176 protein-coding genes, 4 tRNA genes, 1 pseudogene and 1 riboswitch are annotated in these 177,887 nt (G+C 61.4%); of the genes and pseudogenes, 112 read left to right on the forward strand and 69 right to left on the reverse strand.

The features are described 5' to 3' along the window. The 4 genes and pseudogenes from BN1133_RS20465 to glyQ all read right to left on the reverse strand — a co-directional run. Positions 1 to 65 (reverse strand): annotated as a pseudogene (locus BN1133_RS20465) (transposase); the annotation flags it as partial. Between the two features lie 337 nt (positions 66 to 402). Continuing rightward, on the reverse strand, positions 403 to 2,172 hold the full coding sequence (locus BN1133_RS19685; protein ID WP_082177976.1) for a GmrSD restriction endonuclease domain-containing protein: 1,770 nt from the start codon (positions 2,170 to 2,172) through the stop codon (positions 403 to 405). A 267-nt stretch (positions 2,173 to 2,439) separates the two neighbouring features. Then, complete coding sequence (gene glyS, locus BN1133_RS09550) at positions 2,440 to 4,509, reverse strand: glycine--tRNA ligase subunit beta (RefSeq protein ID WP_050666317.1); 2,070 nt, start codon at positions 4,507 to 4,509, stop codon at positions 2,440 to 2,442. 9 nt (positions 4,510 to 4,518) lie between these two features. Beyond that, on the reverse strand, positions 4,519 to 5,442 hold the full coding sequence (glyQ, locus tag BN1133_RS09555; protein ID WP_050666318.1) for a glycine--tRNA ligase subunit alpha: 924 nt from the start codon (positions 5,440 to 5,442) through the stop codon (positions 4,519 to 4,521). A gap of 93 nt (positions 5,443 to 5,535) precedes the next feature. Between glyQ and BN1133_RS09560 the strand changes: the two genes are divergently transcribed. The 5 genes from BN1133_RS09560 (at position 5,536) to BN1133_RS09580 (ending at position 12,504) form a co-directional block, all read left to right on the forward strand. Beyond that, entirely contained in the window at positions 5,536 to 6,144 is a 609-nt protein-coding gene (locus BN1133_RS09560; protein WP_050666461.1) for a DNA-3-methyladenine glycosylase I, read from the forward strand. A 131-nt stretch (positions 6,145 to 6,275) separates the two neighbouring features. Then, positions 6,276 to 6,932, forward strand: a complete 657-nt coding sequence (locus BN1133_RS09565) for an OmpA family lipoprotein (protein ID WP_050666319.1) — start codon at positions 6,276 to 6,278, stop codon at positions 6,930 to 6,932. 356 nt (positions 6,933 to 7,288) lie between these two features. Then, complete coding sequence (locus tag BN1133_RS09570; protein WP_050666320.1) at positions 7,289 to 8,260, forward strand: TAXI family TRAP transporter solute-binding subunit; 972 nt, start codon at positions 7,289 to 7,291, stop codon at positions 8,258 to 8,260. Between the two features lie 82 nt (positions 8,261 to 8,342). Then, the gene (locus BN1133_RS09575) at positions 8,343 to 10,901 is read left to right on the forward strand and encodes a TRAP transporter permease (protein ID WP_050666321.1); all 2,559 of its coding nucleotides are present in this window, start codon (positions 8,343 to 8,345) and stop codon (positions 10,899 to 10,901) included. 346 nt (positions 10,902 to 11,247) lie between these two features. Continuing rightward, on the forward strand, positions 11,248 to 12,504 hold the full coding sequence (locus BN1133_RS09580; protein ID WP_050666322.1) for an aromatic amino acid transport family protein: 1,257 nt from the start codon (positions 11,248 to 11,250) through the stop codon (positions 12,502 to 12,504). Positions 12,505 to 12,562: 58 nt separating this feature from the next. Here BN1133_RS09580 and metJ read toward each other — a convergent pair whose 3' ends face one another. Beyond that, a complete protein-coding gene (gene metJ / locus BN1133_RS09585; RefSeq protein WP_050666323.1) occupies positions 12,563 to 12,886 on the reverse strand; it encodes a met regulon transcriptional regulator MetJ in 324 nt (107 codons plus the stop codon). A 159-nt stretch (positions 12,887 to 13,045) separates the two neighbouring features. On the opposite strand from metJ, the gene metB reads away from it, so the two are divergent. Then, positions 13,046 to 14,209, forward strand: coding sequence for a cystathionine gamma-synthase (gene metB / locus BN1133_RS09590; RefSeq protein WP_050666324.1), 1,164 nt, complete (start codon positions 13,046 to 13,048; stop codon positions 14,207 to 14,209). Continuing rightward, positions 14,210 to 16,663: a bifunctional aspartate kinase/homoserine dehydrogenase II gene (locus BN1133_RS09595; RefSeq protein WP_050666325.1), complete on the forward strand. Its 2,454-nt coding sequence runs from the start codon at positions 14,210 to 14,212 to the stop codon at positions 16,661 to 16,663. A 32-nt stretch (positions 16,664 to 16,695) separates the two neighbouring features. Here the strand turns inward: BN1133_RS09595 and BN1133_RS09600 are convergent, their stop codons facing one another. From BN1133_RS09600 to ybaK, 3 genes are all read right to left on the reverse strand, one after another. Further along, complete coding sequence (locus BN1133_RS09600; protein ID WP_050666326.1) at positions 16,696 to 17,646, reverse strand: hypothetical protein; 951 nt, start codon at positions 17,644 to 17,646, stop codon at positions 16,696 to 16,698. Continuing rightward, on the reverse strand, positions 17,643 to 19,700 hold the full coding sequence (locus BN1133_RS09605; RefSeq protein ID WP_050666327.1) for a sensor histidine kinase: 2,058 nt from the start codon (positions 19,698 to 19,700) through the stop codon (positions 17,643 to 17,645). Before BN1133_RS09605 ends, BN1133_RS09600 begins: the two co-directional genes overlap by 4 nt. A gap of 79 nt (positions 19,701 to 19,779) precedes the next feature. Then, positions 19,780 to 20,241: a Cys-tRNA(Pro) deacylase gene (gene ybaK / locus BN1133_RS09610; RefSeq protein ID WP_050666328.1), complete on the reverse strand. Its 462-nt coding sequence runs from the start codon at positions 20,239 to 20,241 to the stop codon at positions 19,780 to 19,782. 122 nt (positions 20,242 to 20,363) lie between these two features. Between ybaK and BN1133_RS09615 the strand changes: the two genes are divergently transcribed. Beyond that, positions 20,364 to 21,086, forward strand: coding sequence for a type 2 periplasmic-binding domain-containing protein (locus BN1133_RS09615; RefSeq protein WP_050666329.1), 723 nt, complete (start codon positions 20,364 to 20,366; stop codon positions 21,084 to 21,086). Between the two features lie 78 nt (positions 21,087 to 21,164). On the opposite strand, the gene ppc is transcribed toward BN1133_RS09615, so the two are convergent. Both ppc and argE read right to left on the reverse strand, forming a co-directional pair. Then, positions 21,165 to 23,798, reverse strand: a complete 2,634-nt coding sequence (gene ppc / locus BN1133_RS09620; protein ID WP_050666330.1) for a phosphoenolpyruvate carboxylase — start codon at positions 23,796 to 23,798, stop codon at positions 21,165 to 21,167. Between the two features lie 197 nt (positions 23,799 to 23,995). After that, positions 23,996 to 25,141 (reverse strand): acetylornithine deacetylase, encoded by a 1,146-nt coding sequence (gene argE / locus BN1133_RS09625; protein WP_050666331.1) that lies wholly within the window; start codon positions 25,139 to 25,141, stop codon positions 23,996 to 23,998. 248 nt (positions 25,142 to 25,389) lie between these two features. Between argE and argC the strand changes: the two genes are divergently transcribed. From argC to argH, 6 genes are read left to right on the forward strand one after another with little or no spacing between them, the layout of a single operon-like run. Further along, complete coding sequence (gene argC / locus BN1133_RS09630; protein ID WP_050666332.1) at positions 25,390 to 26,412, forward strand: N-acetyl-gamma-glutamyl-phosphate reductase; 1,023 nt, start codon at positions 25,390 to 25,392, stop codon at positions 26,410 to 26,412. 5 nt (positions 26,413 to 26,417) lie between these two features. After that, a complete protein-coding gene (gene argB, locus BN1133_RS09635; RefSeq protein WP_050666333.1) occupies positions 26,418 to 27,197 on the forward strand; it encodes an acetylglutamate kinase in 780 nt (259 codons plus the stop codon). A 13-nt stretch (positions 27,198 to 27,210) separates the two neighbouring features. Continuing rightward, entirely contained in the window at positions 27,211 to 28,125 is a 915-nt protein-coding gene (locus tag BN1133_RS09640) for an ornithine carbamoyltransferase (protein WP_050666334.1), read from the forward strand. A 24-nt stretch (positions 28,126 to 28,149) separates the two neighbouring features. Next, on the forward strand, positions 28,150 to 29,385 hold the full coding sequence (locus BN1133_RS09645) for an argininosuccinate synthase (protein ID WP_050666335.1): 1,236 nt from the start codon (positions 28,150 to 28,152) through the stop codon (positions 29,383 to 29,385). A gap of 53 nt (positions 29,386 to 29,438) precedes the next feature. Beyond that, the gene (locus tag BN1133_RS20115) at positions 29,439 to 29,726 is read left to right on the forward strand and encodes a hypothetical protein (protein WP_153006777.1); all 288 of its coding nucleotides are present in this window, start codon (positions 29,439 to 29,441) and stop codon (positions 29,724 to 29,726) included. 50 nt (positions 29,727 to 29,776) lie between these two features. Next, positions 29,777 to 31,162 carry an argininosuccinate lyase gene (gene argH, locus BN1133_RS09650; protein WP_050666336.1) on the forward strand — a complete coding sequence of 462 codons (1,386 nt, stop codon included), beginning with the start codon at positions 29,777 to 29,779 and terminating at the stop codon, positions 31,160 to 31,162. 79 nt (positions 31,163 to 31,241) lie between these two features. Here the strand turns inward: argH and BN1133_RS09655 are convergent, their stop codons facing one another. The 3 genes from BN1133_RS09655 to BN1133_RS09665 all read right to left on the reverse strand — a co-directional run bounded on the left by BN1133_RS09655 (position 31,242) and on the right by BN1133_RS09665 (position 34,317). Further along, on the reverse strand, positions 31,242 to 31,697 hold the full coding sequence (locus tag BN1133_RS09655) for a hypothetical protein (protein ID WP_050666337.1): 456 nt from the start codon (positions 31,695 to 31,697) through the stop codon (positions 31,242 to 31,244). Positions 31,698 to 31,805: 108 nt separating this feature from the next. After that, a complete protein-coding gene (locus BN1133_RS09660) occupies positions 31,806 to 33,407 on the reverse strand; it encodes a VRR-NUC domain-containing protein (protein WP_050666338.1) in 1,602 nt (533 codons plus the stop codon). After that, positions 33,391 to 34,317 carry a DMT family transporter gene (locus tag BN1133_RS09665; RefSeq protein WP_050666339.1) on the reverse strand — a complete coding sequence of 309 codons (927 nt, stop codon included), beginning with the start codon at positions 34,315 to 34,317 and terminating at the stop codon, positions 33,391 to 33,393. The genes BN1133_RS09660 and BN1133_RS09665 overlap by 17 nt, the downstream gene beginning before the upstream one ends. Before the next feature lie 296 nt (positions 34,318 to 34,613). Here BN1133_RS09665 and rpsJ point away from each other — a divergent pair, with 296 nt between their 5' ends. The 28 genes from rpsJ (at position 34,614) to rplQ (ending at position 48,236) form a co-directional block, all read left to right on the forward strand. Further along, on the forward strand, positions 34,614 to 34,925 hold the full coding sequence (rpsJ, locus tag BN1133_RS09670) for a 30S ribosomal protein S10 (RefSeq protein ID WP_005307944.1): 312 nt from the start codon (positions 34,614 to 34,616) through the stop codon (positions 34,923 to 34,925). Positions 34,926 to 34,947: 22 nt separating this feature from the next. Then, entirely contained in the window at positions 34,948 to 35,580 is a 633-nt protein-coding gene (gene rplC, locus BN1133_RS09675; RefSeq protein ID WP_050666340.1) for a 50S ribosomal protein L3, read from the forward strand. Between the two features lie 17 nt (positions 35,581 to 35,597). Next, the gene (gene rplD / locus BN1133_RS09680; protein ID WP_005350167.1) at positions 35,598 to 36,203 is read left to right on the forward strand and encodes a 50S ribosomal protein L4; all 606 of its coding nucleotides are present in this window, start codon (positions 35,598 to 35,600) and stop codon (positions 36,201 to 36,203) included. Continuing rightward, positions 36,200 to 36,502 (forward strand): 50S ribosomal protein L23, encoded by a 303-nt coding sequence (gene rplW, locus BN1133_RS09685; protein WP_005350165.1) that lies wholly within the window; start codon positions 36,200 to 36,202, stop codon positions 36,500 to 36,502. Before rplD ends, rplW begins: the two co-directional genes overlap by 4 nt. A 15-nt stretch (positions 36,503 to 36,517) precedes the next feature. Next, positions 36,518 to 37,339: a 50S ribosomal protein L2 gene (gene rplB / locus BN1133_RS09690; RefSeq protein ID WP_050666341.1), complete on the forward strand. Its 822-nt coding sequence runs from the start codon at positions 36,518 to 36,520 to the stop codon at positions 37,337 to 37,339. Between the two features lie 22 nt (positions 37,340 to 37,361). Further along, on the forward strand, positions 37,362 to 37,640 hold the full coding sequence (rpsS, locus tag BN1133_RS09695) for a 30S ribosomal protein S19 (RefSeq protein WP_005307960.1): 279 nt from the start codon (positions 37,362 to 37,364) through the stop codon (positions 37,638 to 37,640). A gap of 10 nt (positions 37,641 to 37,650) precedes the next feature. Further along, a complete protein-coding gene (gene rplV, locus BN1133_RS09700) occupies positions 37,651 to 37,995 on the forward strand; it encodes a 50S ribosomal protein L22 (RefSeq protein WP_005350163.1) in 345 nt (114 codons plus the stop codon). 3 nt (positions 37,996 to 37,998) lie between these two features. Beyond that, positions 37,999 to 38,709 carry a 30S ribosomal protein S3 gene (rpsC, locus tag BN1133_RS09705; protein WP_050666342.1) on the forward strand — a complete coding sequence of 237 codons (711 nt, stop codon included), beginning with the start codon at positions 37,999 to 38,001 and terminating at the stop codon, positions 38,707 to 38,709. A 13-nt stretch (positions 38,710 to 38,722) separates the two neighbouring features. Beyond that, positions 38,723 to 39,136 carry a 50S ribosomal protein L16 gene (gene rplP, locus BN1133_RS09710; protein WP_005350161.1) on the forward strand — a complete coding sequence of 138 codons (414 nt, stop codon included), beginning with the start codon at positions 38,723 to 38,725 and terminating at the stop codon, positions 39,134 to 39,136. Further along, entirely contained in the window at positions 39,136 to 39,327 is a 192-nt protein-coding gene (gene rpmC, locus BN1133_RS09715; RefSeq protein ID WP_005350160.1) for a 50S ribosomal protein L29, read from the forward strand. The genes rplP and rpmC overlap by 1 nt, the downstream gene beginning before the upstream one ends. Then, entirely contained in the window at positions 39,327 to 39,575 is a 249-nt protein-coding gene (gene rpsQ, locus BN1133_RS09720) for a 30S ribosomal protein S17 (RefSeq protein ID WP_042046225.1), read from the forward strand. The genes rpmC and rpsQ overlap by 1 nt, the downstream gene beginning before the upstream one ends. Before the next feature lie 148 nt (positions 39,576 to 39,723). Continuing rightward, positions 39,724 to 40,092 (forward strand): 50S ribosomal protein L14, encoded by a 369-nt coding sequence (gene rplN / locus BN1133_RS09725; protein WP_005350158.1) that lies wholly within the window; start codon positions 39,724 to 39,726, stop codon positions 40,090 to 40,092. An 11-nt stretch (positions 40,093 to 40,103) separates the two neighbouring features. Beyond that, positions 40,104 to 40,421 carry a 50S ribosomal protein L24 gene (gene rplX / locus BN1133_RS09730; protein WP_005350157.1) on the forward strand — a complete coding sequence of 106 codons (318 nt, stop codon included), beginning with the start codon at positions 40,104 to 40,106 and terminating at the stop codon, positions 40,419 to 40,421. A gap of 13 nt (positions 40,422 to 40,434) precedes the next feature. After that, the gene (gene rplE / locus BN1133_RS09735; RefSeq protein ID WP_005350156.1) at positions 40,435 to 40,974 is read left to right on the forward strand and encodes a 50S ribosomal protein L5; all 540 of its coding nucleotides are present in this window, start codon (positions 40,435 to 40,437) and stop codon (positions 40,972 to 40,974) included. 11 nt (positions 40,975 to 40,985) lie between these two features. Next, a complete protein-coding gene (rpsN, locus tag BN1133_RS09740; RefSeq protein WP_050666343.1) occupies positions 40,986 to 41,291 on the forward strand; it encodes a 30S ribosomal protein S14 in 306 nt (101 codons plus the stop codon). A 19-nt stretch (positions 41,292 to 41,310) separates the two neighbouring features. Beyond that, complete coding sequence (gene rpsH, locus BN1133_RS09745; RefSeq protein ID WP_050666344.1) at positions 41,311 to 41,703, forward strand: 30S ribosomal protein S8; 393 nt, start codon at positions 41,311 to 41,313, stop codon at positions 41,701 to 41,703. Positions 41,704 to 41,714: 11 nt separating this feature from the next. Beyond that, the gene (gene rplF, locus BN1133_RS09750; RefSeq protein WP_050666345.1) at positions 41,715 to 42,248 is read left to right on the forward strand and encodes a 50S ribosomal protein L6; all 534 of its coding nucleotides are present in this window, start codon (positions 41,715 to 41,717) and stop codon (positions 42,246 to 42,248) included. A 9-nt stretch (positions 42,249 to 42,257) separates the two neighbouring features. Continuing rightward, on the forward strand, positions 42,258 to 42,611 hold the full coding sequence (gene rplR / locus BN1133_RS09755; RefSeq protein ID WP_005350139.1) for a 50S ribosomal protein L18: 354 nt from the start codon (positions 42,258 to 42,260) through the stop codon (positions 42,609 to 42,611). Between the two features lie 14 nt (positions 42,612 to 42,625). Further along, on the forward strand, positions 42,626 to 43,126 hold the full coding sequence (gene rpsE / locus BN1133_RS09760) for a 30S ribosomal protein S5 (RefSeq protein WP_050666346.1): 501 nt from the start codon (positions 42,626 to 42,628) through the stop codon (positions 43,124 to 43,126). Between the two features lie 6 nt (positions 43,127 to 43,132). Further along, entirely contained in the window at positions 43,133 to 43,315 is a 183-nt protein-coding gene (gene rpmD, locus BN1133_RS09765) for a 50S ribosomal protein L30 (RefSeq protein ID WP_005350132.1), read from the forward strand. Positions 43,316 to 43,317: 2 nt separating this feature from the next. Continuing rightward, complete coding sequence (gene rplO / locus BN1133_RS09770) at positions 43,318 to 43,755, forward strand: 50S ribosomal protein L15 (protein WP_005350129.1); 438 nt, start codon at positions 43,318 to 43,320, stop codon at positions 43,753 to 43,755. 8 nt (positions 43,756 to 43,763) lie between these two features. Continuing rightward, positions 43,764 to 45,092, forward strand: a complete 1,329-nt coding sequence (gene secY / locus BN1133_RS09775) for a preprotein translocase subunit SecY (RefSeq protein ID WP_050666347.1) — start codon at positions 43,764 to 43,766, stop codon at positions 45,090 to 45,092. Between the two features lie 26 nt (positions 45,093 to 45,118). Continuing rightward, positions 45,119 to 45,232: a 50S ribosomal protein L36 gene (gene rpmJ, locus BN1133_RS19690; protein WP_005319705.1), complete on the forward strand. Its 114-nt coding sequence runs from the start codon at positions 45,119 to 45,121 to the stop codon at positions 45,230 to 45,232. Positions 45,233 to 45,372: 140 nt separating this feature from the next. Further along, on the forward strand, positions 45,373 to 45,729 hold the full coding sequence (gene rpsM, locus BN1133_RS09780) for a 30S ribosomal protein S13 (RefSeq protein WP_005350121.1): 357 nt from the start codon (positions 45,373 to 45,375) through the stop codon (positions 45,727 to 45,729). A gap of 14 nt (positions 45,730 to 45,743) precedes the next feature. Continuing rightward, a complete protein-coding gene (gene rpsK / locus BN1133_RS09785) occupies positions 45,744 to 46,133 on the forward strand; it encodes a 30S ribosomal protein S11 (RefSeq protein WP_005350118.1) in 390 nt (129 codons plus the stop codon). A gap of 40 nt (positions 46,134 to 46,173) precedes the next feature. Next, on the forward strand, positions 46,174 to 46,794 hold the full coding sequence (gene rpsD / locus BN1133_RS09790; RefSeq protein WP_050666348.1) for a 30S ribosomal protein S4: 621 nt from the start codon (positions 46,174 to 46,176) through the stop codon (positions 46,792 to 46,794). A 25-nt stretch (positions 46,795 to 46,819) separates the two neighbouring features. Next, positions 46,820 to 47,809 (forward strand): DNA-directed RNA polymerase subunit alpha, encoded by a 990-nt coding sequence (locus BN1133_RS09795; RefSeq protein WP_005350114.1) that lies wholly within the window; start codon positions 46,820 to 46,822, stop codon positions 47,807 to 47,809. Between the two features lie 43 nt (positions 47,810 to 47,852). After that, on the forward strand, positions 47,853 to 48,236 hold the full coding sequence (gene rplQ / locus BN1133_RS09800) for a 50S ribosomal protein L17 (protein ID WP_005350112.1): 384 nt from the start codon (positions 47,853 to 47,855) through the stop codon (positions 48,234 to 48,236). Between the two features lie 279 nt (positions 48,237 to 48,515). Here the strand turns inward: rplQ and BN1133_RS09805 are convergent, their stop codons facing one another. After that, positions 48,516 to 50,078 carry a DHA2 family efflux MFS transporter permease subunit gene (locus BN1133_RS09805; RefSeq protein ID WP_050666349.1) on the reverse strand — a complete coding sequence of 521 codons (1,563 nt, stop codon included), beginning with the start codon at positions 50,076 to 50,078 and terminating at the stop codon, positions 48,516 to 48,518. Next, entirely contained in the window at positions 50,075 to 51,139 is a 1,065-nt protein-coding gene (locus BN1133_RS09810; protein WP_050666350.1) for an HlyD family secretion protein, read from the reverse strand. The genes BN1133_RS09805 and BN1133_RS09810 overlap by 4 nt, the downstream gene beginning before the upstream one ends. Before the next feature lie 92 nt (positions 51,140 to 51,231). Here BN1133_RS09810 and BN1133_RS09815 point away from each other — a divergent pair, with 92 nt between their 5' ends. Next, on the forward strand, positions 51,232 to 52,134 hold the full coding sequence (locus BN1133_RS09815) for a LysR family transcriptional regulator (RefSeq protein ID WP_050666351.1): 903 nt from the start codon (positions 51,232 to 51,234) through the stop codon (positions 52,132 to 52,134). Between the two features lie 9 nt (positions 52,135 to 52,143). Beyond that, on the forward strand, positions 52,144 to 52,458 hold the full coding sequence (locus BN1133_RS09820) for a putative signal transducing protein (RefSeq protein ID WP_050666352.1): 315 nt from the start codon (positions 52,144 to 52,146) through the stop codon (positions 52,456 to 52,458). Between the two features lie 22 nt (positions 52,459 to 52,480). Here BN1133_RS09820 and BN1133_RS09825 read toward each other — a convergent pair whose 3' ends face one another. Then, positions 52,481 to 53,764, reverse strand: coding sequence for a dicarboxylate/amino acid:cation symporter (locus BN1133_RS09825; protein WP_050666353.1), 1,284 nt, complete (start codon positions 53,762 to 53,764; stop codon positions 52,481 to 52,483). A 207-nt stretch (positions 53,765 to 53,971) separates the two neighbouring features. On the opposite strand from BN1133_RS09825, the gene BN1133_RS09830 reads away from it, so the two are divergent. Together BN1133_RS09830 and BN1133_RS09835 are read left to right on the forward strand one after the other, a co-directional pair. After that, a complete protein-coding gene (locus tag BN1133_RS09830; RefSeq protein WP_050666354.1) occupies positions 53,972 to 54,214 on the forward strand; it encodes a YecH family metal-binding protein in 243 nt (80 codons plus the stop codon). A gap of 85 nt (positions 54,215 to 54,299) precedes the next feature. Next, positions 54,300 to 54,893 carry a YhgN family NAAT transporter gene (locus BN1133_RS09835; protein ID WP_050666355.1) on the forward strand — a complete coding sequence of 198 codons (594 nt, stop codon included), beginning with the start codon at positions 54,300 to 54,302 and terminating at the stop codon, positions 54,891 to 54,893. On the opposite strand, the gene BN1133_RS09840 is transcribed toward BN1133_RS09835, so the two are convergent. Next, on the reverse strand, positions 54,894 to 55,859 hold the full coding sequence (locus tag BN1133_RS09840; protein ID WP_050666356.1) for a LysR substrate-binding domain-containing protein: 966 nt from the start codon (positions 55,857 to 55,859) through the stop codon (positions 54,894 to 54,896). 189 nt (positions 55,860 to 56,048) lie between these two features. Here BN1133_RS09840 and tatA point away from each other — a divergent pair, with 189 nt between their 5' ends. The 6 genes from tatA (at position 56,049) to BN1133_RS09870 (ending at position 60,832) form a co-directional block, all read left to right on the forward strand. Further along, positions 56,049 to 56,207, forward strand: coding sequence for a twin-arginine translocase TatA/TatE family subunit (gene tatA / locus BN1133_RS09845; RefSeq protein WP_050666357.1), 159 nt, complete (start codon positions 56,049 to 56,051; stop codon positions 56,205 to 56,207). Between the two features lie 13 nt (positions 56,208 to 56,220). Further along, positions 56,221 to 56,520, forward strand: coding sequence for a YfcZ/YiiS family protein (locus BN1133_RS09850; RefSeq protein ID WP_050666358.1), 300 nt, complete (start codon positions 56,221 to 56,223; stop codon positions 56,518 to 56,520). Between the two features lie 117 nt (positions 56,521 to 56,637). After that, a complete protein-coding gene (locus tag BN1133_RS09855; RefSeq protein ID WP_050666359.1) occupies positions 56,638 to 58,059 on the forward strand; it encodes an MltF family protein in 1,422 nt (473 codons plus the stop codon). Beyond that, positions 58,056 to 59,339, forward strand: a complete 1,284-nt coding sequence (locus BN1133_RS09860) for a phospholipase D family protein (protein WP_050666360.1) — start codon at positions 58,056 to 58,058, stop codon at positions 59,337 to 59,339. The genes BN1133_RS09855 and BN1133_RS09860 overlap by 4 nt, the downstream gene beginning before the upstream one ends. Before the next feature lie 505 nt (positions 59,340 to 59,844). After that, positions 59,845 to 60,480, forward strand: a complete 636-nt coding sequence (gene fabR / locus BN1133_RS09865) for an HTH-type transcriptional repressor FabR (RefSeq protein ID WP_050666361.1) — start codon at positions 59,845 to 59,847, stop codon at positions 60,478 to 60,480. Beyond that, the gene (locus tag BN1133_RS09870) at positions 60,473 to 60,832 is read left to right on the forward strand and encodes a YijD family membrane protein (protein WP_050666362.1); all 360 of its coding nucleotides are present in this window, start codon (positions 60,473 to 60,475) and stop codon (positions 60,830 to 60,832) included. The genes fabR and BN1133_RS09870 overlap by 8 nt, the downstream gene beginning before the upstream one ends. Positions 60,833 to 61,080: 248 nt before the next feature. Here BN1133_RS09870 and BN1133_RS09875 read toward each other — a convergent pair whose 3' ends face one another. Then, positions 61,081 to 61,368 (reverse strand): DUF1145 domain-containing protein, encoded by a 288-nt coding sequence (locus BN1133_RS09875; RefSeq protein ID WP_050666363.1) that lies wholly within the window; start codon positions 61,366 to 61,368, stop codon positions 61,081 to 61,083. Further along, the gene (rsmD, locus tag BN1133_RS09880; RefSeq protein ID WP_050666364.1) at positions 61,352 to 61,966 is read right to left on the reverse strand and encodes a 16S rRNA (guanine(966)-N(2))-methyltransferase RsmD; all 615 of its coding nucleotides are present in this window, start codon (positions 61,964 to 61,966) and stop codon (positions 61,352 to 61,354) included. Before rsmD ends, BN1133_RS09875 begins: the two co-directional genes overlap by 17 nt. Before the next feature lie 112 nt (positions 61,967 to 62,078). On the opposite strand from rsmD, the gene ftsY reads away from it, so the two are divergent. The 11 genes from ftsY (at position 62,079) to BN1133_RS09935 (ending at position 74,682) form a co-directional block, all read left to right on the forward strand. Then, the gene (ftsY, locus tag BN1133_RS09885) at positions 62,079 to 63,848 is read left to right on the forward strand and encodes a signal recognition particle-docking protein FtsY (RefSeq protein ID WP_050666365.1); all 1,770 of its coding nucleotides are present in this window, start codon (positions 62,079 to 62,081) and stop codon (positions 63,846 to 63,848) included. Positions 63,849 to 63,896: 48 nt separating this feature from the next. Further along, positions 63,897 to 64,565 (forward strand): cell division ATP-binding protein FtsE, encoded by a 669-nt coding sequence (gene ftsE, locus BN1133_RS09890; protein WP_050666366.1) that lies wholly within the window; start codon positions 63,897 to 63,899, stop codon positions 64,563 to 64,565. Then, complete coding sequence (ftsX, locus tag BN1133_RS09895) at positions 64,565 to 65,518, forward strand: permease-like cell division protein FtsX (RefSeq protein ID WP_050666367.1); 954 nt, start codon at positions 64,565 to 64,567, stop codon at positions 65,516 to 65,518. The genes ftsE and ftsX overlap by 1 nt, the downstream gene beginning before the upstream one ends. Before the next feature lie 469 nt (positions 65,519 to 65,987). Further along, complete coding sequence (rpoH, locus tag BN1133_RS09900) at positions 65,988 to 66,836, forward strand: RNA polymerase sigma factor RpoH (protein WP_050666368.1); 849 nt, start codon at positions 65,988 to 65,990, stop codon at positions 66,834 to 66,836. Positions 66,837 to 66,974: 138 nt separating this feature from the next. Further along, positions 66,975 to 67,631 (forward strand): carbonate dehydratase, encoded by a 657-nt coding sequence (gene can, locus BN1133_RS09905; protein ID WP_050666369.1) that lies wholly within the window; start codon positions 66,975 to 66,977, stop codon positions 67,629 to 67,631. Further along, entirely contained in the window at positions 67,628 to 68,332 is a 705-nt protein-coding gene (gene hutC, locus BN1133_RS09910) for a histidine utilization repressor (RefSeq protein WP_050666370.1), read from the forward strand. Before can ends, hutC begins: the two co-directional genes overlap by 4 nt. 157 nt (positions 68,333 to 68,489) lie before the next feature. After that, a complete protein-coding gene (gene hutI, locus BN1133_RS09915) occupies positions 68,490 to 69,713 on the forward strand; it encodes an imidazolonepropionase (protein ID WP_050666371.1) in 1,224 nt (407 codons plus the stop codon). Beyond that, entirely contained in the window at positions 69,710 to 70,648 is a 939-nt protein-coding gene (hutG, locus tag BN1133_RS09920; protein WP_050666372.1) for a formimidoylglutamase, read from the forward strand. Before hutI ends, hutG begins: the two co-directional genes overlap by 4 nt. A 28-nt stretch (positions 70,649 to 70,676) precedes the next feature. Further along, positions 70,677 to 72,395, forward strand: coding sequence for a urocanate hydratase (gene hutU / locus BN1133_RS09925; RefSeq protein ID WP_050666373.1), 1,719 nt, complete (start codon positions 70,677 to 70,679; stop codon positions 72,393 to 72,395). Then, positions 72,388 to 73,920, forward strand: coding sequence for a histidine ammonia-lyase (gene hutH / locus BN1133_RS09930; RefSeq protein WP_050666374.1), 1,533 nt, complete (start codon positions 72,388 to 72,390; stop codon positions 73,918 to 73,920). Before hutU ends, hutH begins: the two co-directional genes overlap by 8 nt. Positions 73,921 to 73,980: 60 nt before the next feature. Further along, on the forward strand, positions 73,981 to 74,682 hold the full coding sequence (locus BN1133_RS09935; RefSeq protein ID WP_050666375.1) for a M15 family metallopeptidase: 702 nt from the start codon (positions 73,981 to 73,983) through the stop codon (positions 74,680 to 74,682). 46 nt (positions 74,683 to 74,728) lie between these two features. Here the strand turns inward: BN1133_RS09935 and BN1133_RS09940 are convergent, their stop codons facing one another. Continuing rightward, positions 74,729 to 75,787 (reverse strand): porin, encoded by a 1,059-nt coding sequence (locus tag BN1133_RS09940; protein ID WP_050666376.1) that lies wholly within the window; start codon positions 75,785 to 75,787, stop codon positions 74,729 to 74,731. 221 nt (positions 75,788 to 76,008) lie between these two features. Between BN1133_RS09940 and glpX the strand changes: the two genes are divergently transcribed. Continuing rightward, positions 76,009 to 77,019 (forward strand): class II fructose-bisphosphatase, encoded by a 1,011-nt coding sequence (gene glpX / locus BN1133_RS09945; RefSeq protein ID WP_050666377.1) that lies wholly within the window; start codon positions 76,009 to 76,011, stop codon positions 77,017 to 77,019. A gap of 68 nt (positions 77,020 to 77,087) precedes the next feature. Then, on the forward strand, positions 77,088 to 77,339 hold the full coding sequence (locus tag BN1133_RS09950) for a YkgJ family cysteine cluster protein (protein ID WP_050666378.1): 252 nt from the start codon (positions 77,088 to 77,090) through the stop codon (positions 77,337 to 77,339). On the opposite strand, the gene BN1133_RS09955 is transcribed toward BN1133_RS09950, so the two are convergent. Continuing rightward, positions 77,336 to 79,189: a methyl-accepting chemotaxis protein gene (locus BN1133_RS09955; RefSeq protein ID WP_050666379.1), complete on the reverse strand. Its 1,854-nt coding sequence runs from the start codon at positions 79,187 to 79,189 to the stop codon at positions 77,336 to 77,338. The genes BN1133_RS09950 and BN1133_RS09955 overlap by 4 nt on opposite strands. Positions 79,190 to 79,329: 140 nt before the next feature. Between BN1133_RS09955 and rraA the strand changes: the two genes are divergently transcribed. Beyond that, a complete protein-coding gene (gene rraA / locus BN1133_RS09960) occupies positions 79,330 to 79,815 on the forward strand; it encodes a ribonuclease E activity regulator RraA (RefSeq protein ID WP_050666380.1) in 486 nt (161 codons plus the stop codon). Between the two features lie 268 nt (positions 79,816 to 80,083). Here the strand turns inward: rraA and BN1133_RS09965 are convergent, their stop codons facing one another. From BN1133_RS09965 to BN1133_RS09975, 3 genes are all read right to left on the reverse strand, one after another. Then, entirely contained in the window at positions 80,084 to 80,749 is a 666-nt protein-coding gene (locus BN1133_RS09965; RefSeq protein ID WP_050666381.1) for a 7-cyano-7-deazaguanine/7-aminomethyl-7-deazaguanine transporter, read from the reverse strand. A gap of 71 nt (positions 80,750 to 80,820) precedes the next feature. Then, positions 80,821 to 81,138, reverse strand: a complete 318-nt coding sequence (locus BN1133_RS09970) for a DUF3630 family protein (RefSeq protein WP_050666382.1) — start codon at positions 81,136 to 81,138, stop codon at positions 80,821 to 80,823. 10 nt (positions 81,139 to 81,148) lie between these two features. Continuing rightward, the gene (locus tag BN1133_RS09975) at positions 81,149 to 82,573 is read right to left on the reverse strand and encodes a protein adenylyltransferase SelO (RefSeq protein WP_050666383.1); all 1,425 of its coding nucleotides are present in this window, start codon (positions 82,571 to 82,573) and stop codon (positions 81,149 to 81,151) included. 83 nt (positions 82,574 to 82,656) lie between these two features. Between BN1133_RS09975 and BN1133_RS09980 the strand changes: the two genes are divergently transcribed. Beyond that, positions 82,657 to 82,950 carry a c-type cytochrome gene (locus tag BN1133_RS09980; RefSeq protein WP_050666384.1) on the forward strand — a complete coding sequence of 98 codons (294 nt, stop codon included), beginning with the start codon at positions 82,657 to 82,659 and terminating at the stop codon, positions 82,948 to 82,950. Between the two features lie 4 nt (positions 82,951 to 82,954). Here BN1133_RS09980 and recQ read toward each other — a convergent pair whose 3' ends face one another. Next, positions 82,955 to 84,775, reverse strand: coding sequence for an ATP-dependent DNA helicase RecQ (recQ, locus tag BN1133_RS09985; protein ID WP_050666385.1), 1,821 nt, complete (start codon positions 84,773 to 84,775; stop codon positions 82,955 to 82,957). Positions 84,776 to 84,890: 115 nt separating this feature from the next. Here recQ and BN1133_RS09990 point away from each other — a divergent pair, with 115 nt between their 5' ends. After that, entirely contained in the window at positions 84,891 to 85,355 is a 465-nt protein-coding gene (locus tag BN1133_RS09990; protein WP_050666386.1) for a thioesterase family protein, read from the forward strand. Positions 85,356 to 85,477: 122 nt separating this feature from the next. Then, entirely contained in the window at positions 85,478 to 86,005 is a 528-nt protein-coding gene (locus BN1133_RS09995; protein ID WP_050666387.1) for a hypothetical protein, read from the forward strand. 127 nt (positions 86,006 to 86,132) lie between these two features. On the opposite strand, the gene BN1133_RS10000 is transcribed toward BN1133_RS09995, so the two are convergent. The 4 genes from BN1133_RS10000 to hemC are packed head-to-tail and all read right to left on the reverse strand — an operon-like array spanning position 86,133 to position 90,035. Beyond that, complete coding sequence (locus BN1133_RS10000) at positions 86,133 to 87,296, reverse strand: heme biosynthesis HemY N-terminal domain-containing protein (protein ID WP_050666388.1); 1,164 nt, start codon at positions 87,294 to 87,296, stop codon at positions 86,133 to 86,135. Between the two features lie 11 nt (positions 87,297 to 87,307). Then, positions 87,308 to 88,378, reverse strand: coding sequence for a uroporphyrinogen-III C-methyltransferase (locus BN1133_RS10005; protein ID WP_050666389.1), 1,071 nt, complete (start codon positions 88,376 to 88,378; stop codon positions 87,308 to 87,310). Beyond that, positions 88,375 to 89,109, reverse strand: a complete 735-nt coding sequence (locus tag BN1133_RS10010) for a uroporphyrinogen-III synthase (protein WP_050666390.1) — start codon at positions 89,107 to 89,109, stop codon at positions 88,375 to 88,377. The genes BN1133_RS10005 and BN1133_RS10010 overlap by 4 nt, the downstream gene beginning before the upstream one ends. Beyond that, positions 89,106 to 90,035: a hydroxymethylbilane synthase gene (gene hemC / locus BN1133_RS10015; protein ID WP_050666462.1), complete on the reverse strand. Its 930-nt coding sequence runs from the start codon at positions 90,033 to 90,035 to the stop codon at positions 89,106 to 89,108. Before hemC ends, BN1133_RS10010 begins: the two co-directional genes overlap by 4 nt. A gap of 323 nt (positions 90,036 to 90,358) precedes the next feature. Between hemC and BN1133_RS10020 the strand changes: the two genes are divergently transcribed. After that, positions 90,359 to 92,845 (forward strand): class I adenylate cyclase, encoded by a 2,487-nt coding sequence (locus BN1133_RS10020; RefSeq protein ID WP_050666391.1) that lies wholly within the window; start codon positions 90,359 to 90,361, stop codon positions 92,843 to 92,845. A 37-nt stretch (positions 92,846 to 92,882) separates the two neighbouring features. On the opposite strand, the gene BN1133_RS10025 is transcribed toward BN1133_RS10020, so the two are convergent. Together BN1133_RS10025 and cyaY are read right to left on the reverse strand one after the other, a co-directional pair. Continuing rightward, positions 92,883 to 93,536, reverse strand: a complete 654-nt coding sequence (locus BN1133_RS10025; RefSeq protein ID WP_050666392.1) for an alpha/beta hydrolase — start codon at positions 93,534 to 93,536, stop codon at positions 92,883 to 92,885. Continuing rightward, entirely contained in the window at positions 93,533 to 93,847 is a 315-nt protein-coding gene (gene cyaY, locus BN1133_RS10030; protein WP_050666393.1) for an iron donor protein CyaY, read from the reverse strand. Before cyaY ends, BN1133_RS10025 begins: the two co-directional genes overlap by 4 nt. 73 nt (positions 93,848 to 93,920) lie before the next feature. On the opposite strand from cyaY, the gene lptM reads away from it, so the two are divergent. The 6 genes from lptM to BN1133_RS10060 are packed head-to-tail and all read left to right on the forward strand — an operon-like array spanning position 93,921 to position 98,518. Further along, positions 93,921 to 94,100: an LPS translocon maturation chaperone LptM gene (lptM, locus tag BN1133_RS10035; protein WP_050666394.1), complete on the forward strand. Its 180-nt coding sequence runs from the start codon at positions 93,921 to 93,923 to the stop codon at positions 94,098 to 94,100. Between the two features lie 13 nt (positions 94,101 to 94,113). Beyond that, positions 94,114 to 95,367 (forward strand): diaminopimelate decarboxylase, encoded by a 1,254-nt coding sequence (gene lysA, locus BN1133_RS10040; protein ID WP_050666395.1) that lies wholly within the window; start codon positions 94,114 to 94,116, stop codon positions 95,365 to 95,367. 11 nt (positions 95,368 to 95,378) lie between these two features. Then, positions 95,379 to 96,209, forward strand: a complete 831-nt coding sequence (dapF, locus tag BN1133_RS10045) for a diaminopimelate epimerase (protein ID WP_050666396.1) — start codon at positions 95,379 to 95,381, stop codon at positions 96,207 to 96,209. Further along, positions 96,206 to 96,886 (forward strand): DUF484 family protein, encoded by a 681-nt coding sequence (locus BN1133_RS10050; protein WP_050666397.1) that lies wholly within the window; start codon positions 96,206 to 96,208, stop codon positions 96,884 to 96,886. The genes dapF and BN1133_RS10050 overlap by 4 nt, the downstream gene beginning before the upstream one ends. Next, a complete protein-coding gene (xerC, locus tag BN1133_RS10055; RefSeq protein ID WP_082177978.1) occupies positions 96,879 to 97,802 on the forward strand; it encodes a tyrosine recombinase XerC in 924 nt (307 codons plus the stop codon). The genes BN1133_RS10050 and xerC overlap by 8 nt, the downstream gene beginning before the upstream one ends. Positions 97,803 to 97,813: 11 nt before the next feature. Continuing rightward, on the forward strand, positions 97,814 to 98,518 hold the full coding sequence (locus BN1133_RS10060) for an HAD-IA family hydrolase (RefSeq protein WP_050666399.1): 705 nt from the start codon (positions 97,814 to 97,816) through the stop codon (positions 98,516 to 98,518). Position 98,519: 1 nt separating this feature from the next. Here the strand turns inward: BN1133_RS10060 and BN1133_RS10065 are convergent, their stop codons facing one another. Beyond that, positions 98,520 to 100,031 (reverse strand): mechanosensitive ion channel family protein, encoded by a 1,512-nt coding sequence (locus BN1133_RS10065; RefSeq protein WP_050666400.1) that lies wholly within the window; start codon positions 100,029 to 100,031, stop codon positions 98,520 to 98,522. A 136-nt stretch (positions 100,032 to 100,167) separates the two neighbouring features. Between BN1133_RS10065 and BN1133_RS10070 the strand changes: the two genes are divergently transcribed. Continuing rightward, positions 100,168 to 100,542, forward strand: coding sequence for a hypothetical protein (locus BN1133_RS10070; RefSeq protein ID WP_050666401.1), 375 nt, complete (start codon positions 100,168 to 100,170; stop codon positions 100,540 to 100,542). Here the strand turns inward: BN1133_RS10070 and glnG are convergent. The 4 genes from glnG to glnA all read right to left on the reverse strand — a co-directional run bounded on the left by glnG (position 100,539) and on the right by glnA (position 105,145). Further along, complete coding sequence (gene glnG / locus BN1133_RS10075; protein ID WP_050666402.1) at positions 100,539 to 101,948, reverse strand: nitrogen regulation protein NR(I); 1,410 nt, start codon at positions 101,946 to 101,948, stop codon at positions 100,539 to 100,541. The two genes, BN1133_RS10070 and glnG, sit on opposite strands and share 4 nt — an antisense overlap. Positions 101,949 to 101,955: 7 nt before the next feature. Continuing rightward, complete coding sequence (glnL, locus tag BN1133_RS10080) at positions 101,956 to 103,008, reverse strand: nitrogen regulation protein NR(II) (RefSeq protein WP_050666403.1); 1,053 nt, start codon at positions 103,006 to 103,008, stop codon at positions 101,956 to 101,958. Between the two features lie 69 nt (positions 103,009 to 103,077). Continuing rightward, positions 103,078 to 103,641 carry a DUF4124 domain-containing protein gene (locus BN1133_RS10085; protein ID WP_050666404.1) on the reverse strand — a complete coding sequence of 188 codons (564 nt, stop codon included), beginning with the start codon at positions 103,639 to 103,641 and terminating at the stop codon, positions 103,078 to 103,080. Between the two features lie 94 nt (positions 103,642 to 103,735). Next, the gene (gene glnA, locus BN1133_RS10090; protein ID WP_050666405.1) at positions 103,736 to 105,145 is read right to left on the reverse strand and encodes a glutamate--ammonia ligase; all 1,410 of its coding nucleotides are present in this window, start codon (positions 105,143 to 105,145) and stop codon (positions 103,736 to 103,738) included. Positions 105,146 to 105,493: 348 nt separating this feature from the next. On the opposite strand from glnA, the gene typA reads away from it, so the two are divergent. Both typA and BN1133_RS10100 read left to right on the forward strand, forming a co-directional pair. Continuing rightward, positions 105,494 to 107,314: a translational GTPase TypA gene (typA, locus tag BN1133_RS10095; RefSeq protein WP_050666406.1), complete on the forward strand. Its 1,821-nt coding sequence runs from the start codon at positions 105,494 to 105,496 to the stop codon at positions 107,312 to 107,314. Positions 107,315 to 107,427: 113 nt separating this feature from the next. Then, positions 107,428 to 108,300, forward strand: a complete 873-nt coding sequence (locus tag BN1133_RS10100) for a virulence factor BrkB family protein (protein ID WP_050666407.1) — start codon at positions 107,428 to 107,430, stop codon at positions 108,298 to 108,300. A 51-nt stretch (positions 108,301 to 108,351) separates the two neighbouring features. On the opposite strand, the gene bacA is transcribed toward BN1133_RS10100, so the two are convergent. The 5 genes from bacA to galE form a co-directional block, all read right to left on the reverse strand. Continuing rightward, on the reverse strand, positions 108,352 to 109,167 hold the full coding sequence (gene bacA / locus BN1133_RS10105) for an undecaprenyl-diphosphate phosphatase (RefSeq protein WP_050666408.1): 816 nt from the start codon (positions 109,165 to 109,167) through the stop codon (positions 108,352 to 108,354). A 131-nt stretch (positions 109,168 to 109,298) separates the two neighbouring features. Beyond that, positions 109,299 to 110,264, reverse strand: a complete 966-nt coding sequence (locus BN1133_RS10110; protein WP_050666409.1) for a galactose-1-epimerase — start codon at positions 110,262 to 110,264, stop codon at positions 109,299 to 109,301. After that, a complete protein-coding gene (gene galK / locus BN1133_RS10115) occupies positions 110,264 to 111,412 on the reverse strand; it encodes a galactokinase (protein ID WP_050666410.1) in 1,149 nt (382 codons plus the stop codon). The genes BN1133_RS10110 and galK overlap by 1 nt, the downstream gene beginning before the upstream one ends. 10 nt (positions 111,413 to 111,422) lie before the next feature. After that, positions 111,423 to 112,457, reverse strand: coding sequence for a UDP-glucose--hexose-1-phosphate uridylyltransferase (locus tag BN1133_RS10120; protein ID WP_050666411.1), 1,035 nt, complete (start codon positions 112,455 to 112,457; stop codon positions 111,423 to 111,425). Positions 112,458 to 112,459: 2 nt separating this feature from the next. Next, positions 112,460 to 113,482 carry a UDP-glucose 4-epimerase GalE gene (galE, locus tag BN1133_RS10125; protein WP_050666412.1) on the reverse strand — a complete coding sequence of 341 codons (1,023 nt, stop codon included), beginning with the start codon at positions 113,480 to 113,482 and terminating at the stop codon, positions 112,460 to 112,462. 194 nt (positions 113,483 to 113,676) lie between these two features. Between galE and BN1133_RS10130 the strand changes: the two genes are divergently transcribed. The 5 genes from BN1133_RS10130 to mglC all read left to right on the forward strand — a co-directional run bounded on the left by BN1133_RS10130 (position 113,677) and on the right by mglC (position 121,694). Continuing rightward, the gene (locus BN1133_RS10130; RefSeq protein ID WP_050666413.1) at positions 113,677 to 114,681 is read left to right on the forward strand and encodes a substrate-binding domain-containing protein; all 1,005 of its coding nucleotides are present in this window, start codon (positions 113,677 to 113,679) and stop codon (positions 114,679 to 114,681) included. 142 nt (positions 114,682 to 114,823) lie between these two features. Then, on the forward strand, positions 114,824 to 117,871 hold the full coding sequence (locus BN1133_RS10135) for a beta-galactosidase (protein ID WP_050666414.1): 3,048 nt from the start codon (positions 114,824 to 114,826) through the stop codon (positions 117,869 to 117,871). Positions 117,872 to 118,101: 230 nt separating this feature from the next. Further along, entirely contained in the window at positions 118,102 to 119,088 is a 987-nt protein-coding gene (mglB, locus tag BN1133_RS10140) for a galactose/glucose ABC transporter substrate-binding protein MglB (RefSeq protein WP_050666415.1), read from the forward strand. Positions 119,089 to 119,153: 65 nt separating this feature from the next. Further along, a complete protein-coding gene (gene mglA / locus BN1133_RS10145) occupies positions 119,154 to 120,668 on the forward strand; it encodes a galactose/methyl galactoside ABC transporter ATP-binding protein MglA (RefSeq protein ID WP_082177979.1) in 1,515 nt (504 codons plus the stop codon). A gap of 15 nt (positions 120,669 to 120,683) precedes the next feature. Continuing rightward, positions 120,684 to 121,694 (forward strand): galactose/methyl galactoside ABC transporter permease MglC, encoded by a 1,011-nt coding sequence (gene mglC / locus BN1133_RS10150; RefSeq protein WP_050666417.1) that lies wholly within the window; start codon positions 120,684 to 120,686, stop codon positions 121,692 to 121,694. 58 nt (positions 121,695 to 121,752) lie between these two features. On the opposite strand, the gene tdh is transcribed toward mglC, so the two are convergent. The 3 genes from tdh to BN1133_RS10165 form a co-directional block, all read right to left on the reverse strand. Then, positions 121,753 to 122,778 carry an L-threonine 3-dehydrogenase gene (tdh, locus tag BN1133_RS10155; protein ID WP_005353963.1) on the reverse strand — a complete coding sequence of 342 codons (1,026 nt, stop codon included), beginning with the start codon at positions 122,776 to 122,778 and terminating at the stop codon, positions 121,753 to 121,755. Between the two features lie 52 nt (positions 122,779 to 122,830). Beyond that, complete coding sequence (locus BN1133_RS10160; protein WP_050666418.1) at positions 122,831 to 124,021, reverse strand: glycine C-acetyltransferase; 1,191 nt, start codon at positions 124,019 to 124,021, stop codon at positions 122,831 to 122,833. A 112-nt stretch (positions 124,022 to 124,133) separates the two neighbouring features. Then, the gene (locus tag BN1133_RS10165; RefSeq protein ID WP_050666419.1) at positions 124,134 to 124,769 is read right to left on the reverse strand and encodes a TetR/AcrR family transcriptional regulator; all 636 of its coding nucleotides are present in this window, start codon (positions 124,767 to 124,769) and stop codon (positions 124,134 to 124,136) included. 135 nt (positions 124,770 to 124,904) lie between these two features. Here BN1133_RS10165 and rfaD point away from each other — a divergent pair, with 135 nt between their 5' ends. The 6 genes from rfaD to BN1133_RS10195 all read left to right on the forward strand — a co-directional run bounded on the left by rfaD (position 124,905) and on the right by BN1133_RS10195 (position 131,848). Beyond that, positions 124,905 to 125,858: an ADP-glyceromanno-heptose 6-epimerase gene (gene rfaD, locus BN1133_RS10170; RefSeq protein WP_050666420.1), complete on the forward strand. Its 954-nt coding sequence runs from the start codon at positions 124,905 to 124,907 to the stop codon at positions 125,856 to 125,858. Positions 125,859 to 125,966: 108 nt separating this feature from the next. After that, the gene (locus tag BN1133_RS10175) at positions 125,967 to 127,730 is read left to right on the forward strand and encodes a bifunctional glycosyltransferase family 4 protein/polysaccharide deacetylase (RefSeq protein WP_050666421.1); all 1,764 of its coding nucleotides are present in this window, start codon (positions 125,967 to 125,969) and stop codon (positions 127,728 to 127,730) included. Beyond that, positions 127,731 to 128,945: an O-antigen ligase family protein gene (locus BN1133_RS10180; RefSeq protein ID WP_082177980.1), complete on the forward strand. Its 1,215-nt coding sequence runs from the start codon at positions 127,731 to 127,733 to the stop codon at positions 128,943 to 128,945. Then, positions 128,942 to 129,607: a glycosyltransferase family 25 protein gene (locus BN1133_RS10185; RefSeq protein WP_050666422.1), complete on the forward strand. Its 666-nt coding sequence runs from the start codon at positions 128,942 to 128,944 to the stop codon at positions 129,605 to 129,607. The genes BN1133_RS10180 and BN1133_RS10185 overlap by 4 nt, the downstream gene beginning before the upstream one ends. 74 nt (positions 129,608 to 129,681) lie before the next feature. Then, positions 129,682 to 130,710 (forward strand): glycosyltransferase family 9 protein, encoded by a 1,029-nt coding sequence (locus BN1133_RS10190; RefSeq protein ID WP_050666423.1) that lies wholly within the window; start codon positions 129,682 to 129,684, stop codon positions 130,708 to 130,710. A gap of 55 nt (positions 130,711 to 130,765) precedes the next feature. Beyond that, positions 130,766 to 131,848 (forward strand): glycosyltransferase family 9 protein, encoded by a 1,083-nt coding sequence (locus BN1133_RS10195; protein ID WP_050666424.1) that lies wholly within the window; start codon positions 130,766 to 130,768, stop codon positions 131,846 to 131,848. Here BN1133_RS10195 and BN1133_RS10200 read toward each other — a convergent pair. Next, complete coding sequence (locus BN1133_RS10200; protein ID WP_050666425.1) at positions 131,814 to 132,878, reverse strand: glycosyltransferase family 9 protein; 1,065 nt, start codon at positions 132,876 to 132,878, stop codon at positions 131,814 to 131,816. The genes BN1133_RS10195 and BN1133_RS10200 overlap by 35 nt on opposite strands. A 158-nt stretch (positions 132,879 to 133,036) precedes the next feature. On the opposite strand from BN1133_RS10200, the gene tcdA reads away from it, so the two are divergent. Next, on the forward strand, positions 133,037 to 133,852 hold the full coding sequence (tcdA, locus tag BN1133_RS10205) for a tRNA cyclic N6-threonylcarbamoyladenosine(37) synthase TcdA (RefSeq protein ID WP_050666426.1): 816 nt from the start codon (positions 133,037 to 133,039) through the stop codon (positions 133,850 to 133,852). A gap of 48 nt (positions 133,853 to 133,900) precedes the next feature. On the opposite strand, the gene BN1133_RS10210 is transcribed toward tcdA, so the two are convergent. Next, positions 133,901 to 134,326, reverse strand: a complete 426-nt coding sequence (locus tag BN1133_RS10210) for a SufE family protein (protein WP_050666427.1) — start codon at positions 134,324 to 134,326, stop codon at positions 133,901 to 133,903. Further along, positions 134,326 to 135,540 carry an aminotransferase class V-fold PLP-dependent enzyme gene (locus BN1133_RS10215; RefSeq protein ID WP_050666428.1) on the reverse strand — a complete coding sequence of 405 codons (1,215 nt, stop codon included), beginning with the start codon at positions 135,538 to 135,540 and terminating at the stop codon, positions 134,326 to 134,328. Before BN1133_RS10215 ends, BN1133_RS10210 begins: the two co-directional genes overlap by 1 nt. 128 nt (positions 135,541 to 135,668) lie before the next feature. Here BN1133_RS10215 and rep point away from each other — a divergent pair, with 128 nt between their 5' ends. After that, positions 135,669 to 137,681, forward strand: a complete 2,013-nt coding sequence (gene rep / locus BN1133_RS10220) for a DNA helicase Rep (RefSeq protein ID WP_050666429.1) — start codon at positions 135,669 to 135,671, stop codon at positions 137,679 to 137,681. On the opposite strand, the gene BN1133_RS10225 is transcribed toward rep, so the two are convergent. The 5 genes from BN1133_RS10225 to BN1133_RS10245 all read right to left on the reverse strand — a co-directional run bounded on the left by BN1133_RS10225 (position 137,678) and on the right by BN1133_RS10245 (position 145,458). Further along, positions 137,678 to 139,954: a putative bifunctional diguanylate cyclase/phosphodiesterase gene (locus BN1133_RS10225; RefSeq protein ID WP_050666430.1), complete on the reverse strand. Its 2,277-nt coding sequence runs from the start codon at positions 139,952 to 139,954 to the stop codon at positions 137,678 to 137,680. The genes rep and BN1133_RS10225 overlap by 4 nt on opposite strands. Positions 139,955 to 140,039: 85 nt before the next feature. Further along, complete coding sequence (locus BN1133_RS10230; RefSeq protein ID WP_050666431.1) at positions 140,040 to 140,495, reverse strand: c-type cytochrome; 456 nt, start codon at positions 140,493 to 140,495, stop codon at positions 140,040 to 140,042. A gap of 148 nt (positions 140,496 to 140,643) precedes the next feature. Beyond that, positions 140,644 to 143,727, reverse strand: a complete 3,084-nt coding sequence (locus BN1133_RS10235) for a multidrug efflux RND transporter permease subunit (RefSeq protein ID WP_050666432.1) — start codon at positions 143,725 to 143,727, stop codon at positions 140,644 to 140,646. Between the two features lie 15 nt (positions 143,728 to 143,742). Continuing rightward, the gene (locus BN1133_RS10240; protein WP_050666433.1) at positions 143,743 to 144,876 is read right to left on the reverse strand and encodes an efflux RND transporter periplasmic adaptor subunit; all 1,134 of its coding nucleotides are present in this window, start codon (positions 144,874 to 144,876) and stop codon (positions 143,743 to 143,745) included. A 24-nt stretch (positions 144,877 to 144,900) separates the two neighbouring features. Next, the gene (locus tag BN1133_RS10245; protein WP_050666434.1) at positions 144,901 to 145,458 is read right to left on the reverse strand and encodes a TetR/AcrR family transcriptional regulator; all 558 of its coding nucleotides are present in this window, start codon (positions 145,456 to 145,458) and stop codon (positions 144,901 to 144,903) included. A 208-nt stretch (positions 145,459 to 145,666) separates the two neighbouring features. Here BN1133_RS10245 and BN1133_RS10250 point away from each other — a divergent pair. The 7 genes from BN1133_RS10250 to BN1133_RS10280 all read left to right on the forward strand — a co-directional run bounded on the left by BN1133_RS10250 (position 145,667) and on the right by BN1133_RS10280 (position 149,266). Further along, a tRNA-Arg gene (locus BN1133_RS10250) sits at positions 145,667 to 145,743 on the forward strand. Between the two features lie 48 nt (positions 145,744 to 145,791). After that, positions 145,792 to 145,867 (forward strand) — tRNA-His (locus BN1133_RS10255). Between the two features lie 19 nt (positions 145,868 to 145,886). Continuing rightward, a tRNA-Leu gene (locus tag BN1133_RS10260) sits at positions 145,887 to 145,972 on the forward strand. Between the two features lie 47 nt (positions 145,973 to 146,019). Next, a tRNA-Pro gene (locus BN1133_RS10265) sits at positions 146,020 to 146,096 on the forward strand. A 177-nt stretch (positions 146,097 to 146,273) separates the two neighbouring features. Beyond that, complete coding sequence (locus BN1133_RS10270; protein WP_050666435.1) at positions 146,274 to 148,151, forward strand: methyl-accepting chemotaxis protein; 1,878 nt, start codon at positions 146,274 to 146,276, stop codon at positions 148,149 to 148,151. Between the two features lie 102 nt (positions 148,152 to 148,253). Beyond that, a complete protein-coding gene (locus tag BN1133_RS10275; protein ID WP_050666436.1) occupies positions 148,254 to 148,727 on the forward strand; it encodes a ricin-type beta-trefoil lectin domain protein in 474 nt (157 codons plus the stop codon). Next, the gene (locus BN1133_RS10280) at positions 148,724 to 149,266 is read left to right on the forward strand and encodes an RICIN domain-containing protein (protein ID WP_231686259.1); all 543 of its coding nucleotides are present in this window, start codon (positions 148,724 to 148,726) and stop codon (positions 149,264 to 149,266) included. The genes BN1133_RS10275 and BN1133_RS10280 overlap by 4 nt, the downstream gene beginning before the upstream one ends. A 34-nt stretch (positions 149,267 to 149,300) precedes the next feature. Here the strand turns inward: BN1133_RS10280 and BN1133_RS10285 are convergent, their stop codons facing one another. The 8 genes from BN1133_RS10285 to BN1133_RS10320 form a co-directional block, all read right to left on the reverse strand. After that, entirely contained in the window at positions 149,301 to 150,095 is a 795-nt protein-coding gene (locus BN1133_RS10285; protein WP_050666465.1) for a Cof-type HAD-IIB family hydrolase, read from the reverse strand. A gap of 91 nt (positions 150,096 to 150,186) precedes the next feature. Continuing rightward, on the reverse strand, positions 150,187 to 151,215 hold the full coding sequence (locus BN1133_RS10290) for an alpha/beta fold hydrolase (protein WP_050666437.1): 1,029 nt from the start codon (positions 151,213 to 151,215) through the stop codon (positions 150,187 to 150,189). Then, positions 151,212 to 151,874, reverse strand: coding sequence for a CatB-related O-acetyltransferase (locus BN1133_RS10295; RefSeq protein ID WP_050666438.1), 663 nt, complete (start codon positions 151,872 to 151,874; stop codon positions 151,212 to 151,214). The genes BN1133_RS10290 and BN1133_RS10295 overlap by 4 nt, the downstream gene beginning before the upstream one ends. After that, a complete protein-coding gene (trmH, locus tag BN1133_RS10300; protein ID WP_050666439.1) occupies positions 151,874 to 152,605 on the reverse strand; it encodes a tRNA (guanosine(18)-2'-O)-methyltransferase TrmH in 732 nt (243 codons plus the stop codon). The genes BN1133_RS10295 and trmH overlap by 1 nt, the downstream gene beginning before the upstream one ends. 48 nt (positions 152,606 to 152,653) lie before the next feature. Then, positions 152,654 to 154,771: a bifunctional GTP diphosphokinase/guanosine-3',5'-bis pyrophosphate 3'-pyrophosphohydrolase gene (spoT, locus tag BN1133_RS10305; protein ID WP_050666440.1), complete on the reverse strand. Its 2,118-nt coding sequence runs from the start codon at positions 154,769 to 154,771 to the stop codon at positions 152,654 to 152,656. Positions 154,772 to 154,894: 123 nt separating this feature from the next. Further along, positions 154,895 to 155,170, reverse strand: coding sequence for a DNA-directed RNA polymerase subunit omega (gene rpoZ / locus BN1133_RS10310; RefSeq protein ID WP_050666441.1), 276 nt, complete (start codon positions 155,168 to 155,170; stop codon positions 154,895 to 154,897). 49 nt (positions 155,171 to 155,219) lie between these two features. Continuing rightward, positions 155,220 to 155,846, reverse strand: coding sequence for a guanylate kinase (gene gmk, locus BN1133_RS10315; protein WP_050666442.1), 627 nt, complete (start codon positions 155,844 to 155,846; stop codon positions 155,220 to 155,222). Between the two features lie 249 nt (positions 155,847 to 156,095). Next, a complete protein-coding gene (locus BN1133_RS10320) occupies positions 156,096 to 157,178 on the reverse strand; it encodes a glycosyltransferase family 9 protein (RefSeq protein ID WP_050666443.1) in 1,083 nt (360 codons plus the stop codon). Between the two features lie 83 nt (positions 157,179 to 157,261). Between BN1133_RS10320 and BN1133_RS10325 the strand changes: the two genes are divergently transcribed. Both BN1133_RS10325 and BN1133_RS10330 read left to right on the forward strand, forming a co-directional pair. Then, positions 157,262 to 157,969 carry a 3-deoxy-D-manno-octulosonic acid kinase gene (locus BN1133_RS10325; protein WP_050666444.1) on the forward strand — a complete coding sequence of 236 codons (708 nt, stop codon included), beginning with the start codon at positions 157,262 to 157,264 and terminating at the stop codon, positions 157,967 to 157,969. A 77-nt stretch (positions 157,970 to 158,046) separates the two neighbouring features. Then, positions 158,047 to 158,913, forward strand: a complete 867-nt coding sequence (locus BN1133_RS10330) for a sensor domain-containing diguanylate cyclase (protein WP_050666445.1) — start codon at positions 158,047 to 158,049, stop codon at positions 158,911 to 158,913. On the opposite strand, the gene BN1133_RS10335 is transcribed toward BN1133_RS10330, so the two are convergent. After that, a complete protein-coding gene (locus tag BN1133_RS10335; RefSeq protein WP_050666446.1) occupies positions 158,894 to 159,748 on the reverse strand; it encodes a carboxylate/amino acid/amine transporter in 855 nt (284 codons plus the stop codon). The two genes, BN1133_RS10330 and BN1133_RS10335, sit on opposite strands and share 20 nt — an antisense overlap. A gap of 37 nt (positions 159,749 to 159,785) precedes the next feature. On the opposite strand from BN1133_RS10335, the gene BN1133_RS10340 reads away from it, so the two are divergent. Continuing rightward, entirely contained in the window at positions 159,786 to 160,310 is a 525-nt protein-coding gene (locus BN1133_RS10340; RefSeq protein WP_050666447.1) for a DUF6314 family protein, read from the forward strand. A 37-nt stretch (positions 160,311 to 160,347) separates the two neighbouring features. On the opposite strand, the gene BN1133_RS20330 is transcribed toward BN1133_RS10340, so the two are convergent. Both BN1133_RS20330 and BN1133_RS10345 read right to left on the reverse strand, forming a co-directional pair. Then, a complete protein-coding gene (locus tag BN1133_RS20330; RefSeq protein ID WP_168929940.1) occupies positions 160,348 to 160,515 on the reverse strand; it encodes a hypothetical protein in 168 nt (55 codons plus the stop codon). After that, the gene (locus BN1133_RS10345) at positions 160,500 to 161,396 is read right to left on the reverse strand and encodes a DMT family transporter (RefSeq protein WP_050666448.1); all 897 of its coding nucleotides are present in this window, start codon (positions 161,394 to 161,396) and stop codon (positions 160,500 to 160,502) included. The genes BN1133_RS20330 and BN1133_RS10345 overlap by 16 nt, the downstream gene beginning before the upstream one ends. A 90-nt stretch (positions 161,397 to 161,486) precedes the next feature. Between BN1133_RS10345 and BN1133_RS10350 the strand changes: the two genes are divergently transcribed. After that, the gene (locus tag BN1133_RS10350) at positions 161,487 to 162,431 is read left to right on the forward strand and encodes a LysR family transcriptional regulator (protein WP_050666449.1); all 945 of its coding nucleotides are present in this window, start codon (positions 161,487 to 161,489) and stop codon (positions 162,429 to 162,431) included. Positions 162,432 to 162,472: 41 nt separating this feature from the next. On the opposite strand, the gene BN1133_RS10355 is transcribed toward BN1133_RS10350, so the two are convergent. After that, positions 162,473 to 162,907 carry a universal stress protein gene (locus tag BN1133_RS10355; RefSeq protein ID WP_050666450.1) on the reverse strand — a complete coding sequence of 145 codons (435 nt, stop codon included), beginning with the start codon at positions 162,905 to 162,907 and terminating at the stop codon, positions 162,473 to 162,475. A gap of 327 nt (positions 162,908 to 163,234) precedes the next feature. Here BN1133_RS10355 and fabV point away from each other — a divergent pair, with 327 nt between their 5' ends. The 6 genes from fabV (at position 163,235) to BN1133_RS10385 (ending at position 170,038) form a co-directional block, all read left to right on the forward strand. Then, positions 163,235 to 164,422, forward strand: a complete 1,188-nt coding sequence (gene fabV, locus BN1133_RS10360; protein ID WP_050666451.1) for an enoyl-ACP reductase FabV — start codon at positions 163,235 to 163,237, stop codon at positions 164,420 to 164,422. A 72-nt stretch (positions 164,423 to 164,494) separates the two neighbouring features. Then, on the forward strand, positions 164,495 to 165,025 hold the full coding sequence (ftnA, locus tag BN1133_RS10365) for a non-heme ferritin (RefSeq protein WP_050666452.1): 531 nt from the start codon (positions 164,495 to 164,497) through the stop codon (positions 165,023 to 165,025). 102 nt (positions 165,026 to 165,127) lie between these two features. Further along, complete coding sequence (locus BN1133_RS10370; protein ID WP_050666466.1) at positions 165,128 to 166,312, forward strand: BaiN/RdsA family NAD(P)/FAD-dependent oxidoreductase; 1,185 nt, start codon at positions 165,128 to 165,130, stop codon at positions 166,310 to 166,312. A 25-nt stretch (positions 166,313 to 166,337) separates the two neighbouring features. Next, positions 166,338 to 167,996, forward strand: coding sequence for a sensor histidine kinase (locus tag BN1133_RS10375; RefSeq protein ID WP_050666467.1), 1,659 nt, complete (start codon positions 166,338 to 166,340; stop codon positions 167,994 to 167,996). Beyond that, the gene (locus tag BN1133_RS10380; protein ID WP_050666453.1) at positions 167,990 to 168,724 is read left to right on the forward strand and encodes a LytR/AlgR family response regulator transcription factor; all 735 of its coding nucleotides are present in this window, start codon (positions 167,990 to 167,992) and stop codon (positions 168,722 to 168,724) included. Before BN1133_RS10375 ends, BN1133_RS10380 begins: the two co-directional genes overlap by 7 nt. A gap of 132 nt (positions 168,725 to 168,856) precedes the next feature. After that, on the forward strand, positions 168,857 to 170,038 hold the full coding sequence (locus BN1133_RS10385) for an L-lactate MFS transporter (protein WP_224160387.1): 1,182 nt from the start codon (positions 168,857 to 168,859) through the stop codon (positions 170,036 to 170,038). Positions 170,039 to 170,102: 64 nt separating this feature from the next. On the opposite strand, the gene BN1133_RS10390 is transcribed toward BN1133_RS10385, so the two are convergent. The 4 genes from BN1133_RS10390 to BN1133_RS10405 all read right to left on the reverse strand — a co-directional run bounded on the left by BN1133_RS10390 (position 170,103) and on the right by BN1133_RS10405 (position 173,038). Beyond that, a complete protein-coding gene (locus BN1133_RS10390) occupies positions 170,103 to 171,227 on the reverse strand; it encodes a 5-(carboxyamino)imidazole ribonucleotide synthase (RefSeq protein WP_050666454.1) in 1,125 nt (374 codons plus the stop codon). Continuing rightward, a complete protein-coding gene (purE, locus tag BN1133_RS10395) occupies positions 171,224 to 171,733 on the reverse strand; it encodes a 5-(carboxyamino)imidazole ribonucleotide mutase (RefSeq protein WP_050666455.1) in 510 nt (169 codons plus the stop codon). The genes BN1133_RS10390 and purE overlap by 4 nt, the downstream gene beginning before the upstream one ends. Before the next feature lie 70 nt (positions 171,734 to 171,803). Further along, a complete protein-coding gene (locus BN1133_RS10400) occupies positions 171,804 to 172,106 on the reverse strand; it encodes a P-II family nitrogen regulator (RefSeq protein WP_050666456.1) in 303 nt (100 codons plus the stop codon). Between the two features lie 5 nt (positions 172,107 to 172,111). Further along, positions 172,112 to 173,038, reverse strand: a complete 927-nt coding sequence (locus BN1133_RS10405) for a sodium-dependent bicarbonate transport family permease (RefSeq protein WP_050666457.1) — start codon at positions 173,036 to 173,038, stop codon at positions 172,112 to 172,114. A 108-nt stretch (positions 173,039 to 173,146) separates the two neighbouring features. Between BN1133_RS10405 and BN1133_RS10410 the strand changes: the two genes are divergently transcribed. From BN1133_RS10410 to murI, 3 genes are all read left to right on the forward strand, one after another. Then, positions 173,147 to 174,049 (forward strand): LysR family transcriptional regulator, encoded by a 903-nt coding sequence (locus BN1133_RS10410; protein WP_050666458.1) that lies wholly within the window; start codon positions 173,147 to 173,149, stop codon positions 174,047 to 174,049. A gap of 36 nt (positions 174,050 to 174,085) precedes the next feature. After that, positions 174,086 to 174,261: riboswitch (cobalamin riboswitch) on the forward strand. A gap of 53 nt (positions 174,262 to 174,314) precedes the next feature. Next, a complete protein-coding gene (locus tag BN1133_RS10415; protein ID WP_050666459.1) occupies positions 174,315 to 176,177 on the forward strand; it encodes a TonB-dependent receptor domain-containing protein in 1,863 nt (620 codons plus the stop codon). A gap of 105 nt (positions 176,178 to 176,282) precedes the next feature. Next, entirely contained in the window at positions 176,283 to 177,050 is a 768-nt protein-coding gene (gene murI / locus BN1133_RS10420; protein ID WP_050666469.1) for a glutamate racemase, read from the forward strand. A gap of 7 nt (positions 177,051 to 177,057) precedes the next feature. On the opposite strand, the gene BN1133_RS10425 is transcribed toward murI, so the two are convergent. After that, entirely contained in the window at positions 177,058 to 177,540 is a 483-nt protein-coding gene (locus BN1133_RS10425) for an RNA recognition motif domain-containing protein (RefSeq protein WP_050666460.1), read from the reverse strand. Positions 177,541 to 177,887: the final 347 nt, after the last annotated feature.

Here is a 177,887-nt window from a genome sequence, read left to right on the forward strand (position 1 = left end):
CGGCTGACCACGTGGTAGTAGGGCGTATCCTGCAAACTGATTTGACGTGAACGGGCGATGGTCATGGCGAATTCCTCGGCAGTGATGCCTCAAGCCAAGCAGGCCATTACGCCTCTGTCAAAATGGTGGGTGTCCCAGAATTTTCCCTATCCGCGAAGGTAAGCTGATGATTCATGCTGAACCTTATACCTGATGCCAAGTGGGGCTCATGATCTCACATCAGGGACTTGTTCGCACCCTCCCTAATTTAGGCTTACCATCATGGTGAGAAAATGGATTTACGTTAGTGTCGGTAATGAAGGAAAAATATTATTTAGTTGCATAAAAAAGACACCGGTTTGAGGCCGGTGTCGGGTGATAACTAGATTTGTAAGAGTAATTTTATTAAATATGTTTTGGTTTTTAGAAGCGACGACCTATCTCTGCAATTTGTTTTGCTCCAGTCGCAATTTTTGTATTATCCCCATCTCGCCAATACATATCATCTCCAACATATGATGGTTCTTGTTGCTCAGGAATAGTTATGATGATAATACCAAGACCATAATAGGCATTGAAGTCAATTGAGGATAAAACAGAGTTCTTCAATGGGTTTGAAAGTTCAGATTTTTCAATGCTAGAGCGGATCAAGTTATGATAGTCTTCTAGACTTATCCCAAGAGCTTTTGCTTCTCGATTAACACCCACAACAGTCCAAGCACCTACTTGTCTTGGGGTGATGCTATCAAGCTCGATGATTCTTTTAACATCATCATCTTTATCCGCAACTCCCAAGACAATACGCCCAGTACGATTTGGTCCATTGTTTGCCAAGGCGCATATAGTGTTTACTATTCTGTTAATTAAGTCTCTATTTATCTCTCGTTTATCACCTAAAGATACAACACCTTGTTTTAGTTCAAAGTGCGCCAATTCCATACCGGAACATCTAATATAAGAATCAATATCGAGAGATGAATGGTTAGCATATATTAACTTTGTTGGGTCAATATTAACAAAGTGGGGTGAGATCAAGGCTTTGATTGTGTTAACATTTTTCTGTCTTTCTTCAGGTGAGGTCGCTTGGCGTGAGGTTACTATCCTATCAGTAATGTTAGTAATTGCACCTTTCACTCCGCTATAGTTTGAAATAGATTTTTTCTCGTTTACAAATAAATCATGAAATGCAATAAACAATACCGCAAAAACGGCTGGGAATGCATTTGTGTTTCGCTTAGAATATATTATGTTACGCAGTTTTTCAGTTTTCGTTGCGTTACAAACTTGAATTATTTCATTGGTGCAATATTCAAATTCACCAGCTAAAGTCTCGCTGCCGTATACACCAAGCGCAGTTAGCATTTGATTTGATTCAGCACTACCTCGAGCATATATCTTATCTAAAACATCTTTCGCTCTTTCTAGTATGGTCCCGGAGATGATAGAACCTACAATATCCGCAATACATTGTTCATCCATGCTATCTCTAAGGTCTGTAGAGTTCAAAATTCCTTGTTGAACCCAGAAAACCTCATCTGCTTTTATATCATAGCCATGCCTCATCATTGGCAGGTCTATAGATATTTCAGGCATCTTAGATATTAACATAAATTCTGGAGAGCTATCTCCTCTGATTTTGCATGCTAAATGCCTGACAAGTTCTGAGAAACTGTTTTGTATACCAGATTGGCGACGTTCTTGGTCGCTAAGACGGTGCCCATATGAATTTATTCTGTCAAAAACATCGTCGACCTCTTCATTGGTTGCCCCTCTCATTATGGAAAAGGCCATGGAGTAATCTAAAAGAATAGATATTTCTTTTATAGAAAGTTTTTTCTCTTGGGATGCTGGTGAAAATTTTCCTTCAGCAAGTCTAGACTGTGCTGTTGGGAAGGATGAGATATCAAAATATCTACCATCCAGAGTAGGAAATGCTCCTTCAATGAAGGATGTGATGGCGTTAAGTCGTTGAAGCCCGTCAATAATTTCATAGACTCCGTCACCGCTTTCTTTTTCAGCCAAAAGAATTGCAGGTATTGGGTATTTTTTAAGCAGCGACTCTATTAGTTTTTGTTTTTCCTCGAGAGTCCATACTAATTTGCGTTGATAACGCCTATTTACATATAATCGTTCTTCATTATGCCACGAATAGACTGATTGAACGGATGTAGGTTGTGATGAAAGCTCAGCCATTACATGCTCCAAGTATAATATAGTGTTGTATTTACGTTCGTTGAATAGGGTATAAAATGTTAGTATGCGTTGTTGTGATCCTGATCTATTTTATATGTAAATTCTTTATGAAGAATTTTATTTTTAACCTATAAATCGAGGCTCTGGATATTGGTTATTAATAAGTCTGGATTTGCAGTAGAATTTTTAAAAAAGAATTTCTATTTTCATAGCAAACAAAAACGGCGCCTTAAGGCGCCGTTTTTAATATCACTTACTCAACTCAAATCACTGCAGCAGCGAGATATCCGCGACTTGCAGGAACAGGTTGCGCAGGTTGTTCAGCAGCGCCAGACGGTTGGCCTTGAGGGCCTCGTCGTCGGCCATCACCATCACCTCTTCGAAGAAGGTGTCGACCGGTTCGCGCAGGGCGGCCAGACGGGTGAGGGCAGCCTGATAGTCACCGGCAGCGAACAGCGGGGCCAGTTCGGCTTGCAGTTCGGCAACCTGGGTGGCCAGGGCCTTCTCGGCGGCATCGACCAGCAGTTCCGGTTTGACGGCAGTCGGCAATTCGCCTTCGACCTTGGCCAGGATGTTGCTCACGCGCTTGTTGGCGGCGGCCAGGGCCAGGGCGGCATCCAGGGTGCGGAAGTGGCTGACGGCCTTGACGCGGCGATCGAAGTCGAGCGGACGGGTCGGGCGGCGGGCCAGTACGGCCAACACCACGTCGGCACCGATGCCTTCGTCCTGATAGGCGGCACGGAAGCGGCCCAGCATGAAGTCGACCACGTCGGTGACGACGCTCTTGTGGGTGAGCTTGTCACCGTAGACGCTGACGGCCTCTTCGACCAGCTCCACCAGATCCAGGTCCAGCTGCTTCTCGGTCATGATGCGCAGGGCACCGATGGCGGCGCGGCGCAGGGCGAACGGATCCTTGTCACCCTTCGGCAGCATGCCGATGCCGAAGATACCGGCCAGGGTGTCGAACTTGTCGGCCAGGGCCACGGCGCAGGAGACCAGGCCGGCGGGCAGGGCATCGCCGGCAAAGCGCGGCATGTACTGCTCGTTGAGGGCCAGGGCCACCGCTTCGGCTTCGCCGTCGTGACGGGCGTAGTGCATGCCCATGACACCCTGGGTGTCGGTGAACTCGCTGACCATGTTGGTCATGAGATCGCACTTGGAGAGCAGACCGGCGCGCTGGGCCTGGCCCACGTCGGCACCGATCTTGGCGGCGATAAAGCCGGCCATGGCCTCGATACGGGCGGCCTTGGCGCGCACGGTACCCAGCTGTTGCTGGAACAGCACGGTCTCGAGGCGCGGCAGGCGGGAGGCCAGGGTCTGCTTGAGGTCGGTCTTGAAGAAGAACTCGGCGTCAGACAGGCGCGGACGCACCACCTTCTCGTTACCGGCGATGATCTGGCTCGGGTCTTTGGACTCGATGTTGGTGACGAAGATGAACTTGGGCAGCAGCTTGCCGCTCTGGTCGTAGACCGGGAAGTACTTCTGGTCACCCTTCATGGTGTGCACCAGCGCCTCGGCCGGCACGGCCAGGAACTTCTCTTCGAAGTTGGCGGTCAGCACCACAGGCCACTCGACCAGGGCGGTGACCTCTTCCAGCAGGGCGTCGTCCAGATCGGCCACGCCACCGAAGGCGGCAGCGGCCGCTTCGACGTCGGCCTTGATCTTGGCCTTGCGTGCCATAAAGTCGGCAATCACCATGCCGCGCTCCTGCAGGATCTGCGGGTACTGGTCGGCAGACTCAATGGTCAGTTCCGGCTCGCCCATAAAGCGGTGGCCGCGCAGGGTGCGGGCAGAGTCGATACCCAGGATGTGGGCGGGCACCAAGTCGCCGTCCAGCAGCAGGGTCACGGTGAAGACCGGACGCACGAACTGAATGGTCTTGTCGCCCCAGCGCATCATCTTGGGGATGGGCAGCTTGGCCAGAGATGAAGCTACCAGCTCACCGAGCAGATCTTTGGCCGGACGGCCTTCGACCTTGGCGGTATGGACCAGCCACTCGCCCTTGTCGGTGACCAGGCGCTCGGCCTGCTCGACGGTGATGCCGTTGCCACGGGCCCAGCCTTCGGCGGCCTTGGTCGGCTTGCCGTCGGCATCGAACGCCTGGGCCACGGCCGGGCCGCGCTTCTCGACGCTCTTGCTCGGCTGCTCGGCGGCGAGGCCGAACACCTTGAGCGCCAGACGGCGCGGGGAGGCAAACCACTCGACGTCGCCGAAGGCCAGATCGGCCTTGGTCAGTTCGGCTTTGAAGTTGGCTTCGAAGGCTTCGGCCAGAGAGCGCAGGGCCTTGGGCGGCAGCTCGGCAGTGCCGATCTCTACCAGAAATGTATGTTGTGCCATGTTCGTTCCTTAACCTTGCTTGTTCTCTGCGCGCTGACACATGGGGAAGCCCAGCGCCTCGCGGGAGGCGTAGTATGCCTCGGCCACGGCCTTGGTCAGGGTGCGAATGCGCAGTATGTAGCGCTGACGCTCGGTGACCGAGATGGCCTTGCGGGCATCCAGCAGGTTGAAGGAGTGAGCGGCCTTGAGGATGCGCTCGTAGGCCGGTAGCGGCAGCGGCTTCTCCAGCGCCAGCAGGGACTGGGCTTCCTTCTCGTACTGCTCGAAGCAGTGGAACAGGAACTCCACATCGGCGTGTTCGAAGTTGTAGGTAGATTGCTCCACCTCGTTCTGGTGGAACACGTCGCCGTAGGTGGTCTTGCCCAGGGGGCCGTCAGACCAGACCAGGTCATAGACGCTGTCGACGCCCTGGATGTACATGGCCAGTCGCTCGAGACCGTAGGTGATCTCGCCGGTGACCGGCTTGCACTCGAGGCCGCCCACCTGCTGGAAGTAGGTGAACTGGGTCACTTCCATGCCGTTGAGCCACACTTCCCAGCCCAGACCCCAGGCGCCCAGGGTCGGGTTTTCCCAGTTGTCTTCGACGAAGCGGATGTCATGCACCTGCGGATCCATCCCCAGCTCTTTCAGGGAGCCCAGGTAGAGCTCCTGGATGTTGTCCGGAGAGGGCTTGATGATGACCTGGAACTGGTAGTAGTGCTGCAGACGGTTGGGGTTCTCGCCGTAACGACCGTCGGTCGGGCGGCGGGAGGGCTGCACGTAGGCGCAGGCGATGGGCTCGGGCCCCAGGGCGCGCAGACAGGTCATCGGGTGGGAGGTACCGGCACCGACCTCCATGTCCAGCGGCTGGATAATGGTACAGCCCTGGCGGGACCAGTAGTCCTGCAGCTGCAGGATCAGGCCCTGAAAGGTTTTGACATCGAATTTTTGCATGGCTTGGATTTCGCGCGAAATTGCTGAAATTGAACCGAAGGAGTATACCGTCTGGCATGGTCGGATAATAGGCGAAATTACATGAGCACCGAATTGACCCTGCGCTGTGCCTGGGTAACCCGGGATCCCGAATACATCGAGTATCACGACGCCCAGTGGGGTCGCCCGGTGCGCGATGGCGGCGAGCTGTTTGCCAAGCTCTGCCTCGACGGGCAGCAGGCTGGGCTGTCGTGGATCACCATCCTGAAGCGCACGCCCGGCTACTATCGGGCCTTCGCCGGCTTCGATCCGGTGGCCATCGCCGCCTTCGGCGAGGCCGACGTGGAGCGCCTGATGCAAGACACCGGCATCATCCGCAACCGGCTCAAGGTGCAGTCGATCATCAAAAATGCCCGCGCCTACCTGACCATGCAAGAGGAGGGGGTCGACTTCGCCGGCTTCCTGTGGGACTTCGTCGGGGGGCGCCCCATCGTCAACCGGCACCAGGGTGATGGTGACATACCGGCCACCTCCAAGGAGTCGGATGCCATGTCCAGGGCGCTGAAAAAACGCGGCTTCACCTTCGTCGGCAGCACCATCTGTTACGCCTTCATGCAGGCGGTGGGGATGGTGAACGATCATCTGGTGAGCTGCCCCTGTCATGCGGAGTGTCAGCAGGCGTGGGGCATCGGGGTGACGCATCGGGGGGAAGGGGCCGTTTGATGCGGCGCAGTCGTGCCTGAAAAATCGCCATTCGCTTCGCCGGTTAAGGTTAGCGTCAGACAGTGGCGCAGCCCTGATCTACAATCGCCGCCCCGGCGCGGTGCCGGTCCGATTTCTCAGAGGTTTTTTTCATGCGAGCCAAGACTCTGGTGCCCATGCTGGCACTGACCATCGCCGTATCCGGCTGTACCACCAATCCCTATACCGGTGAAGAGCAGACCTCGAAGGCGGTCTGGGGCTCTCTGGCCGGCGCCGCTGCCGGCGCAGCCGTGGGGGCACTCTCCTCCAGCAAGGGGGATCGCAAGAAGGGGGTCTGGACCGGTGTGGCCGCCGGCGCGGCCCTCGGCGGTGGCATCGGCTACTACATGGACGTGCAGGAGGCCAAGCTGCGCGACAAGCTCAGGGGCACCGGCGTCAGCGTGACCCGTAGCGGCGATCAGTTGATCCTCAACATGCCCAACAACGTCACCTTCGACAGCTCCAGCGTCCAACTGAAGGCCGCCGGCGCCAACACCCTCTCCGGGGTGGCTATGGTGGTGACCGAGTTCGACAAAACCCGCCTCAACGTGGTCGGTCACACCGACAGCACCGGCTCGCGGGATCTGAACATGCGCCTCTCCCAACAGCGTGCCGATGCAGTCGCCAACCAGCTGATCGCCAGCGGCGTGAGCGGTTCGCGCATCGCCACCACAGGGGTGGGCCCGGACCAGCCGGTGGCGACCAACAGCACGGCCGAAGGCAAGGCGCAGAATCGCCGGGTCACCATCACCCTCACTCCGGTGGGCTGACAGGGCGGTTGCCAGAGCGACGATGGGAGGGGGCTGCGGCCCCCTCTTCTGTTATCCGGATTCAAGGGGGACATAGATCGCGATCCCGTGCCGAGAGCGGGGTCACAAGGGAAGAGAGAGTTAGGTTGATCACCTTCAAATTTTTCGATAAATATTCGGCTGTTTGCAGATTAATATTTGCATCAGACCCAGGATATCGGGTTATTTTTGGAATGTTGTATTGTTGTGACAGGATGTCGTCACCTTTTGCCGTAGGTCGTCTACGTCCCGTCCCCTTGCAGGTGTCCGCCACCTGATCCATTCCTATCGCTTCACGATGAGGCGAGCCCCCCAGACCATAACAAAAGGATGTACACATGAAGGGATTAACCTTGGCCTGCGCCGTTTCTGCCGCCCTGTTTGGCCTGTTGCCGGGCACCCAGGCCCAGGCTGCCGAGCGTTTCGTGACCATAGGTACCGGTGGCCAGACCGGCGTCTACTACGTGGCTGGCCAGTCTATCTGCCGCTTCCTGAATCAGGGCACCAAGACCCACGAGATCAAGTGCAACGCTCCGGCCAGCGGTGGTGGTGTCGCCAACGTCAACGGTATTCGCAGCGGTGAGTTCAACTTTGGCATCATGCAGTCGGATCACCAGTACAAGGCCATGAAGGGTCTGGAGCCGTTCAAGGCAGAAGGGGCCATGGAGGATATCCGTGCCGTCTTCTCCCTGCAGAGCGAGGTGTTCACCATTCTGGCGCGCAAGGATGCCAAGATCGCTGGTTTTGACGATCTGAAGGGCAAGCGCGTCAACATCGGTAACCCGGGTTCCGGCCAGCGCGATACCTTCGAAGAGATCATGGCGGTGAAGGGCTGGGACAAGGGGGTCTTCAGCTTGGTCTCCGAGCTCAAGCCTGCCGAGCAGGCCTCCGCCCTGGGTGACAACAACATCGACGCCATGAGCTACTTCGTCGGTCATCCCAACGGTGCCATTCAGGAGGCCTCTACCACCACCGACGCCGTGCTGGTGCCGGTGACCGGCCCCGAGATCGACAAGCTGCTGGCCGAGCGGAGCTACTACAGCAAGGCCGAGATCCCGGGTGGTCTCTACAAGGGCAGCCCGAACCCGACTCCCTCCATCGGTGGCAAGGCGGTGCTCTCTGTGAGCGCCAAGACGGATCCGGAAGTGGTCTATCAGCTGACCAAGTCGGTGTTTGACAACCTGGCCCGCTTCAAGCGTCTGCATCCGGCCTTCGCCGATCTGAAAGAGACCGACATGATCAAGGTGGGCCTCTCCGCTCCCCTGCATGAGGGTGCGGTGCGTTACTACAAGGAGCGTGGCTGGATGTAATCCACCCCCCCTTGGTTCCACCCTTTGGCTCGCCCCCTCCTGGGGGCGAGCCTGCTCATAGTAGTACCAACAGAGTCAGCCTATGCAACAAGCACAACAACATGACGCGCTCTCCGCCGAGGAGCTGATTGCCCAGGACGTGGGGGCCCGCCTGCCGGTCGGCTCCATGAGCTGGGTCATCGCCGGCCTGGCGCTGGTCTGGTCCCTGTTCCAGCTTTGGATCGCCTCACCGCTCCCTTTCATGCTGGGTGTTGGGGTCCTTAATGACACCGAATCACGCTCCATTCATCTGGCCTTCGCCATCCTGCTCGCCTACTTGGTCTTCCCCTTTGGCCGGCGCTCCCCGCGCGATCGGGTTCCCCTGCCGGATCTCGGGCTGGGGCTGATCGGCGCCCTGGTGGCCGGTTATCTCTTCCTCGCCTATGACCAGTTGGCCCTGCGCCCGGGCAACCTGACCGATCTCGACTTCATGGTCGCCTGTGTCGGCATTCCGCTGCTGCTGGAGGCGGCCCGCCGTGCTCTTGGCCCGGCCCTGGCGGTGATCGCCATCGTCTTCCTCGGCTACAGCCTGGCCGGCCCCTGGATGCCCTCCCTGCTGGCGCACCGGGGGGTGAGCCTGCATGCCCTCGCCAATCACCAGTGGATCACCACCGAAGGGGTGTTTGGCATCGCCCTTGGGGTCTCGACCAGTTTCGTCTTTTTGTTCGTGCTGTTTGGTGCTCTGCTGGAGCGGGCCGGTGCCGGCCACTACTTTATCCAGCTCGCCTTCAGCCTGCTCGGCCACCTGCGTGGCGGCCCGGCCAAGGCGGCCGTGGTGGCCTCGGCCCTGACCGGGGTCATCTCCGGATCGTCGATTGCCAACGTGGTGACCACGGGTACCTTCACCATTCCCATGATGAAACGGGTCGGTTTCTCCAAGGAGAAGGCCGGTGCTGTGGAGGTCGCCTCCTCGGTCAACGGCCAGATCATGCCCCCCGTGATGGGGGCGGCGGCCTTCCTGATGGTGGAGTACGTCGGCATTCCCTACGTGGATATCATCAAGCACGCCTTCCTGCCGGCGGCCATCTCCTATATCGCCCTGCTCTATATCGTGCACCTCGAGGCACTGAAACTCGGCATGCAGCCCATCGGCAGCCGTCATCCGCGCACCTGGCTGCAGCGCCTGACCGGCTTTGCCTTCGGTGCGGCGCTGATCAGCGGTCTCTCCATGGCGGTCTACTACGGTCTGGGTTGGCTCAAGCCGGTGCTGGGTGAGTATGCCCTGCCGGTGGTGGGCGCCCTGCTGGTGCTGGTCTATCTGGGCCTGCTCAAGATCGCCGCCAGCAATGCCCCGCTGCCGCCGGAAGACCCGGAACAGCCTCTGGATGACCTGCCCGATACCCGCGCCGTACTGCTCTCCGGTCTCCACTTCCTGCTGCCGGTGGTGGTACTGGTGTGGTGCCTGATGGTCGAGCGCCTCTCCCCGGGCCTGTCGGCCTTCTGGGGCACCATCATGCTGGTGGTGATCCTGCTGACCCAGCGCCCGCTGCTGAACTGGCTGCGCACCGATGGCCAGCACGACTACGGCAGCCTGATGGACGGGGTGGTGGACCTGCGCGAGGGGCTGATTGCCGGTGCCCGCAACATGATCGGCATCGGCATCGCTACCGCCACCGCCGGTATCATAGTGGGGGCCGTCTCCCAGACCGGCGTCGGTCTGGTGCTGGCGGATCTGGTGGAGTTCCTCTCCATGGGCAACCTGCTGCTGATGCTGATGCTGACCGCCCTGCTGAGTCTCATCCTCGGGATGGGGCTGCCCACCACCGCCAACTACATCGTGGTCTCCAGCCTGCTGGCACCCGTGGTGGTGGCGCTGGGGCAGCAGAACGGCCTGATCGTGCCGCTCATCGCCGTGCACCTGTTCGTCTTCTACTTCGGCATCATGGCGGACGTGACCCCGCCGGTGGGGCTGGCCTCGTTCGCCGCGGCCGCCGTCTCCAAGGGAGACCCCATCAAGACCGGGATCACCGCCTTCTACTACAGCCTGCGTACCGCGGCGCTGCCGTTCCTGTTTATCTTCAACACCGATCTGCTGCTCATCAACGTGGACTTCGCCCACGGCGTGCTCATCTTCATCGTGGCCACCTTCGCCATGCTGATCTTTGCCGCCGGGACCCAGGGCTACTTCCTGGTGAAGAGTCGCTGGTATGAGAGCCTGCTGCTGCTGCTGGTGGCCTTCACCCTGTTCCGTCCCGGCTTCTGGATGGACATGGTGCACGACCCCTATGTGGAGACCCCGCCGGCCCAACTGGTGCAGACCCTGGGCCAGGTCGAGGCTGACAGCACCCTGCGCCTGCGTCTGGAGGGACCCGATGCGGTGGGCAAGATCCGTCGTTTCACCGTGTTGTTACCGGTTCCCGACGGGGCCAGTGGCGAGGCGCGTTTGGAGAAGCTGGGGCTGATGCTCTATGAGCAGGAGGGCAAGACCCTGATCGACAGCGTCACCTTCGGCAGTACCGCCGCCGATCTGGGGCTGGAGTTCGACCAGCAGATCCTGAGCGTCAAGGCGCCCACCGATCGTATCCGCAAGGAGTTTATGTGGATCCCCGGCTTCATGCTGTTTGCCCTGGTGGTCTGGCTGCAGCGGCGACGCCGTGTTTAACCCCTGTGGGCGGCCCGATGGCCGCCCTTTTTCATGGCAAAATCACTTTTTTATTCAATGAGTTAAAAATGGATGGGCGACTCATGCCTGGGTTGCATTTGAGAGCTTTATCCGGTCATTGAGTTTTTTGTGAAATAAAAATTTGATTTGATGTGAAATTTTGAATTATTGGTCTGTGTTTTTCCTGTTTTTTAGAGCGATGGTTCAGGGTTTCTTGCTAACCCTGCATGCTGCACTGGCTCTGAGGTGAAACCATAGCGGGATCTGTTACCTCCCTTTTTTGAGAATTAAATGTCGATAGCCCACAATCCGCCCAGTTCAAAATAGCGTTAATTGTGGTTTTATCATGGATATCTCCGTTTCTTCCCCGGTTACTCCCAGGGCCGAGAGCCTGAGCCGCTGGCAGCGGCACGACACCCAGTGGGTCATCAGCCTGTTTGGCACTGCCGTTGGCGCCGGCATCCTGTTTCTGCCCATCAATCTGGGTCTGGGGGGGATCTGGCCCCTGCTGCTGGTGGCCGTGCTGGCCGGTCCCATGACCTATCTGGCTCACCTGGGATTGACCCGCTTCGTGCTCTCCTCCTCCCGTCCCGGTGCCGATTTCACCGAGGTGGCCGAGGAGCACTTCGGAGCCGTCAGCGGGCGTCTCATCTCGGTGCTCTACTTCCTCTCCATCTTTCCGATCCTGCTTATCTACGGGGTAGGGCTGACCAATACGGTCGAGAGCTTCATGGTCAACCAGCTGGGGATGGCGATGCCGCCACGGGTGATGCTCTCCGGTCTGCTGGTATTCCTCATGGTGGCCGTAATGCTGGCCGGGGAGAAGGCGATGTTGCGGGCTTTTGCCTTTATGGTCTACCCGCTGGCGGCGATCCTGGCGGCCCTCTCCTTCTACCTGATGCCCGAGTGGCGCTGGCCTGCGGGGAGTGAACTGCAGGGGTTCGACTTTGCCAAGACGGTCTGGCTGGCCCTGCCGGTGACCGTGTTTGCCTTCAGCCACGCGGCGGCCCTCTCCGGGTTTGCCAACGTGCAGCAGCGTCACTACGGTGACGGTGCCGGGGAGAAGAGTCGCCAGATCCTGCTGCGCACCAGTCTGATGCTGGTCAGCTTCGTGCTCTTCTTCGTCTTCTCCTGTGTGCTGGCCCTGTCACCGGAGCAGTTGGCCGCCGCCAAGGCGCAAAATGTCTCGGTGCTCTCCTATCTGGCCAACGTCACCGATAATCCGGTGATCGTGACCCTGGGGCCGGTGATCGCCTTTATCGCCATCACCTCCTCCTTCCTCGGCCACTTCCTGGGGGCACGTGCCAGCCTGCAAAACCTGCTTGCCAGGCAGGGGCTCTCCAGCGAGCGGGCCGACAAGGTGGGGATCGCCTTCATGTTCTTCGCCATCTGGGGGGCGGCCGTGGTCAACCCCAGCATCCTCGGCCTGATGGAGGTGCTCTCTGGCCCGGTGATCGCCATGATCCTCTTCATCATGCCGGTCATCGCCATCTACAAGGTACCGGCCATGGCCCATCTGAAGGAGAACCGGATAGCCAACGGCTTTATCCTGTTGACCGGGGCCCTCTCCGTCTCGGCGCTGTTGTTCAGCCTGCTCCGTTAAGCGAGCCACAAATAGAAAGAGGCGACCCCGGGGTCGCCTCTTTGCTATCAGTGAAACGTCAGTCGTTGTCGAACTCTTCGATCTCTTTGCCCAGCGCCTGCATGATGGCGAGGGCTTCGGCCGGGATATGGTCCGGCTTGTCCTTGCGCAGGTCGTCGTCGCTCGGCAGGGGCTGGCCGGTGAACGCATGAAGGAAGGCTTCACAGAGCAACTCGCTGTTGGTGGCGTGGCGCAGGTTGTTGACCTGACGGCGGGTGCGCTCGTCGGTCAGCACCTTGAGCACCTTGAGCGGAATGGAGACGGTGATCTTCTTCACCAGCTCGCTCTTCTTGCCGTGCTCTGCATAGGGGCTGACGTAGTCGCCGTTCCACTCTGTACCCATGATTCACCTGTTCTCGATTTGGCCGTGACCGCGAATTTTAACCCCTATGGATAGCATTGGCAATCCAACGGCAAAGCCATTTAGACGTCCAGACATATTGACGGCTTTGTTTGTCTGGTTTAGTGTGGTCTCCAACCCACGGAGCAGAGGAGAGAGCAGATGAGTGACAAGGGAACCCGGGCCGTCCGGATCGGCATCGAGAGCGACACCCAGCACGGGGCCGTGGTGCCGCCCATCTACCTCTCCAGCAACTACACCTTCGCCGACTTTGGCGAGCCCCGTCAATATGACTATGCCCGCTCCGGTAACCCGACCCGCAGCCACCTGGCCGAGGCCCTGGCCGCCCTGGAAGGGGGAAGTGGCGCCATCGTTACCTCAACCGGTATGGGGGCAGTCCACCTGGTGAGCACCACCTTGCTGGCGGCCGGGGATCTGCTGATCGCCCCCCACGACTGTTATGGCGGCACCTGGCGCCTGTTTGAGCATCTGGCGGCCAAGGGGTGTTATCGGGTCAAGTTTGTCGATCAGGGTGACCCGGAGGCCCTGGCCGCCGCCCTGGCCGAGGGGCCCAAGCTGGTGTGGGTCGAGACCCCCTCCAACCCGCTGCTGCGGGTCGTGGATGTGGCCGCCATCTGCGACGCAGCCCATGAGGCTGGAGCCCTGGTGGCGGTGGACAACACCTTCCTCACTCCCTTCTGGCAGCAGCCGCTGGCGCTGGGGGCCGATCTGGTGGTGCACTCCACCACCAAGTACATCAACGGCCACTCGGATGTGGTCGGCGGTGCCGTGGTGGCCGCCGATGGTGAGCTGGCCGAGCGCCTCACCTGGTGGGCCAACTGCCTGGGGGTCACCGGCGGGGCGTTTGACTCCTACCTCACCCTGCGTGGCTTGCGTACCCTGGGGGCCCGCTTGCGCGCCCACGAGGAGAATGCCCGCCAGATCCTTGACTTCTTGCTGTCGCAATCCGTGGTCAAGCGGATCTATCATCCCTCCCTGCCGAGCCATCCCGGGCACGAGATTGCGCGCCGTCAACAAGCGGGATTCGGGGCCATGGTAAGTTTCGAGCTCAGTCTCGACGAGGCGGGGATCCGTGCCTTCCTGGGGGCGCTGCGCTGCTTTTCGGTGGCCGAGTCCCTGGGCGGGGTGGAGAGCCTTATCGCCCATCCGGCCAGCATGACCCACAGGGCCATGACACCGGAGGCCCAACTCAGGGCCGGCATCAGCGGACAGCTCCTGCGGCTGTCGGTGGGGATCGAGCACGGTCCGGACCTGGTGGCCGATCTGGCTCAGGCGCTGGCGATCGCAACAAGGGTAGAAGCATAAATGACAGTATTAAATGGAGAGAGTGCGGTGGCAGCAGAGGCGGGTGTGAAGCGTCGTCATGTTCACAAGTTTGGCGGCAGCAGCCTGGCCGATCCGGTCTGTTACCGTCGGGTCGCCGCCATCGTTGAGCAGCAGTGCGGCGGCAATGAACTGGTGGTGGTCTCCGCCGCCGGCAAGACCACCAACCGCCTGATCCAGCTGGTGGAGCTGGCCGAGGCGGGGGACGAGGCGGCCGGTGAGGCGCACACCGCCCTGCACGCCTATCAGCAGAGCCTGATCGATGGTCTGTTGGAGGGGGAGTTGCAGGTGGAGCTCGGCGCCCAGCTGGCCGAGGACTTTCGCGCCATCGCCCGCACTCTGGAGCGCCAGTTCGATCGCTTCGATCGCAACGGCCTGCTGGCGTTTGGTGAGGTGTGGTCGGCCCGCCTGCTGGCCGCCCTGCTGACCCAGCGCGGCAACAAGACGCGCTGGCTCGATGCACGCAGCTTCCTGCGGGCCGAAGATGGCCCCCTTATCCGGGTCGATCACGTCCTCTCCAGCGAGTTGCTCAAGGCTCGCCTGGCCGAGCACGATGGCCGCATCGTGGTGACCGGCTTCATCGCCGCCGACCTGGAGGGGCGCTCCCTGCTGCTCGGCCGTAACGGCTCCGACTACAGCGCCAGCCTGCTGGCAGCCCTGGCGGATGGCGAGTCCACCACCATCTGGAGCGATGTGGCCGGTGTCTACAGCGCCGATCCGCGCCGGGTGAAGGAGGCTCGCCTGCTGGAGCGTCTCAGTCTGGCAGAGGCCAACGAGCTGGCGCGTCTGGGCTCCTCCGTACTCCATTCGCGCACCCTGCAGCCGGTGGCCGAGAGCCGTCAGCGCCTCACCCTGCGCTGCAGCTACAACCCCGACGAGGGGTGTACCCATATCTTGCGTCGGGCACCGCGCTCCGGTGGCGCCCGCATCGTCTCCTCGGTCGACCAGATCGCCCTGATCGAACTCAAGGTGTTGCCTGAAGGGGAATTTGAGCGCGCTGCCGCCGCCATCGAGGCCTACCTGGCCCGTCATCGCATTCAGCCACTGACGGCCCAACGCCAGCCGGATCGCCGCATGCTGCGCCTGGCCTACACCCTGGAGGTGGCCACCGGCGCCTATGATCTGCTGCGTGACTACCAGCTGGAGGGAGGCTTCACCGGGCTCATCCAGAAGGAGGGGTATAGTCTGGTCGCCCTGGTGGGCGCCGGCGTGACCGATAATGCCGAGCAGTGCCACCGCTTCTATCAGCTCACCGCGGATCAGCCGGTCGAGTTTGTGCAGGCGGCGAAAGATGGTCTGAGCCTGGTGGCCGTATTGCGCCAGGTGGTGCTGGAGCCGCTGCTTATCGCCCTGCACGGTGCCCTGTTCAGCCGTCCGACCCGGGTCGGGTTGGTGGTGTTTGGCAAGGGCAACATCGGCGGCCAGTGGCTGAGCCTCTATGCCCGCGAGCGTCAACGCCTGGAGCAGGAGCTCAACCTGGCACTGACCCTGTACGGGGTCTACGGCTCGGAAGGGGGCTGGCTGGACGAGGAGGGGATCGATCCCCTGCGGGTACAGGAAGCCAGTCACCCGTCGCCGCTGATCTGGCCCGAGCTGCTCGGCCAGCTCGAGCAGCACAGCTTCGACGCCCTGATCGCCCTCGATCTCACCGCCAGCGAGACGGTGAGCCGCTACTACCCGGAGCTGGCCCAGCTCGGCATTCACCTCATCGCCGCCAACAAGTTTGCCGGTGCCGCCGAGAGCGAGTTCTACCTGCGGGTCAAGCAGAGCTGCCGTGATCATCAGGTGCAGTGGCGCTACAACGCCACCGTGGGGGCCGGCCTGCCGGTGCAGTCGAGCATCCAGATGCTGCGTCAGAGCGGCGACCGCATCCACGGCGTCGCCGGCATCTTCTCGGGCACCCTCTCCTGGCTGTTCCAGCAGTATGACGGTAGCCGTCCCTTCTCCGAGTTGGTGGAGGAGGCGTGGCAGCATGGCCTGACCGAGCCGGATCCGCGTGAGGATCTCTCCGGTCAGGATGTGCGTCGCAAGCTGCTGATCCTGGCCCGGGAGGCGGGTTATGAGCTCGATTCCAACGACATCGAGCTGGAAAACCTGGTCCCCGTTCCCCTGCGCAAGGTCAGTCCGGAGCAGTTTATGGATCGTCTGCAGGAGCTCGACGGCCCCATTCTCTCCGCCTTCGAGAGTGCCAGGCGCCTCGGCAAGGTGCTGCGTTATGTGGCCCGCTGGGAGCGTAGCGGCAAGGCGAGGGTGGGTCTAGAGAGCCTTGAGCCCCATCACCCCTTTGCCAACCTGTTGCCCTGTGACAACGTGTTTGCCATCGAGAGCGACAGTTACCGAACCAACCCCCTGGTCATTCAGGGCCCCGGCTCGGGACGGGAGGTGACGGCGGCGGCCATCCAGTACGATCTCTGGCAGATCTGTGCCGCCCTGTAAGGGCAAGAGGGGCGCCGTCAGGCGCCCCTTTCTCATGGTGGGGTGTGATGGGACCGGGCGTCGCCGACCCTGTCGGTGGCCGGATTGTAGAAGTAGCGCCGGTAGTCGAAGCCGATCCCCTTGAGATAGGGATTGTCGAGGGGAATCAGCAGCCGCTGTTCCAGCCGGGCCGCCTTGATGGAGGGGCCAAATGCCTGGCGCCAGAGCGCCTCCAGGGAGCCGTCGCGCCAGGCGCGCTCCAGCCCGAGCCGAATACGGCCAAGTCCCTCTCTGTTACTGACATGGGTAAAGAAGACCCGGGGCAGGGGATAGTAGAAGAGCAGGTGTGAGTCTACTGTCAGCCCGGGGAGGTGGGTGTGGCTCTTCCACTCCTGCTGCAGTTCGCCCACCCCGCGGCAGAAGAGATCGATACGCCCCCGTGCCACCATCAGAAAGAGTTTCTCGTACTCGGAACGCTCGAGCACCTTGAAGCCGGCCTGCCTCAGTATCTCCACATCGAGCCACCCCTTGCCCTGACCGTGAAGGAAGAGCCTGGCCTCCTCCCGGTTGCGTATTTGCGCCACTGCCTTTGCCCGCTCGGGGTTGACGAAGCAGATGCGATAACCGGTCAACCCAAGATGGATGGGGAAGGGGACATAGTGCATCTGTTCGAAGTCGAGGCGGTTGCTCCAGCTGTCCATGGCAAAGAGGTTGGGGTAGCGATTCTGGCGAATGCTGAGACGGATGCGATCCCGGTTCATGGGAGGGGCAGCGACCAATTCATAGGGGCCGTATTCGGGGCGACTCTTCTCCAGAGCCAGTTGCAGCAGATCTCTGTCATAGGTCTGGCGGGGATCCTTGTCACTCTCGGGGCTGATATAGGTAAAGGTGGTCCCGGCCAAGGCCGCCCGGGCAAAGAGCAGCAGAATGAGAAGCAAGAGCGGCCAGGGGTTCCCTCTGCTGACCCGGGGATGGTCGACTTTCAGGGAGAAGCTGGCGCTCATGCAGGGGACTCCTCGAAGGGCAGGGTCAGCCAGAATTGGCCCTCTGACGGCTCATAACGGATCTCACCCCCCATCTTCTGGGTCACTATGTTGTAGATCTGGTGCAGTCCCAGGCCTGCATTGCCGCGAAAGCGGGCGTCGGTGACGAAGGGTTCGAAGAGATGGGGGATCAGGCGTTCATCGATTCCCTTTCCATCGTCCCCATAGCCGATACGAAGCTGGCCGGCGGTGGCCGTGATGGTGATGTGCACCTGGCCCAGCCTCTCCCCACCATGCTGCAGGGAGTTGAGCATCAGCTCGGAGAAGGAGAGCATGAACCACTTCTTCACCCCCTTGACGAGGGTCTCGCCATTCCCCTCTATCTTCAGTTCAACCCCTTGGCGGTCGAGGTGGCTGAACTGGGCCGCTTCCTCCAGCAATTCGCCGAGTGTGAAAAGGGCCGGGCCATCCCCCTCATCCTGCAGGTCGAGCATCTTGAAGCGTTGGATGAGTTGCACCAGCCGCTGCAGATTCTGCTCCATCATGGCATGCAGCTCTCCCGTTCCCTGTTCATAGTCGGTGAGGTGAGTGCGTGAGAGGCGCCCCTCGGCCAGCTGTCGACTATGTTCTTGCATCAGTTCGAACAGGTAGGAGGTACTGGTGACCAGGTTGCCGAGTGGGGTGTTGATTTCGTGGGCCACCCCGGCGATGAGGCGACTGAGGGCGGCGTTTTTCTCAGCCTCTACCAGATGGGTGCGGGTCTCTTCCAGCTGGCGGATCGTCTCGTTCAGTGCCGCCGTGCGTTCACACACCCTGACCTCCAGGCTCTGGTTGATGGCGGCCAGCTCCCGGTTGAGTGCTTCGGTCTTCTCCTGCAGATCCACCCGCTGGCGATGGTTCTCCTCCAGCAGGGTATGGGAGACCGAGAGCCGCTGAATGAACTTGTCGAAGAAGCGGGACATGAACATCACCTCGTCCCGGGCCCGCTCCGTGCTGGCGATAAGCACTCCCTCGCCGCCCCGGCCTATGCGGTTAACCCGACCGATACACTCGCGAATGGGACGGACGATGGACTCGCTGAGGCTCATGGCGGTCAGCACTATGACTCCCAGCAGGATCAGCAGAAAGAGGGCACTCATCTTCAGTAACTGGTGCAGGGGCTGATCGAATTCGTCCACATAGTAGGTGCTGACGATGAGCCAGTCATAGGAGGGGAGGAAGATAAAGCGGGCTACCTTCTCCCGTGGTGTGGGTTCATCAGGGTTTTGCCAGTCGTAGCTCAGCGCGCCGTTACGCTGCTCGAGCATCTGGCGCACGAAGGGGGTGTTTTTCAAATAGTCGGCTTCCGGCGAGTGGCGCTTGATAAAGGGGTGGAGAATCACCTCTCCCTGCCCGTCGAGCACATAGGCATAGCCGCTCTGGCCAAAACGCATCTCGAGGATGCGGTGGCGGAAGTCATCGATATTGATGAGCTGGTTGAACTCATCCCGGTAGGAGGAGGCCGAGATGATCCAGTCCCAGGGGGCGAAGTAGGTCATGTAGAGAGCCTTCTTGCGCGGGGCACTCTCGCCGGGGTTTTGCCAGTCGTACTCCAGATAGCCTTGTTTGGTCTTCATCTGCTGACGGATAAACTCGTAGCGGGCCAAACTCTTTCCGATCAGCTCCGGCTTGATATGGGTACGAATGATGCCCTTGCTGTCGATCACGTAGAGATAGCCGCTGCTACCTATGGTGATGTGGCGAAGATGCTGACTCGCGGCCTCCTTGGCCGCCTGCTCGCTCATCTCGCCACGGCGATAGGCCTCGTAGAAGGAGCGGACGGCGGTGAGCTCAGCGTCGGTGATCCCCTTGAGGTGACTACGGACGGCCGTCTCGGCGCTGGTGGAGATCTCCCCTATGATGGCATGGGTGCCCTGGCTTATCTGGGCATCCAGGCTCTGCTTGAGCTGCTGGTAGTAGAAGGGGATGAAGAGCAGGCTGCTCAGCAGCAGGGTGATGAGAAAGAGGAAGACAAAGGCACCCAGCAGCCTGACATGAATGCGATAGAGTCTGAGCCATTGATACCAGGCTGACATGGGCCTCTCCTGTGGTCACTCCACAGGAAAAGCCTAGCCTGCCTTGTCATCCTTGGCCCTTTGACAGAAGGAAGAGGGCCTATTCGGCGATGGATGCGATGATCCAGCCCATTTTTTCCTGCATCTCCCGTGCCGAGACACCCACAGAGAGGCCGCGCTTTCCGCCACTCACCAGCACGCTATCGAACTGCAGGGCCGAGGCGTCGAGCACAGTGGGCAGGCGCTTCTTCTGGGCCAGCGGGCTGATACCGCCCACCTTGTAGCCCGTCAGCTTCTCGGCCTCGGCGGGGGGGAGCATCTCGACCTTCTTGAGCCCGGTGGCCTTGGCCAGCTGCTTCAGGCTGCACATGCCCGAGGAGGGGACTATGGCCACCACGGCTTGCTTGTCGTGGTGGGCGATCAGGGTCTTGAATACCCGAGCTTCGGGTAGCCCGAGCTGGGTCGCCGCATGCTTGCCAAAGTCATCGTGAGCCTCACATTCATAAGGATGCAGGCTGAAGGGGATCTTGAGCTTCTCGAGCAGCTTGATGGCAGGGGTCATGGTGGTCACCTTGGGGCAAGACAAGGCCACACAGTCTGCGCCTGTGACCCCGGTGAGGCAAGCACCAGTGCCGATAACGGGACGCCACTTATAATGGAGTTAAGATTCGAAGGAGGTGGCGGATGAAGGGTCTCTGGTTGGCTCTTACCCTGTGGGGGGGCATGTTGGCATGGGCGGACGAGATTGAACTCATCGGTTCCGATACGGTGGCCAGCCTCATCGAGCCCTATCAGGCCGGCTTCACCGAACAAACCGGCCATGGTCTGAAGTTGCGGATCACGGGCAGTCTGCCAGCCTTGGTGCGCATGAAGCAGTGGCCCGGTGGCATCATGCTCTCCGAGCCCTTTCCCGCTCATCCGGTTCCCTATCTCTATCGCATCGGCAGCGATGCCGTGGTGTTTTTGGTCAACCGGCACAACCCGTTGCGGGCCTTGACCCTCAAGGAGCTCGAAGCCCTGCTGCAACCGCAGGCGCGCTGGCCGGATGGCCGCCCTGTGGTGCTCTACAGCATGGGCGTCAATCATGCGACCATGCACTATGTGCGTCAGATCTTCGGGGCGGCCGGCACTCCCCAGAGTCTGCATCCCCAGCGCACTCCCGAGCTGGTGATCGCCAATGTGGTGGATGATGAGCAGGGGCTGGGGTGGCTCTCTCTGGGGCGGATGCGTGACGAGGCGCTGTCCGGGGCACGGCCGCTCTCTCTCGAGGGGGAGCCGCCGCTGTTGCCTGATCAACGTCTTAACCCGGCCTATCCCCTGCATCGTGATCTCTACCTTGGTTTTAGCCGCCAGCCCAACCGGGCCGAGCAGGCTCTGGTCGACTACCTCATCGGGCAGCAGGAGTAGCGCGGTTCGCCAGCTGTCGGTAAGCAGAAAACACAAAGGGCGCCGAGGCGCCCTTTGTCATGGCGGAGTCTCCCGCTATTAACCTGTATTGCGCATCCCGGCTGCGATACCGGCGATGGTGACCATCAGGGCTTGATCCAGCTCCGGATGGAGGGAGTCCGGATCCCGGCGGGAGCGACCGAGCAGCTCCGCCTGCAGCACGTTGAGGGGATCCGTGTAGGGGTTGCGCAGACGAATCGACTCCTGAATCCAGGGTTGGTCATCGAGCAGGCCGCCCTGGGGACGCAGCTTGAGCACCAGCGCGATGGAGTCTGCGAGCTCCCGACGCAGCTGCTGGCCGAGGGGCCACAGGGCCTCGGGCACCAGGCGGGTGTCGTAGTACTCGGCGAGCCAGGCATCCGCCTTCAGGAACACCATCTCCAGCATCTCGAGGCGGGTGCGGAAGAAGGGCCACTGGCGGCTCATCTCTTCGAGTACCTCGAGCTTGCCCTCGTCGATGGCCTGTTGCAGACCCTTGTGAGCGCCGAGCCAGGCCGGCAGCATCAGGCGGTTTTGGGTCCAGGCGAAGATCCAGGGGATGGCGCGCAGGCTCTCGACACCCCCGTTGGGCTTGCGCTTGGCGGGGCGGGAGCCGAGTGGCAGTTTGCCCAGTTCCAGCTCGGGGGTGGCGGCGCGGAAGTAGGGGACGAAGTCCGGATGGCCACGCACGATACTGCGGTAGTGCTCGCAGGAGACGGTGCTCAGCAGCTCCATCACCTGGCGCCACTCCTCACGGGGTTTGGGCGGGGGCAGCAGGTTCCCCTCCAGCACGGCGCTGGTGTAGAGGAGCAGGCTGTTGATGGCCACCTTGGGCAGGCCGAACTTGAAGCGAATCATCTCCCCCTGCTCTGTGGTGCGCAGGCCACCACGCAGTGAGCCGGGGGGCTGGGAGAGGATAGCCTGGTGGGCCGGGGCGCCACCGCGTCCCACAGTGCCGCCACGACCGTGGAACAGGGTGAGGCGGATCTGGTTGATTTCGGCCAGGGCGACCAGGGACTCCATGGCGGCGTACTGGGCCCAGCCGGCGGCCATCATGCCCGCATCCTTGGCCGAATCCGAGTAGCCGATCATCACGTATTGGCGACCCTGGATATAGCCGCGATACCAGTCCACCGACAGCAGGCGCTCCATCACCCGGGTGCCCGCCATCAGGTCTTCCTGGGTCTCGAACAGGGGGGCCACCGGCATGCGGAACTTGCAACCCGCCTCTTTGAGCAGCAGTTGCACCGCCAGCACGTCGGAGGGGGCGCCGGCCATGGAGATGATGTAGATGCCGAAGGCATCGGGATCGTTGGCGGCGATGACGCGGCAGGTCTCTATGGTCTCGCGGGTCTCGTCGCTCGGGGTCCAGTCGGCGGGGACGAGGGGGCGGCGGGAGTTGAGCTCGGCCAGCAGGAAGGCCTGTTTGTTCTCCTCACTCCACTCGGCGTAGTCACCGATCCCCAGATAGCGGGTCAGCTCGGCCAGGGCCAGGGCGTGACGCTCTCCGTCCTGACGAATGTCGAGCTTGACCAGATGGATGCCGAAGCAGGCCACCTTGCGCAGCACATCGAGCAGCATGCCGTCGGCGATGTTGCCCATGCCGCTGGCGTGCAGTGAGTGATAGCAGAGCTCGAGGGGCTCGCGCAGCTGGGCCGTGGTGCGCACCAGGTCGCGGTTCTCGCTCTGCTGTCCCTGCACCTTGGCGGTCAGGTACTCCTTGGTCTCGCGCAGGGCCTCGCGCAGCTCGCGCATCACCACCCGATAGGGCTCGTTGTGGTTGCCGACCCGGGCGCGCAGCTCGTCGTTGCAGTCGCTCATGGAGAGCTCGGAGGTGAGCTCCTTGATCTCCTTGTAGAAGAGGCTGACCGCCATCCAGCGACCCAGCTCCAGCACCTTGGCGGTCACCTCGGCGGTGACGAAGGGGTTACCGTCCCGGTCGCCCCCCATCCAGGAGGTGAAGCGCACCGGCGCGGCGTCCAGGGGCAGGCGCACCCCCAGGTGCTGCTGCAACTGCTCGTCGAGATGGCGCATGAATTCCGGGATGGCCGGCCACAGGCTGTTCTCGATGACGGCAAAGCCCCACTTGGCCTCGTCCACCGGGGTGGGGCGCTGCTCGCGGATCTCGTTGGTGTGCCAGGCCTGGTTGATGAGCTGCTCGACCCGGTTGATCAGGCGATCGCGCTCCTGGGGGAGCAGGTCGGAGAGCTCGAGGGCCTCGAGGCAGTCGTTGAGCTGCACATGCTTGTGGATCAGGGTGCGGCGGGTCACCTCGGTGGGGTGAGCGGTCAGCACCAGATCGATGTCGAGCTCGCGCACCGCCTGGACGATGGCCTCCTGAGAGAGGTTGGAGGCTTTCAGCTTGGTAAAGAGCTGCTCCAGGGGGTCAGAGGCGCCGGTTTGATCGGCAAAGCTGCGCGAGATGGTGTGGAACTGTTCCGCCACGTTGGCCAGATTGAGGAACTGGCTGAAGGCGCGGGCCACCGGCAGCAACTCTTCATCACTCAGGGTCTGCAGGGTATCGATCAGCGACTGGCGATCCTGCTCGTTTCCCTTGCGGGAGGACTTGGCCAGTTGGCGAATGGTCTCGATCTTGTCGAGAAAGGCCTGACCCTTGTGATCCTTGATGGACTTGCCGAGCAGTTGGCCCAGCAGACCCACATTGGCGCGTAGCGCGGCGTACTTTTCGTTCATTCCACATCCTTATTGCCGATCAATCCCGCCGGTTCATGGCGGGAACTGCTCATCATCGATGTTGTGTGATTACAACATTCGTTCCCTCATCTTATGGGGACAATCTACCCGTGTCTCCTGCGCAAGGTCAAATAACGCCGCGATAGAAAACATGTATTTCGGTTCTCTCTACGGCGGCATCAGGTTGTGTAACTTTCCTACAGGCAGAAACGGCGGATCAGGTGCTGCAACACCTGCTTGGTCGGCTCCACGAAGGAGAGATCCAGATACTCGTCCGGCTGGTGGGCCTGAGTGATATGGCCCGGCCCCAGCACTATGGTTTCGCAACCGAGTTGCTGAATAAAAGGGGCCTCGGTGCAGTAGTTGACGCTCTCGGCGGCCCGCCCGCTGGCCCGTTCTGCCTCGCGCACCAGCACAGCGTCATCACCGCAGGCGTAGGCGGGGATGGGCTCGTGCAAGTGGCGGATATGCAGGCAGCCCGGCTGGTGGATCTCGATGGGGGAGAGGGCCTCTTCGAGCAGCCCCATCAGCTCGTCGGGTCCCACTTGCGGGGTGGGGCGCAGATCGATGTGCAGCTCGCAGCAGCCGCAGATACGGTTCGGGCTGTCGCCGCCCTGGATGTAGCCGAGGTTCAGGGTCGGTTGAGGTACCGCGAAGCGGTGGTCGGCATACTTCTCCTTGAGGGAGCGCTGCAGGCCGAGGAGCTGCCCCATGGCCTGATGCATGATCTCCATGGCATTGACCCCGTTGGCCGGGTCCGAGCTGTGGCCACTGCGTCCCGTGATGCGAATAGCCTCGGACATGTGCCCCTTGTGAGCCACCACGGGGATCAGGCCGGTCGGCTCGCCGATGACGGCATAGTCGGGCTTGAGCTCGGCCGCAGCGGCAATAGCGCGCGCGCCGGCCATGGTGGTCTCTTCGTCGGCAGTGGCGAGGATGCGCAGAGGTTTGCTGAGTCGGGTGAGGTCCATCTCCCTGAGCGCCTCCACGATAAAGGCGAAGAAGCCCTTCATATCGATGGTTCCCAGCCCGTACAAGCGGTTGCCCTCCTCGGTTACCTTGAACGGATCCTTGCTCCAGCGTCCCTCGTCAAACGGCACTGTGTCGGTATGGCCCGCCAGCAGTAGCCCGCCTTCTCCCTCGCCCAGCGTCGCCACCAGATTGAACTTGCCCGGCAACTCCGGCAGAGGGGTGACCTCGACCCTAAACCCCAGGGTGGTGAACCAGTCGGCCAGCAGCCGGATCACCTGCTCGTTACTCTGATCCCACTTGGGGTCTGTGCTGCTGATGGAGGGAATCGCAATAATATTCTTATAAAGTGAAAAAAAATCCATGTTGGCCATAAAAGCTCCTTGCGCCCCCTCCGGGATTTTGATAGAACATCTTCATGCACCGAGAGTGAATGAATATTCCATTTCTCTCCCGTGGATGAGGCTCTAGTTGTAAGGGAAACACCATGTTCTGTCACCTGTTTATCAACCGACGACGCACTATCGCCTGAGCCCCCTTCTCTCGAGGGGCGGTTACAGGCCCCGACATCCTTATGCAGCGTTCCGCTGCGCCCGCAAGTTAACAAAAACCGGATTGAATGATGCTCAACACCGTTATCGTCGGTGCCAGTGGCTACGCAGGTGCCGAACTGGCCGCACTGGTACAGAACCATCCCCAGCTGACCCTGGGCGCCCTCTACGTCTCTGCCGGCAGCCAGGATGCCCACAAACTCTTCTCGGCCCTGCACCCCCAGTGGCTGGGCCGGGTGGATCTTCCCCTGTTGCCTCTGGATGAAGAGGGGATGAGCCGCATCCTGACCCAGGCCGATCTGGTGCTGCTGGCCACCGCTCATGAGGTGAGCGCCGATCTGGCCCCCAAGCTGCTGGCCAAGGGGGTGACAGTGTTCGATCTCTCCGGCGCCTTCCGGGTCAAGCAGGATGGCTTCTACGAGCAGTTTTACGGCTTCTCCCACACCGCGCCCGAGTGGCTCGATCAGGCGGTCTACGGTCTGGCCGAGTGGAATGCTGACGCCATCAAGAAGGCGACGCTTGTCGCCGTGCCGGGTTGCTACCCGACGGCGTCGCTGTGCGCCCTCAAACCCCTGATGGCCAAGGGCCTCATCGCGGCCGACAGCCTGCCCATTATCAATGCCGTCTCCGGCGTCTCCGGAGCCGGGCGCAAGGCCTCCCTCACCACCAGCTTCTGCGAGGTGAGCCTCAACCCCTACGGCACCTTCAATCACAGGCACCAGCCTGAGATCAGCCACCACCTGGGGTGTGAGGTGCTGTTTCAGCCTCATATGGGCAACTATCTGCGCGGCATCCTGGCCACTATTTATGTGCAGCTGGCCGATGACGTGACCCCAGAGCAGGTCGAGGCTGCCTATCGGGAGGCCTACGCCGGCAAGCCGCTGGTGCGCCTGACCGGTGCCGCACCCTCAGTCCGCGGCGTCGCAGGCACTCCCTATTGCGATCTGGCCTGGCGGCAGCAGGGCAAGGCGCTGGTGGTGTTCAGCGCCATCGACAACCTGCTCAAGGGGGCCGCCTCCCAGGCGATTCAATGTATCAACCTCAAATTCGGTTTCGACGCGGGCTGTGGCCTGGTCACTCAAGCACAAGGATGAAAGTGATGAACAAGCAGACTCTGGTGATCAAGCTGGGCGGCGCGTTGCTCGAGAGCGACGAGGCGTTGACTGCCCTGTTCGGAACCCTGAAGGGCTTCCTCGACGAGCAGCACAGACCCCTGGTGCTGGTGCACGGCGGCGGCTGCCTGGTGGATGACCTGCTCAAGGGGCTGGGTCTCACCTCCACCAAGAAGCATGGCCTGCGGGTGACCCCGTTCGATCAGATCCCCTACATCGCCGGCGCCCTGGCGGGTACCGCCAACAAGCAGATGATGGCCAAGGCCATCGCTACCGGTATCCCGGCCGTGGGGCTGTGCCTGGCTGATGGCGGCCTGTGCCAGGTGACCCAGCTCGATCCGGAGCTCGGTGCCGTGGGGGCATGCCAGCCGGGCAACCCGGCTCTGCTGAACGGGATCCTGGCTCAGAACTTCTTGCCGGTGGTGAGCTCCATCGGCATCACGGCAAACGGCCAGTTGATGAACGTGAACGCCGACCAGGCGGCGACCGCCATCGCCGAGGCCCTCGGCGCCGATCTGGTGATGTTGTCGGACGTGAGCGGCATCCTGGATGGCAAGGGCAAGCTGGTGCCCGAACTCGACAAGATGACCGCGCTGGATCTGATGGAGAAGGGGGTCATCGCCGACGGCATGGCGGTCAAGGTAAAGGCGGCACTGCACGCGGCCGAGACCCTCGGCAAGCCGGTGGCGGTGGCCAGCTGGCGCTATCCGGATCTGCTGCACAAGCTGCTCTCGGGCGGCGCCGTCGGCACCAAGGTCACCCTGTAAAAGGAGCACGCCCATGCAGCATCTTCTGACCGGCACCGAATTCGATCAGGCCCAACTGCTGGCCCTCATCGCCCTGGGCAAGGCCATTAAGGCCAATCCCAAGAAGTACAGCCAGGCCCTGGCGGGCAAGAGCATCGTCACCCTGTTCGAGAAGCCCTCCCTGCGCACCCGGGTCACCTTCGACATCGGCATCGCCAAACTGGGTGGCCACAGTGTCTATCTGGATCAGCAAAACGGGGCGCTCGGCAAGCGTGAGTCGGTGAAGGACTTCGCCGCCAACCTGTCGCGCTGGTGCGACGCCATCGTCGCCCGGGTGTTCGACCACCGGACCCTGGTCGGTCTGGCCGAGCACGGCAGCGTGCCTGTGGTCAACAGCCTGTGCGACCTCTATCACCCGTGCCAGGCCTTCGCCGACTTTATGACCATCTCGGAAAATTATTCAGATCCGGGCAAGGTGAAGCTGGCCTATCTGGGGGATGGCAACAACGTCAGCCACTCCCTGCTGCTGACCGGCGCCATCCTCGGCACCGATGTCACTCTGGTCTGCCCCAAGGGGCACGGCCCGGATGTGCAGATCTTCCAGCAGGCTCAGGCCCTGGCGGCCCGGAGCGGCGCTACCCTGGCGGTGAGCGACGATATCGCGGCCATCGAAGGATTCGATGTGGCCTACACCGATACCTGGGTATCGATGGGTGACACCACCCCCATGGAGCAGGTCACCGACCTCTTCATGCCCTACCAGATCAACCAGGCGCTGCTGGATCGCACCGGCATTCGCCACGTATTGCACTGCCAGCCGGCCCATCGGGATCTCGAGATCACCTCCGAGGTCATGGACGGTCCCGCCTCTCTCATCATGGATGAGGCGGAGAACCGCATGCACATCCAGAACGCCATTCTGCTGACCCTGCTGGGCGGCCAACACTGATTTCACTTTCAAGGAGAAGAGATTATGAGCGGCATTAACAAGATAGTACTGGCCTACTCCGGCGGACTGGACACCTCGGCCATCATCCCCTGGCTGAAAGAGCATTACGACGCCGAGATAGTGGCGTTTGTGGCCGATGTGGGCCAGGAGCGCGACGACCTGGAAGGGATCGAGCAGAAGGCCATCGCCTCCGGCGCCACCAAGTGCATCATCAAGGATCTGCGCGAAGAGTTCGTCAAAGAGTACGTCTACCCGACCCTGAAGACCGGCGCCGTCTACGAAGGCACCTACCTGCTGGGCACCTCCATGGCCCGTCCGGTGATCGCCAAGGCCATGGTCGAGGCAGCCCTGGCCGAGGGTGCCGATGCCATCTCCCACGGCTGCACCGGCAAGGGCAACGACCAGGTGCGTTTCGAAGGGGCCGTGGCCGCCCTGGCGCCGCAACTGAAGGTGATCGCCCCGTGGCGGATCTGGGACATGCGCTCCCGGGAAGATCTGCTGGCCTATCTGGAGGCCCGCAACATCCCCTGCAAGGCGACCCTGAAGAAGATCTACAGCCGCGACGCCAACGCCTGGCATATCTCCACCGAGGGTGGCGAGCTGGAGAGCACCTGGAACGAGCCCTCCGAAGCCGTGTGGCAGTGGACCGTGCCGGCCGAGCAGGCGCCGGATCAGCCGGAATACGTCAAGCTGACCATCGCCAAGGGCGAAGTGGTGGCGGTGGACGACCAGAAGCTGACCCCGCACCAGATCCTGATGACCCTGAACGAGCGGGCCGGCAAGCACGGCGTGGGTCGCATCGACATCACCGAGAACCGGATGGTGGGCATGAAGTCCCGTGGCTGCTACGAGACCCCGGGCGGTACCGTCATGGTCGCGGCCCTGCGCGCCATCGAAGAGCTGGTGCTGGACAGACCGACCCGTGCCTGGCGCGAGAAGCTGGGGGCCGAGTTCTCTCATCTGGTCTATGACGGCCGCTGGTTTACCCCCCTGTGCAAGGCGATCCTCGCCTCCGCCAACGCCATCGCCGAGGATCTCGACGGGGAAGTGGTGCTGAAGATGTACAAGGGCCAGGTCACCGCGACCCAGAAGAAGTCCCCCAACAGCCTCTACTCCGAGGACTTCGCCACCTTCGGTGCCGACGAGGTGTACGACCAGAGCCACGCCGAAGGCTTCATCCGCCTCTACACCCTGGCCAGCCGGATCCGCGCCATGAAGGAGCAGCATATGGCCATCGGGGGTGATCACACTCACGGTTAATACTAAGAAAGAGGGGGGGGCAGTCCCCTCCACTTTTGAGACGGGAGACCGAGATGAGTGAAGAGAAAATCTTAACTGTAATTCAGTATCTACATGGGAAATTCCCTTTTGCCGAGCATATTGAATGTCAGGCGTGTATCAAAACAGATGCTTATCTATTTAAGATCACTTCAGGTGACGTCTCGTTTTCATTGCGGTTAACGGGGTGCCTCATGGATAACTCCGTGTCGTACATAGTGAGTTTATTAGACCAACTTAATGTGGCTGATATGTCATGTGAGGATTCAAAGGTGGCCGCAACCGTCGGAGAAAATGGTCTTATCAGTAAGCATCCAAGCTGAGAGATAAAAATCTTCGCATGAGTATCGGCTGGAATAAGAAGGAGAGCAGTATGGCACTTTGGGGTGGGCGCTTCAGTCAGGGCGCAGACGCAAGATTCAAGCAGTTCAACGACTCACTGCGCTTCGACTACCGCCTGGCGGAGCAGGACATTCAGGGCTCCATGGCCTGGGCACGCGCCCTGGTCAAGGTGGGGGTGCTGACCGCCGCCGAGCAGGAGACGCTGCAACAGGCCCTCGACGCTCTGCTGGTGAGCGTGCGTCTCGACCCCGAGCAGATCCTGGTCTCCGATGCCGAGGACATCCACTCCTGGGTTGAGGGCAAGTTGATTGACGCGGTCGGCGATCTCGGCAAGAAGCTGCACACCGGGCGCTCCCGTAACGATCAGGTGGCGACCGATCTCAAGCTCTGGTGCAAGGCGCAAGGCGAACTGCTGGCCGCCTCCATCACCGCCCTGCAACAGGGGCTGGTGGCCTCCGCCCGGGCCAACCAGGCCGCGGTGCTGCCCGGTTACACCCATCTGCAGCGGGCCCAGCCGGTCACCTTCGCCCACTGGGCCCTGGCCTATGTGGAGATGCTGGAGCGGGACCACTCCCGGCTGCAGGATGCGCTGAAGCGCCTCGACACCAGCCCGCTCGGTTGCGGCGCCCTGGCCGGCACCGCCTACGCCATCGACCGCGAAGCCTTGGCCCTGGACATGGGCTTTGGTGGTGCCACTCGCAACAGCCTGGATTCGGTCTCGGACCGGGATCACGTGGTGGAGTTGATGCACGTGGCGTCGCTGTCCATGACCCACCTGTCGCGCCTGGCCGAGGACCTTATCTTCTACAACACGGGTGAGGCGGGCTTTGTCGAGCTCTCTGACGCGGTCACCTCGGGCTCGTCCCTGATGCCCCAGAAGAAGAACCCGGATGCCCTGGAGCTGATCCGCGGCAAGGCCGGTCGGGTGGTGGGGGCCCAGGTGGCCATGCTGATGACCCTCAAGGCACTGCCGCTGGCCTACAACAAGGACATGCAGGAGGACAAGGAGGGGCTGTTCGACGCGCTGGATACCTGGCACGACTGCCTCGACATGGCAGCCCTGGTACTGGTCGATCTCAAGGTCAACGGTGAGCGCACCAAGGCGGCCGCCCAGGGTGGCTACGCCAACGCCACCGAGCTGGCCGATTACCTGGTGGCCAAGGGGATTCCGTTCCGCGAGGCGCACCACATCGTCGGTGAGGCCGTCGTCTATGCCATCGGTGTGAAGAAGCCGCTGGAAGAGCTGTCGCTGGCCGAATTCCTGCGCTTCAGCTCGCTTATTGGTGAGGACGTCTATCCCAATCTGGAGCTGGAGGCGACCCTGGCCAAGCGGGTTGCCAAGGGCGGGGTGGCCCGCGAGCAGGTAGAGACAGCCCTGATTGCCGCAGAAACCTGGTTGGCCGGGCGGGTCGGCTAATCGCTCTTCTCGTTTAAACAAGACGGCAACCCCAGGGTTGCCGTCTCTTATTCCGGTACCAGGATGTGGGGGATTAGCTTCAGGCCTGAGTGGCCAGCAGCCTTCCTACTCCTTCACCACGACCACGGGGCAGGCTTTGACTCATCTCATCGAGAAAGCCGTTGAGATCCCCCTTTATCCCCAGCTGCTGGCGCAGGCTGTCAAAGGATTGCAGCAGGGTATCTCCACCGGCCCCGGCACTGCCACGGGTCAGATCTTGCTGCAGCCTGGCGATCGCCTCATCCAGTGAGACCCCGGGGGAGCGCTCTCGCAAGGTATTCATCACCTCGCCCATGAAGTGATCGATGGCCGGGCGCTGGGTTTCGCCATTGGGATCGCTCGCACCCAGGCGGCGAAACATGCCCTGCAGGGTCGGAGGCAGAGGCTCACGGCGTGGCTCGGACTGCGCCTGCGGGGTTGCCGGTTTCTCCTTAAGCAGGGCGCCACCTATCTTGACGGCCAGGGAGACAAGGGGGAGCAGAGCTGTGATGGACATGGCCTCGATCCTCTGGGGGGGGTAACACACCACATCACTACTGCATGTGTCAGGCCATCTTTTAATCAAGAAGAGAGTTGGCGGTTAATGGACTGAGGCAGAAGCGATTTATTCCTTTCGCTCGATACGCGCCACGGCGTGGGGTATGTCACAGGCGGCAAGGTGTTGCAGCCAGCGTATCTGATGGGGCTGCAGATCATCGCCGGGCCCCTTTACCTCTACCAGACAGTACGCTTCTTCGCGAAACAGGGCGAGATCCGGTTGGCCGCTGCGATTGCCGCGCAGATCGAAACAGAGGCGATCCAGCATGGCGAGCCGGTGGGCCAGGGGGATGTGGCGCAGGGCCAGCTCCAGCAACACTCGTGGCAGGCGTTCCCACTCGACCCAGGCGTTGAGTGTGCCGACCTTCTCATCATAGCGATCCAGTAGCGCCTCCCAGCCGGCCGGAGCGGCCAATGATTGCCGCCGGGTGTCGATGAGGGCCTGGCGCCGCTCGCCGAAGCGACGGGAGAACATGTCGGCCGGAGCGCGCTGGTAGCGGTTGAAGAAGACGCCGGGCTGGGGGCTGAAGATGATGTCCCAGAAGGCAAGGCCAAACAGACCGTTGATAAGGGCATTCTCGCACCAGAAGCCTTGCCAGCCGTCGGCGTGCAGGGCGGCCAGGGTGGCCTCCTCGACCCGGCCCGGCCAGGAGGGCAGGGCCAGTGACCAGGTCGGGTGGGTCGGCCGGCGATGGCGCGTCACCTTGTCACCCCGAAGCCGGCAGAGCTTGTCTCTGAGCGGCCGGGTGACGGCGCGCTCCTCCTCGTTGTGCGGTGCCGCTTCCATCTCGGCAAGCAGTCGCTCGGCCTCGGCGAGCTCCCCTGCGACCAGCAACAGGCGCACCTGCCGCTCGCGGGAGGGAGATCGTTGGCAGGTGCGGTAGAGGGCGAGTGCCTGGGCGTTCTCACCGGCGCGCTCCAGATCCCGGGCCAGGGCCAGGCGCAGGCGCTCGTGGCGGGCGGCCAGCGGCGGCCAGTCGCTGGGCGGGGGAAGCTGCGCCAACCACGCACTGGCGACGGCCGGACCGCCCTGCTCGCGCGCCTGTTGCCAGCTGTCGTGCCAGGCATCGAGGGAGAGCCACTCCTCAAGACGTGTCCGGCTGTCGAACAGACGATCGGCGGGGAAGAGGGGATAGGGCTCGTAGCGGTAGTGGCCGAGATCCAGCAGTACGAACTCGGTGAGATCCTGCTCCCGGTTGCCGAAAAAGAGCAGCAGAAAGCGCCCCAGCAGGGGCTTATCCTCGACCTTCAGGGTCTGGAAGGGAAGTGTGGGCAGGGGCGTGTCGGCCAGTCGGGCCAGCCACTGCTCTTTTCGTTGCTCCTTGGGCAGCGATGGCGCCAGGGCGAGCAGCTCGGGACGGGTCAGCAGGGGGCCAAGTTCGCTCCAGCGTGGTGTGGCCAACCGGATCAGGCCCGCCTCGGCCAGTTCTGCCAGCGGCAGCTGGCCGATCTCGGGGTAGTGGAGCCTGTCGGCGCGAAACCACTCCCCTTTGCGCGACAGCAGGCGCACCAGCAGACAGGCAGCCGGGTGGGAGAGGGCGGCGAAGTGATGCAGCCAGCGCAACTCTTCGGGGAGCAAGAGATCCCCGTAGCGCTCCTCCACCCATGCCAGCAGCAGGCGGAAGTTGGTCAGATAGTAGTCCGGGGCGAGCTCAACCGATGTGGCCATCATCGGCCACCTTGCGATAGCGCTTGCCGTATTTAAGCTGCTGAATGAGTAGCGCCGCTATGATGAGGCCCAGCCCTACCGGCGTTGCAGGGTGGATCTCCTCGCCGACCAACAGGCGCAGCAGCACCAGGGAGGCAAACGGTGAGATGAAGATGAGGTTGCTGATAGGGGCCGTATTGGTGGCGTGGCGCAGGGCCAGCAGCCAGAGCACGAAGGCAAACCCCATCTCGAACAACCCCACATAGATGGCGCCGGCCCACCCTTGCCAGGCGGTCAGCCTGAAGTCGGCCAGCACGGCCGTGGCCACCACAATCCAGGGGATGCTGATGAGAAAGCCCAGCAGCAGGCTCACCACAGGGTCGCCCTGGTTGCGGGTGTTGAGGATCCAGTAGCCGGCCCAGATCAGGGTGGAGCAGAGTGCCAGGGCAACGCCGAGCGGATTATCGAACTGCAGGCCAAATACATCCCCCTTGGTGGCGATCACCAGGGCACCGAAGTAGCCCAGCACGATGGCTACGCCGTCGCGTCGACGCAGCGTTTGGCCGAGGAAGGGGACGGCCAGCAGGGAGAGGGTGATGGCCCAGGTGTAATTGAGGGTCTGGGCCTGCTGGGCCGGCAGCAGGTCATAGGCCTTGAACAGCAGCAGGTAATAGAGGAAGGGGTTGAGGGTGCCGAGGGCCAGATAATAGAAGGGGCGGGCCTTCATATACTCCCCGAGCAGTGCCAGTTTGCCCTGGCGGGCGACTATGCCAAACAGGGTCAGCGCCGAGGTGCAGGCGGCAACCAGCAGCAGTTGTACCGGCTGGAAGTATTGCAGGGAGAGCTTGAAGGCAGTGGCCACAGTCGACCACATGGCGACGGTGCACAGGGCGTAGAGGTAGGCCTTCTTCTGGTCTTTCATGAGATCCATTCTTCGGCTGGGCGACGGGGAGGGTCGAGTCTAACAGACTTGCCAGGCCAGCTGGAGATGAGTGCCAAATTGAGCAATAACTGCGCTTTCCAGGTTGCGTCAGGTGTGAAAATCGGTATAATGCCCTCCGCTCTCCCTTGAGGTGAGCCTGACCTCTGGGTCAGTTTGCCGCAACAAGCGGCCATACAATCCCCCCGATCTGTGGGGGAACCGTTAAAAATCACACCTCTGGCGGGAGTACTCTCGGTCGGGCGGTGTTGATTTATGTTCTTTACATCCTTTTGGAGCTCTGGTCCATGCAGAACCAAAGAATCCGTATCCGCCTGAAGGCTTTTGATCATCGTCTGATCGATCAGTCCACTGCGGAAATCGTAGAAACTGCCAAGCGCACTGGTGCACAGGTTCGCGGTCCGATCCCGCTGCCGACTCGCAAAGAGCGCTTCACCGTACTGATCTCCCCGCACGTCAACAAGGACGCGCGTGACCAGTACGAGATCCGCACTCACAAGCGTCTGGTAGACATCGTTGAGCCGACTGACAAGACCGTAGACGCCCTGATGCGTCTGGATCTGGCAGCTGGTGTAGACGTCCAGATCAGCCTGGGTTAATTACGGAAAGAGGTTGATAACAATGACAATCGGTCTTGTAGGTCGCAAAGTGGGTATGACTCGCATCTTCACCGAAGATGGCGTTTCTATCCCCGTGACCGTTATCGAAGTTGAAGCTAACCGTGTAACTCAGGTCAAGTCTGTTGAAACCGACGGCTACAACGCTATCCAGGTTACCACTGGCGCCAAGAAAGCCAGCCGTGTGACCAAGCCGGAAGCTGGCCACTTTGCCAAAGCTGGTGTTGAAGCCGGCCGCGGTCTGTGGGAATTCCGTCTGAACAACGGTGAGACCTTCAGTGTTGGTAGCGAGCTGAAAGTTGATCTTCTCGCTGACGTTAAGCTGGTAGATGTTACCGGTACTTCCAAGGGTAAGGGCTTCGCCGGTACTGTTAAGCGCTGGAACTTCCGCACCCAGGACATGACCCACGGTAACTCCCTGTCCCACCGTGTACCTGGCTCCATCGGTCAAAACCAGACCCCGGGCCGCGTATTCAAGGGCAAAAAGATGGCTGGCCATCTGGGCAATGAGCGTGTAACCACTCAGAACCTGGAACTGGTCCGCGTTGACGTTGAGCGCAACCTGCTGCTGATCAAAGGCGCAGTACCGGGCGCTACCAACGGTGACGTGATCGTTAAACCCGCCGTCAAAGCGTAACGTCTGAGGAGATAGTAATGGAATTGGTAATGAAAGACGCCCAGAGCGCTCTTCAAGTTTCCGAAACTACCTTCGGGCGTGAATTCAACGAAGCCCTGGTTCACCAGGTCGTCGTTGCCTACGCTGCTGGTGCTCGTCAGGGTACCCGCGCGCAGCTGACTCGCTCCGAAGTATCTGGTGGCGGCAAGAAGCCGTGGCGTCAGAAGGGTACCGGTCGTGCCCGTGCTGGCTCTATCCGCTCCCCGATTTGGCGTTCCGGTGGTGTGACCTTCGCAGCCAAGCCGCAAGATCACAGCCAGAAAGTCAACAAGAAGATGTACCGCGGTGCCATCCGCAGCATCCTGTCCGAGCTGGTTCGTCAAGAGCGCCTGATCGTTGTCGAGAAATTCGGCATCGAAGCTCCGAAGACCAAGGCTCTGACTGCCAAGCTGAAAGAGATGGAGCTGTCCGACGTTCTGATCGTGACTGCTGAAGTCGATGAGAACCTGTTCCTGGCTGCTCGCAACCTGTACAAGGTCGACGTGCGTGACGTTGCCGGTATCGATCCGGTCAGCCTGATCGCTTTCGACAAGGTTCTGATGACTGCTGATGCAGTTAAGCAAATCGAGGAGATGCTGGCATGATCCGTGAAGAGCGTCTGCTGAAAGTTCTGAAGGCTCCGCACATCTCTGAAAAGAGCACCATGGTCGCCGAGCACCAGAACACTATCGTGTTCAAGGTTGCTACCGACGCTACCAAGGCGGAAATCAAAGCCGCAGTTGCGAAACTGTTCGAGGTCGAAGTTGAGACCGTCCGTACCCTGAACATGAAGGGTAAGACCAAGCGCACTGGTGCGCGCGTAGGCCGTCGTTCCGATTGGAAAAAGGCTTATGTGACCCTGAAAGCTGGTCAGGACATCGACTTCATGGGCGCAGCCGAGTAAGAGGAGTTCTGAAAAATGGCAATCGTTAAGTGCAAGCCTACTTCTCCGGGCCGCCGCCACGTCGTCAAGGTCGTCAACCAGGACCTGTACAAGGGTAAGCCCTTCGCAGCCCTGCTGGACAAGAAAGAAAAGACCGGTGGTCGTAACAACAACGGCCGCATCACCACTCGTCACATCGGTGGTGGTCACAAGCAGCATTACCGTATCGTTGACTTCAAGCGCAACAAAGACGGTATTCCTGCCAAGGTTGAGCGTCTGGAATACGATCCGAACCGTACCGCTAACATCGCCCTGGTGCTGTATGCAGACGGTGAGCGTCGTTACATCCTGGCCCCGAAAGGCCTGAAGGCTGGTGACGCTATCGCCTCCGGTTCTGACGCCGCCATCAAGGTAGGTAACACCCTGCCGATGCGCAACATCCCGGTTGGTACCACTGTACACGCCGTTGAGATGAAGCCGGGCAAAGGTGCCCAGATGGCTCGTTCTGCTGGTGCTTTCGTTCAGATCCTGGCTCGTGAAGGCAACTACGTTACCCTGCGTCTGCGCTCCGGCGAAGTTCGCAAGGTGCTGGCTGACTGCCGCGCCACCATCGGCGAAGTCGGCAATGCCGAGCACATGCTGCGTCAGCTGGGTAAAGCTGGTGCCAGCCGCTGGCGTGGTATCCGCCCGACCGTTCGCGGTATGGCGATGAACCCGGTCGACCACCCGCACGGTGGTGGTGAAGGTCGCAACAAGGGTATCCAGCCGGTATCCCCGTGGGGCCAGAAGGCTAAGGGCTTCAAGACCCGTAAGAACAAGCGTACCGACAAGTACATCGTACGTCGTCGTAACAAGTAATTGTTAATTTAGAGGAATCACCATGCCACGTTCTCTCAAGAAGGGTCCATTTATCGACCTGCACTTGCTGAAGAAGGTAGAGAAAGCGGTGGAAAGCGGGGATAAAAAACCGGTTAAGACCTGGTCCCGTCGTTCAATGATCATCCCGAACATGATCGGTTTGACCATCGCTGTCCATAATGGTCGTCAGCACGTACCTGTGTTTGTTACCGAAGAAATGATCGGTCACAAGCTGGGTGAATTCGCACCGACTCGTACTTATCGCGGTCATGCCGCTGATAAGAAGGCCAAGAAGCGCTAAGGGGTAAATGATGGAAGCTATCGCTAAACACCGTTTCGCCCGTACTTCTGCACAGAAGGCTCGCCTGGTCGCTGATCAAGTACGTGGTCTGCCGGTAGACAAGGCTCTGAACATCCTGGCATTCAGCCCGAAAAAGGCTGCTGTGCTGGTGAAGAAGGTGCTGGAATCTGCCATTGCTAACGCCGAGCACAACGAAGGTGCCGACATCGACGCACTGCGTGTTGCTACTATCATGGTTGACGAAGGTCCGACCATGAAGCGCATCCGTCCTCGTGCTAAAGGTCGCGCGGATCGTATCCTGAAGCGTACCGCTCACATCACTGTAGTGGTATCCGACGCTAAGGCTGGGAGATAAGCAATGGGTCAGAAAGTTCATCCTAATGGCATTCGCCTGGGTATTACCAAGCCTTGGAATTCTACCTGGTACGCGAACTCCAAAGACTTCGCTGACAACCTGTACAGCGATTTCCAAGTACGCCAGTTCCTGACCAAGGAACTGAAAAACGCTTCTCTGTCCAAGATCACCATCGAGCGTCCGGCCAAGAGCATCCGTGTGACCATTCACACCGCTCGTCCGGGCATCGTGATCGGCAAGAAAGGCGAAGACGTTGAGAAACTGCGCAAGGCTGTTGCCCAGATCGCTGGCGTGCCTGCTCAGATCAACATTTCCGAAGTCCGCAAGCCGGAGCTGGACGGTCAACTCGTTGCCGACAGCATCACTTCCCAGCTGGAACGTCGCGTTATGTTCCGTCGCGCCATGAAGCGCGCCGTACAGAACGCCATGCGTCTGGGTGCCAAGGGCATCAAGGTTGAAGTTTCCGGTCGTCTGGGCGGCGCTGAAATCGCTCGTACCGAATGGTACCGCGAAGGTCGTGTGCCCCTGCACACCCTGCGTGCCGACATCGACTATGCAACTTCTGAAGCCCACACCACCTACGGTGTGATCGGCGTTAAGGTTTGGATCTTCAAGGGTGAAGTTCTGGGTGGTCTGGCTGCCGTTAACGCTGCCGCTGCTCAAGAGCAAGCTCCTGCAAAGCCCAAGCGCGAAAACAAACGCCGCGGTAAGTAAGGAGATTCGGTAAATGTTGCAACCTAAGCGTACTAAATTCCGCAAGATCCATAAGGGTCGTAACCGCGGTATGGCCACTTCCGGTAACGAAGTCTCCTTCGGTTCCTTTGGCCTGAAAGCGACCACTCGTGGCCGCCTGACTGCTCGTCAGATCGAAGCAGCTCGTCGTGCTATGACTCGTCACGTTAAGCGTCAAGGCAAGATCTGGATCCGTGTGTTCCCGGACAAGCCCATCACCGAAAAGCCCCTCGAAGTTCGTATGGGTAAAGGTAAGGGTAACGTGGAATACTGGGTCGCTCAGATCCAGCCGGGCAAAGTCCTGTACGAGATGGACGGTGTTCCTGAGGCTCTGGCACGCGAAGCGTTCGCCCTGGCCGCAGCCAAACTGTCTGTTCAGACCACTTTCGTAACTCGGACGGTGATGTGATGAAAGCACAAGATCTGCGCCAAAAGAGCGTTGAAGAACTGAACCAGGAACTGCTGGCCAAGCTGCGTGAGCAATTCAACATGCGCATGCAAGCTTCCACCGGTCAACTGGCTCAGACTCACACTCTGAAACAAGTGCGTCGCGACATCGCGCGCATCAAGACTGTACTGACTGAGAAGGCAGGTGCGTAATGACTGACAAGATCCGTACTCTGCAGGGTCGTGTAATCAGCGACAAGATGGACAAGTCCATCACTGTTGCCATCGAGCGCAAGGTAAAGCACCCGATCTACGGTAAGATCATCAAGCGTACTACCAAGCTGCACGTGCACGACGAGAACAACGAGTGCAAGGCTGGCGATCTCGTGGAAATCCGCGAGTGCCGCCCGCTGTCCAAGACCAAGTCCTGGACCCTGGTTGGTATCGTAGAAAAGGCCTAAGTCAGGTTCTTTCTAGCTCAAACGGCCCCTGCTGGGGCCGTTTGTTTTTTAGGCTACCTTTTCGAAAATACCTGTGTTATAGTTTCGCGCCTTTTGAAGGCAGCCAGATCCCGAGAGGGATAAGAAGTAAACAAAGCGGAGCACTAAGATGATCCAGATGCAAAGTATGCTGGATGTTGCCGATAACTCCGGCGCACGCAGCGTAATGTGTATTAAGGTTCTGGGTGGTTCGCACCGCCGTTACGCCGGCATCGGCGACATCATCAAGGTTTCCATCAAGGAAGCCATTCCTCGCGGTAAAGTGAAGAAAGGTGATGTGTATAACGCGGTGGTCGTACGCACCCGTAAAGGCGTTCGTCGTCAGGACGGCTCTGTCATCCGTTTCGACAACAACGCAGCTGTGTTGCTGAACAACAACCAGCAGCCGATCGGTACTCGTATTTTTGGGCCGGTGACCCGTGAACTGCGTAATGAGAAGTTCATGAAGATCGTGTCCCTGGCACCCGAAGTACTGTAAGGAGTCGAACGATGGCAGCTAAAATCCGTCGCGAAGACGAAGTAATCGTCCTCACCGGCAAAGACAAGGGCAAGCGTGGCAAAGTCACTCAAGTCCTGATCGCTGAAGGTAAGGTCGTTGTGGAAGGCATCAACCTGGTTAAGAAGCACCAGAAGCCGGTACCCGCTCTGGGTCAGGCCGGTGGCATCGTAACCAAAGAAGCCCCGATCCACGTATCTAACGTAGCGCTGTTCAACTCTGCCTCTGGCAAAGCTGACCGCGTAGGTTTCCGGATTGAAGACGGCAAGAAAGTCCGTGTCTTCAAATCCACCGGCGAACTTGTGAAGTAATTGGAGTTTAACGATGGCGAAACTGCATGATTACTACAAAGCAAATGTAGTAAATGAACTGACCAAGCAGTTCGGTTACAAGACTATCATGCAAGTCCCTCGGATCGAGAAAATCACCCTGAACATGGGTGTAGGTGAAGCGATTGCTGATAAAAAACTGCTGGAAAATGCTGCTGCCGACCTGGCTGCCATTTCCGGTCAGAAGCCGCTGATCACCAAGGCTCGTAAATCCGTTGCGGGCTTCAAGATTCGTGAAGGCTACCCGATAGGTTGCAAAGTAACCCTGCGTGGCGAGCGTATGTGGGAGTTCCTGGAGCGCCTGATCTCTATCGCAGTACCCCGTGTCCGTGACTTCCGCGGCCTGAACGCCAAGTCGTTCGACGGTCGTGGTAACTACTCCATGGGTGTACGCGAGCAGATCATCTTCCCGGAAATCGACTATGACAAGGTCGATCGCGTTCGTGGTCTGGATATCACCATCACCACCTCCGCGCAAACCGATGATGAAGGCCGTGCTCTGCTGGCTGCCTTTAACTTCCCGTTCCGCAAGTAAGGTGTAGGGTTATGGCAAAACTTTCCATGAAAGCACGTGAAGTCAAGCGTGCCAAGCTGGCAGCCAAGTACGCTACCAAGCGTGCCGAGCTGAAAGCTCTGATCGTTGACATGAACGCTTCTGAAGAAGCGCGTTGGGAAGCTGTTCTGAAGCTGCAACAGCTGCCCCGTGATTCCAGCCCGATCCGCCAGCGTAACCGTTGTGCCATTACTGGCCGTCCGCACGGTGTGCTGCGTAAATTTGGCCTGTGCCGCATCAAGGTGCGTGAGCATGCCATGAAGGGTGAAATTCCGGGCCTGAAAAAGGCCTCTTGGTAAGAATCTCGGGAGTTAGACTATGAGCATGCAAGATCCGATCGCGGATATGCTGACCCGCATCCGTAACGGTCAGGCGGCTAGCAAGGTTGCGGTTTCCATGCCCTCCTCCAAGCTGAAAGTGGCGATTGCCAAAGTGCTGAAGGACGAAGGCTACATCGCTGGCTACAACGTAGCTGGTGACGTGAAACCGGAACTGGAAATCGAACTGAAGTATTTCCAAGGCAAGCCGGTTGTAGAACTGATCCAACGCGTGAGCCGTCCCGGCCTGCGTATTTACAAGCGTACCAATGATCTGCCGAAGGTAATGGGCGGTCTGGGTATTGCCGTTGTGTCCACTTCTAAAGGTGTGATGACTGACCGTGCTGCCCGTAAGGCTGGCATGGGCGGTGAGATCATCTGCTACGTCGCTTAAGGAGGTAGGAAATGTCTCGTGTTGCTAAGGCACCCGTCGCGATTCCTGCTGGCGTAGAGGTGACTCTGAATGGCCAAGAGCTGACCGTAAAAGGTACCAAGGGCTCTCTGGTTCGTTCCATCAACGCGGCTGTTGAAGTGACCAAGGAAGAGGGCGTACTGAAGTTTGCTCCGCGCGCTGGCTTTGCCGGTGCCGATGCTCAAGCTGGTACCGCTCGCGCCCTGGTTAACAACATGGTCATCGGTGTTACCCAAGGCTTCGAGCGCAAGCTGCAGCTGGTTGGTGTAGGTTATCGTGCCTCCATCAAGGGCAACGCTGTCGCTCTGGCCCTGGGCTTCTCCCACCCGGTCGAGCATGAACTGCCGGCTGGCATCACTGCCGAGTGCCCCACCCAGACCGAAATCGTTCTGCGTGGTATCGACAAGCAAGTGATTGGCCAAGTTGCCGCGGATATCCGTGCTTACCGCGCTCCGGAGCCCTATAAGGGCAAGGGTGTACGCTATGCCAATGAGCAAGTGCGTACTAAAGAAGCTAAGAAGAAGTAAGGTAACACTATGGACAAGAAAGCAGCTCGTCTCCGTCGTGCTACTCGTGCACGTAAGAAGATGCAGGAACTGGGTGCGACTCGTCTGGTTGTTCACCGTACTCCGCGTCATATCTACGCGCAGATCATTGCAGCCAACGGTTCCGAAGTCCTGGCCTCTGCTTCCACAGTAGAGAAGGCTATCAGCGAAAGCATCAAATACACCGGTAACGCCGACGCGGCTGCCGCTGTAGGTAAGGCTATCGCCGAGCGCGCCATCGCCAAGGGTGTACAGAACGTGTCGTTTGACCGTTCCGGTTTCAAGTATCACGGTCGTGTAGCCGCTCTGGCTACTGCTGCTCGTGACGCTGGTCTGCAGTTCTAAGCTAGGAGTCGAAGATGGCTAAAATCGAATCTCAAGCCGGTGAACTGCACGAGAAGCTCATTGCGGTAAACCGTGTTTCGAAAACTGTTAAGGGTGGTCGTATCATGTCCTTCACCGCACTGACTGTGGTGGGTGATGGCAACGGCCGTGTAGGTTACGGTTACGGTAAGGCCCGTGAAGTTCCGGCTGCCATTCAAAAGGCAATGGAACAGGCCAAGCGCAACCTGAAGAAGGTAGAACTGAACAACGGTACTCTGCACCACCCGGTGAAGGGCATCCACTCCGGTTCCACCGTATTCATGAAGCCGGCCTCCCAAGGTACCGGTATCATCGCCGGTGGTGCTATGCGTGCCGTTCTGGAAGTGGCTGGTGTTCACAACATCCTGGCTAAGACCTACGGTTCCACCAACCCGATCAACGTGGTTCGCGCCACTGTAGACGCTCTGGTTAACGGTCAGTCTCCGGAACAGATCGCTGCTAAGCGTGGTCTGCGCGTTGAAGAAATTCTGGGGTAATGCGACATGGCTAACAAGACTGTAAAAGTAACTCAAACCCGCAGCTCTATCGGCCGCCTGCCCAAGCACAAGGCGACTCTGCGTGGCCTGGGTCTGCGTCGCATTGGTCACACCGTTGAGCTGGAGGATACTCCTTGCGTTCGCGGTATGATCAACCAGGTGTATTACATGGTTAAGGTGGAGGGCTAAGCATGCGTCTGAACACTCTGTCTCCGGCCGCTGGCTCCAAGCCTGTAAAGGCTCGTCGCGGTCGTGGTATCGGCTCCGGTCTGGGTAAGACTGGTGGTCGTGGTGTTAAGGGCCAGACCTCTCGTTCCGGTGGCGGTAAAGTCCGTCGCGGTTACGAAGGTGGTCAGATGCCGCTGAAAATCCGTCTGCCGAAGTTCGGTTTCACTTCTCGCAAGTCTCTGGTATCTGCCGAGGTTCGCCTGAACGAAATCGCGATGGTAGAAGGTGATGTGGTGGATCTGAGCACCCTGAAGCAAGCCGGTGTTGTTAACAAGAACATCGAGTTTGTGAAGGTTGTTCTGTCCGGTAACATCGACCGCGCTGTGACCGTTCGTGGTCTGCCCGTCACCAAGGGTGCACGTGCAGCCATCGAGGCCGCTGGCGGTAAAATCGAGGAATAATCAGTACAATGGCTAAGAAACCAGGATTGGATGTAAAAGCACAGGGTGGTCTGAGTGAACTGAAGAGCCGTCTGCTCTTCGTTCTCGGAGCGATTATCGTCTTCCGTGCAGGCTCTTATGTGCCTATTCCTGGTATTGACGCCGCCGTACTGGCCGAATTGTTCCAGCAACAGAAGGGCACCATCATTGAGATGTTTAACATGTTCAGTGGTGGTGCACTTGCCCGTGCTTCAATTCTTGCACTGGGGATCATGCCGTACATCTCGGCATCGATCATCATCCAGTTGCTGACCGTGGTTCATCCCGCTCTTGCTGAACTCAAGAAAGAGGGTGAGGCCGGTCGTCGCAAGATCAGCCAGTATACTCGCTGGGGCACGTTGGTATTGGGAACTTTCCAGGCCATTGGTATCGCAACCGGCCTGCCGAATATGATGCAGGGGCTCGTGACTAATCCGGGCTTTGGCTTCTATTTCACGGCGGTTGTGAGTCTGGTCACCGGCACCATGTTTTTGATGTGGCTGGGTGAGCAGATTACCGAGCGTGGGATTGGTAATGGTATCTCGCTGATAATCTTCACGGGTATCGTTGCCGGTCTGCCTCATGCCATTGGCGCTACGGCCGAACAGGCACGTCAAGGGGAATTGCACATCCTGCTGTTGCTGTTGCTGGGCTTGATTGTTTTCGCAGTGACTTACTTTGTGGTGTTCGTGGAGCGTGGTCAGCGTCGTATCGTCGTTAACTATGCCAAGCGTCAACAAGGCCGCCAGGTATTCGCAGCGCAAAGCACGCACCTGCCGTTGAAGGTCAACATGGCTGGTGTGATTCCTGCGATTTTCGCATCCAGTATCATCCTCTTCCCGGGCACCATTACCTCCTGGTTTGGTCAGGGTGAGGGTACTGTGGCTGATGTTCTGCAGCAGATCTCTATGGTTCTGCAGCCGGGCCAGCCCCTGTACGAAATGCTGTATGCAGCAGCCATTATCTTCTTCTGCTTCTTCTACACCGCGTTGGTGTTCAACCCGCGCGAGACAGCAGATAACCTGAAGAAGAGTGGAGCCTTTATCCCGGGGATTCGTCCGGGCGAGCAGACAGCACGTTATATCGATAAGGTTATGACCCGCCTGACTCTGGCTGGCGCGCTCTATATAACCTTTATCTGTCTGGTACCACAGTTCTTGATGACTGCCTGGAACGTTCAGTTCTATTTCGGTGGCACCTCGCTGCTGATTATCGTGGTAGTGATCATGGACTTCATGGCTCAGGTTCAGACCCATATGATGTCTCATCAGTATGGCGATGTCCTGAGGAAGGCCAACCTGAAGGGCTACGGCCGCTAAGGTCGGCGTAGTTACGGAGTTAAGCAATGAAAGTTCGTGCTTCCGTTAAGGCAATCTGCCGTAACTGCAAAATCATCAAGCGTCACGGTGTGGTGCGTGTGATTTGCAGCGAGCCTAAGCATAAACAGCGTCAAGGCTAATTTAGTTACGGTTAGTACTTGCAACAAATAGTTGTGCTGGCTAAGATAGCCAGCCAACTTTTGTTGTGTATTGGTTGACCGCCACGTATCCGCTCACGGGCTTTGTGGTGGTCGTAATCTACTATATGTAGGAGTGAATAGTGGCCCGTATCGCTGGCATTAACATTCCTGACCATAAGCATGCAGTCATTGCTCTGACTGCTATTTATGGCGTCGGTCGTACCCGCTCCAAGGCCATCTGTGCCGCAGCCGGTATCGCTGAGAATGTAAAAATTAAAGACCTGGATGAAGCTCAGGTAGAAAGTCTGCGTGAACAAGTAGGTAAGTACACCGTAGAAGGTGACCTGCGCCGTCAGATTTCTATGAACATCAAGCGTTTGATGGACCTGGGTTGCTACCGTGGTTTGCGTCACCGTCGTAGCCTGCCTGTCCGTGGTCAACGTACCAAGACCAATGCTCGTACCCGTAAGGGTCCGCGCAAGGCTATCAAGAAGTAACGGGAAGGTAGAAAATGGCTAAAACTCCGACTCGTGCTCGCAAGCGCGTTAAAAAGCAAGTGAGCGACGGTATCGCACACGTACATGCCTCTTTCAACAACACAATCGTGACTATCACTGACCGTCAGGGCAACGCTCTGTCTTGGGCCACCGCTGGTGGTTCCGGTTTCCGTGGTTCTCGTAAGTCCACCCCGTTCGCTGCCCAGGTTGCAGCCGAGCGTGCCGGTGAGATGGCCAAAGAATATGGCGTCAAGAACCTGGAAGTCATGGTCAAGGGTCCGGGTCCCGGTCGTGAGTCTTCCATCCGCGCTCTGAACGCGGCTGGTTTCCGCATCACGAACATCACTGATGTGACTCCGATCCCGCACAACGGTTGTCGTCCTCCCAAGAAGCGCCGCGTGTAACGCGTTTAGCTACTTGGTCTAGGATTGTTGGAGAAAGAAGATGGCAAGATATATCGGTCCTAAGCTTAAGCTTAGCCGTCGTGAGGGCACCGACCTCTTCCTGAAGTCTGGTGTTCGTGCGATTGATTCTAAGTGCAAGATTGACACCGCCCCGGGTCAGCACGGCGCTCGTAAGCCGCGTCTGTCCGACTACGGTGTTCAGCTGCGCGAGAAGCAAAAAGTTCGCCGTATCTACGGCGTATTGGAAAAACAGTTCCGCAACTACTACCGCAGTGCTGCCCGTCAGAAGGGTAACACCGGCGAAAACCTGTTGCAGCTGCTGGAAGGTCGTCTGGACAACGTCGTATACCGTATGGGCTTCGGCGCCACTCGTGCTGAAGCACGTCAGCTGGTCAGCCACAAGGCCATCATGGTTAACGGCCGCGTTGTGAACATTCCTTCTTTCCAGGTTTCCCCTGAGGATGTGGTCTCTGTTCGCGAGAAGGCTAAGAAGCAAGCACGTATCAAGGCTGCCCTTGAGGTTGCTGGTCAGCGTGAGAAGCCGACTTGGGTAGAGGTTGACGCTGCCAAGATGGAAGGTGCCTTCAAGCGCCTGCCGGAGCGTTCTGACCTGTCTGCCGACATTAACGAACAGCTGATCGTCGAGCTTTACTCCAAGTAAAGCTAGCTTCTAAAGAGAGGACACAATGCTGGGTTCTGTAACAGATTTTCTTAAGCCGCGGCTAGTTGACATCGAGCAAGTTAGCCCGACTCACGCAAAAGTGACTCTTGAGCCGCTTGAGCGTGGTTTTGGTCACACGCTGGGCAACGCCCTGCGTCGTATTTTGCTTTCTTCTATGCCCGGTTGTGCAGTCACTGAAGTCGAAATCGATGGCGTACTGCACGAGTACAGCAGCAAGGAAGGTGTTCAGGAAGACGTTCTCGAAATCCTGCTGAACCTGAAAGGCATCGCTGTGAAGCTGGAAGGCAAGGACGAGGTAACTCTGTCCCTGACCAAGTCTGGAACAGGCCCCGTTACCGCTGGTGATATCACTCACGGTGATGAAGTTGAGATCGTAAACCCGGAGCACGTAATCTGCCACCTGACCAGCGCCAACGCTGAGATCAGCATGCGCCTGAAGATTCAGCGCGGTCGTGGTTACGTGCCCGCTTCCGCTCGCGTCCACAATGACGATGAGGAGCGCCCGATTGGTCGCCTGCTGCTGGACGCTGCGTTCAGCCCCATCGTTCGCATCGCCTACAATGTAGAAGCGGCGCGTGTGGAACAGCGTACCGACTTGGACAAGCTGGTCATCGAAATGGAGACCAACGGCACCCTGGATCCGGAAGAGGCTATCCGTCGTTCCGCCACTATCCTGGCAGAGCAACTGGAAGCCTTCGTCGACCTGCGTGACGTAAGCGTGCCCGAGAAGAAGGAAGAGAAGCCCGAGTTCGATCCGATTCTGCTGCGTCCTGTCGATGATTTGGAGCTGACAGTTCGTTCCGCGAACTGTCTGAAGGCAGAAGCTATCCACTATATTGGTGATCTGGTACAGCGTACCGAAGTCGAGTTGCTTAAGACTCCGAACCTCGGTAAGAAGTCCCTGACTGAGATCAAGGACGTGTTGGCCTCCCGTGGTCTGTCTCTGGGCATGCGCCTGGAGAACTGGCCGCCCGCCAGCATCGCTGACGAGTAAATCCAGATTACGGGTTCACAGATTTAGTTAGAAGGATAAGGTCATGCGCCATCGTTTGAGTGGTCGTCAACTGAACCGGAACAGCAGCCATCGTCAGGCTATGTTCCGCAACATGGCCAGCTCCCTGGTTCGTCATGAGATCATCAAGACGACTCTGCCGAAGGCAAAAGAGCTGCGTCGTGTAGTTGAACCGCTGATCACCCTTGCCAAGACTGATAGCGTTGCTAACCGTCGTCTGGCATTCGCCCGCACTCGTGATAACGAAGTTGTGGCAAAACTGTTCAACGAACTGGGCAAGCGCTACCAAGAGCGCGCCGGTGGTTATACTCGCATTCTGAAGTGCGGGTTCCGTGCCGGTGACAATGCTCCGATGGCTTACATCGAGCTGGTAGACCGCCCGGCCGCTGCTGAAGCAGCTGCCGAGTAAGATAGAAAAAGCCGGGCTTGCCCGGCTTTTCTTTTTCCTGCATTTTTCTTACCGCTTACCGCTTACCTCATATCCGCGATCCACCATATCCATGTTGTGCACCGTGCGTGGCAAGGGTCTGTATTGTGTCGGCGCGCTTGATACGAGGGGGGAAGCTGGCGGTTTCGCATCAGTGCCGGCACGCCTGGCTCGCCGGAGGGTCTGAGCAGATAGGGGCATCACATGCTCCAGGGGCGTGGCAGCGCAAAGTAAAAGGGCCACCGCTAAGTGGCCCTTCTCTTATGCCTCGATGGGTTCGGCGTGTTGGCCAGAGGGGGTCGGCTTGGGTGCTTTGAGTAACAACATCATGGCACTCGCCAGTAACAGAAATCCCCCCATCAGGAAGAAGATCTGGTTATAGGCCATGATGGCGGCATCGCGTTGCATGGTCTGGCTGAGCAGGGCTCGCGCCTGCTCGGCGGCCCCCACCGGGTCACCACTCTGGGATGCCAGGGTGCCGGCCGTCTGCTGTAGCCACAGCTGTCCCGCGATGCTGCTGGCGTCCAGAGTACTGGCGATGTAGGTCAGGTGAACCCGGCTCTGGTTATCGAGCATGGTCGCTATGATGGCGATGCCTATGGCTCCTCCGAGGTTGCGCAGTACGTTGAGCAGGGTCGAGGAGCTGGGGATATCGCCCGGGGTCAGGCTGGCGGTGGCGACCATGGAGAGGGGGACCATGATGAAGGGCTGCCCCAGAGCTCGAATGATCAGGGAGTCTGTGAGCTGGGGACCGGCAAAGTCGACGCTCATGCCGGTATTCATAAAGCAGCTGACGGCGAAGACCAGAAAGCCAAAACAGACCAGATAACGGGGGTCCACGCTGCGTGTGAGCCTGGGGACGAGCGGCAGGACCAGCAGTTGGGGGAGCCCCATCCACATCAACACCTTGCCGATCTCCAGCGCGTTGTAGTTGTGGATCTGGGCCATATAGAGGGGCAAGACGTAGATAGAGCCCATCAGGGCCATCCCCAGGATCAGATAGGCAAAGCAGGCCAGGGCGAAGCGCCCGTTACCCAGTAATCGCAGATTGACCAGGGGATGGCGGCGCAGCAACTGGCTGATGATAAAGAAGATCATGGCCACAGCGGAGATCACCGACAGGCGTACGATGAAGGAGGAGCCAAACCACTCCTCGCGATTGCCCTCTTCCAGCACCACTTCCAGCAGGCCCAGCCCGACCGCCATGGTGAATATACCCACCAGATCGACCCGGCGAATCACCTCCCAATCGACGGGCTTGCGATCGAGGCCATGGGCCAACATGGCCAGCACCAGCAGTCCGGGCGGCACGTTGAGGTAGAAGATGTAGTGCCATGAGAGTTGCTCGGTGAGCCACCCACCCAGGGTGGGGCCTATGGCCGGGGCAAAGGTGGTGCAGAGTCCAAACAGGGCCATGCCGGTGGCACGCTTCTCCAGGGGGAGCAGGGTGACGATCAGGGTAAAAGCCATGGGGATAAGCGCCCCACCGGTAAATCCCTGTAAGGCCCGAAACACTATCATGCTGCCCAGGTTCCAGCTGAAGGAGCAGAGGACGGAGGAGAGAATAAAGGTGGCAGTGGTCCAGATGAGGTAGCGGCGTACACTCAATCCCCTGCTGAGCCAGCCGCTCAGGGGAATGGCGATCATCTCGGCGACCAGGTAGGCGGTCGATATCCAGGAGCTCTCGCTCAGGGTCGCCGACAAGGCTCCCTGAATATCCTTGAGGGATGAGTTGGTGATCTGGATATCGAGGATCGCCATGAAGGCACCGAGCAAGCCACCCAGTACGGCGATCCAGTGGCGACGGGATACCGGCTGGCTCATTGGCGGGCGGCCAGGTGGGTGGGAGCCTGTTCGGCATTTCGGGTATCGACGGTCACCTCGCTGGAGAGCCCGGGCAGTAGTTTACCGGCCAGCACTCCCGGCTCCGGGATGCGGATCTTCACCGGTACCCGTTGCACTATCTTGGTGAAGTTCCCGGTGGCGTTTTCCGGTGGTAGCAGGGCGAACTTGGCGCCGGTAGCCGGGGATAGGCTGTCGATGACGCCATCGACCGGCTGGTTTGGATAGGCGTCGAGCACAACCTCCACCTTTTGTCCCGGGTGCATATGTGCGAGCTGGGTCTCCTTGAAGTTGGCCTCGACCCATACCTCCTTGAGTGGCACCAGGCTGGCCACCTGCATGCCCGACTGCACATACATTCCCTCTCGCAGGGCACGCCGTCCGATAATGCCGTCGGCCGGGGCCCGGATCTCGGTATAGCTGAGATCGAGGCGAGCCTGATCCAGATTGGCCCGGCTTTCGGCGATGCGGGCCTGGGCCTGCTGTTGTTCGGCATCGAGCACCAGCAGGTTGTCCCTGGCCGCCTGCAGGGCAGCCTCGGCCTCTACCAGCTGGGCCTCGGCCACCTGACGGTTGGCACTGACTTCATCAAGACTGTCCTGAGAGCTGTAGTTGCGAGCCTTGAGCTGAGCGGTACGACTCTGTTGCTGGCTGGCACGGCGCAGTTCTGTCTTGCCAGAGAGCACTCGGGCCTGTGCCTGATGGATCAGGCTCAGCTGCCGGGTGCGGGTGGCAGTCAGGTTCTCGGCACTGGCCTGGTTCAGGGCCAACTCGGCCTCTGCCATGGCGAGCCGGTGACGATACTCCCTGTCATCGAGGCGGGCGATGATCTGATGGGAGCGAACCAGCTGGTTGTCGTCGACCAACACCTCATGAATGTAACCCGGCAGGCGCGAGGCGATGGCGGTGACGTTGCTCTGCAGATAGGCGTTGTCGGTACGCTCGAAGTAGCGCCCATAACCGTACCAGTAGAGGGCGAAGGCGAGGCCGAGCAGGGCCAGTATGATGGCCGCCATCAGCGGGATCTTCTTCTCTTTGCTCATTTCATTCTCCGTTGTGGAACGGACAGGCTAGCATTGTCTTATTTTTAAGATTAGTGTGCAGAAATGAGAAAAATCGTTGCATAGAGGAAACAATGGATCTGAATGCCGCCCAGATCTTTGCCACCATAGTGGACCGGGGTTCCTTCACCGCCGCCGCCGCCGCGCTCGGCATGACCAAGGCCACGGTCAGTCGGCGTATGGCCGACCTGGAGCGACATCTGGGGGTGAGGTTACTCTATCGTTCGACGCGTCAGCTGACCCTGAGCGAGGAGGGGGAGCAGTACTACCAGCGTTGCCGAACCGCCCTGGAGGTGATGGCCGAGGCCGAGTTACAGCTCAGTGCCTCCCAGCATCAACTGACCGGTACCCTCAAGATGGCGGTCCCTATCGAGACGGGGCAACTGGTGCTGGCCCGGGTGGTCGCGGATTATTTACAGTCACATCCGGACCTCAAGGTCGACATGGAGTTGACCAACCGGGTGGTTGATCCCATCACCGAGGGGCTTGACTGCATCATTCGCATAGGGGAGAGCGACGATACCAGTCTGGTTAGCCGTCGGCTCTGGCTGACGGAGCGGCTGCTATGTGCTTCCCCCTCATATCTCGAGCGGCTTGGAGTGCCTTCCCATCCGGTTCAACTGGAAGAGCACGAGCGTATCTTCGTGCGCTCCTCACTGCTTTCGCCCCGCTGGGTCTTCGAGCGTGAGGGGGAGCGGGTGCTGATCGAGCCAAAATCCCGTTTTAGGGTCAATAATATTACCTGCGCCCGCGAGGCGGCAAAGGCCGGGTTGGCGCTTGCCTCTCTGCCTGCCATGCTCTGTCGGGAGGAGTTGGCCAGCGGAGCCCTGGTACCCCTGCTCTCCGAGTGGCGACAGCCCCCGGTACCTATTTATCTGCTTTGTCCGGAACGACGTTTCATGCCGCGCAAGTTGCGGATGTTTATCGATTATCTGATCGAGCGCAGAGACGAATATGCCATCGATCGCCTGATCTAAGGAGTCGTTATGGAACAATGGATCAATCTCTATCGCGCCTCCCATGTACTGGAGGCCCATGCCATCAAGGGGGCCCTGGAGGTGGAGGGTATCCGTGTTCGGCTGAATGGTGAGGGGCTTGGAGGCGCTTTGGGAGAGTTACCCGTGGATCTGCTGCAGGTGACCCTGATGGTGCCGGGTGAGCAGCGACAGAAGGCATCCCGGGTCATCGAGCGCTACCAGAAGCGGCAGGGGAATGGCTGGCTCTGCGGGCGTTGTGGCGAGGAGAATGGGGCCAACTTCGAGATCTGCTGGCGTTGCGGCCACGATCCCGAAGAGGAGTGATCGGGTCTGTGGCCCGATGTCGTCACTGGCGGGAGTTTTCGTCCAGCTCTTCGCCGGCTTCCGGATCGTGGAAGGTGGACAGATCCAGCTCCCCTTCCCGGCGGGCGATCAGCACCGAAACCAGAATATCGCCGGAGACATTGACCGTGGTGCGCGCCATGTCGAGGAATCGGTCGATCCCGGCGATGAGGGCCACCCCCTCCAGTGGCAAGCCTACCGAGGTGAGGACCAGAGTCAGGGTCATCAGGCCGGTGCCCGGGGTTCCCGCCGTTCCTATGCTGGCCAGCACGGCGATGACGACGATGGTCATATAGTCGATGAGATGGAGGTCGACCCCGAAGGCCTGGGCCACGAAGAGGGCCGTCACCCCCTGGTAGAGGGCGGTACCATCCATATTAATGGTGGCGCCTATGGGGAGGACGGTGTTGGTCACCCGCTTGGAGACCCCCAGACGCGCCTCGGCACAGTGGATACTGACAGGTTGGGTGGCGGCGCTGGAACTGCTGGTGAAGGCGATGGCCTGTGCATCCAGTATGCCGCGAAAGTAGTGCCAGGGGTTGAGCCGGGCCAGCAGCACCAGCATGCCGCTGTAGACCCCCAGCACGTGCAACAGACAGCCGAGATAGACGGCACCGATCACCTTGAGCAGGGGAAGCGTCAGGGCCAGCTCATACTGGGCCGCCAGCCAGGCCGTGAGGGCACATACACCGTAGGGTGCCAGGTTCATCAGCACCTGGGTCAGCTTGTTCATCGCTTCCGCCAGGGAGGCAAACAGACGCTGCGCCGGAACCCCCTGTCGCCCGATGGCATTGATGGCGAGTCCGAGAGCAACCGCAAACACCAGCACCTGCAGCACCCGGCCTTCCGCCATGGCCTGGAGCGGATTGGTCGGCACCAGCGCTACCAGGACCTGCTCCAGAGTGGGATGAGGTTGAGGCGATGGAGGCAGTGCATGTTGCAGCGTGATGCCGGTACCGGGCTCGAGCAACCAGCCCATCAGCAGGCCGATGCAGATGGCCAGGGTGGTGGAGGCGAGATAGAGGAAGGTGGCCTTGATACCCGTCTGGTCGAGATGGCGCCGCCCCAGGGTGCAGATACCGGTGATCACCGAGCAGAAGATGAGAGGGAGCATCAACATCTTGATGGTGTTGACGAAGAGGGTGCCGAAGGGTTTGAGCAGTAGCGCCTGATCCGGCAGACCCAGCCCCAGTGCGATGCCGATCAGCATGCCGAGCAGGGTTTTCACCCAGAGGGGACGGCGAGTCCAGAGCCGCCAGGGGGCAAACACCATTCCTTGGAACTGCATGTGAGCCGGGGTCCTCGATCGATGTACGGGAAAAAGGGGCGCCAGTGTAGCGACAGCCCGGTCGGGTTACCACATTATCGACAAAGCGCGTTTCCCTACCAGCGTCAGGTGCAGAAATGCACCTTTTTCTTGGCCTGCATCAAGGTGGCATGAGAGGGGGCAATGTTTAATGTTCATCTCATTTGTTTGTTTCATTGGAGAGAGACCATGTCCGATTCGATTCACGGTCATGAGGTGATGCAGATGATGCTGGCCCAGGGGGGTAGCTTTACCCGCGAGAGCCTGCGTCAGGCCATTCACACCGCTTTCGGGAGTGATGCCCGTTTTCACACCTGCAGCGCCGAGGGGATGGATGCAGACCAGCTGATCGCCTTCCTCGAGCGCAAGAGCAAGTTCGTCGCCGAGGGGGAGGGGTTCCAGACCCGCGCCGATCGCATCTGCAACCATTAATGGGGCGGGGCGAGCCTTCGGCTCGCCCAATTCCTCGCCGATCTGCTATATTCCCGGCCTCTCAATCTCAGTTGTTGGCCACGCCATGGATACTTTCTCCGCCGCCGTTATGCTGTTCCTGATCATGGACCCGCTCGGCAATCTCCCCGTCTTTCTCTCCATCCTGCGTCATATCGATCCCAAGCGCCGGCGCAAGGTGATGATCCGCGAGCTGCTCTTCTCGCTCGCCATCATGATGCTCTTCCTCTTCGTGGGACAGCAGATCCTGACTTTCCTCAATCTGCGCCAGGAGGCAGTCAGCATCGCGGGGGGGATCATACTGTTTCTGATCGCCATCAAGATGATCTTCCCGGGACCGGGTGGAGTGACGGGGTTGGCAGCCGGTGAGGAGCCCTTCCTGGTGCCCATGGCGATCCCCATGATCGCCGGCCCCTCCATACTGGCCTCCCTCTTGCTACTGGCCAATCAGGCGCCGGGGCGCATGGCCGACTGGTCCCTGGCCCTCTTCATGGCCTGGGCGGCCAGCGCCGTGATCCTGATGTTTTATGAGGTGTTCAACAAACTGCTCGGCGAGCGGGGACTGACCGCCGTCGAGCGGTTGATGGGGATGCTGCTGGTGATGATCTCGGTACAGATGCTGCTGGATGGAGTGCACCACTATCTGTCGATGGTGCCGTAGTTACCATCCATTTCCATCGGATTTCAGCCCGTCGGTAATCAGGCCGTGCAGGGTCTCGCGCAGCCAGAGGTGACCGGGATCCTGCTGCCTCCCCTGATGCCAGACCAGCAGATGGGAGATGCTGTCGATGCCGATGGGAAGCGGCAGCGGTACCATGGGGTAGACCTGGACCGCATGGCGGGCATAGAGGCTGGAGACGGTGACGATCATGTCCGAGTGCATGCCCATTCGCAGGGCTGCCTCGAAGCTGGGAACCGTGGCGGCGATATGCCGTGATATGCCCATTTCCAGCAGGCGATCGTCCAGCATCCAGCGATCTCGTCCCTCGCAGAAGGTCTGTACATGGGGATAGTGGCTGAAGGCCTCGACTCCCCACGCCTTCCACCCCAACAGGGGGTGATCCTGCCTGACCAGGCAGGTGAAGCCATCTTTTGCCAGCAGCCGTTGCTCGATCGCCGAGGGCAGGGTGTCGATACGCAGATCCGAGGTGAGGCTGTTCTCCCTGACCGTGAAGGCCAGATCGATTCCCCCCTGGGCCATCTTGCCCAGGCTGCCCTCATCCCACTCCACGTAGCGCAGACGCACGCCAGGTGCCTGTCGGGTCAGGGTCTGCAGGTAGAGGGGCACAAACAGGGTGAAGGCGCTGTCCATGCTGGCGATGAGAAACTCCCGCTCGGTCGTGGCGGGGTCGAAGCGGGGAGGGTGCAGCACCCCGTTGAGATGGTGCAGCAGGGGGGTGAGCTCCTGTTCCAGCTGCAGTGCTCTGGGGGTGGGCTCGAGCCCGTGCGAGGTGCGCAGGAAGAGGGGGTCGCCGAGAGCCTCCCGCAGGCGGCTCAAGGCCTTGCTGACGGCGGACTGGCTCAGGTGCAAACGCCTGGCTGCCCGACTGCCATTGCGCTCTTCCAGCAACACATGCAGTACGATCAGGAGGTTGAGGTCGAGGCGGTTGAGGAGTTCGAGTCGCATCTGTTCCGGGTTGTGGCCTGTCACATGCCGGGGTTATAACACGAGTTGTGGCAGCATGCCCCATGATGCGCGCTTACCATTATCAAAGATGTGGATTAATTATATGAAGCCGCTCACAATTTACGCCCGGGTTGATTTTGCCCAACAATAGTTGTCTCGCGATCTGTTACAACCTGTCCGGAGGCAACAATGGGACTTGGCGGCATTCACATCTGGCACACTCTGATCCTGCTGTTCGTCGTTCTGCTGGTATTTGGCAGCAAGCGATTGGCCGGAGCCGGAGAGGATATAGGTACTGCCATCCGCGATTTTCGTAAGGCGATGCGTGACGATGACGCATCCAAATAGATAGGAGTTAACCATGTCGGTTGAAGAGAAAGTTCAGGAAACCTGTGATGCCTGCGGCTGCTATGCAGAGATTGGCACCATCATAGGGGAGGGCGATGACCGCCTGGATCTCGAGGTATCTGCCGCAAACGAAACCGAAGCCCGCGCCCGTCTGGCTGAGTTTATCCAGCTTGCCCATCAGGTCAGCAGCGAGGTTGCGATCAGCGAGCAACTGCAGACGGTGGCCGAAGGGGTGCTTATCAAGGCTCGCATTCAGTTCACCTGTACTGCCGAGAAGCTGATTTTCGAGATGCGTGCGCGCGTGCTCGGATAATGTATGCGGTGGCGGGTGATGCCTGCCACCTTGACCCTTAGGCTGTGGGTCCAGACACTTTGGTTGAAGCGGTACCGGGATTGAGCTCCGGTGCCACACCCAACATAAGGGGACGACATGCGGCTGTGGTTCGGGTTTTGCCTCCTTCTTCTCTCCCTCTCTCTCCCTGCGGCGCCGCTCAAGCCGCTCGTCCTCACCCAGCCCGGCGATCTCGACCGCATCCTTGAACAGAAAGTCCTGCGGGCCCTGGTGGTCTATGAGCGCGGATTTTTCTTTCTGGACCGGGGACAGCAGAAGGGCATTCTGGTCAATCAGTTACAGGGTTTTGAGCGCTGGCTCAACCGGACCTACCTGGCCCGGGATAAGGTCAAGCTTAAAGTCATCTACATCCCGGTGCGCCAGGATCGCCTGCTCGACTATCTGGAGGAGGGGCGCGGCGATCTGGTGGTGGCCAACCTGACGGTCACCCAGGACAGGCGCGAGCGTGTGACTTTCTCCCGCCCCGTCATCGCACCTATCGAGGAGTGGATCGTCAGTGCCGACTCTTTGCCCGCCTTCACCCGCCTGACCCAGTTATCGGGTCGCCGGGTCTGGGTGCGAGCCAGCTCCAGTTATTACGAGAGTCTGAGGCGTCTCAACCGTCTGTTTCGGGATCTGGGTCTCCCCCCGGTCTATGTGGAGACGGTACCCGAATACCTGCAGGACGGAGATCTGCTGGAGATGGTGGCGGCCGGCCTCATTCCTCTCACGGTAACCGACAGCTTCAAGGGGCGTCCCTGGCTGGATGCACTCTCCGGGCTGAGAGCCCATCGTCTTATTCCGCTGCGGGACGGTGGCCATACCGCCTGGGCCTTGCGCCCCGGCTCCCCCAAGTTGTTGACAGCGGTCAACCGTTACCTGACCGAGGTGCCAAGGCACCAGCTCTATAGCGATCTCACCCTGCGTCAGTATCTGCGCCAGAGCGAGTCGCTCAGCAACATATTGGCTCCCGAGCGGGTGGGGCGCCTCAACCGGATTCGCCTGGTGTTACAGAAGTACGCGGATCGCTACGATCTCGACTGGTTGATGCTGGCGGCCATGGCCTACAAGGAGTCTGGCCTCGATCCTGCCGCCCGCTCCGTCGGTGGTGCTATCGGTCTGTTGCAGCTGCTTCCCGCGACCGGGAGGACGGTCAACATCACGGGGGCAAGGCTCGCCTCGCTGGAAGGGAATGTGGAGGCGGCCTGCCGCTACCTGAGGTTGATCCGCGACACCTATTTCAACGACCCCGGGCTGGATCGTCTCAATCGCCATCTGATGGTGCTGGCAGCCTACAATGCGGGGCCGAACCGTATCCAGCGGTTGCGTAGCAAGGCCAGTGAGGCCGGGCTCGATGCCAATCAGTGGTTTGGTAACCTGGATCAGCTGGTGGCCAACGAGGTGGGACAGATCCCCATCCACTATGTGGGCACCATCTACAAGTACTACATGGCCTATCGTTTCAGCCTGCAGCAGATAGAAGGCAAGCAGGCGGTGCTGCGTCGTCAGGCGGAGCAATGAGCAGGCCCTGGTGGGGACACGGCTCTGAGGTCTCCTCACCCCCCGAGGAGGGGACGTTTTCGCTGCTGGCCTCTCCACAGCAGGCGCTGGCCTGGCGCTGCGAGCTGTTGCGCTCTGCTCGCCATACCATCGATGCCCAGTACTACAGCTGGGAGGAGGATGCCAGTGGCAAACTGCTGCTGGCCGAGCTGCTGGCCGCCGCCCGGCGGGGGGTCAAGGTGCGCCTGCTGATCGATCACCTCAACAGCGATGAGGCTCGGTTTCTGCCGCTGCTGGCCCATCACCACCATATCGAGCTGCGCCGCTTCAACCCCTTCCAATCCCGCCTGTGGCACCCCCTTGCCCTCCTGCTGGAAGTGCTCCTGCGCTTTCGTCATCTCAATCACCGCATGCATAACAAGCTGCTGCTGGTGGATGGCCGTCAGGCCATCATGGGGGGACGCAATATCGGGGACAGTTATTTTGGCCTGAGTGACTCACCGGCCTTCGTCGATCTCGATATTGCCTGTCGCGGGGCACTCTGCCGCCAGTTGGTCAGAGGGTTCGAGCGGTTTTGGCGTAGCCGCTGGAGCCACCCCTGGCATCCGTCGGATCTCGATACGGAGTCAGCGGCTCGCCTGGCCTTTCTCGGCGACTACCTGCAACCCGGTGTTGCCAGCCTCTACGGCATACCCGCTCCTCTGGTCGCCGAGCCCCTGCCGTGGTGGACAGGCAAGGGAAGCGTTCTGTTCGATGTGCCGGGCAAGGGGGTGATCCGTCAGGGCCGCATTGCCCGTTTGATTGGCCACGAGTTGGCGAGGCCCCACGCCAGGTTGACGCTGGTTTCCCCCTATCTGGTGTTGCCACCGCCCTTCATGAGGCGGCTGCTACGGTTGGCTCGCCGCGGGGTCAGCATCACACTGCTTACCAATGCGCTGGAGACGACGGATGTCCCGTTGGTGCACGGCGCCTATGAGCGGCAGCGGGCACGCCTGCGCAGGCATGGTATTCGGGTCTGTGAGTTGCGGGAGGGGCAGGGGCGCAGCCTGCACGCCAAGCTGGTCCTGGGGGAGCCGGGTCTGCTGCTGTTGGGGAGCTTCAACCTCGATCCCCGCTCTCTCTATCTCAACACCGAGATTGCCTTGCGGATCGACTGTCCCCCGTTACAGCAGGAGCTGGACAATTGGTGCACCACCTGGCTGGCCGAGAGCGATGATGAGGAGCACTCGTCACCGCCTGGCCGATGGCAAAGGTGCTGGCTCTGGTTGGTGGGGCGTCTTCCTATTCAGCGTTGGCTGTGATGGGCACTTCTCTGAAAACGTTTGTGCGATATGTCGCAAAGCCCTGTGCGCCCTGGATGGCATCAAACAGGGAGAGTACCGGTAGGTACTTTCATCTACATGTTTTTAAAGGAGTATTTTGAGTTCATCCGAATGGGATGAACGAGTTGCGCATATTCTTTCTCTATTTGTGCTTTTTTATACATCACTAGCCCCTAAGATGGGCAGTGCAAGGACAACACGTCTCCCATGGAGCCGTGTGGTGTGATGTCCGGCCCACTCACGGCGTTGCCGGTGACGATGGCATCAGGGAGCGATGCTGATACCCCGGGGTAGCGGAAACCATGGGGAAAGGTCAGGGAGAGGGGGCAGACAGAGCACCAGAAATGGAACATGCCATTTGCATGGGGGTGATCAGTGATCACCCCCTTTTTTTGTCTCATTACCGGCGGAGTGTGTGACAAGGCTGCGCCATTCCCTTGCTTCGGGTTATGATTCCTTTTCAGATCCGTGAAGTGGAGTGGTCGTGGGAATTCGCGCACAACAGAAAGAAAAGACCCGGCGCAGCCTGATCGAGGCGGCGTTTAACCAGCTGAGCAGCGATCGCAGCTTCTCCAATCTGAGCCTGCGCGAGGTGGCCCGCGAGGCCGGGATTGCTCCCACCTCCTTCTATCGCCACTTCCGCGACATGGAGGAGCTGGGCCTGACGCTGGTGGACGAGGGGGGCTTGACCCTGCGCCAGCTGATGCGTCAGGCGCGTCAGCGTATCGCAGGTGGCGGTAGTGTGATCCGCACCTCGGTGCAGACCTTCATGGAGTTTGTCGAAAACAACCCCAACGTATTCAGACTGTTGCTACGTGAGCGCTCGGGGACATCACCGGCTTTTCGTCAGGCGGTGGCCCGTGAGATCCAGCATTTTATCGCCGAGCTGACCGACTATCTGGAGGCGACCTCGGGACGCAGTCGCGAAGAGGCCTATATTCAGGCTGAGGCGATCGTGACCATCGTCTTCAGTGCCGGGGCCGATGCCCTGGATCTGACGCGGGAGGAGTGTCGGGCATTGAGCGAGCGTGTCATCACGCAACTGCGCATCATAGCGGCCGGCGCCGAAGCCTATCAGCCGCGTCCATTCCCTCGAGAAGAAGGAGAGTCCCATGAGTGAGAATCACCTGCCTGACAAGATGCCCCTGATCCTGGCGCTGCTAATCGGTGTCTGTGGTGACGCGACCCTCTCCATGCTCGTCAACGAGGTGGTTCCCTTCTCCCTCTATCCACTGATTGCCCTGGTGCTGGCGGCGCGGCAGCTCTATCACTACTACGCGACCGTCCCCATGGAGGGAAATGTGCCCCTCTGCACCCTGCTGAGCTTTTTCATCGGCATTTTTGGCCACACCGCCTGGCTGAGAGTGGTTTACCCCGAGCTGGGCAGCAACTTCTTCTCGCTCATTGCCATGCTGCTGCTATTGGCCTGGCTCTCCATCAAGCTGGGGATCATGGCCGGTCGCGATCAATAAGAAGGCCCGGCGCAAGGCCGCAATGTTGTTCAGATAAGCACGTTGTTGACTGATTATTCATAAGTGCTAGTTGAGTTGGGGGAGAAAGGCTGTTTTAAGTCCATCTTCCTCCAGCCCTTGTACAGCGTGGCTTGCAATAGAAAGAGGGAGGCATCATGCCTCCCTCGTTTTTTAGCCCTGATACTACCTGGGCTGGCACTCAAATTCTCTTAAGTGAACAGCATTGTGGCGCAAGGCCGGGCCATCGATCAGCTGGCTCGCTCGGCAATCTGCCCGAGTTGCTCGCGGATCCTGCCGGTGGCAAAGACCCCGAACAGGACAATTTGCCAATACTCGCCGCGGCTGACGGCAAAGTGGGGAGCGCAGGCGCGCCGGATCATGCCGGCCTGGGCCCAGTGCATCAACAGGACTACCAGGCCACAGGGGGGAAGCAGGGTGTTGAGCCGTTCGGGGAGCAGGTTGGCCAGGGCTGCGCCGACACCGAGCCAGAACAGCAGGACAACGCCTCTGGCCAGCAGATTAAGCAGCATCTTCATGGATTTCCCTCAGATAGAGTTGGTAGCAGACCTGCCCGGCCTGCTTGTCTTTGATCAGGCGCCAGCTTGCCGGCAGTGATGGAGGCTCGGCCTCTCTCTCCCGTTCCAGATAGATGAGGGCCTCGTCGGCCAGCCAGCCGTTCTGCTCCAGCAGGGTGCAGACGGTAGGTAACAGATCCTTGCGAAAGGGAGGATCGAGGAAGACCAGATCGAAGGGGCGGGCCGGTCCTTGCAGCCAGCTCACCGCATCGGTCTCGATCACCTCGGCTGCCGATGAGCCGAGCAGGGCGATATTCTTGCGCAATTGGTCGGCGGCGCCGCGATCCCGTTCGACCAGGGTGACTCGACTGGCATAGCGGGAGAGTGCTTCGAAGCCGAGTCCGCCACTGCCGGCGAAGAGATCCAGACAGCGGGTCTCGCGCACATGGGGGGCCAGCCAGTTGAAGATGGTCTCCTTGACCCGATCCGTGGTGGGCCTGAGCCCCTCTACGTCACGAACCGGCAGCTTACGCCCGCGCCACTGGCCGCTGATGATTCTTACAAACCCCGATTTTCCCTGTGGGGACGGGCTGTTGCGGCTATTTTTCGCTCTGGGCATCGCGTTTCGTCGTCAGAAAAGAAAGTGATAGTATAAGGCGGTTCATTTTTCGTGCCGAACCTCCGCGGAGCGGCCATTTTAGCAGTCCGCCGATCAAGTGAGTATTTATTAGATGGCAAAAGGTTTGTTTTCCTGGCTGGGCTTCGGCCGCAAGAAAGAAGAGGCTGAAACCAAGACGGCTCCCGAGCCCGTCATCACCGCGACCCCGGAGCCGGTTGCTCACCCCGAGCCCACCACCCCTCCCGAGCCTGCCGTCGATCCGCTTCCCGCTCCGCAAGGGAGCGCTGTGCCGGCGGCCCGGGTTGGTGATGGCATCGTTGTGGATGATGCCTGCTGTGCCCCGATGGTGGAGCAGAGCGATGCCCCCATGGTGCTGGAGGAGTGTGCCTCCGAACTGGACCCGGTGATCGTCAACGAGCTGGTTGAGGATGAGGCCACTCGCCTGGCCGAAGCCGCTCGCGCCGCCGAGGAAGCTCGCCTGGCCGAAGCCGCCCGCGTCGCCGAGGAAGCTCGTCTGGCCGAAGCCGCTCGCGCCGCCGAGGAAGCTCGCCTGGCCGAAGCCGCCCGCGCCGCCGAGGCTGCCCGTCTGGCCGAAGCCGCCCGCGCCGCCGAGGCTGCTCGTCTGGCCGAAGCCGCCCGCGCCGCCGAGGAAGCTCGTCTGGCCGAAGCCGCCCGCGCCGCCGAGGAAGTTCGTCTGGCCGAAGCCGCCCGCGCCGCCGATGCTGCCCGTCTGGCCGAAGAAGCCCGCGCCGCCGAGGCCGCCCGTCTGGCCGAAGAAGCCCGCGTTGCCGAGGAAGTTCGTCTGGCCGAAGCCGCCCGCGCCGCCGAGGAAGCTCGTCTGGCCGAAGCCGCCCGCGCCGCCGAGGAAGTTCGTCTGGCCGAAGAGGCCCGCGCCGCCGAGGCCGCCAGTATGGCTACCGCTGCCATCGTGGACGATAACACTCAGGAGAAACCCCAGCGAGAGGGGTTGTTCGCCCGTCTCAAGCGCAGCCTGGTGCGCACCCGTGAGAATATCGGATCCGGCTTCTTCGGCCTGTTCCGTGGCAAGAAGATCGACGATGAGCTGTTCGAGGAGCTGGAGACCCAGCTGCTGAGCGCGGATCTCGGTGTCGACACCACCACCCGTATCATCGATGGCCTGACCCAGCACGCCAGCCGCAAGCAGCTCAAGGATGCCGAGGCGCTCTATGGCCTGCTCAAGCAGGACATGGGCGAGATGCTGGCCAAGGTTGAACAGCCCCTGGTGATCGACACCGGCAAGAAGCCCTACGTCATCCTGATGGTGGGTGTGAACGGGGTGGGCAAGACCACCACCATCGGCAAGTTGGCCAAGCAGTTCCAGGCCGAGGGCAAGAGTGTGATGCTGGCCGCAGGTGATACCTTCCGTGCCGCTGCGGTCGAGCAGTTGCAGGTATGGGGGCAGCGCAACAATATCCCGGTGATCGCCCAGCATACCGGCGCCGATTCGGCTTCCGTCATCTATGATGCCATCGAGGCAGCCCGCTCACGGGGTGCCGACGTGCTGATCGCCGACACCGCCGGCCGCCTGCAGAACAAAAACAACCTGATGGAAGAGCTCAAGAAGATAGTGCGGGTGATGAAGAAGCTCGATGAGGCGGCGCCCCACGAGATCATGCTCACCGTCGACGCCGGCACCGGCCAGAATGCCCTGAGCCAGGCCAAGCTGTTTAGCGAGGCAGTGGGACTGACTGGCATCACCCTCACCAAGCTCGATGGTACCGCCAAGGGGGGCGTTATCTTCGCGGTGGCGGACAAGTTCCAGATCCCCATCCGCTACATAGGGGTGGGTGAGGGGATCGACGATCTGCGCCCCTTTGTGGCCAATGACTTCATCGAGGCCCTGTTCAGCCGGGATGAGTAATCACAGGCGGGCTCCTTCGGGGGCCCGTACAGCTAGCGGGATGGCTACATGATTCGTTTTGAACAGGTCAGCAAGGTCTACAGCGGTGGTCATCAGGCCTTGCAGAAGGTGAGCTTTCACCTGCGCAAGGGAGAGATGGCCTTCCTCACCGGTCACTCGGGAGCGGGCAAGAGTACCCTGCTCAAACTCATCAGCGTGATGGAACGCCCCAGCGACGGGCGTATCTTCTTCCACGGAGACGAGGTGACCCGCCTCGACCGTCGCTATATCCCCTATGTGCGGCGCCAGATCGGCATGATCTTCCAGGATCACCGCCTGCTGATGGACAGAACCGTGTTTGACAACGTTGCCCTGCCGCTGGTGATCGATGGCTATGGTCATGGGGATATAGTCCGGCGGGTGGCGGCGGCCCTCGACAAGGTGGGCCTGCTCGGCAAGGAGCGCTACCAGCCGCGTATGCTCTCCGGTGGTGAGCAGCAGCGGGTGGGGATTGCCCGTGCCATCGTCAACAAGCCGCCCCTGCTGCTGGCGGATGAGCCGACCGGTAATCTGGATCCCCAGCTCTCCATGGACATCATGCGTCTGTTTGAGGAGTTCAACCGGGTCGGGGTGTCGGTACTGATTGCCACCCATGATCTGGGTCTCATCGCCCGTATGCGTTACCGGACTCTGACGCTCAAGGCCGGTCGCATGTATTCGCAGGAGAGGGAGGCATAATGGGGGTCGTCCGTCACAAGCAGCCGCCGCTGCGCCGCTTTGCCATGTATTGGGTGGATCACCTGCGTCAGGCCTTCTCCAGCCTGGGGGAGCTGTGGCGCTATCCCCTCGCGACCATGATGACGCTGGCCGTGCTCGGTGTGAGCCTGGCACTTCCCTCCTGCTTCCACGTATTGCTCAAAAACGCCGAGAAGGTGGAGAGCGGCTGGCAAGACAGCTCCCAGATCACCCTCTACCTGCGCAAGGATCTACCCGAAGAGAACATCTTGGCGCTGCGCAAGCGCATCCTGATGTATCCCGAGGTGGACAGTGTGGACTATATGAGCCGGGACAAGTCGCTGGCCGAGTTTCGCGAACTCTCCGGTTTTGGTGATGCCCTCGACTATCTCGACGGCAATCCGCTCCCGCCCGTGCTGATCGTGGTGCCGGATCCGCGCTGGCGCAGCCCCGGCGGAGCCAGCGAGCTGCTGGCCAAGCTCAACGGAGAGAGTGGTGTCGAGCAGGGTAAGCTGGATTTGCAGTGGCTCGAGCGGCTGCAGGGGATCATCAAGCTGCTGCGTCACACCATCACGGGTATCGCCGTCTTGCTGCTGGCGGCCGTGTTGCTCATCGTCGGCAATACCTTGCGGTTGAACATCCTCAACCAGCGCTCCGAGATCGAGGTGCTCAAGCTGGTGGGGGCCACCGATGCCTTTATCCACCGCCCCTTCCTCTATACCGGCATCTGGTTTGGGGTCATAGGTGGCATGTTGGCCTGGTGGCTGACCGAGGTGATGGTGCTCTGGAGTGAGGGTGTGGTGAGCGATCTGGCCGGTCTCTATGGCAGCGAGTTCCGCCTGATGGGGTTGGGGTTGGTGGATGGACTCAACCTGATACTGCTCGGTGCGTTTTTGGGTCTGATTGCATCCTGGTTTTCGGTGCACCGGCATATCCGGGATATCGAACCCTCCTGATTCATTAATGATGACTTAATAGGCGGGAAAATTCGCTGGATTTTGCGATCCGGATCAAGTACAAGAAGTGCCCTCGCTGGCGGCTGATTGATTCTCGCAGTAATCTGAACAGTGGATGTCGACGGCAAGGATCTTCGAGGATCCGTGAACTTTCCCCCGGGGGAGGAGTCTCACTTACTGGATTTCTACGGGTGTGGCAAAGGGCCCTGCCTGTGTCGACTTGGCAAGCATGTGAAGGTTGCGAGCTCCGCAACAATGGACTTAGCATGCTACTTTTCAGGGGTCCTTCACTGTGACCCCTTTTTTTATGCTTATTCATTGAGAGTTCACTGGGTGATTCACAGTATGGACACCTTGCGAGTCGTCCATCGATTCACTAGCATGAGCTGGCCCCCATTACGGGCCTTGGTTGGTAGACAGCCCCTCTGAGGGTGTTAGACTGGCCGGATTGAGAAGAAAGAGGTATTCAATGGGAACTTCATTGCAGCGCACCATGGCCTTGGTTCCGCAAGGCAGTCTGGAGAGCTATATCCAGGGGGTGAACACGATTCCTGTGCTCAGTGCAGAGGAAGAGCGCGCTCTTGCCGAGCGGCTGCAGCAGGATGGGGATCTCGAGGCTGCCCGTCAGCTGGTTATGTCCCACCTGCGCTTTGTCGTTCATGTGGCCAAGAGCTACTCCGGTTATGGCCTGCCCCAGGCCGATCTCATTCAGGAAGGTAATATCGGCCTGATGAAGGCGGTCAAGCGCTTCGATCCGAGTGTCGGAGTGCGTCTGGTCTCCTTCGCCGTGCACTGGATCAAGGCCGAGATCCACGAATATGTCCTGCGCAACTGGCGCATGGTCAAGGTGGCCACCACCAAGGCCCAGCGCAAGCTCTTCTTCAACCTGCGCAAGGCCAAGAAGCACCTCGGCTGGTTCAGTCAGGAGGAAGTGCGTGCCGTGGCCGACGATCTTGGCGTCTCCCCCGAGGAGGTGGTCGAGATGGAAGCGCGCATGAGTGGCCATGATCAGGCCTTCGATCTGCTCGACGATGACGAGGATGGCTTCGCCCCGGTGCACTATCTGGAGGACAAGTCCTCGGATCTGGCCAGCAATTTCGAGAGCGACAACTGGGACGATCACGCGACCAGCCGTCTCGCCTCTGCGTTGGCGACCCTGGATGAGCGCAGCCAGCACATCATTCGCGCCCGCTGGCTGGATGAGGAGAACAAGGCGACCCTACAGGAGCTGGCCGATGCCTACGGCGTCTCTGCCGAGCGGGTACGCCAGCTCGAGAAAAACGCCTTGAAGAAGCTCAAGGACGCCATGGATGCCTGATGGCATCTGCCAAGAACAGGGCCTGCGGGCCCTGTTCTTGTTTCCGCGGGGAGAGGTCACACCTCTGTGATGCGGGCTTGCCTGGCCAGCCATCCCCTGTGATAAGGTGCGCAGCAGAGCACGACAGGGAGAATCTTCGTGAAATTGCTGAACCAGCTGTTCGTTAACAACCGGGAGTGGGCCGAGAAGATCAAGGCCGAGGATCCCGACTTCTTTACCCAGCTCTCTTCCCAGCAGGCGCCCGAGTACCTCTGGATCGGCTGCTCCGACAGCCGGGTCCCCGCCAACCAGCTGATGGGGCTGCTGCCGGGGGATGTCTTCGTGCACCGCAACGTCGCCAACCTGGTGGTCCACACCGACTTCAACTGCCTCTCCGTGCTGCAATATGCGGTCGAGGTGCTCAAGGTGAAGCACATCATCGTCTGCGGCCACTACGGTTGTGGTGGGGTGAAGGCGGCGATGCAGAACCAGGAGCTGGGGCTCATCGACAACTGGCTGCGCAACATCAAGGATGTCTACTTCAAGTACCAGAGCGAGATCGATGCGGTCGAAGATGAGCATGAACGCTTCGACTTCCTGTGCGAGCTGAACGTGGCCGAGCAGGTCTCCAACGTCTGCCACACCACCATAGTGCAGAACGCCTGGCGCCGTGGTCAGGAGTTGGCGGTGCACGGTTGGATCTACGGGATCAAGGATGGTCTGCTGCAGGATCTCAACGTCTGCATCAGTGGTCCTGAGCAGATCCCGGATCTCTACCGCACCTGGGTCGATATCAAGCCCAGAACCCGGCGATGACGGCACCCCGCTACCGCCAGATCCGCCAATTTGTGCTCGATGCGATCGGTCGCGGCGAGTTGAACCCGGGGGATCGCATCCCGACCGAGGCGGCCCTGTGCGACCGCTTCGCGGTTAGCCGCATGACGGTGAACAAGGCCCTGCGCGAACTGACCGCCGAGGGATGGCTGGTGCGCACCGCCGGATCCGGCAGCTTCGTGGCAGATCGCCGTGCCGAGTCGCCCCTGCTCGAGATCCGCAACATCGCGGACGAGATCGCCGAGCGCGGCGCCCGTTACAGTGCCCGGGTGATCCGGCTGGAGCAACAGAGGGCCGACGAGAAGGTGGCGGTGCAGCTTGGCCTGCGAGTTGGCGCCCCCATCTTCCACAGCCTGATCGTCCATCAGTCCGATGATGAGCCCCTCCAGCTCGAAGAGCGCTTCGTCGATGCCGAGCGCCTGCCCGGCTATGGCGAGCAGGACTTCACCATCCTCACTCCCAACGCCTATCTGATGCAGGTCTGCCCCCTCTCCGAGATGGAGCATCTGGTGGAGGCCGTGTTGCCGAGCGCCGGTGAGGCGGCCCTGCTGCAGGTGCGGGTCGATACCCCCTGTCTGCTGCTGCATCGACGCACCTGGTCAGAGGGGGGCCTGGTCTCCTATGCCCGTCTGCTCTCGCCCGGGGATCGCTACCGGATGCGCTCCCAGACTCGATTCACCTGATTGTATATACATTAATCTGTTCCACTGACCCGCCCGACCGGCGGGTTTTTTGTGCCTATACTCTAAGCGTGATCGTTGTTGCAGCTTTGTAACGAGTGATCTGGTTTGCCTGTGCCACTTCCTGTATAAGAATTGTATATACATTTCGGAGTCTGGCATGAACAAGGAATTGTTGGCCTGCGATCGGGTCTGGATCAACCTCATCCCCGCCACCATGAGCGATGGCTATGACCTCCTGGGCCCCCACGCCCTCGGCGTGAAAGCGGGCCGAGTCCACGCCCTGATCCCCATGAGCGAGCTGAGCGGGCCCTTCCCCGAGAGCTGGCAGGATATGAAGGGCCGCCTGGCGACTCCGGGGCTCATCGACTGCCACACCCACCTCATCTATGCGGGCAGCCGCGCCGCGGAGTTCGAGCAGCGGTTGCAGGGGGTCCCCTACAGCGAGATCGCCCGCCAGGGTGGCGGCATCCTCAGCACGGTGCGTGCCACCCGTGCGGCCAGCGAGGAGGAGCTGTTCACGCTGGCGGCCAGCCGGCTCAAGAGCCTGCTGCGCGAAGGAGTCACCACGGTCGAGATCAAGTCCGGCTATGGTCTGACCCTGGAAGATGAACTCAAGATGCTGCGAGTCGCGCGCCGCCTTGGCCGCGCCCTGCCGGTGCGGATACGCACCACCTTGCTGGCGGCCCATGCCGTGCCGCCCGAGTTCGACGCGGACGGCTGGGTTGATCTCATCTGCGACCAGCTGATCCCGCTCGCCGCCGCCGAGGGGCTGGCCGATGCGGTCGATGTTTTCTGCGAGGGGATTGCCTTCAACCTGTCCCAGTGCGAGCGAGTCTTCGCCGCTGCCCATGCCCACGGCCTGCCGGTCAAGGGGCACATGGAGCAGCTCTCCAACTTAGGCGGCAGCGCGCTCGCCGCCCGCTACCGCGCCCTCTCGGTGGATCACCTGGAACACCTGGATGCCGCCGGCATCGCCGCCCTGGCCGAGAGCGGCACGGTGGCGGTGCTGCTGCCCGGCGCCTTCTACTTCCTGCGCGACACCACCTTGCCGCCGGTGCAGGCGCTGCGTGAGGCCGGCGTGCCCATCGCGGTCGCCTCCGACATCAACCCCGGTACCTCGCCGCTGGTCTCCCTGCGTCTGGCCATGAACATGGCCTGCACCCTGTTTCGTCTCACCCCGGAGGAGGCGTTGTGCGGCGTCACCCGCCACGGCGCCACGGCGCTCGGTGAAGCAGGACTGGGCCAGCTCAAGGTGGGCATGGAGGCCGACTTCCTGGTCTGGTCGTGCGCCCACCCGGCCGAGCTGGCCTATCAGGTCGGCGTCGACCAGCTGGTGGCGCGGGTGGTGAAAGGACAGGAAACCCTGGGAGGCCTGGTATGAGCGAGATGCAGGTATGGCAGGGTCGTCAGGACCCGGAAGACGGCGCCCTGGCCCTGCGCTGGCACGACAAAGTTCTGCCTTGGCAAGAGGCGCAGCCCTGGCAGGGCGAGGCGCCCGGCGTGGTGCTGCTCGGCTTTGCCTGTGACGAGGGGGTACGCCGCAACAAGGGTCGGGTCGGCGCCGCCGGTGCGCCGCTGGCCATTCGCAAGCTGCTCGCCAACACCGCCTGGCACCTGAGTCAGCCTGTCTACGACGGTGGCGACGTGCGCTGTGAGGACGGCGATCTCGACGCCGCCCATGGCCGTCTGGCCGAACGGGTCGCGAGCGCGCTCGATCTGGGCCACTTCCCGTTGGTGCTGGGGGGCGGCCACGAGGTGGCCTTCGGCAGCTGGAGTGGCCTCAACCGCCATCTGGGCGGCCAGGGCAGGGTGGGCATCATCAACTTCGACGCCCACTTCGACCTGCGCATGAAGCAGGAGCAGGCGAGCTCCGGCACCCCCTTCTTCCAGATCGCCGAGCAGTGCGCGGCGCAAGGCTCCCCCTTTACCTATGCCTGCCTCGGGGTGGCCGAGACCGCCAATACTCAGGCCTTGTTCGCCCGCGCCGAGGCGCTGGGGGTATGGCACCTGCTGGATGAGGCCATGACCCAGAGCGAGCTGCCAGCCTTGCTCAACGGGCTGGATGCCTTTATCGCCCGCTGTGACCACCTCTATCTCACCATCGATCTCGACGTGCTGCCCGCCGCCGTGATGCCGGGGGTGAGTGCCCCCGCCGCCCGCGGCGTCGAGCTGGCGGTCATCGAACCGCTCATCGCCCATATCCGGGCCAGCGGCAAGCTCAGGCTCGCCGATCTGGCCGAGTACAACCCGAACCTGGATCTCGACAGCCGCAGCGCCCGCGTGGCGGCCCGTCTGGTCCATCAGTTAACCAAGTAGTGACCGAATCCATACACAAGGAGTGTCTATGTCCGAGCAACACCAGGATCCTCGTCATGATCCCAACCGGATCATCCGGGCCCCCCACGGTACCCAGCTGACCGCCAAGAGCTGGCTCACCGAAGCGCCCCTGCGCATGTTGATGAACAACCTGGATCCTGACGTGGCGGAGCATCCCCAGTCTCTGGTGGTGTACGGCGGTATCGGTCGCGCCGCCCGCAACTGGGCCTGCTTCGACAAGATCGTCGAGGTGCTGACCCGCCTCGAGGACGATCAGACCCTGCTGGTGCAGTCGGGCAAGCCGGCGGGCGTGTTCCAGACCCACAAGGACGCCCCGCGGGTGCTGATCGCCAACTCCAATCTGGTGCCGCACTGGGCCAACTGGGAGCACTTCAACGAGCTCGATAAGAAGGGCTTGATGATGTACGGCCAGATGACCGCCGGCTCCTGGATCTACATCGGCACCCAGGGCATAGTGCAGGGCACCTACGAGACCTTCTTCGCGGTGGCCAACCAGCACTTCAACGGCGAACCGAAGGGGCGCTGGATCCTGACCGGGGGCCTCGGCGGCATGGGCGGCGCCCAGCCCCTGGCGGCCACCATGGCCGGCTTCTCCATGATCGCCGTGGAGTGCGACGAGACCCGCATCGATTTTCGCCTCAAGACCCGCTACGTCGACAAGAAGGCCCACACCCTGGATGAGGCGCTGGCCATGGTCGAGGAAGCCAGGCAGAGCGGCACCGCCGTCTCGGTCGGCCTGCTCGGCAATGCCGCCGACGTGTTCGCCGAGCTGGTAGCCCGCGGCATCACCCCGGACGTGGTGACCGACCAGACCTCCGCCCATGATCCCATTCACGGCTACCTGCCCCAAGGCTGGAGCCTGGCCCAGTGGCGCGCGCTGCAACAGAGCGCGCCGCAAGAGGTCAACGTGGCCGCCCGCCGCTCCATGGCTCGTCAGGTCGAGGCCATGCTGGCCCTGCAGGCCCGTGGCGCCGCCACGCTCGATTATGGCAATAACATCCGCCAGATGGCGCTGGAGGAGGGGGTCAAGAATGCCTTCGACTTCCCCGGCTTCGTCCCGGCCTATATCCGTCCGCTGTTCTGCCAGGGAATCGGCCCGTTCCGCTGGGTGGCGCTCTCCGGCGACCCGGAAGACATCTACAAGACCGATCAGAAGGTCAAGGAGCTGATCCCGGACGATCCCCACCTGCACAACTGGCTCGACATGGCCCGTGAGCGCATCGCCTTCCAGGGCCTGCCGGCACGGATCTGCTGGGTCGGCCTGAAAGATCGGGTACGCCTGGGACTGGCCTTCAACGAGATGGTGCGAAACGGTGAGCTGAAGGCCCCCATCGTCATCGGCCGCGACCACCTGGATTCGGGCTCGGTGGCGAGCCCGAACCGCGAGACCGAGTCCATGATGGATGGCTCCGATGCCGTCTCCGACTGGCCGCTGCTCAACGCCCTGCTCAACACAGCAGGCGGCGCGACCTGGGTGTCGCTGCACCACGGTGGCGGGGTCGGCATGGGCTTCTCCCAGCACTCCGGGGTGGTGATCGTCTGTGACGGTAGCGATGATGCGGCTCGCCGCGTCGGCCGGGTGCTGCGCAACGACCCGGGCACCGGGGTGATGCGTCACGCCGACGCCGGTTACGAGATTGCCATCGAATGTGCCCGCGAGCAGGGGCTGGATCTGCCGATGATCGACGGCGCCGACGGCGTCAAGAAGGTGAACCAAGATGTTTGAACTGACCATTACCCCGGGCGAGCTGGATCTCGCCACCCTGCGCCGCGTCAGCCGTGAGCCGGTCCACCTCTCCCTGAACCCGGCCGCCCTGCCGGCGATCCAGGCCTCTGCCGACACCGTCTCCCGGGTGATCGAGCAGGGCCGCGTGGTGTACGGCATCAACACCGGCTTTGGCCTGTTGGCCAACACCCGGATCCCGGTGGATCAGCTCGACGAGCTGCAGCGCTCCATCGTGCTCTCCCACGCCGCCGGCATCGGCGAGTACATGTCCGACGCCACCGTGCGCCTGATGATGGTGCTCAAACTCAACTCGCTCGCTCTTGGTTTCTCCGGTATCAGGCCAGTGGTGCTCGAGGCCCTGATGAAGCTGGTCAACGCCGGCGTCTATCCCCTGGTGCCGAAGAAGGGCTCCGTCGGTGCCTCCGGCGACCTGGCGCCTCTGGCTCATATGAGCTGCCTGTTGATCGGTGAAGGCAAGGCCCGCCACGACGGCCGAGAGATCGCGGCGTCCGAGGCTCTGCGCATCGCCGGGCTCGAACCCATCGCCCTGGCGCCGAAAGAGGGGCTGGCCCTGCTCAACGGTACCCAGGCGAGCAGCGCCTTTGCCCTGGAGGGGCTGTTCCACGCCGAGGATCTGTTCGCCGGCGCCACCGTCATCGGCGCCATGAGCGTCGAGGCGGCGCTGGGCAGCCGCCGTCCGTTCGATGCCCGCATCCACGCGGTGCGCGGCCAGCGCGGGCAAATCGACGCGGCTACCTGCTATCGCCACCTGCTCGGGGATCTCAGCGAGATCGGCATGTCCCACCACAACTGCGAGAAGGTTCAGGATCCCTACTCCCTGCGCTGCCAGCCCCAGGTGATGGGCGCCTGCCTGACCCAGATCCGCCAGGCCGCCGAGGTACTGGTGTGTGAGGCCAACTCGGTCTCCGACAATCCGCTGGTGTTTGCCGATGACGAGGAGATCATCTCCGGCGGCAACTTCCACGCAGAACCCGTGGCCTTCGCCGCCGACAACCTGGCGCTGGCCATCGCCGAGATCGGCTCCCTGTCGGAGCGTCGCATGGCCCTGCTCATCGACTCGCGCATGTCGGGCCTGCCTCCCTTCCTGGTCAACAATGGGGGTGTGAATTCCGGCTTTATGATCGCCCAGGTCACCTCGGCGGCGCTCGCCTCCGAGAACAAGACGCTGGCTCACCCGGCCTCGGTGGACAGCCTGCCCACCTCCGCCAACCAGGAAGATCACGTCTCCATGGCCACCTTCGCCGGTCGCCGGCTGGCAGACATGGCCGAGAACACCCGCGGCATCCTGGCGGTCGAGCTGCTGGCGGCGGCACAGGGGCTCGATTTTCGCGCGCCGTTGCGTAGTACCGAGCTAATCGAGCAGGCCAAGGGCCGGCTGCGGACAGAGGTGAGCTTCTACGACAAGGACAGGTACTTCGCCCCGGACATCGAGGCGGCGGCGAGCCTGCTTGGCACCGCCAGCTACAACGATCTGCTGCCGGCCGGCATGCTGCCCAGCCTGTAAGGGTTGCACCCCGGGGGCGACTCGGCTCAAATGGGCTCCTTGCCAAGAGGAGCCCATTTCATGTCCTTCCCCCCCATCTCTCATGATTATCCGCCGGCGACCCCGGCAGAGCGATTGGCCCTGCAGCCATCGGACCCCTTGCTACCTCTGAAGGCCTCGGCACGTCTGCGCATCGACCCTGTCTATCATCGTTTGGGTCTGGCGGGGAGTGAGCCTGCGATTCGCCTGCGCGCTCCGCTGGTGCGTGCATTGGAACGGGTGGTGGACGGGCTCCCGCAAGGGTTGGGGCTGACCCTGCTGGATGGCTTTCGCAGCCGTACTACCTCTCTGGCCATCTTCGAGCGGATTCGGGATGAGATCGCTGTCGCCAACCCGGCCTGGTCGCGTGAGGAGATAGAGCGGGAGACTCGCCGCTTCTGCGCCCACCCCTCGGATCCCGGCCACTACCCTGTGCCTCCTCACCTATCGGGTGGGGCGATCGACCTGCTGGTCCACTGTGTGGAGAGCGGTGAACCCCTCGACTTTGGCACTCCCTTCGATGATCTGACTGAGCTGGCCGCGACCGACCGCTTCGAGCACCCGGTCCCGGGCATGGCCGAGTCACGGCGACTGAATATTCGTGATAACCGGCGCCTGCTCTTCTGGAGCATGGCCGGCGAAGGATTTACCAACTACCCGGGGGAGTGGTGGCACTTCGATATGGGGGATTGTCTCTGGGCGACGTTTCGGGGAGGAGAGTACCGCTACCCGGCGGTGGAATAAAAAGCCCGGCGCAGCGAGGCTGGCCGGGTGGAAGCATGGAACGCGATTAGAAGTCGTAACGGGCTGCCAGCTGGAAGTCATCCTGGTTGGCGGTTGCCTTGCCCGGAGTGCTGTCCAGATTGTTGATGCGGTATTCACCGATGACACGCAGGTTCTTGTTGAACTTGTACTGGGCGCCCAGGGTGTAGTAGTCGACGGTGTCGGTATCGGCCTTGCCGCTCTGCTCGACCTTCTGCTTGTTCCACAGGGCCATCAGACCGAAGCCATTTTCGAAGTTGTAGCCCAGCGCGGCTTCCCAACCGGTGTGATCCTTGCCGGTGGCCAGGAAATCAGAACCGTCGGCGTAGCTCAGGGCGGCGTAGGCGGCCTTGTTGTCGTATTTGGCAGAGATGAGCCACAGCTTGGCATCCTTCTCGTCGCTCTTGTCGCGCTGGCCCACGTTGTAGGCGGTACCCAGAGAGAGGTTGAACGGGAAGGTGTAGGCCAGGGCAGCGCCATAGGCGGCGTCGCTCTCTTTGCTGGTGGTTTCTTCGGTGTCGCCGCCGTCAAACTTGTAGCTGGCATCGAACTGCAGGCCGTTGAACAGGCCAGAGTACTTCAGCACGGAGCCGGCACGGTTGGTGGCAAAGGTATCGGTCTTGGCGCCCAGGGCGTCGTTGCCATAACCATCGGAGAGGGAGACGTCGGTCCAGTCGGCCAGAAAGCCCATGGCTCCCTTCTGACGACCGAAGGTAACGGTACCCCAGTCGGCACCTACACCGGCGAAGGCCAGGCGAGTACGCAGGTTGTCGCTGTTTTCGCTGATGGTCTTCTCGCTGTCGTTGATATACATCTGCACTTCATACTGAGCCAGGGCCTTCAGGCCACTCTGGATCTGGCTCTCGGCCTTGGCACCGAAGCGCACGAACTGATTGGCGCCCTGCTTGGCGCTGTAGTCGTTCTTGATGGCGCCGTTGGTATCCAGCTCCTTCTTGTCGCCGAAGAAGTGGCCGGCATAGATACGACCGTAGAGGTCCAGGGCCATGGTATCGTTCTTGTAGACTTCGGCAGCCTGGGCCTGAATGGCGCCGGTCATGGCCAGCGCGATGAGGGTCAGTTTTTTCATTGTCATTCCTTGAAGTTGCAAGCATTAGCCAGTGAAAGCGAGGCCATGCTAGGCAGGGGGGATGACAGTTCGGTGACTGGTCCATGACGAGTTGGTGTCACTTTTTATGGTTTTTTATTAATCTGAGCTCTTTTCGGTGGCGAAGCGTGAGTTTTATGCGCAAAGGTTTGCCCGTGTGGTAGAATGCCGCCCGTTTTTAAGGTTCCTAGGTTGGGTATGCGATGAGACGTGAACTGGCAATCGAGTTTTCCCGAGTGACCGAAGCCGCCGCGCTGGCCGGCTACAAGTGGCTCGGGCGGGGTGACAAGAATATTGCGGATGGTGCCGCGGTTGCGGCCATGCGCCATATTCTCAACCAGATCAGCATCGACGGGGAAGTGGTCATCGGTGAGGGGGAGATCGACGAGGCTCCCATGCTCTATATCGGCGAGAAGGTCGGTACCGGTGAAGGAGATGCGGTAGACATCGCCGTCGACCCGATCGAGGGAACCCGCATGACCGCCATGGGTCAGGCCAACGCCCTGGCCGTGCTGGCCGTGGGTGACAAGGGGACCTTCCTCAAGGCGCCTGACATGTACATGGAGAAGCTGGTGGTGGGTCCCCAGGCCAAGGGGGTCATCGACCTCAATCTGGCTCTGGAACTGAACCTCAAGGCGGTGGCCAAGGCACTCGGCAAGCCCCTGTCGCGCCTCACCGTCATCACCCTGGCCAAGCCGCGCCACGAGAAGGCGATCAAGGAGATGCAAGGGCTCGGCGTGCGGGTGTTTGCGATCCCCGACGGTGACGTGGCGGCCTCTGTACTGACCTGCCTGCCGGATAATGAAGTCGACATGCTCTACGGCATCGGCGGCGCACCGGAGGGGGTCATCTCCGCCGCCGTGATCCGCGCCCTGGGCGGCGATATGCAGGCCCGTCTGGTACCGCGCCACCTGGTCAAGGGGGAGAGCCCCGAGATTCGCGCCCTGGGTGAGCAGGAAGTGGCCCGCTGCGAGGCCCTCGGCATCCAGGTCGGTCAGGTGCTGAAGCTGGAAGACATGGCCAAGAATGATAACGTCATCTTCTCTGCCACCGGGATCACCAAGGGGGATCTCCTCGACGGCATCACCAGCGATGGCAAGATGGCCACCACCGAGACCCTGCTGATCCGCGGCAAGTCCCGCACCATTCGCCGCATCAAGTCGATCCACTATCTGGAGCGCAAGGATGATGTGGTGCGTGACATCATCCTCTGATCTCTTCCTTCAGCAAGACGCAAGACGGCCCATCCAGTGATGGGCCGTCTCGTTATCGGAGTATCCCTATGGAATGCCGTGCCGGCTGCGCCGCCTGCTGTATCGCCCCCAGCATCACCTCGCCCATCCCCGGCATGCCGGAAGGAAAGCCGGCCGGGGTCCCCTGTGTGCAGCTCGACGAGCGGTTGGGCTGCAAGATCTTCGGTCATCCCGAGCGTCCCGCCGTGTGCGGCGGTTTCAAGCCGATGCCGGATGTCTGTGGCACGAATCGGGATGAGGCGCTGTGGCTCATCGGCGAGCTGGAGCGACTGACCGGCTAGACCCGATAGCGGGAGACCGCCTGATTGAGGCGGTTGGCCTGCTGGCTCAGTTCCTGGCTGGAGTGTGCGTTCTCTTCGGCCATCTTGCTCGACTCCTCGGCGATATCGCGAATGTTGGTGACATTGCGGTTCACCTCCTGGGCCACCAGGCTCTGCTCCTCGATAGCCGTGGCAATCTGGGTGCTCATGTCCATGATGCGGGTGACATCCTCGGTGATTTGATCGAGTAGCTGGCCCGCTCCCGCCGCCTGAGAGGCGCTGTTCATGCCCTGCTCCCGGCAGGTTTCCATCAGCTGCACCATGCTGCCGGTCTGCTGCTGCAGAGAGGCGATGATGGCGGCGATCTCCTGGGTCGACTGTTGAGTGCGATTGGCCAGGGAGCGAACCTCGTCGGCCACCACGGCAAAGCCACGCCCCTGCTCACCGGCACGGGCCGCCTCGATGGCGGCATTGAGGGCCAGCAGGTTGGTCTGCTCGGCGATGCCGCGGATCACATCGAGCACCGACCCTATGGTCTGGCTGGCGGCTTGCAGCTTGGTTACCTCACCCACGGATTCGCTGAGGTTCTCGGCCAGGGAATCGATCTGCTCGACCGTATTGCTGACGGCGCTGCGTCCCTCCTGCGCCTTCTGGTTGGTCATCTGGGCGTTGGCGGCCGCCTGCTCCGTGTTGCGGGCGATCTCTTCGATGGTGGCGCCCATCTCATTGGAGGCGGTGGCGACCATGTCGGTCTCCTGCAACTGACGGCTGGCCCCCTCACTGGCGCGGCGAACGTTGCCGGAGAGGTGACCGGAGGCCTGGGTCAGGGTGTCGGCACTGCGCTTCACCTCACCCAACAGATCGCGAAAGCCATCCAGCATCACGTCCAGATTGCCGGCCAACTGGGCCATCTCGTCCTGGCCATTCAGAGCGATCTTGAGCCGCAGATCGTTGTCCTGGCGGATTCGGTTGACCGTCTCGTTGACCCTGGAGATGGGGTGGTCGATGCTGCGGCCGAGCAGGGTGCTCATGGCGCCGACACAGAGAATGATGACGGCACCACACAACAGCATCAGGTTCCCCAGGAGCGTGGTACGTTCTTCCAGCAGGGTTGTTATCTTGCCATTGGTCTCGGCCAGTGCCTGCACCGCCCCCTCTACGACCCCGTGCAGCTTCTCTTGCAGACCCTCATGTTCACTGAGACCGAGCTCCTGCATGCCCTGCACCAGAGCGACAAAGTCGCGTCGATACTGGTCACTGGCGGCCAGTACCTGCGCCCGCTCCGCTTCGGGGATCGTCTGCAGGGCTTCCATAAAGCCGCGATGCAGCTCTTCAAACTTGCCCAGATACTTGAGATCGCTGCGCAGCATGAAGTCTTTCTCGGTGCGACGCAGTTGGAGCATGGGGATCATCAGCTCCGCCTGTTCATGGCTCTTGAGGGACTCCTCGACGTTGTGGATAGCGTTGCGCAGTCTGCCGTAGAGCCCCTCTTCCGGGGTCAGACCTATCTTCTGCATCTGGGTCACCAATGCGGTGAAGTAGCCGTCATACTGGGTCATCAGATTGTCGAGACTGGCAAGCTCGGGACGAACCTGTTTGAGGTTCTCATCTTCTTGCTGCAGGTCGTTACGCCGGTGGAAATCGGCCATCTCCTGCTTGAAGTGTTCGGTCTCTGTCATCTGTTTGTTCAGCAAGAAGTCTGTCTGGGCCTGACGTAGCCTGAGAATGGCCTGCTCTTGCAGCAGCACGTTTTGCTGCGCATCGAACAGGCGCTGTTTGACCTGGCCCGAGTAGTAGAAGAGGGCGCTCAGCACCAGCATGGCGGCGGCCACCATGATGGAGTTGAGGATGAGTTTGTGACGTATCAGCATGGAAGCCTCCGCTCTCCGGTTACCGGTTTCTCTAACAAGCGTAATGGCAAAACGTGATCGGGGAGGGGCAATATCCTTTGAATTGCCGAGGCCACTCCTTATACTGGTTGTCACCTGTTTCCGGCCGTGGACCCGTCACTATGGAATACAACACCTCAGAACTGTGCGATATCTACCACGATATGGTGGATGTCCTCGAACCTATGCTCTCCTCCTTCGGTGGTCGCCCCTCTTTTGGCGGTGTTATCACAACTGTCAAATGCTTCGAATCAAATGGCCTCATTCGAGAGCTGGTGCGAGAGAGTGGCGTGGGTCGCGTCCTGCTGATCGACGGTGGTGGCTCCCTGCGCCGTGCTTTGCTCGATAGCGAAATAGCGGCGACGGCGGCCGAAAACGGTTGGGAAGGGATCGTCTGTTATGGCTGCGTGCGCGAGGTGGACCAACTCGAGGAGCTGGACATCGGGATTCAGGCGCTGGCGGCCATCCCTGTGGGAGCCGATGACAAGGAGGTGGGAGACACCGACCTGCCGGTCAACTTCGGTGGCGTCACCTTCCTGCCGGACGATCACCTCTACGCCGACACCACGGGGGTGATCCTCTCCCCCGAGCCGCTGGACATCGAGTAGGCATCGCAGCCCATGACCCCGACGGGAGCCACTGGCTCCCGTTTTTGTTCATGCTCTCGGGTAAAAAAAGGGCCAGCATGAAGCTGGCCGAATCTGGAAGCAATGTGAGCAATGTCGTGCCTTCACAGAGGTGTCCACTACTACCCGAGGGTGTTGCCATGGTGGTCAAATCCGGAACGCAAGTTAAAGATAATCATTCTCATTTGTGATTGCAACCCCTCTGAGGGTTTCATGAGCAAAAAAACGGCCACTCTCGGTGGCCGATGGTTCAGCGCGGAGCGGCCTGAAGGCTCAGTCCCGGCTCGCCGACCAGCTTGCGGGTCAGGTAGCGCAACAGCATGCCGTAGAGTGGGACGAATAATCCCAAGCTTATCAGAAGCTTGAAAGTGTAATCGACGATCGCAATCTCGACCCAGTGCTCGGCCATAAAGGGATCGCTGCTCTGCCAGAAGGCGATGGAGAAGAAGCTGAGGGTATCGACCAGGTTGCCAAACAGGGTCGAGGCGGTGGGGGCGACCCACCAGGCCTTGAGTTGGCGCAGGCGGTTGAAGACCACTACATCCATCAACTGGCCGATGGCGTAGGCCGCGAAACTGGCCAGGGCGATGCGGGCCACGAACAGGTTGAACACGGCGAGCTGATTGAAGCCCTGATACTGCCCCTCGAAGAAGAGCACCGAGAGCACATAGGAGACAGCCAGTGCCGGCAACATCACCAGCTGGATGATCTTGCGTGCCAGGGGTGCACCGAAGACTCGCACCGTGAGATCGGTGGCCAGGAAGATGAAGGGGAAGCTGAATGCACCCCAGGTGGTGTGGAAGCCAAATATGGTGATCGGCAGCTGCACCAGATAGTTGCTGCTCGCGATGATCAGGATGTGGAAGAGAGAGAGACGGATCAGGGCCGTCTGGTACTGATAAGGGGTCAGATTCACGTTGTGACCTTTTTGGTTAATGGGGTTAGGGAACCCATGCCGCCACCATGGCGGCAATTCGAGGGGCAGGATTATACCCCCTCGCTTCCAGAGTGCAATCCTTGAGCAGCCTGATGGCGTGCCAGCCAGTCGAGCAGTGGGCGATCATCGGGGTGGCAGACTTCCAGCCAGCACACCTCGCCATAGTGTTCGTATTGCAGCAGCAGCTTGCTCCCCTCGAAATCCACCACCCAGCAGTGGCGATCCGCCCCTTGTTCCCGCTCGACCAGACGCAGTTCCCAGGCAGCCAGCAGGGAGGGGGCCAGGGCCGGGAAGCTGGCCTCATCGAGACCGGGGTGGGTGAGTAGCAGGCTGCCGCTTACCGGGTCTTGCTTGTCCAGATGCCACATGGCGCGTTCCTCAGCTGCTGCACGACAGGGTGGTGCATTGATACCAGTCCGGAGCCGGTGTGGCCAGATCGTCGGCTTCCGGCTGCTCGTCGAAGGGGTGGCGCAGCACCTCGAACAACCGCTCGAAGGGGGCCATATCCCCCGCTTCGGCGGCGTCGATGGCTCGCTGGGCCAGGGCGTTGCGCAGCACATACTTGGGGTTGATCCCCTCCATGCGGCGGGCTCGCTCGGCATCCAGGCTCCCCTCGCGCTCGAGCCGGGCCCGATAGTCGGCCATCCAGTCGAGCCACTCCGGATGCTCCGGCAGCAGGGCGAGCAGGAGGGGAGGGAGTTCGCCACTGAGCGTCACGCGGGCGAGGCGACGCAGGAAGAGGTGATAGTCCACACCATCACGGGCCAGCAGCAGGAACAGGCGGCGGAACAGGGCCGGGTCTTCCTCTTCCCAGCTCTGCAGGCCGAGGCGATGGCGCATCAGGGTCGAGTACTCCAGCATCAGGGTCTGCTCATAGCTTGCCAGCCCCTGTTGCAAGGTCTCGCCGGGCAGGTGGCCGGCCAGGGCCTGGGCGAGCTTTTGCAGGTTCCAGTAGCCCACCGCCGGCTGCTGATCGAGGGCGTAGCGGCCTATCGTGTCGGTGTGGTTGCAGACGAAGTCGGGCACATAGCGGTCGATAAAACCGTAGGGGCCGTAGTCGATGGTGAGCCCGAGCAGGGACATGTTGTCGGTGTTGAGTACCCCGTGGGTGAAGCCGGCCGCCTGCCAGCGGGCAATCAGTCGGGCGGTGCGGCGCACCACCTCGGCAAACAGGCCGGCATCGTCCATACCGTCGAAGTGGTGAACGCGCAAATAGTCGAGCAGGGCGGGGATTCGCTCTCCCTGACCGCTCCAGGCGAAATATTCGATGTGACCGAAGCGCAGGTGGCTTGGGGCGGTGCGCAGCACGGTCGCACCCGGCTCCAGGGTCTCGCGCACGACCTCTTCATCGCTGCCGACCAGCACCAGGGCGCGGGTGGTTGGGATGTCGAGGGCATGCAGCGCCTCGCTTGCCAGGTATTCGCGGATCGATGAGCGCAGCACGGCGCGGCCGTCACCGAAGCGGGAGAAGGGGGTCTTGCCGGCTCCCTTGAGGTGGAGGTCCCACAGCTGGCCGTCCGGCGCCTCTTGCTGGCCGAGCAGCAGGGCACGGCCGTCACCCAGACGCGGCACATAGCTGCCAAACTGATGGCCGGCGTAGACCTGGGCCACCGGCGCCATGCCGGGCAGCATATGCCCCTGGCCACAGCAGGCGAGCCAGTCGGCCTCGCTCACCCCGGTCAGCCCCAGCTCGCCGAGCAAGGGGCGGTTGAGGTGCAGCAGGCGGGCCCCGACCAGCGGCGTCGGGGCGACCGGCTCGCAGGCCCAGGGCAGTTCGGTGGAAAAAGTATTGTTCAGCTTCACATTTGCTCCTTGCGACTCTGCCCCGGCCGGCACCGACTCCCTATACTGGCGCCTCTCTGTGTCCGATTGTAAAGGGAATCATCATGAAGTATCTCGCCCTGGCTCTTCTCGTTACCACCCTGCCGGCGTTGGCCGCCGATGCGGAGGCCGGCAAGGCCAAGGCCGTGGTCTGTGCCGCCTGTCATGGGGTGGAGGGCAAGGCCATGATCCCCGGCTATCCCCATCTGGCAGGGCAGAGTGCCCAGTACACCGCCAAACAGCTCAAGGCATTTCGGGATGGCCAGCGTCAGGATCCGGTGATGGCTCCCATGGCCAAGCCGCTGTCGGATGCCGACATCGAGAACCTGGCAGCCTGGTACGCCTCGCTCAAGCCCTGACGGGTCAGCGTCGACAGTAGTCGATGATGAGTTCCATGAAGGCGTCGCCGAAGCGCTCCAGTTTGCGCTGGCCGACGCCGTTGATGGCCAGCAGATCGCGCTCGGTCATCGGCATCGCCTCGGCCATCTCCATCAGGGTGGCATCGTTGAAGACCACGTAGGGCGGCACCTCCTCCTCCTCGGCGATCTGTTTGCGCAGCCCCTTGAGCTCCTTGAAGAGGCGGCGGTCGTAGTTGCCGATATCGAGGCGGCTGCGCTTCTCCTTGCGGCTTGAGATGGGTTGCACCCGCGGCACGGCCAGCTCCAGGGCGAGCTCGCCGCGCAGCACCGGGCGCGCCGCCTCTGTCAGCTGCAGCACCATGTTGCGGGTGATGTTCTGGGTCAGCAGCCCCTTGTGAATGAGCTGGCGCAGCACGCTCTGCCAGTGCTCGGCGCTGTGCTCCTTGCCGATGCCGTAGGTGGAGAGCTTGTCGTGACCATGGTCGCGAATACGCTGGTTCAGGGATCCGCGCAGTACCTCCACCACGTACCCCATGCCGAAGCTCTGGCCGACCCGCCAGACGCAGGAGAGCGCCTTCTGCGCGTCCTCGGTGCCGTCATAGGTCTTGGGCGGGTCGAGGCAGACGTCGCAGTTGCCGCACGGCTTGTCCAGGTATTCCCCGAAGTAGTTGAGCAACACCTGACGACGGCAGGTCTGGGCCTCGGCGAAGGCCGCCATGACGTTGAGCTTGTGCTGCTCCACCTGCAGCTGTTGCGGGTTCTCGATATTCTCGAGCAGTAGCCGCACCCGGCCTATGTCTGCCGGGTCGTAGAGCAGCACCGCTTCGGAGGGTGATCCGTCGCGGCCGGCGCGGCCGGTCTCCTGGTAGTAGGACTCGATGTTCTTGGGGATGTCGTAGTGCACCACGAAACGCACGTTGGGCTTGTCGATCCCCATGCCGAAGGCGACGGTGGCGACCACGATCTCGATGTCGTCGCGCAGGAAGGCGTCCTGGGTCTGCTGACGCAGCTCCAGAGGCAGGCCGGCGTGATAGGGGGCCGCCTTGCAGCCGTGGCGGGCCAATCGCTCGGCCACCTCTTCCACCCGGTTGCGGCTCGAGCAGTAGACGATGCCGCAGTTGCCCTTCTGGCTTTGCACGTAGCGCAGCAGCTGCTCTGCCCCCTTGAACTTCTCCACCAGGCTGTAGCGAATGTTGGGGCGATCGAAGCTGGCGATATGGATGAAGGGGTCGTGCAGAGCCAGGCGGGTCAGCATGTCTTGCCGGGTCGCCTCATCGGCGGTGGCGGTGAGGGCGATCACCGGCACATTCGGGAACCACTGTTTGAGCCGGCCCAGGGCCGCGTACTCGGGGCGGAAGTCGTGCCCCCATTGGGAGACGCAGTGGGCCTCGTCGATGGCGAACAGGGAGAGGGGAAGCTCCGCCAGTCGTTCCAGAAAATCGGGTTGAAGCAGCCGCTCGGGGGCGACGTAGAGCAGCTTGATCTCCCCGTGGCGCATGGCGGCGAAGACCTGCACCATCTCTTCGCGGCTCAGGGCCGAGTTGAGGTAGGCGGCGGCCACCCCGTTGGCGCGCAGGGTGTCGACCTGATCCTTCATCAGGGAGATAAGGGGGGAGACCACCACCCCGAGGCCGGGACGCAGCAGGGCCGGCACCTGATAGCAGAGGGACTTGCCGCCGCCGGTGGGCTTGAGCACCAGCACGTCGCGCCCGGCCAGCACCTGCTCGATGATCTCCTGTTGGCCGGCCCTGAACTGCTGGTAGCCGAATACCGCCTGCAGCAGGGCGAGGGGGGTATCGGGCAGGGTCTCGGCGATGGCGGTCATGTTCTCTCCTTTGGGGTCGCCATTCTAAAGCAGGGGGCCGGCACAATAAACCGCGATTGCTAATGTTAATACCCTGTTGCAGACTGGCTGGAGTCTTTACTCCAGGGATACGGAAATGAAGCAGATGCTCAAGAAGATGGCCTTAAGCGGCATCGCCAACCTGTTTGCCGAGAAGATGCCGTTTAACCGGCTGCTCGGCATGGAGGTGACTCACTATGACTTCGAGCGGGTTGAGCTGCGCATCCGCATGGACGACAAGCTGATCGGCAACCCCTTTCACAACATATTGCACGGGGGAGTCACCGCCAGCCTGCTCGACGTGGCCGGCGGCATGATAGTGGCCGCCTCGTGCATCGACGAGCTGGAGGAGTTCTCGCCAAGCTACCTCAAGGAGCGCTTCTCCCGCCTCGGCACCATAGACCTGCGTGTGGATTACCTGAGGCCGGGGCGGGGCACAGAGTTTATCGCCACCGCCCACATCATCCGTGCCGGCAGCAAGGTAGCGGTGGCCCGGATGGAGCTTCACAACGAGGAGGGGACTCATATCGCTTTTGGAACAGGCACTTATCTGGTTGGCTAGACGCAATAGAACAGATGTGAATAAAAAACAACCTCTGAGTTAATTTCGATCAAAGTGTGAGCTGGCCCGACGACGGTCATGGGCTCATACTTCTTTCGGGGCTAGGTGCAAGGAGGTGCATCATGGGTGCGGGAGTTGCCAGCAAGCCGTCGGGTGCAATTCTGGAGCAGCTCAGATCCATGCAGGAGCTGGTTCAGACCCCCGAATGCCGGCACTGGCTCGAACAGGAGCTGGGGGGCTATGCGGCCACCTCTGTGCTCCCTTGGTACCGCATCATCGCCTGTCGGCAACGGGGACACTTCATCGATCTGGATAGCGGAAAACATCTGACCTGCCACATCGGCAATCAGGCGCTCAGCCAACGTGATTTGGCCAAGGTCCAGTTTATCTATGCAAGAGAACCCGCCGCCTACTACCTCTGTCAGCATGGCCCCGAACTGGAACCCTGGCCAGACGAGCTGCTGCAAGCCTACCAGGGGGTGTTGATCCCAGGGCATTTCTGCCTGCATGCCTGGCACGAGCCACTCGGTTCCCTGCGTCTGCAAATTGCACAGGGGCTGGTTCATTTCATGGCCGAGTATCCCAAGTGCGCCAACATCACGGCGCAACATGGCTTGAAGGCGATGCAGCACAGGCACTGGCATTTCTAGCGTGAAGGCGCAAGGAGGGCACCATAGAGCAATCAGCCAAGACGGATAACACAATCTGAAGACAAGCGGTCGATCACAAGACCATATGAAGAGGCCACCCCGGGGGTGGCCTCGATCATTTCGCGGGTTAGCCCAGCGCGAGGGCCAGGGCCTGTCGGTAGTACTCGTTGGCCTTGTTGGTGAGGCGTCGCTGCTCCATGATCCGGGCCAGCGCGTGGTAGACGGCGGCGCTCGGCTGGCTGGCCAACTCGGCTTCGAGCAGGGGCTGAGCCTCCTCCAGTTGGCCGGCCAGCAGCGCTATCTGGCCCAGGGCGGCGCGCGCGCCAGGCTGATCCTGCATCTTGCGCAGCTGCACCAGCATCGTCTGGTAGTTATCCAGCTTGAGGCGCGGCAGCTCGGCCAGCAGCAGGGGAGAGTTCTCCTTGCGCAGGGCATCGAGCCAGAGTTCGGCGGCCTCGCTCTCGGCTCCCAAGGCCCGCAGATAGCGGCCATAGGTGAGCAGCAAGGGAGGCTGCTGGCGCAACTTGCGCGGCATCTCGAGCCACACCGGGCGCAGGGTGTCGAGCTGTCCGCTCGCCTCTTCCAGGCGAGCGCTCCAGGCCTCTTCGAGCAACGCCTCCTCACGAGCGGGTGACAGGCGTCCCACCTTGCGCAGAGTCGGCAGCAGCTCGATGAGAGCCGTCCATTCGCGGCGGGCCCGGCGGATCTGCATCAACTGCTCCAGTACCATGGGATGGCGTGGCTGCAGGGCGTAGATGGGCTCCAGGGCCGCCAGAGCCTGCTCGTACTGCTCCTGCTCTATCTGCAACTGGGTTTGGGTCAGGGTCAGGGCCAGTTCGGCCTTGGGGTTCTCCTGCTGGGCCAGTTGCAGATACTGATCCCGGCGACTCTCGTCTCCGCGGGCCTGGGCCGCCTTGGCGGCGCTCAGGTAGTTGAGCAGGGGGGTATCGCTGTTGCGGGCGCTCTTGACCAGCAGCTTCTCGGCCTGGCCGTAGTGGCCCTCGGCCATGGCCAGGGTCGCGGCGACGGTCTGCTGGTTGGCCTTGCTGCGACGGCGTTTGCCAAACCAGCCGGCGGTGTTGCGGCGCAGGCGCAGCAGGCGTACCAGCACCCATTCAAGCAGCAGCAGCGCTCCGTAGAGCAGGATGGCGAGCAGCACCAGACTGGTGACCGAGCTCTCCACCGTGTAGTTGCCCAAGGCGATCAGTACATAGCCCTTGTTGCCCGCTGCCTCGGGACCGAAGACCAGTCCGGCGATGAGGGCGGCGACGATAAGAATGATGCGTACCATGAAACCCCCTATCAGTGGCCGGCCAGCAGGCGCTGCAGGCGATCGTTGAGGACCTGCTCGAGCAGGGCCTGGGTCTGGAGACGCTCCGGATAATTGAACTGGATCTGCTCATCCTTGAGCTTGTCGATCTCGGCCAGCACGTAGCGGGTGGCGCTGTCTTCCTGATTGAAGTACTGCTTCACCCAGCGTTGGGCCTTCTCCAGGCTGTCGGCGTAGAGATCTTGCTGCTCCCGATAGACGGCCAACTGGGCCTGCAGCAGCTTGGTCTTGAGGTTCTCGCGCAGGTAGATCTCCTGCTGGGGAGAGAGCAGCGCCTCCACAGCGCCGTCACGGCGACGGATGGTGACGAAGTTCTCGGTGAAGTGGACCCAGTTCTTCTTCAGGTTGCTCTGCCAGTCATCCAGCTTGCCGCTGACGGCCTGGTCGGCCTGCCCGACCGTCTCGGGCATGGCGACCGCATTCATGGGCAGCAGGTCAATCTGATCGGAGAGGGCGGCCAGTTTCAGGGTCAGTCCCTCACGGTCCAGCGTCGGCAGGGCTTTTAGCTTGGCGATGTCCTCGGCCATGGCCTTGCGGATCGGCATCAGGCTGGGATCGCCGAGGGCCTTGATGCGCTCATCGGCGTTGGCCAGCATGGTGACGGCGGAGACCAGATCGTGCTCCAGCCAGAGCTTGCGACCCGCCATGCGTACCAGGTATTCGGACTCGGCCAGCAGCCAGTCGTTGGGGCGCTTCTCGTTGAGATCCAGCACCCGGCTCTGCAGGCTGCTCATCTCGCTTTGCAGCAGCTGCAGGTTCTTCTGCTGCCCCTGTTGATCCTGTGACAGGGCCGCCTTCAGGGCATCCAGCTCGCCGCTTGCGCTGCTCAGCTGGCTCTTGAGGCTGGCCATCTCGGCCTGTTGAGCCACCCCGCGCTGATGACCGTGCACATAGGTCCAGCCGGTCAGTCCCAGGGTAAGGGCGATGGCCAGGCTACCCAGTACCAGACCTGCCCGCCCGCCACCGGATCGGGGTTGAGCGGCTTGCTGGCTCTCTGTCGGGGCCTCTTGGGCTGTTGCGGGCTGCTTCTGTTCTTCTGTCATTGCATCTTCCTCAGTTCCAGGGCCGCGAGCAGAGCGTCATGGTCGGCCCCCCGGGCTGTCGTTATGTCGAGAAACCCGGCCTGCGCCGCCTGCTCGGCGATACGCGGGCTGGGTACAAACAGGGGGAGTCGCAGCAGCCACTCCCGATAATGGGTCGGCACCAGAGCCAGCAGGGTCTCGAGCAGCTCGCCGCTGGTGACCAGCAGGCTGTCGAGACCGGCATGTTGCCACTCCTGGCAGAGGGCCTCACCGTCCTGGGCGGGATAGTGGCGACGATAGACGCTCAGGCAGGTGACGTCGGCACCCCGCTCGCGCAGGGTGTCGGCGATGAGTTCACGCCCGCCGTTGCCGCGCAGGATCAGGACACGCTTGCCGGCGATCCGATGCAGGCCGGGCAGTGCGAGCAGCCCCTCGCTGCGCGGATCATCCGGCCAGAGGGCGGGAACGCCACTCTCTCGCAGCGCCTCTGCGCTCGCCTCGCCGACGGCAAAGTAATCGATATTCGGCCAGGTCTGACCAGTTTGCAACAGAAAGTCCCGAGCGAACAGTGCCGCATGACGGCTCACTGCGATGACGATCTCGGCCTGCTGCAGTTGATGGGGAAGGTGCGTCAGGTCGTCCCCCGGCCGCAACTCGAGCAGAGGGTGTACCAGGGGGGAGTGACCGGCGGCGCGCAGCCGCGCCGCCAGAGCATCGGCCTGGGGACGTGGGCGCACCACCAGGGGGGTCATGCGCCGTAGACCTCGGCCAGGATGCGGTCGGCACCGGCAGCCAGCAGACGCTCTGCCAAGGCCTCACCGAGCGACTCGCCATCGGCCAGGGGACCGCGGATCTCGTCGTGCAGCATCTGGCTGCCATCCGGGCTGCCGACCAGGCCGCGTAGCCAGATTTGATCCCCCTCAACCAGGGCGTAAGCACCGATAGGGACCTGACATCCTCCCTGCAGGGCGCGGTTCATGGCCCGCTCGGTCAGTACCCGGGTGCGGGTCTCGGTATGTTCGAGGGGGGCCAGCAGTGCCTTGACGGCGTCGTCATTCAGTCGGCATTCGATCCCGACGGCGCCCTGGCCGTTGGCCGGCAGGCTCTGCTCCGGCTCGATAAAGGCGGTGATGCGGTGCGCCATCTCCAGCCGTTTGAGACCGGCAGCGGCCAATATGATGGCGTCATACTCACCGGCATCGAGCTTGGCGAGGCGGGTGTTGACGTTGCCCCGGAGATCCCGGATCTCCAGGTCCGGTCGGCTGGCCCTCAGTTGGCACTGACGACGCAGGCTGGAGGTACCGACAACGGCGCCGAGGGGCAGGGCATCCAGGGTGGCAAAGTGGTTGGAAACAAAGGCATCACGGGGGTCTTCCCGCTCGCAGATGGTATGCAGGCCAAGCCCCTCGGGGAACTCCACCGGCACGTCTTTCATGGAGTGGACGGCGATATCGGCCCGCCCTTCGAGCATGGCGGTTTCGAGCTCCTTGACGAAGAGCCCCTTGCCACCGACCTTGGCCAGCGGGGTGTCGAGGATCTTGTCACCCTGAGTGCTCATAGGGACCAGCTCCACCTGCAGGTCGGGGTGGATGGCCTCCAACTGTGCCTTGACGAAATTGGCCTGCCACAGGGCCAGGGGGCTTTTGCGGGTGGCGATTCTCAGGGTTCTGACCGACATATCAATCTGTTGCATCGTTTTTACAAGGAAAACGATCTTATCACCCTTTCGGCAGGCTTTCATGAGCGAGGGGGGAAAAGCGGGATCCTCCCCAAACTGCGCCAGTTGGTAATAATTTCCATTCCCCTCTATACGTCTTTTAAGTATATGAATAAAAATGCTTTTATCGCTTTCTTATGAAACCTGTTAACCCTCGGTAAGAAATTATTTCCCGATAGCCCGCCCCCTTGTTTACCACCATGAATTGCATTGTTAACATGATCACAGTTTCGTGACGTTACATTCGGGTTGACGTCATTTCCATCAGGTACAAAGGCAGGTCTTTGCTCGCAAATCTGGAGACGCTTGTTCGCCGCTACGATGAGCTGAATCGGCTCAAGACAGAACGGGCGCTGGGCATCATGAGTCGTTACGGGCAGCAGGTCTTTCACCTGCTTCCCGTCTTGCTGCATTTTAATCACCCCCTGTTGCCTGGTTATGTCTCCGGCCGTGTTCCTCATGGCATTTGCCACTTTATTCCCAACGGTGAACAACAATCCTTCATCGACGACATCTGTCTGACGGCCCACTGCAGCGGGGGGCTTGCCACGACCGAGTGTTCGATTCTTGGCCTCTACACCATGGGGAGTACCTCCTCCATCGGACAGTGCTGTCACTCTGATCTCGACATCTGGGTCTGCCACTCGGCGGCGCTGGACAGCGAGCGGCTGGAGATGCTGGAGCACAAGTGCTTGCTCCTGTCGCGCTGGGCAGAGCAACGGGGGACCGAGGTCAACTTCTTCCTGATCCCCGAGAACAAGTTCCGTCAGTCCAACAGTGCCGAGATGGAAGGGGAGAGTTGTGGCAGCGCCCAGCACCTGCTGCTGCTCGACGAGTTTTACCGCAGCGCCATGTGTCTGGCGGGCAAGCGGCTGCTCTGGTATCTGGTGCCCCTCGAACAGGATGAGCACTACGACGACTATGTGGCTTCCCTGTTTCGCAGTGGGGCGCTCAACCCCGACGAGTGGCTCGATCTGGGCTCGTTTAATCGTATTCCTGCGGAAGAGTATTTCGGCTCGGCCCTGTGGCAGCTCTACAAGGGGATCGACTCTCCCTACAAGGCGGTGCTCAAGACGGTGCTGATGGAGGCCTACTCCCACGAGTACCCCGAGACCAAGCTGCTGTCTGTCGAGAGCAAACGCTGGTTCCAGCACAACGAGGGCATGAGTTATCGCCTCGATGGCTACTGCCTGATGCTCGACAAGGTGACCAACTACCTCAAGTCCATCGGGGACATGCAGCGGCTCGATCTGGTACGCCGCTGTTTCTATCTCAAGGTGTGCGACGGACTGAGTGATCACGGCCCCACCTGGCGCCGTGAGCAGCTGGTGCAGCTGGTCTCCTACTGGGGCTGGAGTGAGGAGAAGATCCGCCACCTGGATCATCGGCGTGACTGGAAGGTGGGTGAGGTGAAGGTGGCCTATGCGGAGCTGCTGGAAGCCCTGATGCAGAGCTACCGCAATCTCATCCTGTTTGCCCGCCGCAACAACATCAGCGAGTCGATCAACCCGGAAGACATCGGCATCCTGTCGCGCAAGCTCTACGCCGCCTTCGAGAGCCTGCCGGGCAAGGTGCAGCGCATCAACCTCAAGATTGCCCCGGATTTGGGCGAGCCTGATCTCAGCTTCATTCAGGTGCCCCACGGTCGTCTCAACCGGGCCGGTTGGTACCTCTATAAGCATTCCCTTGAGCCGGGCGACATCATAGGTCGCGCCCCCCTCGAATATAACGGTTACATCAGCAAGCTGGTGGCCTGGAGCTACTTCAACGGGCTGATGACGACCCAGAGTCGGGTCCATCTCTTCAACCAGGGATCGGACCTGCACATCGACAACCTGCATCAGTTTTGCCGCGATCTCTCCAACACCTTCCCGGTCAAGTACCCGGCCGCCAGTAACCTGGCCCTGAGCCGGCCCTGCGAGATCCGCCAGTTGGCGATCTTCCTCAATCTGGAGGTGGATCCGTCGAGCCACTGGGTCGGCCAGGTGATCGAGTTTGATGCCAATACAGCGGACATCTTCTCCTTTGGCCGCAACCAGGAGTGCCTGGTGGGTACCATCGATCTGGTCTATCGCAACTCCTGGAGCGAGATCCGCACCCTCCACTTCCGGGGGGAGGAGGCCGTGGTCGATGCCCTCACCACCATACTCGGCAAGATGCACCAGGATGCCGCGGCCCCCGAGCGGATCGAGGTGTTCTGCTACAGCCAGCACTTCCGCTCTCTGGTGCGGGCGCGTTTCCAGCAGTTGATGGCGGAGTGCATCGAGCTGCGGCTGGCCCGTGACAAGCCGCGCCTGGTCAAGACCCTGGCCCTTGGACAGGAGAAGTACGGCATCTTCTTCGAGCGCCGCGGTGTCTCGGTCAAGAAGCTGGAGAACGCGGTGGACTTCTATCGCCACATCTCCCACAACAAGCTTGATCATCTGCCCCTGCGTCTGGACAAGACCCATAGCCAGCATCTGCCGGCCATCGTCGATGCCTACGCCAGCGAGGGATTGGTGCAGTTCTTCTTCGAAAATCAGGGCAGTGGCTTCAACATCTATATCCTGGACGAGGCCAATCGGGTCGAGGTCTACCAGCACTTCGCCGGCAACAAGGAGGAGCTGGTACAGGGAGTCAACCGCTTCTATACCTCGAGCCATGAGCGCTTCAGCGATGATGGCCAGTTCATCAACTTCAACCTGCCCCAGTTCTACGAAATCATCACCCAGAGTGGAGAGCAGCAGGTGATCCCCTATCGCACCCAGGGACCCGCCCGCGAGGTGGGTTGAGCAAGAAGAAGGGCCTGCAATCGCAGGCCCTTTTCGTTCAGGTGGCAAGCCGTGCCAGTAACCAGGCGCGCAGATCGCCGAGTTGAGGCATGCAGATCTCGTGGCGCATGGGGTACTCGTGCCACTCGGGGGTGAGGCCCGCCTGCTCGAGACGTCCCTTGGCCTCCCAGCCCAGCGACAGGGGCACCACATCGTCATAGAGGCCGTGCATATAGCAGATTGGTGTTGCTCTGGCCGCCTCGGTCACCTCGCCCATCAAGGCATCGGGTGCCGCCAGATAGGTCGACAGGCAGAGCAGGCCAGCCAGGGTGACCGGCAGGCGCAGGGCGGTGAAGGAGGCGATGACCCCACCCTGGGAGAAGCCGGCCAGCAGGATGCGGTCTGGGGTGAACCCTTCGGTCATCAGCTGCTCGATGAGGACCTGGATGCGGCTGGCACTCTCACGCACATGGGGTTCGATGGCGCGCCTGGCAATGTCGTCGAAGCTCTCGATGTCATACCAGGCGCGCAGGCGATAGCCCATGTTGATGGTGATCGGACGCTCGGGGGCATCGGGCAGCAGGTGGCGGATGGGCGGCTCGGCCGGCAGGGCCAGGGCCTCCACCAGGGGGGCGAGGCCGGCGCCGGAGTCACCGAGGCCGTGCAGCCAGATGATGGCATGGCGAGCGCCCGTTGGGTGCAGATCGATCACGGGAAGGTAACCTGCTCGCCGGATTGGTCGCTGCAAGCCTTGCCAAGCAGGGCCTTGAGCTCGTTGCCAAAGCGGTTATCGATCCAGCTATCTCCCTGCAGATCGAAGTGGTAGCCGTTTTCCCGGGTGGCGACCCAGATCTGGTGCAGGGGCTCCTGCTTGTTCAGGATCACCTTGGTCTTGTTCTCGAAGACCAGGGTCAGGATGCCGCCGGCACGCTCGCAGTCGATGTCCGGATACTGCTCGTCCACCGTGTCTTCGACGTACTGGAAAAAGGCATCTACCAGGGCGTGATACTCGTGATCCTTCATCGGTTTATCCTGTTGCTTTTAACAATGTGAGTGCGATTATAGAGGGCCGAAATTATTTTCACAGCGAACCTTTATGACAATCCAGCTCGCCAAGGGCCTCGTGGCCACTCTCCTCTGTCTGGGACTGACCGCCTGTGGGCTCAAGGGGCCGCTCTACATGCCGCCTCCCCCCGAGCAGCCACAAGCGCAGGCGCCGGCGGCGCAACCCGCGCAGAGTGATGAGAAGCCTGCCACGGGAGCCGAGCAGAACTAAAGGAAGGACCCCCTTGGATCACTTTAACTATGACACCGCTGGCCAGCTGAAGGCAGAAGAGTGTCTGCTGGCCGATCTGGCCGCCGCCCACGGCACCCCGCTCTACGTTTACTCCCGTGCCACCCTGGAGCGCCACTGGCGCGCCTTCGACGCCGCTGCCGGCGATATTCCCCACCTCATCTGCTATGCGGTCAAGGCCAACTCCAACCTGGGCGTGCTCAATGTGCTGGCGCGCCTGGGCTCTGGCTTTGACATCGTCTCGGGTGGTGAGTTGGCCCGGGTGCTGGCCGCCGGCGGCGATCCCCGCAAGGTGGTCTTCTCCGGTGTGGGCAAGAGCGAGGAAGAGATGCGCTTCGCCCTCGAGAAGCAGATCTTCTGCTTCAACCTCGAGTCCGAGGCGGAGCTGGAGCGTCTGAACCGGGTGGCCGGCGAGATGGGGCACAAGGCCCCCGTCTCGGTGCGGGTCAACCCGGACATCGATGCCGGTACCCATCCCTACATCTCGACCGGGCTCAAACAGAACAAATTTGGGATTCCCATCGAGCTGGCACCGGCTATCTACCGCAAGGCGGCGGCCATGGCCCATATCGAGATCAAGGGGGTGGATTGCCACATCGGCTCCCAGCTCACCGAATTGGCCCCCTTCATGGAGGCCACCGACAAGCTGCTGCACCTCATCGACGAACTGGCGGTGGAGGGGATCCATATCCACCACCTGGATGTGGGGGGCGGGCTGGGGGTCAACTATGGCGCCGAGCAGCCGCCCCATCCGAGCGACTATGCCAGTGCCCTCAAGCAGAAGCTGGCGGGCCGCAACCTGACCATACTGTTCGAGCCGGGGCGGGCCATCGCCGCCAATGCCGGCGTGCTGTTGACCCGGGTCGAGTACCTCAAGACCGGTGATAGCCGCAACTTCGCCTTGATCGATGCGGGGATGAACGATCTGCTGCGCCCCTCCCTCTACGGGGCCTGGATGAACATCATCGAGGTCGACAGCCGTGCCGCACACCCCCGCGCCCTCTACGACGTGGTTGGCCCGGTTTGTGAAACCGGTGACTTCCTCGGCAAGGAGCGGGAGCTGGCCATCGCCGAGGGTTCCCTGCTGGCTGTGCGCTCGGCAGGCGCCTATGGTTTCGTCATGTCTTCCAACTACAACACCCGCCCGCGGGCCGCCGAGGTGATGGTGGACGGGGAGCGGGCCTATCTGGTGCGCGAGCGCGAGCGCCTCGAACAACTCTGGCAGGGCGAACAGCCGCTGCCGCAATAACGGAATCCCTGATGCTGATTGAATTTTCCAAGATGCATGGGCTGGGTAATGACTTCATGGTGGTCGACAGCGTCACTCAGAAGGTGTTCCTCAGCAACGAGGTGATCAAGCGCCTGGCCGACCGTCACTTTGGTATCGGCTTCGATCAGCTGCTGCTGGTGGAGCCCCCCTACGATCCGGAGCAGGACTTTCACTACCGCATCTTCAATGCCGATGGCTCCGAGGTGGAGCAGTGTGGCAACGGGGCCCGTTGCTTCGCCCGTTTCGTGCGTCTCAAGGGGCTCACCAACAAGGATCGTATCGCGGTCAGCACGGCACGCGGCAAGATTGTGCTGCAGCTCGAGCAGGGTAATCAGGTGACGGTCAACATGGGGGTGCCCCAGTTTGAGCCGGGGCGCATCCCGTTTCGGGCCCAGAAGGCCGAGAAGACCTATCTGCTGCGTGCCGGAGAGCATACCGTCATGTGCGGCGCCGTCTCCATGGGGAATCCCCACTGCGTCATCGAGGTCCCCTCGGTGGCCGATGCCCCCGTCGAGATCCTGGGCCCGTTAATGGAGCGCCATGAGCGTTTCCCCGAACGGGTCAACGTGGGCTTTATGGAGGTGATCAACGCCGGTGAAGTGAAGCTGCGAGTGTTCGAGCGTGGTGCCGGCGAGACGCTCGCCTGCGGTACGGGAGCCTGCGCCGCCGCCGTTATCGGCATGAGCCAGGGCAAGCTCAAGGAGCGGGTCAGGGTCTCACTGCCGGGCGGGGATCTGCAGATCGCCTGGAAGGGGCCGGGTGCTCCCGTCTATATGACGGGGCCGGCCGAACACGTCTTTGATGGACAGATAGAGATATGAGTGAACCCAGATGGCAAGAGAGCGGGATCGACGAGAGTCAGGTACTGGAGTACCTCTCCCGGCACCCGGAATTCTTTCTGCGCCACCCTCTGCTGCTCGACAGGCTGCGCATCCCCCACGATCGCCGGGGCAGTGTCTCACTGGTAGAGCTGCAACTGGGGCGCCAGCGTGAGCGAATCGACCAGCTAGAGCAGGAGATCACCGAGCTGATGCAGGTGGCGAGCCAGAACGAGCGTCTCTTTCGCTGCTATGCCGAGGTCTATGCCGAACTGTTTGCCTGCTGCGATCTGTTCGATCTGAGCCGTCTGCTGGCCCGGGCCTTTGTGCAACAGCTGAGGCTCACCTCGGTGCGACTCTGGCTCAATCCGCGTCAGGTGACACTGCCCGAGGGGCTGCGGCTGTTTATGGCCGACGGTCGCCAGCTGGATGCGCTGCTGGCGACCCGGCTGCCGGGGCAGGAGTGCTATCAGGGGCGTCTGAGTCAGGGGGAGAAACAGGCCCTGTTTGGCCTGGATGTGCTGGTCAACTCGGTGGCCCTGCTTCGCCTGGGGGATCTCGGCATTCTCGCCTTTGCCAGCTCGGACCCGGGCCACTTCTCACCCCACAACGATACCCTGCTGCTCGGCCAGCTTGGTCGACTGTTGCAGCTGCGTTTGCCCGAGTTGCTCCGTGGCTGAACCGGCGCCTGCCCTGCTGGCCGACATCGAGGCCTTTCTCGAGTTCCTGCGGGTGGAGCGCCAGCTCAGCCCGCACACCCGCGATAACTATCGGCGCCATCTCGAACAGATGGCCGAGCGGGTGGCGGCATTCGGTATCGACGACTGGTCGCGCCTCGAGGGGAGCCAGGTGCGCAGCCTGCTTACCCGATTGCACAAGGAGGGCCTGGTGCCGCGCACCCTGGCCGCCAAGCTGTCGGCCCTGCGCAGCCTGTGCGACTGGCTGGTGCGCCACGGCCGTCTCGCTGCCAATCCGGCACGGGGGGTTCAGGCTCCCAAGCAGGGACGCCCGCTGCCCAAGAATCTCGATGTGGATCAGGTCTATCAGCTGCTCGCCATCGACGAGCAGGACCCGCTGGCGGTGCGCGATCGCGCCATGATGGAGCTCTTCTACTCGAGCGGTCTGCGCCTCTCCGAGCTGGTGGGACTCGATCTGGTGGATCTCAAGCTCGACGAGCGCCAGGTGAGGGTCACCGGCAAGGGGAGCAAGGAGCGCTTGCTGCCGGTTGGTCGCATGGCGGTGGAGTGGCTCGGCAAGTGGTTGGCCATGCGTCCTGCCTTTGCCCAGCCGGAGGAGCCGGCCCTGTTCCTGTCGAAGCAGAAGCGGCGCATCACGGCTCGTTCGGTGCAACTGCGCCTCGATCAGTGGGGCAACCGCCAGGCGCTGGACGCCCACGTCCATCCCCATAAACTGCGCCACAGCTTCGCCACCCACATGCTGGAGTCCTCCGGCGATCTGCGGGCGGTACAGGAGTTGCTCGGCCACGCCAACCTGGCCACCACCCAGATCTATACCCACCTCGACTTCCAGCACCTGGCCAAGGTATATGACCAGGCTCATCCGCGCGCCAGGCGCAGCCGGGAGGAGGACGAGTGACAGGAGCATCCATGCGTTTCTATCGCCGCTGGCAGCCGGTTGAGGCCATCACCTTCGATCTCGACGACACCCTCTACGATAACCGTCCGACCATGGCGCGTGCCGAGGCCTGGATGGTCGACTACATGCGCAGCCAGTATCTGGAGACCGCCATGCTGGATGGTGAGCGCTGGCGCGATATCAAGCGCGGTCTGCTGGCCCGCGAGCCGGCGCTGGCCCATGATGTGAGCCTCTGTCGGCGGCGGCAGCTGCAGGCCGGGTTGGAGCTGGGGGGGATGGCTCCTGATCCGGCCCGCCGGGAGGCCGAGCAGGTCTTTACCCTCTTTACAGCCCTGCGCTCCGAGGTGGAGGTGAGCGACGAGACTCATGCTCTGCTGACCCGATTGGCGCGGCGCTACCCTTTGGTGGCCATCACCAATGGCAACCTGGATCTGGAGTGGGCGGGGTTGGCGCACTATTTCCGTCATGTCCATCAGGCGGGTAACGGGCGGCGCATGAAGCCATTTCCGGATCTCTTCGAGCTGGCGCTGGGAGATCTCGGCCTGCCGGCTTCCCGGGTGCTGCACGTGGGGGATCACCCGGTCACCGATCTGCTGGGGGCCCGTCGTCATGGGCTGCGCACCGCCTGGCTTAACGATCGGGGCTTGCCCCGTCCGGCCCAGCTGCCGGATGTGGAGATCGCCCACCTGAGCGAGCTGGCCGATCTGTTGCTCTGAGCTATTTCACCCCGAAGAAGCTGCGTAGTTTGTCGAGAAGATCCCGGCTCTGGGGCGGGACCGGCTGATGGGCCTCGCGGGCCAGCAGATCGGCCTGCTCCTGCTGGCGCCGGGTCAGGGCCTGGTGGAGAGGCTGCAGCATGTGTTCTCTGGCCATGAAGAGCGACTGGAACATGGCCTGGTTGATGCGATAGCTCTCCACCGTGCCCAGGGCCCTAACCGTAAAGGAGCTGGGTTCCCCGGTCAGCAGGCTCAACTCGCCGAAGAAATCCCCCGCCCCCAGTCTCCCCAGCAGCAGGGTTCGTCCCTCTTGCTCGATCAGCATCTCGGCTTCTCCCTTGACCAGTACAAACAACCACTGGGTGACCTCACCCTGAGCCAGCATGATGTCGCCGTTGACGAAGGGGGCGAATTTAAGCTGGTCGGCCAGTTGTAACAGCGCCTCTTCCTCCAGCATGGCGAAGAGTGGAAGTTGCTGCAGCACCGCCATCCGCTCGGCGGTGTGGCGCTTGTGGCGGGCATCCTGATGTTTCTCCTCCTTGGCCATGAAGATATTAAAGATGGGGGGAGTGAGACGCCGATCGTTGCGGCGCAGGGCCGCATCGATCAGGGTGCGAACCACCGAGTCGGTGGGGTCATCGGCCGCCAGATCCGTCAGCCAGTAGCGGACCGCATAGCGGGCGATGCCATTTTCCACGTTCATCAGCAGGCAGTCCGGCATGGGCCAGTGGGCCACGTTGGGCAATCGGGTCTCCCGCAGGGAACGTTCGACCAGGCTGATGATCTGGGTGGGCAGGGTGTCGAGGGAGAGATCGAACCAGATCCAGCGCCGCCATTGCTGGGGCTGACCGGTGCGCCGTCCCAACACGGTGAAACGCTGTTTGAGCAGGTGGCTGTTGGGGATCACCACGGTCTCCCAGTTGCGGGTCTCGATGGTGGTGGCTCGCCAGTTGATCTGTACGACTCGGCCCTGAACTGTGTCGACCATCAGCCAGTCGCCCAGACTGATGGAGTCGTCGAGTTGAATCGAAACCCCGGCCAGCAGGTTGCCCAGGGTATCTTGCATCGAGAAGGCGATGACGGCGGTGATCACCGCCGAGGTGGTGACGATTTCTCCGAGGGAGAGGCCGGAGGCGTAGAGACGGTAGAGGGCCCACCCCACATAGGCCAGGGTTATCACTATGTCGGCGACGATCTGCGGAACGCGCACATGGAAGAGGGGGAGCAAGAGGTGAAAAGTGAGCAGCCCCCAGATGCGGATCAGGACCAGGCCGGCGGTGAGGGTCACCAACTCGTGCAGCCACTTGTCGGGGAGGGGCAGGCGCAGCCAGGCCCCCTGGAACTGCACCAGCAGGGCCAGTATGAGGACCAGCATCGTTTGGCCGCAGGCGGACTTGAGATCGCGCCTGTGGGCTGGATTGCGCAGGGCATGAACGGCCATCAGCAGCAGGGTGAAGAGGGTCCAGGCAGGGTGTTCCTCTAGCCAGACAAAGACAGGCAGCAGCTCTCTCATAGGCACTCCATCGTTTATTTGTGATCATAGTTCGACCCGCAAGGGGTGCACGACGGGAGCGGATTCTTTATGCTGGCTCCTTGGCGCCGCAGTAGGGAGAGAGAGGGTGCGTTACAGAGGGTGGTGGCTGTTGTTGATGGCACTGGGCGGGTGCGATCTGGCCCTGCAGCGATATCGGGTCGAGTTCGAGGATGGTTCCTGGCGCGAGATCTCCTTCCTGCCGTTTGCCGACGAAGCCCGTTGGCGTGAAGGATGCAAGAGTGGTGAGGTGATCAGTGATCTCACTCTGCCCCTGGCGTGGCAGGAGCGAGCCGGAAAGCGAGAACTGCTGATCGGTGGTGAGCCCTTCGAGGCACAGGAGCGTAACCTCTATCGCAGCAATGGCATCCTGGTTGGCCACACCTCGGACTTCATTCAGCGTGGCCTGCAGGGGCTGGAGGCGTGCCGCTCGGCAAACCGCCGCCAGGGCGGCCAAGCCTCCCGCTTTCAGCTGGGAAGTCTCGACCGCTAGAGTTCGAGCTCCTTGAGTTTACGGGTGAGGGTGTTGCGCCCCCATCCCAGCAGACGCGCCGCCTCCTGTTTGTGACCCTGGGTATGCTCCAGCGCCGTCTCCAGCAGTATCTTCTCAAATTGGGGCAGCGCCTCGGCCAGTATATCCACCTCCCCCCTGGCCAGCCGGGTGGCCACCCAGGCGCGCAGCAACTGCTGCCAGTTGCCCGTCACCTCACCCGAGGCGTGTGCCTCCGGCTCGGGGGCGAGCAGCTCGGCGGGGAGATCCGCCAGCAGGATCTCCTGCCCCGACGCCATCACGGTAAGCCAGCGGCAGACGTTCTCCAGCTGGCGCACGTTGCCGGGCCAGGGCAATCGACTCAGGTAGCGCTCTGTTTCCGGATGCAGGCTCTTGGACTCGACGCCCATCTCCCGTGCCGCTCGCAGCAGGAAGTGACGGGCCAGTTGGGGGATATCCTCGCGGCGCTCCCGCAGGGCGGGGATATGAATGCGGATGACATTGAGGCGGTGGAAGAGATCCTCACGAAACTCACCATCGGCCACCCGTTTCTCCAGATTCTGGTGGGTGGCGGCGATGATCCGCACATCCACCTGCACCGGCTGATGTCCACCGACCCGATAAAACTGACCGTCGGCCAGCACCCGCAGCAGCCGGGTCTGCACATCCAGCGGCATGTCGCCGATCTCGTCGAGGAAGAGGGTGCCGCCGTTGGCCTGTTCGAATCGCCCCTGACGAATGGCATTGGCCCCGGTGAAGGCGCCCTTTTCGTGGCCAAACAGTTCAGATTCAATGAGATCCTTTGGGATGGCGGCCATGTTGAGGGCGATGAAGGGCTTGCTGGCACGCGGGCTGTGCTTGTGCAAGGCGTGGGCAACCAGCTCCTTGCCGGTGCCGCTCTGACCGTTGATGAGCACCGAGATGCTGGAGCGCGACAGGCGCCCGATAGCGCGGAATACCTCCTGCATGGCGGGGGCCTCACCGATGATCTCGGGGTTGCCCTCCTGCTCCTGTTGCTTGTTGCGTCGCTTGCTGCGCTGTTCTCGCTGGTGATTCTCGGCGCGCCGTACCAGGCTCACCGCCTCGTCGATGTCGAACGGTTTGGGCAGGTATTCGAAGGCGCCACGCTGGTAGGCGTTGACTGCGCTGTCGAGATCCGAGTGGGCGGTCATGATGATGACCGGCAGATCGGGTTGGCGCAGGTGGATCTGATCGAGCAGGCTCAGGCCATCGATCCCCGGCATCCGGATATCCGACAGGATCACGTCCGGGCTGCGACTCTCCAAGGCGGCCAGCAGACTCTCCCCCTCGCTGAAGGCATCACAGCTCATCCCCTCGCTGCTGAGCGCACGTTCGAGTACCCAGCGAATCGAGCTGTCGTCATCGACTATCCATACCTTGGCTGTCATGGGGTCCTCACTTGCGAAGCGGCAGATGAATGGAGAATTCGGTGTGACCGGGCCAGCTGATGCACTCGATGCGTCCCTTGTGCTGGTCGATCAGGTTTTGGGCGATGGAGAGGCCGAGGCCTGTGCCTCCCTCCTTGCCGGTCACCATGGGGTAGAAGAGGGTGTCGCGGATCCCTTCTGGAATGCCGGGACCGTTATCGATGATCTTGATCTCGGCCGCCAGCCGGTAGCGCTGGCCGTGGATGGTGACCTGAAAGGCGGTGCGGGTTCGCAGGCGGATCTCCCCCCGCTCCCCGAGTGCCTCGGCGGCGTTGCGCACTATGTTGAGAAAGGCTTGTTGCAACTGGTCCGGCTCCATCTCGAAGTCGGGGATGCTGGGGTCATAGTCCCGCTCGATGCGGATGCCGGGAGGGAGCTCCAGCTCCACCAGACGGCGCACCTGTTCCAGCACCGAGTGGACGTTGTGCACCTTGTGCTGGCCGGGACGCTGGGGGCCGAGCAGCCGATCTACCAGAGAGCGCAGACGATCCGCCTGCTCGATGATGATGCCCGTGTATTCGCGCAGAGAGGGGTCGGGCAGCTCCCGCTGTAGCAACTGGGCGGCACCGCGCAGGCCCCCGAGGGGGTTCTTGATCTCGTGGGCCAGGCCGCGCACCAGCTCCTTGGCCGCCTGCTGCTGGGCGTGCTGTTGCAGCTCCTGGCTGATCCGCTTCTGCTGATCGATCTTGCGCAGCTCCACCAGCATCAGGCGCTGCTCATGGTCGGCCAGCGGTGTGGCGCTGAGCTCGACCAGGCGTGGCTCTCCCTCAACCACCAGGGTCACCTCGTTGTCGGTGAAGCCCTGCCCGGTGGCCAGCCCCTGGCGCAGTCGCTGCAGATCGAGGGAGATATGCTCGAGCAATTGGGGGAACTCGATGCCGATGAGGCGTCGCTCGCTTAAGGAGAGGAGTTGCTCGGCGGCCGGATTGACATAGTGAATGCAGAGCCGCTCATCGATGAGGATGACGGCGGTGAGCAGATTGTCGAGTACGACCTGGGTTTGAGCGGAGCGGGTGGGCACGGGCTTCTCCCTGAAACGGTGCTTTGCACCATAATGGTGCATTCAGTCTACCCGCTCCGGTGCATCAGGTCATCCCCCTTCGGCTCTCGGTTCGGGTTTGGGCTTGTTGTCCACCTTGGCGCGGTGCAGGTAGAAAGTCACAACGGGAGATTTAGCAAGGATCGTACCGTTCTCACCGACCAACTCGACCATGGCCTCATGAGCGCCGCGGTCCAGGTTCTCCAGCCGCAGGGCAAGGCCATTTTTTACCTGTCCGGCGGCCTTGCCATCGAGCTTGAGGCGCAGTTCATACTGAGTGGGGGCTTGAGGGGTGATGGCCGCCTGAAACACCACGTTGCCCGTGTTGTCCCGCAGGGTACTACCCGATTCCGGGGTGATGAGCGCCACCTGCAGCTCTTTCTTCTTGTCGGCTTGCTCCTTGCCTGTCAGGCGGTCGTAGTCGGCAACCTGCACCATATTGGGGCTGGGGCCGACCGAAGGGGTCACCTCAAGATCGACCGGACGGGCCTGCTTGCCGGGGGGAGCGCTGTCACTGTAGTGGATCACGCCGTTGGCGTCGGTCCAGGTGTAGATCTGCGGTTCGGCCGCCTGCAGGGCCAGGGGCAGCAGCAAAAGCCAAAACAATCTCCTCATGGGTCCATCCTTGTGCTCGTGTTGTGTTCAAAGCCTATCAGATGCCCAATAAAAAACCCGCCACCATGGGCGGGTTTTCATAGGGCACGAACCCTTACAGGGAGTAGTAGAGCTCGAATTCGACCGGGTGCGGGGTCATGCGCACGCGATCCACATCGGCCTGCTTGAGCTCCAGATAGGCATCGATGAAGTCGTCGCTGAACACACCGCCACGGGTCAGGAACTCACGATCGGCATCCAGTGCGGCCAGGGCTTCATCCAGAGAGCCGGCAACGGTCGGGATCTCGGCCGCTTCTTCGGCCGGCAGATCGTAGAGGTTCTTGTCCATGGCATCGCCCGGATGGATCTTGTTCATGATGCCGTCCAGGCCGGCCATCAGCTGGGCAGCGAAGGCCAGGTAGGGGTTGGCACAGGGATCCGGGAAGCGCACCTCGATACGGCGGGCCTTCGGGCTCGGTACCACAGGGATACGGATGGAGGCAGAGCGGTTACGGGCGGAGTAGGCCAGCATGACCGGAGCCTCATAGCCCGGTACCAGACGCTTGTAGGAGTTGGTGGTCGGGTTGGCAAAGGCGTTGATTGCCTTGGCGTGCTTGATGATACCGCCGATGTAGTGCAGAGCCATCTCGGACAGGCCACCGTACAGGTCGCCGGCGAACAGGTTGACGCCGTTCTTGGCCAGAGACTGGTGGCAGTGCATACCGGAGCCGTTGTCACCGAACATGGGCTTGGGCATGAAGGTGACGGTCTTGTTGTAGGCGTGGGCCACGTTGTGGATCACGTACTTCAGCACCTGCACTTCGTCAGCCTTCTTGGTCAGGGTGTTGAAGCGGGTGGCGATCTCGTTCTGGCCGGCGGTGGCCACTTCGTGGTGGTGAGCCTCCACAACCTGACCCATCTCTTCGAGGATCAGACACATGGCAGCACGGATATCCTGGGAGGAGTCAACCGGAGCAACCGGGAAGTAACCCCCTTTCACCATGGGGCGGTGACCCTTGTTGCCGTGCTCGTAGTCGGTCCCCGAGTTCCAGGCAGCCTCTTCGGACTCGATCTTCACGAAGGTGTGGCCCATGGTGGTGGAGAAGCGGATGTCGTCAAACATGAAGAACTCCGGCTCCGGTCCGAACAGGACGGTATCGGCGATGCCGCTGGACTTCAGGAAGTCTTCGGCACGCTTGGCGATGGAGCGCGGGTCACGGTCGTAGCCCTGCATGGTCGCCGGCTCGAGTACGTCACAGACGATGTTCAGGGTGGTCTCTTCGGTGAAGGGATCCAGCTTGGCGGTAGAGGCGTCCGGCATCAGTACCATGTCAGACTCATTGATGCCTTTCCAGCCGCCGATGGAGGAGCCATCGAACATCTTGCCGTCTTCGAAGAAGTCTTCGTCGATCTGGTGAGAGGGGATGGAGACGTGCTGTTCCTTACCCTTGGTATCGGTAAAGCGCAGGTCGACAAACTTGACTTCATGTTCCTTGATCATGGCCAAAACGTTCTGGGCTGACATCTTGAGTAACCTCCGGTGTTTGAAACGGGTGCGGGTGAGTGCTTCTCCCGACTCACTAAGCGAGTATCGTGCCAACTCTGTGACACCTTGATTTCAGTGCCTCAGGGTAGGGCATGCCTGCTTCTTAATGGCGCAACGGCGCAGGTTTTGCACCAAAATGATGCGTTCATGGATCATTATGGTGCGCCTGTCGGTGGTGTGCCCCAAAAGAGTATCAGAGCAGGGAATGGAAGCGGCTGCTTTGATCCCGATCGGTGAGAGATATCGCGGCGCACGCGATTCTGCTAGGAAGATCACAAACACAGGAGTACAATTAGCGCCCAATTTTACCCGGTAATTGAGGCGAGAATGTTAGAAAAGCTCCGCAATATTGCGATTATTGCGCACGTTGACCACGGCAAGACGACTCTGGTCGATAAACTGCTGCAGCAGTCCGGCACCCTGGACCGTGGCAGTGAAGGCCAGGAACGAGTCATGGACTCCAACGACCTGGAGCGTGAACGCGGCATCACCATTCTCGCCAAGAACACCGCGATCCGCTGGAACGACTACCGCATCAACATCGTCGACACTCCGGGCCACGCCGACTTCGGTGGCGAGGTAGAGCGCGTGCTCTCCATGGTCGACTCCGTGCTGCTGCTGGTGGACGCCGTTGACGGCCCGATGCCGCAGACCCGCTTCGTGACCCAGAAGGCCTTTGCCCACGGTCTCAAGCCGATCGTCGTGGTTAACAAGGTTGACCGCCCGGGTGCCCGTCCCGACTGGGTTATCGATCAGGTGTTCGATCTGTTCGACAACCTGGGTGCCACCGACGAGCAGCTGGACTTCCCGATCGTCTACGCCTCTGCCCTGAACGGCATCGCCGGCATGGAGCCGGACGCCCTGGCCGACGACATGAGCCCCCTGTTCCAGGCCATCGTGGACAACGTCTCCGCCCCGGACGCCGATCCGGAAGGCGAGTTCCAGATGCAGATCTCCCAGCTGGACTACAACTCCTACGTGGGTGTTATCGGCATCGGCCGCATCAAGCGCGGCAGCGTCAAGCCCAACATGCAGGTCACCATCGTCGGTCGTGACGGCAAGACCCGCACCGGCAAGGTCGGTCAGGTCCTGGGTTACCTGGGTCTGCAACGTACCGAGGCCCAGAGCGCCCAGGCGGGCGACATCATCGCCATCACCGGTCTCGGCGAGCTGAAGATCTCCGACACCATCTGTTCCAACGCCGCCGTCGAGGCCATGAAGCCCCTGACCGTGGACGAGCCGACCGTGACCATGACCTTCCAGGTCAACACCTCCCCGTTCGCCGGTAAAGAGGGCAAGTTCGTCACCTCCCGCAACATCCGCGAGCGTCTGGACCAGGAGCTGGTGCACAACGTGGCCCTGCGCGTCGAAGATACCGAAGATCCGGACAAGTTCCGCGTCTCCGGTCGTGGTGAACTGCACCTGGGCATCCTCATCGAGAACATGCGTCGCGAAGGCTACGAGCTGGCCGTTTCCCGTCCCGAGGTTATCCTGCGCGAAGAGAACGGCGTGAAGATGGAACCCATCGAGACTCTTACCGTCGACATCGAAGAGCAGAACCAGGGCTCCGTGATGGAGAAGCTGGGTGAGCGCAAGGCCGAGCTGCGTGACATGGTGCCGGACGGCAAGGGTCGTGTGCGTCTCGACTACGTCATCCCGGCTCGCGGCCTGATCGGCTTCCAGACCGAGTTCATGACCCTGACCTCCGGTACCGGCCTGCTCTACCACACCTTCGACCACTATGGCGAGTTCCGTGGCGGCAGCATCGGCCAGCGCCAGAATGGCGTGCTCATCTCCAACGCCACCGGTAAGGCCCTGGGCTTCGCCCTGTTCAGCCTGCAGGATCGCGGCCGTCTGATGATCGGTCACGCCACCGAGGTGTACGAAGGCCAGGTGATCGGCATCCACACCCGCTCCAACGACCTGACCGTTAACTGCCTCAAGGGCAAGCAGCTGACCAACATGCGTGCCTCCGGCACCGACGAGGCCATCGTGCTGACCCCGCCGGTCAAGATGACCCTGGAGCAGGCGCTCGAGTTCATCGATGACGACGAGCTGGTGGAAGTGACCCCGAAGAGCATCCGGGTTCGCAAGAAGCTGCTGACCGAGAACGATCGCAAGCGCGCCGGTCGTAACAAAGAAGATTAATTCGCAACCGTTGCGAGACAAGAAGGGGTCCCTCGGGACCCCTTTCCTTTTTTGCCCCTGACCTCTCCCTCTGCCACAATGGCCTCCTGGACCGTATCCAAGAGACACTAAGCATGCCTGAGAGACTGAGTGCCGCCGCCCGGGCCGGCCTGCTCTTCCTGCGCCGCGACGGGCGCCACTTCGCCGAGTTTGTCTGGGGGCGTTTCGAGCAAGACCGCCTCACCGTCACCGCCGGCTACCTCGCCTACGTCACCCTGCTCTCTCTGGTGCCCATGATTGCCGTGGTGTTTGGCATGATGTCGGCCTTTCCCGTCTTCGGCGGGATCCGGCAGACCCTGGAGCAGTTTGTCTACCACAACTTCGTGCCGACGGCCGGCGAGCTGGTGCAGGAGTACATCAACGGCTTCGTGGCCAACGCCACCAATACCACGGCGGTGGGGATTGGCGCCCTGGTGTTTGTGGCCCTGATGCTGATCTCGGCCATCGACAAGAACCTCAACTACATCTGGCGCACCCGTCAGGGGAGGCCGCTTGGCCAGGCCTTTGCCATGTACTGGATGATACTGACGCTCGGTCCCATCTTGATTGGGGCCAGTATCGCCGTGAGTTCCTACATCGTCTCCCTGCGCCTCTTCTCCGAAGATCACCTGTTTGGCCTTGGGTACTGGTTGCTGCGGGGGCTCCCCTTCCTGCTCTCTGTGTTCGCCTTTTTGCTGGTCTATACGGTGGTGCCCACCTGCAAGGTGCGGGTGATTCACGCCCTGGTCGGCGCCGTGGTGGCCGCCTCCCTGTTCGAGCTGGCCAAGCGGGGCTTTGCCCTCTACATCACCAACTTCCCCTCCTATCAGGCCATCTATGGGGCGTTGGCGACCGTGCCCATTCTGTTCGTCTGGGTCTATCTGAGCTGGTTGGTGGTGCTGCTGGGGGCCGAGGTAACCGCCTGCCTCGGGGAGTATGAGCGGCCGTCCCCCGAGGAGTTGGGCTAGGAGAGGATAAAAGAGAGAGACCGGCCATCAGGCCGGTCTCGTTGTATGGGGTCAGGCCACAAACACCAGGTAGACGGCGAAGGCCACCACGAAGCGGTAGAGGGCGAAGGGGATGAAGTCGAGGCGACGGATCAGGGCCAGGAAGGTCTTGATGGCGAACATGGCCACCACGAAGGCGGTGACAAAACCCACCGCAAACATGGGGAAGTCGGCCAGGGAGAGGAAGTCGCGGCTCTTGTAGAGATCGAGGGCACTCGCCGCCACCATCATGGGGACCGCCAGGATGAAGGAGAACTCGGCCGCCGCCTGTCGGCTGATCCCCATCAGCATGCCGCCACTGATGGTGGCGCCGGAGCGGGAGAAGCCGGGCCACAGGGCCAGACACTGGAAGCAACCGATGCCAAAGGCCTGCTTGTAGCTGATGTCATCCAGGGTTTCGGCACGCACCGCGGGGCGCGCCTTCTCGGCGATGATAAGCAGGATGCCGCCGGCCACCAGGGCGTACATGACGGTGACCGGTCCAAACAGGTTGGCCTTGAGCCAGCTGTGAATCATCAGCCCTATCACCACGGCCGGTAGCATGCCGAGGATGATATGCACCAGGGAGAGGGTGGCATGGTCCTGGGACGGTTTCTGCCCGAAGTGGATGCCGATGAGGCCGAACAGGCGGCGCCAGAAGACGGCCACCACCGCCAGGATGGAGCCGAGCTGGATCACCACCTCGAAGGTAGCGGCCTTGGGGCCCTCGAAGCCGAGCAGGTGGCCGACGATAATCATATGGCCGGTAGAGGAGACGGGAAGGAATTCGGTCAAGCCTTCGACCACGCCCAGAATAAAGGCGACGAGCAGGGTATAGGTGTCAGTCATGTACTAGGTGCATCCTGGCAATGTGGAAAACGCGCTCTTCTCGGGCGCGCCTATCTTGCTGCAAGGCTGGCATGGATGCCATGAAAAAAGTGTGAATTTGGAGCCGGGGCGACACCCGCTGTCACTCCGGCTCAAGGGGTGGGAAGAAAGCGCAGACGGGTGTGGTGACGATAGATCCCCCCGGCCTCTAGCCAGGGATTCCCCAGCTCGGGGCGATTGGGGCTGTCCGGCACCTGCTGGGCCTCCAGGCAGATCCCCTCATGATCCCGATACTCACCCTCTCGCCCCGGAGTGCCGGTCAGCCAGTTCCCCGTATAGAGCTGCAGCGAGGGCTGATCGCTCCACAGCTCCATGGCGAGCCGGCCGTCTCCCGAGAGCAGCCTGGCGTGCCAATCCTCCCGGGGGGTGAGCAGGTAGGCGTGATCGTAACCCTTGGCCTGCCGCTGCTGGGGATGGCTGCCCCATCCATCGAGGAGCCGGCGTCCCTGGCGCAGATCGAACACCCCCTCGACCCCGGTCGGCACAGTCGGAATACCGTCAGGCCGGGTCGGCAGGTAGCGATCCGCCTTGAGCGTCAGCCTGTGGTGACGTACATCGCCACCCCCATCCAGATTGAAGTACGCGTGGCTGGTGAGGCTGACCGGCGTGGCCCGATCGCTCCTGGCCTCGAAGGCGATGAGCAGGGTATTTCCCTCCAGGCGGTACTCCAGGCTGACCGCCATGTTGCCGGGAAATCCCTGCTCTGCGTCGGGGGAGAGCAGGGTGAGGCGGACCCGGTCACGCTCTTGCCCCGCTATGGTCCATTCACGGCGGTGAAAGCCCTGCGCCCCACCGTGCAGACAGTGGGGAGGCTGGTTGGCATCCAGGCTCCAGCGCTCACCATGGCGCTCCAGCGTGGCATCTCCAATGCGGTTGGCAAAGCGACCGGCCACGGCGCCGAGCCACACCTGCTGCCTGGCATACTCTTCGTCGGGGCAGCCGAGCAGCACCTGGCGGGCAGCCCCATCGACCGGAACGGTCAGGGAGGTGAGGGTGGCTCCGAGCGTGATCCCTTCCAGATGCAGGCCGGTGTCACTGCAGAGGGAGAAGCGCTCCATCAGGCCACCCCCGCCCCGTCGCTGGCGCGGCAGACATAACAGTCGGCCTTGAGGCCGAAGCGGGCCGGGTAGTCGCGCTCGACGGCGGCGATCACCCGCGTCACCTGATCCGGACGCAGTACGGCCACCACGCAGCCGCCGAAGCCACCCCCGGTCATCCGCACGCCCCCCTGTTCGCCGATCTCGCCCTTCATCAACTCGACCAGCCCGTCGATGGGAGGAACCGTGATGGCGAAGTCGTCGCGCATGGCGGCGTGAGACTGGGCCATCAGCTCCCCCAGTCGGGTCAGGTCGCCGCTCGCCAGCGCCTCGGCGGCGGCCAGGGTTCGTGCGTTTTCACCCACCACATGGCGGGCACGGCGGTAACAGGTGTCGTCCAGCCCCTCCTTGCCTGCCTCCAGGGCGGCAAGGCTGAGATCGCGCAGGGCCTTGACCCCGTAGTGACGGGCGGCCGCCTCGCACTGGGCACGGCGGGTGTTGTATTCACTGTCCACCAGGCCACGGCGCACGTTGGAGTTGACGATGAGCACCGCCAGATCTTCGGGCATGGGGATGAGGCGGCTCTCGAGAGAGCGGCAGTCGAGCAGCAGGGCGTGATCCCGTTTGCCGCTGGCGGAGATCATCTGGTCCATGATGCCGCAGTTGCAGCCCACGAAGCGGTTCTCGGCCGCCTGGCCATTGAGGGCGATCTCGGCCTGGCTGATGTCGAGCCCTTGCGCCTCCTTGAAGGCCTGGCCGATGGTCACCTCGAGGGAGGCCGACGAGGAGAGGCCGGCCCCCTGGGGAACATTGCCCGAGATGACCAGATCCAGGCCGGTCAGGGTGTGGCCGCGCTCCTGCAGGTGATGCACCACGCCACGGACATAGTCGCTCCAGCGCTGCTCCGGGTGATGGGGGATGCCAGCCCCGAGGTGGAACTCATCCTGCTGCTCCTCATAGTCGGCGGCGATGACGGTGACCAGATCGTCGTCACGATGAGCGATGGCGACGCAGGTCTCGTAGTCGATGGCACAGGGCAGGACGAAGCCGTCGTTGTAGTCGGTGTGCTCGCCGATGAGGTTGACGCGGCCGGGGGCGCGCACGACGAGATCGGGGCGCTTGCCGAAGCGGCGCTCAAACACCTGGTTGACGCGTGCAAATGGGGTCATGGTTCGTTCCTCAGGCAATCTTGTAGTGAACAGGGCTTAGGGAGCGCAGGCGTTCGGCGGCCTGCTCCGGGGTGAGGTCGCGCTGGGTCTCGGCCAGCATCTCGAAGCCCACCATAAACTTGCGTACCGTGGCCGAGCGCAGCAGGGGCGGGTAGAAGTGAGCGTGCAACTGCCAGGCCTCCCGGTTTTCGCTGCGGGGGGGGGCGAAGTGCCAGCCCATGGAGTAGGGGAAGCTGCACTGGAACAGATTGTCGTAGCGGCCGGTGAGGGACTTGAGGGCGATGGCGAGATCGGCACCTTGCTCGGCCGTCAGATCCAGCATGGAGGGGACGTGAGCCTTGGGCAGCAACAGGGTCTCGAAGGGCCAGGCAGCCCAGAAGGGGACCACGGCCACCCAGTGCTCGCTCTCCACCACGATGCGGGAGCGATCCTCGAGCTCGCGCGCCACATAGTCGACCAGCAGGGGACGACCGTGCTCCGCCAACCAAGCGCTCTGGCGCTCCTCCTCCCGTGCGATTTCGTTGGGCAGGAAGTCGCTGCCCCAGATCTGACCGTGGGGATGGGGGTTGGAGCAGCCCATGACGGCCCCTTTGTTTTCAAATACCTGTACCCACTCCCAGTCGCGGGAGAGCTCCGCCACCTGTTCGATCCAGGTGGCGATCACCCTCTCGATGGCGGTCAGGGAGAGCTCGGGAAGGGTCTTGCCGTGATCCGGCGAGAAGCAGATGACCCGGCTGGTGCCACGTGCTGCCTCCAGATGCAACAGGGGATCCCGGCTGGGAGTGGCGGCCGGGGTATCGTGTATCAGGGCGGCGAAGTCGTTGGTAAAGACGAAGGTGCCCTCGTAGGGGGGATTCACCTCGCCGTTGACGCGGGTGTTACCGGCGCAGAGGAAGCAGTCGGGATCGTGCTGCCGGCTGCTGCCTTCGGCCACCGTCTCCACCTGACCCTGCCAGGGGCGCTTGGCCCTGTGGGGGGAGACCAGCACATATTGGCCGGTGAGGGGGTTGAGGCGGCGGTGGGGGTGATCTACCGGATTGAACATCATCACTCCTGCTCTGTGTCGTAACCGTTGGGGTTGAGGGATTGCCAGCGCCAGCTGTCGGCGCACATGTCTGCCAGACTCCGGATGGCCTGCCAGTCGAGGTGCTCCTTGGCGTGGCCCGGATCGGCCCAGCACTCGGCGATATCGCCCGGGCGGCGCGGGGCGATGCGACAGGGGATCTCCCTGCCGCTGGCAGCGGCGAAGGCCTCGACCATCTGGCGTACGCTATAGCCCTGACCCGTTCCCAGGTTGAAGGTGTGGACTCCGGGGCGCCCATGGCAATGCTCGAGGGCCTTGACGTGTCCTTCGGCGAGATCCATCACGTGAATGTAGTCACGCACCCCGGTGCCGTCCGGCGTCGGGTAGTCGTCGCCGAAGATGCTGAGATATGGCCGGCGTCCTATGGCCACCTGGGCGATATAGGGCATCAGGTTGTTGGGGATCCCCTGGGGATCCTCGCCCATGGTGCCCGACTCGTGAGCCCCCACCGGGTTGAAGTAGCGCAGCTCCACCATGCTCCAGCCGGGCTCGGCTGCCTGCAGATCCTCCATCACCTGCTCGATGATGAGTTTGGAGCGGCCATAGGGGTTGGTGGCGCTGCGGGGGAACTCTTCGCGGATGGGGACGCTGGCAGGATCCCCGTAGACGGTGGCCGATGAACTGAACACCAGGGTGGCGATCCCGCAACGCTGCATGGCCCGCAGCAGCACCAGGGTGCCGGTAAGGTTGTTTTCGTAGTAGTCGAGGGGCAGCTCGGTGGACTCGCCTACCGCCTTGAGGGCGGCGAAGTGGATCACCGCCTCGATCTGCTCCTCGCGCAGGATCTGCTCGAGCCGGGCCCCGTCACGAATGTCGCCACGATAGAAGCGGGGCAGGGCGCCGCCGATGGCGGCGATGCGTTCCAGTACCGCCTCCTTGCTGTTGCACAGATTGTCGAGCAATACGGGCTCGTGGCCGGCAGCCATCAGTGCCAGTGTGGTATGGCTGCCGATATAACCGCAGCCTCCGGTGACCAGAATCTTCATCATGCCTCCCAATCCAATGGTCGAGAGTCTAGAGCCAGAGGCGAAAGGAAACTGTGATGGGGCGCATAGTTGTGTAAACGATTACACTTGTTTGCGGCCGAGGTCTGCGTGACCTGCCGACAATTGCCCATAGGAATCCAGTATTGACGGGATATAATGCGCGCCATGCTTTCTGTGAAAACGAGTGAAAACCCATGAGTACCATCAAGGATGTGGCTCGTCTTGCCAATGTCTCCGTGGCCACCGTCTCCCGGGTCATGAACAACTCCCCCAAGGCCAGTGCCGCTTCCCGGGAGGCGGTTCGCAAGGCCATGAGTGAGCTGGGCTACACCCCCAACGCCAACGCCAGGGCCCTGGTCAACCGTACCTGTGACACCATGGGGGTGGTCGTGGGGGACGTGGCCGACCCCTTCTTCGGTACTCTGGTGCGCGGGGTGAGTACCGTGGCGGTGGAGCAGAAGCTGCACCTCCTGATGGGGAACGGTTTTCACCGGGCCGAGCAGGAGCGCGAGGCCATCGAGTTGCTGATCGGCAAGCGCTGCGAGGCCCTGGTGGTACACAGCAAGGCGCTGTCCGACGAGGCCCTGGTGGAGTATGCCCAGCAGGTGCCCGGCATGGTCTTCATCAACCGGGAGGTGGCCGCCCTGCCCGGGCGCTGCATCGCCCTCAACAACCGTCTCGGTACCACGGTGGCGACCCGTCATCTGCTCGAGCTCGGCCACCGTCATATCGCCTTCCTCTGTTCCGATCACGCCATCGAGGATGCCGCCTTGCGTCATCAGGGATGGCAGGAGGCACTGCGCGAAGGTGGAGTGAGCGCCCACGATGAGTGGGTCGAGTGGGGGGCGCCGAGCGAGGAGGGGGGCGAGCAGGCGATGCTCAATCTGCTCGCCAAGGGGCTGCCCCTGACGGCCGTGGTGGCCTATAACGATGCCATGGCCGCCGGCGCCCTCTCGGTGCTCGCGGATAACGGTCTGCGGGTGCCGGAAGAGGTCTCGGTGGTCGGCTTCGACGATCTGGTCTATGCCCGCTACCTCAGGCCCAAGCTGACCACTCTGCGCTATCCCATCGAGTTGATGGCGGCCCAGGCGGCGCGGCTGGCCCTGCAGCTGGCCGCCGGCGATGCGCCGGCCGAGGGGAGCCGCCTCTATGCGCCGACCCTGGTCAACCGTCAATCGGTGACAGCCGTTCGCAAGTGAGGCTGGTAAAAAATTAACCCCTCTTTATTGACGTTTTACTTCTCAAAACTGGTGTAATCGTTTACACGGCTGTGAGCCGGATCGCTGATCCACTCAGCCTCCTCTCCTACACTCCTCCCATCACGGTGAGAGGAGAGGATGCATGCTCAAGGAGACAGTGGCCCGGCAGGAGTGGCAGACCCAGAGTGTCACTTCCCTTCACCGTCTGGCGGTGCACGTTCCCCTGGCCGGTTGGCCCGATGAGGAGAGCGCCAGGATTCAGGGGTCTTCTCCCCATCTTCTCTCCCTCGATGGCGACTGGGGTTTTGCCTGGTTTTCCTCGCCGCAAGCCGTGCCCGAGGCCTGGCTGGCGTCAGATCTGCCCCGGACCGTGCCGATCCGGGTGCCCGGCTGCTGGCAGCTCGACGCCGCCTACCCGGGGGGGCGACCGGACACCGACGGCCCCATCTATACCAACATCAAGTACCCCTTTCCCTGCGATCCTCCTCGGGTGCCCGAGGAGAATCCGACCGGTTGTTATTCGCGCCTGTTTAGGGTGTCACCCGCCTGGCTCGCAGAGGGGCAGACGCGCATTCTGTTGCACGGGGTGAGCAGTGCCTTCCACCTCTTCTGCAACGGAGCCTGGGTCGGTTACTCCCAGGACAGCCGCTTGCCTGCCGAGTTTGATCTCACCCCCTTTCTCAGGGCCGGGGATAACCGCCTCTGCGTGCTGGTGATGCGCTGGTCCGACGGCAGTTATCTGGAGGATCAGGACATGTGGTGGCTCTCGGGCATCTTTCGCTCGGTGGAGTTGCTGCACAAACCGGCCCGCCATCTGAGCGATTTCAATCTTACCGCGACCCTGGACGAGGGTTATCGGGACGGGTTGCTGACCCTGACGGCGATGACCCGGGGGGCGGTCGGGCTCAGGTTGCGCGCTCGCCTCTATCTGGATGAGGCGTTAATCAGCGAGCGCGTGGTGGCGGTGGGGTCGGCCGTGGTGGATGAGAGGGGAGGCTACGAAGAGCGGGCAACCCTGATGATGCGGGTCGATGCTCCGCTGCAGTGGAGTGCCGAGACCCCTCATCTCTATCGTCTCACCCTGGCCCTGCTCGACGCAGAGAGCGTGATCGAGGCCGAGGGGTGTGACGTGGGATTTCGTCGGGTCGAGATCCGCGATGGCCTGCTGCTCCTGAACGGTGCGCCCCTGCTGATCCGGGGAGCCAATCGCCACGAATTCGATCCCGCCATGGGCTATGCCATCGATCCGGCCAGGATCGAGCAGGATCTGCGACTGCTCAAGCAGAACAACTTCAATGCGGTGCGCTGTGCCCACTATCCCAACCATTCCGAGTTCTATCGTCTCTGTGATCGCCTCGGTCTCTATGTGGTGGATGAGGCGAATATCGAGACCCACGGCATGACTCCCATGGGGCGTCTCGCCGACGATCCCCTCTGGCTGGGGGCCTTCGTGGAGCGGGCCGCGCGCATGGTGGCGCGGGACTTTAACCATCCCTGCATCATCATCTGGTCTCTGGGTAACGAGTCGGGCTATGGGGCAGCCCATGACGCCATGTATCGCTGGATCAAGCGGCGGGATCCCAGCCGCCCGATCCAGTATGAGGGCGGCGGCGCCAACACGGCGGCAACCGACATCCTCTGTCCCATGTATGCCCGCACCGATGAGGATCAGCCCTTCCCGGCCGTGCCCAAGTGGTCTCTCAAGAAGTGGATCGGCCTGCCCGGTGAGTCCCGTCCCCTCATTCTCTGTGAATATGCCCATGCCATGGGGAACAGTCTGGGGGGCTTTGCCCACTACTGGCAGGATTTTCGGGAGTACCCCCGCCTGCAGGGCGGGTTTGTCTGGGACTGGGTGGATCAGGGGCTGGATCGTCACGACGGGGAGGGGCGCCACGATTGGGGGTATGGGGGCGATTTTGGCGATCGGCAAAATGATCGGCAGTTCTGCTGCAACGGGTTGCTCTTTCCCGACCGCACCGCGCACCCGGCCCTGTTCGAGGCGCGGCGAGCCCAGCAGCCTTTTACCTTCCGGCTGCTCTCGAGCAGGCCGCTGCGGGTCGAGGTTACCAGCGACTATCTGTTCCGCACTACCGACAACGAGCGGTTACAGTGGCGAGTCTGTGCCGATGGGGAATCCATCCTGGAAGGTGAGTGCTTGCTTGCCATGGCGCCACAGCAGCGCCTAACCCTGACGCTGGGAGAGTGGGAGGAGGGGGGCACTCTCCACTGGCTGGATCTGGCGGTGAGCCAGATCGCGTCGACCCCCTGGTCGGCAGCCGGCCACGAGGTTGCCCGCCAGCAGTTCCTCCTGCCTGCCCCCCTGGTTTTGCAGCGGCCCGTGGCCGCAGGGCCGCGCCTCGAGGAGAGCGGCTGGATCCGGGGTCGTCGCCACCACTGGCACCTGGATCGGGCCACCGGGTGCATCGACCGCTGGCTGCGGGACGGAGAGGAGCAACTGTTGGCGCCGGTGAGCGATCACTTCTACCGGGCACCGCTGGATAACGACATCGGCACCAGCGAGGCGGATCACGCGGACCCGGGCTCCTGGTTGGCGCGCTGGCAGGCTTGTGGCCTGGGGCAGTGGCGCCACCGCTGTCTCGGCATCGAGGAGCGGGAGGGGGCGCTATGGGTACGGCACGGCTATTTCCACGGGGAGGCGCTGGTCGCCCTGACGCAGTGGCAGCATAGCGTCGACCAGGAGGGAGGCATGGCGCTGGCCATAGAGGTGGAGCTGGCCGACTCGCTTCCCCCACTGCCGCGTGTCGGCCTGCAGTTGCATCTGGCCATGGTGCCCGAGTCGGTGCGGTGGCTGGGGCGTGGTCCCCATGAAAACTATCCGGATCGACGGCTGAGTGCCGATCTTGGATGCTGGGAGTTGTCCCTGGCGGCCCTGCATACCCCCTACATCTTTCCAAGTGACAATGGCCTGCGCTGCGACACTCGCGAGCTGTGGCTCGGGCCCCTCTCGGTCCGGGGCGCCTTCCACTTCAGTGCCAGCCGTTTCAGTCAGCGACAACTGGCACAAGCTCGTCACCAGGGGGAGCTGGTGGAAGAGGCCGGGCTCTTTGTCTGCCTGGACGGGGAGCACATGGGGGTCGGTGGTGACGACTCCTGGAGCCAGAGCGTTCGCCCCGAGTTTCAGCTGAGCGCGCGCCGCTATCGTTGGGGTTGTCGGTTGGGGGACGATTGACAACCTTGCGGTAACATTTCTCCTGTCTCAATGCCGATTCAGCTGAGGCCAAAATCATGGTGGTTATTTATAACTTCATGTTTTTGCAGGGTTAATCTGTCATCGTAACAAATTGTAATCGTTTCCACTTTGCCGTCATGATCACAGAAGAGAAAACAACAAGCCGGTTACATTGACCACCGGCTGCTCGCCACCCTACGACAACAAAGAGATAGAAGATCGGAGCACACATGAAAAAAATGACCGCCATCGCCGCCCTGCTGATGGGCATGACCACCGCCTCTGCCGCCCTGGCCGAGACGACCCTGGGTTTCACCGTCTACAAGTACGACGACAACTTCATGTCCGTGGTGCGCAAGGCCATCGAGAAGGAGGCCGCCGCCTATCCCGACATCAAGCTGCTGATGAATGACTCCCAGAATGACCAGTCCAAGCAAAACGATCAGATCGACGTGCTGATCGCCAAGGGGGTGAAGGCGCTCGCCATCAACCTGGTGGATCCGGCCGCCGCCTCGGTGGTCATCGAGAAGGCCCGTATCGACGAGATCCCGGTGGTCTTCTACAACAAGGAGCCGAGTGCCGCCGATCTGGCCAGCTATGACAAGGCCTATTATGTCGGAACCGACTCCAAGGAGTCTGGCATCATCCAGGGCCAGCTTATCGCCAAACACTGGAAGGCCCACCCGGAGTGGGATCTCAACAAGGACGGCCAGATCCAGTTCGTACTGCTCAAGGGGGAGCCGGGCCACCCGGATGCGGAAGCGCGCACCACCTATGTCATCAAGACCCTGAACGATGGGGGCATCAAGACCGAGCAACTGCATCTGGACACCGGCATGTGGGACACCGCCATGGCCAAGGACAAGATGGATGCCTGGGTCTCTGGCCCCAACGCCAACAAGATTGAAGTGGTCATTGCCAACAACGACGCCATGGCCATGGGGGCCATCGAATCCCTGAAGGCCGCCGGCAAGAGCAGCATCCCGGTGTTTGGTGTGGATGCCCTGCCAGAAGCCCTGGCCCTGGTCGACAGTGGCGCCATGGCCGGTACCGTGCTCAACGACGCCGGCAACCAGGCCAGGGCCACCTTCGATCTGACCAGGAACCTAGCCGAGGGCAAGGCTGCCGGTGAAGGTACCCAGTGGCAGATTGTCGACAAGGTGGTGCGCGTACCCTATGTGGGCGTGGACAAGGAAAACCTGGCCCAGTTCAAGTAATTCCGTCACCGCAGCCGTGGGGAGGATGCCTCCTCCTCACGGCTCACAGCAAGTAGTTGGCTGCTATGACAACAACAGCAAAGCAATCGGAATGGTTGCTCGAGATGGTCGGCATCAGCAAGGAATTCCCTGGTGTCAAAGCCCTCGACGACGTTCATCTGCGGGTTCGACCCCACTCGGTGCATGCCCTGATGGGCGAGAACGGCGCGGGCAAGTCTACCCTGCTCAAGTGCCTGTTCGGTATCTACGAGAAGGACACGGGCACCATCACCTTCCAGGGCCGTGAGGTCAACTTCCGCTCCTCCAAGGAGGCGCTCGACAACGGCATCTCCATGGTGCACCAGGAGCTCAACCAGGTGCTGCAACGCACCGTCATGGACAACGTCTGGCTCGGCCGTTACCCCACCAGGGGATGGTTCGTGGATCACGACAAGATGTACGCCGATACCAAGCGTATCTTCGAGGAGCTGGAGATCGATATCGATCCCCGCGCCAAGGTCGCGACCCTGTCGGTCTCCCAGATGCAGATGATCGAGATCGCCAAGGCGGTTTCTTACGACGCCAAGATCGTCATCATGGACGAGCCCACCTCGTCCCTGACCGAGAAGGAGGTCAATCACCTCTTTCGCATCATCAACAAGCTCAAAGAGAAGGGATGCGGGATCGTCTACATCTCCCACAAGATGGAGGAGATCTTCAAGTTGTGTGACGAGATCACCATACTGCGCGACGGCCAGTGGATCGACACCCAGCCCCTCTCGGGCCTCACCATGGACAAGATCATCGGCATGATGGTCGGTCGTGAGCTGACCCAGCGCTTCCCCGAGAAGACCAACGTCCCCAGGGAGGTGATCCTCCAGGTGCGCGGGCTTACCTCACTGCGTCAACCCTCTATCCAGGATGTCAGCTTTGACCTGCACAAGGGGGAGATCCTCGGGGTCGCCGGCCTGGTGGGCGCCAGGCGTACCGATATCGTCGAGAGCCTGTTCGGCATTCGCGAGCGCAGCGGCGGCACTATCGAGCTGCACGGGCGCGAGCTGCACAACCATAACGCCCACGAGGCGATCCGCAACGGCTTTGCCCTGGTCACCGAGGAGCGCCGCTCCACCGGCATCTACTCCCAGCTCGATATCGCCTTCAACGCCCTGATCGCCAACATGGAGCAGTATCAGGACCGGCTGGGCCTGCTCAGCGACAAGAAGATGAAGAGCGATACCCAGTGGGTGATCGATGCCATGCGGGTCAAGACCCCGAGCCAGAAGACCGCTATCGGTTCGCTGTCGGGGGGGAACCAGCAGAAGGTGATCATCGGCCGCTGGCTGCTGACCCAGCCGGAGATCCTGATGCTCGACGAACCGACCCGCGGCATCGACGTGGGAGCCAAGTTCGAGATCTATCAGCTGATCCTGGAGCTGGCCAGGAAGGACAAGGGGATCATCATCATCTCCTCCGAGATGCCGGAGCTGCTGGGGATTACCGACCGCATCCTGGTCATGAGCAACGGCCGGGTCGCCGGCATCGTCAACACCAAAGAGACCGACCAGGGCGAAATCCTGCGTCTGGCCTCTCTCTATCTGTAACAGGGGAAGATCCGTATGGAGTGGGTCAAGAATTTCAACCTGATGCGCATGCTCAAAGAGGGCGGTATCTACGCCGTGCTGCTCATCCTGCTGGTGGTGATCGTGGTGCAGGAGCCCTCGTTTTTGAGCCTCACCAACCTTAGCAACATCCTCACCCAATCTTCGGTGCGCATCATCATAGCGCTCGGGGTGGCGGGCCTTATCATCACCCAGGGGACCGACCTGTCGGCCGGTCGTCAGGTGGGATTGGCAGCCGTGGTGGCGGCGACCCTGCTGCAGTCGCTGACCAACGTCAACAAGGTGTTTCCTGAGCTCGGCGCCGTGCCGATCCCCGTGGTGATCCTGATCGTCTGTGCCATCGGTGCCCTGATTGGTCTCATCAATGGCCTGGTGGTGGCCTACCTGAACGTGACGCCCTTCATCACCACCCTGGGCACCATGATCATCGTCTACGGGGTCAACTCCCTCTACTACGACTACGTGGGGGCCTCGCCCATCGCCGGCTTCGATCCCCGTTTCTCGAGCTTTGCCCAGGGGTTCATACGGCTGGGCGGTTTCAAGCTCTCCTACATCACCTTCTACGCCATCATCGCCATCGGTCTGGTGTGGGTGCTGTGGAACAAGACCCGCTTTGGCAAGAACATCTATGCCATCGGCGGCAACCCAGAGGCGGCCAGGGTCTCCGGGGTGAATGTCCCCCTCAACCTGGTTGCCATCTACGCCCTGGCGGGGGCCTTCTACGGCTTTGCCGGCATGCTGGAGGCGGGTCGTATCGGCAGCGCCACCAACAATCTGGGCTTTATGTATGAGCTCGATGCCATTGCGGCGTGCGTGGTGGGCGGGGTGTCGTTTGCCGGCGGGGTCGGCACGGTCGCCGGGGTGGTGACCGGGGTGATCATCTTCACCCTCATCAACTACGGCCTCACCTATATCGGCGTCAGCCCGTACTGGCAGTTCATCATCAAGGGGGCCATCATCATTCTGGCGGTGGCACTGGACTCCATGAAATACGCCAAGAAGAAGTGAGTCACCCTAACGGGAAGGGGAGCCAGCGGCTCCCCTTCGTCATGTTGGCGCCGGAGCATCAATCCCAGCTCAGCACCACCTTGCCCGACTGGCCCGAGCCCATGGCGTCGAAGCCCTGCTGGAACTCGTCGATGGGGAAGCGATGGGTGATGATGGGGGTGAGATCCAGCCCGGACTGGATCAGGCTTGCCATCTTGTACCAGGTCTCGAACATCTCGCGGCCGTAGATCCCCTTGATGAACAAGCCCTTGAAGATCACCTTGTTCCAGTCGATGGCCATGGTGGAGGGAGGAATGCCGAGCATGGCGATCTTGCCGCCGTGGTTCATCTTGTCGAGCATCTCCTGGAAGGCGGACGGCACGCCGGACATCTCCAGCCCCACGTCGAAACCCTCGGTCATGCCGAGCTCGTTCATCACATCGGCCAGCTTCTCCTTGGCCACGTTGACGGCGCGGGTGGCTCCCATCTTGCGGGCCAGTTCGAGGCGGTACTCGTTGACGTCGGTGATCACCACGTGGCGGGCGCCGACGTGGCGACAGACGGCGGCGGCCATGATGCCGATGGGGCCGGCGCCTGTGATGAGCACATCCTCACCGACCAGATCGAAGGAGAGGGCGGTGTGCACGGCGTTGCCGAACGGATCGAAGATGGAGGCCAGCTCGTCGGAGATATTATCCGGCAGCTTGAAGGCGTTGAAGGCGGGGATCACCAGGTACTCGGCGAAGCTGCCCTGGCGGTTGACACCCACCCCTATGGTGTTGCGGCACAGGTGGGTGCGCCCGGCGCGGCAGTTGCGGCAGTGACCGCAGGTGATGTGCCCTTCACCAGAGACCCGATCGCCGATGGCGAAGCCGCGCACCTCCTGGCCGATGGCGACCACTTCGCCCACATACTCGTGGCCGACCACCATGGGGACGGGAATGGTCTTCTGGGACCACTCGTCCCAGTTGTAGATGTGCATATCGGTGCCGCAGATGGCGGTCTTGCGGATCTTGATGAGCAGATCGTTGTGGCCGAGCTCCGGCATGGGGACATCGGTCATCCAGATGCCCTTGGCGGGGTGCAGCTTGGAGAGTGCTTTCATGGTTGTTCCTTCACGATGAATGCCAAAAAGGGGGCCCTCGGCCCCCTTGGAATCAGATGATGCCGAGCTCGCGGCCGATGCGAATGAAGGCATCGATGGCGCGGTCCAGCTGCTCGCGGGTGTGGGCCGCCGACATCTGGGTGCGGATACGGGCCTGGCCCTTGGGCACGACCGGGAAGGAGAAGCCCACCACATAGATGCCCTCGGCCAGCATGCGGCTCGCCATCTCGGCGGCCAGCTTGGCATCCCCCAGCATCACCGGGATGATGGCGTGGTCAGCCCCGGCCAGGGTGAAGCCGGCGGCGCTCATGCGTTCGCGGAAATAGCGGCTGTTCTCCTGCAGGTGGGCACGCAGCTCCTGCCCATCGGCCAGCATGTCGATCACCTTGATGGTGGCGGCGACGATGGCCGGTGCCAGGGAGTTGGAGAAGAGGTAGGGGCGGGAGCGCTGGCGCAGCCAGTCGATCACTTCCTTCTTGCCCGAGGTGTAGCCACCGGAGGCACCGCCCATGGCCTTGCCCAGGGTACCGGTGATGATGTCGACCCGATCCATGACGCCACAGTATTCGTGGGTACCTCGGCCGTTTTCGCCGATGAAGCCGACGGCATGGGAGTCATCGACCATCACCAGGGCGTCATACTTGTCGGCCAGATCGCAGATGGCGTTCAGATCGGCGATGACGCCGTCCATGGAGAAGACGCCATCGGTGGCGATCAGCTTGAAGCGGGCGCCGTCAGCGGTGGCCTGCTTGAGCTGTTGCTCGAGGTCGGCCATGTCGTTGTTGCCATAGCGATAGCGCCTGGCCTTGCACAGACGCACGCCGTCAATGATGGAGGCGTGGTTCAGGGCATCGGAGATGATGGCGTCTTCGGCGCCCAGAAGGGTCTCGAACAGACCGCCGTTGGCATCGAAGCAGGAGGAGTAGAGGATGGTGTCCTCGGTGCCGAGGAAGGTGGAGAGTTTCTGCTCCAGCACCTTGTGCTGATCCTGGGTGCCGCAGATGAAGCGTACCGAGGCCATGCCAAAGCCGTGGCTGTCGAGGCCCTCCTTGGCGGCGGTGATCAACTCGGGATGGTTGGCCAGGCCCAGATAGTTGTTGGCGCAGAAGTTGAGCACTTCCTGCCCGCCGACCATGATGCCTGCCTGCTGGGCGGAGGTGATGAGGCGCTCCTGCTTGTAGAGGCCGTCAGCCTTGACCTGCTCCAGCTCGGCGCTCAGGTGGCGATAAAATGCGTTGGACATGAGTGATTCCTCGTGGTCGTGGGGGGCTTGCCCAAAGTGGCAACATATTACTCTGTCTCTCCGGCCACGGGATTCAACTCTTTTTATCTCATTTAAACAATTGTGAAACAGATCACCCGGCCAACTCCCGGTAGTGCTGCTCCAGACCGGCGATCTGCGGCCTGACCTCGTCTCGCAGGTAGGGGCGCAAGATGAAGAGCACCTTGAGCACCCCCTTGTAGAGCAGGGGCTTGGTGATGCGGGTGCCAGGGGCCTGGGCTATCTGATAGGCGATCCAGAAGGTCACCACCATCTTGATGGTCTGGCCGAGATCCGGCATGTCCTCTTCGCTCACCAGCAGCAGGCCGCCATCGCGCAGGCTGCGCAGCAGGCCGAGGACCGAGCTGGCCAGCTGCTCCTGGGCCCTGAGGTACTTCTGTTGCAGCAGCTCGTCGCGGCTCAGGATGTCGGGCAGATTGGCGTAGAAGAAGCGAAATTGCCACATCAGGTAAAAGATGGCGTCGAGATAGCCCATCAGATGCTCGATGCGGATCTCCCTCTCCTGCACCGGGGCGAAACTCTCTGCCAGATGGCGGGTGTAGTGGTCGAAGATGCTGTGGATGATGTCTTCCTTGTTGCGGAAGTGGTAGTAGAGATTGCCGGGGCTGATCCCCAGATGGGCCGCGATGTGGTTGGTGGTGACGTTACGCTCACCCTGCTCGTTGAACAGCTCGGTGGCACCATGGATGATCCTGTCTCTGGTCTTCATCGTCTCTCTCCCCTGCTCAGGATTCGTCTATGGCTTCTGGGCATGATAAACTTTTCGGCAATTTTCAAATCGCCCACTATACACAGCTTCACAACTGTGTCACACGGTGGGCCTTCGCACTAGAGGGTAAGCCCCATGATCGTAGTCACTGGCGGTGCCGGCTTTATCGGCAGCAACCTGGTCAAGCAGCTCAATGCCCAAGGGCGCACCGATGTGGTGGTGATCGATGATCTCACCGACGGTACCAAGTTCGTCAACATCAGCGATCTCACCATCGCCGACTATATGGACAAGGACGAGTTTCAGGCCCGCATCGTCTCCGGCGACGAGTTCGAGGAGTGGGACGGTATCGAGGTGATCTTCCACGAAGGCGCCTGCTCGGCCACCACAGAGTGGAACGGCAAGTTCATCATGGAGGTCAACTACGAGTACTCCAAGGATCTGTTCCACTACTGTATCGAACGTGAGATCCCCTTCATCTATGCTTCCTCTGCCGCTACCTATGGTGGTCGCAACGACAACTTTATCGAGGATCCCAAGTTCGAGCAGCCCCTCAACGTCTATGGCTACTCCAAGCAGCTGTTCGATCAGTATGTGCGCCGCTGGATGCCCCAGATCAACTCCCAGGTGGTAGGGCTCAAGTATTTCAACGTCTATGGCCCGCGTGAGCAGCACAAGGGCTCCATGGCCTCGGTGGCGTTCCACCTCAATACCCAGGTGAAGCAGGGGCAGAATCCCAAGTTGTTCGAAGGATGTGACGGTTTCCCGAACGGTGGCCAGATGCGTGATTTCATCTATATCGATGACGTCTGCAAGGTGAACCTCTGGTTCTGGCAGAACCCGCAGCACTCCGGCATCTTCAACTGCGGTACCGGCCGTGCCGAGCCGTTCCAGAACGTGGCCGAGGCGGTGATCAAGTACCACGGCCAGGGCGAGGTGGAGTACATCCCCTTCCCGGACCACCTCAAGGGACGCTACCAAAGTTTCACCCAGGCGGATCTCACCCGCTTGCGTGGCGTGGGCTATGACGGCGAGTTCAAGACCGTTGCCGAAGGGGTGGCGGACTACATGGCCTGGCTCAACCGCTGAGTCAGTCGCCAGATGAGATGAAGTGAGCCGGAAGCGGGGAGACCTGCTTCCGGTTTCTGCGCTCTGTTGTGGTGCCTTCTTTGTCTATTTCTACCGGATAAGTGCGCGATGAATATATTGATGGCTCTCTCCCAGCTCGAGGTGACGGGCGCCGAGGTCTATGCCACCACTGTGGGTAACGAGCTGACCCGGCGTGGTCACAACGTCTTCTATGTCTCGGATACCCTGACCAAACCGACCCTGGGCCCCGTCTTCAAGCTGAGATTCAACAAGCGCAGCATTCTGCGCCGCTTCTGGCACGTTTTCTACCTCATCTATCTCATCAAGAAGCACAAGATCCAGCTGGTTCATGCTCACTCCCGCGCCTCAGGCTGGAGCAGTTTCGTCGCCTGCAAACTGACCGGGACACCCATGATCACCACAGTCCATGGTCGCCAGCCGGTACATGCGTCGCGCAAGGCGTTCCATGCGCTGGGCTATCGGGCCGTGGCTGTGTGTGAAGATATCGCGCAGCAGATCATCGACAACCTGGGGGTCGACCCCGCCATGGTGCAGGTGATCCGTAATGGCATAGAGACAGACCGCTTCATCCCGTGCCCGGCGGCCGATAATCCCAGACCTGTGGTGGCCATTGTCGGCCGACTGACGGGCCCCAAGGGCGATCTCTGTTATCGTCTGCTCGACGAGGTGCTCGATCTGGAGGCGTGCGACGTGCGCGTGGTGACAGGCTCCCGGGTGAGTGAACGTTTCCAGCGTTTTATCGGTCGCGCTCAGTTTGTTGGCTATGTGGAGGATGTGCCGGGTCTGTTGGCGGCATGTGATCTGGTGATCGGTGCCGGTCGTGTTGCGATGGAGTCCCTACTCTGCGGTCGGCCGACTCTGGCCATCGGCGAGGCCAGATCCATCGGCCTGGTGACCGAGGATAATCTGGATCAGGCACTGGCCAGTAACTTCGGCGATATTGGCCCGAAGGATCTCGACATCGACTTCGTTGCCCTCAAAGAAGATGTGACCCTGGCCCTTTCGAGCCGAGCGGTGAGCGAGACACTGCGTGCCCGGGTGCTGGCCGAGTATGAGCTGGGTGGTGTGGTCGATCGGCTGGAGAGTGTCTATCAGGATGCCGTGGTAGAGACATTACGCCGGGAGATGCCGGTTATCATGTATCACCGCTTTATCGATCACGAGAGCGAGAAAGGGGTGCACGGCACCTGGATTCCTGCCGCCATGTTTGAGAAGCATCTGAAGCTTTTGAAACGACTCGGGTACGAGACCCTCACCTTTCGCGATCTGGCCGAAAAGGGATTTATCCACCGGCTGGAGTACGGCAAGAAGTACCTGATGATCACTGTGGATGATGGCTATCTGGATAACCTCACCCGTATGTTGCCCCTGCTGGAAAAATATGGTTACAAAGCCGTGGTGTATGTGGTGACCGGAGAAGACCATAATCGTTGGGATGTGGAACATCCGACCAACCCTGACACCCGAGTCCCCCTGATGAACAGCGAGCAGCTCAAGGCGCTGGTGGCGAGCGGTCATGTGGAGATTGGCGGGCATACCCTGACCCATCCTCGCTTGAGTCAGCTTTCGTCAGACCAGCAGGCCCATGAGATTGGGGAGAACAAGCGTCAGCTGGAGGCTCTGCTGGGTCATCCGCTGCTGTCGTTTGCCTACCCTTACGGCGATCTGAACGAGGGTGCAAAAGCCCAGGCTATCGCTGCCGGCTACCGCTATGCTGTCGCCACCAACAGCGGTCCCAAGGTCATGCATCGGGACCCTTACCAGATCCGCCGGATCGCCATCTTCCCCCGTACCGACGTGTTTGGGTTGTGGCGCAAGATCCGGGGTAACTATGTCTTCAGGAAATCGTGATTGATGCTCAGCAGAAGCCTCGTTTTGCTCGATAAGGTGACGACAGCCCTGTTCGGACTGACCATCATCTTTGCCTTTTGCGGCCTGTTTCTGGTGCCAGCCGGCCAGAGCATGCAGTCCAACCTGCTGGCGGTGACCGGGATCTTCGGTCTGTTGAACTACTCTGTCGGCAAGCAGCAGGATGTTGGGCTCAGGGATCGACGGATTCTCTGGGGCCTGCTGGTGTACGCCGTCATGATCTTCGTGAACAGGTTGATCCATGGCGATCAGTACGGGGTGATGCGAGGGCTGTTTTATGTCGCTGTCTTCGCGCTGATGATGCCGCGCAAACCCGTGCTGCTGATGCTGGGGTACCTGGCCATCGTGCTGGGTGGGATGGGATTGGGCATCCTCAGCATCTGGCAGTACCAGCACGGCATAGTCCGGGTAGAGGGGTTTACCAACGCGATCCTCTTCTCGCAGGCAGCGTTGACACTGGCCATCCTCAACTGGTTTGTCTTCCAGCAAAGGCGATTGCATGGGTGGTTGAGGGGGGGGGCTCTGGTTGGTCTGCTCGCGGCCCTGCTTGCGCTATATCTCTCCCAGAGCCGGGGGGTCTGGCTCGCCTTCGGGGTCATTCTCGCCTATGTCATCAGCTACAAGGCCTACTTCAAGCCCTGGAAATACATTGTCGTCGCCGTGCTCTGCATGGTCACGACGGGCGCCATCTATCAGACTAACCAGTTGGTACAGATCCGGGTTGCCGAAGCTGTGTCGGATCTTCAATCGGCAGAAAAAGGTTCTTATGAGTCATCTTGGGGCCTGCGGATGATTGCCTGGCAGAGTGCCTGGCTGGGATTTTTAGATTCACCTGTGGCAGGGGTGGGCACGGATGGCTTCAATGCACTGAAACAGACCCAAATCGATAATCATCAGATATCTCCTCTGATTTTTCATCCTGCGCTGGTCCATTCACATAATCAATATATGCAGAACCTGGTTGTTCGCGGCAGCATAGGATTTATTGCACTGGTGATCTTTCTGGGTCTGCCGCTCTATCTTGCTGCGAACAATCTAAACAGGATTTCTGCTGGTGTGTTGGTTCCCCTCGCATTTGCAATTAATTCGCTAAGTGATGTGCCGTTTGAGCATCAAGGTGTGCTCTATCTGTACACACTCAGCCTGGTTTTCATCTGGTTTGCCCATGAGTTGAAAGAGGATACCCGTACGTCATGATTCCAGTTTTTGTCATCAGTCTGGCTCGCAGCGTTGAGCGACGGGCGATGGTTGTCCAGCAGATGGCGCATTTGGGCATAGATTTCGAGTTTGTAGATGCAACAGACGGGAAGGCGTTGAGCAGTGCCGAACTGGCCAAGGTGGATTTTGAACTGGCCAAGGAGGTGTGCGGCCATGCGCTGAGCTTTGGTGAGATAGGTTGTGCCATGAGCCATATCCGGCTTTATGAGCGCATCGTCGCCGAGGGCATTGAGCGCTGCGTGGTGCTGGAGGATGACATCTACCTGCATATGCACAGCAAGGCCATCATCGAGGCCATAGTGCACTCCTGCAAATCGGAAATCGTCTTCCTGCACCATGGCAAAGCCAAACGCTGGCCGTTCCTGTCATCCCTGCCGGGTGGTTATCGACTCGCCAGATACCTGACCCCCAGCCGCACCTCCAAACGAGGTGTGCTCTCTACCGCAGGGTATGTATTGAGCCTGAGCGGGGCCAAGAAGCTGTTGCAGTGCGCCTATCCACTGCGGATGCCTTCCGACTATCTGACCGGTCGGTTGCAACTCAACGGCCTGACCGCATCCGGGGTGGAACCCAGCTGTCTGGATGTGGATCTGTTCACCACCACCATAGATGACAGGGCCTACGGCCACTATCTGAAATAGGGCGGAGCGTGCCGACGGCGGGTCGGCACCCTGCGGGCCTTGCCAAAGCTGCGGCCACACATGCTGGATGACCCATGAACCTCAAAAAGTTGCTTACCCATTCCATTGCCAGATGGCTGATTGGCAGAGAGCCTGACGCCGCCCCATGCCCTGCCGGGACGCAGGTGACGAGGGTGCTGGTGGTCGGTTATGACGCCATCGGTGATTTCATTCTCACCCTGCCCGCCATTGCCCGGCTCAGGGAGATGTACCCCGCCGCGCGCCTAGAGCTGGTGTGCAGCTGGCGCAACCAGCTGCTGGCGGAGTCGGTCGTCGGGATCGACGAATGTCACGTGATCACCCTCAACGACACCCTGTTGCCGGTGAGCATGTGGTGCAAGCTACGTGAACTCAGGCAGCGGCGATATGACCTGGTGATCAATCTGTTTGACGAGCCTGATGATATCGCCATGGCCAAGTTGCTGTTGCTGGCCAACGGGCGCTTGCAGTCGTTGCCCCTGCGCTTCAAGAGCGAAGGGCAGCAGAAGTTGCTGCCGCTGTTCAACAAGAAGGCCACCATAGTGTCGTCGCGTCCCAGCCGGGATCACTTCGTCTATCGCATGCTCAGCGTGACCGGTGAGCAGACCGGGGTGCCGGTCATCATACCGTCCCCCTGCAATGAGCAGCTGGATACCAGTGCGTATGGCCGTTATCTGCTGGTCAACCTGACGGGTAGCCAGGTCGGCAACTCGATGACGGAGGCGCAGATCAACGGGATTCTGGCGCAGTTGCCTGCCTATGAGGGGCTCTCCTACCTGGTCTTCTCCAGGCAGCCAGTGGCCTGTTCGCGGCAAGACATGAGAGCTCTGTTTCCCGACACAATTCTCGATGCCGCCAAGATTATCAAGGATGCGCGAGGGGTCATCTCGACCGATACCTCCATCATCCATATCTCCTCTTCCTTCGGGGTACCCACCCTGGTGTTGATGAACAATGAGCGCTGGCGCGATGCCTTCATCCCGCTGGCGGGCCGCAACATAGTGCTGAGGTCGACCACGGATCAGCTGGCGGCCCTGTCGCCGGCCGAGATCAGCCGTCAGGTCGATGCCCTGATGGCGCTCTAGCCGCATCAGGCTGGTATCATCGTTCTCCCAATTCAACGGCTCTTCTGGTGGGTTCATGTCATTAATCAACGATCTGCAACTCCAGCGTGACATTCTTCGCCGCAAGCTGGGGCAGCTGCTGTTCGATCGCAAGCGGCCGGCTCCGCTGCACGAGCGCAAGGGGAAGATAGTGTTGCTGCGCTGGGATGCCAAACTGGGCGATGCCATCGTCTCGTCCTGGGTGGCCCGTGAGATCAAGCGCGCCAGCCCGGAGCGGGAGGTGTGGATCGTCACGACTGCGGCCATGGCGCCTCTGTTTCGCGATCATTTCGGCATGGACAAGGTGATAGAGGTGCCCAAACGGCCGGGCTATGGCCAGCTCAAGCGGCTGGCCCATTCGCTGGGGGAGGTGGAGTGCCTGGTACATTTTGGCAAAATGCTGAAAATGAAGGATATCTTCTTCATCAGTCAGGTCAGGGCGGATTGGGTCGCCGGCATGGACGATGCCCTGCAGGCGGTCAACCTCAAGCTGGGCAAGGCCTCTAGCGGCATGCACTTCTCCGACAAGTTTGCCCTGCTGCTGCAGCGGCTCGGCGTGAGCAATCCGGATCAGCAGTACATAGTCCCGACCATGAGCCCGCCCGATGCGCTGGCCAGCTGGTGGCCGGCCGAGCCGGTCCTCTGTTTCAACCCGTACGGCAGTGGCAGCTCCCGCCGCCTGCGGCCCGAGCTTATCAGCCAGATGATTGAGCAGATGCTGGCGGCTGGCTCTTGCGCCATCTGCCTGCTCTATCCGCCGGGCATGGAAGAGGAGGTGGCCGGGATCCGGGCCGGCTTGAGCCGACCGGAGCGCTTGCTGCTGTCACCGGATGCGCCCTCGCTGGCCGGGCTGTTTGCCCAGTTGCGCCAGTGTCAGGGGCTGATCTCGGTGGACACGGCGACGGTGCACATCGCCGCCGGGCTGCACAAGCCCATTCTTGGCCTCTACAACCCGGACATAGGGGGTGGCAACGAGAACTTCCTCGAGTGGCACCCCAACTCCCCGTCAGCCACAGTGCTGTTCTCGACCAATACCCGGGAGCAGGATATCAACTCCCTCGATCTGGTCGAGTTCGAGCAGGCTTTCAGGCGGTGGGTGCCTGCCAGTCGGGTAGGGTGAGCAGGCGAGCCTTCACCAGCTCGGGCGTAATGGCGCGAAACAGAGCCTCGTCGAAGAAGTCCTTCTCCTGGGTCGGCAACTGGTAGTCTGCTCCCTTGGCATCGAACACATCGATGGCCTGAAAGCGGGGGTGGTTGACCGGGTTGGCGATGATCTTGTCCCCCCCTGGTGCCACTATGGTGAGCAGCGGCAGGTTGAGGGCCTGCGCCATATGGCGTGGGCCGGTGTCATTGCCGACAAACAGGCGGCAGTGAGCAAACAGCCCCACCAGCTCCCGTACCGATCGGGTCTGAACATGGTCAAACACGCTGGCCTGCAACGCCTCTGGCAGCAGCGGCTTCAGCCCCCGGTTGTACTCCTCTTCCCCCGGTCCGCAATAGACCAGGATCTGGGCATTGTGCTCCTCGATCAGCCACTGGGCGACCCTGGCGAAGCAGTCGATGGGCCAGCGCTTGTAGTGCCCGAGCGAGTTGACGCCCATGGCGATCAGCGGGCGGCTCGGGTCGACGCCGGCGGCCAGCAGGGCATCCCTTCCTTGTTGTTTTTCTTCTTCACTCAGCCAGAGGTAGTAGTTGCGATCCTCGCGGGCCAGCTTGAGCGGCTTGAGCAGCGAGAAGCGGTCGTCCACCAGGGTACTGTTGCCCTGAAACTCAGTGTCCTTGCGAAAACGGACGATACGGTTGTGGCCGAGCCGCCAGGGGAAGGAGTCAAACCCGATGCGAACGGGGGCACCGGAGAAGAGGCAGGTGAGCAGGCCGATCATCTGGCCCTGGCTGTTGACCACCACGTCATAGTGCTCGCGGCGAATGGCCAGCAGCAGACCCTTCATATAGCGCCACTCGTTGCGGCGCGCCTTCTCTATGATGATGAGTCGGTCGATATGCGGATTGCCCTCGGCCATGCCGGCGCAGTAGTCCATGACCAGGTAGTGAACCTCGCCGCTTGGGTCATTCTGCTTGAGGTTGTTACACAAGGCGGTGGAGACCAGCACGTCGCCGATCTGCTTGGTCTGGACTACCAGGTACTTCATGGTGTTGGGGGCTTCCGTGTTCGCTAAATAACAGGTCAGACAGCATAACCGAATCCGGGTTCCCTCGCTGCACACGAACCGCAAATCTCGACCTCTTTCACTCTTTTGACCCGCCGGCGGATGAGTATAATGGGCGCCCCCAATCCAAGGTGGTGAAAATGAACGCAGAGTATCAGCAACGCTTCGGCGGGATCGCCCGTCTCTACGGCCAGCCGGCCCTGGCCTCCTTCGCCCGTGCTCACGTCTGCGTGGTCGGCATTGGCGGGGTGGGCTCCTGGGCGGCCGAGGCACTGGCGCGTTCCGGCATCGGTCAGATCACCCTGATCGACATGGATGACATCTGCATCACCAACAGCAATCGCCAGATCCACGCCCTGCAGGGGAACGTGGGCCGCCTCAAGACCGAGGCCATGGCCGAGCGCATCCGCCTCATCAACCCGGATTGTCAGGTGACCGAGGTGGATGACTTCGTCACCGCCGACAACCTGGCCGAGCATATCCACATCGGGTTTGATTACGTCATCGACGCCATCGACTCGGTCAAGGCCAAGGTGGCGCTGATCGCGTTCTGCAAGCGGCGCAAGATCCCTATCATCGTCGCCGGGGGGGCCGGTGGTCAGATGGACCCGACCCAGGTGCAGGTGGCGGATTTGGCCAAGACCATCCAGGATCCCCTGGCCGCCAAGGTGCGCAGCGACCTGCGCCGGCTGCACCACTTCAGCAAGAACTCGGCGCGCAAGTTCGGGGTGGAGTGTGTCTTCTCTACCGAGCAGCTCAGCTACCCGGACGGCAGTGGCGGCGTCTGTCACGCCAAGGCGGCGAGCGACGGCACCATGAAGATGGATTGCGCCTCCGGCTTTGGTGCCGTGACACCGGTGACCGCCACCTTTGGCTTCGTGGCCGTCTCCCGGGTGCTCAAGAAGATCGCCGAGCGCGGCGCTCGCGCCGACCAACCAGCTCCCGCTGCTGAATAACCACGAGGACAGATACAGAGAGGGCAGCCGATGGCTGCCCTCTCTGTATTAGCCGATCCGCTCGCGGATGGCCTGAACGATGGCGCGCAGCCCGTTGCCGCGCGAGGGGGAGAGGTGTTTCTCCAGCCCCAACTCGGCGAGGTAGGCCTCCATGTCGAAGGCGCAGATCGCCGCGCCGCTCTGGTGGTTGAGGGCCGCCAGTACGATGACGATGAGGCCGCGCACGATGCGTGCGTCCGAGTCGCAGGCGAAGTGCCAGCGGCCGTCTTGCTCCTCGGCCAGCAGCCAGGCCAGGCTCTCGCAGCCGTGCAGGCGATGCTCCTCGGTCTGCCACTCGGCCGGCAGGGCGGGCAGCTGCTTGCCGAGCTGGATGATAAGGCGGTACTGGTTCTCCCAGCCTTGGGCTGCGGCAAAGGCGGCGCGGATGGCATCGGCGTCCGGCGTCTCGCCGATGGGGGTATAGGTCGCGAGCATCAGAAGAACTCCTCCAGCTTGTGGATGGCGCGGATCAGGGCGTCGACCTCTTCCCGGGTCGAGTAGCAGGCGAGCGATGCCCGCAGGGTGCCGCCGATCCCCAGGCTCTCCATCAGCGGCATGGCGCAGTGGTGGCCGACGCGCACCGCCACCCCCTGCAGGTCGAGCAGGGTGCCGGCGTCCTGGGGATGGACCTCATCGAGCAGGAAGGAGACGGCCCCGATCCGCTCCTTTGGCTCCCCCACCAGGCGCACGCCGGGGGTAGTCCGCAGCCGCTCGGCCAGGTAGGTGGTCAGCTCGTACTCGTGGGCGAGCAGAGCGTCCCTCTCCTGCTCTTGCAGGAAGTCGATGGCCGCTGCCAGACTGACGGCGCCGGCGATGTGCGGGGTGCCCGCCTCGAACTTGAACGGCGGCCGGTTGAAGCGGGTGCCGGCGAAGCTCACCCGCTCGATCATCTCGCCGCCCCCCTGCCAGGGGGGCATCTTCTCGAGCAGCTCGCGGCGCCCCCACAGGGCGCCGATACCGGTGGGGGCATACATCTTGTGGCCCGAGAAGGCGTAAAAATCACAGCCGAGCCGCTGCACGTCCACCGGCAGGTGGGCGACTGCCTGGGCCCCGTCGATCAACACCAGGGCGCCGGCAGCCTTGGCCAACCGTGCCATCTCTGCCACCGGGTTGATGGTGCCGAGGGCGTTGGAGACCTGGCCGACGGCAACCAGCCGGGTGCGCGGGCCGAGCAGGGCCCGGTAGGCATCGAGGTCGATGTCGGCGTGGGGGTCGAGGGGGATGGGGACGACCCGGGCGCCGCTGCGCTGCGCCGCCAGCTGCCAGGGGACGATATTGGCGTGGTGCTCGAGGGTGCTGACCAGGATCTCGTCGCCGGGCTTAAGGCTCTGCCCCCAGCTTTGGGCCACCAGGTTGATCGCCTCTGTGGTGCCGCGGGTCCAGATCACCTCGCGGCTGTCGGGGGCGTTGATAAAGCGGGCCACCGTCTCGCGGGCCGCCTCGAAGGCCGCCGTCGCCCGGGTGCTGAGGGCGTGAGAGGCCCGGTGTACGTTGGCGTTGTCGTTCTGGTAAAACGCGCGCATGGCCTCCAGCACTGCCTCGGGCTTCTGGGTGGTGGCGGCGTTGTCCAGATAGACCAGGGGGTGGCCGTTGACCGACTGGTGCAGGGCCGGGAACTGGCGACGAAGCGTGGAAACGCAGAGACTCATGGCATGCTCGCAGGGACGAAAGGGGGCAACATGATCCTGAAAATAGCCGCAAAGCACAAGTTTGCAGCGGGAAAGCGCCCCTGCCTTTCTGCTACAATCTTGCCCCTCCTTGTGCAACGGAGTCCTTCATGAAGCTCAACCCCAATCAGAACGAAGCGGTCAAGTACGTATCCGGCCCCTGCCTGGTGTTGGCGGGAGCCGGCTCCGGCAAGACGCGCGTCATCACCAACAAGATCGCCTACCTGGTACAGCAGTGTGGCTACAACGCCCGCAACATCGCCGCGGTGACCTTCACCAACAAGGCGGCCCGCGAGATGAAAGAGCGGGTGGGCCAAACCCTGGGCCGCAAGGAGGCGCGCGGCCTGATGGTCTCTACCTTCCATACCCTGGGGCTCGAGATCATCCGGCGCGAGCACAAGACCCTCAACCTCAAGGCCAACTTCTCCCTGTTCGACGACACGGATCAGCTGGCCCTGCTCAAAGAGCTGACCGAGGCCGAACTCGATAACGACAAGGAGAAGCTCGCGGCCCTCATTACCCAGATCTCGAACTGGAAGAACGATCTGGTGTTGCCGGCACGCGCCCTGCGCATCGCCCGCGGCCCGGACGAGGTGTTGATGGCCCAGCTCTACGAGCGCTATCACCGCCAGATGGTGGCCTACAACGCGCTGGATTTTGACGACCTCATATTGATGCCGACCCTGCTGCTCAAGATGAACGACGAGGTGCGCACCCGCTGGCAGGCCAAGATCCGCTACCTGCTGGTGGACGAATATCAGGACACCAACACCAGCCAGTACGAGCTGGTCAAACAGATCGTCGGCGAGCGGGCCCGCTTCACCGTGGTGGGGGACGACGACCAGTCGATCTACTCCTGGCGAGGGGCCAAGCCCCAGAACCTGGTGCTGCTGGGGGAGGACTTCCCCCATCTTCGCCTCATCAAGCTGGAGCAGAACTACCGCTCCAAGGGGCGCATCCTCAAGTGCGCCAACATACTGATCGCCAACAACCCCCACGTCTACGACAAGGCGCTCTTCTCCGAGCTCGACTACGGGGTGCCGGTGCGGGTGCTGTTTGCCAAGAACGAGGAGCACGAGGCGGAGCGGATCGCCGCCGAGCTGATGGGCCACAAGTTTATGAACCGCACCCGGTTCAAGGACTACGCCATCCTCTACCGGGGGAACCACCAGTCGCGCATCTTCGAGAAGGCGCTGATGACCAACCGCATCCCCTACAAGATCTCGGGGGGGACCTCGTTTTTCTCGCGCACCGAGATCAAGGACATCATGGCCTACCTCAAGCTGTTGGTGAATCCGGACGAGGACACGGCATTTCTGCGGGTGGTCAATCTGCCGCGCCGCGAGATCGGCCCCACTACCCTCGAAAAACTGGGCCAGTACGCCAACCAGCGCGGCAAGAGCCTGTTTGCCGCCAGCTTCGAGCTGGGGCTGGAGCAACACCTCTCGGGGCGCGGCCTGGTGGCCCTGCGCGCCTTCACCGAGTGGCTGGTGCGCCTCGGGGATAACGCCGTGCGCGGCAACCCGGTCGAGGCGGTGCGCGACATGATCAAGGAGATCCACTACGAGGAGTGGCTCTACGAGACCTCGCCCAGCCCCAAGGCGGCCGAGATGCGGATGCAGAACGTCTCGACCCTCTATCGCTGGATCACCGAGATGCTGGAAGGGGATGAGGTGGACGAGCCCATGACCCTGCCCCAGGTGGTTACTCGTCTCACCCTGCGCGACATGATGGAGCGCAATGAGGGGGAAGATGAGGTGGATCAGGTGCAGTTGATGACACTGCACGCCTCCAAGGGGTTGGAGTTCCCCTACGTCTTCATGGTCGGCATGGAGGAGGGGCTGCTGCCCCACCAGACCAGCATCGACGAGGACAATGTGGAGGAGGAACGGCGCCTGGCCTACGTGGGCATTACCCGGGCCCAGACCGAACTCACCTTCACCCTCTGCCGCGAGCGACGCCAGTTTGGCGAGACGGTGCGCCCGGAGCCGAGTCGCTTCCTGCTGGAGCTGCCGCAGGATGATATCCAGTGGGAGAATCAGAAGAAGGTGACCGCCGAGGAGCGGCAGATAAAGGGCCAGGTGGGGGTTGCCAACCTGCGTGCCTTGTTCAAGAAAGATTAGCGTTTAACCGGGATCGGTCGCCCCAGCAGGGGGGGAATATCGATGCCCTGCATGGGGGGGGCGATGAAGCGCCCCTGTCCCAGTTCACACCCCAGTTCGATCAGCTTCTGATACTCGGCCTGGTTCTCTATCCCTTCGACCACCAGATGGAACCCCAGATCCTGGCTGATATCGCGCATGGCACGGATCATCGCCAGATCCTTGGGCGATTGCAGCATACGGTGGGTGAAGCTGTCATCCACCTTGATGTAGTCCACCGGATAGTGGAACAGGGCGTTGAGGGAGGAGAAGCCGGTGCCGAAGTCATCCAGGCTGATCTGAATGCCCCTTGCCCGCAGTTCATGCAAGATGGTGAGGGTGTTGCCATCCTGCCGGGAAAGCTCCCGTTCGTTAAATTCGAACACCAGATAGCGAGGCGACAACCCGCTCTCCTGCACGATGGCCAGCAGCTGCTCGACCAGCTCGTGGTTGGCCAGATGCTTGCCCGACAGGTTGAGGGCCACCTTGAACTGGCTGGAGCCTATCTGGCCCAGCCAGTTGCTGAGTTGTTGGCAGGTATGACGCAGAATATGGCGATCCAGCTCGAGGATGAGACCGCATTGCTCGGCCAGGGGAATGAAGTCGAACGCATCCTTGAGCGCCCCCTCCGGGGTGAGCCAGCGAGCCATCACCTCCAGCCCTACCAGGCGGCTGTCCTTGAGGCGGATCAGAGGCTGAAAGTAGGGAATGATGCGCCGCTCGGCGAGCGCCTGCTTCAGCTCATACTCGGGTGACAGCCATGCTTGGCTGCTGCACTCTTCCGAGTAGACCACGATGCGATTGCGGCCGTTGCGTTTGGCCTGATACATGGCCAGATCCGCCTGATGCAGCAGCTGACTGATGTCGCTGGTCTGCTCCGTCACCATGGCGACACCGATGCTCATGCTGATTGGCAGTTCGTTGCCGAGGATATGGAAGGGAGTGGAGTGACGCTCTACCAGGCGGTTGAGCACCGGGTTGATATTGGCCTCGTCCATGCTGTTGTCGAGATAGATGACAAACTCGTCCCCCCCCAGTCGTGCCACCATGTCATTTTGACGAATGCAGGTACCCAGTCGCAGGGCAAACTCCTTCAATAGCAGGTCACCCACGTTGTGCCCCAGGCGATCGTTGACTGCCTTGAAGTGATCGATGTCGATAAAGATCAGGGTGAAGCCCGGACTCTTGTAGCGATGGAAGTGCTTCATGGACTGTTCCAGCCGGGTCATCAGGCAGGCCCGGTTGGGGAGGCGGGTGAGGGGATCGTGCAGGGCATCGAATTGCAGTTTCCGCTCCAGCTCCTGATGGCGTTTGAGCTGTTTTTGCAGCCTGAGATTCGCCTGACGCAGCTGGTGCAGGCGCTGGTTGAGGGTCTCTTCGCTGTTGTAGTCGACCAGTTGGTCACGGATCCGTTGCAGCTCCATCACCATAGTGAGCTGACCCTTGAGAAAGTCGACTAACAGCCGCTCGTCGGCACCAGGAGGCGCCCTGCTGCTGAGCATCAGGTGGGCGAAGTAGTTGCGTTGCAGTCGCAGTGGATGGCTACTCCAGAAGAGTCCCTGCCGCTCGGCCTCGACCGGATGGTTGCGGTGGCACAGAGCCATCAGCTCTGCATCCGAGTGTTCGCAACGCTCCGGATAGACGAGATCCACCCCTCTCTCCTCCAGATGTAGCAGAATGAAATCCTGTACGCTCAGGATGAAACGGGCGGCCGCATCGAGCTGGGCATAGAGCGCCTGGGGAGGCAGGGTGTTGGCCAGTCGCATGATGCGTGCCAGGCTCTCGACCTTCTGCTGCCAGTCCGGCTGGTGGTTGATGAAGGGGGAAGCCTCTTCACCCAAATGTGCGCCGGCCTGGGATTCGCTCAGGCGGTGGGCGAGGCACTCCAGCAGCAGATGCAGGGTGGGCTGTTCAGCCGGTTCGGTTTTTGCCAGCAGCCAGGTGATGGCGCCATTCTCGACCGGAAGCAGACACCAGCCCGCATCCTCCTTGAGGTGTAGCAAGGCCTCCATCATCCGCTCCGGGTCCGCCTTGACCTGTTCGCGCAGGGAGGGTGGAAGGCCAAATTCGTAAACCCACTTCAGCCCCGAACCACCATAGCCGAGCAGGGCAAACTGGCTCAGGGGGCAGTAGCCGGAGAGGTTGGCGCGCAGTTGGTCAAACTCGTTCGCCGTGGCTTGGGGCGGAAAGCTGAGAATAGAGGAGACCAGCGCCAGCAGTGGCGTGGTGTGGTGTGTGCCTTGGCTATCGATCATCAAGGGGGCCCTGGCCTGTAGACCCTATAAGCGTAGCCGGGCTCCCGGGAAGGGAAAGGGTCACCCGAGTGACCCTGTTCATGCTTTAGATCTTGTCCGTCATGTAGTGAATGGCGTTTTCGATCTCCTCATCGCTACAGGCAGCACAGGTGCCGCGCGCAGGCATGACACCGTGGCTGCCGGTGAAGCCTTCGATGGCGTGCTTGCGCAGGGTGTCGAAGCCCTGGGCGACGCGCGGCTCCCAGGCGGCCTTGTCACCACGCTTGGGGGCGCCGGCGGCTCCGGTGTCGTGGCAGGCGAAGCAGGCACCCTTGTAGACGGCTTCACCATCACGAGGGCCGGACGAGGCGGAGGTGGTCTGGGTGGCGGCCGGGGCTATGCCTTCCAGGTCCTGGGCAGAATAGACGCTGCCAACCGGTTTGGTGCGCTCGGCGATGGCCTCCGGTGACATATCCTGGGTGGCGGCAAGGGCCGCGGTAGAAAGGCTGGCGGCGGTGATGCCGACGACCAGCAGATGGCTCAGTTGTTTTAACACGCTCACATACTCCCAGCAGGCATTATTATCCCTAGAAACGGCGTGATTATAACCGAACAGTTACAGGCATTTAAACGCTTGTGTGTGAAGTGTTAAGCAATCTTGTCATTAAAAAAGGGGAGCGAATGCTCCCCTCTTGGTACCTGACCATTGGTCAGTGGCTTCCCGCCTTGGCCTTGGGCGGAATCGACTCGTCAAACTCCGGCAGGGGTTTGTGCTCCGAGGCCAGATAGGTGTAGATGACCGGCAGCACGAACAGGGTGAACAGGGTGCCGATGGCCAGCCCCGCGACGATGACGATACCGATGCTGAAGCGCTGGGCGGCGCCGGCGCCGGAGGCATAGAGCAGCGGGATGAGGCCGGCGATCATGGCGGCCGTGGTCATCAGGATGGGGCGCAGACGTACCTTGGCGGCGGCCATCACGGCCTCCATCCGGTTGCGGCCGTGCAGCAGCTGCTCCTCCTTGGCCACCTCGCAGATCAGGATGCCGTGCTTGGTAATCAGACCCACGAGCGTGATGAGGCCCACCTGGGAGTAGATGTTCATGGTTGCCGCCCCCCAGGCCAGGGCGATCAGGGCGCCACTGATGGCCAGCGGGACCGAGACCATGATGACCAGAGGATCGCGGGCCGATTCGAACTGGATTGCCAACACCAGGAAGATGATGGCCAGGGCCAGGGCGAAGGTGGCGTAAAGGGCACTACCTTCGGTGACGAACTGGCGGGCTTCACCCATATAGTCGTAACGGTAGCCCTTGGGCAACAGTTCGTCGGCCTTGCCATCGAGCCAACCGATAGCATCGCCCATGGTGGTCCCCGGCATCAGCACGGCACCAATGGTGGCCGAGTTGAGCTGGTTGAAGTGGGGCAGGGCGCGGGGCTCACCGACCACCTCGATGGAGATGAGGCTGCCAAGGGGAATGGACTGGCCATCGGCGGCCCGCACATAGTAGCCCTTGATCGACTCGGGGTTGAGGCGGTATTTACGCTCTACCTGCGGGATCACCTCATAGGAGCGGCCGTCCAGATCGATCCGGTTAACGTAGCCATCCGCCATCATGGTACCCAGCGTGATGCCAATGTCCTGCATGGTGATGCCGTAGGCGCCCGCCTTGTCCTTGTCGATCTTGATCTTCATGGTGGCGGAGTCGTAGTTCAGATCCAGGGTCGAGTAGACGAAGCGACCGCTCCCCTGCACCGCCGCCAGCATCTCGCTGGCCACCTGATAGAGGCTCTCGAAGTGATTCGGCGTGGTGATGACAAACTGCACCGGCAGGCCGCTCGAGGCGCCCGGCAGCTCGGGGAACTGGAAGGTGGTGATGGACATGCCGGGCACATCCTTGACCAGATGGGCGACCCGGTCCAATACCTCCTTCTGGCTGGCCTCACGTTGGCTCCAGGGCACCAGCGACGCGATGCCGAAGGCCTGGTTGGAGTCAAACACCCCGGAGAAGACTTGGGAGAAGGCCACTTCAGGTTGTTCGTCGAGCACCTTGTTGACCTGCTCCATGGTCCCCTGGATATAGTCCAGGTTGGCATTGGAGGGGGCTGTCCCCAGCACGGCCATGACCCCTTTGTCTTCACTGGGGGCCAGCTCGCTCGGAATGAACCTGAACAGCAGCGGCAGGCTGGCGAAGACGATGACGGCAAAGGTCAGGATCACGATGCGCTTGTGCATGATGGCGTGCAGCATGGCGTCATAGCGGGCCGTCATACGATCCAGCAGGTGATGCACCTTGCTCTCAAACTTGCCCGGGGCCTCGTTGGCCTTGAGCATCTTGGAGCACATCATGGGCGACAGGGTCAGGGCGATGATGCCAGAGACAAACACGGCGCCTGCCAGGGTCAGGGCGAACTCCTTGAACAGGGAGCCGGTGATCCCCCCCATCAGGGCGATAGGAGCATATACGGCTGCCAGGGTCAGTGTCATGGCGATGACCGGGACGGCGATCTCGCGGGTACCTATGATGGCGGCCCGGAAGGGATCCTCACCCTCTTTCACGTGACGATCCACGTTCTCCAGTACCACGATGGCATCATCCACCACCAGGCCGATGGCGAGCACCATGGCGAGCAGGGTCATCAGGTTGATGGAGAAGTCGAACATCTGCATCACCATCACCACGCCAATCAGGCTGAGGGGGATGGTGATGATGGGGATCAGCACGGCGCGGAAGGATCCGAGGAACAGGGTGATCACCACCAGTACGATGAGGGCCGCCTCGACGATGGTCTTGATAACCTCGTGGATCGACTCGTTGATCGCGACCGTGGAGTCGTAGAGAACGTTGGACTCCATGGTGCTTGGCATGTTGCGCTTGAGTTCCGGCAGCAGCTCCAGCACATCGTGGGCGATATTGATGGGGTTGGCGGTGGGAGCGGCGTTGATGGCCAGCACCACGGCCTCGCGACCGTTGGCGGTGGCCCGATAGACGTCGTGGCTCTTCTCCATGGTCACCTTGGCGATGTCAGCCAGGCGGATCACCTTGCTGTCACGGGTCGCGACCACCAGGCGCTTGAGCTCCTCTGTGTCGTTGACCTGGGTCTCGGCGTTGCCGTTGTAGAGGGTGAAGTAGCCGATGGCCTGACCGGTGGCAGACTGGTAGTTGTTGCTGTTGAGCACCCCCATCACATCGGCTGCCGTCAGGTTGAAGGCGGCCATCTTGGCCGGGTCGAGCCAGACCCGCAGGGCATACTTGGTCCCCCCGTACATATCGACCTTGGAGACGCCACCGACGGTGAAGAGCTGGGGTTTGATGACCCGCTCCAGATAGTCGGTGATTTGGCTGGCGTTGAGTTCGGGACTGGTGAAGCCGATGTAGAGCACCGCCGTGGTCGAACCGGTCGACATGGTGACCGAGGGGTCCTCAGACTCTTTCGGTAGCTGGGAGCGAACCGAGTTGACCTTGGCCAGAATATCGGAGAGGGCCGCATTCGGGTTGGTGTTGAGCTTCATGTAGGCGGTAATGGTCGAGCTGCCCAGCTGGGTCGACGAGGTCATGAAGTCGATGTTGTCTGCCTGGGCGATGGCCTGTTCCAGAGGCTGGGTGATAAAGCCCTGGATCAGATCCGCACTGGCACCGTAGTAACTGGTGCTGACCGTGACGACCGTATTGGTCATCTCGGGGTATTCGCGCACCTGCATCTTGAAGATGGCCTGCAAGCCCAGCAAGGCGATCAGGAAACTGATCGAGATGGCCAGGATAGGGCGCTTGATGAATATGTCGGTAAAACGCATCTGTCTCTCCGCGTGTTACAGCATGGGGGGTTGTGCGGGGACTGCGAGTCCCTTCTCGTCCACAATCTTCACTTTGGCGCCATTGCTCAGACGAACCTGGCCAGACATGACCACCTCATCACCGGCCTGGATGCCAGAGACCACGTGGGCATCGTTACCCTTGCGCTCGCTCACCTTGACCACGACCTGTTCGGCCCGCTTGACCTTGACCGTATTGCCATCCTTGTCTTGCTCCTCACTCTCGCGCACCACATAGACGTTTTCCCCATAGAGGGTGAAAGAGATGGCGGTCTGGGGCAGCACTATCTGTTGCTCGATGGCGGGCAACAGGATGCTGGCGCGGGCAAACATGCCAGAGCGCAACTGACCGTCGTTATTGGGGATGTCAGCCTGCACCTGGATCAGGCCGCTCTGATAGTTGACGGCGGGTTCGATGGCACTGATATGGCCCTTGAACTGGCGGCTCGGATAGGCATCGACGTTGATCAGGATAGGCTGCTGCAGGTGGATGCGGGAGATATCGGTCTGGGGCACGGTGAAGCGAAGACGCATCACGCTGGTATCCTCGAGACGCACTATGTCAGTCCCCGGCTGCAGATACTGGCCGAGGAAGACGTTGCGCAGGCCGACGACACCGGCAAACGGAGCGCGCACTTCGCGGCGGGCGATGGTGGATTTGAGGCTCTCGATGTCCGCCAGCAGCGACTTGTAGGTGGCCTCGGTATCATCGAGCTGATCCTGGGAGATAGAGCCCTTGGTCAGCAGGTTGCGATAACGCTCGTACTTGGCCTTGGCGGCCGGCAGTCTGGCCAGGGAGGCGCTCAGGTTGGCCTTCTCGACGCTGGCATCCAGGCTCAGCAGCAGCTGGTCGGCCTTGACGGTCTGACCCGACTCGAAGCTGATGGTGTCGATGGTTCCCGACTGCTCGGTGGTGAGGGTCACCCCCTGGTTGGGCTCGATAAAACCGATCGCCTCTATGGTCGGTACCCAGGCCTCTGTGGCAACCTTGTGTACCGTCACCGGGAATTCGGGTTCAGGCCGGTTGGCCATAAAGTTGGCAACCATCTTCTGCTTGAACAGATTGAAACCGATCACGCTGCCAAACAGGGCCCGCGCGATGAGCAACATGATGCCCATCCACTTTTTCATGAGCTCTCACTCCTGGGGGTTAAGTTAAGGAACCAAAATGGCTCGCCAGCTGGCGAGAATAATCGTATCTATCTGCTGTTCGTCCAGCGCAGAGACTTGCAGACGAGCCAGTTGGGCAATGTGTACCACCGAGTCCAGGCTCAAGGCGCTGAGCAGACGCGGGGGCAGGTCAATAAACAGGCCGGTCACGCGCCCCTGCTCGAAGAAGTCGAGAATGGGCTGCCACAGGTCCCACACATCCAGCTCGATCTCGGGGTAGTTGGGGGAGGCCTCGTATTGCGCCTTGCAACGCAGGGCGTCGGGGTCCTCGCTTAACACCCTGAACGCATTCAGCCAGAGGCGTCGATACTGCTCGAAAGGGGGCTGTGTCGGGTCATGATCGGCCAGAATGATCGCCAGCGCCTGGATATGAACGTGGCGATGCAGTTGGCGTAGCAGGTCATCCTTGTCGCTGAAATAGCGATAGATGGTACCGGTCGCCACGGCGGCCTGTTTTGCCACCATGGACATAGAGAGTCCGTGGAACCCCTTCTCTGCCAGCAGCTCCTGGGTTGCCTGAAAGATGCGTTCGCGTTTGTCCATGATGTCAGCTTTGAATGAACGTTCATTCATTCTAGGGGGGGAGTCAGGCAAGTCAAGCCGCAACCGGGGGCGACAAGAGGAATTTTTGGTCCCTTTGTCTAATGCTTGCGCATTATGTCTTAAAAATGGGCAGTCAGATGAAGGAGATAAAAAAAAGCTGGACAGGATGGGGGGGCATCATTAATATTGCGCCCCGTTCGACAGCGTGGCGCCCGTAGCTCAGCTGGATAGAGCGCTGCCCTCCGGAGGCAGAGGTCACAGGTTCGAATCCTGTCGGGCGCGCCATTAAGCGTGCCGCATAGCGGGTGCAGGAGTTGTCGAATAACAGCTGTGGTGGCTGTAGCTCAGTTGGTAGAGTCCCGGATTGTGATTCCGGTTGTCGTGGGTTCGAGTCCCATCAGCCACCCCATTAATTTGCTGTGCACAGTGCGAAGGTGGCGGAATTGGTAGACGCGCTAGCTTCAGGTGTTAGTGTCCCCCGGACGTGAGGGTTCAAGTCCCTCTCTTCGCACCATATTCTACGATTGACCCGAAAGGGTCTTTTTGTTTATCTGTCTTCATCGGTGATTAGCGCAGTCTGGTAGCGCATCTGGTTTGGGACCAGAGGGTCAGAGGTTCGAATCCTCTATCACCGACCACCTTGCATCAAACCGGCCTCAAGGGCCGGTTTTTTCGTTTTACCTTCTTCCTTACCTCCTGAGCCGTGGCCAGGGTCCCATGGGGGACCTGAACGGACATGGTTAAAATCTGTATTACGCTCAAAGAGGTTTTTGGCAAGCCATCTACCCGTTGCGCAGCAGACAAGGAAGTTCTCTATGAAGATGTCCCACAAAATAGGGCTGGCTGCCGCCGGCATCCTCTTTCTGGCCATCAGCACCCTCTCCTGGGTCCAGGTCAGCCAGGTCAAATCGACCATGAGTCATCAGGTGGCCTCTGATATCGGTGAAACCAGTGATGCCCTGGCCCGTCAGATAGAGAACTGGCTGGGGAGCAAGCTGGCTCTGATCGACATGATGGCGCAGCAAATCGATGGCGAGTTTACTCCGGCACGGATCCAGTCCACCTTCGATACCCCCTTGTTGAAGCAGGAGTTTTTGCTGATTTTCGGCGGGCTCGACAGCGACGGAAAGCGCATCACCAACGACAAGAGCTGGGATCCTGCCAATTGGGACGCAAGGCAGCGTCCCTGGTACGGGGTGGCCAAGGCGGCCAACCAGGCCGTTCTCACCGAGCCTTACCCGGATGCGGCCAGCGGTGAGATCCTCATCTCGGCGGTCGCCAAGCTGAGCGAAAAGGGGCAGTTCAAGGGGGCATTTGGTGGTGACCTCAGTTTGAAGACGGTCTCGGATGCCCTCAATACGGCCAGTTTCAACGGGGCCGGCTATGCCTTCCTGCTGGCGGGCAATGGCAATATCGTCTCCCATCCCGATAACCAGTGGAACGGGAAGAATTACACCGAGCTGCTGGGCAGTCGGGTTCCCCTCGAGAAAAACTTCACCACCATAGAGCACGATGGTCGAGAGCTGATGCTCTCGTTTACGCCCCTGAGCAACCTGAAAGGGATGGATTGGTATATCGGTGTCGTCCTCAATGCCGAGAAGGTCAATGCCGCCGCATCGGCGGTGCAGGCACGGGCTATGGTGGGGATTGTCATCGGGGTGTTGATAAGCCTGGTGCTGCTCGGGATGCTGACCAAGGCGCTGCTGCATCCCCTCGATGCCCTGAGCGGATCGCTGCAAGAGATGAACCGGGGTGAGGGCGACCTGACCCGACGTCTGCCGGATCGCAGCCAGGATGAGTTTGGCCTGGTGGCGCGGGAGTTTAATGGTTTTGTCGGTTATCTGCAGGAGCTCATCAGCGATGTGATGTTCAGTGCCAGCCAGATAAAGGGCAGCTGTCAGCAGACATCGGATGAGGCTTACATGGCCGCCGATCGCCTGCAACAGCAGTTGCAGGAGCTGGATCAGCTGGCCACGGCCATGAACCAGATGGCCTCGACGGCCAACGAGGTGGCCCAGCATGCCCAAGCGGCGGCCCATGCGGCCCATGCGGCCAACGAAGAGACGGAGCAAGGGGTCTCTGTGGTCTCTCGTTCAACCTCCGCCATTCAGCGCCTGGCCGACGAGATGGAGCAGACCGGAGCCGCCGTCAACGACCTGGCCCGTTTCAGCCAAAATATCGAGTCTATTCTTTCGGTCATCACCAGCATCGCCGAACAGACCAACCTGCTGGCCCTCAATGCGGCCATAGAAGCCGCCCGGGCCGGGGAGTCGGGCCGTGGTTTTGCCGTGGTCGCCGATGAGGTGCGTTCGCTGGCTTCACGTACCCAGCAGTCGACCCGGGAGATCCGCGAGATGATCGATCAGCTGCAGGTCGGGGTACGGCAGACGGAAGAGAAGATGCGGCAGAGCCGCGACATCGCCAGCCAGACTGCCCAGGACGCTCAGGAGGCCAACGAGGTGCTGGGCCGGATCCGCGATGCCATCAGCCAGATCAACGACATGAACCTGCAGATAGCCGCTGCCGCCGAGGAGCAGAGCTCGACCACCGAGGAGATAAACCGCAACACCACCAATATCCGCGACATCAGTCAGGAGGTGTCGCAGGGGGCCGAGCAGCAGGCACAGCACTGCCTCGAGATGCGTGGTCAGATCGATCAACAGCTGGCCTTGCTGGGACGTTTCAGGGTCTAGACGGTCACGTTTGTTTACATTTCCCCCCTTGGCCACGAGGGGGGACATGATATAACTCAGGCTTTCCGGCATCGGAGCCGGCGTCGTTCAGGCTTGATAATAATGACCCATACCACTCTTCGCTCCGGGATGAGCCTCGGCTCGACCCTCCTGCTGGCGGCTTGCTCCTGGCAGCCCCCGACTCAGGATCTGATCAACCCCTATCTGCACCAAGGCGATGTGGCCGCACCATCGGGGCCTAGCGTGCTTACCAGTAGCGGCTTCTGCCTAGAGCCACAGCCCCTGGGGGGGGTGGTGACCCGCCCCTGTCGTGATCAGCAGGGCGAGCAGTTGGTCTGGTGGCAGGGACGTCTGCGCAGCGGCGGCTACTGTCTCGGTCAGGGCGGAGGAGGGCTGCAGCTGGCAGGATGTGATGAGGCACTGCGCTGGGTTTGGCGCCTCGGTAGCCTGCAGGATTCCGATTCCAAACTGTGCCTCGATGTGGCCGGTAATCGCCATCGGGCGGGCACGCCCCTGCGTCTGGCCGACTGCTACGGCGGTGCCAATCAAAGCTTTTCGCTCGGGGAGGCAGGATGAAGCGCCCCTCTCCTCTGATCGTCGCCTGCCTCTCCCTCTCTCTGGGAGGGTGCCAGAGCCTGGATGGCAACGACCTCCTGCTGGGGGCCGTGGTGATTGGCGCCATAGGTGCGGCCGCCTACTACGACCACAAGCAGGAGAAGAAGGAGCGCCGCAATCGGGAAGAGAAGGGCGGTCAACTGTTGGCGAGCAGCGGCAAATGTCTCGACATTGCGGGTGGCATCCGTAATGGCAACCGCCTGCAACTCTGGGATTGCCACGGGGGTGACAATCAGCGCTTTCGCCTCGATGGTGACAGGGTGAGGATTGGCGACAAGTGCCTGGATGTCTCGGGTAACGACAGGGATCCGGGGGCCCGGGTCATTGCCTGGGATTGTCACGGTGGCAGCAACCAACAGTGGCGCTGGGAGCGTGGCCGCCTCGTCAGCCGCAACAGTGGCCTCTGCCTGGATGTCGAGCGGGGGCGTTCGGAAAGCGGCACGCCTGTGCTCCTGTGGACCTGCCACGGCGGTGACAACCAACGCTTTCGTTGGCAGTAAACAAAACGGGAACCCTGGGTTCCCGTTTGCGATCTCACAGGGCGAAACAGCGTTCCAGATAGTGGGCCACGCCATCCTCATCCGAGGTGAGGGTACGCTGGTGGTCGGGCAGGGCCTGCAGCAGGCGGTCATGGGCGTTACCCATGACCACGCCGTGGCCGACCATGCTCAGCATCTCGAAGTCATTCATGCCGTCGCCGAAGGCGATGGCCTGCTCCAGCGCCAGGCCGTTCTTGGCCAGCACTGCACGTACCGCGCTTCCCTTGTTCACCTCACCGTGCATCACCTCCAGGCAATCCGGCAGGGAGAAGGTGATGTTGAGGCTATCCTGGTAGCGGGCCTTGAGCTGCTGCTCGATGGTGAGCAGCTTCTGGTGGTCGCCGATGTAAAAGACCTTGTTGATCTTGTCCATGGGGTGGGTGGCAAATTCAACCTTGCGGTAGGTAAAACCCGACTCGGAGTGGAACTGCAGCAGCCAGGGCATCTCCTCCTCGACCAGCCACTCCTCCCCGTAGTAGACATTGAGATGAATGGCAGGGTCCCGTGCCAGTGTGACCAGCTCGCGAGCCGTCTCGTCGGCGATGGTTTGGTTGAAAACCAGGCGGTTGCTGGGGTCGTGAACCACGGCACCGTTGGAGGTGATGAGGTCGATGTCGAGGCCCAGGGTATCGCGGATATGGCGTACGTCCACATAGTGGCGGCCGGTCGCCATCACAAACTTGACCCCTTGCTGCACCAGGCGATGCAAGGTGTCGCGGGTGCGGGCCGAGATCTGGTGGGCGCCGTTAAGCAGGGTTCCGTCGAGATCGGATACAACAACTTTATACATCATCACCTCGGGGTTACGAATGAAAGCGGGAGCAGTGTACAGCACCTGCTCCCGCCACCCCATTTATTTAGCAGCCCAAAAAATAGCCGACTCAGTAGCGTTCAAGGAATGCGAGAGCTGCCTGCAGCGCCGGTTGGCGCTGTGCATCCTGCTCGATGAAGAGCTCATGCCAGGCCCCCTCGATACGCATCGGCTTGCCTCCCTCGCAGGGCGCCGCGAGGCAGAAGGCATCCTGAGCGGAATTATCCACCACGCTGTCCTCGCCCGCCTGCAGCAGCAGAAGCGGCGTCTTGATCTGCGCCGCCTCGGCGATGATCTGCTCACCGGCCAGGATCCCTTCACGGATCCAGTGGGCGGTGGCGCCGCCCAGCTTCACCTCGGGGGTTCGCTCGTACTGCTCCCGAAACAGCTGATAGCGCCGGGGGCTATGGGTCAGCTCGTTGTCGGCGAAGCCATGATCGGCATAAGGTCCCTGGCCGGGGCCATAAGGGGGCTCGCCAAACCAGCCACCGACCGTGTCCATGGTGCTCGCCAGCCCCTTGGCCAGCCAGGCTGGCAGGCCGCCGAGGTTGATGCCCATCATGGGGGAGGAGAGCACGGCGGCCTGGATGTCGTCAGGCCAGCGTTCCAGATAGCGTGCCGAAATGGCGCCCCCCATGGAGTGAGCCAGGATAAACACCTTGGCCGGTTTGTCTTGCTCTACCACCCGGTCGTGAAAGGTCTTGAGATCATCCACATAGTCTTCGAAATGGGCCACATATCCCTTCTGCGGGTCCTGCAGCATCCGGCCCGAGCGCCCCTGACCTCGGTGGTCGACGAGATAGAGGCTGTAGCCCTGATTCCACAGGTCCAGGGCCAGCTCCTGATACTTGAGATAGGTTTCGACCCGGCCATTCACCACCATGATGGCCCGCTCACTGCCCGGGTGACGCAGCACGGCGTAGCGGATGGGCACCTGGTCCTTGCCGATAAACTCCCCCTCACGGGCATGTTGCTGCCAGAAGGCGGGTAAGAGGTCGCGGTGCAGTGCCTCGAGGTGCTCTTCGGTGCTCAGTGGTGCGGTCAAGGCGAATACTCCAGGGGTCAACAGGGCAAGGGTAAGCAGCCAGGCGGCCTTCATGATGCAATCTCCGTTTGCCAGATACGGTAAAGGGTCTCTATCTCCCCCGAGCAGAGCAGGGGCATGTGTTGTTTGAGCGTCTCGAGGGGCCAATCCCACCAGCTCATCTCCAGCAGCATGGCAATCTGCTCATCACCGAAGCGGCGGCGGATGGGCTGGGCCGGGTTGCCACCGACTATGGTGTAGGGGGCCACATCCCGGGTCACCACGGCGCGAGTGGCGATCACGGCGCCATCTCCTATGGTGATGCCCGGCATGATCATCGCCTCCGAGCCGATCCAGACGTCGTGGCCGATGCGGGTGTCTCCCTTGCGTTGAAAGCCACTTTTGACCCCGTCACCGAAGCGGGCCGCATCGAAGGGGAAGGTAGAAATCCAGTCCATGCGGTGGCCCTGATTGCCGGCGAGCAGGAAGCTGGCGCCCGAGCCGATGGAGCAGAACTTGCCGATGATGAGGCGGTCCACCTCACCCCATTGGCCGCTCTCCCAGGTGGTACGGGTCGAGCCATCGCCCAGCAGATAGCGGACACAGTGGTCCTCGAACGCTTTGCCGTGGTAGTAGCCGGAGTAGTAGCTGTACTCCCCCGCCTCGATATTGGGGTTGCTCAGGTGATCGCGAATCACCCGGGATTCGAGCCAACTGCCGAACGGGTTCTCCATTACTCCTCCAGGGACTCTTCCTCGTCGTCCAGATGCGTCCAGCTGTCGCGGGTCATCTGTACCTTCTGCCACCAGGCCTCGTCGGCCAGGATCTCACCCTCGGGGCCGAGTCGGGGGTAGGGAAGCTCTTTTTGTTTGCAGATCCTGGCGAAGATGGGATGTCCCCCTTCAAACAGGATGGCGTTCTGCTCTTCGGGATCCAGCGGGCAGCCGCGGGCGTAGCAGCCGGCCAGCTCCCGTTGGCGCTGCGCCTCATAGAGGATGGCGGCGGCGGCGACCGAGACATTGAGGGACTGCACCATGCCGACCATGGGCACCACGACATGGTGGTCGGCCAGGGCCAGCGCCTCGTCGGTGATGCCGAACTTCTCCTGGCCGAGCAGGATGGCGGTGGGTTTGGTGTAGTCGATGGCGCGAAAGTCTACCGAGCTCTCGGATAGGTGAGTGGCCAGGATTTGCATGCCACTGGCCTTGAGCTCGGCCACGGCGGTGTGAATGTCTTGATGCAGTTTCACATCGACCCAGTTCTGGCTGCCCCGCGCCGTGCCCTTGCGTTTGGCGATGCGCTTGCGCGGCCACACCGCATGTACCCTGTGAATGCCGATGGCATCGGCGGTGCGCACTATGGCGGCCAGGTTGTGGGGCTTGTGTACCTCTTCCAGGCAGACGGTGAGATCCAGCTGACGCATGGCCAGCATGTCGGTGATGCGCTTGAAGCGTTCGGGGGTCATGACTCTTCTCTTGTCTAAAGCAGCGGGCGGCTTGCGCCGCCCGTCTGGTCAATTTTTCTGCCGGCTCACGCGCAGCACATCGGGCATGACCCGAATCTTGCGCATGATGTTGGCGAGATGGATGCGGCCCTTGGTGGTGATGAGCAGGCTGACCAGATAGACCCGGCCATCCTTCTCCTCGGTACTGATGCCGTGAATGTTGGCACCGGTGGCCGCGATGACGTTGGCCAGTTCGGCCAGGGCACCCTGATGGTTGACGATCTCGATGTTGACGCCGGTCTTGAACTCCTGTTCCTGCTCCTTGTCCACTTCCCACTGGACCGGCAGGTACTTGTCCGGCTCCCGACTGTAGCCCTTGATGTTGCGGCAGGTCTCCTGGTGGATCACCAGTCCCTTGCCGGGGCTGACGTGGGCGATGATGGCATCCCCCGGGATCGGCCGGCAGCAGTTGGCGAAGGTGACCAGCAGGCCGTCGGCCCCCTTGATCGGCATCTTCTTGTTGCTGCTCTTGGGCAGTTCCTCGGGGGGCAGGGTGTCACCCAGCATGCGGCGTGCCACCATGACACTCATGGCATTGCCGAGGCCGATGTCGGCCAGCAGCCCCTGCAGGGAGTCGTGCTTGGTATCGGTGAGTACCTGTTTGACTCTGTCTTCGGGGATGTCCTCGATGTTCTTGGCGCCGAGGGCATGGTTGAGCAGGCGACGGCCCAGCACGACTGACTCCTCGGTGCGCAGGTTCTTGAGGAACTGACGGATCTTGGAGCGTGCCTTGGTGGTCACCACGAAGTTGAGCCAGGCCGCGTTGGGGCGGGCGCCGGGGGCCGTGATGATCTCGACAGTCTGACCGGAATGGAGCTGGCTGCTGAGGGGGTAAGGGTGCCTGTCGACCCGGGCTCCCACGCAGGAGTGACCGATGTCGGTGTGCACCGTGTAGGCGAAGTCCACCGGTGTGGCACCGGCAGGGAGTTCCATGATGCGCCCCTCGGGGGTGAAGACATAGATCTCGTCCGGGAACAGATCGGTCTTGACCCCTTCGATGAATTCAAAGGAGCTACCGGCACTCTGCTGCAACTCGAGCAGGCTCTGCATCCAGCGCTGGGCGCGGATCTGGGCCGTGGTGCCCGAACTGTCACCGTCCTGCTTGTAGGCCCAGTGAGCGGCAACCCCCTTGTCGGCCATCTGGTCCATGAATTCGGTGCGGATCTGCACCTCGACCGGCACCCCGTGCGGCCCCACCAGGGAGGTGTGCAGGGACTGATAGCCGTTGGTCTTGGGGATGGCGATGTAGTCCTTGAAGCGCCCGGGACGCGGCTTGTAGAGGCTGTGCATCTGGCCCAGCACCCGATAGCAGGTGTCGATGTCCTTCACCTTGACCCGGAAGGCGTAGATGTCCATCACCTCGTGGAACTGCAGCTCTTTCTTCTCCATCTTGTTGTAGATGGAGAAGAGGTTCTTCTCGCGGCCGCTCACCTGGGCCTCGATACCCGCCTCGCCGAGGCGCCCCTCGATCTCGCTCTGGATCGACTCGATGATCTCGCGGCGGTTGCCGCGGGCGCGGCGCACCGATTCGCGCAGCACCCGGGAGCGCATCGGGTAGAGCGCCTCGAAGCCGAGCTCTTCCAGCTCGTTCTTCATGGTGTGGATGCCGAGGCGGTTGGCGATGGGGGCGAAGATCTCGAGGGTCTCGCGGGCGATGCGGCGGCGTTTGTCCGGTCGCAGGGAGCCCAGGGTGCGCATGTTGTGGGTGCGGTCGGCCAGCTTGATGAGGATGACCCGGATATCCTGGGTCATGGCCATCATCATCTTGCGAAAGTTTTCCGCCTGGGCCTCTTTGCGATCGCGAAACTTGAGCTTGTCGAGCTTGGAGACGCCGGAAACCAGCTCGGCAACGGCATCGCCAAACTGTTCGGCCAGATCCTCTTTGGTGACCGGGGTATCCTCGATGACGTCGTGCAGTACGGCGGCCATCAGGGTTTCGTGGTCGAGGCGCATGTCACCCAGGATGCGGGCAACCGCCACCGGGTGGGTGATATAGGGTTCACCGCTGGAGCGCATCTGTCCCTGATGGGCATCACGGGCCATCACATAGGCTTGCCTCAGCTTCTCCACCTGCTCGGACGGCAGATAGGAATTGGCTACTTCTTTAAGACTTTCAAATAGATACAAGGCAGCCCCACAAGCAGTTAGCGGTTATCCATGGCAGGGTGGTTGGGCTTGAGTGTGCGAGGTTTTTGATCGCTTGTAAATGGGGCAAGGGCCCGTAGATGGGCCCTTGCGAGGAGGGATGGCTTAGCCGCGACCCTCGGCGATAGCAGCAACGGCGGCCAGTTCGGCGGCTTCCTGCTCCTGCTGCTCGTAGCGATCCTGGGCGTCCATGATCTGGTTGTTGACCAGACCCTGTTCGATCTCGCGCAGGGCGATCACGGTCGGCTTGTCGTTCTCTTCGTCTACCAGGGGCTCTTTGCCTTGAACCGCGATCTGGCGGGCGCGGCGCGCGGCGACCAGCACCAGGTCAAAACGGTTACCCACCTGTTTTACAGCATCTTCTACAGTAACGCGTGCCATGCAGGACTCCAGTGTTTAAAAATGACGCAAAATATTACTTGGTTTTAGCTTATTCCGCCAGTAGCTGTTGCAGCAACCCCTGCTGTGCCAACTGCTGGTTTGCCAGGGTCAGGCGCTGGCTCTCGAGAATGGCGCGCAGTTGAAACAGTGCCTGCTCGAAATCCTCGTTGATGATGACGTAGTCATACTCGTCATAGTGCACCATTTCGGCCGTGGCCTTGGCCATGCGGCCGGCAATCACCTCGGCGCTGTCCTGACCGCGGCCGATGAGGCGACGCTCCAGCTCGGTCCGGCTCGGCGGCAGAATAAAGATCGACTTGGTGGGCATCTGCTCGCGGATCTGGCGGGCGCCCTGCCAGTCGATATCGAGGAAGACATCGATGCCCTGGGCCAGATTGGCCTCGATGGCGGCACGGGAGGTGCCGTAGTAGTTGCCGAAGACCTCGGCCCACTCCAGAAAATCACCCCGCTCGATGAGCCCCTTGAACTGTTCCACCGGCACAAAGTGATAGTGTTGCCCGTCGACCTCGCCCGGACGCGGTGCCCGGGTGGTGTGGGAGACCGACAGCATCATCTTGCCTGCCTCGTTATGCTGGGTCAGCAGGGCGTTGATCAGGCTGGACTTACCCGCCCCGCTCGGGGAGGAGATGATGTAGAGGGTGCCTTGCTGCGCCATGGCTCACCTTGCTCCTGAAACAGATACTCTGGTTGTAGCAAACCCGGCGGTCATCTGCCCGAAAGGGGGACTGCCACACGGATCGGCCGGGGGATATAAAGGGGGCGCAATTCTAGCAGAGTGGTGCGGATAAAAAAATGGCTGGAGTGACTCCAGCCTCAGAAACAAATTGGCTTGCTGCGGGATCGCTCTCCACGCGGCGGGCATTCTCTCCAATCCCCTCCGGGGGGGCTATCAGGTTATTTCTGGCTATTCATTCGGTTTAGTCGAAGGATTTTCCTGAGTCTTTAGCCACGCGTCGAACCGTTCGATGACCCGTTCCGGGGTGATCTGTTTCATCGCGTCGGGATCCTTGAGGCGGGTGCGCCAGTCGAGTTGCTCGAGAGGGCGTCCCGTCTCCCGCTCGATGCACTCACGGTATACGCTCACCACCCACTGCCGGCTGTGATAGGGGCCGGTGCGCTCGGGGTTATGGTGGGCATAGAGTCCGAGCACCGGGGTGCCGGTGATGGTGGCCATGTGGGCCGGTCCCGTATCCGGGGAGAGCACCAGGCTGGCCTCGGCGATGAGGGCCAGCAACTGGGGCAGCCGGGTTTGACCGACCAGGTTGCCGGGCGGGATGCGGCAGTGCGTCGCGATCGCCTGGGCCAGGTCTCGCTCCAGCCGGGCTGGCCCCCCGCACAGGAAGACCTGAAAGCCCCGCTCGGCGGCGTGATCGGCCAGGGCGGCATACCCCTCGGCAGTCCAGTTCTTGAACGCCTTACTGGCGGCGGCACAGATGAGCAGGGTCGGTTTGCTCCCCAGCGTTTCCCGCGCCCAGGCGCGGTCCTGGGGGGCGATGGGAAGATCCCAACTGGGTTGGGGGTCGGTAATGCCGAGCTCACGGGCGAAGGCGAGGAAGCCATCGAGCACATGGGGGGAGCTTGGCGAGGGCACCTTGTGGTTGGTGAAGAGCCACTGGCCGTCGTTGGCCCGCGCCCGGTCGAAGCCCAGTTTCACTTCGGCCCTGATGCCCAGGGTGGCGATGCTGGCGCGCAGGGCGGCCTGCAGATGGAGCAGGGCATCGAAGCGGCGTCCCTTCAGCTGCTGCCACAGTTTGCGATAACCCTGCCATCCCTCCTTCTTGTCGAAGGGGATCACCTCCACACCGGGTAGATTGGCGAACAGGCTGGCCTCCAGCTTGCCGACGATCCAGGTGATGCGGGTCTCTGGCCAGGCGTGACGAATGGCTCCAATAAGGGCCAGCGCATGGCAGCAGTCGCCGATGGCGGAGAGGCGCAATATACACAGGGTGCGGGGGGGAGTCTGAAACAGCGGCATGGCGTGACGCATTTGGGGAAAAAGGGGTTTGCGGCATTATGCAAACTCCCCCCCGGATTGTAAAATTGCGCCGACTCATCAGCCGGAACCTAGTCATGCGCGTCGTCAATCATCACCGCCAGATCTGCTGGTATGCGGATCAGGTGTTTTCAGACCCTCACCCTCACCTCTTCGATCCCCGATGGTGGCAGGCCCAGAAGGCGGTGATCGGCTCGTCCCAGGGACGAGGCGTCACCTGGTTTGTGAAACTCGATGGCAAACACATGGTGCTGCGTCACTACTACCGTGGCGGCATGGTGGGTCGGCTGGTGCGCGATCGCTTCTGGTTCGAGGGCATCGACGGCAGTCGTGCCATGGCCGAGTTTGCCCTGCTCGAGCGCCTGTGTGAGCTGGGTCTGCCGGTTCCGAGACCCTATGCGGCCCGTATGAGCCGCAGTGGCCCCTTTTATCGAGCGGATATCATTCTGGAGCGGATTCGCGGTGCCAAAGATCTGGTCGAGCTGCTCAAGAAGGGGGCCATTCCAAGAGAGACCTGGTTGCAGATAGGGGCCGTCTTGCGTCGTTTTCACGATGCGGGCGTCTATCACGCCGATCTCAACAGCCATAACATCCTTATCGATCGGGATGGCAAGGTATGGGTGATCGACTTCGACAAGGGGGGGATCCGTTCGCCCGGCGCCTGGCAGCAGGGCAATCTGGAGCGGCTGCTGCGCTCTTTTAACAAAGAGGCCGGACTCCATACCAGTTTCCATTGGGTGCCGGGCAACTGGCAGAGTCTGATGGAGGGATATTCGAGGGGTTAAATGGTGCCCATTGCTCCCTTGTTGAGGGGGTGATAAATATGATGGGACATCGCCTGCTCCCCTTCGTGAGGTCGATTATGAGTCCGCTTCATCTTCCCCTGATGCACGTGGTAAAGCGTCTTGAATTACACCATGCCTGGCAGGCTCTCGGTCTGCTGCAGGCGGGTCTCTGGCTCTGGGATCCCCAGAGCGGGCTGCGCAGGGATCCCGCTTGTCTGGCCCTGCTGGGGCTGGAGGGAGAGTCACTGGATGATCTCAGCTGGGTAGACAGGGTTCATCCCGACGACAGTGCCGCGTTGATCGAGACCCTCAACGGTTGCTTCTCGGGCCGCCTCTCCTCGATGCATCTGGAGTACCGCATCCTGCACCACGATGGACACTATGTGCGTGTCGAGGAGCGAGCCCAGCGTATCGCAGAGCAGCAACTGCTGGGCGTGATACGCCTGTGCGAACCCTTCCATTCCTGTCTCGATCCCGAGATGGAGATCGATCCCCTGACTGGCCTCGACAGTCGGATCCGTTTCGAGCAGCGCCTGGCGACCCATCTTGGTGAGTCTCATGAGGAGGCGTTCTGTCTGCTGCGTTTTACCGTTGACCACAAGGCGAAGATTCTGCAGCTGTTTGGTGAGGCCGATTGCGATGCCATGCTGGCCAAGCTGGCCCGCCTGGTGCGCAACGAGTTGGGGGGAGAGGAGCCCTTCGCCCGCTGGGATGAGGACTCTTTCATCCTGCTGCTACCTGGGGTTGAGCGCGAGAGCGCCCTGACCATGGCCGAGGCGCTGCGATTGACGATCGCCGATGCCAGCCTGCTGCCGGGTCGCCCGGTGACGGTGAGTTGTGGCCTGGTGCAGTATCAGCCGGGTGAGCAGATGGATCATCTGCTGGCGCGCCTGGCCGGTTGCCATGGCCAGGCGCGGCGCGAATTTAACTCGGTTGTCGGCTAGCGGGACGACAGACCAGCAGTGAGAGGGCAATGACCAGGCCTCCCAGGGTGAGGCGCAGCAGGTCGGTGCCCTGATTCCAGAGCAGCAGGTTGACGATAAGACCGGCCGGGATCAGCGCATTGTTCATGATCGCCAGCACACCACTGCTGACCCGGGTGGCCCCCTTGTTCCACAGGAAGTAGCCAAGCCCGGAGGCACCGATCCCGAGCCAGAGCAGAATCCCCCACTGGACCCCGCTGGTGGGGTACTTGGGTTGGCCGAGCAGCAACCAGGCGGGCAGGGCGATCGCCAGGGCCCCCAGATAGAACCAGCCAAAGACCCTGTGTTGCGGCAGGGGCGTTGGCTCCCGCTCCATCACGACCTTGTAACCCACCTGCCCCAGCGCGAAGCAGAGGTTGGCCCCCTGCACCACCAGGAACCCCAGCAGATAATTGCTCGTCAGCCCGTTGAACCGGATGATGGCCGCCCCCGCCACCGCCAGCAGGGCGCCCCACAGGAAGCGGGGATTGAAACGCCGCTCCATCAGATCGTAGAGGGCGGTCACGTAGAGGGGGGTGAAGATAGTGAAGATCAGCACTTCGGGTACGGTGAGCAGCAGGAAGGAGTGATAGTAGAAGAGGTACATGAGTCCAAGCTGGGTCGCCCCGAGTATCATCAGCCGCAGGATCAGGCCGGGTCTCAGTCCGCGTATCTTCAGGAAGGGGAGAAACACCAGGCTGGCCAGTACGATGCGGGTCAGCACCGAGAAGTAGGCATCCACCTGGCCGGCCAGATAGACGCCGATCAGGCTAAATGAGAAGGCCCAGAGCAGGGTCACGCCAACGAGATAGTTCATGAGGATGAGAAGTGTTCAGTTGTAAAGGGTGGGCGGCATGATGACGGATGAGCGGGGAGAGATCCACTCCCTCTGGTGCTGTTTGGCGCAGATAGCCTCATTTTCCTTCGAGGCGCACCAAGGAGAAGGCTCCCGAACCGACTGGTCCGGTAGTGGCGAGGGGATCGTGAGCCCCCGGCCCTGGCAGCAGGGGTTGAGGTTTGACGAGAGCGGAGGCTACACCACCCCCCATGGAAAGGTGCTGACCATGAGCAACAGCTACGGCTGGCAACGGGGGGAGGCGGGTATCACCCTCTGCCACCTGCGTTTCGGCTCGCCGGTCCATCTGTTCGAGTTAAAGCCTGTCGCCGTCGGGGTATGGGAGAGTGACGAGCCCCACCTGTGTGGCGCCGATCGTTATCAGGCGCGCCTGGTGCGTCGTGAGGATGGTTTCGATCTGAGCTGGCAGATCCTGGGGCCGCGCAAGAATGAACGGCTGGCCTATCGCTATCGGATGGCAGCGACAAAAAAGCCGGTGCAGGGCACCGGCGAAGGGACAATCGGAGGTTCAATCCCAAAATGAGGGGGCATGGCGGCCCCCGCAAGCACACATGGAGTGTTCAGGTGCCACTGCCCAGGGCGTAGCTGGCGATGGCCTGAAGCTTGGCGTCGAAAAACCAGGGCAGCAGGGTCATGGAGAGACCGAGCAGCGCCGCGCTTCTCAGACGGTATTGGTAGGCGGCGATCAGCACCAGTCCGCCACACAGGGTGATCAGGATGCCTGACATAGGGACTCCTGACGGGTCCGACGTTGTTGAGCCCACTGGTTCATGGCCACGGAGCCGAGGATCAGGGCCAGGGCTACCCCTGTGGTCTGTTGTACCTGTTCACCCAGGAAGAGGGCACCGAGCAGGACGCCAAACAGAGGCACCAGGTAGTTGCTGAAAGAGGCAAAGGTCGGGCCGGCTTTCTGGATCAGGGCCATGTAGAGGTAGTAGACCAGGCCGGTACAGAAGATCCCCAGGGTGACCACGGCCCCTACCGTCTTCTCGCTCGGCAGGGAGAGGCTCGCCAGATCGGTGACGAAGGGGGCGGCCAGCAGCAGTTGCACGGCAGAAGAGAGCAGTATGTTGCGTGCCACGACTACAGGGTGATCCTTGGCGAAGCGCTTGATCATCAACAGGCCGATGGCGAAGCAGCTGGCGCCGAACAGGATGGCCAGGGAGCCGAGCAGGCCGGCATTCATCCCCTGGGAGAGCTTGGGCCAGAACAGCACGACCACGCCCACGAAGCCGAGCAGCACAGAGATCAGCCCGCCCTTGGTGATTCTTTCACCACTGATTAACATGGGCGCCATCAGAATGGTCACGAACGGGATACATCCCATCACCACGGCGGCGATGGCACTGTCCACATATTGTTGGCCCCAGGCCACCATGATAAAGGGGATGGTGGCATCGAGCAGGGCGATCAGCATGTAGGTGCGCCAGGGGGTGTGTTCGCTGCGCAACTTCAGGAACCAGCAGAGCAGGCCCAGGGTAAGGGTGCCGCACAGGGCACGTCCTGCCGCGACCAGGATGGGGGGCAGCTCGGTCACGGCCTGGTGCATGAAGATAAACTGGGATCCCCACAACAGGCCGATCGCCAGCAGAAGCAAATAACTGCGCATGATTGGTCTCCAATAAAAAACGGGGGCATTCTAAGTAATTTGGTAGTATGTAAATAATGAATTGTCGTCATTGATGTATGGCTAATATCGATGGAACCTGTACTGACCCGTCTCGACCTCAACCTGCTCACCGTCTTCGATATCCTGATGCAGGAGCGCAACGTCACCCGCGCCGCCGAGCGCCTGCACCTCTCCCAATCCACCGTCAGTCACTCTCTGGGGCGCCTCAGGCAGGCGCTGGGCGATCCGCTCTTCGTCATGACCCGGCGCGAGATGGTGCCCACAGAGCGGGCCCGTGCTCTCGCGGGGCCGGTGCGCAGTGCGCTGGCCATGCTGGAGCAGGGGTTGCGTCAGGCCGAGGGGTTCGATCCCGAGACGGCTCATCGGGTGTTTCGCATCGCGGCGCCCGGCTCGGTGGAGCACGGGCTCCTGCCTGCCGTGGTGGAGCGCCTGTGGCACCAGGCACCTCATTGTCGTCTGGAGATGTGCGAGCTGGCCGACAGTGACTATGAGCGTGAGCTGGAGAAGGGGGAGCTGGATCTGGTGATCGGATTTGCCGGGGCCAACCATCTCTCGCCCAGGTTGTGGCAGGAGGAGTGGTTTTGTGACCCTCTGGTCTGCCTATCGCCGCTCGGGAGCAACCTGCCAGAGCAGATCACCCCGGTCGAGTTGGTGACCCGGCCCCATATCCACACCTCCAGCTGGGGTCACAGCCAGGCCATGGTGGATCACTGGTTGGCGGATCAGGGGGTAGAGCGCGCTCTGGGGGTCAGGGTGCCAAGCTTTATGGCGGTGCCCCAGCTGATGGCGACCGGCCGTTATCTGGTGGTGGTGCCCGAGATGATAGGGCGACACTTCTGCCGTTACTATCCCTTGCGAATGCACCCGCTCGAGCCGGCCATCCCCATCACCTACCTGATGGCCGGCCACCGTCTCACGACCCATGACAGCGCCATCAACTGGTTCAAGACGCTGCTGCATACCCTGGTGCGCGAGCGCTTCTCACAGCTGCGTCCCACGGGGCCGGGTCGCTGAGTGAAGGGGAAGGGGGGCCATGCCCCCCTGGTTACCCGGGACTATTTCTGCAGCGGTACCACCAGCAGATCGCACGGTACCGTGTTCATCAGCTGGCGCGCACTCGAGGTAAGCAGGCTCCAGAAGCTCTGGCGATGGCCACACACCAGCAGGTCGACCTGATAGTCGCGCACCGCCTGGTTGACCCGCTCGCTGAGATCGCCGCAGATCACCAGCTTCTTCTCGATGGGGAAGTCGACGGGAGCGAGGAAGGACTCCAGCTTCTCCTTGGCCTCGGCAATCACCTGATCCTGCACGTTGTCGATGTCGATATCGATCATCTCGGTGTAGAGATCCTTGAGATCCACGTCCACATAGATGACCGATAACTTGGCCCCGTTGGAGCGGGCCCGATCCACGGCCTTCTCGATCACCTTGCGATTGTCCTCGGAGAGGTCGATGGCGGCGAGTACGTGCTTGTAATAGGTTCCACTCATGGCTAACTCCCTGATTGCTGCAAAGCAGTCTCTTATGAAACTTGACCCTATTGTGCGCCTGTTAAGCCGTCATGACCATGGCCAATTCCGGTCCGGCACGGGGTGTGGAAATTTTGAGCAGCTTTTTGACCTTGGTCACAGTGGCCTCTTGTGGTCGGATCGGGGCGGGCATACCATGCCTCTGTGCTCCGCAATGGACACCAAACAATAAAAGCATCTGAATACCGCTTTAGGGAGCATTCGCTCCCTTTTGTTTTTCCTGCGGCAGGTCATGGCCTGTCCGTCTCGCTCGGTTATGCTGTGGGCTCCACGCCAGAGGAGGCCGAGATGATCATTCAACCCCACATTCAGGGCTGTGTGGCCCGCAACTGTCACCCCCTGGGCTGTCGCGCCGCCGTGCACGAGCAGATCGAACGCGTTCGCGCCGCCGGTACCTTCGCGGGGCCGAAACGGGTGCTGGTGATCGGTGCCTCCTCCGGGTTTGGCCTCGCCTCTCGCATCGCGCTGACCTTCGGGGCCGGCGCCGACACCATCGGCATCTCCCTCGAGCGGGGTCCCTCCGAGAAGGGGCTCGGCAGTGCCGGCTGGTACAACAACATCTGGTTTCGCGAGGCGGCCGAAGGGGAGGGGCGAGTGGCCCTGAATCTGATCGGCGACGCCTTCTCCGATACCCTGCGCCAGCAGGCTGTCACGGCGATCCGCGAGCGGCTCGGTCAGGTGGATCTGGTGGTCTACTCCCTGGCGAGCGGGCTGCGCATGCTGCCTGACGGCAGCCAGGTGCGTTCCGTGCTCAAGAGCACGGGCAGTCCCTTCAGCGGTCTGGGCTATGACCTGGAGCACGATGCCCTGATCCCCCAGAGCCTGGATCCCGCCAGCGAACAGGAGATCCGAGACACCGTGAGCGTGATGGGGGGCGAGGATTGGCAGATCTGGATGCAGGCCCTGGCCGAGGCGGGTTGTCTCGCACACGGCGTCCAGACGGTGGCCTACTCCTATATAGGACCCGAATCCACCTACCCCCTCTATCGGGACGGCACCATCGGCTATGCCAAGGAGCATCTGCACGCCAGCGCCGAGGCGATCAACCTGCAGCTGGCGGGGATGGGTGGTCACGCCTGGGTGGCGGTGTGCAAGGCGCTGGTGACCAAGGCGAGTGCCTTCATTCCGGTGCTTCCCGTCTATCTCGCCGTGCTGATGCAGGTGATGAAGGAGCGCGGCACCCACGAGGGGTGCATCGAGCAGATGATGCGCCTCTTCGCCGGCAAGATGTACGGTGGCCGAGGGGTGCTGGCCGACGGTCACCGCCTGATCCGGATGGACGACCGGGAGCTGGATCCCCAGACTCAGGCGGCAGTGGCTGCTCTCTGGGCACGGGTGACGCCGGAGAACTTCCGCACTCTGGGAGACTTTACCGGGCTGCGGCACGACTTCCTCGCCCTCAATGGCTTTGGCCTGGCGGGGGTGGACTATCAGGCGCCGCTGGAGCCGTCATTCCTGTTGGCCCTGCACCCCTGATGGGCAAGATGACTTGATCCCACCCCACCGTTGGGAAACAATCGGCAACACATCACAAGCGGAGAGAGCGCCATGCTGGCCCAAGCCATGATCGACAAACTGAACGAGCAGATTAACCTGGAGTTCTACTCCTCCAACCTCTACCTGCAGATGAGTGCCTGGTGCGAGGACAAGGGCTTCGAGGGGGCCGCCACCTTCCTGCGCCAGCATGCGGTGGAGGAGCGCCAGCACATGGAGCGCCTGTTTACCTATGTGAGCGAGACCGGTGCCATGCCCAAGCTGGGTGCCATCGAGGCGCCGCCCCACGAGTTTGACTCCCTTGGCGCCGTGTTCCGTGCCACCCTGGAGCACGAGTTCCACATCACCAAGTGCATCAACGGTCTGGCTCATGTGGCCTTCACCACCCAGGACTACTCCACCTTCCACTTCCTGCAGTGGTACGTGGCCGAGCAGCATGAAGAAGAGAAGCTGTTCAAGAGCATCGTCGACCGCCTCAACCTGGTGGGGGAAGATGGCAAGGGGCTCTACTTCATCGACAAGGAGCTGGCCGAACTGGCCAAGGGCGGTGCTCCGGCCAGCATCATGGATGCCGCCAGCGCCTGAGGCGTGGACACTTCTCGTCCAGCCAGTACAATAACGGCCCCCTCGCGGGCCGTTTTTTTATGGGCGCCGGCGGGACGACTTTCTTTTGATGGGTGAACGATGATGAAGCAGGTGGATGTGGTGGTGATCGGGGCGGGAGCCTCGGGGCTGATGTGTGCGGCCCAGGCGGGCTATCGGGGCCGACAGGTGCTGCTGCTCGACAACGCCAAGAAGCCGGGGCGCAAGATCCTCATCAGCGGGGGCGGGCGCTGCAACTTTACCAATGTGCAGGCCAATCACCAGGCCTATCTCTGCGACAATCCCCACTTCTGCAAGTCGGCCCTGGCGCGTTTCACCGCCCAGGATTTCATCGACCTCGCCGATCGCCACGGGGTCAACTACCACGAAAAGACCCTCGGGCAGCTCTTTTGCGACGAGAGCGCCAAAGAGATCGTCGATCTGCTGCTCACCGAGTGCGACTGGGCCGGGGTGACCCTGCAGACCCACACCGAGATACTGGCGGTGCACAAGGAGTCGGAAGGCTTTCGTCTCGAGACCAGCCAGGGGGAGGTGCGTTGTGCCTCCCTGGTGGTGGCCACCGGTGGCCTCTCCATGCCCAAGCTCGGTGCCACCCCGTTTGGCTACAGGCTGGCGGAGCAGTTCGGTCTGGCCGTGCTGCCGACCCGCGCCGGTCTGGTCCCCTTCACCCTGCACCAGGCCGACAAGGAGGCGTTCGCCGATCTCTCCGGGGTCAGTCTGGAGGTCGAGGTGAGCGCCGAGGATGGCACTTGTTTTCGCGAGGCCATGCTGATCACCCACCGTGGCCTCTCCGGTCCGGCCATGTTGCAGATCTCCTCGTTCTGGCTGCCGGGACAGGCGCTCTCCATCAACCTGCTGCCGGGACGCGACATCGCCGCCACCCTGCAGGAGTGGGTCAGGGCCAACCCGGCCCAGGAGCTCAAGACGGTACTGGGGCGCGAGCTGCCCAAGCGCTTCGTCGAGAAGCTGGTCGAGCTGGGCCAGCTGACCAATAAGCCCCTGCGTCAGTACAACGGCCCCGAGCTGGCCGCCGTGGCCGAACTGCTCGGCCGCTGGACGGTGCGTCCCAACGGCACCGAGGGCTATCGCACCGCCGAGGTGACCCTGGGCGGGGTCGATACCGACGAGCTCTCCTCCAAGACCATGGAGGCGCGCAAGGTGCCGGGTCTCTACTTCGTCGGCGAGGTGGTGGATGTGACCGGCTGGCTCGGCGGCTACAACTTCCAGTGGGCCTGGGCCTCGGGGTGGGTCGCCGGCCAGTTCTGCTGAGGAGGGGAAGGTGAGCGGTGATCTGATGATGTTGCTGGCGGTGTTTGAGCGCGCCGCCCTGATGCTGATGACCCTCTTCTTCCTGACCCGGGTCTGGCCGTTCCAGCACCTGTTTCAGAAGCAGGATCACTCCCCCGCCGAGTTGGCGTTGGTTTCGGTCCTGTTTTGCGCCTTCGCGGTGCTGAGCACCTACACAGGCATCCCGGTGGAGGGAGCGCTCATCAATGTGCGTATCATCGCCGTGTTGGCGGGGGGCATACTGTTCGGTCCCTGGGTCGGCATTCCCGCCGGCGTGGTGTCGGGGCTGCACCGCTACCTCATCGACATCGACGGCTACACCTCGCTCCCCTGTCTGCTGAGCAGTGTCTCGGCGGGCCTGCTGGCGACCCTGATCCACTACCGGGTGCGCAAGTCGCGCCTGTGGCTCTACGGCATCCTGGCCGGCATGGTGTGTGAGGGGCTCACCATGTTGCTCATCTGGCTGCTCACCGAGCCTCATGCGGTCGGCATCGGCATAGTGCGCAACATCGCCCTGCCGATGATCCTCGGCACCGTCTGCATCGGGCTCATCATCCGGCTGGTGCAGGATCTCGACGACGAGAAGGAACTCATCGCCGCCAAGCAAGCCAAGCTGGCGCTGGAGGTGGCCAACAAGACCCTGCCTTTCTTTCACGACCCCGATCGTCATGCCCTGGAGCAGGTGTGCGAGATCATCCGCAGCGAGATCGATGCCGATGCGGTGGCCATCACCGACACCCGCGATGTACTGGCCTATGCCGGTGCCGGCAAGGAGTATTACGAGCTCGACGATCACCACGCCATCAGCGCCATGACCCGACGTGCCGTGGTGCTCGGCCAGATCATCATTAACAACGATTTGCGCCAGTACCACCTGGCCAATTTCCACTCGGCCATCATCATTCCCTTGCGAGAGAAGGGGGCGGTGACCGGCACCCTCAAGGTGTACTATCGGTGCACCCACAGTATCACCAGCTCGCTGCGCGAGATGGCGGTCGGTCTCTCCCAGCTCATCTCGACCCAGATGGAGGTGTCGCGCATCGAGCAACTGCAGGAGGCGACCCGCAAGGCCGAGTTCAGCGCTTTGCAGAGCAAGATCAACCCTCACTTCCTGTTCAACGCCCTCAATGCCATCTCCTCGCTGATCCGCATCGATCCGCACAAGGCTCGCCAGCTCATCGCCAACCTGGCCGACTACCTGCGCTACAACCTCTCCCGTGGCGACGAACTGATCGACCTCAATGATGAGCTGCAACAGGTGCGCGACTATGTGGCCATCGAGCAGGCGCGCTTCGGCGACAAGCTGACGGTGGTGTTTGATCTCGACGACGTCACCATCAAGCTGCCGAGCCTGCTGCTGCAACCCCTGGTGGAGAATGCCATCTTGCACGGCATTCAGCCGCGCAGCGCTCCGGGCAAGGTGACCATAGAGGTGCGCCAGTTGGCGGGTGGGGTGCGGGTGGCGGTGCGCGACACCGGTTATGGCATCAGCCAGGAGGTGATCGACAACCTGGCCGCCGGCACCGTCATCAGTGGCAGCATAGGTCTCACCAATGTGCATCAGCGGCTGACCCTGCTCTACGGAGAGGGATTGCAACTGCGCCGGCTCGATCCCGGAACCGAAGTCTGTTTCTATCTGCCCGATCCCGAGGTGCAACCATGCTGACCGCCATCATAGTCGAAGACGAGTACCTGGCCCGGGAGGAGCTGGCCTACCTGATTGGCCGGCACAGCGCCATCGAGATAGTGGCCAGCTTCGAAGATGGTCTGGAGGCGTTCAAGTATCTGCAGGATCACGAGGTCGATCTCGTCTTTCTCGATATCCAGATCCCTGCCATCGACGGCATGATGCTGGCCAGGAATCTGCGCAAGTCGTCCCGTCCCCCCGAGGTCGTGTTCGTCACCGCCCACAAGGAGTTTGCGGTGGAGGCGTTCGAGCTGGAGGCCTTCGATTACCTGCTCAAACCCTATAACGAGACCCGCCTCATCCACCTGCTGCAGAAACTCGAGCAGCAGGTGCAAGGGGGGCGCGGCCCCGTCCGGCAGGAGGCACCGCTGGCGCGCAACCGGAGCGTCAATCTGGTGAAAGGGGAGCGCATCATCGTGACCCCGTGCGACGAGATCTACTACGCCGAGGCGGACGAGAAGCTGACCCATGTCTACACCCGCACCGATCGCTTCGTGATGAGCATGAACCTCTCGGAGTTTGTCAGCCGGCTGCCGGCAGAGGGCTTCTTCCGCTGCCACCGGTCCTACTGCGTCAACATCCACAAGATCCGCGAGATAGTCCCCTGGTTCAACAGCACTTACCTCATCCGGCTCCATGATCTGTCGGCCGAGGTGCCGGTCAGCCGCAGCAACATCAAGGCGTTCCGCCAGTTGATGGGACTCTGATTGCAGTTCATGCCCCCCGTTCTGCACTTCATGCCTTTTTAGGCCGGCGCACCGCCCGGTGGGCATACAGTGACCGTCATACAGAGAGGCGAACCGCCTCCCCCTATGGCAGATGTCACCGTGAGTAGCCCCATGAACCTGCAGAAAACCCGGATGCTGACCCTGATCGGCACCATCATTACCCAGTTTGCCCTCGGCTCCGTCTACACCTGGAGCCTGTTTAACGCCCAGCTCTCCAGCAAGCTCGACGAGCCGGTCAGCCAGGTGGCGTTCGTCTTCGGCCTGCTTAGTCTGGCGCTGGCGGTGGCCTCCTCCCTGGCTGGCAAGTTGCAAGAGCGTTTCGGGGTCCGCAAGGTGACTCTGGGTGCTGGCCTGCTGCTCGGGCTCGGCTTCTTCCTCACCGCCCACGCCAGCAACCTGGCGATGCTCTATCTGTGCGCCGGCATCCTGGTCGGCTTTGCCGACGGCACCGGCTACCTGATGACCCTCTCCAACTGCGTCAAATGGTTCCCCGAGCGCAAGGGGCTCATCTCCGCCTGTGCCATCGGTGCCTATGGCCTCGGCAGTCTCGGCTTCAAGTTCATCAACGGGCTGCTGCTCTCGAGCCAGGGCCTTGAGGCCACCTTCCAGTTGTGGGGGCTGATCGCCATGGCCCTGGTACTGGTGGGCGGCATGCTGATGACCGATGCGCCGCGGCAACAGGCGGCGGGCAGCGCCAGCGCCGGCCGCGACTTCACCCTGGCCGAGGCGATGCGCAAACCCCAGTACTGGATGCTGGCGCTGATGTTCCTCACCGCCTGCATGAGCGGCCTCTACGTCATCGGCGTGGCCAAGGATATCGGTGAGAAGATGGTGAACCTGCCGGCCGTGGTGGCCGCCAATGCCGTGGCCATTATTGCCATGGCCAACCTGGGAGGGCGCCTGGTACTGGGCATCCTCTCCGACAAGATGCCGCGTATCCGGGTCATCTCCATCGCCCAGATCATCACCCTGGCGGGGATGGGGCTGCTGCTGTTTGTGCCGCTCAACGCCAACCTCTTCTTCCTGGCCGTGGCCTGCGTGGCATTCAGCTTCGGCGGCACCATCACCGTCTACCCCTCGCTGGTGAGTGACTTCTTTGGCCTTAACAACCTGACCAAGAATTACGGCGTCATCTATCTGGGATTCGGCATAGGCTCCATCATAGGTTCCATTGTGGCGTCCCTGTTTGGCGGTTTTATGGCGACCTTCAACCTGATCCTGGTGTTGCTGCTGGTGGCGCTGGTCTGCTCCCTGACCATTCGACATCCGGCGCCACGCCCCGTCGAGATCTAAGACGATGCCATTACAAAGACCCGGGCCTTGGCCCGGGTCTTTTTATTGTGACGGGAGGCGCGCCTTAGCGCGGTGGCAGTCCCAACAGGGCGCGCAGCCGGCGTGCGGTCGACTCGACCCTTGGCCAGTCGCCACCGGTGACGGTGACGTGGCCCATCTTGCGGCCGGGGCGGGCTTCGCCCTTGCCATAGAGGTGCAGGTGCACCCCGGGCAGGGCCAGTGCACCGGCCCAGTCCGGCGTACCCTCTTGCCACAGATCCCCGAGCAGGTTGAGCAGGATGGCGGGCTGCACCTCGGCCCGGGCCGGCAGGGGCAGGTCGCACAGGGCGCGCACCTGCAGCTCGAACTGGCTGCAACCGGCGTTGTCGATGCTGGGGTGTCCCGAGTTGTGGGGGCGCGGTGCCATCTCGTTGACCAGCAGCTGGCCGCCGACCAGGAAGAACTCCACCGTCAGCACACCGACGTAGTCGAGGGCGGCGATGATGTGCTCGGCGATGCGCTGGGCCTCGGCCTCCAGGGCCGGTTCGTTGGCCGGGGAGCGGGTCTGATCCAGGATGCCGCCGCTGTGCCAGTTCTGTACCAGGGGCAGGGCGCTGATGGCGCCGCTCGGGCTGCGCGCCAGGGTCAGGGCAAATTCCCCCTCCAGTGGCAGGCGTTTCTCCAGCACGCAGGGCACGCCGCTGGTGGCCAGGGCCGCCGGCACGTCGCTGGCCTGGTGAAGAGTCCACTGCCCCTTGCCGTCGTACCCCTCGCGGGCGGTCTTGAGGATGGCGGGGAAGAGGTCGTCCGGCAGGGCGGGCAGCGGCTCGCCCGGCAGCAGGGTCAGGTTCGGCGCGACGGGAACCCCGGCGCGGGCCAGGAAGGCTTTCTCCTCGCGGCGATCCTGGCAGACGCGCACCGCGCTCGCGGCCGGTCGCACCGGGATGCGCTGCTCCAGCAGGGCCAGGGAGGCGGCGGGAACGTTCTCGAATTCACAGGTAACGGCCACGCAGCGTCGGGCCAGATCCTTCAGCGCCTCGGCATCGTCATAGGCGGCCACGATCTGCTCGTCGGCGGCGGCACCGGCGATGCTGGCGGGATCCGGATCCAGCACGATCACCTTATAGCCGAGGCGATGGGCAGACATCACGAAGTAGCGGCCGAGCTGGCCGCCACCGAGCATGCCCAGGGTGGCGGGGGGCAGTATCATGCCGGCTCCTCCAGCTCCAGGGCCAGTACCCGGTCGCGCTCCCTGGCGCGAAAATCCTCGAGCTGCTGCTGGTAGCGCGGGGCGTCGCCATCCTGGGCGACCGAGAGCAGGGAGACGGCGAACAGACCGGCATTGGCGGCTCCCGCCTCGCCGATGGCGAAGGTGGCAACCGGTACCCCTTTGGGCATCTGCACGATGGAGAGCAGAGAGTCCATTCCCTTGAGCTGGCGGGTCGGGATCGGTACACCCAGCACCGGGACCGTGGTCTTGGCGGCCAGCATGCCCGGCAGGTGGGCGGCACCGCCGGCGCCGGCGATGATGGCGCGCAGGCCGCGCTCACGGGCGCTGGCGGCGTATTCGAACAGCAGATCCGGGGTGCGGTGGGCAGAGACCACGCGCGCCTCGTAGGGAACCCCATGCTCCTTGAGGATGCGGGCGGCCGCCTGCATCACTGGCCAGTCGGAATCCGAGCCCATCACAAGGCCGATCAGGGGGGGCTGAGTCATCATCATCTCCTCGACACAAGCTGCACTAAAACGTTTGCCCTATGGTATCAAAAAAGCCGGCAAAGCCGGCTCAAAATTTCTCGGGACGCACTATCTCCACCGTCTGCAGGAAGGCGACCATGGCGTAGTGGGGGTAGTAACGTTCCTGCAGGTGGGCGAGCAGGTGCAGTGCCAGCTCCCGGTTGCAGATGGCCTCGAGGCGGATGTTGCCGCTCTCGCTCCAGCTCGCATTGCGCTCCCCGTGATCGCCGCGGCCACGGGCGTCCGTGATGGTGTAGCCGCGCAGCCCCTCGCGGGTCAGGGTGCGCAGCAGGGTGGGTTCGAGATTGGCTTCCGTGACGACGGTGAGCAGGGTGCGTTGTTCGGTCTGCATGGGGACTACTCCACGAAATGGCGGGCCCACTCATGATAGAGGGGAATGCCCAGCATGATGTTAAAGGGAAAGCTGACGCCGAGCACGGCGCTTAAAGAGAGGCCGGGATTGGCCTCTGGCAGGGCGATACGCATGGTGGCGGGCACTGCAATATAGGAGGCGCTGGCCGCCAGGGTGGCAAGCAGGGTCAGGCCGCCAAGGGAGAGTCCCATCAGTTGGCCGGTAAACAGTCCGAGGCCCGCAGAGGCGAGGGGCATCAGCAGGGCGAACCCCAACAGGAAGAGGCCATGGCGGCGCAGGTCCTGACACTGGCGGGCGACGATGAGCCCCATCTCGAGCAGGAAGAGGGCCAGCGCTCCCTTGAAGAGATCCACGAACAGGGGCTTGAGAGGGGCAACCCCCTCGGGACCTGCCAGATAACCGATGGCCATACCGCCGAGCAACAGGGTGACCCCCTTGCCGAGGAAGGTCTCGTGGGCCAGCACGCGCCAGCGGGTCTGGCGACTGATGCCGCGGGCCAGCACGATACCGACCAGGATGGCGGGGATCTCCATCACGGCCAGGAAGATGGAGAGCTGGGATTCGAACACTATGCCGCGCTCGGTCAGCCAGTTCACCCCGACGGCGAAGGTGGCCACGCTCACCGAGCCGTAGTGGGCCGCGGTAGCGGCTGCATCGACTCGGCTCATGCGCAGGCGCAGGATGGCGAAGCCGATCAGGGTCTGCACCACGCCAAGCCCGATCACCAGCAACAACTGGGGCAGCAGGGGAAGCAGTGCCTGCTGGGAGAGACCGACTCCCCCCTTGAGGCCGATGGCCAGCAGCAGGAAGAGTGAAAGGGTCTCATAGAGTGCAGGTGGCAGCTTGAGCTCGGAGCGGACCAGCCCCGCCAGCAAGCCAAACAGGAAGAAGAGTACGACGACATCCAACATGGTTGGCCTCTTGAGTGATTCAGATCACGGAAATGCTAGAGAGGATGATTCATCGATTAAATCAGATTATTGTTGATAGTTGTTCGGTAAAAACTGATAAGGCCCGGGATGCTCAACTACAAACAGCTCTACTACTTCTGGCATGTGGCACGCAGTGGCAGCGTCACCCGGGCCGCCGAGCAGTTGCATCTCACCCCTCAGACCATCAGCGGTCAGGTCGCAGAGCTGGAGCAGTCCCTCGGGGTGGCGCTGTTCAACCGGGTGGGAAGAAGGCTGGAGCTGACCAGTGCCGGCCGCCGTGCCCAGCAGCAGGCGGGCGCCATCTTCAGTTTGGGGGCCGAGCTGGAACACACCCTGCGCCATGCCGCCCGGGAGCGGGTAATGACGGTGGGGATCGCCGATTCTGTCCCACGCTCCCTGGCTTATGAGCTGCTGGCGCCGGCGATGGAGCTGGCGACCCCCTATCGACTGATCTGCCACGAAGAGAGGGTGGAACATCTGCTCGGCGAGCTGGGTCACCACAGGCTGGATATGGTGCTGATCGACCGCCCCCTTCCCGTCGACTGCGGGGTGCGTTGTTACGAACATGCCCTTGGCCACACCCCGCTCGCCCTGTTTGCCGCTTCGGCACTGGTCGATGTGGTGGGGCCCGACTTTCCCGCTGCCCTCGACGGTGCCCCCCTGCTGCTCCCCGGCGAGAAGTCGGCCATTCACGATCGGCTCCTCGATTGGTATGGAGAGCGGGGGCTACACCCCCATATCGTCGGTCAGTTTGATGATTCGACCCTGATGAAGTCTTTTGGCAAGGCGGGCAAGGGGCTCTTCCCGGCGCCCTTGGCCATGCGCCAGGAGATAGAGCGGCTCTATGGGGTGACCTGGCTCGCCACCCTGGACGATCTGCCCCTCTCCTATTATCTGGTGACTGCCGAGCGGTACCTCTCTCATGACGGTGTCGAGGCGGTCATGGGGGCTGCCCGGTCGCGCCTGTTCGCCCATGACCCACAGAAATAGATGTCTGGACTGCTATACTTCTTGTCTCTCCCTGCCCTATAATCCGGCCACTTTGGCGCATCATGCTTAATAGGGAATCCGGTGAAAATCCGGAGCTGACGCGCAGCGGTAAGGGGGAACGACGCGACAACGGGCACTGCCATGGGGTGGGAAGCCGTCGCCTAGGCCTGATGCCCCCGAGCCCGAAGACCTGCCAGAGTTCGTATTTCCCGGCCGCCCATTTGCTGCCGAGAGATGGATGCTTACGCGAACTTAAGGATCTGTTATGTCCAAGTTATTCATGGCGGCCGCCTTGCTGCCGACGGCCGTGCTCGCCCAGACGCCGGTACAGAGCAACGAGGTGATGGTCGTCACCGCCAACCGTATCGAACAGCCCGCCTCGACCGTGTTGGCGCCGGTCAATGTGATCTCCCGTGACGAGATAGACAGGCTCCAGGCCCAGACGGTGAGCGATGTGATCAAGACGCTTCCCGGGGTCGAGGTGATCGCGACCGGGGGACGAGGTCAGCTCAGCACGGCCCGGGTGCGTGGGGGGACGGCCTCCCAGACCCTGGTGCTGGTAGACGGTGTGCGCAGCGCGACCCTGACGGCCGGGGTCACCGAACTCAACAACCTTCCCCTCAATCAGGTTGAGTGTATCGAGTATGTGCGTGGCGCTCGCGCGACCATCTATGGTTCCGATGCCATCGGTGGGGTCATCAATATCATCACCCGCCCCGAGCCGGGCACCACGGCGCATCAGTTTAATCTGGGGGCAGGTTCTCATCGGCAGCGCCAGGCCTCTTTTAGCAGTGCCAACCAGATTGGAGAGGCGGGCCAGCTCAAGGTGGCGGGCGGCTTTGACGATGAAGAGGGGTACAACGTCCACCCTCTGCCGGGGGTCAACGACGGCGATCGTCATGGTCATCGGGGCTACAACGCCCTGCTCGACTATCAGCAGGGGCTTGGTGAGCGTTGGGATCTGTTTGGTACGGCGCGCTGGTTCCGCAATCAGGCGCAGTATGACAACTCCTATGGCGCCTCTTCCTGGGGGGCGGGCCAGCACCAACGCAACGAAACCTGGACCGAAAACCAGAGCTATCAGGTGGGCTCCCGTTATCACGATGATCGTTATCTGAGCGAGCTGCGCGGTACCTTCTCCCGCCAGGATGCCTATGACTATCCTGATGACAGTGGACGGGACCAGGCCAACAACCGCACCTATACCCGGCAATACAATCTCAACTGGGTCAACAACATCAGGCTGAATGATGCCTGGACCCTGGGGGCCGGAGCCGACTGGCAGCGGGATGAGCTGGATATGCGTTCGCGCTCCTCAGGCAGTCCCTACCCGGAGGCCGCCCATCAGCGCGATAACACGGGCCTCTACGGCCTGGCCCAGTATGACGATGGCACCTGGCAGGGTGAGTTGAGCGGTCGCAGCGACGATAACGAGCAATTTGGTCGCCACAATACCTGGCAGGCCGGTGCCGGCTGGCGCTTTATCGACGGTTATCGACTCAGTGCCCGGCATGGCACGGGCTTCAGGGCCCCCACCTTCAATGATCTCTACTATCCCGGCTCGGGCAATCCCACGCTGAAGCCGGAAGAGTCCAAGAGCAGTGAGTTGATGCTGGACGGTGTGCTGGCTGACGTTAGTTGGCGCCTGACCGGTTATCGCAACGATTTTGAGCAGATGATCCAGTGGGCTCCCGGCAGTGGCGGACTCTGGACGCCTCAAAACGTGGGGCGGGCACGCATCGACGGTGCCGAGCTGGAGGGGGAGTTTGATACGGGCTGGTTGAGCCATCGTCTCTCCCTCGAGTACAAGGATCCCAAGGATCGCCAGAGCGACAAAGAGTTGCAGCGTATTGCCCGGAAAAATGCCAAGTGGGTAGTACAGGGAGAGTGGGAGCAGTTTGATGGATCCATCACCTGGCTCTATCAGGGTGAGCGTTACGCCGATCCGGCCAATACCCAGCTGATGGGTGGCTATAGCCAGTGGGATCTGGCGTTGGGCTACCGCCCCGCCCCGTCCTGGAAGGTGGCAGGACGAGTCAGCAATCTCTTCGACAAGCAGTACGAGACGACACCGGGTTATCCGGCTGATGGCCGTACCTACTATGTGACGGTCGACTATCGCCTCTAATCGTTACGAGCCCCGCCCTGCGGGGCTCTGCTTTATAGAGGGAGGGCTTTTCCAATCCCAAGGGGGAGGAGTATGATCGCCAACCTGCACCAAAGGGGGAGCCAGGTGGCCAATATTCTCGTTTTTGACTCCGGCATGGGTGGCTTGACCATCTATCGCGAGATCCGTCGCCTGCTGCCGGCCCATCACTACTTCTACTGTTTCGACAATGCCCACTTCCCCTATGGTGAGCTGAGCGAGCTGGCGCTTATCGACACCTGCACCAAGACGGTGGCGACCATGGTTGGCCGCCATGCCATCGACCTGGTGGTGATCGCCTGCAATACCGCCAGCACCGTCGTTCTGCCCGAGTTGCGCGCCCGGCTCGCCATCCCGGTAGTAGGGGTGGTGCCTGCCATCAAACCGGCAGCCGCCCTGACTCGCAGCGGTTGTATTGGTCTGCTGGCAACCCCCGGCACGGTCACCCGTGATTACACTCATCAACTGATCGCCCAGTTTGCACCCGGTAAGCGTGTCTTGCTGATGGGGAGTACCGATCTGGTCGTGATGGCCGAGCAGAAACTGTCGGGCACCCCGGTGGATATGGTGCAGCTGCGCGACGTGATGGCTCCCTGGTGTGAGGGTGGGCCGGATACCATAGTGCTCGGGTGCACCCACTTCCCCCTGCTTGGGGAAGAGATAGCCACTCTGATGCCGGATGTGGTGCTGGTGGATTCTGGTGAGGCAGTGGCTCGCCGGGTGGCTCATCTGTTGGGCGAGGGGGGGGAAGAAGCAGGCCTGGGTGCCGCCTTCTGCACCCGCCTGGATGAGGATGCGGCCAAATTAAAAGCCCCCTTGATGGCTTGGGGGCTTTCGACATTGCAAGAGATATAGAGGGGGCTCAGCTACCCATCTCTTCCCCTTCCTTCTTCTCATTGGCCTCGCGCACCTTCAGAGTGCGCTGCTGGTACTCCTGATCGTTAAGCGCGGTCACGGCCCGTTCGGCATCGGCTACCGGCATCTCGACGAAGCCAAAGCCACGACGCTTGCCGGTCACCTTGTCTTTCATCAGACGCACAGAGATCACCTGACCGTGCAGGGCAAAAAGCTCGCGTACGGCTGCCTCATTGGCCCGATAGGGGAGGTTGCCAACATAGAGGGTGCGAGTCTCACCGGTCGGGGGAGTGGACGCTTCGGCACTGTGGGTCCGCTTACGCTGCAGCAGCAGGGGAACGATAAAGCCACCGACGGCCAGTCCAAGTGCAAAGATGACCTCAGCCTCGAGTTGGAAGTGAAGGGCCTGGGCGACCAGATAGCCAACCAGAGCGAGGATGAGTGCGCAGATGGCAGCCTGCAGCAGCAGGGGGTAATCGGACAATCTCATGGGGTTCTGCCCTTATATGAATGAAATCAATGAAAACGCAACACTTTGTTCACCTTCATGGTAACCAGCTTTGCAGTACTAAGCCACTTGCCAAGGGGTAAAAAGGGATATTGGCAAGTTCTGCCCTATATAAAAGGGGCGCCAGAGCCACAAATGTGGATAACTCTGTATATATACACTTAGTATTCTGTTTCTAACTGATTGTTTTGAAGTTTTCGTGATTTTCTTCAAAAAAAGCCTTGTCATCCCGGCGCGCCTCCCTATAATGCGCCCTCACCAGCACGGCGGATGACGCCGGATGGTCAGCGAGTTGGCAACGCCAACCTGGCTGCGAAAGAAAAGCGATA

The organism is Aeromonas schubertii (assembly GCF_000820105.1).
GTDB lineage: Bacteria > Pseudomonadota > Gammaproteobacteria > Enterobacterales > Aeromonadaceae > Aeromonas > Aeromonas schubertii.

Excerpts from the sequence above, each read along its gene's own strand:
- BN1133_RS10135 (WP_050666414.1), top strand. The coding sequence starts at position 114,824 with ATGCTCAAGGAGACAGTGGCCCGGCAGGAGTGGCAGACCCAGAGTGTC.
- BN1133_RS09600 (WP_050666326.1), bottom strand. The coding sequence starts at position 17,646 with ATGAGCGCCAGCTTCTCCCTGAAAGTCGACCATCCCCGGGTCAGCAGA.
- hutU (WP_050666373.1), top strand. The coding sequence starts at position 70,677 with ATGTCCGAGCAACACCAGGATCCTCGTCATGATCCCAACCGGATCATC.
- BN1133_RS09955 (WP_050666379.1), bottom strand. The coding sequence starts at position 79,189 with ATGCTGATACGTCACAAACTCATCCTCAACTCCATCATGGTGGCCGCC.
- argE (WP_050666331.1), bottom strand. The coding sequence starts at position 25,141 with ATGGCCAACATGGATTTTTTTTCACTTTATAAGAATATTATTGCGATT.
- rpsH (WP_050666344.1), top strand. The coding sequence starts at position 41,311 with ATGAGCATGCAAGATCCGATCGCGGATATGCTGACCCGCATCCGTAAC.
- BN1133_RS09990 (WP_050666386.1), top strand. The coding sequence starts at position 84,891 with ATGAAGCAGATGCTCAAGAAGATGGCCTTAAGCGGCATCGCCAACCTG.
- BN1133_RS10065 (WP_050666400.1), bottom strand. The coding sequence starts at position 100,031 with ATGAGAGAGCTGCTGCCTGTCTTTGTCTGGCTAGAGGAACACCCTGCC.
- BN1133_RS09805 (WP_050666349.1), bottom strand. The coding sequence starts at position 50,078 with ATGAGCCAGCCGGTATCCCGTCGCCACTGGATCGCCGTACTGGGTGGC.
- BN1133_RS10185 (WP_050666422.1), top strand. The coding sequence starts at position 128,942 with ATGATTCCAGTTTTTGTCATCAGTCTGGCTCGCAGCGTTGAGCGACGG.
- BN1133_RS10270 (WP_050666435.1), top strand. The coding sequence starts at position 146,274 with ATGAAGATGTCCCACAAAATAGGGCTGGCTGCCGCCGGCATCCTCTTT.
- BN1133_RS09605 (WP_050666327.1), bottom strand. The coding sequence starts at position 19,700 with ATGTCAGCCTGGTATCAATGGCTCAGACTCTATCGCATTCATGTCAGG.
- BN1133_RS10330 (WP_050666445.1), top strand. The coding sequence starts at position 158,047 with ATGAGTCCGCTTCATCTTCCCCTGATGCACGTGGTAAAGCGTCTTGAA.
- rplD (WP_005350167.1), top strand. The coding sequence starts at position 35,598 with ATGGAATTGGTAATGAAAGACGCCCAGAGCGCTCTTCAAGTTTCCGAA.
- BN1133_RS10350 (WP_050666449.1), top strand. The coding sequence starts at position 161,487 with ATGGAACCTGTACTGACCCGTCTCGACCTCAACCTGCTCACCGTCTTC.
- BN1133_RS09640 (WP_050666334.1), top strand. The coding sequence starts at position 27,211 with ATGCAGCATCTTCTGACCGGCACCGAATTCGATCAGGCCCAACTGCTG.
- tdh (WP_005353963.1), bottom strand. The coding sequence starts at position 122,778 with ATGAAAGCACTCTCCAAGCTGCACCCCGCCAAGGGCATCTGGATGACC.
- rpmC (WP_005350160.1), top strand. The coding sequence starts at position 39,136 with ATGAAAGCACAAGATCTGCGCCAAAAGAGCGTTGAAGAACTGAACCAG.
- ybaK (WP_050666328.1), bottom strand. The coding sequence starts at position 20,241 with ATGACCCCTGCCATCAAGCTGCTCGAGAAGCTCAAGATCCCCTTCAGC.
- BN1133_RS10110 (WP_050666409.1), bottom strand. The coding sequence starts at position 110,264 with ATGGAGCGCTTCTCCCTCTGCAGTGACACCGGCCTGCATCTGGAAGGG.
- BN1133_RS10010 (WP_050666390.1), bottom strand. The coding sequence starts at position 89,109 with ATGACCCCCCTGGTGGTGCGCCCACGTCCCCAGGCCGATGCTCTGGCG.
- BN1133_RS09810 (WP_050666350.1), bottom strand. The coding sequence starts at position 51,139 with ATGAGCAAAGAGAAGAAGATCCCGCTGATGGCGGCCATCATACTGGCC.
- rplQ (WP_005350112.1), top strand. The coding sequence starts at position 47,853 with ATGCGCCATCGTTTGAGTGGTCGTCAACTGAACCGGAACAGCAGCCAT.
- rplR (WP_005350139.1), top strand. The coding sequence starts at position 42,258 with ATGGACAAGAAAGCAGCTCGTCTCCGTCGTGCTACTCGTGCACGTAAG.
- BN1133_RS20115 (WP_153006777.1), top strand. The coding sequence starts at position 29,439 with ATGAGTGAAGAGAAAATCTTAACTGTAATTCAGTATCTACATGGGAAA.
- hemC (WP_050666462.1), bottom strand. The coding sequence starts at position 90,035 with ATGTCGGTCAGAACCCTGAGAATCGCCACCCGCAAAAGCCCCCTGGCC.
- hutI (WP_050666371.1), top strand. The coding sequence starts at position 68,490 with ATGAACAAGGAATTGTTGGCCTGCGATCGGGTCTGGATCAACCTCATC.
- tatA (WP_050666357.1), top strand. The coding sequence starts at position 56,049 with ATGGGACTTGGCGGCATTCACATCTGGCACACTCTGATCCTGCTGTTC.
- BN1133_RS09855 (WP_050666359.1), top strand. The coding sequence starts at position 56,638 with ATGCGGCTGTGGTTCGGGTTTTGCCTCCTTCTTCTCTCCCTCTCTCTC.
- rpoH (WP_050666368.1), top strand. The coding sequence starts at position 65,988 with ATGGGAACTTCATTGCAGCGCACCATGGCCTTGGTTCCGCAAGGCAGT.
- fabV (WP_050666451.1), top strand. The coding sequence starts at position 163,235 with ATGATCATTCAACCCCACATTCAGGGCTGTGTGGCCCGCAACTGTCAC.
- ftsY (WP_050666365.1), top strand. The coding sequence starts at position 62,079 with ATGGCAAAAGGTTTGTTTTCCTGGCTGGGCTTCGGCCGCAAGAAAGAA.
- glyS (WP_050666317.1), bottom strand. The coding sequence starts at position 4,509 with ATGGCACAACATACATTTCTGGTAGAGATCGGCACTGCCGAGCTGCCG.
- BN1133_RS09570 (WP_050666320.1), top strand. The coding sequence starts at position 7,289 with ATGAAGGGATTAACCTTGGCCTGCGCCGTTTCTGCCGCCCTGTTTGGC.
- rpsN (WP_050666343.1), top strand. The coding sequence starts at position 40,986 with ATGGCAAAACTTTCCATGAAAGCACGTGAAGTCAAGCGTGCCAAGCTG.
- argH (WP_050666336.1), top strand. The coding sequence starts at position 29,777 with ATGGCACTTTGGGGTGGGCGCTTCAGTCAGGGCGCAGACGCAAGATTC.
- BN1133_RS09825 (WP_050666353.1), bottom strand. The coding sequence starts at position 53,764 with ATGCAGTTCCAAGGAATGGTGTTTGCCCCCTGGCGGCTCTGGACTCGC.
- rpsE (WP_050666346.1), top strand. The coding sequence starts at position 42,626 with ATGGCTAAAATCGAATCTCAAGCCGGTGAACTGCACGAGAAGCTCATT.
- trmH (WP_050666439.1), bottom strand. The coding sequence starts at position 152,605 with ATGACCCCCGAACGCTTCAAGCGCATCACCGACATGCTGGCCATGCGT.
- rpsJ (WP_005307944.1), top strand. The coding sequence starts at position 34,614 with ATGCAGAACCAAAGAATCCGTATCCGCCTGAAGGCTTTTGATCATCGT.
- dapF (WP_050666396.1), top strand. The coding sequence starts at position 95,379 with ATGCTGATTGAATTTTCCAAGATGCATGGGCTGGGTAATGACTTCATG.
- galK (WP_050666410.1), bottom strand. The coding sequence starts at position 111,412 with ATGACCCCATTTGCACGCGTCAACCAGGTGTTTGAGCGCCGCTTCGGC.
- BN1133_RS09830 (WP_050666354.1), top strand. The coding sequence starts at position 53,972 with ATGTCCGATTCGATTCACGGTCATGAGGTGATGCAGATGATGCTGGCC.
- BN1133_RS09660 (WP_050666338.1), bottom strand. The coding sequence starts at position 33,407 with ATGGCCACATCGGTTGAGCTCGCCCCGGACTACTATCTGACCAACTTC.
- BN1133_RS09860 (WP_050666360.1), top strand. The coding sequence starts at position 58,056 with ATGAGCAGGCCCTGGTGGGGACACGGCTCTGAGGTCTCCTCACCCCCC.
- BN1133_RS09820 (WP_050666352.1), top strand. The coding sequence starts at position 52,144 with ATGGAACAATGGATCAATCTCTATCGCGCCTCCCATGTACTGGAGGCC.
- argB (WP_050666333.1), top strand. The coding sequence starts at position 26,418 with ATGAACAAGCAGACTCTGGTGATCAAGCTGGGCGGCGCGTTGCTCGAG.
- rpoZ (WP_050666441.1), bottom strand. The coding sequence starts at position 155,170 with ATGGCACGCGTTACTGTAGAAGATGCTGTAAAACAGGTGGGTAACCGT.
- BN1133_RS10100 (WP_050666407.1), top strand. The coding sequence starts at position 107,428 with ATGCCTGAGAGACTGAGTGCCGCCGCCCGGGCCGGCCTGCTCTTCCTG.
- BN1133_RS09595 (WP_050666325.1), top strand. The coding sequence starts at position 14,210 with ATGACAGTATTAAATGGAGAGAGTGCGGTGGCAGCAGAGGCGGGTGTG.
- rfaD (WP_050666420.1), top strand. The coding sequence starts at position 124,905 with ATGATCGTAGTCACTGGCGGTGCCGGCTTTATCGGCAGCAACCTGGTC.
- hutG (WP_050666372.1), top strand. The coding sequence starts at position 69,710 with ATGAGCGAGATGCAGGTATGGCAGGGTCGTCAGGACCCGGAAGACGGC.
- BN1133_RS10355 (WP_050666450.1), bottom strand. The coding sequence starts at position 162,907 with ATGAGTGGAACCTATTACAAGCACGTACTCGCCGCCATCGACCTCTCC.
- BN1133_RS10130 (WP_050666413.1), top strand. The coding sequence starts at position 113,677 with ATGAGTACCATCAAGGATGTGGCTCGTCTTGCCAATGTCTCCGTGGCC.
- ftnA (WP_050666452.1), top strand. The coding sequence starts at position 164,495 with ATGCTGGCCCAAGCCATGATCGACAAACTGAACGAGCAGATTAACCTG.
- rpmD (WP_005350132.1), top strand. The coding sequence starts at position 43,133 with ATGGCTAACAAGACTGTAAAAGTAACTCAAACCCGCAGCTCTATCGGC.
- BN1133_RS09970 (WP_050666382.1), bottom strand. The coding sequence starts at position 81,138 with ATGTGGCATCTGGACAAGCAAGACCCGGTAAGCGGCAGCCTGCTACTC.
- BN1133_RS10325 (WP_050666444.1), top strand. The coding sequence starts at position 157,262 with ATGCGCGTCGTCAATCATCACCGCCAGATCTGCTGGTATGCGGATCAG.
- rplO (WP_005350129.1), top strand. The coding sequence starts at position 43,318 with ATGCGTCTGAACACTCTGTCTCCGGCCGCTGGCTCCAAGCCTGTAAAG.
- typA (WP_050666406.1), top strand. The coding sequence starts at position 105,494 with ATGTTAGAAAAGCTCCGCAATATTGCGATTATTGCGCACGTTGACCAC.
- BN1133_RS10285 (WP_050666465.1), bottom strand. The coding sequence starts at position 150,095 with ATGTATAAAGTTGTTGTATCCGATCTCGACGGAACCCTGCTTAACGGC.
- rplW (WP_005350165.1), top strand. The coding sequence starts at position 36,200 with ATGATCCGTGAAGAGCGTCTGCTGAAAGTTCTGAAGGCTCCGCACATC.
- BN1133_RS10160 (WP_050666418.1), bottom strand. The coding sequence starts at position 124,021 with ATGTCCAACGCATTTTATCGCCACCTGAGCGCCGAGCTGGAGCAGGTC.
- rplC (WP_050666340.1), top strand. The coding sequence starts at position 34,948 with ATGACAATCGGTCTTGTAGGTCGCAAAGTGGGTATGACTCGCATCTTC.
- ppc (WP_050666330.1), bottom strand. The coding sequence starts at position 23,798 with ATGAACGAAAAGTACGCCGCGCTACGCGCCAATGTGGGTCTGCTGGGC.
- BN1133_RS09870 (WP_050666362.1), top strand. The coding sequence starts at position 60,473 with ATGAGTGAGAATCACCTGCCTGACAAGATGCCCCTGATCCTGGCGCTG.
- BN1133_RS09850 (WP_050666358.1), top strand. The coding sequence starts at position 56,221 with ATGTCGGTTGAAGAGAAAGTTCAGGAAACCTGTGATGCCTGCGGCTGC.
- rplE (WP_005350156.1), top strand. The coding sequence starts at position 40,435 with ATGGCGAAACTGCATGATTACTACAAAGCAAATGTAGTAAATGAACTG.
- BN1133_RS10390 (WP_050666454.1), bottom strand. The coding sequence starts at position 171,227 with ATGATACTGCCCCCCGCCACCCTGGGCATGCTCGGTGGCGGCCAGCTC.
- BN1133_RS10190 (WP_050666423.1), top strand. The coding sequence starts at position 129,682 with ATGAACCTCAAAAAGTTGCTTACCCATTCCATTGCCAGATGGCTGATT.
- BN1133_RS10000 (WP_050666388.1), bottom strand. The coding sequence starts at position 87,296 with ATGGTACGCATCATTCTTATCGTCGCCGCCCTCATCGCCGGACTGGTC.
- BN1133_RS10370 (WP_050666466.1), top strand. The coding sequence starts at position 165,128 with ATGAAGCAGGTGGATGTGGTGGTGATCGGGGCGGGAGCCTCGGGGCTG.
- BN1133_RS10400 (WP_050666456.1), bottom strand. The coding sequence starts at position 172,106 with ATGCAGACCGAACAACGCACCCTGCTCACCGTCGTCACGGAAGCCAAT.
- BN1133_RS10295 (WP_050666438.1), bottom strand. The coding sequence starts at position 151,874 with ATGGAGAACCCGTTCGGCAGTTGGCTCGAATCCCGGGTGATTCGCGAT.
- BN1133_RS10070 (WP_050666401.1), top strand. The coding sequence starts at position 100,168 with ATGGCACTGGGCGGGTGCGATCTGGCCCTGCAGCGATATCGGGTCGAG.
- BN1133_RS09980 (WP_050666384.1), top strand. The coding sequence starts at position 82,657 with ATGAAGTATCTCGCCCTGGCTCTTCTCGTTACCACCCTGCCGGCGTTG.
- BN1133_RS10210 (WP_050666427.1), bottom strand. The coding sequence starts at position 134,326 with ATGCTCGCGACCTATACCCCCATCGGCGAGACGCCGGACGCCGATGCC.
- rsmD (WP_050666364.1), bottom strand. The coding sequence starts at position 61,966 with ATGCCCAGAGCGAAAAATAGCCGCAACAGCCCGTCCCCACAGGGAAAA.
- BN1133_RS09995 (WP_050666387.1), top strand. The coding sequence starts at position 85,478 with ATGGGTGCGGGAGTTGCCAGCAAGCCGTCGGGTGCAATTCTGGAGCAG.
- BN1133_RS09840 (WP_050666356.1), bottom strand. The coding sequence starts at position 55,859 with ATGCGACTCGAACTCCTCAACCGCCTCGACCTCAACCTCCTGATCGTA.
- BN1133_RS10415 (WP_050666459.1), top strand. The coding sequence starts at position 174,315 with ATGTCCAAGTTATTCATGGCGGCCGCCTTGCTGCCGACGGCCGTGCTC.
- BN1133_RS09665 (WP_050666339.1), bottom strand. The coding sequence starts at position 34,317 with ATGGATCTCATGAAAGACCAGAAGAAGGCCTACCTCTACGCCCTGTGC.
- rplP (WP_005350161.1), top strand. The coding sequence starts at position 38,723 with ATGTTGCAACCTAAGCGTACTAAATTCCGCAAGATCCATAAGGGTCGT.
- BN1133_RS09580 (WP_050666322.1), top strand. The coding sequence starts at position 11,248 with ATGGATATCTCCGTTTCTTCCCCGGTTACTCCCAGGGCCGAGAGCCTG.
- glnG (WP_050666402.1), bottom strand. The coding sequence starts at position 101,948 with ATGACAGCCAAGGTATGGATAGTCGATGACGACAGCTCGATTCGCTGG.
- rpsK (WP_005350118.1), top strand. The coding sequence starts at position 45,744 with ATGGCTAAAACTCCGACTCGTGCTCGCAAGCGCGTTAAAAAGCAAGTG.
- hutH (WP_050666374.1), top strand. The coding sequence starts at position 72,388 with ATGTTTGAACTGACCATTACCCCGGGCGAGCTGGATCTCGCCACCCTG.
- rep (WP_050666429.1), top strand. The coding sequence starts at position 135,669 with ATGAAGCTCAACCCCAATCAGAACGAAGCGGTCAAGTACGTATCCGGC.
- mglC (WP_050666417.1), top strand. The coding sequence starts at position 120,684 with ATGGAGTGGGTCAAGAATTTCAACCTGATGCGCATGCTCAAAGAGGGC.
- BN1133_RS09565 (WP_050666319.1), top strand. The coding sequence starts at position 6,276 with ATGCGAGCCAAGACTCTGGTGCCCATGCTGGCACTGACCATCGCCGTA.
- rplV (WP_005350163.1), top strand. The coding sequence starts at position 37,651 with ATGGAAGCTATCGCTAAACACCGTTTCGCCCGTACTTCTGCACAGAAG.
- BN1133_RS10215 (WP_050666428.1), bottom strand. The coding sequence starts at position 135,540 with ATGAGTCTCTGCGTTTCCACGCTTCGTCGCCAGTTCCCGGCCCTGCAC.
- hutC (WP_050666370.1), top strand. The coding sequence starts at position 67,628 with ATGACGGCACCCCGCTACCGCCAGATCCGCCAATTTGTGCTCGATGCG.
- BN1133_RS10320 (WP_050666443.1), bottom strand. The coding sequence starts at position 157,178 with ATGCGTCACGCCATGCCGCTGTTTCAGACTCCCCCCCGCACCCTGTGT.
- metJ (WP_050666323.1), bottom strand. The coding sequence starts at position 12,886 with ATGGGTACAGAGTGGAACGGCGACTACGTCAGCCCCTATGCAGAGCAC.
- gmk (WP_050666442.1), bottom strand. The coding sequence starts at position 155,846 with ATGGCGCAGCAAGGCACCCTCTACATCATCTCCTCCCCGAGCGGGGCG.
- secY (WP_050666347.1), top strand. The coding sequence starts at position 43,764 with ATGGCTAAGAAACCAGGATTGGATGTAAAAGCACAGGGTGGTCTGAGT.
- BN1133_RS10050 (WP_050666397.1), top strand. The coding sequence starts at position 96,206 with ATGAGTGAACCCAGATGGCAAGAGAGCGGGATCGACGAGAGTCAGGTA.
- BN1133_RS10195 (WP_050666424.1), top strand. The coding sequence starts at position 130,766 with ATGTCATTAATCAACGATCTGCAACTCCAGCGTGACATTCTTCGCCGC.
- cyaY (WP_050666393.1), bottom strand. The coding sequence starts at position 93,847 with ATGAAGGATCACGAGTATCACGCCCTGGTAGATGCCTTTTTCCAGTAC.
- rplN (WP_005350158.1), top strand. The coding sequence starts at position 39,724 with ATGATCCAGATGCAAAGTATGCTGGATGTTGCCGATAACTCCGGCGCA.
- BN1133_RS10345 (WP_050666448.1), bottom strand. The coding sequence starts at position 161,396 with ATGCGCAGTTATTTGCTTCTGCTGGCGATCGGCCTGTTGTGGGGATCC.
- BN1133_RS10290 (WP_050666437.1), bottom strand. The coding sequence starts at position 151,215 with ATGAAGGCCGCCTGGCTGCTTACCCTTGCCCTGTTGACCCCTGGAGTA.
- galE (WP_050666412.1), bottom strand. The coding sequence starts at position 113,482 with ATGAAGATTCTGGTCACCGGAGGCTGCGGTTATATCGGCAGCCATACC.
- rraA (WP_050666380.1), top strand. The coding sequence starts at position 79,330 with ATGGAATACAACACCTCAGAACTGTGCGATATCTACCACGATATGGTG.
- rpmJ (WP_005319705.1), top strand. The coding sequence starts at position 45,119 with ATGAAAGTTCGTGCTTCCGTTAAGGCAATCTGCCGTAACTGCAAAATC.
- BN1133_RS10375 (WP_050666467.1), top strand. The coding sequence starts at position 166,338 with ATGATGTTGCTGGCGGTGTTTGAGCGCGCCGCCCTGATGCTGATGACC.
- BN1133_RS09935 (WP_050666375.1), top strand. The coding sequence starts at position 73,981 with ATGTCCTTCCCCCCCATCTCTCATGATTATCCGCCGGCGACCCCGGCA.
- BN1133_RS10085 (WP_050666404.1), bottom strand. The coding sequence starts at position 103,641 with ATGAGGAGATTGTTTTGGCTTTTGCTGCTGCCCCTGGCCCTGCAGGCG.
- BN1133_RS09950 (WP_050666378.1), top strand. The coding sequence starts at position 77,088 with ATGGAATGCCGTGCCGGCTGCGCCGCCTGCTGTATCGCCCCCAGCATC.
- BN1133_RS10425 (WP_050666460.1), bottom strand. The coding sequence starts at position 177,540 with ATGAGATTGTCCGATTACCCCCTGCTGCTGCAGGCTGCCATCTGCGCA.
- BN1133_RS09795 (WP_005350114.1), top strand. The coding sequence starts at position 46,820 with ATGCTGGGTTCTGTAACAGATTTTCTTAAGCCGCGGCTAGTTGACATC.
- glpX (WP_050666377.1), top strand. The coding sequence starts at position 76,009 with ATGAGACGTGAACTGGCAATCGAGTTTTCCCGAGTGACCGAAGCCGCC.
- BN1133_RS10280 (WP_231686259.1), top strand. The coding sequence starts at position 148,724 with ATGAAGCGCCCCTCTCCTCTGATCGTCGCCTGCCTCTCCCTCTCTCTG.
- BN1133_RS10235 (WP_050666432.1), bottom strand. The coding sequence starts at position 143,727 with ATGCGTTTTACCGACATATTCATCAAGCGCCCTATCCTGGCCATCTCG.
- BN1133_RS10385 (WP_224160387.1), top strand. The coding sequence starts at position 168,857 with ATGAACCTGCAGAAAACCCGGATGCTGACCCTGATCGGCACCATCATT.
- bacA (WP_050666408.1), bottom strand. The coding sequence starts at position 109,167 with ATGACTGACACCTATACCCTGCTCGTCGCCTTTATTCTGGGCGTGGTC.
- rpsD (WP_050666348.1), top strand. The coding sequence starts at position 46,174 with ATGGCAAGATATATCGGTCCTAAGCTTAAGCTTAGCCGTCGTGAGGGC.
- metB (WP_050666324.1), top strand. The coding sequence starts at position 13,046 with ATGAGTGACAAGGGAACCCGGGCCGTCCGGATCGGCATCGAGAGCGAC.
- recQ (WP_050666385.1), bottom strand. The coding sequence starts at position 84,775 with ATGACCGCCATCGCCGAGACCCTGCCCGATACCCCCCTCGCCCTGCTG.
- BN1133_RS09645 (WP_050666335.1), top strand. The coding sequence starts at position 28,150 with ATGAGCGGCATTAACAAGATAGTACTGGCCTACTCCGGCGGACTGGAC.
- glyQ (WP_050666318.1), bottom strand. The coding sequence starts at position 5,442 with ATGCAAAAATTCGATGTCAAAACCTTTCAGGGCCTGATCCTGCAGCTG.
- lptM (WP_050666394.1), top strand. The coding sequence starts at position 93,921 with ATGACAATCCAGCTCGCCAAGGGCCTCGTGGCCACTCTCCTCTGTCTG.
- BN1133_RS10240 (WP_050666433.1), bottom strand. The coding sequence starts at position 144,876 with ATGAAAAAGTGGATGGGCATCATGTTGCTCATCGCGCGGGCCCTGTTT.
- tcdA (WP_050666426.1), top strand. The coding sequence starts at position 133,037 with ATGAACGCAGAGTATCAGCAACGCTTCGGCGGGATCGCCCGTCTCTAC.
- BN1133_RS10245 (WP_050666434.1), bottom strand. The coding sequence starts at position 145,458 with ATGGACAAACGCGAACGCATCTTTCAGGCAACCCAGGAGCTGCTGGCA.
- glnA (WP_050666405.1), bottom strand. The coding sequence starts at position 105,145 with ATGTCAGCCCAGAACGTTTTGGCCATGATCAAGGAACATGAAGTCAAG.
- rpsC (WP_050666342.1), top strand. The coding sequence starts at position 37,999 with ATGGGTCAGAAAGTTCATCCTAATGGCATTCGCCTGGGTATTACCAAG.
- BN1133_RS09575 (WP_050666321.1), top strand. The coding sequence starts at position 8,343 with ATGCAACAAGCACAACAACATGACGCGCTCTCCGCCGAGGAGCTGATT.
- BN1133_RS09655 (WP_050666337.1), bottom strand. The coding sequence starts at position 31,697 with ATGTCCATCACAGCTCTGCTCCCCCTTGTCTCCCTGGCCGTCAAGATA.
- BN1133_RS10175 (WP_050666421.1), top strand. The coding sequence starts at position 125,967 with ATGAATATATTGATGGCTCTCTCCCAGCTCGAGGTGACGGGCGCCGAG.
- rpsS (WP_005307960.1), top strand. The coding sequence starts at position 37,362 with ATGCCACGTTCTCTCAAGAAGGGTCCATTTATCGACCTGCACTTGCTG.
- BN1133_RS10225 (WP_050666430.1), bottom strand. The coding sequence starts at position 139,954 with ATGATCGATAGCCAAGGCACACACCACACCACGCCACTGCTGGCGCTG.
- argC (WP_050666332.1), top strand. The coding sequence starts at position 25,390 with ATGCTCAACACCGTTATCGTCGGTGCCAGTGGCTACGCAGGTGCCGAA.
- BN1133_RS10120 (WP_050666411.1), bottom strand. The coding sequence starts at position 112,457 with ATGTTCAATCCGGTAGATCACCCCCACCGCCGCCTCAACCCCCTCACC.
- BN1133_RS09815 (WP_050666351.1), top strand. The coding sequence starts at position 51,232 with ATGGATCTGAATGCCGCCCAGATCTTTGCCACCATAGTGGACCGGGGT.
- purE (WP_050666455.1), bottom strand. The coding sequence starts at position 171,733 with ATGACTCAGCCCCCCCTGATCGGCCTTGTGATGGGCTCGGATTCCGAC.
- BN1133_RS19685 (WP_082177976.1), bottom strand. The coding sequence starts at position 2,172 with ATGGCTGAGCTTTCATCACAACCTACATCCGTTCAATCAGTCTATTCG.
- BN1133_RS10165 (WP_050666419.1), bottom strand. The coding sequence starts at position 124,769 with ATGAAGACCAGAGACAGGATCATCCATGGTGCCACCGAGCTGTTCAAC.
- BN1133_RS10200 (WP_050666425.1), bottom strand. The coding sequence starts at position 132,878 with ATGAAGTACCTGGTAGTCCAGACCAAGCAGATCGGCGACGTGCTGGTC.
- BN1133_RS10060 (WP_050666399.1), top strand. The coding sequence starts at position 97,814 with ATGCGTTTCTATCGCCGCTGGCAGCCGGTTGAGGCCATCACCTTCGAT.
- BN1133_RS20330 (WP_168929940.1), bottom strand. The coding sequence starts at position 160,515 with ATGTCAGGCATCCTGATCACCCTGTGTGGCGGACTGGTGCTGATCGCC.
- BN1133_RS10275 (WP_050666436.1), top strand. The coding sequence starts at position 148,254 with ATGACCCATACCACTCTTCGCTCCGGGATGAGCCTCGGCTCGACCCTC.
- BN1133_RS10335 (WP_050666446.1), bottom strand. The coding sequence starts at position 159,748 with ATGAACTATCTCGTTGGCGTGACCCTGCTCTGGGCCTTCTCATTTAGC.
- BN1133_RS10405 (WP_050666457.1), bottom strand. The coding sequence starts at position 173,038 with ATGTTGGATGTCGTCGTACTCTTCTTCCTGTTTGGCTTGCTGGCGGGG.
- BN1133_RS10380 (WP_050666453.1), top strand. The coding sequence starts at position 167,990 with ATGCTGACCGCCATCATAGTCGAAGACGAGTACCTGGCCCGGGAGGAG.
- BN1133_RS10005 (WP_050666389.1), bottom strand. The coding sequence starts at position 88,378 with ATGACAGAAGAACAGAAGCAGCCCGCAACAGCCCAAGAGGCCCCGACA.
- BN1133_RS10410 (WP_050666458.1), top strand. The coding sequence starts at position 173,147 with ATGCTCAACTACAAACAGCTCTACTACTTCTGGCATGTGGCACGCAGT.
- BN1133_RS09615 (WP_050666329.1), top strand. The coding sequence starts at position 20,364 with ATGAAGGGTCTCTGGTTGGCTCTTACCCTGTGGGGGGGCATGTTGGCA.
- BN1133_RS09835 (WP_050666355.1), top strand. The coding sequence starts at position 54,300 with ATGGATACTTTCTCCGCCGCCGTTATGCTGTTCCTGATCATGGACCCG.
- rplX (WP_005350157.1), top strand. The coding sequence starts at position 40,104 with ATGGCAGCTAAAATCCGTCGCGAAGACGAAGTAATCGTCCTCACCGGC.
- BN1133_RS09940 (WP_050666376.1), bottom strand. The coding sequence starts at position 75,787 with ATGAAAAAACTGACCCTCATCGCGCTGGCCATGACCGGCGCCATTCAG.
- rplB (WP_050666341.1), top strand. The coding sequence starts at position 36,518 with ATGGCAATCGTTAAGTGCAAGCCTACTTCTCCGGGCCGCCGCCACGTC.
- mglB (WP_050666415.1), top strand. The coding sequence starts at position 118,102 with ATGAAAAAAATGACCGCCATCGCCGCCCTGCTGATGGGCATGACCACC.
- rplF (WP_050666345.1), top strand. The coding sequence starts at position 41,715 with ATGTCTCGTGTTGCTAAGGCACCCGTCGCGATTCCTGCTGGCGTAGAG.
- mglA (WP_082177979.1), top strand. The coding sequence starts at position 119,154 with ATGACAACAACAGCAAAGCAATCGGAATGGTTGCTCGAGATGGTCGGC.
- BN1133_RS10340 (WP_050666447.1), top strand. The coding sequence starts at position 159,786 with ATGATGACGGATGAGCGGGGAGAGATCCACTCCCTCTGGTGCTGTTTG.
- ftsX (WP_050666367.1), top strand. The coding sequence starts at position 64,565 with ATGGGGGTCGTCCGTCACAAGCAGCCGCCGCTGCGCCGCTTTGCCATG.
- BN1133_RS09875 (WP_050666363.1), bottom strand. The coding sequence starts at position 61,368 with ATGAAGATGCTGCTTAATCTGCTGGCCAGAGGCGTTGTCCTGCTGTTC.
- rpsQ (WP_042046225.1), top strand. The coding sequence starts at position 39,327 with ATGACTGACAAGATCCGTACTCTGCAGGGTCGTGTAATCAGCGACAAG.
- ftsE (WP_050666366.1), top strand. The coding sequence starts at position 63,897 with ATGATTCGTTTTGAACAGGTCAGCAAGGTCTACAGCGGTGGTCATCAG.